This is a genomic window from Streptococcus sanguinis (assembly GCF_050223295.1).
Taxonomy (GTDB): domain Bacteria; phylum Bacillota; class Bacilli; order Lactobacillales; family Streptococcaceae; genus Streptococcus; species Streptococcus sanguinis_X.
Map to the genome: position 1 here is coordinate 1,902,189 of NZ_CP071424.1, position 230,686 is coordinate 2,132,874.

The 230,686-nt window shown below is 44.4% G+C and carries 214 protein-coding genes, 1 other RNA gene, 5 pseudogenes and 1 riboswitch (2 of these 221 only partly in view); of the genes and pseudogenes, 65 read left to right on the top strand and 155 right to left on the bottom strand.

Going from position 1 to position 230,686, the window contains the following annotated elements; genetic code table 11:
* Positions 1 to 364, bottom strand: the start of a protein-coding gene (locus J1C77_RS09370) for a ribonuclease Y (protein ID WP_002893506.1). Its footprint begins 1,250 nt before the window's first position; 364 of the gene's 1,614 nt are visible here — the first part of the coding sequence; the start codon lies at positions 362 to 364; the stop codon falls past the left edge of the window.
* Between the two features lie 364 nt (positions 365 to 728).
* Here J1C77_RS09370 and J1C77_RS09375 point away from each other — a divergent pair, with 364 nt between their 5' ends.
* Positions 729 to 1,211, top strand: coding sequence for an S-ribosylhomocysteine lyase (locus tag J1C77_RS09375; RefSeq protein WP_002893508.1), 483 nt, complete (start codon positions 729 to 731; stop codon positions 1,209 to 1,211).
* A gap of 102 nt (positions 1,212 to 1,313) precedes the next feature.
* On the opposite strand, the gene J1C77_RS09380 is transcribed toward J1C77_RS09375, so the two are convergent.
* The 5 genes from J1C77_RS09380 to J1C77_RS09400 all read right to left on the bottom strand — a co-directional run bounded on the left by J1C77_RS09380 (position 1,314) and on the right by J1C77_RS09400 (position 5,574).
* Positions 1,314 to 2,771, bottom strand: coding sequence for a cell division site-positioning protein MapZ family protein (locus J1C77_RS09380; protein ID WP_002923379.1), 1,458 nt, complete (start codon positions 2,769 to 2,771; stop codon positions 1,314 to 1,316).
* A 12-nt stretch (positions 2,772 to 2,783) separates the two neighbouring features.
* On the bottom strand, positions 2,784 to 3,938 hold the full coding sequence (locus J1C77_RS09385) for a THUMP domain-containing class I SAM-dependent RNA methyltransferase (protein ID WP_002923374.1): 1,155 nt from the start codon (positions 3,936 to 3,938) through the stop codon (positions 2,784 to 2,786).
* 284 nt (positions 3,939 to 4,222) lie between these two features.
* Positions 4,223 to 4,590: RNase P RNA component class B (gene rnpB, locus J1C77_RS09390), an RNA gene on the bottom strand.
* A 22-nt stretch (positions 4,591 to 4,612) separates the two neighbouring features.
* A complete protein-coding gene (gene gpsB / locus J1C77_RS09395) occupies positions 4,613 to 4,975 on the bottom strand; it encodes a cell division regulator GpsB (protein ID WP_023917285.1) in 363 nt (120 codons plus the stop codon).
* A 71-nt stretch (positions 4,976 to 5,046) separates the two neighbouring features.
* Positions 5,047 to 5,574 (bottom strand): DUF1273 domain-containing protein, encoded by a 528-nt coding sequence (locus tag J1C77_RS09400; RefSeq protein ID WP_002923372.1) that lies wholly within the window; start codon positions 5,572 to 5,574, stop codon positions 5,047 to 5,049.
* Between the two features lie 67 nt (positions 5,575 to 5,641).
* Here J1C77_RS09400 and recU point away from each other — a divergent pair, with 67 nt between their 5' ends.
* Positions 5,642 to 6,244, top strand: a complete 603-nt coding sequence (gene recU, locus J1C77_RS09405; RefSeq protein ID WP_002905196.1) for a Holliday junction resolvase RecU — start codon at positions 5,642 to 5,644, stop codon at positions 6,242 to 6,244.
* Positions 6,237 to 8,375, top strand: coding sequence for a penicillin-binding protein PBP1A (pbp1a, locus tag J1C77_RS09410; RefSeq protein ID WP_002923370.1), 2,139 nt, complete (start codon positions 6,237 to 6,239; stop codon positions 8,373 to 8,375). The genes recU and pbp1a overlap by 8 nt, the downstream gene beginning before the upstream one ends.
* 77 nt (positions 8,376 to 8,452) lie before the next feature.
* Here pbp1a and pepC read toward each other — a convergent pair whose 3' ends face one another.
* The 13 genes from pepC to rsmH all read right to left on the bottom strand — a co-directional run bounded on the left by pepC (position 8,453) and on the right by rsmH (position 22,029).
* The gene (gene pepC / locus J1C77_RS09415) at positions 8,453 to 9,787 is read right to left on the bottom strand and encodes an aminopeptidase C (protein ID WP_042763162.1); all 1,335 of its coding nucleotides are present in this window, start codon (positions 9,785 to 9,787) and stop codon (positions 8,453 to 8,455) included.
* A gap of 78 nt (positions 9,788 to 9,865) precedes the next feature.
* Positions 9,866 to 10,426 carry a GNAT family N-acetyltransferase gene (locus tag J1C77_RS09420; protein ID WP_002923368.1) on the bottom strand — a complete coding sequence of 187 codons (561 nt, stop codon included), beginning with the start codon at positions 10,424 to 10,426 and terminating at the stop codon, positions 9,866 to 9,868.
* A gap of 47 nt (positions 10,427 to 10,473) precedes the next feature.
* The gene (gene nadE / locus J1C77_RS09425; protein ID WP_002923367.1) at positions 10,474 to 11,298 is read right to left on the bottom strand and encodes an ammonia-dependent NAD(+) synthetase; all 825 of its coding nucleotides are present in this window, start codon (positions 11,296 to 11,298) and stop codon (positions 10,474 to 10,476) included.
* A complete protein-coding gene (locus tag J1C77_RS09430; protein ID WP_002923366.1) occupies positions 11,295 to 12,755 on the bottom strand; it encodes a nicotinate phosphoribosyltransferase in 1,461 nt (486 codons plus the stop codon). Before J1C77_RS09430 ends, nadE begins: the two co-directional genes overlap by 4 nt.
* Positions 12,756 to 12,862: 107 nt before the next feature.
* Positions 12,863 to 13,777, bottom strand: a complete 915-nt coding sequence (gene trxB / locus J1C77_RS09435) for a thioredoxin-disulfide reductase (RefSeq protein WP_002923365.1) — start codon at positions 13,775 to 13,777, stop codon at positions 12,863 to 12,865.
* A gap of 65 nt (positions 13,778 to 13,842) precedes the next feature.
* Entirely contained in the window at positions 13,843 to 14,067 is a 225-nt protein-coding gene (locus J1C77_RS09440) for a DUF4059 family protein (RefSeq protein ID WP_002893522.1), read from the bottom strand.
* A 171-nt stretch (positions 14,068 to 14,238) separates the two neighbouring features.
* Positions 14,239 to 14,982: an amino acid ABC transporter ATP-binding protein gene (locus J1C77_RS09445; RefSeq protein WP_002923364.1), complete on the bottom strand. Its 744-nt coding sequence runs from the start codon at positions 14,980 to 14,982 to the stop codon at positions 14,239 to 14,241.
* Positions 14,982 to 15,791, bottom strand: a complete 810-nt coding sequence (locus tag J1C77_RS09450) for an amino acid ABC transporter permease (RefSeq protein ID WP_002923363.1) — start codon at positions 15,789 to 15,791, stop codon at positions 14,982 to 14,984. The genes J1C77_RS09445 and J1C77_RS09450 overlap by 1 nt, the downstream gene beginning before the upstream one ends.
* Positions 15,792 to 16,036: 245 nt before the next feature.
* Positions 16,037 to 17,380, bottom strand: a complete 1,344-nt coding sequence (locus J1C77_RS09455) for a DEAD/DEAH box helicase (RefSeq protein WP_002923362.1) — start codon at positions 17,378 to 17,380, stop codon at positions 16,037 to 16,039.
* A 104-nt stretch (positions 17,381 to 17,484) separates the two neighbouring features.
* Entirely contained in the window at positions 17,485 to 18,468 is a 984-nt protein-coding gene (mraY, locus tag J1C77_RS09460) for a phospho-N-acetylmuramoyl-pentapeptide-transferase (protein ID WP_002893527.1), read from the bottom strand.
* Between the two features lies 1 nt (position 18,469).
* Positions 18,470 to 20,758, bottom strand: a complete 2,289-nt coding sequence (gene pbp2X / locus J1C77_RS09465) for a penicillin-binding protein PBP2X (protein ID WP_002923361.1) — start codon at positions 20,756 to 20,758, stop codon at positions 18,470 to 18,472.
* Positions 20,748 to 21,071: a cell division protein FtsL gene (gene ftsL, locus J1C77_RS09470; protein ID WP_002893529.1), complete on the bottom strand. Its 324-nt coding sequence runs from the start codon at positions 21,069 to 21,071 to the stop codon at positions 20,748 to 20,750. Before ftsL ends, pbp2X begins: the two co-directional genes overlap by 11 nt.
* 7 nt (positions 21,072 to 21,078) lie before the next feature.
* Entirely contained in the window at positions 21,079 to 22,029 is a 951-nt protein-coding gene (gene rsmH, locus J1C77_RS09475; protein WP_002923360.1) for a 16S rRNA (cytosine(1402)-N(4))-methyltransferase RsmH, read from the bottom strand.
* Between the two features lie 200 nt (positions 22,030 to 22,229).
* Between rsmH and J1C77_RS09480 the strand changes: the two genes are divergently transcribed.
* From J1C77_RS09480 to J1C77_RS09495, 4 genes are all read left to right on the top strand, one after another.
* On the top strand, positions 22,230 to 22,418 hold the full coding sequence (locus tag J1C77_RS09480; protein WP_002923359.1) for a helix-turn-helix transcriptional regulator: 189 nt from the start codon (positions 22,230 to 22,232) through the stop codon (positions 22,416 to 22,418).
* 74 nt (positions 22,419 to 22,492) lie between these two features.
* On the top strand, positions 22,493 to 23,023 hold the full coding sequence (locus J1C77_RS09485; protein ID WP_002923357.1) for a DUF3278 domain-containing protein: 531 nt from the start codon (positions 22,493 to 22,495) through the stop codon (positions 23,021 to 23,023).
* A 31-nt stretch (positions 23,024 to 23,054) separates the two neighbouring features.
* Positions 23,055 to 23,597 (top strand): DUF3278 domain-containing protein, encoded by a 543-nt coding sequence (locus tag J1C77_RS09490; protein WP_002923356.1) that lies wholly within the window; start codon positions 23,055 to 23,057, stop codon positions 23,595 to 23,597.
* Complete coding sequence (locus J1C77_RS09495; RefSeq protein WP_002923355.1) at positions 23,594 to 23,770, top strand: hypothetical protein; 177 nt, start codon at positions 23,594 to 23,596, stop codon at positions 23,768 to 23,770. The genes J1C77_RS09490 and J1C77_RS09495 overlap by 4 nt, the downstream gene beginning before the upstream one ends.
* Before the next feature lie 59 nt (positions 23,771 to 23,829).
* Here the strand turns inward: J1C77_RS09495 and J1C77_RS09500 are convergent, their stop codons facing one another.
* From J1C77_RS09500 to J1C77_RS09605, 22 genes are all read right to left on the bottom strand, one after another.
* The gene (locus tag J1C77_RS09500) at positions 23,830 to 24,087 is read right to left on the bottom strand and encodes a DUF896 family protein (protein WP_002923353.1); all 258 of its coding nucleotides are present in this window, start codon (positions 24,085 to 24,087) and stop codon (positions 23,830 to 23,832) included.
* A 22-nt stretch (positions 24,088 to 24,109) separates the two neighbouring features.
* Positions 24,110 to 26,149 carry a glycine--tRNA ligase subunit beta gene (gene glyS / locus J1C77_RS09505; protein ID WP_002923352.1) on the bottom strand — a complete coding sequence of 680 codons (2,040 nt, stop codon included), beginning with the start codon at positions 26,147 to 26,149 and terminating at the stop codon, positions 24,110 to 24,112.
* A gap of 2 nt (positions 26,150 to 26,151) precedes the next feature.
* Positions 26,152 to 27,069, bottom strand: a complete 918-nt coding sequence (glyQ, locus tag J1C77_RS09510; protein WP_002908141.1) for a glycine--tRNA ligase subunit alpha — start codon at positions 27,067 to 27,069, stop codon at positions 26,152 to 26,154.
* 200 nt (positions 27,070 to 27,269) lie between these two features.
* Positions 27,270 to 28,031, bottom strand: coding sequence for a hypothetical protein (locus J1C77_RS09515; protein WP_002923351.1), 762 nt, complete (start codon positions 28,029 to 28,031; stop codon positions 27,270 to 27,272).
* Positions 28,032 to 28,341: 310 nt separating this feature from the next.
* The gene (locus J1C77_RS09520; protein WP_002923350.1) at positions 28,342 to 32,862 is read right to left on the bottom strand and encodes a S8 family serine peptidase; all 4,521 of its coding nucleotides are present in this window, start codon (positions 32,860 to 32,862) and stop codon (positions 28,342 to 28,344) included.
* A 461-nt stretch (positions 32,863 to 33,323) separates the two neighbouring features.
* Positions 33,324 to 33,743, bottom strand: coding sequence for a hypothetical protein (locus J1C77_RS09525; RefSeq protein WP_161544042.1), 420 nt, complete (start codon positions 33,741 to 33,743; stop codon positions 33,324 to 33,326).
* A 253-nt stretch (positions 33,744 to 33,996) separates the two neighbouring features.
* Positions 33,997 to 35,508 (bottom strand): hypothetical protein, encoded by a 1,512-nt coding sequence (locus J1C77_RS09530; RefSeq protein WP_002923348.1) that lies wholly within the window; start codon positions 35,506 to 35,508, stop codon positions 33,997 to 33,999.
* A gap of 117 nt (positions 35,509 to 35,625) precedes the next feature.
* Positions 35,626 to 36,378: a DUF6261 family protein gene (locus J1C77_RS09535; RefSeq protein WP_042763161.1), complete on the bottom strand. Its 753-nt coding sequence runs from the start codon at positions 36,376 to 36,378 to the stop codon at positions 35,626 to 35,628.
* A gap of 652 nt (positions 36,379 to 37,030) precedes the next feature.
* Positions 37,031 to 37,483 (bottom strand): hypothetical protein, encoded by a 453-nt coding sequence (locus J1C77_RS09540; RefSeq protein WP_002923345.1) that lies wholly within the window; start codon positions 37,481 to 37,483, stop codon positions 37,031 to 37,033.
* Positions 37,484 to 38,329, bottom strand: a complete 846-nt coding sequence (locus tag J1C77_RS09545; RefSeq protein WP_002923344.1) for an aldo/keto reductase — start codon at positions 38,327 to 38,329, stop codon at positions 37,484 to 37,486.
* A 76-nt stretch (positions 38,330 to 38,405) separates the two neighbouring features.
* Positions 38,406 to 38,600, bottom strand: coding sequence for a hypothetical protein (locus J1C77_RS09550; RefSeq protein ID WP_002923343.1), 195 nt, complete (start codon positions 38,598 to 38,600; stop codon positions 38,406 to 38,408).
* A 158-nt stretch (positions 38,601 to 38,758) separates the two neighbouring features.
* Entirely contained in the window at positions 38,759 to 39,910 is a 1,152-nt protein-coding gene (gene nagA / locus J1C77_RS09555; RefSeq protein ID WP_042763254.1) for an N-acetylglucosamine-6-phosphate deacetylase, read from the bottom strand.
* A 240-nt stretch (positions 39,911 to 40,150) separates the two neighbouring features.
* The gene (gene rbfA / locus J1C77_RS09560; protein ID WP_002893555.1) at positions 40,151 to 40,501 is read right to left on the bottom strand and encodes a 30S ribosome-binding factor RbfA; all 351 of its coding nucleotides are present in this window, start codon (positions 40,499 to 40,501) and stop codon (positions 40,151 to 40,153) included.
* Positions 40,502 to 40,679: 178 nt separating this feature from the next.
* Positions 40,680 to 43,478, bottom strand: coding sequence for a translation initiation factor IF-2 (gene infB / locus J1C77_RS09565; protein ID WP_002923341.1), 2,799 nt, complete (start codon positions 43,476 to 43,478; stop codon positions 40,680 to 40,682).
* A gap of 19 nt (positions 43,479 to 43,497) precedes the next feature.
* Positions 43,498 to 43,794: a YlxQ-related RNA-binding protein gene (locus J1C77_RS09570; protein WP_002923340.1), complete on the bottom strand. Its 297-nt coding sequence runs from the start codon at positions 43,792 to 43,794 to the stop codon at positions 43,498 to 43,500.
* Positions 43,787 to 44,083 carry an RNase P modulator RnpM gene (gene rnpM / locus J1C77_RS09575; protein WP_002923338.1) on the bottom strand — a complete coding sequence of 99 codons (297 nt, stop codon included), beginning with the start codon at positions 44,081 to 44,083 and terminating at the stop codon, positions 43,787 to 43,789. The genes J1C77_RS09570 and rnpM overlap by 8 nt, the downstream gene beginning before the upstream one ends.
* Positions 44,084 to 44,093: 10 nt before the next feature.
* Positions 44,094 to 45,350 (bottom strand): transcription termination factor NusA, encoded by a 1,257-nt coding sequence (gene nusA, locus J1C77_RS09580; RefSeq protein WP_162091600.1) that lies wholly within the window; start codon positions 45,348 to 45,350, stop codon positions 44,094 to 44,096.
* Positions 45,351 to 45,409: 59 nt separating this feature from the next.
* Entirely contained in the window at positions 45,410 to 45,898 is a 489-nt protein-coding gene (gene rimP, locus J1C77_RS09585) for a ribosome maturation factor RimP (RefSeq protein WP_032912391.1), read from the bottom strand.
* A 199-nt stretch (positions 45,899 to 46,097) separates the two neighbouring features.
* Entirely contained in the window at positions 46,098 to 46,736 is a 639-nt protein-coding gene (gene trmB / locus J1C77_RS09590; RefSeq protein WP_002896910.1) for a tRNA (guanosine(46)-N7)-methyltransferase TrmB, read from the bottom strand.
* Positions 46,733 to 47,527, bottom strand: a complete 795-nt coding sequence (gene ccrZ, locus J1C77_RS09595; RefSeq protein ID WP_002893562.1) for a cell cycle regulator CcrZ — start codon at positions 47,525 to 47,527, stop codon at positions 46,733 to 46,735. Before ccrZ ends, trmB begins: the two co-directional genes overlap by 4 nt.
* A 50-nt stretch (positions 47,528 to 47,577) precedes the next feature.
* On the bottom strand, positions 47,578 to 48,624 hold the full coding sequence (locus J1C77_RS09600) for an ABC transporter permease (protein WP_002923336.1): 1,047 nt from the start codon (positions 48,622 to 48,624) through the stop codon (positions 47,578 to 47,580).
* On the bottom strand, positions 48,621 to 49,352 hold the full coding sequence (locus J1C77_RS09605) for an ABC transporter ATP-binding protein (protein ID WP_042763160.1): 732 nt from the start codon (positions 49,350 to 49,352) through the stop codon (positions 48,621 to 48,623). The genes J1C77_RS09600 and J1C77_RS09605 overlap by 4 nt, the downstream gene beginning before the upstream one ends.
* Positions 49,353 to 49,420: 68 nt before the next feature.
* Between J1C77_RS09605 and J1C77_RS09610 the strand changes: the two genes are divergently transcribed.
* Together J1C77_RS09610 and J1C77_RS09615 are read left to right on the top strand one after the other, a co-directional pair.
* A complete protein-coding gene (locus J1C77_RS09610; protein ID WP_002893566.1) occupies positions 49,421 to 49,831 on the top strand; it encodes an HIT family protein in 411 nt (136 codons plus the stop codon).
* Between the two features lie 9 nt (positions 49,832 to 49,840).
* Positions 49,841 to 50,128 carry a hypothetical protein gene (locus J1C77_RS09615; RefSeq protein ID WP_002896907.1) on the top strand — a complete coding sequence of 96 codons (288 nt, stop codon included), beginning with the start codon at positions 49,841 to 49,843 and terminating at the stop codon, positions 50,126 to 50,128.
* Positions 50,129 to 50,249: 121 nt separating this feature from the next.
* On the opposite strand, the gene brpA is transcribed toward J1C77_RS09615, so the two are convergent.
* The 5 genes from brpA to J1C77_RS09640 all read right to left on the bottom strand — a co-directional run bounded on the left by brpA (position 50,250) and on the right by J1C77_RS09640 (position 54,786).
* Positions 50,250 to 51,488, bottom strand: coding sequence for a biofilm formation/cell division transcriptional regulator BrpA (gene brpA / locus J1C77_RS09620; RefSeq protein ID WP_002923334.1), 1,239 nt, complete (start codon positions 51,486 to 51,488; stop codon positions 50,250 to 50,252).
* A gap of 7 nt (positions 51,489 to 51,495) precedes the next feature.
* Positions 51,496 to 52,017 carry a GNAT family N-acetyltransferase gene (locus J1C77_RS09625; protein ID WP_002923333.1) on the bottom strand — a complete coding sequence of 174 codons (522 nt, stop codon included), beginning with the start codon at positions 52,015 to 52,017 and terminating at the stop codon, positions 51,496 to 51,498.
* The gene (tsaE, locus tag J1C77_RS09630) at positions 52,010 to 52,450 is read right to left on the bottom strand and encodes a tRNA (adenosine(37)-N6)-threonylcarbamoyltransferase complex ATPase subunit type 1 TsaE (RefSeq protein WP_002923331.1); all 441 of its coding nucleotides are present in this window, start codon (positions 52,448 to 52,450) and stop codon (positions 52,010 to 52,012) included. Before tsaE ends, J1C77_RS09625 begins: the two co-directional genes overlap by 8 nt.
* 139 nt (positions 52,451 to 52,589) lie before the next feature.
* A complete protein-coding gene (locus J1C77_RS09635) occupies positions 52,590 to 54,011 on the bottom strand; it encodes an NCS2 family permease (RefSeq protein ID WP_002923330.1) in 1,422 nt (473 codons plus the stop codon).
* Positions 54,012 to 54,156: 145 nt separating this feature from the next.
* Positions 54,157 to 54,786, bottom strand: coding sequence for a DUF1361 domain-containing protein (locus tag J1C77_RS09640; RefSeq protein ID WP_002923329.1), 630 nt, complete (start codon positions 54,784 to 54,786; stop codon positions 54,157 to 54,159).
* A 96-nt stretch (positions 54,787 to 54,882) separates the two neighbouring features.
* Here J1C77_RS09640 and J1C77_RS09645 point away from each other — a divergent pair, with 96 nt between their 5' ends.
* The 6 genes from J1C77_RS09645 (at position 54,883) to J1C77_RS09670 (ending at position 60,632) form a co-directional block, all read left to right on the top strand.
* Positions 54,883 to 55,695 carry a Cof-type HAD-IIB family hydrolase gene (locus tag J1C77_RS09645; RefSeq protein ID WP_061592619.1) on the top strand — a complete coding sequence of 271 codons (813 nt, stop codon included), beginning with the start codon at positions 54,883 to 54,885 and terminating at the stop codon, positions 55,693 to 55,695.
* Positions 55,696 to 55,912: 217 nt separating this feature from the next.
* Positions 55,913 to 56,932: an alcohol dehydrogenase AdhP gene (gene adhP / locus J1C77_RS09650; RefSeq protein ID WP_002923325.1), complete on the top strand. Its 1,020-nt coding sequence runs from the start codon at positions 55,913 to 55,915 to the stop codon at positions 56,930 to 56,932.
* A 461-nt stretch (positions 56,933 to 57,393) separates the two neighbouring features.
* Positions 57,394 to 58,389: a PTS sugar transporter subunit IIB gene (locus J1C77_RS09655; protein WP_002923324.1), complete on the top strand. Its 996-nt coding sequence runs from the start codon at positions 57,394 to 57,396 to the stop codon at positions 58,387 to 58,389.
* A 44-nt stretch (positions 58,390 to 58,433) separates the two neighbouring features.
* Entirely contained in the window at positions 58,434 to 59,240 is an 807-nt protein-coding gene (locus J1C77_RS09660) for a PTS mannose/fructose/sorbose transporter subunit IIC (protein WP_002893578.1), read from the top strand.
* A gap of 18 nt (positions 59,241 to 59,258) precedes the next feature.
* Positions 59,259 to 60,200 (top strand): PTS system mannose/fructose/sorbose family transporter subunit IID, encoded by a 942-nt coding sequence (locus J1C77_RS09665; protein ID WP_002893579.1) that lies wholly within the window; start codon positions 59,259 to 59,261, stop codon positions 60,198 to 60,200.
* A gap of 69 nt (positions 60,201 to 60,269) precedes the next feature.
* Positions 60,270 to 60,632 (top strand): DUF956 family protein, encoded by a 363-nt coding sequence (locus J1C77_RS09670; protein ID WP_002923323.1) that lies wholly within the window; start codon positions 60,270 to 60,272, stop codon positions 60,630 to 60,632.
* Between the two features lie 187 nt (positions 60,633 to 60,819).
* Here J1C77_RS09670 and J1C77_RS09675 read toward each other — a convergent pair whose 3' ends face one another.
* From J1C77_RS09675 to J1C77_RS09685, 3 genes are read right to left on the bottom strand one after another with little or no spacing between them, the layout of a single operon-like run.
* Positions 60,820 to 61,452: a GNAT family N-acetyltransferase gene (locus J1C77_RS09675; protein WP_002923322.1), complete on the bottom strand. Its 633-nt coding sequence runs from the start codon at positions 61,450 to 61,452 to the stop codon at positions 60,820 to 60,822.
* Between the two features lie 13 nt (positions 61,453 to 61,465).
* Positions 61,466 to 62,044, bottom strand: coding sequence for an NAD(P)H-dependent oxidoreductase (locus J1C77_RS09680; protein ID WP_002923321.1), 579 nt, complete (start codon positions 62,042 to 62,044; stop codon positions 61,466 to 61,468).
* Entirely contained in the window at positions 62,037 to 62,594 is a 558-nt protein-coding gene (locus J1C77_RS09685; protein WP_002923320.1) for a TetR/AcrR family transcriptional regulator, read from the bottom strand. Before J1C77_RS09685 ends, J1C77_RS09680 begins: the two co-directional genes overlap by 8 nt.
* A 310-nt stretch (positions 62,595 to 62,904) precedes the next feature.
* On the opposite strand from J1C77_RS09685, the gene serS reads away from it, so the two are divergent.
* The gene (gene serS, locus J1C77_RS09690) at positions 62,905 to 64,182 is read left to right on the top strand and encodes a serine--tRNA ligase (protein ID WP_002923319.1); all 1,278 of its coding nucleotides are present in this window, start codon (positions 62,905 to 62,907) and stop codon (positions 64,180 to 64,182) included.
* Between the two features lie 142 nt (positions 64,183 to 64,324).
* Here the strand turns inward: serS and tnpA are convergent.
* From tnpA to uvrA, 6 genes and pseudogenes are all read right to left on the bottom strand, one after another.
* Positions 64,325 to 64,730 (bottom strand): annotated as a pseudogene (tnpA, locus tag J1C77_RS09695) (IS200/IS605 family transposase).
* A 221-nt stretch (positions 64,731 to 64,951) separates the two neighbouring features.
* Positions 64,952 to 65,383, bottom strand: a complete 432-nt coding sequence (gene nusB / locus J1C77_RS09700) for a transcription antitermination factor NusB (RefSeq protein WP_002923315.1) — start codon at positions 65,381 to 65,383, stop codon at positions 64,952 to 64,954.
* Entirely contained in the window at positions 65,376 to 65,765 is a 390-nt protein-coding gene (locus tag J1C77_RS09705; RefSeq protein ID WP_002896484.1) for an Asp23/Gls24 family envelope stress response protein, read from the bottom strand. Before J1C77_RS09705 ends, nusB begins: the two co-directional genes overlap by 8 nt.
* Before the next feature lie 19 nt (positions 65,766 to 65,784).
* Positions 65,785 to 66,345 carry an elongation factor P gene (gene efp, locus J1C77_RS09710; protein ID WP_002910568.1) on the bottom strand — a complete coding sequence of 187 codons (561 nt, stop codon included), beginning with the start codon at positions 66,343 to 66,345 and terminating at the stop codon, positions 65,785 to 65,787.
* A gap of 61 nt (positions 66,346 to 66,406) precedes the next feature.
* Positions 66,407 to 67,468 (bottom strand): M24 family metallopeptidase, encoded by a 1,062-nt coding sequence (locus tag J1C77_RS09715; RefSeq protein WP_002923313.1) that lies wholly within the window; start codon positions 67,466 to 67,468, stop codon positions 66,407 to 66,409.
* A 151-nt stretch (positions 67,469 to 67,619) separates the two neighbouring features.
* Entirely contained in the window at positions 67,620 to 70,451 is a 2,832-nt protein-coding gene (gene uvrA, locus J1C77_RS09720; RefSeq protein ID WP_002923312.1) for an excinuclease ABC subunit UvrA, read from the bottom strand.
* A 128-nt stretch (positions 70,452 to 70,579) separates the two neighbouring features.
* Between uvrA and J1C77_RS09725 the strand changes: the two genes are divergently transcribed.
* Positions 70,580 to 71,524 carry a magnesium transporter CorA family protein gene (locus tag J1C77_RS09725; RefSeq protein ID WP_002898284.1) on the top strand — a complete coding sequence of 315 codons (945 nt, stop codon included), beginning with the start codon at positions 70,580 to 70,582 and terminating at the stop codon, positions 71,522 to 71,524.
* An 18-nt stretch (positions 71,525 to 71,542) separates the two neighbouring features.
* Complete coding sequence (locus J1C77_RS09730) at positions 71,543 to 72,217, top strand: DUF1129 domain-containing protein (protein ID WP_002919618.1); 675 nt, start codon at positions 71,543 to 71,545, stop codon at positions 72,215 to 72,217.
* 17 nt (positions 72,218 to 72,234) lie between these two features.
* Here the strand turns inward: J1C77_RS09730 and J1C77_RS09735 are convergent, their stop codons facing one another.
* The 8 genes from J1C77_RS09735 to hutI all read right to left on the bottom strand — a co-directional run bounded on the left by J1C77_RS09735 (position 72,235) and on the right by hutI (position 78,059).
* On the bottom strand, positions 72,235 to 72,444 hold the full coding sequence (locus J1C77_RS09735) for a DUF1648 domain-containing protein (protein WP_002923311.1): 210 nt from the start codon (positions 72,442 to 72,444) through the stop codon (positions 72,235 to 72,237).
* A complete protein-coding gene (locus J1C77_RS09740) occupies positions 72,444 to 74,051 on the bottom strand; it encodes a hypothetical protein (RefSeq protein ID WP_002923310.1) in 1,608 nt (535 codons plus the stop codon). The genes J1C77_RS09735 and J1C77_RS09740 overlap by 1 nt, the downstream gene beginning before the upstream one ends.
* A complete protein-coding gene (locus J1C77_RS09745; protein WP_002923309.1) occupies positions 73,978 to 74,691 on the bottom strand; it encodes an ABC transporter ATP-binding protein in 714 nt (237 codons plus the stop codon). The genes J1C77_RS09740 and J1C77_RS09745 overlap by 74 nt, the downstream gene beginning before the upstream one ends.
* A gap of 141 nt (positions 74,692 to 74,832) precedes the next feature.
* Entirely contained in the window at positions 74,833 to 75,489 is a 657-nt protein-coding gene (locus tag J1C77_RS09750; RefSeq protein ID WP_002923308.1) for a TetR/AcrR family transcriptional regulator, read from the bottom strand.
* 53 nt (positions 75,490 to 75,542) lie between these two features.
* Positions 75,543 to 75,782: a 30S ribosomal protein S18 gene (gene rpsR / locus J1C77_RS09755; protein WP_000068664.1), complete on the bottom strand. Its 240-nt coding sequence runs from the start codon at positions 75,780 to 75,782 to the stop codon at positions 75,543 to 75,545.
* Between the two features lie 36 nt (positions 75,783 to 75,818).
* On the bottom strand, positions 75,819 to 76,313 hold the full coding sequence (locus J1C77_RS09760; protein WP_002923303.1) for a single-stranded DNA-binding protein: 495 nt from the start codon (positions 76,311 to 76,313) through the stop codon (positions 75,819 to 75,821).
* Positions 76,314 to 76,324: 11 nt separating this feature from the next.
* Positions 76,325 to 76,615: a 30S ribosomal protein S6 gene (gene rpsF, locus J1C77_RS09765; RefSeq protein ID WP_002898297.1), complete on the bottom strand. Its 291-nt coding sequence runs from the start codon at positions 76,613 to 76,615 to the stop codon at positions 76,325 to 76,327.
* Positions 76,616 to 76,793: 178 nt separating this feature from the next.
* The gene (gene hutI / locus J1C77_RS09770; protein ID WP_002923301.1) at positions 76,794 to 78,059 is read right to left on the bottom strand and encodes an imidazolonepropionase; all 1,266 of its coding nucleotides are present in this window, start codon (positions 78,057 to 78,059) and stop codon (positions 76,794 to 76,796) included.
* Positions 78,060 to 78,258: 199 nt separating this feature from the next.
* On the opposite strand from hutI, the gene J1C77_RS09775 reads away from it, so the two are divergent.
* The 9 genes from J1C77_RS09775 to J1C77_RS09815 all read left to right on the top strand — a co-directional run bounded on the left by J1C77_RS09775 (position 78,259) and on the right by J1C77_RS09815 (position 89,329).
* Entirely contained in the window at positions 78,259 to 80,289 is a 2,031-nt protein-coding gene (locus tag J1C77_RS09775) for a urocanate hydratase (protein ID WP_002923295.1), read from the top strand.
* A 119-nt stretch (positions 80,290 to 80,408) separates the two neighbouring features.
* On the top strand, positions 80,409 to 81,308 hold the full coding sequence (gene ftcD, locus J1C77_RS09780; RefSeq protein ID WP_002907222.1) for a glutamate formimidoyltransferase: 900 nt from the start codon (positions 80,409 to 80,411) through the stop codon (positions 81,306 to 81,308).
* Between the two features lie 14 nt (positions 81,309 to 81,322).
* Positions 81,323 to 81,949, top strand: coding sequence for a cyclodeaminase/cyclohydrolase family protein (locus tag J1C77_RS09785; protein ID WP_002923293.1), 627 nt, complete (start codon positions 81,323 to 81,325; stop codon positions 81,947 to 81,949).
* A gap of 66 nt (positions 81,950 to 82,015) precedes the next feature.
* Complete coding sequence (locus tag J1C77_RS09790; RefSeq protein ID WP_042763156.1) at positions 82,016 to 83,689, top strand: formate--tetrahydrofolate ligase; 1,674 nt, start codon at positions 82,016 to 82,018, stop codon at positions 83,687 to 83,689.
* 12 nt (positions 83,690 to 83,701) lie between these two features.
* On the top strand, positions 83,702 to 84,301 hold the full coding sequence (locus J1C77_RS09795; RefSeq protein ID WP_002923289.1) for a HutD/Ves family protein: 600 nt from the start codon (positions 83,702 to 83,704) through the stop codon (positions 84,299 to 84,301).
* A 75-nt stretch (positions 84,302 to 84,376) separates the two neighbouring features.
* The gene (locus J1C77_RS09800) at positions 84,377 to 85,717 is read left to right on the top strand and encodes an APC family permease (RefSeq protein ID WP_002923288.1); all 1,341 of its coding nucleotides are present in this window, start codon (positions 84,377 to 84,379) and stop codon (positions 85,715 to 85,717) included.
* A 35-nt stretch (positions 85,718 to 85,752) separates the two neighbouring features.
* On the top strand, positions 85,753 to 87,294 hold the full coding sequence (hutH, locus tag J1C77_RS09805; RefSeq protein ID WP_002923287.1) for a histidine ammonia-lyase: 1,542 nt from the start codon (positions 85,753 to 85,755) through the stop codon (positions 87,292 to 87,294).
* 425 nt (positions 87,295 to 87,719) lie between these two features.
* Positions 87,720 to 88,232 carry a hypothetical protein gene (locus J1C77_RS09810; RefSeq protein WP_002923285.1) on the top strand — a complete coding sequence of 171 codons (513 nt, stop codon included), beginning with the start codon at positions 87,720 to 87,722 and terminating at the stop codon, positions 88,230 to 88,232.
* 107 nt (positions 88,233 to 88,339) lie between these two features.
* Entirely contained in the window at positions 88,340 to 89,329 is a 990-nt protein-coding gene (locus J1C77_RS09815) for a formimidoylglutamase (RefSeq protein WP_152905388.1), read from the top strand.
* Between the two features lie 61 nt (positions 89,330 to 89,390).
* Here J1C77_RS09815 and J1C77_RS09820 read toward each other — a convergent pair whose 3' ends face one another.
* Positions 89,391 to 92,447, bottom strand: coding sequence for an AAA family ATPase (locus J1C77_RS09820; protein ID WP_002923276.1), 3,057 nt, complete (start codon positions 92,445 to 92,447; stop codon positions 89,391 to 89,393).
* Between the two features lie 160 nt (positions 92,448 to 92,607).
* Here J1C77_RS09820 and J1C77_RS09825 point away from each other — a divergent pair, with 160 nt between their 5' ends.
* Positions 92,608 to 93,429 carry a PrsW family intramembrane metalloprotease gene (locus J1C77_RS09825; RefSeq protein WP_002923275.1) on the top strand — a complete coding sequence of 274 codons (822 nt, stop codon included), beginning with the start codon at positions 92,608 to 92,610 and terminating at the stop codon, positions 93,427 to 93,429.
* Between the two features lie 65 nt (positions 93,430 to 93,494).
* Here the strand turns inward: J1C77_RS09825 and J1C77_RS09830 are convergent, their stop codons facing one another.
* The 5 genes from J1C77_RS09830 to J1C77_RS09850 form a co-directional block, all read right to left on the bottom strand.
* The gene (locus tag J1C77_RS09830) at positions 93,495 to 94,007 is read right to left on the bottom strand and encodes a hypothetical protein (protein WP_002923274.1); all 513 of its coding nucleotides are present in this window, start codon (positions 94,005 to 94,007) and stop codon (positions 93,495 to 93,497) included.
* The gene (locus tag J1C77_RS09835; protein WP_002923271.1) at positions 94,007 to 94,840 is read right to left on the bottom strand and encodes a hypothetical protein; all 834 of its coding nucleotides are present in this window, start codon (positions 94,838 to 94,840) and stop codon (positions 94,007 to 94,009) included. Before J1C77_RS09835 ends, J1C77_RS09830 begins: the two co-directional genes overlap by 1 nt.
* Positions 94,816 to 95,439, bottom strand: coding sequence for a hypothetical protein (locus J1C77_RS09840; protein ID WP_002923270.1), 624 nt, complete (start codon positions 95,437 to 95,439; stop codon positions 94,816 to 94,818). The genes J1C77_RS09835 and J1C77_RS09840 overlap by 25 nt, the downstream gene beginning before the upstream one ends.
* Positions 95,440 to 96,094: 655 nt before the next feature.
* A complete protein-coding gene (locus tag J1C77_RS09845; protein ID WP_002923268.1) occupies positions 96,095 to 96,424 on the bottom strand; it encodes a hypothetical protein in 330 nt (109 codons plus the stop codon).
* A 14-nt stretch (positions 96,425 to 96,438) separates the two neighbouring features.
* Positions 96,439 to 98,976, bottom strand: coding sequence for a hypothetical protein (locus J1C77_RS09850; protein ID WP_002923267.1), 2,538 nt, complete (start codon positions 98,974 to 98,976; stop codon positions 96,439 to 96,441).
* A gap of 1,152 nt (positions 98,977 to 100,128) precedes the next feature.
* On the opposite strand from J1C77_RS09850, the gene J1C77_RS09855 reads away from it, so the two are divergent.
* The 3 genes from J1C77_RS09855 to J1C77_RS09865 are packed head-to-tail and all read left to right on the top strand — an operon-like array spanning position 100,129 to position 102,540.
* Positions 100,129 to 101,178 (top strand): bifunctional glycosyltransferase family 2/GtrA family protein, encoded by a 1,050-nt coding sequence (locus J1C77_RS09855; RefSeq protein WP_002907232.1) that lies wholly within the window; start codon positions 100,129 to 100,131, stop codon positions 101,176 to 101,178.
* Positions 101,175 to 102,086, top strand: coding sequence for a phosphodiester glycosidase family protein (locus J1C77_RS09860; protein WP_002907233.1), 912 nt, complete (start codon positions 101,175 to 101,177; stop codon positions 102,084 to 102,086). The genes J1C77_RS09855 and J1C77_RS09860 overlap by 4 nt, the downstream gene beginning before the upstream one ends.
* Positions 102,067 to 102,540: a hypothetical protein gene (locus J1C77_RS09865; protein ID WP_002923265.1), complete on the top strand. Its 474-nt coding sequence runs from the start codon at positions 102,067 to 102,069 to the stop codon at positions 102,538 to 102,540. The genes J1C77_RS09860 and J1C77_RS09865 overlap by 20 nt, the downstream gene beginning before the upstream one ends.
* A gap of 58 nt (positions 102,541 to 102,598) precedes the next feature.
* On the opposite strand, the gene J1C77_RS09870 is transcribed toward J1C77_RS09865, so the two are convergent.
* The 10 genes from J1C77_RS09870 to J1C77_RS09915 all read right to left on the bottom strand — a co-directional run bounded on the left by J1C77_RS09870 (position 102,599) and on the right by J1C77_RS09915 (position 114,299).
* Positions 102,599 to 103,201 carry a histidine phosphatase family protein gene (locus J1C77_RS09870; protein WP_002919643.1) on the bottom strand — a complete coding sequence of 201 codons (603 nt, stop codon included), beginning with the start codon at positions 103,199 to 103,201 and terminating at the stop codon, positions 102,599 to 102,601.
* Positions 103,198 to 103,794 carry a histidine phosphatase family protein gene (locus J1C77_RS09875; RefSeq protein WP_081102962.1) on the bottom strand — a complete coding sequence of 199 codons (597 nt, stop codon included), beginning with the start codon at positions 103,792 to 103,794 and terminating at the stop codon, positions 103,198 to 103,200. Before J1C77_RS09875 ends, J1C77_RS09870 begins: the two co-directional genes overlap by 4 nt.
* An 11-nt stretch (positions 103,795 to 103,805) precedes the next feature.
* Positions 103,806 to 104,648, bottom strand: coding sequence for an HAD family hydrolase (locus tag J1C77_RS09880; protein WP_162091599.1), 843 nt, complete (start codon positions 104,646 to 104,648; stop codon positions 103,806 to 103,808).
* Positions 104,649 to 104,923: 275 nt separating this feature from the next.
* Positions 104,924 to 107,161 (bottom strand): alpha-galactosidase, encoded by a 2,238-nt coding sequence (locus J1C77_RS09885; RefSeq protein ID WP_002923260.1) that lies wholly within the window; start codon positions 107,159 to 107,161, stop codon positions 104,924 to 104,926.
* A 108-nt stretch (positions 107,162 to 107,269) separates the two neighbouring features.
* Positions 107,270 to 108,214 carry an AraC family transcriptional regulator gene (locus tag J1C77_RS09890; protein WP_002923259.1) on the bottom strand — a complete coding sequence of 315 codons (945 nt, stop codon included), beginning with the start codon at positions 108,212 to 108,214 and terminating at the stop codon, positions 107,270 to 107,272.
* 1 nt (position 108,215) lies between these two features.
* A complete protein-coding gene (gene metF / locus J1C77_RS09895; protein ID WP_002923258.1) occupies positions 108,216 to 109,094 on the bottom strand; it encodes a methylenetetrahydrofolate reductase [NAD(P)H] in 879 nt (292 codons plus the stop codon).
* A 137-nt stretch (positions 109,095 to 109,231) separates the two neighbouring features.
* The gene (metE, locus tag J1C77_RS09900) at positions 109,232 to 111,484 is read right to left on the bottom strand and encodes a 5-methyltetrahydropteroyltriglutamate--homocysteine S-methyltransferase (protein ID WP_002923257.1); all 2,253 of its coding nucleotides are present in this window, start codon (positions 111,482 to 111,484) and stop codon (positions 109,232 to 109,234) included.
* A gap of 244 nt (positions 111,485 to 111,728) precedes the next feature.
* Positions 111,729 to 112,712: a hypothetical protein gene (locus tag J1C77_RS09905; protein WP_002923256.1), complete on the bottom strand. Its 984-nt coding sequence runs from the start codon at positions 112,710 to 112,712 to the stop codon at positions 111,729 to 111,731.
* A 39-nt stretch (positions 112,713 to 112,751) separates the two neighbouring features.
* Positions 112,752 to 113,849 (bottom strand): AI-2E family transporter, encoded by a 1,098-nt coding sequence (locus J1C77_RS09910; RefSeq protein WP_002923251.1) that lies wholly within the window; start codon positions 113,847 to 113,849, stop codon positions 112,752 to 112,754.
* Between the two features lie 78 nt (positions 113,850 to 113,927).
* Positions 113,928 to 114,299, bottom strand: coding sequence for a hypothetical protein (locus tag J1C77_RS09915; RefSeq protein WP_002923249.1), 372 nt, complete (start codon positions 114,297 to 114,299; stop codon positions 113,928 to 113,930).
* Between the two features lie 132 nt (positions 114,300 to 114,431).
* Between J1C77_RS09915 and pabB the strand changes: the two genes are divergently transcribed.
* The 9 genes from pabB to J1C77_RS09960 all read left to right on the top strand — a co-directional run bounded on the left by pabB (position 114,432) and on the right by J1C77_RS09960 (position 122,874).
* Positions 114,432 to 116,162, top strand: a complete 1,731-nt coding sequence (pabB, locus tag J1C77_RS09920) for an aminodeoxychorismate synthase component I (protein WP_002923247.1) — start codon at positions 114,432 to 114,434, stop codon at positions 116,160 to 116,162.
* A 1-nt stretch (position 116,163) separates the two neighbouring features.
* Entirely contained in the window at positions 116,164 to 116,778 is a 615-nt protein-coding gene (locus J1C77_RS09925) for an alpha/beta fold hydrolase (protein WP_002923246.1), read from the top strand.
* Positions 116,779 to 116,912: 134 nt separating this feature from the next.
* A complete protein-coding gene (locus J1C77_RS09930) occupies positions 116,913 to 117,821 on the top strand; it encodes an ATP-binding cassette domain-containing protein (RefSeq protein WP_427195064.1) in 909 nt (302 codons plus the stop codon).
* 16 nt (positions 117,822 to 117,837) lie between these two features.
* The gene (locus J1C77_RS09935) at positions 117,838 to 118,590 is read left to right on the top strand and encodes an ABC transporter permease (RefSeq protein WP_002923244.1); all 753 of its coding nucleotides are present in this window, start codon (positions 117,838 to 117,840) and stop codon (positions 118,588 to 118,590) included.
* 37 nt (positions 118,591 to 118,627) lie between these two features.
* A complete protein-coding gene (locus J1C77_RS09940) occupies positions 118,628 to 119,320 on the top strand; it encodes an ABC transporter permease (RefSeq protein ID WP_002923243.1) in 693 nt (230 codons plus the stop codon).
* 144 nt (positions 119,321 to 119,464) lie between these two features.
* A complete protein-coding gene (locus tag J1C77_RS09945; protein ID WP_002923242.1) occupies positions 119,465 to 120,373 on the top strand; it encodes an ATP-binding cassette domain-containing protein in 909 nt (302 codons plus the stop codon).
* Between the two features lie 12 nt (positions 120,374 to 120,385).
* A complete protein-coding gene (locus J1C77_RS09950) occupies positions 120,386 to 121,081 on the top strand; it encodes a lantibiotic ABC transporter permease (RefSeq protein ID WP_002915963.1) in 696 nt (231 codons plus the stop codon).
* Between the two features lie 145 nt (positions 121,082 to 121,226).
* On the top strand, positions 121,227 to 122,159 hold the full coding sequence (locus tag J1C77_RS09955) for an ABC transporter ATP-binding protein (RefSeq protein ID WP_002923241.1): 933 nt from the start codon (positions 121,227 to 121,229) through the stop codon (positions 122,157 to 122,159).
* The gene (locus J1C77_RS09960; RefSeq protein ID WP_002923239.1) at positions 122,152 to 122,874 is read left to right on the top strand and encodes a lantibiotic ABC transporter permease; all 723 of its coding nucleotides are present in this window, start codon (positions 122,152 to 122,154) and stop codon (positions 122,872 to 122,874) included. The genes J1C77_RS09955 and J1C77_RS09960 overlap by 8 nt, the downstream gene beginning before the upstream one ends.
* 49 nt (positions 122,875 to 122,923) lie before the next feature.
* Here J1C77_RS09960 and J1C77_RS09965 read toward each other — a convergent pair whose 3' ends face one another.
* The 12 genes from J1C77_RS09965 to J1C77_RS10020 form a co-directional block, all read right to left on the bottom strand.
* Entirely contained in the window at positions 122,924 to 123,799 is an 876-nt protein-coding gene (locus J1C77_RS09965; protein ID WP_002923236.1) for a sensor histidine kinase, read from the bottom strand.
* A gap of 1 nt (position 123,800) precedes the next feature.
* On the bottom strand, positions 123,801 to 124,481 hold the full coding sequence (locus tag J1C77_RS09970) for a response regulator transcription factor (RefSeq protein ID WP_002896543.1): 681 nt from the start codon (positions 124,479 to 124,481) through the stop codon (positions 123,801 to 123,803).
* Positions 124,482 to 124,760: 279 nt separating this feature from the next.
* Positions 124,761 to 126,200, bottom strand: coding sequence for a 6-phospho-beta-glucosidase (locus J1C77_RS09975; RefSeq protein ID WP_002923233.1), 1,440 nt, complete (start codon positions 126,198 to 126,200; stop codon positions 124,761 to 124,763).
* Between the two features lie 209 nt (positions 126,201 to 126,409).
* Complete coding sequence (locus J1C77_RS09980) at positions 126,410 to 126,655, bottom strand: SemiSWEET family transporter (RefSeq protein ID WP_002923232.1); 246 nt, start codon at positions 126,653 to 126,655, stop codon at positions 126,410 to 126,412.
* A 265-nt stretch (positions 126,656 to 126,920) separates the two neighbouring features.
* The gene (locus J1C77_RS09985) at positions 126,921 to 128,495 is read right to left on the bottom strand and encodes an ATP-binding cassette domain-containing protein (RefSeq protein ID WP_002923231.1); all 1,575 of its coding nucleotides are present in this window, start codon (positions 128,493 to 128,495) and stop codon (positions 126,921 to 126,923) included.
* Positions 128,496 to 129,037: 542 nt separating this feature from the next.
* Positions 129,038 to 129,385: a VOC family protein gene (locus J1C77_RS09990; protein ID WP_002923230.1), complete on the bottom strand. Its 348-nt coding sequence runs from the start codon at positions 129,383 to 129,385 to the stop codon at positions 129,038 to 129,040.
* A gap of 110 nt (positions 129,386 to 129,495) precedes the next feature.
* Positions 129,496 to 131,271, bottom strand: a complete 1,776-nt coding sequence (gene spxB / locus J1C77_RS09995; protein WP_002923229.1) for a pyruvate oxidase — start codon at positions 131,269 to 131,271, stop codon at positions 129,496 to 129,498.
* Between the two features lie 300 nt (positions 131,272 to 131,571).
* A complete protein-coding gene (locus J1C77_RS10000; RefSeq protein WP_042763155.1) occupies positions 131,572 to 133,794 on the bottom strand; it encodes a heavy metal translocating P-type ATPase in 2,223 nt (740 codons plus the stop codon).
* 10 nt (positions 133,795 to 133,804) lie between these two features.
* On the bottom strand, positions 133,805 to 134,176 hold the full coding sequence (locus tag J1C77_RS10005) for a cupredoxin domain-containing protein (protein ID WP_002903781.1): 372 nt from the start codon (positions 134,174 to 134,176) through the stop codon (positions 133,805 to 133,807).
* A gap of 18 nt (positions 134,177 to 134,194) precedes the next feature.
* Entirely contained in the window at positions 134,195 to 134,590 is a 396-nt protein-coding gene (locus J1C77_RS10010; RefSeq protein ID WP_002903780.1) for a CopY/TcrY family copper transport repressor, read from the bottom strand.
* Between the two features lie 144 nt (positions 134,591 to 134,734).
* Positions 134,735 to 135,367 (bottom strand): SGNH/GDSL hydrolase family protein, encoded by a 633-nt coding sequence (locus J1C77_RS10015; protein WP_002923226.1) that lies wholly within the window; start codon positions 135,365 to 135,367, stop codon positions 134,735 to 134,737.
* Complete coding sequence (locus J1C77_RS10020; RefSeq protein ID WP_002923225.1) at positions 135,367 to 136,224, bottom strand: Cof-type HAD-IIB family hydrolase; 858 nt, start codon at positions 136,222 to 136,224, stop codon at positions 135,367 to 135,369. Before J1C77_RS10020 ends, J1C77_RS10015 begins: the two co-directional genes overlap by 1 nt.
* A 183-nt stretch (positions 136,225 to 136,407) precedes the next feature.
* Here J1C77_RS10020 and J1C77_RS10025 point away from each other — a divergent pair, with 183 nt between their 5' ends.
* The 3 genes from J1C77_RS10025 (at position 136,408) to J1C77_RS10035 (ending at position 140,225) form a co-directional block, all read left to right on the top strand.
* Positions 136,408 to 137,049: a GntR family transcriptional regulator gene (locus J1C77_RS10025; protein WP_002898348.1), complete on the top strand. Its 642-nt coding sequence runs from the start codon at positions 136,408 to 136,410 to the stop codon at positions 137,047 to 137,049.
* Between the two features lie 246 nt (positions 137,050 to 137,295).
* Positions 137,296 to 138,486: a quaternary amine ABC transporter ATP-binding protein gene (locus tag J1C77_RS10030; RefSeq protein WP_002923224.1), complete on the top strand. Its 1,191-nt coding sequence runs from the start codon at positions 137,296 to 137,298 to the stop codon at positions 138,484 to 138,486.
* A gap of 14 nt (positions 138,487 to 138,500) precedes the next feature.
* A complete protein-coding gene (locus J1C77_RS10035) occupies positions 138,501 to 140,225 on the top strand; it encodes an ABC transporter permease/substrate binding protein (RefSeq protein WP_002923223.1) in 1,725 nt (574 codons plus the stop codon).
* 106 nt (positions 140,226 to 140,331) lie between these two features.
* Here the strand turns inward: J1C77_RS10035 and J1C77_RS10040 are convergent, their stop codons facing one another.
* Both J1C77_RS10040 and J1C77_RS10045 read right to left on the bottom strand, forming a co-directional pair.
* On the bottom strand, positions 140,332 to 142,461 hold the full coding sequence (locus J1C77_RS10040) for a transglutaminase domain-containing protein (protein WP_427195068.1): 2,130 nt from the start codon (positions 142,459 to 142,461) through the stop codon (positions 140,332 to 140,334).
* Between the two features lie 274 nt (positions 142,462 to 142,735).
* Positions 142,736 to 144,181, bottom strand: coding sequence for a glycoside hydrolase family 1 protein (locus tag J1C77_RS10045; protein WP_002923219.1), 1,446 nt, complete (start codon positions 144,179 to 144,181; stop codon positions 142,736 to 142,738).
* A gap of 105 nt (positions 144,182 to 144,286) precedes the next feature.
* Here J1C77_RS10045 and J1C77_RS10050 point away from each other — a divergent pair, with 105 nt between their 5' ends.
* Positions 144,287 to 145,159: an AraC family transcriptional regulator gene (locus J1C77_RS10050; RefSeq protein WP_002923218.1), complete on the top strand. Its 873-nt coding sequence runs from the start codon at positions 144,287 to 144,289 to the stop codon at positions 145,157 to 145,159.
* 120 nt (positions 145,160 to 145,279) lie between these two features.
* Here the strand turns inward: J1C77_RS10050 and J1C77_RS10055 are convergent, their stop codons facing one another.
* The 9 genes from J1C77_RS10055 to J1C77_RS10095 all read right to left on the bottom strand — a co-directional run bounded on the left by J1C77_RS10055 (position 145,280) and on the right by J1C77_RS10095 (position 154,510).
* Positions 145,280 to 145,951, bottom strand: a complete 672-nt coding sequence (locus J1C77_RS10055) for a hypothetical protein (protein ID WP_002923217.1) — start codon at positions 145,949 to 145,951, stop codon at positions 145,280 to 145,282.
* Between the two features lie 89 nt (positions 145,952 to 146,040).
* Positions 146,041 to 146,241: a RhtB family transporter gene (locus J1C77_RS10060; RefSeq protein WP_087941946.1), complete on the bottom strand. Its 201-nt coding sequence runs from the start codon at positions 146,239 to 146,241 to the stop codon at positions 146,041 to 146,043.
* 183 nt (positions 146,242 to 146,424) lie between these two features.
* Complete coding sequence (locus J1C77_RS10065) at positions 146,425 to 147,807, bottom strand: CapA family protein (RefSeq protein ID WP_002923215.1); 1,383 nt, start codon at positions 147,805 to 147,807, stop codon at positions 146,425 to 146,427.
* Between the two features lie 216 nt (positions 147,808 to 148,023).
* A complete protein-coding gene (locus tag J1C77_RS10070; protein ID WP_002923214.1) occupies positions 148,024 to 149,295 on the bottom strand; it encodes a TRZ/ATZ family protein in 1,272 nt (423 codons plus the stop codon).
* Between the two features lie 137 nt (positions 149,296 to 149,432).
* The gene (locus J1C77_RS10075; RefSeq protein WP_002898357.1) at positions 149,433 to 150,125 is read right to left on the bottom strand and encodes a methionine ABC transporter permease; all 693 of its coding nucleotides are present in this window, start codon (positions 150,123 to 150,125) and stop codon (positions 149,433 to 149,435) included.
* Positions 150,125 to 151,192, bottom strand: coding sequence for a methionine ABC transporter ATP-binding protein (locus tag J1C77_RS10080; RefSeq protein ID WP_002923210.1), 1,068 nt, complete (start codon positions 151,190 to 151,192; stop codon positions 150,125 to 150,127). The genes J1C77_RS10075 and J1C77_RS10080 overlap by 1 nt, the downstream gene beginning before the upstream one ends.
* A 249-nt stretch (positions 151,193 to 151,441) precedes the next feature.
* Entirely contained in the window at positions 151,442 to 152,314 is an 873-nt protein-coding gene (locus J1C77_RS10085; RefSeq protein ID WP_002923209.1) for a MetQ/NlpA family ABC transporter substrate-binding protein, read from the bottom strand.
* Between the two features lie 158 nt (positions 152,315 to 152,472).
* Positions 152,473 to 153,408: a peptide-methionine (R)-S-oxide reductase MsrB gene (msrB, locus tag J1C77_RS10090; protein ID WP_002923206.1), complete on the bottom strand. Its 936-nt coding sequence runs from the start codon at positions 153,406 to 153,408 to the stop codon at positions 152,473 to 152,475.
* Between the two features lie 166 nt (positions 153,409 to 153,574).
* Positions 153,575 to 154,510, bottom strand: a complete 936-nt coding sequence (locus J1C77_RS10095; RefSeq protein ID WP_002923204.1) for a dihydroorotate oxidase — start codon at positions 154,508 to 154,510, stop codon at positions 153,575 to 153,577.
* Positions 154,511 to 154,862: 352 nt separating this feature from the next.
* On the opposite strand from J1C77_RS10095, the gene gdhA reads away from it, so the two are divergent.
* From gdhA to J1C77_RS10110, 3 genes and pseudogenes are all read left to right on the top strand, one after another.
* A complete protein-coding gene (gene gdhA, locus J1C77_RS10100) occupies positions 154,863 to 156,209 on the top strand; it encodes an NADP-specific glutamate dehydrogenase (protein WP_002903761.1) in 1,347 nt (448 codons plus the stop codon).
* A gap of 31 nt (positions 156,210 to 156,240) precedes the next feature.
* Positions 156,241 to 156,726: a GNAT family N-acetyltransferase gene (locus tag J1C77_RS10105; protein ID WP_002923200.1), complete on the top strand. Its 486-nt coding sequence runs from the start codon at positions 156,241 to 156,243 to the stop codon at positions 156,724 to 156,726.
* Between the two features lie 15 nt (positions 156,727 to 156,741).
* Positions 156,742 to 156,879: pseudogene (locus tag J1C77_RS10110) on the top strand (NADP oxidoreductase); the annotation flags it as partial.
* 50 nt (positions 156,880 to 156,929) lie between these two features.
* On the opposite strand, the gene J1C77_RS10115 reads toward J1C77_RS10110, so the two are convergent.
* From J1C77_RS10115 to J1C77_RS10130, 4 genes are all read right to left on the bottom strand, one after another.
* Positions 156,930 to 157,298 carry an EXLDI protein gene (locus J1C77_RS10115; RefSeq protein ID WP_002923197.1) on the bottom strand — a complete coding sequence of 123 codons (369 nt, stop codon included), beginning with the start codon at positions 157,296 to 157,298 and terminating at the stop codon, positions 156,930 to 156,932.
* Positions 157,299 to 157,360: 62 nt separating this feature from the next.
* Positions 157,361 to 158,263: a DUF2268 domain-containing protein gene (locus J1C77_RS10120; RefSeq protein WP_002923194.1), complete on the bottom strand. Its 903-nt coding sequence runs from the start codon at positions 158,261 to 158,263 to the stop codon at positions 157,361 to 157,363.
* 174 nt (positions 158,264 to 158,437) lie between these two features.
* Positions 158,438 to 159,067 (bottom strand): DUF4352 domain-containing protein, encoded by a 630-nt coding sequence (locus J1C77_RS10125; RefSeq protein ID WP_002923188.1) that lies wholly within the window; start codon positions 159,065 to 159,067, stop codon positions 158,438 to 158,440.
* 21 nt (positions 159,068 to 159,088) lie between these two features.
* On the bottom strand, positions 159,089 to 159,952 hold the full coding sequence (locus J1C77_RS10130) for a mechanosensitive ion channel family protein (protein ID WP_002923186.1): 864 nt from the start codon (positions 159,950 to 159,952) through the stop codon (positions 159,089 to 159,091).
* Positions 159,953 to 160,095: 143 nt separating this feature from the next.
* Here J1C77_RS10130 and sstT point away from each other — a divergent pair, with 143 nt between their 5' ends.
* Positions 160,096 to 161,301 (top strand): serine/threonine transporter SstT, encoded by a 1,206-nt coding sequence (gene sstT / locus J1C77_RS10135; RefSeq protein ID WP_002923183.1) that lies wholly within the window; start codon positions 160,096 to 160,098, stop codon positions 161,299 to 161,301.
* A gap of 65 nt (positions 161,302 to 161,366) precedes the next feature.
* On the opposite strand, the gene J1C77_RS10140 is transcribed toward sstT, so the two are convergent.
* From J1C77_RS10140 to J1C77_RS10170, 7 genes are all read right to left on the bottom strand, one after another.
* Complete coding sequence (locus J1C77_RS10140; RefSeq protein ID WP_002923181.1) at positions 161,367 to 162,704, bottom strand: alanine/glycine:cation symporter family protein; 1,338 nt, start codon at positions 162,702 to 162,704, stop codon at positions 161,367 to 161,369.
* Positions 162,705 to 162,789: 85 nt separating this feature from the next.
* Positions 162,790 to 162,882: riboswitch (glycine riboswitch) on the bottom strand.
* A gap of 165 nt (positions 162,883 to 163,047) precedes the next feature.
* Positions 163,048 to 163,362 carry a thioredoxin gene (trxA, locus tag J1C77_RS10145; protein ID WP_002898369.1) on the bottom strand — a complete coding sequence of 105 codons (315 nt, stop codon included), beginning with the start codon at positions 163,360 to 163,362 and terminating at the stop codon, positions 163,048 to 163,050.
* An 84-nt stretch (positions 163,363 to 163,446) separates the two neighbouring features.
* Positions 163,447 to 164,865: a C69 family dipeptidase gene (locus tag J1C77_RS10150; protein WP_002923180.1), complete on the bottom strand. Its 1,419-nt coding sequence runs from the start codon at positions 164,863 to 164,865 to the stop codon at positions 163,447 to 163,449.
* A gap of 100 nt (positions 164,866 to 164,965) precedes the next feature.
* On the bottom strand, positions 164,966 to 165,610 hold the full coding sequence (locus J1C77_RS10155) for a GNAT family N-acetyltransferase (RefSeq protein WP_002923178.1): 645 nt from the start codon (positions 165,608 to 165,610) through the stop codon (positions 164,966 to 164,968).
* Between the two features lie 10 nt (positions 165,611 to 165,620).
* Positions 165,621 to 167,954, bottom strand: coding sequence for an endonuclease MutS2 (locus tag J1C77_RS10160; RefSeq protein WP_002923177.1), 2,334 nt, complete (start codon positions 167,952 to 167,954; stop codon positions 165,621 to 165,623).
* A 54-nt stretch (positions 167,955 to 168,008) separates the two neighbouring features.
* Complete coding sequence (locus tag J1C77_RS10165; RefSeq protein ID WP_002903748.1) at positions 168,009 to 168,560, bottom strand: CvpA family protein; 552 nt, start codon at positions 168,558 to 168,560, stop codon at positions 168,009 to 168,011.
* Between the two features lie 10 nt (positions 168,561 to 168,570).
* The gene (locus J1C77_RS10170; RefSeq protein ID WP_002896593.1) at positions 168,571 to 168,861 is read right to left on the bottom strand and encodes a hypothetical protein; all 291 of its coding nucleotides are present in this window, start codon (positions 168,859 to 168,861) and stop codon (positions 168,571 to 168,573) included.
* A gap of 188 nt (positions 168,862 to 169,049) precedes the next feature.
* Here J1C77_RS10170 and rnhC point away from each other — a divergent pair, with 188 nt between their 5' ends.
* The 4 genes from rnhC (at position 169,050) to J1C77_RS10190 (ending at position 174,034) form a co-directional block, all read left to right on the top strand.
* Entirely contained in the window at positions 169,050 to 169,940 is an 891-nt protein-coding gene (gene rnhC / locus J1C77_RS10175) for a ribonuclease HIII (RefSeq protein WP_002923176.1), read from the top strand.
* 3 nt (positions 169,941 to 169,943) lie between these two features.
* Complete coding sequence (gene lepB / locus J1C77_RS10180; protein ID WP_002923173.1) at positions 169,944 to 170,573, top strand: signal peptidase I; 630 nt, start codon at positions 169,944 to 169,946, stop codon at positions 170,571 to 170,573.
* A gap of 59 nt (positions 170,574 to 170,632) precedes the next feature.
* On the top strand, positions 170,633 to 172,996 hold the full coding sequence (gene recD2 / locus J1C77_RS10185; RefSeq protein ID WP_002923171.1) for an SF1B family DNA helicase RecD2: 2,364 nt from the start codon (positions 170,633 to 170,635) through the stop codon (positions 172,994 to 172,996).
* 93 nt (positions 172,997 to 173,089) lie between these two features.
* Positions 173,090 to 174,034, top strand: coding sequence for a hypothetical protein (locus tag J1C77_RS10190; protein ID WP_002923169.1), 945 nt, complete (start codon positions 173,090 to 173,092; stop codon positions 174,032 to 174,034).
* A 306-nt stretch (positions 174,035 to 174,340) separates the two neighbouring features.
* Here J1C77_RS10190 and J1C77_RS10195 read toward each other — a convergent pair whose 3' ends face one another.
* The 7 genes and pseudogenes from J1C77_RS10195 to dinB form a co-directional block, all read right to left on the bottom strand.
* Entirely contained in the window at positions 174,341 to 174,979 is a 639-nt protein-coding gene (locus J1C77_RS10195) for a TetR/AcrR family transcriptional regulator (RefSeq protein WP_002923168.1), read from the bottom strand.
* A gap of 75 nt (positions 174,980 to 175,054) precedes the next feature.
* Positions 175,055 to 175,804 (bottom strand): CPBP family intramembrane glutamic endopeptidase, encoded by a 750-nt coding sequence (locus J1C77_RS10200; protein WP_002923167.1) that lies wholly within the window; start codon positions 175,802 to 175,804, stop codon positions 175,055 to 175,057.
* The gene (locus J1C77_RS10205) at positions 175,794 to 176,588 is read right to left on the bottom strand and encodes a CPBP family intramembrane glutamic endopeptidase (protein ID WP_427195078.1); all 795 of its coding nucleotides are present in this window, start codon (positions 176,586 to 176,588) and stop codon (positions 175,794 to 175,796) included. Before J1C77_RS10205 ends, J1C77_RS10200 begins: the two co-directional genes overlap by 11 nt.
* Positions 176,589 to 176,633: 45 nt before the next feature.
* Positions 176,634 to 177,427 (bottom strand): annotated as a pseudogene (locus tag J1C77_RS10210) (CPBP family intramembrane glutamic endopeptidase).
* 45 nt (positions 177,428 to 177,472) lie between these two features.
* Positions 177,473 to 178,267 (bottom strand): CPBP family intramembrane glutamic endopeptidase, encoded by a 795-nt coding sequence (locus J1C77_RS10215; RefSeq protein WP_427195080.1) that lies wholly within the window; start codon positions 178,265 to 178,267, stop codon positions 177,473 to 177,475.
* A gap of 318 nt (positions 178,268 to 178,585) precedes the next feature.
* A complete protein-coding gene (locus J1C77_RS10220; RefSeq protein ID WP_002923164.1) occupies positions 178,586 to 178,912 on the bottom strand; it encodes a hypothetical protein in 327 nt (108 codons plus the stop codon).
* Between the two features lie 212 nt (positions 178,913 to 179,124).
* Positions 179,125 to 180,189: a DNA polymerase IV gene (gene dinB / locus J1C77_RS10225; protein WP_042763150.1), complete on the bottom strand. Its 1,065-nt coding sequence runs from the start codon at positions 180,187 to 180,189 to the stop codon at positions 179,125 to 179,127.
* 368 nt (positions 180,190 to 180,557) lie between these two features.
* On the opposite strand from dinB, the gene pflB reads away from it, so the two are divergent.
* From pflB to J1C77_RS10250, 5 genes are all read left to right on the top strand, one after another.
* Entirely contained in the window at positions 180,558 to 182,873 is a 2,316-nt protein-coding gene (gene pflB, locus J1C77_RS10230) for a formate C-acetyltransferase (protein ID WP_002923161.1), read from the top strand.
* Positions 182,874 to 183,031: 158 nt separating this feature from the next.
* On the top strand, positions 183,032 to 183,808 hold the full coding sequence (locus J1C77_RS10235; RefSeq protein WP_002903742.1) for a threonine/serine exporter family protein: 777 nt from the start codon (positions 183,032 to 183,034) through the stop codon (positions 183,806 to 183,808).
* Between the two features lie 4 nt (positions 183,809 to 183,812).
* Positions 183,813 to 184,280, top strand: a complete 468-nt coding sequence (locus tag J1C77_RS10240) for a threonine/serine exporter family protein (RefSeq protein ID WP_002923159.1) — start codon at positions 183,813 to 183,815, stop codon at positions 184,278 to 184,280.
* Between the two features lie 144 nt (positions 184,281 to 184,424).
* Positions 184,425 to 185,603 carry a hydroxymethylglutaryl-CoA synthase gene (locus J1C77_RS10245; protein WP_002923151.1) on the top strand — a complete coding sequence of 393 codons (1,179 nt, stop codon included), beginning with the start codon at positions 184,425 to 184,427 and terminating at the stop codon, positions 185,601 to 185,603.
* Entirely contained in the window at positions 185,600 to 186,874 is a 1,275-nt protein-coding gene (locus tag J1C77_RS10250; RefSeq protein ID WP_002923150.1) for a hydroxymethylglutaryl-CoA reductase, degradative, read from the top strand. The genes J1C77_RS10245 and J1C77_RS10250 overlap by 4 nt, the downstream gene beginning before the upstream one ends.
* Before the next feature lie 35 nt (positions 186,875 to 186,909).
* Here J1C77_RS10250 and fni read toward each other — a convergent pair whose 3' ends face one another.
* The 7 genes from fni to gla form a co-directional block, all read right to left on the bottom strand.
* Entirely contained in the window at positions 186,910 to 187,917 is a 1,008-nt protein-coding gene (gene fni / locus J1C77_RS10255) for a type 2 isopentenyl-diphosphate Delta-isomerase (protein ID WP_002923149.1), read from the bottom strand.
* Positions 187,898 to 188,917 carry a phosphomevalonate kinase gene (locus J1C77_RS10260; protein WP_002923145.1) on the bottom strand — a complete coding sequence of 340 codons (1,020 nt, stop codon included), beginning with the start codon at positions 188,915 to 188,917 and terminating at the stop codon, positions 187,898 to 187,900. The genes fni and J1C77_RS10260 overlap by 20 nt, the downstream gene beginning before the upstream one ends.
* Positions 188,907 to 189,854, bottom strand: a complete 948-nt coding sequence (gene mvaD / locus J1C77_RS10265) for a diphosphomevalonate decarboxylase (protein WP_002923143.1) — start codon at positions 189,852 to 189,854, stop codon at positions 188,907 to 188,909. The genes J1C77_RS10260 and mvaD overlap by 11 nt, the downstream gene beginning before the upstream one ends.
* The gene (gene mvk, locus J1C77_RS10270; protein ID WP_002923140.1) at positions 189,836 to 190,714 is read right to left on the bottom strand and encodes a mevalonate kinase; all 879 of its coding nucleotides are present in this window, start codon (positions 190,712 to 190,714) and stop codon (positions 189,836 to 189,838) included. Before mvk ends, mvaD begins: the two co-directional genes overlap by 19 nt.
* Positions 190,715 to 190,864: 150 nt before the next feature.
* Positions 190,865 to 191,800: a serine hydrolase domain-containing protein gene (locus J1C77_RS10275; protein WP_002923138.1), complete on the bottom strand. Its 936-nt coding sequence runs from the start codon at positions 191,798 to 191,800 to the stop codon at positions 190,865 to 190,867.
* Positions 191,797 to 192,531 carry a CppA N-terminal domain-containing protein gene (locus J1C77_RS10280; RefSeq protein WP_002923137.1) on the bottom strand — a complete coding sequence of 245 codons (735 nt, stop codon included), beginning with the start codon at positions 192,529 to 192,531 and terminating at the stop codon, positions 191,797 to 191,799. Before J1C77_RS10280 ends, J1C77_RS10275 begins: the two co-directional genes overlap by 4 nt.
* 234 nt (positions 192,532 to 192,765) lie before the next feature.
* Positions 192,766 to 193,629, bottom strand: coding sequence for an aquaglyceroporin Gla (gla, locus tag J1C77_RS10285; protein WP_002914417.1), 864 nt, complete (start codon positions 193,627 to 193,629; stop codon positions 192,766 to 192,768).
* Between the two features lie 104 nt (positions 193,630 to 193,733).
* On the opposite strand from gla, the gene J1C77_RS10290 reads away from it, so the two are divergent.
* On the top strand, positions 193,734 to 196,022 hold the full coding sequence (locus tag J1C77_RS10290) for a Xaa-Pro dipeptidyl-peptidase (RefSeq protein ID WP_002923136.1): 2,289 nt from the start codon (positions 193,734 to 193,736) through the stop codon (positions 196,020 to 196,022).
* Between the two features lie 80 nt (positions 196,023 to 196,102).
* On the opposite strand, the gene J1C77_RS10295 is transcribed toward J1C77_RS10290, so the two are convergent.
* Positions 196,103 to 196,516 (bottom strand): hypothetical protein, encoded by a 414-nt coding sequence (locus tag J1C77_RS10295; RefSeq protein ID WP_002896620.1) that lies wholly within the window; start codon positions 196,514 to 196,516, stop codon positions 196,103 to 196,105.
* 169 nt (positions 196,517 to 196,685) lie between these two features.
* Between J1C77_RS10295 and J1C77_RS10300 the strand changes: the two genes are divergently transcribed.
* Entirely contained in the window at positions 196,686 to 196,985 is a 300-nt protein-coding gene (locus tag J1C77_RS10300) for a YbaB/EbfC family nucleoid-associated protein (protein ID WP_032906355.1), read from the top strand.
* A 116-nt stretch (positions 196,986 to 197,101) separates the two neighbouring features.
* On the opposite strand, the gene J1C77_RS10305 is transcribed toward J1C77_RS10300, so the two are convergent.
* Together J1C77_RS10305 and J1C77_RS10310 are read right to left on the bottom strand one after the other, a co-directional pair.
* Positions 197,102 to 198,856 (bottom strand): glycerophosphoryl diester phosphodiesterase membrane domain-containing protein, encoded by a 1,755-nt coding sequence (locus J1C77_RS10305; protein ID WP_002923133.1) that lies wholly within the window; start codon positions 198,854 to 198,856, stop codon positions 197,102 to 197,104.
* Positions 198,857 to 198,945: 89 nt separating this feature from the next.
* A complete protein-coding gene (locus tag J1C77_RS10310) occupies positions 198,946 to 199,440 on the bottom strand; it encodes a DUF536 domain-containing protein (RefSeq protein WP_002896624.1) in 495 nt (164 codons plus the stop codon).
* A gap of 300 nt (positions 199,441 to 199,740) precedes the next feature.
* On the opposite strand from J1C77_RS10310, the gene J1C77_RS10315 reads away from it, so the two are divergent.
* Entirely contained in the window at positions 199,741 to 200,916 is a 1,176-nt protein-coding gene (locus tag J1C77_RS10315) for an NAD(P)/FAD-dependent oxidoreductase (RefSeq protein ID WP_002923132.1), read from the top strand.
* A gap of 44 nt (positions 200,917 to 200,960) precedes the next feature.
* Positions 200,961 to 201,416 (top strand): annotated as a pseudogene (locus J1C77_RS10320) (8-oxo-dGTP diphosphatase).
* 31 nt (positions 201,417 to 201,447) lie between these two features.
* On the opposite strand, the gene J1C77_RS10325 reads toward J1C77_RS10320, so the two are convergent.
* From J1C77_RS10325 to tsaB, 7 genes are all read right to left on the bottom strand, one after another.
* Positions 201,448 to 202,188 carry a MerR family transcriptional regulator gene (locus tag J1C77_RS10325; protein ID WP_002919743.1) on the bottom strand — a complete coding sequence of 247 codons (741 nt, stop codon included), beginning with the start codon at positions 202,186 to 202,188 and terminating at the stop codon, positions 201,448 to 201,450.
* A 104-nt stretch (positions 202,189 to 202,292) separates the two neighbouring features.
* Positions 202,293 to 203,039, bottom strand: coding sequence for a class I SAM-dependent methyltransferase (locus J1C77_RS10330; RefSeq protein ID WP_049547847.1), 747 nt, complete (start codon positions 203,037 to 203,039; stop codon positions 202,293 to 202,295).
* Between the two features lie 123 nt (positions 203,040 to 203,162).
* A complete protein-coding gene (locus J1C77_RS10335; protein ID WP_002923128.1) occupies positions 203,163 to 203,501 on the bottom strand; it encodes an AzlD domain-containing protein in 339 nt (112 codons plus the stop codon).
* A complete protein-coding gene (locus J1C77_RS10340; RefSeq protein ID WP_002923127.1) occupies positions 203,491 to 204,186 on the bottom strand; it encodes an AzlC family ABC transporter permease in 696 nt (231 codons plus the stop codon). Before J1C77_RS10340 ends, J1C77_RS10335 begins: the two co-directional genes overlap by 11 nt.
* A 9-nt stretch (positions 204,187 to 204,195) precedes the next feature.
* The gene (tsaD, locus tag J1C77_RS10345; protein ID WP_002896630.1) at positions 204,196 to 205,206 is read right to left on the bottom strand and encodes a tRNA (adenosine(37)-N6)-threonylcarbamoyltransferase complex transferase subunit TsaD; all 1,011 of its coding nucleotides are present in this window, start codon (positions 205,204 to 205,206) and stop codon (positions 204,196 to 204,198) included.
* Positions 205,196 to 205,648 carry a ribosomal protein S18-alanine N-acetyltransferase gene (rimI, locus tag J1C77_RS10350; protein WP_002923126.1) on the bottom strand — a complete coding sequence of 151 codons (453 nt, stop codon included), beginning with the start codon at positions 205,646 to 205,648 and terminating at the stop codon, positions 205,196 to 205,198. The genes tsaD and rimI overlap by 11 nt, the downstream gene beginning before the upstream one ends.
* The gene (gene tsaB / locus J1C77_RS10355; RefSeq protein ID WP_042763143.1) at positions 205,645 to 206,331 is read right to left on the bottom strand and encodes a tRNA (adenosine(37)-N6)-threonylcarbamoyltransferase complex dimerization subunit type 1 TsaB; all 687 of its coding nucleotides are present in this window, start codon (positions 206,329 to 206,331) and stop codon (positions 205,645 to 205,647) included. The genes rimI and tsaB overlap by 4 nt, the downstream gene beginning before the upstream one ends.
* Before the next feature lie 280 nt (positions 206,332 to 206,611).
* Between tsaB and J1C77_RS10360 the strand changes: the two genes are divergently transcribed.
* Both J1C77_RS10360 and rnjA read left to right on the top strand, forming a co-directional pair.
* A complete protein-coding gene (locus J1C77_RS10360; RefSeq protein ID WP_002896634.1) occupies positions 206,612 to 206,842 on the top strand; it encodes a DNA-dependent RNA polymerase subunit epsilon in 231 nt (76 codons plus the stop codon).
* Positions 206,843 to 206,845: 3 nt separating this feature from the next.
* Positions 206,846 to 208,528: a ribonuclease J1 gene (gene rnjA / locus J1C77_RS10365; protein WP_002898451.1), complete on the top strand. Its 1,683-nt coding sequence runs from the start codon at positions 206,846 to 206,848 to the stop codon at positions 208,526 to 208,528.
* Between the two features lie 29 nt (positions 208,529 to 208,557).
* On the opposite strand, the gene J1C77_RS10370 is transcribed toward rnjA, so the two are convergent.
* From J1C77_RS10370 to leuS, 14 genes and pseudogenes are all read right to left on the bottom strand, one after another.
* Positions 208,558 to 209,304, bottom strand: coding sequence for a DNA alkylation repair protein (locus J1C77_RS10370; protein WP_002923124.1), 747 nt, complete (start codon positions 209,302 to 209,304; stop codon positions 208,558 to 208,560).
* Positions 209,288 to 209,500 (bottom strand): annotated as a pseudogene (locus J1C77_RS10375) (TetR/AcrR family transcriptional regulator); the annotation flags it as partial. The pseudogene J1C77_RS10375 and the gene J1C77_RS10370, both read right to left, overlap by 17 nt.
* On the bottom strand, positions 209,496 to 209,918 hold the full coding sequence (locus J1C77_RS10380) for a hypothetical protein (protein ID WP_002923121.1): 423 nt from the start codon (positions 209,916 to 209,918) through the stop codon (positions 209,496 to 209,498). The pseudogene J1C77_RS10375 and the gene J1C77_RS10380, both read right to left, overlap by 5 nt.
* 102 nt (positions 209,919 to 210,020) lie before the next feature.
* The gene (locus J1C77_RS10385; RefSeq protein WP_002923119.1) at positions 210,021 to 210,434 is read right to left on the bottom strand and encodes a hypothetical protein; all 414 of its coding nucleotides are present in this window, start codon (positions 210,432 to 210,434) and stop codon (positions 210,021 to 210,023) included.
* A 101-nt stretch (positions 210,435 to 210,535) separates the two neighbouring features.
* Entirely contained in the window at positions 210,536 to 210,955 is a 420-nt protein-coding gene (locus J1C77_RS10390; protein WP_002923116.1) for a hypothetical protein, read from the bottom strand.
* Positions 210,956 to 211,037: 82 nt separating this feature from the next.
* Positions 211,038 to 211,442, bottom strand: coding sequence for a GNAT family N-acetyltransferase (locus J1C77_RS10395; RefSeq protein ID WP_002923115.1), 405 nt, complete (start codon positions 211,440 to 211,442; stop codon positions 211,038 to 211,040).
* Positions 211,443 to 211,496: 54 nt separating this feature from the next.
* Positions 211,497 to 212,843, bottom strand: a complete 1,347-nt coding sequence (gene glnA, locus J1C77_RS10400; protein ID WP_002896640.1) for a type I glutamate--ammonia ligase — start codon at positions 212,841 to 212,843, stop codon at positions 211,497 to 211,499.
* Positions 212,844 to 212,874: 31 nt separating this feature from the next.
* Positions 212,875 to 213,240: a MerR family transcriptional regulator gene (locus tag J1C77_RS10405; RefSeq protein ID WP_002923114.1), complete on the bottom strand. Its 366-nt coding sequence runs from the start codon at positions 213,238 to 213,240 to the stop codon at positions 212,875 to 212,877.
* Between the two features lie 79 nt (positions 213,241 to 213,319).
* Positions 213,320 to 213,844: an FUSC family protein gene (locus J1C77_RS10410; protein WP_002923113.1), complete on the bottom strand. Its 525-nt coding sequence runs from the start codon at positions 213,842 to 213,844 to the stop codon at positions 213,320 to 213,322.
* Between the two features lie 177 nt (positions 213,845 to 214,021).
* The gene (locus tag J1C77_RS10415) at positions 214,022 to 214,687 is read right to left on the bottom strand and encodes a COG3942 and LysM peptidoglycan-binding domain-containing protein (RefSeq protein WP_002923112.1); all 666 of its coding nucleotides are present in this window, start codon (positions 214,685 to 214,687) and stop codon (positions 214,022 to 214,024) included.
* 172 nt (positions 214,688 to 214,859) lie between these two features.
* Positions 214,860 to 219,269: an antigen I/II family LPXTG-anchored adhesin gene (locus J1C77_RS10420; protein WP_042763140.1), complete on the bottom strand. Its 4,410-nt coding sequence runs from the start codon at positions 219,267 to 219,269 to the stop codon at positions 214,860 to 214,862.
* A 314-nt stretch (positions 219,270 to 219,583) separates the two neighbouring features.
* Positions 219,584 to 220,780, bottom strand: a complete 1,197-nt coding sequence (locus J1C77_RS10425) for a phosphoglycerate kinase (RefSeq protein ID WP_002910741.1) — start codon at positions 220,778 to 220,780, stop codon at positions 219,584 to 219,586.
* Positions 220,781 to 221,025: 245 nt separating this feature from the next.
* Entirely contained in the window at positions 221,026 to 221,715 is a 690-nt protein-coding gene (locus J1C77_RS10430; RefSeq protein ID WP_002923108.1) for a VIT1/CCC1 transporter family protein, read from the bottom strand.
* Positions 221,716 to 221,891: 176 nt separating this feature from the next.
* Positions 221,892 to 224,393 carry a leucine--tRNA ligase gene (gene leuS, locus J1C77_RS10435; protein WP_042763138.1) on the bottom strand — a complete coding sequence of 834 codons (2,502 nt, stop codon included), beginning with the start codon at positions 224,391 to 224,393 and terminating at the stop codon, positions 221,892 to 221,894.
* 164 nt (positions 224,394 to 224,557) lie between these two features.
* Here leuS and J1C77_RS10440 point away from each other — a divergent pair, with 164 nt between their 5' ends.
* Positions 224,558 to 225,070 carry a methyltransferase family protein gene (locus J1C77_RS10440; protein WP_002923101.1) on the top strand — a complete coding sequence of 171 codons (513 nt, stop codon included), beginning with the start codon at positions 224,558 to 224,560 and terminating at the stop codon, positions 225,068 to 225,070.
* A 106-nt stretch (positions 225,071 to 225,176) separates the two neighbouring features.
* On the opposite strand, the gene J1C77_RS10445 is transcribed toward J1C77_RS10440, so the two are convergent.
* The gene (locus tag J1C77_RS10445; RefSeq protein ID WP_002923099.1) at positions 225,177 to 226,046 is read right to left on the bottom strand and encodes a glycosyltransferase family 2 protein; all 870 of its coding nucleotides are present in this window, start codon (positions 226,044 to 226,046) and stop codon (positions 225,177 to 225,179) included.
* 211 nt (positions 226,047 to 226,257) lie between these two features.
* Between J1C77_RS10445 and J1C77_RS10450 the strand changes: the two genes are divergently transcribed.
* Positions 226,258 to 227,229: a nuclease-related domain-containing protein gene (locus J1C77_RS10450; RefSeq protein WP_002923098.1), complete on the top strand. Its 972-nt coding sequence runs from the start codon at positions 226,258 to 226,260 to the stop codon at positions 227,227 to 227,229.
* A 49-nt stretch (positions 227,230 to 227,278) separates the two neighbouring features.
* On the opposite strand, the gene J1C77_RS10455 is transcribed toward J1C77_RS10450, so the two are convergent.
* The 3 genes from J1C77_RS10455 to J1C77_RS10465 form a co-directional block, all read right to left on the bottom strand.
* Positions 227,279 to 228,694, bottom strand: a complete 1,416-nt coding sequence (locus tag J1C77_RS10455) for an LPXTG cell wall anchor domain-containing protein (protein ID WP_002923096.1) — start codon at positions 228,692 to 228,694, stop codon at positions 227,279 to 227,281.
* 118 nt (positions 228,695 to 228,812) lie between these two features.
* Positions 228,813 to 229,742: an aldo/keto reductase gene (locus tag J1C77_RS10460; RefSeq protein WP_002923095.1), complete on the bottom strand. Its 930-nt coding sequence runs from the start codon at positions 229,740 to 229,742 to the stop codon at positions 228,813 to 228,815.
* 9 nt (positions 229,743 to 229,751) lie between these two features.
* Positions 229,752 to 230,686: the 3' portion of a glycoside hydrolase family 35 protein gene (locus J1C77_RS10465; protein WP_002923094.1), read on the bottom strand. The gene runs 844 nt beyond the window's last position; the window shows 935 of its 1,779 coding nt (coding positions 845-1,779); the start codon falls outside the window, past its right edge; its stop codon occupies positions 229,752 to 229,754.

Genomic DNA, 230,686 nt, shown 5'->3' on the forward strand with positions numbered 1-230,686 from the left:
AATTATCGTCTTTGCGGTCAAGGGTAGAAGCGCGCTCTGTCAAGCGGCTTTCGATTTGTTTCAACTCTTGACGTTCAGACTTAAATTCTGCATCAACTTGTTCACGATATTTTCTGGCTTCTTCTTTTGCCTCCAAAAGTGCTTCTTTTTTAAGCGAACTTGTTTCTCGCTTGGCTTCTTTGACAATCAAATCAGCTTCGCGTTCAGCTTGTCCGCGTAAATTGGTTGCTTCTTGTTCAGCATTTAAAAGAGTAAGCTCTGCAGCTTCTTTAGATGATTTCATCTTAGCTGAGACACTTACATATCCAATCACTAAACCAATGATGGCAGCAAAAACAGACATAATTATAGGAAATAGGTCCATGTTTTTACTCCAAATCTATTTAATTGTTGAATTCAAAATTCCATACTATTCTATCACAAATCTAAAAAATTCACAAACCTATTTTTTGAAAAACAAGAAAGCTTTTGTCCATTTTTTAGAGACAAAATCTTCAAAGTTTGTAGAAGCCTGAGTACCAAAACTTTCTCAAACCATAAGCAAGATTGTTCAATTTTTTCATTTTCCTAAGATGTAAACTTTATTCCCAAATAAAAAATTTTTATGCTATAATCAGAGAAGAAAAGGTGTCAATGAGACGGGCTTTTTCTTACCTAACAAGACAAACTTATGGCTTGATCTCACTAGAAAAACCTTCTCGCACTCGCTACATTGTAAAGGAGAAACCATGTCTAAAGAAGTTATCGTTGAAAGCTTTGAGCTGGATCACACCATCGTCAAAGCGCCTTACGTTCGCCTCATCGGAGAGGAAACTGGCCCTAAAGGCGATATCATTTCCAATTTTGATATCCGTCTGGTTCAGCCTAATGAAGATTCCATTCCGACTGCTGGCCTGCATACCATCGAGCATTTGCTGGCTATGCTGATTCGCAAGCGCATTGATGGTATGATTGACTGCTCGCCTTTTGGCTGCCGTACTGGTTTTCATATGATTATGTGGGGCCAACACAGCTCCAGCCAGATTGCTCAGGTCATCAAATCCTGTCTGGAAGAAATCGCTGAGTCAACTAGCTGGGAAGATGTCCCTGGAACAACCATTGAATCCTGCGGAAACTACAAGGATCACAGCCTCTTTTCAGCCAAAGAATGGGCTAAGCTCATTCTCAGCCAAGGAATCTCTGACGATGCCTTTGAACGCCATGTGATTTAAAACAGTAAAAAGTTCTCGAAATCGAGAACTTTTTTTGTGCATGTATAATCAAATCCATCAACAGACTTGAAAGCCAGCTGCTGAAGAAATGTTCACAGATGACTAGAAATCAAGCGAATCAGCATGACCTGGTCCATTTCCAACAAAGTATCCAGTCTTACAGTTGATACTGAAGAGGTAGGTGCCGTCTGGCTTGAAGAGGTTATAGTAGCCGTTTCCTTTAATAATATTGACGCGTTCCAGGATATAGTTATCACCAGAAATATAGCCACGCTCACGAGAAGTTTGCAAAATCTTCTCTAGAACACCAGGATTGAATGTCCAAGCTGGATTGTTGACGTCATCAATAGCTGCTTGATTATAAGGAACACGACTGAGATCTCTCTGCAGATTTACTCCATTGCTAGGAAGACCATAGCCAGAGTATGAGCTGGAAGCGCCTGAACCAGAAGCAGACGAGCTTGAACCTCCACTTGTACCTGCCCCTGTGCCTCCCTGATCAGTAGCAGGCGCTGGTGTTGGTACCTGTTGGCTACGTCCTTGGGCAATCGCTGCTTTTAGAACTTCATCTAGCTTAGCATTGCCACTTGATACATCTGAGAAAGTCGCATTTGTATTGGCCTTGGCTTCCTTATTCAAGACACCGTCAGTGATCGCTCCGCCATCAAACTGTGAATTGACACTTTGGATAGCCGAAATCTGCTTGACCAAGGAATCATACTTGCTCTTGGCTGCATCATAGTCTTTGCTGCCTTTTAGCTTTTCAAGTAAGGTTTTTAATTTTTCCAAGTCACCAAATTTACTGTTTTTGACAGCTGTTTGATTGCTATCTGTGAAGAATGCAGCATACTCATCATTAAAGGACTTCAAATCCTTGGCAATATTATCAGAGCTAGAGGAAGACGAGCTCTTTTTGCTGGACTGCGATGTTGAAGAGCTGGAGCTTGTTACGGTCTTGTGCCCCCAATTATGCCCCAGAGCAAAGTAAAGCCCCGTGCCCGCTACAGCAATCCCTAAAAGTCCTAAAACTGGATAAAGGAAAGCTTTTTTCTTGTAGAAAGGTGTCTTAGGAACCTGTAATTCCTTTTCATCAAGCGGTTCTGGAATAGGACCGTAAGATGTCTTTTGAACGGGAGCGGCAGGAACCGCATCTTCCTGCTCTGAGCGTTGACTGCGAGAACCTAAGGGATTTGGAGCTGCTTCTGGCTCACTTGCTGTCTCAGTGGCTGTCAACTGAGCTGCTGGAATCTCCTGCTCACTTTCAACCTCTTGCCGTCTTTCTTTGATGAAGTCGGTCAAATCAGAAGAGGCTTGCTCAGCTTGAGCAGCTTCCTGCTCCTGCAGCTTTCTGATTTTCTGAGTTTCAAATTTTCCAGCTTCGATTTCCTGACGGTGCTGCTTGATGTACTTATCCAGCACATTGTCGCTTTCATTCACACCGGCTTCCAGCTCCTCTTTTTTACGAGTAGCTTGACCGACTGTCATTTCCTTGGCCTCTTCAAAATCAAGGACCGACTCTTTCTTTTCTTCTTCCGGTGAGTAGTTTTCTTCTTTCGTCACGGCAAATCCTTTCTAATCTAACTGACGTTTGACACGCTGGCCAAAATACTGATATAAATCCACTTTTAAAGTTCCATTATAAAGTTTGCGTTTTTTATCGGCCTGACTGCCATATTTGCTTTCAAAAGCTTCATCGCTAGTCAGGATAAACTTGCTCCAGGTTTTGAGCGGAGCAAAGGTTTCTCCCATCTCCTGATAAAGACGAGTCACAGCCTCATCATCTAGGAGGCGCTCCCCGTATGGCGGATTAGAGATAATCACACCATTAATCTTATCTGTATGCAAATCCTGCAGACGCATCTGCTTGAAGTGAATCTGCTCTGCAACTCCTGCTTGCTCAGCGTTTTTTCGAGCTAGTTCTACCATACGGCCATCGATATCCGAGCCAGAAATATCCAGCTGAATGGTCTGATCAATCTGACTGAGTGCAGTCGAGCGAGCCTGTACTACCAAGTCTTTATCTACCCAATTCCAGTCTTCAAAGGCAAAGGAACGATGAAGTCCTGGTGCCATCTTCATCCCTATCATAGCAGCCTCGATACAAAAAGTACCAGAGCCGCAAGTCGGATCAATCAAAGGCTTATCTGGATACCAGTTGGACAGGAGTAAAATGGCCGCTGCCATATTTTCCTTAATCGGTGCACCGCCTTTATCGACACGATAGCCACGTTTGAAGAGGCTAGACCCTGTTGTATCAATCATGACCGTCGCTACATCTTTTAGAATAGAAACCTCTATCCTAAACTCAGCTCCATTTTCCTGCAGGGGCACCCCTTCCGGACGTGCATAATGCTTCTGCAGCTTCTTGACAACTGCCTTTTTAGAAATAGCCTGAACACTAGGCTCATTGTGAAGTTTTGACTTGACACATTTGGCCTTGGAAATAGGAAATTTAGCTCCCAGCGGTAGATAATTCTCCCAATCCAGAGCAAAAACTCCTTGAAAGAGCTCTTCAAAAGTCTTGGCTGGAAAACTGCCAACCACTATCTTAATCCGATCGGCCGCGCGCAGCCAGAGATTGGTTTGAATAATCGTACTGACATCACCCTCGAAGCGAACCCGACCATTTTCGACCTGACAATCAAGTCCCAGCTCTCTGATTTCACGGCCGACGACAGCTTCTAGCCCTGCCGCTACGGTCGCAATTAAATTAAATTTTTCTTTCATCTCGGCTTTAAAATGGATTCCAATCTATACAAACAAAGGGAGTGAGACAAAAATCGTGATTTCGTCACATCGATTTTCCTCACTCTCCCTTTTTAAATTTTGGGCTGAGAAGGTTTCGCTGCCATTTATCAATTAGCTCATTCCTTGAAATGTCCATCAGACAAATAAAGCAACAGCTAGTTGAACTTGGCAGAGAATAGAGCGCTCAGCCACTCTCTTGCTATTCTATTATAAAATTTAAAGAGGACAGGACTTGACGTCCCAGCCTCAGCCTATATGCAATTTTCTGTAAGCCATGTTTTGTTCCGGAAATGACTAGGTACCATTTCCTTCGATAATCATCTGTCTACTGTTTCCAGTCAGAGTGCTATGTTCGCTTCCACGCACTCCATGCCCCGACCAAAGTTTGGGTTGCTAGCTTGAGGGGTTTACCGCGTTCCACTTCTTCTGTTTCCAAAAGAACTACGTCACTGTGGCACTTTCAGACCTAATCAGACATATCAAAAGACTTAGCCCTTTCAGTCGCCGTAACGGAAAAATCCGTCCCTAGGCTTATTTCTTCGCCTAGCACAAACACTACCGGCATCACAGCCAGTGCTAGCATGGACTTTCCTCATGAAAATCTAAAATTTCCACGCGATTATCCAAAAATTGCACTGTTCTAAAAAGAACCATTATTCACGATCCAGAATTTGTTTTCCGAATACTTCCTTTTCAAGACGGTTCAAGCGCTTCAAGATATCAAAATTAGTCGCAGAAGTCATCTGAGGGAAGCTTTCTGCAGTTGACTGAGTCGCTTGTGTTGATTGGACAGGCTGAGTCGGCTGAACCGGTGCTTTTTCAACCGGCTTCGCAGCCAACTCTTCCTTGAGACGGCGATTTTCCTCACGCAGCTCCTTTACCAAGGCTGCGTAAGTCTCATAATCTTTGATAATATCATCCAAAAACTCATCCACTTCGGACTTACTATAGCCGCGTACTTCGCGCTTAAAATCCTGATCAAAAATATCTTTTGCTGTAAAAATAATACTTGCCATCTTCTCTCTCCAATCTAGTTTATCATATTCAATTATAAACAAAATGCCTAATAAAAATCAAGATTTATCATCTAATTTCCCGAAAAATTTTCGGCCACTTCATTCAAGTCATCAAATGTTAATTTTTTGATAAAATATTGTTCTTGTTTTTTCATTTCTTGGTAAAGATATTTCAGTTTTGTCTCCTGTTCTTCATCATAAAAGAGGTAGGCTCCGTCTGTATTTTGAATGACGAATTGATTGTAATCACGAAACTGACTAGGATTTTGGTAGGTCGGATAAGCATACTTGACGAAATCGGTTTGCTTAAAAGCAGCTAATTTTGCTTGATTGGCTTTGTTCCAATTTTCACCTTGATTCTCAAAGAGAAAGATGGTTGCCGTCTGAAATTCATAGTCCTTTTTCAAGTCGTTGGCTAGCTCCAAAACCCAAGATTCAAAGCCCAGATTTCCCATAAAAACCAGCCAATCTACTCCATCTTCCAAAAAACGGATTAAGTCCCTCTTAGCGGCTTCTTTTATGATGTTTATTCTCATATCTTTTTCCGTCGAAATGCCGATTTCAAAGGCTTTGTAGCCTGTTATTAGTAGACTGGTCATTTATTCTCCCTTAAAAAAGTTTTTTGTGGTATAATAGAGTGATGCTATTGTACCAATAAGGAGTTTTATGGTCAACTATCCACATAAGCTGAAGGCAAAAAGCAGTATCAACAGGCCTGTTCCCGGCATTGTTAACTTTGCCAATCGTGGGATGTCTTTTGAAAAGATGATTAACGAATCCAACAGCTACTATCTAAGCAGAGGACTCGCTGTCATCCATAAAAAGCCCACCCCCATTCAGATTGTCAAGGTTGATTATCCGCACCGTAGCCGAGCCAAGATTGTAGAGGCTTACTTTCGGCAAGCTTCCACAACAGACTATTCTGGTGTCTATAAGGGCCATTATATTGACTTTGAAGCCAAGGAAACCCGACAGAAAAAATCGATGCCCATGAAAAATTTTCATTCGCATCAGATTGAGCACATGGAGGCTGTCCTTGAGCAAAAGGGCATCTGCTTTGTCTTACTGCATTTTTCCAGCTTAAGGGAGACTTACCTGCTTCCAGCTTCTTATTTAATTGAGTTTTACAAGATCGACAAGGGAGGGAAGTCCATGCCTCTAACTTACATCCAAGAGCATGGTTATCCGATTGAAATGCAGCAGCTTCCCAGCATCCCTTATCTTGAAATTATCGAACAAAAACTACTAGGTGGTATTATAAATGAATAAACAAACTCTTATGCAGGCTTTGAAATATCTTGCAAGTGCACTTATAACCCTGCTTATGATTGGATTCGTGATTGGCTGTTTGGTATTTACCTACTATGCGGTCAAGGCTCCTAAGCTTTCTGAAAAAGACCTAATCGCGACCACATCCAGTAAGATTTTTGACAGCAATAACAATTTGATTGCGGACCTAGGCGCTGAAAAGCGGGTCAATGCTGAAACAAGTGAAATTCCTACGGATTTGGTCAACGCCATTGTCGCCATTGAAGACCATCGCTTCTTCAATCACCGCGGGGTAGACTTTATTCGGATTGCAGGTGCTCTTGTTAGCAACATCCGCGGAGGTCGTCAAGGGGGGTCAACTCTGACACAGCAGTTGATTAAGCTGTCCTATTTCTCAACCTCTTCTTCGGATGCGACTCTTTCACGTAAAATCCAGGAAGCTTGGCTGGCCGCTCAGCTTGAGCGCAAAGCAACCAAGCAGCAAATCTTGACCTATTATGTCAACAAAGTCTACATGTCTAACAGTAACTACGGTATGCAGACAGCAGCCCGAAGCTACTATGGCAAGGACCTAAAAGACTTGAGCTTACACCAAACAGCTCTACTGGCAGGTATGCCTCAGGCACCTAACCAATACGACCCTTACACTCACCCAGAGGCTGCGACCAACCGACGTAATCTGGTACTTCGTGAGATGCATGATCTCAAGTACATCACAGATGAACAGTATGAGCAAGCCAAGAATACCCCTGTAACCGACGGACTTCAAAGTTTGAAAGCTTCCACTAGCTATCCTGCTTACATGGACAATTATCTTAAGGAAGTAATTGAACAAGTAGAAGAAGAGACTGGCTACAATGTCCTGACAACTGGTATGGAAGTCTATACAAATGTTAACACTGATGCCCAAAAGAAACTCTGGGATATTTACAACACAGGAGACTATGTTGCTTATCCAGATGACGAAATGCAGGTTGCGTCCACCGTTATGGATGTGCAAACTGGTAAAGTCATTGCCCAGCTCGGTTCTCGTAACCAATCTACCAACGTATCCTTTGGTACCAACCAAGCTGTTGAAACCAACCGCGACTTCGGTTCAACAATGAAGCCAATCACCGATTATGCTCCAGCTCTGGAAAATGAAGTCTATACTTCGACAGCTGCTCCTATCACGGATGCTCCATATAACTTCCCGTATTCCAGCACACCAGTCTACAACTGGGATAAGAAATACTATGGTGGAATGACGATTCAATACGCTATTCAGGAATCCCGTAACGTTCCTGCCGTGAAAACGCTGGAAGCCGTTGGTCTGGATGAATCCCTCAAGTTCCTAAATCGTATTGGGATTAACTATCCTGAAATGTTCTATGTTAATGCCTTTTCAAGTAATACCAGCAAATCCGGCAACGAATACGGAGCCAGCAGTGAAAAAATGGCTGCTGCCTATGCTGCTTTTGCCAATGGCGGTACTTACTACAAACCTCAGTATGTCAATCGCGTCGTCTTCAGTGACGGAACGGAGAAGACCTTCTCCAACAATGGTTCCAAGGCTATGAAGGAAACGACAGCCTACATGATGACCGATATGATGAAAACAGTCTTGCAGTCTGGTACAGGTACAAACGCTGCTATCTCTGGGGTTTATCAGGCCGGTAAGACTGGAACCTCCAACTACGCTGATGATGAATTAGCCAAGCTGACCAAGCCTTACTACTACTCTAGCATTGTCACACCAGACGAGCTCTTCGTTGGTTACACGCCTAAGTATTCAATGGCTGTTTGGACCGGCTACTCTAACCGCCTGACACCAATTCTTGATGACGGGGTTAAGGTTGCAACAGATGTCTACCGCGAAATGATGCTTTACCTAGCTCAAGACGGCTCTGCTTCAGAAGATTGGGAAATGCCAGATGGTCTCTACCGCAGTGGCTCTTATGTCTACCTCAACAGTGGTACTGGCTATAACCGTTACTACAATAACCAGCAGTACTATAACTATTCTAGCTATAGCAGTTACAGTACAGAAGCTAGCTCTGACACATCAGCTTCCAGTGAGCATTCTGGTGATTCAAACAATAACTCTTCTAGCCACAATGACTCCTCTTCCGGTAACGGTGGAGATAACTAGAGTGACGGAGATTAGAACACAAATTAAAAGAGTAAGAATGAAAAATTCTTACTCTTTTCTTATTCTCTCATCAAAGCTTACTTTGCCAAAGCACCCATGGGATCCCAGGGAGCTAGGACAAGAGGCTCTGCTTCATAAGCAGCTAATTCTGCAGATGTCAGAAACTCCTTTCGAACGACGATTTGATAGGTATATTCGTCCATCCAAGCGTCACTGGCTACAAAGTAACCCTTATTACCAACCTTTTCGCCCCAAGAGTTTTCGACCTTCCATTTCTTAGCTTTACCATTTTCATCCAAGTCCACCCCTGTCAAGACCATGGCGTGGGTCATGAGGCTTTCGCTATAGTCCAAGCGGCCAGCCTTATCCTGAGTTAGTCGAATATCCATGCTAGCAGTGAAATCGTGCATCCCCTCTGCCATAACACCTGCCTTGCGATTGCTAGACTGACCTACATCCGAGCCAAACCAAACGGTCTCGCCAGCTTGCATTTGGGCGATAGCCAGCTCTTTTAGCCTGTCCATTTCAACATTCAAATAACGAACGGGCTTACTGCCAACGACATTTCCCAACATCTCAACCGTATAGGACCGACCATAAGGCTTGTCTGCAGTCGGTGCATTGATGATAGAGACATAGTCAGCTAGCTTGAGATCGACATATTTTTGATAAAAAGTCAGAGGTGTCAATCCGCTCTCGCTGTGGAAATGATTGTCCTTATCTCGATAAGAAAAGTCAAACTTGCGAGGCGGCAAGCCTAAATTCATAGCTAGAAAGTTAAAGACTTCCTGTAGGAGTTCTTCTTTCTTGGCCTGAAGCTCAGCCGATTCTGCTCCTTCCACTCTTAATTCTCGCAAAATCTGTGCATCTTGACGCAAAAGTTTATTGAGAATCTGATTGAGCTCGCGACTGTCACTGGAAGAAATTGACTCTGGATAGACAGACTTAGGCACAACTCCGTATTTCTCAAAGAGGGAAACAACCATATCCCATTGACCACCATCCTGCTGAGGCGTGTCTAAGAGAAACTTGACCTTACGGCTGGTCAATTCTTGGTCAGCTGTCGCAATCACCTGCTCCAAGAACCAGTTGGATTTTTCATATTTATCCCAAAAGAAGGTATGGGCCTGAGATAGCTCAAAATCTTCCAATTGGAAACCAGCAATCATCTTGTGGCGGAAGGTATTAAGAGCTGCAAACATCCAACAGCGTCCTGAAGCTTTCTGGTCACTGACCTTGTCCTTTGTGAGATCCAGTGAAAAGATAGGTGTATTTTCCACAGCGGCGCTTCGCTTCTCTAAGGAAGCCAAAAGACCGTTGTGACTGATAGCATTTTCCATCGCTGCATACTTGGAATTGGCCTCATAAACAGCATACAGCTTATCTGTAAAATCTTGTTCTAACGAATGCATAGAATCCTCCTTGTCATTATACATCTATTATAGAACTTTAAAAGAGGAGCGCAAGTAAAAAGGCTGGACAAAAGAGTCCTAGCCTTTTTCTAAATCAGATCTTAGGATTCCATAGACGGAAAAATCTTTGACTTGTCCTTTATGAAATACAGCCTGACGGAAAGTGCCTTCGTAGCTCATTCCAGCTTTGGCCATGACACGCCCAGAAGCTGGATTGGCTGTTACAAATCTTGCTGTGACACGATTGAATCCTGCGTCTTGCAAGAGATAGTTCAAAACAGCTTTCAAAGCTTCTGTCATCAACCCCTGCCCCCAGTAGTCTTTACTTAAAATATAACCGACCTCACAAGCATTAACTGCCTCGTCCATGTCCACCACACTGATGTCACCGATTACAGAATCAGGATTTTCTTTCAGGCAGATGGCCCACTTGTAAAAATCCATGTTTTGATAATTCTCAACCCAGCGAGCAATAGACTGTTGGGTGACTTCAGGACTCTCGTGAGCATCCCAGGTCACATGCAGCAAATTATCCGGACGAGAAGCCCAGTTGTCGTACATAGCTTGAGCATCCGATTCCAGAAAAGGTCTTAGTAAAAGACATTTGGTTTCAATGGACTGTGTACCTATCTTTTTCATAGCTTCCTCATTTCTTGGCTCGGACTAAAAAGATTCGATAGAGATTTTCACTTCCAAAATTCGTCAAAAACTGTAATCGGCAAATGCCGTTTGTGCTGTCCCTTATGCCACCAAGATTCGATAGTTTCTTGGGCTTGGGCTGAAACGGACTTGCCTTCGAGGTAGTCATCAATTTCATTGTAAGTCACGCCCAGAGCGACTTCATCTGCAATCCCAGGTTTTTCTTCTTCCAAGTCAGCCGTCGGCACCTTTTCATAGAGAGCCGGATCTGCTCCCAAGGCGGCCAAAAACTGCTTGCCTTGTCGTTTATTGAGACGGTAAAGCGGTAAGATATCTGCTCCGCCATCCCCAAACTTGGTGAAAAAGGCCGTGACATTTTCTGCAGCATGATCGGTCCCAATAACAGCCCCGCTGTATGAACCAGCCAAAGCATACTGGGCAATCATACGGCTGCGGGCCTTGATATTGCCCTTGTTAAAATCAGAGACTGTGGCACCCGTTGCCTCTACAGCCCTTGTCATGGCATCAGCCGATTCCTTGATATTAACTGTCAGACTGACATCAGGCTGGATAAAGGCCAGAGCCTTTTGCGCATCATCTTCATCTGCCTGAACACCGTAAGGCAGGCGGACGGCAATAAAGCGGTAGCTATCATCCCCAGTCTCAGTCCGCATTTCCTCTACAGCCATCTGAGCCAAGCGACCAGCCAAAGTTGAGTCCTGACCACCAGAAATTCCCAGAACATAACTTTTCAAAAAAGGGTGCTTCCTCAGATAGGCCTTGAGAAAGTCCACCGACTTGCGGATTTCTTCCTCCGGGTCAATGTTTGGTTTGACGCCCAGTTGAGCGATAATTTCTTCTTGTAGACTCATTTTTCTGCTCCTGTCTGGTAGGCTTTCTTGCGCATCTGGTCAATCAAGTCCATCTTATCCTGCCAAATATCTCTAGCCAGGTCAACAGGATAATCCTGTGGATTGAGAACTCGCTTGTACTCATCCCAAAGTTTATCAAATTCCTTACGGGCATAGGCTTGAATCTCGGTCAGGCTCGGCTGATCATAGACCAAATTCCCCTCTTGGAAAATGTCCACCAAAAGCGGTACGGCATCAAAATTTTTGACAGTTTTATTGATATAAGTATAGGTCGGATGGAACATTTCCAGCTCCTCCAAGCTATTGACATCAAGGCCATCATAGGTAATGTAGTCTCCCTCGGACTTCCCTTTCTCGCGACTGGTAATGCGCCAAACCTGCTTCTTGCCTGGAGTAGAAACTTTTTCGGCATTATTGGACAGCTTGATGGTATTACGCAATTCTCCACTCTCATCTTCAATAGCAACAATCTTATAAACCGCTCCTAAAGCCGGCTGGTCGTAGGCTGTAATGAGCTTGGTTCCCACACCCCAGACATCTATCTTGGCTTTTTGCATTTTCAAGTTGAGAATGGTATTTTCATCCAGATCATTGGACGCATAAATCTTAGCATCAGGGAAGCCAGCTTCATCTAATTGCTGCCGAACTTTCTTAGAAATATAGGCAAGGTCTCCCGAATCAATGCGGACACCCAAAAACTTAATCTTGTTCCCTAGCTCACGCGCCACCCGAATGGCTGCCGGAACACCTAGACGCAATGTATCGTAGGTATCTACTAGGAAAACACAGTTATGATGAGTCTCAGCGTAAGCTTTAAAGGCTTCATAATCATTTCCATAGACTTGAACGAGAGCATGGGCATGCGTTCCCAAGACTGGAATATCAAAGAGCTTGCCAGCCCGGACATTGCTGGTGCCATTAGCTCCGCCAATCACCGCAGCCCTGGTCCCCCAAATAGCAGCATCCATTTCCTGAGCCCGGCGCGTACCGAACTCCATCAGTGGCTCATCTTCGATAACAGAGCGGATACGGGCTGCCTTAGTGGCAATCAGGGTCTGAAAATTAACGATATTGAGCAGGGCAGTCTCAACCAGCTGACACTGAGCCAGTGGACCTTCCACCTGCACGATTGGCTCATTGGCAAAAACCAAATCACCTTCCTGAACAGACCTTACTGTCAGGCTCATCTTGAGATTTCGCAAATAATCCAAAAACTCTCCATGATAGCCCAAGGATTGCAAATAATCTAAATCGCTCTGGCTGAACGTCAGATTATTGAGATAGGAAATAATTCTTTCTAAGCCCGCAAAAACTGCGTAGCCGTTATTAAAAGGATTTTTACGGAAAAAAACTTCAAAAACTGCACGCTTGTTGTGAATATTTTGCTTGAAATAAACCTGCATCATGTTGATTTGGTACAAATCAGTGTGCAGAGTTAAACTATCATCTGGGTACATCTTCTTGCTCCTTTATGCTAGATACCTTATATTATATCATAATTCCAAAAAAGCTAAGCAAATCCTGTCAACTCACTTGAATAGACACACTTGCTTAGCTTATATTTTTATGCTTGCTCTGTAAGATATTTGTAGGCTTCCTGACTGGCAATAGCACCATCGCCAACAGCCGTCGTAATCTGGCGCAGGTCTTTCTGGCGAACATCACCAACAGCGTAAATACCTGCTACTGACGTTTTCATCTGATGATCCGTCAGAATCCAGCCAGCCTCATCAGTGATGCCCAAGCCCTTAGCAAATTCACTAACAGGATCTAAGCCAACATAGATAAATATGCCACCAAAATCTGCTCGGCTAGTTTCACCTGTCTTGACATTCTTGAAGGTTACGCCAGTCACTTTACGCTCATCACCATGGATACTTTCCACCACAGAATCCCAGACAAAGCGAATCTTTTCGTTGGCAAAGGCGCGATCCTGCAGCACTTTTTGTGCTCGCAACTCATCACGACGGTGAACAATGGTCACACTTTTTGCAAAGCGCGTCAGGAAAATAGCTTCCTCTACCGCCGAGTCGCCACCACCGACAACCAGCAGATCTTCATCACGGAAAAATGCGCCATCACAGACCGCACAGTAGGAAACGCCGCGGCTGTTGTAGTCTTCCTCGCCAGGAACCCCCAGATGACGATGATTGGCACCAGAAGCAATGATGACTGTTTTAGCTTCAAAACGCTCATCCTCTGTGATGATTTCCTTGAAATCACCTCGGTCTTCAATTTTCTCTACTAGGCCAAATAGATGTTCAACACCCAGATTCTCCAGAGGCTCAAACATTTTCTCTGCTAGCTCTGGACCGCTGATATTGGCATAGCCTGGATAGTTTTCAATGTCAGCAGTATTGTTCATCTGACCGCCAGGAATACCACGCTCCAGCAGGGCAACTTTTAGGTTGCTGCGGGCTGCATAGAGGGCAGCTGTCATGCCGGCAGGCCCAGCTCCAATAATAATTGTATCGTACATAACTCTTCTTTCTCCTTGTTGTAACTAGAATTATTCTAACAACTTTTCTACAGTTTTACAAGCATTTAAGCTTTTAGGACAATGAGCAAGCCCAGCGTCGCAAAAGACAGGACTGGAATCGTCATAATGACAATCAAAAGGACATCGTATAGATGGCTCTGGCGTTCCTTAGCTGTCTTGTCCTTGCGGCGAATCATCCGCAGTCCAATCCATAAACCCGCAATAATCCCTACACCGACTGCTGTATAAAGCAAGCTCTCGATATAAAGTGCAAATATTTGATCTAACATGTCAACTCCTCAAAGGTCAATCAGCCTCATAGCGCAAAGAATGGGAACAATTCCAAATCTTGCCATCTGCATAAAACACCCACCAGACAAGAAAGCCTGCTCCACTGCATGCTGAGACTGAAAACAAACTCAGCTGGTCTAGCCAACTGAGCCTTCACTGTCTCTATTATATCAAATATAGGTCCGTTTGTAACTAGCAAAAAATTCCTTGGTTCTTTCTTCCTTTGGATGATGGATAATTTCATCTGGTGTCCCAGACTCTATGATTTTCCCCTTGTCCAAAAAGAGTACTCTATCGGCTACCTGAGCGACAAAGGACATATCATGGCTGACCAGAATCATGGTCTGGCCAGACTTAGCTGCATCAGCGATCGATTTCTCTACTTCTCCGACCAACTCGGGATCCAAGGCTGAGGTCGGCTCGTCTAGCAAAAGAACATCTGGATTCATAGCCAAGGCCCTTGCTAAGGCTACCCGCTGCTTCTGACCGCCTGACAAATGTCTAGGATAGTGATTTTCTCGGTATGACAAGCCAACCTTTGCTAACTCTTCTTTGGCTATCTTAGTCGCTTCTTGGTCTGACAGTTTCTTAACTACCAACAGACCTTCCTTGACATTTTCCAGAGCTGTCCGGCGGGAAAAGAGATTAAACTGCTGAAAAACCATGGCTAGCTTGCGGCGCAGCAGCAAAATCTCATCTTTAGAAATCCTTGAAAAATCCACTTTGAAACCATCGATAGTGATTTTTCCGCTGTCTGGCTGTTCCAGGTAGTTGAGGCTGCGGAGGAAGGTTGACTTCCCAGCACCTGAAGAGCCAATCAAAGCCACTACTTCGCCTTTTTGAATGTCCAAACTGAGATCATCCAGAACCTTTTGACCTGAAAAAGTCTTACTTAAATGTGAAATATTAATCATCAGATTCCTTCTCCTTCTGCTTGCTGAAGCGATTCAAATTTATCCGGCTGCTTGATATCCATCATCTTTTCGATCCAGCGGCCAAGCTGCTCAATGAGAATATTGACTGCCCAATAAATCAGCGAAACCGAGATAAAACGCTCAAAGTAACGGTAGTCTGCCCCCGCGATAGCCTGTGCCTTGGCAAAAATTTCCACTACACCAGCGCTAAAGGCCAGAGAAGTTCCCTTAGTCAAGCCAATCAGGGAATTAATCAGACTAGGTGTCGCGACTACTGCTGCATTGGGGATAATGACACGCATATAAACCTGCTTGTTGGTCATCCCTAAACTGCGAGCAGCTTCAATTTCTCCCGAATCCACGGACAAGATTGCTGCCCGAATGGTCTCACTGGCATAAGCTGCTTCGTTGAAAGCGAAGGCAACAATCGCAAAGACAGACGCTGGAATTTCGTTGATATTAAAGCTTGTGCCATACTTCTGATTGATGGCCTTGAGCAATAAAGGAATCCCAAAATAGGTCAGCATGAGCTGGACAAGCAGCGGCGTTCCTCTCAGAAAACTGACAAAGAAAGCCTGAATCGGATACAGGACTTTGACTCGATTAATCTTGACGATAGCAAAAACCATGGCAAGCAGAATACCAAAGACTGCACCACCCGCTGTCAAGAGAAGGGTGATTGGCAGATTTTGCAAAATGCCAGGAATAGCCTCAAAAACGGCCCTTAAACTAAATAATTTACCATCTGGAATGAACTTGAGGAACTCCTCATACCAACCAGTTGTCAGAAGATAAGTTGTAACCACCATTATTACTTCCTTTTCTTGATAATGAAATATTTTAACACAATTCTAGAACAAAACAAAGAATTTGCTCCGCTTTTACTGTCTTTTAGCAGTCAAACATGAGCATCTAGTGCAAATCTCGTGTTCCTAAATATCAAATAAGCCACACTAAGCCCAATATAAAAATAGACTAGTTTCACTAGTCTATCATATCTATCTCATAAAGACTAATATATTTTTCTTATCACAGCGATAAGAAAAGTATATCACTAGAAGGTTTGGCGCTTAGCCTTACGCTCTGCCCGGCCACGTGCACGATTCTCTGCTCGCTTGGTCTTGCGGCGCTTTTCGTTAACAACCCACTGGATTTTTTTCTTGTAGCCTGGTTTGATTTTTTTCTTTTTCTTCTTGACCAGCCCCAGCATTTCCGTGTCCAGCTTCTCCCGGCTCTTTTCCCGATTGGCACGACGGTCTCGGTCGTAGGTATCCTGGAACTCGTCATCTTTTATCATCTTGGGAATGAACTTAATCCCCATCTTTTCCAACTCCCGAATATCTGAGTCGTCACTCGGCTGGTAGAGAGTAATGGCTGTGCCGGGAAGACCATTACGGCCGGTCCGGCCTACCCGGTGGACAAAGAAAGACAAGTCCTGAGGAATGGCATCGTTAATAACATGGCTGACACCTTCGATATCGATGCCCCGTGCGGCTAAGTCAGTCGCAACAATGTATTCAAAATCCAGATTCTTGACCTGATTCATGATACGCTTGCGCTCCCGCGGAGCAATATCTCCATGAATTTTAGCAACTTTGAGCCCCTGAGCTGTCAGATAGCTGTGCAGTTCATCTGCCCTCGTCTTGGTATTAACAAAAATCATAGCAAGATAAGGCTGCAGAAGCTGACTGATTTGATAAATCTGAGCATTCTTGTCTCGTCCCTTGGTTGACAAGAGCCAGTTTTCAATGGTGTCCGCAATGACCGTCTTGGTCTTAATCTGCTCAATCACTGGATTAGACAGGTATTTTTTCAAAAAAGGCTGAAGCTTCTGTGGAATGGTCGCTGAAAAAACGAGAAACTGCAGATCTTTAGGCAACCGGCCTGCAATCTTATCAACCGTCGCCAAAAAGCCCATGTCCAGCGTCATATCTGCCTCGTCAACGACAAAGGTCTTGGCCTTGTGAATAGCCAAATCTCCTGACTCTACTAAGTCATAAATCCGCCCAGGGGTTCCGATGACGATATGCGGCTGACTGGATTCTAACTTCCCAATCTGACGAGCCTTGTCCGTCCCACCGACATAGTTGGCCACCCGAATCTCTTTTTCAGAAAAGCTAGCCAACTGACGAGCAGCCTGATAAATCTGCGCTGCCAGCTCCCGACTTGGGGCTGTAATGACAGCCTGCACACTGTCTGCCTCCTCATCCAGCATTTGAAAAATCGGCAGCAAAAACGTGTGTGTCTTACCAGAGCCTGTCTTGGACTCCCCAACCAAATCCCGACCTGACAATACGACTGGAATCAGCTTCTCTTGGACTGGAGTCGCTTCAACGAAGTTCAAATCCCTGAGCGCTTCCTGAATATAATCTTTAAACTTAAATTCTGTAAATTTCATCTTGTCCTCTATTCTATTATCCTAACTATTATACCAAAAAATTGACCATCCTGCTTATCCTCAAATCTAAGAAGCAAAAAAGCGAGCCAGAGACTCGCTTCTTGCTATAGATATAGGATAGCTAGGGTCAGGAGACTGCCCACGATACCGATTCCCCAGAAGAAGAAATCGACTTTCCACTCGCTCCACTCCTTGCCGTGGCCAGTTAGGCCTCCCAACTCAAAGTGGTGATGAACCGGGGTCATCCGGAAAATCCGCTTGCCGCCGGTCAGCTTGAAGTAGGTCACCTGCATCATAACAGAGGTCGTCTCAAACACATAGACGATACCAATCAAGAGCAGGGTCCACTCTTGATGAAGGGAAATGGAGATAGCAGCCAGCATACCGCCCAAAGCCAGACTTCCTACATCTCCCATGAAGATTTTAGCAGGCTTATGGTTGAAAACAAAGAAGCCTAGCAAGCCACCAATCATACTGATGATGACAATCAAAATATCAAAACGCTTCTGCTCAACAGCAATTACAGCATAGGCCACCAAGCTAATGACCACCGAGATACTGGCCAAACCATCAATTCCATCCGTCAGATTGACAGCATTGGAGAAGCCAATCAGCCAAAAAAGGACGAAAAAGACATAGAGGAAGCCTATCTGGACAGGAACAGTAAAGACATTCAGCTGGTCACCTGCACCGTGCTGATTATAGAAGAAGTAAAAGACAACTCCGCCGACCAGCTGCAGAAACAGTTTCTGCTTGGGATTAAGACCTTCGTTGATCTTACGAAACACCTTGAGGAAGTCGTCTAAAAAGCCAACAACGCCATACAGGACCAAGATAAAAAGAATCATGATGAGGCCATTGGACAGCTGATGCGAAAACAGACCGATAACAAAGCTGGCCAGAACGGATGTTAAGAGAAAGACAGTACCACCCATGGTTGGTGTTCCGGCCTTGGCCTGATGCTGCTTGACATCTTCGTGCATCTGTTGACCTGTGATACGAGCCTTATGGTAAAAACGAATAAAGGCAGGAATGCCGATGATAGTTAGGATAAAAGTTACGATTCCTGCAATAAGAGCAATAAGCATATTAGTCTCCCATTGTGATTGTTATTTTCTTGAGATTTTTTAGCGAAGTATTGGTTTTCTCGCTCTGCTTGACGACCTTGGAGCCCTCTCCTTTGAAAGTGACTTCGATGCCCTGCCACTTCGCAAAACGTTCGACATTGGACTTGGTCCAGCCGTACATATCAGGCAGACTTTCTAAATCATCTGACAAGATTAAAACCTGCTGGTTGGCCTTGAGATTTTTACCTTCTTTGACAGATACTTTTTTAATCTTGCCACCTGTTCCCAGTACAATTGGTTGGACGAGGTTGCGGCGCAATTCATCCGCCAGACCGCCAGGACTGACTTGATGTTTCAGACCTAGTTGCTTGGTCAGTTCTTCCAGCAATGGCATTTTATAGCTAGTTTCTTCAGTGACTGTTTCAAGAGCTGGAGTCGTCTCTGTCGTCAGATTAAGACTGTCTTTGAGAGCGACAGCTTCTTCCAAGACCGGATTGACCACTTCCTGCCAGAATATAGGCTGGAATTTTTCCTCAGGCTGCTGAACTGTCACATACATGATAAATTCAGGATTTTCTGCCGGCGTCATGGCAACAACTGAATAGATATAGTCGTTCTCGCCCTCTAGATAACCATTTTCTGAAGCGATTTGAGCGGTCCCTGACTTGACAGCGACATTCTGACCAGCCACTTGAATGACGGGTTCTCCACCAACATTCAGGGTTCCGTGGTAGGCGTCTGTTCCGACCTGAACCATATAATCCCGAGTAGTTTGAGCTGCTTTTTCTGAGACAGGATTTCCGATAATTTCTGTCGCTGTCTTACGAGCTGTATTGTTTTTTGGATCATGGATGGCATTGATAAACTTAGGTTCTACCATGACGCCGTCATTGGCAACGGACGAGAAGGCACGTAGCATCTGCACCTGGGTCACACCAATCCCTTGACCGAAGGAGCTCATGGCAATCGTAACATAGTTATCACCTGGCAAAGAGCCATAGGTTTCATTGCCCATCCCAAATCGGGTCGGCAGACCAAACTTAAACTTACTCAAGTAGTCCAGCCACTTGTCATTGCCCATCTTCTGCTCCAGAATGGTCATACCAACGTTACTGGAATAGGTAAATCCTTGGGCAAAGGTCAGGGTTTCCCCTTCTGAAATCCCCATATTGACGTTCCAGTCCCGAATGGTCGCATCCATGACCTTGTACTCTCTGCTGTCATAGGTATCGTTAGGATTAAAGCTGCCATTATCAATAGCTGAAGCTAGAGTCATAACTTTCATAGTAGATCCAGGCTCGTACTGACCTTGATAGAGCATGGTGTTCCAGTTGCCCAGATTTTTCTCATTCAAGCCTTCCTTGGTATCTGCATTATAGGTCGGCCTTTGAGAGGTAGCTAGGATTTCGCCGGTCTTGGCACTGACCAAGGTCGCATTGACAAACTTGCCTTTGACTTTTTCCTGAAAGGCGTTCATCCGCGTTTCTAGGTAGGTTTGCAAATCAGCCGACAGCGTTGTGTAGACATCCTTGCCATCCTCAGCCTGTACAGAGACCTTTTCTGACCCAGGCACAACATTACCATTCCGGTCTTTTTCGTAGGTCACAACCCCATTCTGACCAGCAAGAATCCTATCTAGTGCCTGCTCCATGCCAGAAGTCCCTTTCAGCGTCTTATTGCCTTCCTTATCCTCCTGCAGCTGGGCCAGACCGATAAACTGGGAGGCAAACACACCGTTACTATAACTGCGGTTAGGACTGGTAGTAAAGTCAATCCCTTCAATACCAGCAGCTTCAAAGGCTTCCCGCATGGCATTCATATTACTGTAGGTAATGCCATTGCCCTGCGCCCCGAAGGAAACCTGCTTGAGATTTTTCTGCGACAGCTGGGTTTTGACATAGTCCTTATCCAGTTCTAGGTATTGATTGAAAATCTCTGCCACCTTATCATACTGGGATTCTTCTACATAGAGAATCTTGCCGGTAGCTGACTTGTAGCTCTTGTCAATAATGGCATAGACATTATAAGTCGTGGCATCCTCAGCAATAGGAACACCATTTCGGTCATAGATTGTTCCCCGCCGGGCAGCGACTGTGACCGTCTTTTGATGGACCACTTCTGCACCCTTTGATAGATTAACCCCGAACTTCTGGTCTGTCCCGATAATAATGGCAAAATTAATCAAGAAAACGAAAAAGAGAAAGATAGCTAAGATGCTCATGCTCTTTCCCACTTGCCGCCGATTGTATTCAGGGGTTTGCCTATTTTTCAGGGCGTATTTTTTAATTCTTTCAAAAATTCTATTCTTCATCCGTTGAACTCACTGTTTTACGATTTCCCTTCTGGAGTTTCATATCCTGAGAGCTGGCTAACTGAGACAGCCTTTCATAGCGGGTTAGTTCATTGACTTCCTGCTTGATGTCGGCCAACTCTGTCTGCTCTGCTTCGATCTGTGTATTGACTTCCGTCAAATCCCGATCCACCTGCAATAGCTTGGTCTGCATAAAGACGATGCTGACTGCTAAAATAATGGCAGTCAAAACGATAGAGCCGTAAAAGGCCTTCTCAACTCGGGAAAATTTTCTCATCTGATCTTGAAGCGGGTTTGGTCTTTTTTCTGACATTTCTTCCTCACTTGTGTATCTTACGGGCCACGCGCAGTTTGGCGGAATGAGCCCGGTTATTGCTTTCTAATTCTTCTTTGCTTGGTAAAATTGGTTTGCGGCTGACCAGCTCCAGCTTAGGCTGCAGTTCATCAGGGATGAAAGGCAGGCCTTTGGGAACATCCACTGTCGACGCCTCCTTGAAAAGCTGCTTGGTCAGACGGTCTTCCAGCGAATGAAAAGTAATGACCGCAATCCGGCCGTCCACCGCTAGAAGATCAATGGCCTGCTGAATAGACTCATCCGTCGCTCCCAGCTCATCATTGACCTCAATCCGAATAGCCTGAAAAATCTGCTTGGCTGGGTGCCCTTTCTTCTTCAGCTCCTTAGCTGGCTTGGCTGACTTGATAATTTCAGCCAGTTCTGTTGTTGTTTCAATAGGCTTGACACTTCTAGCCTGCTCAATCTTACGAGCAATCTGCTTAGAAAACTTGTCTTCGCCGTATTTAAAAAAGATTCGTACTAAATCCTGATAGCTATAATGATTGACAACATCAAAAGCTGTCAAGGCAGCCTCGCGGTTCATGCGCATATCCAAAGGCGCATCCTGTTTATAGGAAAAACCACGCTCACGCTGATCCAGCTGTGGGCTGGAAACGCCTAAATCATAACAAATTCCATCAATTTCTTCCACACCGGCTTCTTGCAAACGGCTCTTGAGGTGGCGGAAATTGTCCTTGATAAAGGTCACCATCCCCCGCTCTACATAAGGAGCCAAACGCTTTTTAGCATTGTCAATAGCCGTCTGGTCCTGATCAAAAGCATAGAGATGCCCTTCGTCTCCGAGCTGACTCAAAAGATATTCGCTGTGACCAGCACCGCCAAGGGTCGCATCGACATAGATGCCGTCAGGCTTAACCGCCAGCTGGTCAACCGTTTCATGAAGAAGAACAGTAATGTGATGAAATTCGTTTGTCATATCTTACTTATTATATCACATTCAAAAGCAAAAAAAAATTTAAAAGAAAAAGTAAGCGGATGAAATCCTTTTTTAAATTTTTTGTCAGATATACTTGACACTTTTTCCAAAAAGTATTATACTAGCATAAAATAAAAGTCAAATATAACTGACAAACTTGTTGAAAGTTATCAGTTATAGTATTAGAAAGGAAGGGTGTAATGAATCGTGTCAAAGAATTTCGAAAAGAAAAAAAGATGTCTCAGCTAGAGTTGGCCAAGTCTATCGGGGTATCGCGGCAAACTATCAATATGATTGAAAATAACAAATACAACCCCACCCTCGAGCTCTGTATCAATCTGGCTAGAGCGCTGGATACTGACCTCAACGCCCTCTTTTGGGAGCCCTAGCTGACAGATGAAGATTCTGAGGACTAAGAATTCTTCCCTGTAGCAAATTTCATACCTAAAGAAAGGACACAAACATGAAAAAAGAAACATTCTCAGACAAGATGATTAAACGATTTTACGGCATTACTGGACCTTTGGACGAGCAAAAGCGCCAACAGGCTGAGCATCTAGGAAATATAGGCTTTATTTGGCTTTTCTTGATTTTGCAAGTTGGTAATTTCCTAGCTTTCATGCTAGCCGATATCTATCCAGGCTTAGATGCTCGAATTTACCCCATTATTATAGAGCTTCTTACCTTTATAATAGCTGGTATCATTTACTTCAGGTCTGAGAAGGAGCACCTGGCAGATTTGGATTTGGAACTCATGAGTGAAAAAGAAAGGCGCAAGCTTCAATATCCTGGTCTTAAGATTGCTCTCTTCGTTGGATTGACTTTCCATCCTATCTTTAGCCTTATAGAAGCAGTCACTCTCAAGCAAGACTTTTTCACTCTCTTTTTACAAGCTGATCGAATCCTGAAAACAGCCTTGGTCGCTAGCATTTTAGGTGTTTTTATCAGTTTTTACTTCAAATCACGCAAACACCATACTGAACAGAGCGAATAACCCCTTGACTTAAGCTAGAAAGGACTCAAACATGAAAAAAGAAACATTCTCAGACAAGATGATCAAACGATTTTACGGTATTACTGGACCTCTGGACGAGCAAAAACGCCAACAGGCTGAGCATCTAGGAAATATAGGCTTTATCTGGCTTTTCTTTATTCTGATTTTTGGCAATGCCATCGCCTTTCCCCTAGCCTTTCGCTGGCCCAAAATTATCGCTGTTGCCTATCCTATCCTGCTGGAAATCCTTATCCTCGGCTTCTGTGTCTATATAGTCATTCAAGCACGGCGCAAAGGAATTGATGACCTAGAGCTAGGACTTCAGGATGAAAAAGAAGAAAAAGCTATGAAACATGCTGGTCTCAAAGCAGGTTTCTCCTATTGGCTACTCTTTTACCCTCTCTTTAGCATCATGATAGCTGTCATGGAAAAGAAAGATATCCTACAAGTTTTGCTTCAACCTAAACTTATTGTAACTGGATTAGCCGCAGGCCTTGGATTTGGACTGATTATGCATTTCATTGCCAAAGGAAAGATTCGTCAAGCACAAAAAAAGGAGGAAGAAGACCTATGAGACTCAATCTCAAAGAAAAAATGGATCTAGGCATTCTGTCCCTCATTACTGCCATCGCTGCTTATTTCTTTTTCCGTATCACGGAGCCTTGGATTTTCTGGCTGGATGTAGCAATCATCGTTAGCTGCATCTATGTAGCCCTCCGCATTTTGAAAAAACATAAACAAGAATAAAAGAACCCCTCGACAGGAACTTTCTAGATTCCTAGCGAGGGATTTTTTTATATTTTTACTTAAGACTCTGGGTCATCCAGACTACGGCCATGAAGACCTTTCTCACGCTGAACTTGACGCAATTTTTCAGGCGTTACATCATTGCCATCCTCGTCGACAATCTTGATGCCTTCGATGTGATGACGAACAGAGCGACGGTAGCCTTCGATATACTCTTCACGAAGCTTGGCTTGTTCCACTTTTTCCTCAGCAGTTAGACCTTCAGCTTTTTTCTTTTTAGCCAGTTCATTAATACGGGCAATTTTTTTAGGATCCATGATTCTACCTCTCTCTTACCTTTTATTTGGTATTAATCTGATTAAACTGAGCCATTTGTCCCGCTTTGGCTGTCAAAGAAGCTAGGAGAGCTAGACGATTGTTACGCACAGCCTCATCTTCATCCATAACCATGGTATGGTCAAAGAAAGCATCGATAACTGGACTGAGAGCAAAGAGTTGGTCCAGATTGGCAGCTAAGTCAGGCGTCAGCTCCACTTTTTCAATAGCAGCTGCCAAGTCTTTTTCCTCTTGATTTTCAAAGAGTGCTGGATTGACAGCTGTCTGCCCTTGGGCTTTCTCAGCTAGATTAAAGACCCGAGACAGGCTTTCGACTGCTGACTTGAAGTTGTCTTCCTGAGCTTTCTCAGCTAGAAGCGCTGCTGTTTCTACCAAATCGCGTACGACAAAGTGAGTGCTTTGAAGAACAGACGTAACAATGTCTTTCGGAATGCTGCGATCCATCATCTTCTCAACGCGGGCACGGAAGAAATCCAGCACAGCCTCTTGATTTTCATAGCTTAGGCTATCAAACTTGAGTTCGTAAAGTCGACCAAGAAGCTGAGCCAAGTCAATGTTCCAGCCAAACTTATCCAAAATACGCACGACACCCTGAGTCGCACGGCGCAATGCATACGGGTCATTAGAACCACTTGGAATCAGCCCAACTGAGAAGAAGGACAGAATAGTATCCAGCTTATCAGCCAGAGCCAAGACTGCTCCGACCTTGGTGTCAGGCAATTCCCCATCGGCTGAAGTCGGCATATAGTGCTCCCGAATGGCAGCTGCCACCGCAGCATTCTCACCAGCCAGAAGAGCATACTTCTCACCCATGATACCTTGCAGCTCATCAAACTCACCCACCATGCCAGTCAGTAGGTCAAATTTATAAATAGCCGCTGCACGAGCCAAGTCGGCTGTCTCATCAGCATCCAATCCTGCCTCTTGCGCCAAGAGAGCAGCAATCTTGCCAGTCCGCTCCATGTGCTCTGCCAGAGAGCCAATCTTTTCGTGGAAAGTCACATTGCTCAGTTTTTCAACCAAGTCGGCAATAGCTAGTTTTTGATCTTCCCGCCAGAAGAATTCCCCATCTTCCAGACGAGCCACCAAGACCTTCTCATTTCCCTTGATGACATTTTCTAAGTGCTCTGCATTTCCGTTGCGGACAGAGATAAAGTGAGGCAAAAGCTTGCCTTCAGCATCGCGCACAACAAAGTAACGCTGATGCTCTTTCATAGAAGTTACCAAGACTTCCTCAGGAACTTCTAGGTATTTGGCATCAAAATTACCTAAGAAAGCAGTTGGATATTCTACCAGATTCAACACTTCATTGAGCAGGTCTTCGTCAATCTCGATAGAAACTCCGTGCTCCTCTTCCAGTGCTCGAATCTGCTCAACAATCATATCACCCCGCTCAAGAGGACTGGCAATGACAGACTGAGCCCGTAGGTCATCTTCATAGGAATCTGCTGAAGCAATCTCCGTTTCTTGCCCCAAGAAACGGTGTCCTCGGCTCGTACGGCCGCTCTTGATATCCAAGAAATCCAAATCAAAGGCCTGCTCATCTAGGAGCACAGTCAAGGTGTGGACTGGGCGGATGTATTCAAAGGTATTGTTGGCCCAGTGCATGCTGACAGGGAAGGTCAGAGCTTGCAGAACTTCTGTCACTGCTGGGATGATTTCCTCTACCGGGCGACCGACCTCTTCCTTGGTCACATAGACGTATTCTTCCCCCTTGATTTCGCGAAAAGTAATATCCTCAACCGTCAAGCCCTTGCCACGAACAAAGCCTTCTGCAGCCTTGGTGAAGTTCCCATCTGCGTCCAGAGCAATTTTCTTAGAAGGGCCTTTGAAATCTTCGGTCAAATCAGACTGCTTGTCCGCCAAGCCAACCACGCGCACCGCCAGACGACGAGGTGTGGAGAACATTTCAATTTTCTCAAAGGTCAGACGATGGTCTGTCAGAAAGGCTCCCATCTTGTCGCGCAGCTGCTTCATGCTCGGTGTCACGACATAGGCTGGCATTTCCTCCAAGCCTAATTCAACTAATAAATTTTTTACCATGATTATTCTCCCTCCTCTGCCAAGAGTTTCTCGCGAGTCTCAGCATCCAAAAGTGGGTAGCCCAGACGCTTGCGCTCAGCCACAAAGGTCTTAGCCACAACACGCGCCAGATTACGAATACGGGCGATATAGCCAGCCCGCTCTGTCACGGATACAGCTCCACGCGCATCCAAGAGGTTAAAAGTATGCGAGCATTTGAGAACATAGTCATAGGCTGGGTGCACCAGATGCTCGTCCAGACAGCGCTTAGCTTCTGCTTCAAACTTCTCAAAATTCCCCAAGAGCAAGTCTTGGTCGCTGACCTCAAAGCTGTACTTGGAATGCTCATACTCAGGATGAGTGAAAATTTCGCCGTACTTAACGCCATCAGCCCACTCAATGTCGTAGACTGAGTCCACTTCTTGGATATAAGAAGCCAGACGCTCCAGACCATAAGTCACCTCAGCAGTCACCGGGTGAGTTGGCAGACCTCCGACCTGCTGGAAGTAAGTGAACTGCGTGATTTCCATTCCATCCAGCCAAACTTCCCAGCCCAGACCAGCAGAGCCAGTTGACGGATTTTCCCAGTTATCCTCGACAAAGCGAATATCGTGCTCCAGCGGATTGATACCCAATAGCTCCAAAGACTGCAAGTAAAGTTCTTGGATATTGCTTGGCGATGGCTTCATAACCACCTGAAATTGATGGTGCTGATAAAGACGGTTCGGATTTTCTCCATAGCGGCCATCTGCTGGCCGGCGAGACGGCTCTACATAGGCCGCGTTCCAAGGCTCTGGCCCAATTGCCCGTAGGAAGGTATAGGGACTCATCGTTCCCGCCCCCTTCTCATTATCATAAGCCTGCATGAGCATACAACCCTGGTCATTCCAGAACTGCTGTAAAGTCAAAATTATTTCCTGAAAGGTAAGTTTCTTGGACATTAGTTACTCCTTTTGTTTGTTTAGATTTCTTGCGAAGCGTTCAAAAGGGAACGATTATTTCCCTTTTGAAAAGCTAGTACATCGCCTAGACAAACCGCCCTATAGCGGTTGTCGTCAGTCAATCGAACCTTTAGGTTCGCAATTGACTTTGGCGAGGTGAAAGGTGAATTTCTTAGACATTTGTTACTCCTTTAGTTTGTTTATATCTCTTTGTCTATTATTTTCTGCTGTATGAACCAATCCAACAAGGGAAGTGTTTTATCTGTATTTGCCCACCGATGATAAGAATCAAAGACCGCTTGCACACTGCCTAGATTTTCTACTAGCTTGTCGACTGTCAAAAAACTGCGCCAGTATTCATAAAAAATACTAGCATAATTCCCTTGATAAGTCGAAGTGCCGAAATCATTCAATGAGTGCCAACCGTGCTTTTTCTGAAAGAGCTCAACAAGAGACTGATTACAAGCTTTTTCCACTCGAAATTCCTCATCTGTAAAGAAATACTTGCGGCTAATATACTCAACCATCCCTTCTTCAAACCAGATATAGGCACCGTATCCATCAAAGTCATCTAAAAAATGCTCCGACCAATGAGCCAACTCATGTCCAACAATCTGCAAGAGAGAATTTTCAGACAAAGACTGATAGTGGTTTGCTATTGCTTGAGTTTGGTGAGAGGTCTCGTAATTCTCTAACTGAAGGAGATACAAATCTTTCCAAATCGTCAATTCTGGAGTCATAACCATCCGCCTATCATTTGTATAGGCCGGTACAGGAATTTCCCGAATGATCTGCGTAGCAGAACCAAAATCGGACCAAATGATGGCTTGCGGCAAGTCATAAACCGCAAACTCGTCTTTTAAAAATGTTAGATAATCCTGCAACTTTGCGGTATTCTTTGCAACGAAATCTCGAAAAGCTGCTAATTGGTTCTCGTCTTTTACAAGGTAAAGGTTCTCCACGAATCTCCTTTCTTTCGAACAATAGACTCAGTACGCAAAAGAACCACATCCGACACTCCTAGGCTATTCACCTAGGGGCGTCAAGACGCGGTTCCACCCTAATTTATTACTTCATTGCTTTTGAAATTATAACCGAAAGCGCCATCAGCACTGCTTCCTTATCCGGCTCACACTATCCCGAACTCGCTAAAAAGTAGACAATGATATTTCTTTCTAAAAAAGATTATAGCAGAAAATAGGACCAATGTAAAATACTTATCGAAAAATCCCTCAAGTTTCAACTTAAGGGATTTTAACTAATCTAAACCAATTAGACTTGTTTAGGTTTTTTCGGTCTCACAACTCTTGGCTTTCTGCCATCAAGTTTTCTCTTGGCTGCTCTAAGATTGGCGATGGCTTCTTTGACATCTTCCTGGCTGGCACCTGGATTGGTCAAAACTTCCTTAGCCTGTGCATAAGCCTCTAGATAAGCCGCCTTAACCGCGTCAGTAGCATAGATAAACTTATTGCTGATGGCTTGGTAATGCACTTCATCATCGACTAGCTTCTTGAGATTGGTAAAGTTAGTCGCCTTACCGTCCAGCTTCTTCTCTGCTGTAGTCAGCTGAGCCAGGGCAGTATCAATTTGCTCCTGGGTCACCTTGTCCTGCACCAAGAGCAGAGCTACTGCTTGGAAGGCCTTGTCATAAGCGCGGCGAGTTCTATCCTTAGCATTGGCATAAGCACCTGTCTTAGTGGTAGCTGCATAAGCTTCCACAGCTGCTTTAACCGCAGCAATATCTGAGTCCTTGCCATCTAAATCAGCTGATGCTGTTTCTAGTTTTGCTCTTACATCATCAACTTGCGCTTGGGTCAGTTTGCTTGTCAAAGCTTCCTTGGCTGCCTGATATGCTTGGTCGTAAGCTGTGCGCTTCGCTGCAGAAGCATTGTAATACTGAGCAGTGCCGACCAGACTAGACTGCTGATTGACAGCCGCCAGCAAGCCTGACTTGACGATAACTCCCAGTTTCAGCAGGTTGTTTTTGCCCTCTTTGACCTCAACAGTTGGCTCACTTTCCCAGAGCTCGTAGCCGGTCGGCAGGTTGACAAAGACAGAGTAGAATCCAGCTGCTACGGATCTTCCGAAGGCATGCTTGCCAAACAGTTCTGCTGGAAGCGTATAAGCATCGCCATTATTATTCTTGAGAACCACTTGGGTATTCTTCGGAACAGCTTGATCAAAGGCAACGCTGACCGGTGCAAAGACCAGCTTCTTGACCAGAAACTCAATCGTCTTAAAGCTATCTTGGGCTGTCAGCTCAAACTCCTGAGTCAGAGCGCTGTAGAAACGAAGCTCATCCTTATCATAAGTAAAGATCTCAGCTGTGTAGCGTCCAAACGGCAGAGCGTTGATTTTCTTGCCCTTATCCAACTCTACATATTTGCCCTTGCTGTCCTTGATCCGATAGACAAAGGTCGAAGATACATCTTGATGCGTATTAGCATCCACCAGAGCGACACGGATACGACCATCATTTTCAGCACTGACTAGCTCTGACAAAGCTATGGAATCACGGTTACCCGCATAATCCTCTACCACATAGAATATCTTAGACTTGTCCACTCCTTTTGGCAAGGTGTAGCTGCCATCCGCATTGGCTGAGATGTAAACCCGACGCTCGTAATCACGCTCAATGCCAAAATCATCCACTGCTTTATAGGTCTCTTTCCCTTTTTCATCTGCTTGCAGATAGAAGACCTGTTCTCTCAAAATACCGCCGTTGCCAACATCTTTTGGCTTACGAGCCGTAAAGGTTTCCGCACCATCCTTGGTACTGATATAGCCTGAGCTAATCAAAGGCTTCTGATTATCAATCTGCAGGTTAAAGCTAATCTGCTGCTCTTTAGCACCTGGTACATCTGGCGTATAGCGAACCACATAGGTATAGAAGCCATCTTCCAGCTTCTCACCCTTGCTATCACGACCATCCCAGTATGTATCTTCTAGTAGGTAGGACTTAGGATTGTCTGACTGACCACTATAATAGTTCTTGCGGCCTTCTCTAATCGTGCTGCTCTGCCAGATTGGGAAGCGATAGTCCTTATCATCTGCCGTATAGACACTAGCTGTCAGATTATTGACATTACGATAGAGAACTGTCCGATACTGGATGCTGTCCTGATTGCCATCTCCATTAGGTGAGAAGGCCAGACGAATCTTGCCATCCGCTCCCAGCTGCAGCACATGCTTACCATCCGCATTTTCTGCAGTTCCCAGTACAATTGAGCTGCGAGCAGCTGTTCGACCGGTCGAATAGAGCTTGTCATTGGATTCCGTCACAAGCGAAGAGACATTGTCATCAGACAGGATACTCTTGTCCTCTGGCACTGGGTAATAGAAGCCTGACTTGCCTTCTTGCACCAGATTATAGATTGGTCTTTCTACAGCTGGCAGATCTTGGAATTCCCCACGGAAGCCCATAAATGGCAGACTAACCACATCGCCGTCATCTGCTGGATCCACAAAGCGGACAAAGCCTTCTAAGAAATAGCCGTTCGGCATCTGCTTGATCAACTCTTCCGCAAACTTAGCAGTATTTACCTTGACCGTCACTTTCTGGCTGCTGTGAGCCTTGACGGTAACTTCTGGCCAGACCGTTTCAGTTAGTTTGCGAGGTGTCAGGGTAAAGTAGCCATCCTTGACCGCATCCGTGTTGGTATTAACAATCATCTTCAGCGTCCGGTCCTTATCCGTGATATTATGAACCGTAACATCAAAGGTGAAGCTGTCTTGAACATTGCCCAAGGAAACGCTAGGATATTGGTTATCCCCTGTCACATATAGGCCAGTAGAAATAGCAGCTGCTGTATCTACGATACCAGCTCCCTGCTGACGCGGAGAGGTGTAGACACCAGTTTCTTTGTTGACGTGCAGCTTAGCTGTTGACATGAGGAGCGCTTTGACTAAGTCTGCATTCTGGGCAGGCGTCAGTTCTGGATAGTGCTGAAGGAGATATTCCTTGACAAGAGCCGCTACACCAGCCACATGAGGCGTAGCCATACTGGTTCCCTTCATAGAGCCATAGGTATTGTCATTAAGCGAAGAGTAAATATCGCCACCTGGTGCTGTCACATCTGGCTTGAGCAAGCCATCTGTCGTCACACCCCAGCTAGAGAAGTCAGACAGACTACTAGCTCCTGGATGCGGCCGATTGACCTTAAGACCATTAAAGACTACCTTGTAATTACCAGCTGCCAAAGCCTCTCCATATTCCTTACTAATAAAGGCTGACGGAACCTTTTTAGATTCACTGTCTAGGCTCATCGTTAGGTTAGCTCCGTCGACATTATTGTAGATCAGAGCACCAACAGCACCATGGCTAATGGCATTTCTAACTTTTTCAGCAAAGGTAAAGGAACCACGCTGGATAAGAGCCAGCTTACCTGTCAGATCCTTACCAGCAAAGTCCTCTTCACGGCCAAGACCAACATGGACATACTCATATTCCTTGCCCTTTTCAAAGGTTGCATTTGTCTCACCCATGGAGTAGCTGAAATGACCGTTCAAAAGCTTATCGTTCTTTTCCAGACCACGAACTTCCATGACTTCCTCTGTCAGAACAGTGTTATTGACAGAAGCGACTGAGATAGAGCTTTCTGCTGTTGAAGGACTGCTAACTAGACCATAGTCTGGATTTTCAACCAGCGGTTTAGAGTATTCACTTCCGAAGGTATTGTCATTACCCGCCGCAATGATCACGCTCACCCCCTTGGCCCGAGCGCGCTCAATAGCGGCCTGCAGACTAGGGCTGACATCAACCGTTGAACCTGTTGCTGAACCTAGACTCATATTGATGGTATCAGCTCCCAAAGCCACCGCATCATCAATGGCTTTGATATAGATAGCGTCGCTTGTTGTGCGTTGACGGTCTGAGAATACCCGCATAAACATAACTTGTGCTTCTGGCGCAACACCATAGACATACTCATCATTAGGAGCTTTCTTGTTGGGATTTCCCGCTGTAATCCCTGTGACGTGCATACCATGTGAGTAACTGTTCTTTTCCTTGACATTGTCATCACCGTCGATATAGTTATAGGCATAGACAACCTTGTTGTTGTACCATTTCCCGTAGTCAATACCAGCCTTTTTCTTAGCCTCTTCCAAAGCTGCCTCTGTCTGATACTTGGCCTTTGACGGATCAGAAATCTTCAGAACCTCGTGATGGACATCCAGACCTGAGTCGATAATGGCTACCACACGGCCTTGACCTTTGTAGCCTTGAGACCAGGTTTGAGGAACCTTAATAATCTCATTGGTACTGATGCTGCTTGGCTTAGCATCGCGAGAAGTTGGTGACTCTGCTACTGCATCAGGATTAGCAGCAGGCTTTTCTGAGTTTGCGGCTGACGGAGACTCTGCAGTCGGACTAGCCGGATCTGTCGGCTTGGTCTGTGTGGCAGATGGCTGAGTTACCTTCTCAGCACTTGAAGAAGCCTCTTCTGATGAAGAAGTCGCTCCTTTTTCTACAGGAGCTGCAGCTGCTTCCTTAGCCTCTGTCGTAGAAGGCTGGCTAGCCTGCTCTGTACTTGAAGCAGCCGATTCAAAAGAAGCTGGTGCTGCTTTCTCCACAGGGGCTTGAGCTGCTGGCTGACTCTCAAGTCTAGCTGATTGAGAAGCAGGCTCAGTCGCTGATACTACAGCGGCAGTCGGCTGACCTTGCCCTGATGAACTAGCTGTCGCCTGCTCATCTGCCCGAGCCTGTCCAGCACCAAAAACCAGAGCAGTCCCCAGCAGAACAGAAGCCAAACCGAACTTGTATTTACGGAGTGAAAAACGTTGTCTTTGCATAGAAGTCTCCTTACTTTATTTATAAACCATATTATAATAAAAATTTTCTGACAATTCATACACTCCTAACAAATGTAACAAAAACGTAACAATGACGAACGTTTTATCCAAGAATAGCTATATGATAAAGTTTCAAGTCTCTATTTATTTGAAATACAGAACAAATACAGTTTAAAATCCGGAAATAAGAAAAACCAATCAGAACTAGCGCGGAATGGACCAGTTTGATTGGTTTGTTATAGAATGTTTATTAGATACTATTTCTCATTGATAAATAAGCAGACGAACTACTCCTTGGAATGATATTTACGGCATCTCAAGCTAATAAAGCATACTCTCCATCAAAAACATAATCAATAATCCCCTAGCCATATAAGGATAAGGGCCTGATTTACATTCTCCCGAAACAATTGGAAAACGTTGATAATCAAAAAATTTGAAGTGATATATTTATTCAATGCCTAACTCAGTTCAAAGACTCCAGTTTGGTCAAATATAGAAAAAATGTCATCAACCGTCATTTCTCCAGATTTATATTTTTCAAATAACTTTAAAAAATGTAAAGTATCTATAATTAATACATTATACACCTGATTTTTTGCTACGTCTATAACATTATGACTGACTGAGGGTCTATCTTTCGGAGCTACATGCTTAAAACGATTTACGATGATAATTCTCCTAATGTTCTCATCAGAAACCTTGTTCTTCTCTGAATATTTATGTACATGAGTAATCAACTGAGAAATATTAGATTTTTTTACATCTTTAGTTAACCCTTTAAATTCAAATAAATAATGTACTCCGTCTTTTTCAAATGAAAAATCTTCATCTTTGGTGTCTTCAAAATCAGACTTCACCTCCAACATTTCTACTAGCATTTTAGTTAGAACAGTCTCTAAATCAGAACCTGCTTTGAAAAGTATTACCAAATGAATTACATTCTTCTACTTCCAAACTACTAACATTATCTCCTGAATAATTTATGAGCTGTATTTTCATAATTCTCCCCTTTTATATAGTTTCCCTTAATCTCTATTATACCAATTATCTCACCATCTTTAAAGCTTCTCTACAACGAAAGGATAACTATCCAGCATTGCTAAGTCTATAAATGTTCAACTTCTCACACTCTCATCTCGTAATTTTATGAGCTATGAAATCTTCTGAAAAAATGACTGTTTTTTGCTTTAATTCTTTAATAAACTCAGAAAAGATTTGCCACCTATTTTTATACCAAAAGATTTTAATAAAATCTTTTTCTTCGCCGGCTTTATTGTAGAGCTTTAAAACTTCTTTGTCGCCCTGAATTTTATTTATATCAAAATCTATGTTTCTTGTTTGATCTTCAAAATATAAATCAAATTCACTTTTATCCATCAAAGGTGTAAAACTGATAGATTTTTGTTCACCATCTTTTTTTATAAAAATGTAACTATCATAAAATTTCCCAAATCTCTTCTGAATTATTGAAATTGAGACTATAAATAGTATAAATGCTACCATCAAGGACACATAATAGTCTATAAATATTAATAATAAGTTAATAAAAATAATAATTCCTATATCAATACAAATTGTATAAATCATACCTCGAATGGAATAAATTCTTGTTATGGTCCAAACTATTCCCCATAAAATGAATAATACGATAGCAAAGAAAGCTAAGTATACATCCTCCAACTGAGCTTCAGCATTTTTTCCAATTACAAATTCATAGTAATTTTTTTCAGATAACTCAGCCGGATGATGAACGCTAAAGCTCATTTTACTAGGCAAAACTAACGAAGATTTGCTAGGTATCGTTTTAATCGTGTAATGGTATTTACTGTCATTTCTATAAAGACTCCTATCATATACTTGCTCAAAAAATAACTGACTGCCCTCTTTTAATACAATTTTCTGATTCGGTTCTATTCCCCATTTACTATCATAATAGGAGGTAAAGAACTCATTTGTAATTAACTTATCTTTTTTCTTATTTTCAATATCAAATTTCTCACCCTTATGTATAGAGAAGATGGTTCCTGCAGGTAACGTAACTGGATTTCCAGATTCATCTACTAACTGATCTGTGAGTTCCTTATTAGAAGAAAGATAAATTTTTTCATTTGCTACAAAAGGATAATCAATATCATACGATGAAGTCATCTGTCTATATATAAGCTGAATTGATAGTAATACCATTGAACAGCTTAATAAAACAAAAAGTCTTAAAATAGATGAAAATAACCTAATTTTCTTATTTTCGCTTTTATTATCAGTAATGTAAGATTCTGTCACTTCATAACAAAACTTATACCTTTCGCATTTCTTTATATTGTATTTTCCATCAATAACCGTAACTTCTCCCATTTTGTTTATCATTTTTGAAAAATAGAAACTTGTAATCAAACTTGAAATTAAAAATACTGATAAAAATATCCAAAGCCGGAATTCATCCGCAGGGGAAAATCTGATAATTTTAATTGACACAAAGACGATAGAAAGGAAAGCGAACAAAAATCCGCTCCAGAACAATGATGATAAAAATTTGGAAATCTTCTCTTTATTTGAATCTCCTTCAACAAAACGATTTTCAATAAATACTATCTTAATGAGAGTAATTAATGACACAACTATACCAGGCAACGATAACCAATTCATCTTCCTTCTCCTAATTCTGAATTTTTTCTATTTATTATATCACTTTCTTATAGATAGAATAATCACGTCTAAAATAAAAAAGCTAATGAAATCTTTTATCTCATTAACTTTTATTCTTTATCCTGCCACTTCTGGTGCTTGTTCCGGTTTTGTTTTCTTATTTGGGCTAGCCAGGCGGCGCTTGCTGTCTCGGATGGTGTTGAGGTCCTTGAGGAGTTTGGCAAAGTGGGCTTTCTCTGGATAGGCTTCTGCAGAGGCTGCGGTATAGCGCATAAAGAGGTCATAAGTGCGAGAGATTTCCGTGCGCAGCTGCTTGGTCTTACCGACTTCCTTGCTGGACTTGGCTGCACGCGCTAGGGCTTCGGCCTTATCATAGTCTTCCTGAGCAGTCGTCACTGCGCTAATCACTGGTGAGAGTCCCAGCGTAGTTACTGCCGAATTGTAGGGCTCTTCCTTTAGGGTTTTGAGGAGACTCTTAATCTCAGCAGTTGCGACATCGTTATTATGCTTGGTGATATCCTTGTACTTAGTCAGGACTGGAGCCAGCGTCTCATGGGCTTCCTTAAACTTTGCCTCCTTTATCTTGGCAAATCCCCTATGCAGGGTAAAGAGTCCGACCAGAGCGCTATCCCGCTCCTTGTCTACCTCTGCCAAACTTGTAGTCTGCTTCTTTTCCACACTGGCTAGCTGTTCTTGAAACTCTTCTAGCTTGCTCGCAAAGAACTCCAAGTGCTTGCTATACATATCTTCGTTCTTATTAGCCTTGACAAAGTCCGTGATGATTTGACAAGAATCCGTCATCAAACTTTCAAACTCACGGTGAGTAAAGTTGCTATAGGTCAGGGGGCGAATGGTGTAGTTAGTAGTCATAATAAAACCTCTCCAATAATTTGATGAACTAAGTATAGCACGTGGCAATAAATCTTTTGCATGGCTGCCCTGAAATGTCATTTTTTATCCCTGAAATAGCACCTTTTCAAAATCAAAGACATAAAATATCCCCACCTGATAATTTCTTTAACTTCGGATGGGGATTATTTCTCTTTAAAAATGAATTATTAAGGCATTTCACGCTTAGAATACTTTAAAAGTTTAACAAATGCTGGTATTCAAACTTCAGAAAACTTGTAAATTATAGCAAATCACATCATCTGACAGATAGAAAGCACGGATTTTTTCGCAAACTGGACTATTCGAAACCTTGTTTATCTAAATATTTTAGTAAACACTCGTATTCAGCCTTTAGATTGATTGGATATTTAGCCACAGATGACTCTTCGAGTTTTTAATGATTACCTTTCTCTCCTATCTCCCCACTCTCAAGGGACCAAAGACCTCCTCAATCAGTTGGGTGTAATTTCCAATTCTTGGGTCTTCTTCATCTAACTCTTCTATCTTAGTGTTTCGTTGGATATCAGTCGCATTTTACACCTCTTATTATTGCACTGAAACAGCTTGTTTTATAGTTTCTTCTGGTGGTAGAGATAAAAATCCCCAGCTCTTTTCAAACTGGGGGATAGCTTTATATTTTTAATTCATACACTTCCTGCCAGCCGGCTGGTCCTAATATCCGCTGGGGCTTTTTGCTAAAGCCGGTCTCTCGGTAGAGGTAGGAAGCGACTTGATTTCTCTCATTGACGCCTAAGATAATGCTTTTATACATGGGCAAATACTCTTTTATGAAATCAGGCAAGAGCTTCAGCGTCTGACTACCGTATCCTCGCATCCGAAAGCCTTCATCCGTTGAAAAGCTACGAAGGAGCAGGCTCTCTGGCTGACCTCCATAAGTAAACTTCTTTTCTCCAGCATCCAAGATCAGAAAGGTTACGATTTGATGTTCTACAAGGCCCAAGATAGCATAGCGATTTTCTAAGTCAGCGACAACCTGACTGGGATGGCTGGTAAATCTCAAGTCGGTTAAATGGTAAGACTGCAAGGCTTGCCTATCTGAACTTCGATAGAATCGGATTTTCACCTAAAAATCCATCCCATCCGGATTTGGTGCGCCACCGGCCAAACCGCTGACATTTTTGAGCACTTCCAAGTCGGCAGCATCTAGCTCGATGCCAAAGCAGTCCAGATTGCTGGCAATCCGGCTCGGAGTGACCGACTTAGGCAGGGGCAGGAAGCCTTCCTGCAAGCTCCAAGCTAGCGCGACTTGAGCAATGGTCTTGCCATACTTGTCTGCCACAGCCTGCACAGCTGGATTTTGGAAGAGCTCTCCTTGGCCAAATGGTCCCCAAGCTTCCAGTAAAATCTCATGCTCACGGCAGAAGTTCACCGCCTCTGTCTGATAGACACCTGGAGCCAGTCGGATTTGATTGACAGCAGGAGTCATGCGCGCTGTTTCAAACAAGGCTTCTAAGTGATGAGGCAGGAAATTGCTGACGCCAATCGCTCGAATCTTTCCGAGATTATAAAGTTCTTCCATAGCCCGCCAGACTTCAGCATTGCGCTTTTTCCAAGCATCGTTTTCCCTCAGGGGTTTGGGATTCGGCCAGTGGATGAGGTAGAGGTCCAGATAGTCCAGTCCCAACCGCTCCATTGAGGCAGCAAAGGCCTCTTGAGCCTCCTCATAAGTATGAATGTCATTCCAGAGCTTGGTCGTGATGAAGAGCTCCTCCCGCGGGATGCCGCTGTCCTTGATTGCCCGTCCGACACTCTCTTCATTCTTATAGATGGCTGCCGTATCAATGTGCCGATAGCCTGCCTTGAGAGCGGCTAATGTTGCTTGATAGGCTTCTTCGCCATCCTGAGCCTTCCAAGTACCGAAGCCCAGCACCGGAATGCCTACACCATTGTTCAAAAGATATTCTCTCATCTCATGTCTCCTTTACAAGTTCCATCTACTGCCTTCAGTAAGGCAGCTGCTACAGTGTTCACAAGAGCAGAACTGCTCACTTCTTTTCCCTTTTCTTCAGTATTGGCTTAGGTTTAAAGATATTTTCCTTGGTTGGCTCCATGCCTTTACTGAAAAAGCTATAGATAATGAAAGCAACTCCTGCAACAAGGATCAAGATTCGTCCAAACATCAGTCCCGCCAGCAGCAAAACAAGTCCCATTATCAAAAATTTCGCATCAATTCGTTTCATAGCCCACTCCTGATTACATTATAGTCTCATTATAACACGCCTAAGAAAGCAATTCAAATCTAGGCGAAGGCTATCAAGTTGTCTGCCAATCAAAAAGAACAGGTTGCCCTGCTCTTTCTGAAAAATATAAGGAGACTAATTTAAAATAACTGCGGTTCTCATACATGGAAACGTTCTTGACCATCAAGATAAGTAGCTACCAGCTCTAAATCTTTATCTAAAACGATAAAGTCAGCATCGTAGCCTTCCTTGATCTGTCCGCAGACATCATCAATATGGACTGATTTTGCTGGAATCAGGCTAGCCATCATGACCGCCTGATGAGGATTGGCAATGCCCCATTTGACCACATTTTTCAATCCGTCCTTGAGTTTGAGAATAGATCCAGCTAGATTGCCCGTTGACTTGAGCCGAGCTGTTCCTTTGGCCACAACCACTGGAAATTCTCCCAACATGTAGTCACCATCTTCAAGGCCTCCTGCGGTCATACAGTCAGTAATGAGAGCAATATTTTCATGTCCCTTCTGCTTGAGCAAGATGTCACAGGCCTTAGGGTCCACATGGTGGCCGTCACAAATCAGTTCCGCATAGGTGTGGGGCAACTCATACATGGCACCAACCATGCCTAGCTCCCGATGAGTCAAGCCCCGCATACCATTGTAAGCATGCACCCAGACACTGGCACCTGCTTCGACCGCAGCTTTGGCTTCATCATAGGTTGCGTTAGAATGCCCCAGAGCAACGGTCACGCCTTCATTAGTCAGCGTGCGGACAAATTCCTCCACGCCATCACGCTCTGGTGCGAGAGCAATCTTATTGAGCAAGCCATTTGCGGCCTTCTGCCAAGCACGAAACTCATCCATGCTAGGATCTTTCATATAGGCAGGGTTTTGGGCACCCTTATACTTCTCGGTGAAGTAAGGCCCTTCAAAATAGAGACCGCGAATCTTGGCCCCGCTGGCTTCTTGATAGCGAGCACCGATATTTTCAGTTACTGCTAAGAGCCGCTCATAGGATGAGGTCAGGGTTGTTGGTAAAAAGCTGGTCACACCGGTAGTCAAGAGACCCTCACTCATGGTATGAAGAGTTCCTTCGATGTTATTGTCCATTACATCAACACCGCCGAAGCCGTGAATGTGAGTATCCACCAGACCCGGCGCAATTGAGTAGCCGCTGTAGTCTATGACTTCTGCATCCTGCGGAACAGACTGCACCAGCTTGCCAAACTTGCCGTTAATCAGCTCTAAATAACCGCCCTGACGGATTCCCTGAGGATAGAAAAATTGATCTGCTTTGATATATGTAGGCATAAGACTGCCTCCCTTGTTCTTGACTTCTGTATTCTCTGCCATTCAAAGCGGAATTCTGTGATAGAGCTAGCATCTTTCTATAGCTGCTTTCTAACTCCCGCTTTTGAATCTCTGAGTTTTCTTGACTATATTATAACTCTTTCTTTTTTATTTGTAAATGGTATATACCTATTTTTATAAAAAATTGTTATATTAAATTTAAAAATAAGAAAACCCAGCCATAACAGCTGAGTTTCTGCTTTATTTTTTCTCTAAATCGCGCAGCATCTGGTCGATTTTATTGCCATACTCGATAGATTCGTCCTTGACAAAGGTCAAATCTGGAATCTTGTACATCTTCAGATTGTGGCCCAGCTCACGCTTAATGGTACCAGTCGCTTTTTCCAGACCGGTCTGAGCTTTTTGATTATCAGAGGCCAGATTGCTCATAATCGTGTAGTAGACCTTGGCCATGGATAGGTCGCCCAGCATTTGGACATCGGTAATGGTCACACCTTGAACACGCGGGTCACGAACTTTCTTCTGCAAGATTTCATTGACTTCGCGCTTGATTTCCATGCCTACACGGTCTGTACGAAAATTATTTGCCATGAGATTTCCTTTCTAATTTTTCTCTTCTGCAATATAAGCTAGGCTAGGCCTAGCTTATATTTTTAGTTTTAATGAATGAAATTTCTTCTAAACTCTTTGTGAAAAAAGATGCGAGACTAAAAATATAGACTTTCACCAAAAATGATTTTCACTGCGAGTTGTTAACCTACTTCGTATCTTATTTCTTAATTTCTTCCATGATGTAGGCTTCAATCGTGTCATCTACTTGGATGTCATTGTAGCCATCAATCATGAGTCCACCTTCGCGGCCGTTAGTAACTTCCTTAACATCATCCTTGAAGTGCTTGAGGCTGGCAAGCTCACCATCGTAAATCACGACGCCGTCACGGATAACACGAACCTTGGAATCACGGGTAACTTTACCGTTGATAACCATAAATCCACCGATAGTACCAACCTTGGAAACCTTGAAAGTCTCGCGGATAAGAGCTTCCCCGATGATTTTTTCTTCGTATTCTGGATCCAGCATTCCCTTCATGGCATCTTCCATTTCTTCGATAACCTTGTAGATAATGCTGTGGAGACGGATTTCGACATCATCAGCTTCTGCTTGTTGGCGAGCTTGAGATGTAGGACGAACGTTAAATCCGATGATGAAGGCATTTGAGGCTTCTGCCAGTGTCACGTCAGATTCATTGATAGCACCAACCGCTGAGTGGACGATGGTAATCTTAACGCCTTCCACTTCAATCTTCTGCAGGGAAGCAGACAGAGCTTCTACAGAACCCTGCACATCAGCCTTGATAATAACATTGACAGACTTAACTTCACCAGCTTTGAGGGTATCAAAGAGATTTTCCAGACTAACGCGATGAGTAGCTTGACGCTGTTTGAGAAGGGCACGTTTGGCACGTTCTTCACCGGCTGCACGCGCAGCTTTTTCATCTTCATAGACCGCAAAGTGGTCACCAGCCATCGGAGTCTCATTGAGACCAGTGATAGAAACCGGTGTAGATGGTCCTGCCACCTTCACGCGACGGCCCAGGTCATTGGTCATAGCCCGAACCCGACCGAAGGTATTACCAACAACGATTGGATCCTGCACATTCAGAGTTCCCTGCTGAACCAGAAGGGTTGCGACAGCACCTTTTCCTTTATCCAGACGGGCTTCAATCACTGTACCAATCGCTCGAACGGTAGGATCCGCCTTGAGCTCTTGGATTTCAGCCACCAAGAGGACTGTTTCCAGCAAGCTGTCGATATTTTGATTGAATTTCGCTGAGATTTCGACAAATTCAGAATCTCCGCCCCAAGCTGTTGACATGACACCATGCTCAGCCAATTCACCAATCACGCGCTCAGGATTGGCACCTGGCTTATCAATCTTGTTGATAGCTACGATGATTGGGACATCAGCCGCTTTAGAGTGGTTGATAGCTTCGATCGTTTGCGGCATAACACCGTCATCAGCCGCTACGACCAGGATAGTGATATCCGTCACAGAGGCACCGCGGGCCCGCATAGAAGTAAAGGCCGCGTGACCAGGCGTATCCAAGAAAGTAATCTTCTTGCCGCTTTCCTCGATCTGGTAAGCACCGATGTGCTGAGTAATACCACCTGCTTCACCTGTTGCTACGCGAGAGTTACGCAGGGTATCCAAGAGGGTTGTTTTACCATGGTCAACGTGTCCCATGATAGTTACAACTGGCGGACGCTCTACCAAGGCATCTTGGTTGATATAACCTTCTTCTACGAAGAAGCGCTCAATGTCAGCTGTGTCAACTTCCACCTTCTTCCTAGCTTCGATACCGTAGTCCACCATGAGGAGCTCAATAGTATCGCCATCAAGAGATTGGTTTTGCGTTGCCATCACGCCCATCATAAAGAGCTTCTTGACAATTTCAGCTGGCTCGCGCTTAATCCGTTTTGCAATTTCTGCAACGGTCATTCCATCTGTATATTCAAATTCAGTTGGCAACTCATGGAACTTACGTTCTGTAACAGGTTTTGGTGCCTGGTTATTGTTGCCCTTTCCTTTTTTATTTTTCTTGTTTTTATTCCAATTACTATTTCTTTGATTTCTCACTTGATTTTGACTGCTTCGATTCTTTTGTTGTTTTCTTGGACCTTCTTCTTCGCGATCAAAATCATCGCGCTTCTTATCTGGTCGAGCTTGCTTCTTACGACGCGTATCCACAGCGGCTGGCGCTGGGCTTGGATTCGCTACTGGAGCAGATGGAGCTGGTGCAGGCTGAACCGGTGCTGGTGCACTTTCTTCTGCCTTAGGCTGCTCCTTGCGGCGGTTTTGCCGTTCCATAACTTCTTTAGCTTCTTGTGCTTGCTTAAAGCGTTCCTCGCTGGAGCGAGCGTATTCAGCATTCTGCTCTGCTTTCAAAGCTGCTGCCCGAGCCTTAAAGTCAATCTTCGGTCCTTGAGGCTGTTGGCGGTTTTGACCATTAAATCCTTGATGATTCTGACCATTTCGGCGGCCGTCTTGACCACGATTATCGCGACGGTCATTTGGACGATTGCCCCTATCTCGGTCGTTGCGGTTTCCACGATTCTTATTTCGATTATCGCGGTCCTCACGCTTGCCTTGCTCTTTATTTTGTGGTTTGCGGTTGCCTTGCTGCTTACGACGTTCTGCCTCTTCTTTGGCTCTCGCTTCACGCTCTGCCTTAAAGTTCCGGCTTTGCGGGCGCTTGACAGGCGCCGCTGTTTCTGCTTTCGCTTCTGGCTTAGCAGTTACTTTTGCTTCTGTCTGTTCTGCCTTGGCTGGCGCCACCTCTTTGGCAGGAGTTTTTTGCGGTGATGGCTGAGCTACTGCAGGCTTTTCTGCAGTAGCTTGAGGCGCGGCTGCTTTCGTAAAGCTGGACTTGATTCGCTCACCAGCGTCAGCTTCTACGCTGGATGAATGACTTTTGACATCCAATCCCAGCTCCTTAGCACGAGCCACTACCTCCTTGCTTTCTTTTCCCAGTTCTTTGGCGATTTCATACAATCTTACTTTAGACAAATCTTGTCCTCCTCTTCTATTACATAAGAGACCTCATTTTCTTTGTAAAACCAGCATCTGTCACGGCGAGTACTTTTCTGGCCTTGCCAATGGCAGAGCTTAATTCCAGTGTTGAAAACACGGTTGATACTTCTACTTGGTAGTAACTGCTTTTATCAGTGATTTTCTTGCTGAGATTAGGAGCTGCATCCTGGGCCAAAAAGACCAGATGTGCTTTTCCCTCCTGGATAGCTTTGACGGTCAGCTCCTCACCAGAAATGATGCGGCCAGCCCGCTGAGCCAGACCCAGCAAATTTGCAAGTTTCTCTTTATTCAAGACCCAACTCTCTTCTTTTGACCTTGTGATCGACATAGGCGATTAACTCATCATAGAAAGCCTCGTCCACTTCCATATTAAAGCTGCGGTTAAAGACCCGCTTCTTCTTAGCTTGAAGGGCTTCTTGATTGTCCAGCTTGATATAGGCTCCACGGCCGTTGGCCTTACCTGTCGGATCGATAAAGACTTGACCTTCCTTGTTCTTGACAATCCGCAGCAAATCACGCTTGTCAATCACTTCGTTGGAAACCACTGATTTTCTTAAAGGGATTTTTCTTGTTTTTGCCATTCCAGCCCCCTTAATCTAGTTCTTCAGCTTCGCTTTCTAAACCAGCTATTTCTAGTACAGTTTCCTCTGCTACTGCGTCAAAGTCAGTTGCTTCTGCTGCTGAAACTTCTGTCTCTAGAACAGCTGCATCCCCAAGAATTTCTTCTGCTTCCTGAGCAAATCCGCCCAGTTCATTGGCTGCTTCCATTTCTTCAAACTCAGTGGCAGACTTGATATCAATTCTAAAGCCTGTCAAATGAGCTGCTAAGCGTACGTTCTGTCCGCGACGACCGATAGCCAGAGAAAGCTTGCTGTCCGGTACAACAACCAAAGCCCGCTTGTTATCTTCTTGGTTAAAGATAACTTGGTCAACCTCTGCAGGAGCAATAGCGTTGTAGATAAATTCAGCTGGATCTGCTACCCACTCGATGACATCGATATTTTCTTCAGTCGGTACCATACGTCCGCTCTTTGGATCGTATTTGGCAGGATGGAACTTGCTCGTAATTTTCTTGATATTGGCTCCACCACGTCCGACGATTGTTCCGATGGCATCCACATTAGGGTTGTGGCTGCGAACCGCCACCTTGGTCCGATCGCCTGCTTCCCGTGATACGCTCATGATTTCTACAGTTCCGTCATAGACTTCAGGGATTTCCTGCTCCATCAAGCGCTTGATCATTTCTGGATGGCTGCGGCTGACAAAGACATTGACACCACGAGGATTATCTTCTACCTTGTAGACAAAGACTTCGATGCGGTCATGAGAGGCAAATACCTCGCCAGGAATCTGGTCTTGCTTCGATAATTGTGCTTCAATGCTACCAAGATTGACATAGATAAAGCGATTGTCAAAACGCTCCACCGTTCCTGACATGATTTCATTTTCATGCTCTTTATAGGTATTGTAGGTGATTGCTCGGGTCTGCTTGCGCATCTTTTCCATGATGGTTTGCTTAGCAGACTGAGCAGCGACTCGGCCAAATTCAGCTGGCGCTTCTTCAAACTTAATCTTATCTCCCAATTCATAGGCTGAACTGATAGCCAAGGCATCTTTGAGACTGATTTCCAAACGGCTGTCAAAGACCTCGTCCACGACTTCGCGAACAGTATAGACACGGAAATCTCCTGATTTTTCGTCAAACTCAATAGCTGCGCTGTCTGCCTGACCATAGCGACGACGATAGGCTGAGCGGAGTGACTCGGTCACCGCGTCAATGATATCTTCTTTCTTGATTCCTTTGTCTTCTTCCAAAATACGGAAGGCCTCTAGCATTTCTTTACTCATTTTCATGTAACTTTTGCCGAAACAAAAGTGTTCCTTTCTTTTCTATATTGCTTCTGCGGCTAAAACTTAACGGCTAATCTGGCTTTGGAAACCAGACTGTAGGGAATTTCGACTTCTTTTCTGCGAGTCTTGTCCAGATATTCCATGTGCAGAACATCCTCTTCAAAGCTCAGCAAGGTGCCTTCAAAGACTTTCTGCTTGTCAACAGCCTTATAGAGACTGACATGGATATAACTGCCGACTGCATCGGATAGCTGTTCCTTGGTCTTGAGCGGACGCTCCAAGCCAGGACTGGTCACTTCCAGAAAATACTGTTCTGGGAAGGGATCTGGCTTGATTTGATCCAAGAGCGGACTGATAATATCCGTCAAATCCGCTGTATCATTGACCGTAATGCCCTCAGGCTTATCTACAAATACACTGAGAACGTAGTCTCCGCCCATCTTTCCGTACTCAATATCGACTAATTCATAGGGGGCCAAAATGGCTGGTTCAATAACCTCCCTCACCAATTCAACAATCGTTGCGATATGACGACACCTCCTCACAGATAAGAGGCGAAGATACTTCCTCGCCTCTCTTTCCTTATTCATTACTAGTATTATAGCACGACAAGTCCCAGAATGCAAGGGAAATATGCTGTACAAGCTTTTAAAGACGGAATTCCACTTAAAACGATCTTATTTTTAAGCAAAATTCTTTCCTACTAATAAAGTCTTCAAGGAGCATTTCCTCGAAGACTCTTTCTTATTCAAATGCTGCTTCCACCCGATAGATAACTTGTCCTTTGTTAGCAAATTTCTGCTCATACTCAGTCAGGACATTGTCTTCAAAGTCGCTAGCATGCAAATCTAACCACACGCCCTTTAACTTCATACCATACTGAGAAAAGCTTACTAGGCTATACTCAAAAAGACCGCGGTTGTCCGTTTTGAAGTGGATTTCTCCATTTTCCGGCAAAATCTGCTGATAGGTTGCCAGAAAGGACTGATAGGTCAGACGGCGCTTTTCATGACGTTTCTTGGGCCAAGGATCTGAGAAGTTCAGATAGAGGCGGTCAATCTCGCCATCTTCAAAATAATCAGTCAGATCCGAACCGTCCACCCATAATAACTTGATATTGGGCACATCTGTTGCCAGCACCTTGTCTAAGGCATAGCTGAGGACCGATTTTTGAATATCAATCCCAATGTAGTTAATCTCAGGATTGGCCTTGGCCATACCGGACACAAAAGCTCCTTTGCCACTGCCAACCTCTACATGAATGGGGTGATCATTGCCAAAAATCTCCTGCCATCTGCCCTTGGCGTCTGCCGGATTCAAAATCACATACTGGGGATGCGCCTCCAGCAGTTCCGTCGCTCCCTTACGATTCCTTACTCTCATTGTCCTCTTCCGTATTTAGAACGGAAGTTTCGTAATGCGTAAATCTCCCGGTTCACATTTTCTAAATCATTGTTTTCGTAGTATTTGGCAATCTGCATCAGATAAGAATACTGACCAAACCAGTATAGCTTATTGAAAACAGTCTGATTATACTTATAGCCATAAGCACTCAGCCACTCTTGCCAGCCTGAATCAGGCACATAATGGCTTAAAATATGAGCTACATCCATCATCCTGTCTGTCAGGCGCACAGAATCCCAATCCACTAAGTAAATAAGCCCGCTGTCGGTCTCTACCCAGTTACTGTGGCGCACATCTCCGTGAACGATGGTCGCGTAGTCCTCACGAAAGGCAGGCACAGTCTGGCGTAGGTCGCGGATAACAGATTGAAGATATTGATTATTTCTCAAAGCAAGCGGCACTTGATTGAGCCAAGCATTCAGCAAATCAGTTGGCGTTTCCAAAGTATAGCCCAGCTTGGTCAGCTGCGTCATCAATGGGCGCGAGCGATGCAGCCGAGTCAAAATATTGATTACCTGCTTTTTGGACATATCATTTGGGGTCAGAATAGTGCCTGAAAGCCACTCCTGCCCGCTCATTACGTTGCCGTCCGGCATTCGGCGGCTCCACAAAAGCTGCGGTGCGATTTGTTCTCGAGCTAAGCCTGCTAAGATAGGGGTTGTATTCATCTTGACGAAAACGCGCCCCCCGTCCGGATAAGTCCCCATATAGGCCTTTCCGCTCTTACCAGCTATCGGTGTCAGGGTCAGCTCGTTATCAACCAAGTCCATATTTCCCCTCCGTAAAAAGTTTCTTTATCATTTTACTAGTTTTACCTCTTTTAGTCAACCAATCTCCGTAACTTAAACGGCAGATAGAACAGATAGAGTAGGGCAGTTGCTCCCAGCATAGCCAGCACTGCTGTCTTGTCTTGGAGAAATAGCAGAGCAGTCATCACTTCAGCTAAAAGGACACTGCTGCCAATAGATGTGATAATTTGTCTTGCTCCCTTCAGCTTTTCCCCTCTTTCTATCGGAAAAAGCTGGGTCAGAAACTGATAATCAAAAGCTTCGTACAAGGCTGTCAATTGGAAGAGCAAGAGGTAATTGAACAAGACCGCAAAAGCTGCAGCAATCCAAGCTTGACTGACAAAAATCAAGGCCAAAAGAGCCAAAAAGAGCAGTCTCAAGGTCAGAGCAAAGAAGTCTCCATTTCGCAAGTAAGAGCGCAAAAAGAGATTCTGCCAGGTCTTACTATGCTGCTTGCCAATAAGCCTCGTCAAACCATCCAGATAGGCCCGGCGCTTGACACTGTTTGAAATGCCTTTAACATTTGTAAATAGAGCAAAGAAGCGCAGAATCGTCTGCTTTCGGGCTGCTTCATAAGCTACCAGAGCCTGCCAATCTAAGCCATTTTGAGTAAAGAACTTCTTGGCCTTAGCCTGAAACAAAAACCATTTCAAAACTAGCATAAAGATGCAGTAGAGCCCGAAGCCCCAAATAGGCAATCCCAGAGCCAGAAAAAGCGGAGCTAACAGTAGCAATAGCCCAGTCTGTAAGACTGCGTACAAGAGATAGGAACGCAGAATCTGAGCCTTGATAAAAGTCCTGACTTCTGCTTCTCTGACCAAAAGAAAGAGAGCATCTGGCTTTTCCAGATAGATCGCAATCCGTCCAAAAGGCAGGATAAAGAGTGATAGAATAACTAGACTAGCAATAATGGGTAGGTGATTGGTCGGAAAATGCCGCAAAAGCTGACTGTACTGAACACCTAAAAATCCCATAAAAATCAACAGAAAGAGCACGAAATGATCATTAAAAACATAGCGCAGGTATTTCAGACACTGCTGACGAAATTCCTGCTTTCGTTTGGCAAATAATTCTTTCATAGCGCTGCCTCTTCTGTCAGGGCTAGATAGATGTCATTCAGACTAGCATCCGGCATTTGAAATTTAGTCCGCAACTCAGTCAAGCTGCCCTTGGCCCGTACTTGACCCTTGTGCAAGATTACAAAACTATCGCACATCTTCTCAGCAGAGTCCAGAACATGGGTGCTCATCAGAATCGACTTGCCCTTCTTCTTTTCCTCATCCAAGAGCTGGATAAGGTCTGCAATAGCTACCGGATCCAGACCCAGAAAAGGCTCATCCACAATAAAAAGGCTGGGATCAACTACAAAAGCACAGATAATCATCACTTTTTGCTTCATTCCTTTTGAAAAGTGAACAGGGAACCAATCCAGTTTTTCCTTGAGTCGGAACATTTCCAGCAACTTATCCACACGCTCAAAAGCTGTCTCCTGCTCAATGTCGTAAGCCATAGCTACCGTCTCAATGTGCTCACGCAGGGTTAATTCTTCATAGAGACTAGGCGTTTCCGGAATAAAACCGATTTTCTTGCGGTAATCACTGGGATTAGTCCACAGCTCCAGTCCATCAATTTGAATCTGCCCCTTATAAGGCGTCAAAAGACCGATAATCTCATTGATAGTCGTGGACTTGCCCGCACCGTTGAGACCAATCAGACCAACCAGCTGGCCATTGCCCACTTCAAAGCTGACATCCTTTAAAACCGGGATATTAACATAGCCGCCCGTAAGCTCTTTGATTTCTAACATATTTTCTCCGAATTCTGGTATAATGGTTCTTATATTATAACAAAATCTAGCGAATAGAGGTACCATTTATGGCTGATTGTATTTTTTGTAAAATTATTGCCGGAGAAATCCCTTCATCTAAAGTCTATGAAGACGAGAAAGTCCTTGCTTTTCTGGATATTTCCCAGGTAACACCAGGTCATACCTTGGTTGTCCCTAAAGAGCATTTCCGAAATGTGCTGGATATGGATGCCGACAGCACCAGTCAGCTCTTTGCTCGCGTACCTGACATTGCTCGAAAGGTGATGAAAGCCACAGGTGCAGCCGGTATGAATATCATCAACAACAACGAAGAAATTGCTGGACAGACTGTCTTTCATACCCACGTGCATTTGGCACCACGCTACAGTGATGCAGATGATCTCAAGATTACTTTCGCAGCCCACGAACCAGACTTCCCAGCTCTGGCCGAATTAGCTGAGAAGATTGCGCAAGCTTAAGGAGGGAATATGAAACTTTCAAATATTTTCCTATTTATCGGTGCCGCAGCAGCCAGCTACAAGCTAGTTGAAAACCGTCAAAAAATCCAAGAAGAAATCATTGAAACAACAGATAGTCTAGACAAAGTAAAGGACAGTCTAGCCAATATCCAACGAAATATTGCCATCATTCAAGAGCAAAAAGAGCAAGTCAAAGACATCGCTCAAGATCTTACTTATAAATATAAAGTCCTTGAAAATCAAGCTCAAGTACAGATCCAGCAAGTCAAAGACATCTGGGAAAAGTACGAGTCTTGATAGAGAAAAGATGGATGATAGGGAAACCAAAACTCCAATCAGCCATCGCGTCAAGAACTTTCCCCCATAACCAAAAGAGACCGAGACATTTTGTCCCAGCCTCTTTTTATATTTAACTTTTTTACTCTGTAGCTGCATTAACTACTGGCTGACTTTGTGGGGTGCTGACACTGACATCTGCAGCTGGGACAGAGGAAGCCGCTGGAGCAACCGGAGTCGTATTCGTAGTTCCAACTGTTGTATCTGTCGTCGGATAAGAATAATTCTCATAACCATTATTATAAGTAGGCTGACTATAAGAATTCTGGTAACTGCTATAGCTTTCTGTGCTACTAGATGTAATACTGCTATTGCTGCTTCTTAGACTGTTGCCGCCCATAATATCTTCATAGAGAACAGCATTGGTCTTCAGACTCTTAACTGTGTCCAAGCCCAGAGACTTTCGGATTAGATTCTGCATGCTCAGCAAATGCTCTGACGTCACCAGCTGATAGCTTCCGCCGTCAGGCAAGGTCGCATCTTCTCCACGCAGCTGCTCAGACTTGATGTTCTTAAAGGCATCCTGATAGCCTAGCAATTGTGGAATGCTTTTTGAATCAAGCGCGATATTGGTCTGCATATTGCTGCTGACAGCTTTTAAAATAGCCTGATAATGGCTGACACTGTTGAGACTGAGAACTTTTTCAACCACTTTCTTAATTACTTCACGCTGACGCTTTTGGCGGCCATAGTCACCCTCTGGATCCTGATAGCGCATGCGAGCATAGACCAGCGCCTGATCACCATTGATGGTCTGCTTGCCAGGCTCCACCTTAGCAGTATACTCAGGCTCATTATCCTCAATAGAAATTGGGAAGTCAAAGGTATTATTGACCTCAATACCGCCTACTGCGTCTACTAGTTGAACCAAGCCCTGCATATTGATCATCACATAGCGGTCAATGTGGATATTCATCAAGCCCTCAATAGTCGAAATAGCTAACTCTGCTCCGCCATTCGCATAGGCTGCATTCAGCTTGGCTTCAACTGTCTGACCGTTCTCATCAATCTGAGTCAAAATATCACGTTCCAAACTCATCATGACTGTTTTCTTGGTCTTGGGATTGACACTCAGGAGAATCATGGTATCGCTGTTCCCAACCCAAGTATCCTCGCGGGAGCCACTCCCTGTATCCACTCCCATCAGCAAGATGGTCATGGGCTTAGTCGCAGAAATGACATCTGTCTCATTTCCCAAACCCTTATAAGTCTTGGACAGTTCATCTGTTGACTGACCATAGATCGTCCAAGCATAAGTACCGATACCAGCTGTCGTTACGACAAGGAGACTGAGAAACATCATTATAATCTTTTTAAACATATCTTTTTTAGTCTATCAACTTACCCATCAGGTAAACATCAAGAAATATCCCTTCTTTTAAATAGGCTCCTCTTTTTTGTAAGCCTTCAATTTCAAATCCTAAATCTTTATAGAGGTGAACTGCTCGTTCATTTCTAACCTGAACGCTCAATTCCAAACGTCTAATATCCTGAGAATCTTCTGCCCAAGCCAGTGCCTCTTCTAGCAATATGCGTCCCAGTCCTTGGTTCCAGAAAGCTTTCTTCACCACAACAAAGACTTGACCAATATGGCGAATTCGCTCATGGAAATCAGCTGTGATGCTGACAAGGCCAGCAATCTCACCATTTAAAAGTGCCAACAGATAAAGCTGATTACTAGAAGCAGCCTGATGCTCAATGAATGAAGACATCTCCTCTTGATTCATCAAAATTCCAGCCTCATCCAGCGTCATATAATCTGACTCAGACCCGACCTGATTGAGGAAGGCAATCAGCTCAGCAGCATCTGTTTTTTCCGCTTCACGCAAGCACAATTCATATTCAGTCATTCTGCAGTCCCTCAAGCAGCTCTTGGGCTCGCTTTCCTTTGGCTTCAAAAACCAATTCACGCCCATCTTCCATTTTCAAGAGACTTAATTTGAGATAGTCTTCAGGTAGATTTTCTCCCAGCAGCTCCCCCCATTCAATGACCGTCACACCCTCCCCGAAGAGAAAATCATCCAAATCAATGGAATCTGGATCGTCTCCGATGCGGTAGACATCCAGATGATAGAGCGGCAAACGCCCCTCGTATTCCCGAACAATGGTATAGGTTGGGCTTTTAATCATCTGACTGATGCCCAAACCTAGAGCCAGACCCTTAGTAAAGGTTGTCTTCCCTGCTCCTAAATCTCCCGTTAAAACCAGTATATCCCCTGCCCGAAGCAATTTGCCCAGACACTGACCCCACTGGATTAATTCTTCTTCATTATGACTAAACATTCTCTTATTATACCAGAAAAAATTTTTTTCTGCTTAATTTTGCAAAAGAAAAATCAGCTAGAAAAAGCCGATTTTTTATACTGAAAATACAATCTATCCAAACTTCACTAGACATGAGGATTTCCAGCAATGTTTAGACCTAATTTAAAGCCAGATTTACGAAATTCAAAATAAAGAGAAGATCCAAAATCCAAATCATAGAATGCACATCCTTGGCTTGACCTTTGAAGATTTTAACCAAGGTGTAGGTGATAAATCCAGCTGCTATCCCGTGAGTGATAGAATAGGCAAATCCCATAAAAATAGAAGTGAAGAAAGCTGGAATGGCTTCTGCCATATCATCCCAATGGATGTTTTTCAGACTAGCCAGCATCATAATCCCCACGATAATGAGAATCGGTGCAGTTGCAGCATTAGGAACAATGGCTAAAAGCGGACTAAAGAAGCTTGACACCGCAAAGCAGATGGCTACGACCAAGGCGGTCAGACCTGTTCGGCCTCCAGCTCCGATACCAGCTGCAGACTCCACATAAGTCGTCACATTAGAGGTTCCAGCAATTGCGCCAATAGAGGTTCCAATGAGGTCCGAGTAAAGCGCCTTATCCAAGCCTTCTGATTCATGGTTTTCTCCAGAAGTCGCCACAATCCCGACCTTTTCACCTGTCCCAATCAAGGTACCAATGGTATCAAAAATATCTGTCAATGAAAAAGCCAGAATAGCCATACATGTCTGGGGCCAGCGAGCTGAATCTGCTAAAAGGGCACCCAGACCTTTCGGTCCTACTGCCACCCCAAAAATCTGTCCCAGTTCATTAACAGCAGTACCAATGTTATTCTGCCCAAAGTCAATGGCTGACAAATCAACCAAGCCAACCAGAATAGCTACCACTGTTGTTACTAGAATGGATAGGATAACACCACCCTTGATATTTTTCACGATAAAGAAGATTGTGATGGCTAAACCGACCAAGGCTACTAGAACTGCCGGATTGTTAAAGTCTACCAGACCTGGAGTTGCTGCTGAATTGGCCGTAATAGCCGCTGCAGCCTTATCTGCTCCCTTGCCAGCTACTGTATAATTGCCCGGATCGATTGAAAACTTGAGCAAGCCAGCATTTTTAATACCTACATAAGCCAGAAAAACTCCGATCCCTGCTGAAATAGCTGCTCGCAAGGAGCCTGGAATTGACTCAATGATCATCTTACGCACCTTGGTCAAAGTGATAATGAGCGAAATAATCCCGCAGATAAAGACCATAGCCAAGGCTTCCTGCCAAGTGTAGCCCAAGGCAAAGACGACCGTAAAAGTGAAAAAGGCATTCAACCCCATACCCGGCGCCTGCGCATAAGGCAGGTTGGCAAAGAAGGCCATCATCAAGGTGCCGGCAACAGCCCCTATAATCGTAGCTAGAAATACACCCTGCTTAGGCATACCTGTCTGAGCCAGCATGGCCGGATTGACAAATAAAATGTAGGACATGGCAAAGAAAGTCGTCAGACCAGCCAAAACTTCTGTCCGGACATCTGTCCCTTTTTCGGTCAGTTTGAAAAATTTATCCATTTTTCAATAAATCTCCTTTTGAGTAAAATTTCTAATATCTAGTTCAATAACAAAGAAAAACAGATTTAAATCTGTTTATTTGCGAACGATATTTTAAATTATAATAAAAAACATTCACTTTTTCAAGATGAATGTCTCGCTATTCTTATTTTTTATTATCTCTCATCAGAAATAGCAAACTCATAAACTGCAAAAAGGTAAAACCAAGAATGAATGGCAGTCGATCAGGATGCAAAGTTTGCAAGAGCTTCTGTAGAACCAGCTGAGGATGAAGCAATAAATCCCAGCTATTGAGGCGATCATAACGTCCTATGTAGATAGCCAGACTGGACACAGCCGACAGAGCTGTCGTCAGCAATAGATCCAAATACCAGTTAAGTTTCCAACGCTCCTTGATGACATACCAGCTCTCCATACCACAGAAAATCCCGAATAAAATACTGGAAACAAAAGCTAAAAAGAGCAGAAAAACACTTGGCTTACTCAGAACATCTGCCACCCAAGTCATATGAATCAAATCAGTAATCATATAGAAAGTGTTGGGGAAGAAAAGCAACCACAACAGGAAAAGAAGAGGATAGGTCCACTTCTGCTTCTTGAATAAAAGCGTCAAGACAGCTGCATCATAGCTGATTAAGGCCAAGGTCATATTCCAGATGAGATAGGTAGGACCGCCATTTAGAGATTGGATATAGATAAAAAAGGCAATCATCAGAAAAAGAGCATGAATCATGATCGGTTTACGCATACGAAAAGCTCCTCCTTGCTGTGTCATAATTGTGACTGATTAGAGCACCATTATAACATAAGTCGTGTTATTTACACTGAATTCTGTTATAATAGTCTGTATTATCACCGAAAAGAGACTCACATGACAAAAAAAGTAATCGCTGTGGACTTGGACGGAACCTTGCTGGATTCTAACAGCAATCTGTCTGACTTCACCAAACAAACTATCAAAAAAATTTCCCAAAAGGGCCACAAAGTAATTATCACAACAGGCCGGCCCTACCGCATGGCTTTGAAATATTATAAAGAATTAGAGCTCAATACGCCCATGATTAACTTCAATGGCTCTTTGACTCACATTCCAGAAAAGAAATGGGACTTTGAAAAATCGCTGACGCTGGACAAGTCCTTTCTGCTGGATATGGTTAAGCGTAGGGATGAGATTGAAGCGGATTTCATTGCTGGCGAATACCGCAATAAATTCTATATCACCAATCCCAATGAAGAAATTGCTGATCCTAAGCTCTTTGGCATCGATGCTTTTAAGCCTGAAAATCAGTTTCAAGCCAATCTGGTAACGGAGAATCCTAACGCTATTCTCCTGCAGACACGAGCAGCTGACAAATATGCTCTGGCAGAGGAAATGAATGCTTTTTACCAGCATGAACTTGCTATCAACTCTTGGGGCGGGCCGCTCAACATTCTCGAGTGTGCTCCCAAAGGGGTCAACAAAGCCTTCGCCCTTCAGTACCTGCTTAATGTTCTCAATGTGGATCGCAAAAATCTGATTGCCTTTGGCGATGAGCAAAATGATACTGAGATGCTGTCCTTTGCTGGCACTGGCTATGCCATGAAAAATGCCAATACTGACCTGCTGCCCTACGCCGACCAGCAATTATCTTTGACCAATGACCAAGATGGCGTCGCCCACGAGCTAAACAAACTCTTTTTATAAAAGTAGACAATTAGGCAAACTCTGTTCGAGAGTTTGTCTTTTCTTTTTGTCATCTCTCGACCATCTTCAGGCTCAAAAAGCTTTAAAAATCGGAGCTTATCCGCCGTATCATAGTTTTAAAGGTTACTTCTGCTTGAAATTGTAAGCTTTTGCTATTTGTTTGAGTTTGTGATATAATTAACATAATCAAAAACTAAATAACAGGAGGAAACTACTTATGAAAGCAGTTGTTGTAAATCCAGAAGGAACCAATGTCCAACTCATCGAAAATAAGGAACTTCGTCCTCTTGAAACAGGGGAAGCTCTCGTTGACATTGAATACTGCGGTGTCTGCCATACTGATTTGCATGTAGCACACGGCGACTTTGGCAAGGTACCGGGCCGCGTTCTTGGACACGAAGGTATTGGTATTGTCAAAGAAATCGCTCCAGATGTCAAAAGTCTCAAAGTCGGAGACCGCGTCAGTGTCGCTTGGTTCTTTGAAGGCTGCGGCGCTTGTGAATACTGTACAACTGGCCGCGAAACCCTTTGCCGTACAGTAAAAAATGCTGGTTATTCTGTTGACGGTGGGATGGCAGAGCAATGTATCGTAACTGCAGACTACGCTGTCAAAGTCCCTGAAGGACTCGATCCTGCACAAGCTTCTTCTATCACTTGTGCAGGCGTAACTACCTATAAGGCTATCAAAGAAGCCCAGCTGCAGCCAGGCCAATGGACAGTAATCTTTGGAGCAGGTGGATTGGGTAACCTAGCGGTTCAATATGCCAAGAAAGTCTTTAATGCCCATGTTGTCGCTGTTGATATCAACAATGATAAGCTAGCTTTGGCCAAAGAAGTTGGTGCTGATATCGTCATCAACGGCCATGAAGTTGAAGATGTTGCTGCTCTTATCCAAGAAAAAACTGGCGGTGCGCATTCTGCAGTAGTAACAGCTGTTTCTAAAGTTGCCTTCAACCAAGCTGTTGATTCTATTCGTGCTGGCGGTCGGGTAGTTGCCGTTGGATTGCCATCTGAAATGATGGACCTCAGTATTGTCAAAACCGTTTTAGATGGTATCCAAGTCATCGGTTCCCTCGTGGGTACTCGCAAGGACTTGGAAGAAGCCTTCCAGTTTGGTGCTGAAGGATTAGTGGTTCCTGTCGTTCAAAAGCGCCCTGTTTCAGATGCTGTGGATGTCTTTGACGAAATGGAAGCGGGTACTATTCAGGGACGTATGGTACTTGACTTCACACACTAATGCTTTAAAGCATGTCAATCCCAACATTTACCAAACTTTTGGAAACGTATGATAGACAGGCTTGATATTATTTAGAAACTTTTGCCATTACAGAGGGAGACTAAAGACATAAGATGCGATTTTTTGTCTTTGGTCCTCCTCTTTCTTTTTTGAAAAATAAACACTTTCTCAAACACGATTCTTTTCTTTCATTTCAAAAGTCTTTTTCATATTATTTCAACATTTTTTCATATATTAATCTGTTGTGTTTTCTCTTTTCCTAATTTATTAAAACATTTCTATAGCTAAGGTTTGCTTATACCTATATTTATCAGGGTTTCAGCAAATACTGACATTTTTGAAAGAAAAAGTCGTTTTTAGGAACAAACGCTTGCATTTTTCATGAAAACGTTTTATAATAAACTTGCCTTAAAGTTTTCTTAAAACTTAAGTCAAACATTTTATAAGGAGGAATGTCAATAATGAGTATCGGAATCATTATTGCTAGCCACGGTGAATTTGCTGCTGGTATTCATCAATCAGGTTCTATGATTTTCGGTGAGCAGGAAAAAGTACAAGTTGTAACTTTCATGCCCAACGAAGGACCAGATGATCTCTATGCAAAGTTCAATGACGCTGTGGCTTCGTTTGATGCGGACGATGAAGTGTTGGTCTTGGCTGACCTTTGGAGTGGCTCTCCATTCAACCAAGCTAGCCGTGTCATGGGTGAAAATCCAGACCGCAAGTTCGCTATCATTACAGGCTTGAACCTGCCTATGCTGATTCAGGCTTATACAGAAAGGATGATGGATGCCAACGCCGGCATTGAAGCTGTTGTTGCTAACATCATCAAAGAAGCCAAGGAAGGAGTCAAAGCCCTGCCTGAAGAGCTGAACCCTGCAGCTGAAGAAGCAAACGCTCCTGCTGCAGCTGCTCCAGTTGCCCAAGCAGCAATCCCTGAAGGGACTGTAATCGGTGACGGCAAGCTCAAAATCAACCTTGCCCGGATCGACACACGCTTGCTGCACGGTCAGGTAGCAACAGCTTGGACACCAGATTCAAAAGCAGATCGTATTATCGTTGCTTCTGACTCAGTAGCTCAAGATGAACTTCGTAAAGAATTGATTAAGCAAGCTGCACCAGGTAACGTCAAAGCCAATGTTGTCCCAATCGACAAATTGATTGCTGTTTCAAAAGACCCTCGCTTTGGCAACACACATGCCTTGATTCTATTTGAAACTCCTCAAGATGCCCTCCGTGCTATTGAAGGCGGTGTGCCAATCAAGACTCTTAATGTCGGTTCTATGGCTCACTCAACTGGTAAAACAATGGTCAACAACGTACTCTCTATGGATAAGGAAGACGTTGCTACTTATGAAAAGCTGCGTGACCTTGGCGTTGAATTCGACGTACGTAAAGTACCAAATGACTCTAAAAAAGATTTGTTTGATTTGATTAAGAAAGCCAACGTGCAGTAGAATCAAACGTTTTGCTTTTATTAATTTACGAAAGGATTTAGAACATGTCTATTATTTCTATGGTTTTAGTAGTCTTTGTTGCCTTCTTAGCTGGGCTAGAAGGTATCTTGGACCAATTCCAATTCCACCAACCGCTGGTTGCTTGTACCTTGATTGGACTGGTAACTGGTAATTTGGCTGCTGGTGTTATGCTGGGTGGCTCTCTCCAGCTAATCGCTCTTGGCTGGGCTAATATCGGAGCTGCTGTAGCACCTGATGCCGCCCTCGCTTCTGTTGCCGCTGCCATCATCATGGTACTGGGTGGAGACTTCTCAAGCAAAGGAATCGCTGTAGCACAAGGTGTTGCTATTCCACTTGCTGTTGCTGGTCTCTTCTTGACTATGATTGTCCGCACTTTGTCAGTCGGTTTGGTTCACGGTGCAGATGCTGCTGCGAAAAAAGGAGACATTAAAGGAGTTGAACGCGCTCACTTTATCGCTCTCTTCATGCAAGGAGCACGTATTGCTATCCCTGCAGCACTTCTTTTGATGATTCCCGCTGAGTCTGTTAAATCTGCTCTTGAAGCTATGCCAGCTTGGCTATCAGAAGGTATGCAAATCGGTGGTGGTATGGTCGTAGCCGTTGGTTATGCCATGGTTATCAACATGATGGCAACTCGTGAAGTATGGCCATTCTTCGCTATTGGTTTCGCTTTGGCTGCTGTCAGCGAACTCACTCTGATTGCCCTCGGTGCAATTGGTGTCGCTATTGCCCTCATCTATCTTGCCTTGTCTAAAAAAGGCGGAAATGGTGGCGGCGGAGCAACAGCTTCATCTAACGATCCAATCGGCGATATCCTAGAAGACTACTAAGAAAGGAGACACACTATCATGACAGAATTAAATACTGTAAAACCTGATGAGTCAGGAAAATTGACTCTTTCAAAGGCTGACCGTCAAAAAGTTTGGTGGCGTTCTACTTTCTTGCAAGGTTCTTGGAACTACGAACGTATGCAAAACTTGGGCTGGGCTTATTCACTGATTCCAGCTATTAAGAAGCTTTATACTAAAAAAGAAGATCAAGCCGCTGCTCTTGAGCGTCACTTGGAATTCTTCAACACTCACCCATATGTAGCAGCTCCAATCATCGGAGTTACACTTGCCCTTGAAGAAGAGAAAGCAAATGGTGCAGCAATTGACGATGCGGCTATCCAAGGGGTTAAAATCGGTATGATGGGACCTCTGGCTGGTATCGGAGACCCTGTCTTCTGGTTCACAGTTCGTCCTATTCTTGGTGCACTTGGGGCATCTCTTGCTTTGACTGGAAATATCATTGGTCCACTTATCTTCTTCTTAGCTTGGAATGCTATCCGGATGGCTTTCCTCTGGTACACACAAGAATTGGGCTACAAGGCTGGTTCTGAAATTACTAAAGACATGTCTGGTGGTATCCTTCAGGACATTACCAAAGGTGCTTCAATCCTAGGTATGTTTATCTTAGCTGTTCTGGTTGAGCGCTGGGTATCTATTAAGTTTGTCTTTAACGTTTCATCTGTTAAGCTAGATGATAAAGCATATATCCATTGGGACAAATTGTCTAGTGGTTATAAGGGTATCCAAGAAGCCTTTGCCCAAGTAGGTCAAGGACTATCTCAAACCCCTGAAAAAGTTACAACTTTCCAACAAAACTTGGATTCCTTGATTCCTGGTTTGATGGGACTGCTTCTAACTTTCGCTTGTATGTGGTTGCTTAAGAAGAAAGTATCCCCTATCACGATCATCATCGCTCTCTTTGTAGTTGGCGTACTAGCTCACGTTGCTGGTTTGATGTAATCAAAAAGAAGGTTTCGGCCTTCTTTTTATTGTGGTATAATAGCTATATTATCTAAAAGGGAGTACTCTATGGCACAGTCACAAAACAAAACAGTTGAGTTTAATACCACTGGCGTATCCTATCTTGGATTAGGCGGAAAGGTTGGGAAATTTCTAATCGGCGAGACAGCTCTGGAGTTTTATGCTGATGCCAATGTAGAAGATTATATTCAGCTGCCCTGGACTAGCATCACTGCTATCGGTGCTAATGTTTCTGGCAAAAAAGTCAGCCGCCATTTTGAAATCTGGACTGACAAAGGAAAGTTTCTCTTTGCCTCCAAAGATTCTGGTAAGATACTCAAAATTGCGCGGGAGCATATCGGCAACGACAAGGTCGTTAGATTGCCGACTCTGTTACAAAAAATTGTTGGAATCTTTAAGAAGAAAAAATAGGGTTGAAAAAGTTTCAACCTTATTTTTTATATTTTCGACTAAGACAAAAGCTGCTTGTATCAGCAAAATGGAGCTAGCACAAAAAATTGAAAAGTGAAACAGGTTTGAGAATGCACTATTTCAGTCCCTTGAAATGATTGGGTGGGGTAAGCTGATATTATCAATGCAAGACCGCATCATTAGATCTTCAAAAAGTATAAACATCAGCTAATTTTTTCTCGAAAGTCCATGTCTTGACACCTTCAACATCACGGACATCTAACTGCTTAAATCCGTTCTTTTTGTAAAAACGACAGTTGCTTTCTGTATGAGTAATCAAAGTAAGCCGCTGGCATTTCTCTTCTTTTGCAAGCAACTCAAGTCCTTTTGAGATAAAAAGACCGCCAACTCCCTGCCCTTGATAATCGGGCAGCACACCCAGTAGTTCAAGATAAAGAGTTGAAACATTCCTTTTCTTAGCTTCTTTACTGCCCTCCCCAAAGACTTTTTGAAAGGCTAAAAGCTGGGGAATATATTGCCACATCCTCCATGCTCCTGCCCGCAAAAAGGAAAGCATACCGACAGGATGGTTACCGAGCTTATGAATGGTAGCGACCGCCATAAGACGCCCGTCCATTTCAGCAAGCAGACAAATATGATGACGCATCGCTGCCTTAACCATAACTGCATGCAATCTATTTAGAAAATCAATATAAGACCAGCTGCTGCCAAAGAGAGGACGGAATTTTTCTCTGTAGACCTCATGCTCCGCAAAAGCAGCAGTTAAAACCGAGACCGCAGCAGCAAGATCCCTTTCATCTGCTCTTCTAAAACGAATCATGATAGCTACCTCCTCAAATCTTTTCTGCTAATTTTTCTAAAAAAGCTTGACGTTTTTCAGCTGTAGACTGAGAAATATTCCCGAAATTCAACCAACGGCGCTGTCTAGCACCGATAGACTTAAAGGCATGGCCCAACATGGCTTTCTTGACGACATCACCACAGAAATATTTAAGATAGAAGGTCGGTGCTGCAGAGGTAGTAATAGCCAATACCTCTTTAATATTGGTCAAACGACCAACTAACTGGCGAGTCTTCGTCTCCTCGTAAATCTTATTTTTCAAAAAGACCTTATCTTCAAAGCCCTTGACAATAGCTGGCATATCCGCCCACCAGATAGGAAAAATCATGATAAGGCGGTCACAGGACGCAAGAGCTTCCTGATATTTTAAAACCAGCGGGTCTAGTGCCTGACCTTTATTAAAAAGCGCTAGCTCTTCCTTGGTATAGACAGGATTAAAACCATCCTCATAGAGATCGATCAGTTCATAGGTCTGACCTTTCTTCTCCAACAAGTCCTGAACCTGCTCTAAAATAGCATGGTTAAAGCTTTTATCATAGGGATGTGCATAAACAATGAGATTTTTACTCATATTTGTAACCTCCTAGTAAATCATTGAACATTGAGCGATAGACTTCCTCATCAAAAGGCTCCAAGCCTTTGGCAATAAAATGCCCATAGCCTGTGATGAAGGTGTCCAGCTTGAGCAAGAGAATCTTTTTCTCTTTCTGACTCTCAATAGGCAGCCTATCCAGATAAGCCACTGTCTTATTCCCGATTTCCAGAAGCTCACCTTTCCGGTAAGCCTCTATCGCCACAGGACTGAAAAAGAGAAAATCCATCATCCGGCTGTTGGACTCATATTCCGAAAAAAGAAAGAGTCCTATTTGCCAAATGCAATCCAAAGGATCAGATACTCCGTCAAGATACTGCTCCTCTAAACGTCTAAGCTGGCTCTGGTTTTCCAAAAGACAGACCTGATAGTAAAGATCCTCCTTGTTTTCAAAAGCCTTGTAAAAAGCACCAGTCGTAACCCCCAGCAAAGATGCCAGTTTCCTCAGAGGGATATTCTGATAGCCATATTCTCTGATAAGCTGGCTTGCCTTCTCAATCATACGGTCGCGCGTTGTTTGTTTTACCATAAGAACTCCTTTAGATAACGACGTTACCTTTATCTAAAGATAACACAGTTATCTTTTTCTGTCAAGATTTTTCCTATCCTAGGATTTACATTTTCCGGAAAATCCTGTATAATAGTCGAAACGGATAAGTACTATTGGACACTTTTCAGAAAGTCTGCGGCGGCTGTGAGCAGATAAGGAGAAAATAGGAAATTCTACCGTTAGTTTAAAAATGAATAATTAAGCAAGTGCACTTTTGTGAAGTTGGATGGAACCGCGGCTATGCCGCTCCAACAGTTTCATAAAGTGCTTTTTATTTTTGGAGGTACCTATGTTAGATTTAAAACGTATCCGCACTGACTTTGATACTGTCGCTGAAAAATTAGCTACGCGAGGTGTTGACACTGCTACCCTCAACCAAATGAAAACCATTGATAAAGAACGTCGGGATTTATTGGTCAAGGTCGAAGAACTCAAGGCAGAGCGCAATACCGTTTCTGCTGAAATTGCTCAAGCTAAACGCAACAAAGAAAATGCAGATGACAAGATTGCTGCCATGCAAAAACTCTCTGCTGAAGTCAAGAACTTAGACGCAACCTTGGCTGAGCTGGATACTAAGTTGACTGAATTCACCACCACTCTGCCTAATATCCCGCACGAAAGTGTTCCTGTGGGAGCAGATGAGGACGAAAACATTGAAGTTCGTCGCTGGGGGACACCGCGCCAATTTGACTTTGAAGCTAAAGCTCACTGGGATTTGGGTGAAGATTTGGACATCCTAGACTGGGAACGTGGGGCAAAAGTTACTGGTGCTCGCTTCCTCTTCTATAAGGGCTTGGGAGCAAGACTTGAGCGTGCTATCTACAACTTCATGCTGGATGAGCATGGCAAAGAAGGCTACACCGAAGTCATCACTCCTTATATGGTAAACCACAATTCCATGTTTGGGACTGGGCAGTATCCTAAGTTCAAAGAAGATACGTTTGAACTAAGCGATACTAACTTCGTTCTGATTCCGACTGCTGAAGTTCCACTGACTAACTACTATCGAGACGAGATTCTTGACGGAAAAGAATTGCCAATCTACTTCACAGCTATGAGTCCATCATTCCGCTCTGAAGCTGGCTCTGCTGGTCGTGACACGCGCGGTCTCATCCGTCTGCACCAGTTCCACAAGGTTGAAATGGTGAAATTTGCCAAGCCAGAAGAATCTTATGAAGAGCTGGAAAAGATGACTGCCAACGCAGAAAACATCCTGCAAAAGCTGAATCTGCCTTACCGTGTTGTAGCACTATGTACTGGAGATATGGGCTTCTCTGCTGCTAAGACCTACGACTTGGAAGTTTGGATTCCTGCTCAGAACACCTACCGTGAAATCTCTAGTTGCTCTAACACAGAAGATTTCCAAGCTCGTCGAGCTCAAATCCGCTACCGTGACGAAGCAGATGGTAAGGTCAAACTCCTTCATACTCTCAACGGTTCTGGACTGGCCGTCGGACGTACAGTAGCAGCTATCTTAGAAAATTACCAAAACGAAGATGGCTCTGTAACTATCCCAGAAGTTCTACGTCCGTACATGGGTGGATTAGAAGTTATAGCGCCAAGATAATTCACCTCGTCTAACAGACAGTTTGTACCAGAGATATAAGTCTAGCTCATATCAAAAGCCAGCGCCAAAAGACGCTGGCTTTTACTTTGTTCAAGCTTCATTGCTCTTGACTCGTCACAAGCCTCTCAAAGAGGCGTTTGCATTACTTACCACTATCTCTACTTAGATATTCACCTTCTTTCAAACTTAATCCATCCATCGCTATATTATGCTTTTCCTGCTCTTGTATATCTTTCTTGATTGTGGCTTCGTTGAGTTCAACTATACTCACGTAATAGCTTTCTGCTCAGAAATACCTTTTCTCAAATTTATACTTAGGATTGGCATGTTTACAAAACATCGCAAGAGCACTTTTACCTTTCAAGTAACCCATAAAATTTAAAACACCTATTTTTGATGGGATACTTATTAACATATATACATAATCCGGAATAAACTACCCTTCTATAATTTCAACATCCTTATAAACACATAATATTCCACCTAAACTACTTTGATATTGATTTTCAATCTATACTTAAGTGTAAACACAATGCGATAGAACACATCCACTTTATATGTGATAAACAATATACTTTTTGCGCTTTTTTCTCCTTTCACTTTACAATTGGCTTGAACACCTTTATTGTATCGCGTTTGGAGTTTTTTTGGGTATAACCTTCGATGCGCTACCGAATAGTGGGTGATTTATTTGTCTTGCACCTAACGAAGCGAGACAGACTGAAAGTCAATAATCAAAAAAGCCAAGACACTTATCTCGACCTTCATTTTATTCAACGATAAATTGACTCAAAATCCCATTAATGAACTTACTGGACTTTTCGTCAGAGAATTGCTTGGAAAGCTCAATGGCTTCGTTGACTGCTACCAACTGTGGGGTGTCAAACTCTGTAATCTCAAAGATACCCAGACGCAGGATATTTTTCTCTACCAGCGTCAGACGATCCACTGTCCAGCCCTTTTTGAGGTGCTGAGCAATTTTCTTGTCCAAGTCGTCCTTGGACTGGACCACACCAGATACCAGATTGAGCAGGAAGGCTGGAATATCAGCTTCCACCGCTTTGTCTGCCTCTTCATCCTTATCATAAGAATAGGCAAAGCGGCAAGCTTCTACAAGATCCCCTTCATACTCTAGGCTCATCAGGGCCTGAAAAGCCCGCTGGCGCAAACCTCTTCTGGATTCCAACAGTATATCAGTCATTGAGGAAGTCCTCATCAAATAGATCTTTCAAATCTGGCTTCGGTGCCTTTTCTGGAACAATGCCTGCCACATGGATATTGACAGCAGACAGCTCTACCTCAGCCATGTCAAAAACAGCACTTTTTACAGCCTTCTGGATTGCTACTGCAACAGTTGGAACGCTGACACCGTATTCCAAATACAGATAGATGTCTACAGTCACATCACCTGTCTCATCAGTATGGAGCGATACTCCGCGACCGAGTGAGCGCATAGAAAGACTGTCTGACATACTCTTATTTGCGAAGGAATAAACACCTTCTACCTTTGCCGTTGCAATGGCAATGATCTTTTCCAAAACACGTGGCGCAATGACGATTTCACCTAATTGTTCAGCTGCCATAGTTATTACCTCTTCTATATTATGCGCGAGAAACGTAAGTTCCTTCTGCAGTGTTGATGATTAATTTTTGTCCAACTTCGATGAAGTCTGGTACGTTGACAACAAGACCTGTCTCAAGTGTCGCTGGCTTACCAGATCCGGTAACAGTAGCTCCCTTGATAGATGGCTGAGTATCTGTCACGACCAATTCAACTGTTGTTGGTACTGTCACACCAATCACTTCTGTTCCGTAGAACTGGATTTTCACATCAGAGTTTTCAAGGATAAATTTCAATTCTTCTTCTACGTTGACTACTGGAATTTCATATTGATCGTAAGTCTCAGTATTCATGAAATAAGCAGTGTCATCCATTTTGTACAAGTATTGAGCTGGAACAGTTTCAATAATGGCTTGTTCAAATTTTTCTTCTGGACGGTAGCTGGTATCGAAGGTAGAGCCAGTACGAACATCGCGCAGTTTCATCCGCATAATCGTATTTCCCTTACCTGGCTTGTGGTGGCTCGCTTCCAAAACGCGGATGAGTTTTCCATCAGCTGTTTCGAAGGTCATTCCAGCTTTCAGCTTACTTGCTTCAATCATTCTATATTACCTCTTTTTAAAATTATATTTCTACTTATTCTATCATAAAGCCTGATAATTCTCAAATAACAATCAACTCTTTCGGCGCAAGAGTTAGGACTTCGCAGCCTGTTTCTGTGATGAGGAGATCGTCTTCGATGCGGACGCCGTATTTGCCGTCCAGATAAATACCCGGCTCATCCGTCAGGACCATGCCGGCTTCAATCGGCTCTTCTGACTTGCCAAAGTAAGGAATTTCATGGATATCCAGGCCGATACCGTGGCCAATCCCATGGCTAAAGTAAGGACCGTAGCCAGCATCGTTAATAATCTGGCGCGGAATCCGGTCAAAATCAATCCGGTTAAGACCAGCCTTAGCAGATTCTATCAGGGCTTGATTGCTACGCAGGACAATATCATAGATTTCCCGCTCTTCATCCGTCACCTCTCCCACATGAACAGTCCGCGTCATATCGCTGACATAGTGATTGTAGTAGCAACCAAAGTCCATGGTCAGGGTTTCCCCTTTTTGAATGACCTTGTCACTAGCCACACCATGCGGCATAGCAGAGCGGTAACCCGAAGCGATGATGAAGTCAAAAGAGGCACCTGAAGCACCTAGCTGGCGCATACGGGCATCTAAAAAGTTCATAACCGCCAGCTCTGTCGTCTCACCAGGCTTGATAAAATCCAGCACATCTAGGAAGGCCTGATCCGAAATCTGACAGGCCTTGCGAATGGTCGCGATTTCTTGCTCATCTTTAATCATGCGCAGATTTTCAATAAAGGCTGTCATGGGAACCAGCTCGTAGGCCGAGAAGACACTTTCCAGCATTTTGAAGTAGGCATAGGAAATCTCGTCATCAAAGCCGATTTTTTGCAGCTTGTCATCCGCAATAATCTTGACAATCTCCCCAATCGCGTCGCGCGTTTCGACAATATCAAAACCTTGGACTACTCCCTTGGCAATCAGCGTATAGCGTGCATCCGTCAGGAAAATCCGACGTGTTTTGCTGATGAAAACTGTCGCTTCTGTCCCGCTGAAACCAGTAAGATAGTAAATATTTTTCAGATTGGTTACTAAAACAGCGTCGCAGTCTGTCTGAGCCAATGCTGCTTCAAACTTTTCAACTCTTGATAACATGAGGCACCTCCGTGAAATAACTAAGCTTATTATATCAAAAAACCAGTCAAATAGGACATTTTTTAACAAGTCCTATCCAAGACTTAAATCTGACCAGCATTCTCTGACACGAAAAATCCCTGTTTTTAATATCTAACAGGGATTTGATGTATTATTTCACACGCAGCTTGCCTTTCAAGTACTGGCCGGTATAGCTGGCTGGATTAGCTGCGACTTCTTCCGGTGTCCCCGTCGCAATAATCGTACCGCCACCGACACCGCCTTCCGGTCCCAAATCAATGATATGGTCAGCTGTCTTGATAACATCCAAATTGTGCTCGATAACGAGGACTGTATTGCCATCGTCCACAAAGCGTGATAGCACTTGAAGGAGCTTGGCAATATCTTCAGAATGCAGACCCGTAGTCGGCTCATCCAAGATATAGAAGGACTTACCAGTCGAGCGCTTGTGAAGTTCGCTGGCCAGCTTCATCCGCTGAGCTTCACCACCTGACAAGGTCGTGGCTGGCTGCCCCAGAGTCACATAGCCTAACCCCACATCCTTGATCGTCTGGAGCTTGCGGGCAATCTTGGGAATATGCTGGAAAAATTCTACCGCATCATTGACCGTCATGTCCAGAACCTGAGCGATATTCTTCTCCTTGTAGTGAACTTCCAGAGTCTCACTATTATAGCGGGTGCCGTGGCAGACCTCGCAGGCCACATAGACGTCAGGCAGGAAGTGCATCTCAATCTTGATAATCCCATCACCCGAGCAGGCCTCACAGCGACCACCCTTGACGTTGAAACTGAAACGGCCCTTTTTATAGCCGCGAATCTTGGCTTCATTGGTCTTGGCAAACAGATCGCGAATATCGTCAAAGACTCCAGTATAAGTAGCTGGATTAGAGCGCGGTGTCCGGCCAATCGGACTTTGGTCAATATCAATCAGTCGATCCACATGCTCAATACCACTGATTTTCTTGAACTTACCTGGCTTAGCAGAATTACGGTTAAGTTTTTGGGCAATAGCCTTTTTAAGGATAGAGTTGACCAGCGTTGACTTACCGGATCCAGAAACTCCAGTCACAGCGATGAATTTGCCCAAGGGGAATCTAGCCGTGATATTCTGCAAGTTATTTTCCTGAGCACCAGTCACTTCGATAAAGCGGCCATTGCCTACACGGCGTTCCAATGGTACTGGGATCTCGCGCTTACCTGACAAGTATTGGCCAGTGATAGATTTCTTGCTCTTGGACACTTGTGCAGGAGTGCCGGCTGCGACGATTTCGCCGCCGAAAACACCGGCTCCTGGTCCCACATCAATCAGCCAGTCCGCCTCCCGCATGGTGTCCTCATCGTGCTCAACCACAATGAGGGTATTGCCCAGGTCACGCATCTTCTTGAGGCTGGCAATCAAGCGGTCATTGTCACGCTGGTGCAAGCCAATAGAGGGCTCATCCAGGATATAAAGGACGCCACTCAAGTTCGAGCCAATCTGGGTCGCCAAACGAATCCGCTGACTCTCACCTCCTGATAGAGTCCCAGCCGAGCGAGACAAGGTCAGGTAATTGAGGCCAACATTATTAAGGAAGGTCAGGCGGTCATGAATTTCTTTGAGAATAGGCCGCGCAATCGTAGCTTCATTGTCAGTCAAGCTAAGCTCGTCCAACTGAAGCAAATGATCAGCAATGGACAAGTCTGAAATCTCACCGATATGCAAGCCGTCTTCGCCGCCAACCTTGACAGACAAGGCCTGAGGGCTGAGTCGATAACCATGACAAGTCGCACAAGTCAGCTCATTCATATAAGCCCGCATCTGCGTCCGAGTAAAATCACTGTTGGTTTCATGGTAGCGCCGGTTAATATTGGTGACAACCCCCTCAAAAGGAATGTCAATATCGCGCACGCCACCAAATTCATTTTCATAGTGGAAATGAAACTCCCGCCCGTCAGAGCCAAAGAAAATCAGCTGCTTTTCTTCCTCAGTCATCTCCTCAAAAGGCTTGTCCATATCAATTCCAAAGGCTACCATGGCCTGTTCTAGCATCTGCGGATAGTAGTTGGAGGATATGGGATTCCAAGGTGCTAGCGCTCCTTCGCGTAAGGTCTTGCCAGCTTCTGGCACAACCACATCTAGATCCACCTCCAGCTTAACCCCCAGACCATCACAGTCCGGACAGGAGCCAAAAGGCGCATTGAAAGAGAAGAGTCGTGGCTCTAACTCCGGCACTGTAAAGCCACAGACTGGGCAGGCATAATGCTCAGAAAAGAGCAGCTCTTGACCGTCCATGGTATCAATCACCACATAGCCCTCAGCAATCCGCAGAGCAGCTTCGACCGAGTCAAAGAGGCGGCTGCGCACCCCTTCCTTGATAACAATTCTGTCTACCACAACCTCAATATCATGCTGCTTGCTCTTAGAAAGCTCTGGCACTTCCGTCACATCGTAAATATCGCCATCCACGCGCACACGGACATAACCGTCTTTCTGAATCTTGTCAAAAACGGTCTTATGCTGACCTTTTTTCTTGCGGATAACTGGCGCTAAAATCTGCAACCGCTGACGCTCCGGCAATTCCAAGACCTTGTCAACAATTTGTTCAACAGATGAAGCCGTAATAGCTCCATGACCGTTGATACAGTATGGCGCCCCAACACGAGCATAGAGCAGGCGCAGGTAATCATTGATTTCAGTGGCAGTTCCCACCGTTGAGCGCGGATTTTTACTAGTCGTCTTCTGGTCGATGGAAATAGCTGGACTGAGACCATCAATCGAGTCCACATCCGGCTTTTCCATATTGCCCAAAAACTGCCGAGCATAGGCCGACAGACTCTCCACATAGCGGCGCTGCCCTTCTGCATAGAGGGTGTCAAAAGCCAGACTAGACTTGCCTGAACCAGACAACCCCGTCACAACGACTAGCTTGTCCCGTGGAATTTCTACATCAATATTTTTTAAATTATGAGCTCGCGCTCCATGAATCACAATTTTATCTTGCATCTTGACCTCGTTTCACTTATAAACCTTCTCCATTATAACAAATTTTTCTGCAAACTTTTGCCCCAAAAGCCCGAATTTGTAGTATAATAGTACGGTATGCAAAAAACACTCTAGAAAGGAAAAAGATCATGAAGCAAGTCTTTTTATCTACTACGACAGAATTCAAAGAGATTGATTCGCTCGAATCAGGCACCTGGATCAATCTTGTCAACCCTTCCCAGAGTGAATCAATCGAAATTGCCAACGCCTTTGGCATTGACATCACTGACCTGCGAGCGCCGCTTGATGCGGAAGAAATGTCTCGGGTCACCATCGAGGATGAGTACACACTGATCATCGTTGACGTGCCCATCACAGAGGAGCGGAATAACCAGACTTACTATGTCACGATCCCCCTTGGTATTATCATCACGGAAGAAGCTATTATCACCACCTGTTTGGAAAAATTACCTCTGCTGGACATCTTCATTCACAGGCGCCTGCGCAACTTCTATACTTTTATGAAGTCACGTTTTATCTTTCAGATTCTCTACCACAATGCCGAACTATATCTGACAGCCCTGCGCTCCATTGACCGCAAGAGTGAGCAGATTGAAAGCCAACTGCACCAGTCCACGCGAAATGAAGAACTGATTGAGCTCATGGAGTTGGAAAAGACCATCGTCTATTTCAAGGCCTCTCTCAAAACAAATGAGCGCGTGATTAAGAAGCTGACCAGCTCTACCAGCAATATCAAGAAATATTTGGAAGACGAGGACTTGCTGGAAGACACCTTGATCGAGACCCAGCAGGCCATTGAGATGGCTGATATCTACGGCAACATCCTCCACAGTATGACTGAGACCTTCGCCTCTATCATTTCTAATAATCAGAACAATATCATGAAAGCCTTGGCTCTGGTGACCATTGTCATGTCTATCCCGACCATGATTTTCTCAGCCTATGGGATGAACTTCAAAAATAACGAACTGCCTCTCAACGGCGAACCACATGCCTTCTGGATTATCATGTTCATCGCCTTTGCCATGAGTGCTTCGGTTATGGCCTATCTCATGCACAAAAAACTATTTTAACCTTTAGAAAGAACGCCTATGTCACAAGTATCCCTCGACAAACTCAGCAAAAAAAACAAAGAATTTATCCATATCGCGACTAACCAACTCCTACAAGACGGCAAATCCGATCAGGAAATCCAGACCATCTTAGAAGGCATTCTGCCGGAAATCCTGGAAAATCAAACCAAGGGAATCACTGCCCGCGGCCTCTACGGAGCCCCAACTACTTGGGCAGCTTCTCTGACCGCAAAAGAGCGCTATGATGCCGAGCATCCAAAGGAAAATGACGATCCTAAATGGATGATGCTGGATTCTGTCCTCTTTATCTTTGGTTTCTTTACCCTCCTGACCTCTATCGTCAATCTGGCCTCCTCTCAGCCATCTGTCTATGGACTGACGACTCTCGTACTTGGAAGCATCGTCGGTGGCCTTTCTTTCTATGCCCTCTACCACTTTATCTACCGTTTCTACGGACCAGATAAGGACCGCAGCCAGCGCCCTAAACTGCTCAAGTCCATCCTTACCATGGCAGCAGCTATTCTCCTCTGGAGCATGTCCATCGTATTGACTAGTCTCCTGCCTGAGTTCCTCAACCCCCGCCTATCCAATATCGTAGTTGCTATCGTCGGCGCTATCACCCTAGCCCTGCGCTTCTATCTCAAAAAACGCTTCAACATCAAGAGCGCGACTATGGGGCCAACGAGATATTAATATCACACAAAAAGAGGTCACTGACCTCTTTTTGATTTGCTTCGGAAATATTTCCAATAAAGAGAGTAGGGAATGGGCAAACCGAGAATCAAGCAAAAGCGATTGACAACAATGTCCGTCTTTCCTGCGCTGTTAAAATGAATGGGAACCTGCTCTGGCAGCAGGCAGATAATCAAAAATATGATTACTGCTAAGATAAACAAAACGAATAAATCTTTCTTTTTCATTAGCCATGAACCTCCTTAAAATATCCTTGTTTCATTAAATGCCTATAAAGGACGGCTGCCAAAAGCAAAAGTCCAAGAGCTGAGATTCGCAGCGAAATCTCGAAGTCCATACCAAATAGTAAGGATAAGCAAAGAGGGAACACAAGAACCAAGATGCCAATTCCTCCAGACAAGATAGTCGAAAAACTTTGCTTAATAACAATCATTTCATTGTCCCAGATGAACTTAGGATAATGAAAATTGACCACAAGTCCCTGAAGAGCTGTAAATAGAGAATAAGCCAGTGAAACAAGGACCAAATCCACTACTTGCAAGCCTCCTAGCGAGAAACGCCAAACCAGAACAGGCAAGCCCAGCAGCAAGGCTGTGAAGTGTAAGGACACCGTCAAGGCCAGCTTTGCCATCATTATCTGCCTCATAGAAACCGGGAGTGTCTGAAGCAGCCAAATCTCTTCCCCCTCCAAGGAAATACTGACAGCTGCAGGATTGGAAATACTGAGACAGCCAGCCAGTAATAGGGGTAAAAATTCTCGGCTATCTCTGAGTCCAATCGAAGAAAAGAGGACATCAGGAGTCATAAAACAAAGCGAGATGGCTAAAACGATGATTAAAATGGTTCCCAGTCCACTATTGAGCATATAAAGATAGGAACTCATAAAATTCGAAATTTCTCTCCTATAAAGAGCCATAAAGGGAGACTTCTGCCGGCTTCTATAGACTTTGCTTTCTGACTTCACCCCTGTTATCATCTGATTTATTTTTAAATAATTTCTACTTAAATACCTTAGAAAAAGCCCTGTCAGCGCAAAAGATATAAGCATCAACAGAAGGCTAGCCCACAAAAAATGCTGAGGGTTAAAAAACAAGCTTGCCGGAGGATAGAGAGAAGTCAGCTGCTTGGTAAGCAAGAGACCAACATTTTCCGCTGACAGTCCAGCTCTCATAGCCCACAGACTGCCTGTTGCCAGCCCCAAAAGCAAGAGGAGAGAAAAAAGGAAGGCAACTAGATTTTTATTAGGGGCCTTTGAGGCTATGTAGGCAACGCACAAGCCAAGTAAAGATGCTAAACAGAGAGGTAAAAGAGGAACAAATCCCATTAAAAGCAGATAAAGAAGCAACTCCAACAAGGACGCACCATAACCAAACCAAACGAGGCCTGCTGGGAGCATGAGAAGGACGGCAAACACACTGTTCAAAAGATAAAGAAAAGCATATTTCTCATAGACGATTTCCCTAATACTGAGCGGCAATACAATGAGCCTGTCAAGTTCCTCTTGGTCAAACAAGATACCATTTGACTGCATCAGACTAAAAAAGAAAATAATAAAACTAACCAAGGCAATCATATAGACTGGAATCAAATTTGCCTGCCCCAACTTGACTAAACTCAAAGCCGTCAAAAGGTTATAGCCTGAAAATAGCAAAACAAGCAAGAAGAGCAGACACAGCTTAAAACACCTACTCAATCCTCCTTTCCTTAAATCATTAAGCGAAAATGTGCTGTATAATTGTACTTTTAAAAGCAAAAGAATATTAGTCATCTTCCTGTAACTCCATAAATAATTGTTCCAAACTGAATGCCCCCTTAACTTCAGAGGTCCTTCCATTAGCCACCAAACGTCCCTTTTGCAGAATTGCTACCTTATTGCAGAGTTCTTCCGCAACCTCTAAAACATGGGTAGAAAAGAAAATCGCATGCCCTTGACTGGCTAGGTCTCTCATGATCTGCTTAAAATAATAAGCACCTTTCGGATCTAAACCGACAAAAGGTTCATCTAAAATCAACAATTCTGGCTCATGCAAGAGGGCCGCTATTAGTGCCAATCGCTGCTTCATTCCATGTGAATAAGCTGATATCAATTGATTCAAAGACGTATCCAGCTCAAACATTTTAGAATACTTTTCTATAGCGGCTTGCCTCTTTTCCATAGAAATCCTATAAATGTCTGCTACAAAGTCCAAAAACTGCCTTGCTGTCAGATTTTTATAAAGGTCTGGGTTATCCGGCAGAAACGCCATCTTTTTCTTACAAAGCAAGGGCTCCTTCTTGATAGAGTGCCCACAGATATAAATCTCTCCTTTATCAAAATCATGAATCCCAACAATGGACTTAATAGTAGATGTTTTACCTGCTCCATTGGCGCCGATGAAGCCATAAATATCCCCAGGCTCCACTATCAGACTAAGATCATCCACTGCCTTTTTACCGTTGCTATATACTTTTGTTAAATGTTCTATTTTTAACATGAATTTCTCCTTTTATTTAAACTGACATCTTGTCAGTGTTAGCCTAAAATTTTTTAAATATCAGGATTAAAAGATTGAAGATTTAAACTGACATTTTGTCAGTTCTATTTCTAAATAAAAGGCAGAAAACTGCCGATTATTCTAAAAAATAGATTCTTCTAATCCTAAGCTTCTTTCTAGGATTGCCTGGAAGCTGGTGAGATAATACTGCAAAGTCTCTGGTTTTTCCTGACTCATCTTGATATCATTGGACACAAAGACGTAGGCAGTCATGAGAAAAGAAGCCGTCTCATGCGGATACTTTAAATGAAAATCTCCAGATTTCTGTCCTTCCTCCAAGATATGAGTGAAGAAAACAATCATCCGTTCACAGAGTCTATGATAAAAGCGATCCAAGACATAACGATTCGTTTCTAAATTGACGGTTTCCTGCAAGACTTGATTTTCCTGTGTTCTGCTTTCCTCTGGGATAAGGGTCGCCTCAATAAAGGCTCTGATTTTTTCCTTGGCTCCGACATTTGGCTGATAGCTGATTTTTTCTAACTTTCTCAGCAAGGGTTCAGAGTTCTTTTCAATCAGACAATAGAGAATATCTTCCTTATCCTTAAAATGATAATAAAGCAGACCTCGAGAAATTCCAAGCTTATCAATAATGTCTTGAGTCCTTGTCTTTAGATAGCCTTTTTGGGCAAAGAGCTGTAAGGCTGCAGACATAATCTCTGCCCGCCGTACCTCTACTTCCTTGACATCACGCATGATTTCTGCCTCCTTGTGGTCAGTATAGCACTCCACTGACATTTTGTCAATTATAAAATAAAAAAACAGCAAGCTAGAGCCTGCTGTTAATCTAATTAGTCTTCATTTACGAAAGGCATCAAAGCCATTACGCGAGCGCGTTTGATAGCTGTTGTTACTTTACGTTGGTTTTTAGCTGAAGTTCCTGTTACACGACGAGGAAGGATTTTCCCACGTTCTGAAACGAAACGGCTAAGAAGCTCAGTATCTTTGTAATCAACATATTCAATTTTGTTCGCTGCGATGTAATCAACTTTTTTACGGCGTTTGAATCCGCCACGACGTTGTTGAGCCATGTGTTTTCTCCTTTATATTATAGTTAGATTCGGTCCTTAGAAAGGTAGATCGTCGTCTGAGATATCCATCGGGTTAGAATTGCCAAATGGGCTCTCATCACGAGAAAAGTTCGGTACTTGGTTAGACGAGTCTGCACTGCCATAACTTGGAGCAGAACTGCCGCCAAAGCTGTTTCCACCGTAACCGCCAGATGCCTGACCTTCACGATTAGAGCGGCTTTCCAAGAGCTGAAAATTGTCCGCAACAACTTCTGTGACATAGACACGCTGGCCTTGCTGATTCTCGTAGTTACGCGTTTGAATACGGCCTGTAATTCCGATCAGGGCTCCTTTTTTAGCCCAGTTTGCAAGATTTTCTGCCTGCTGGCGCCAGATGACAACATTAATAAAGTCCGCTTCTCGCTCGCCACTTTGATTTTTAAAGTTGCGATTGACAGCCAGAGTAAATGTTGCGACCGCTTGGTTCTGCGGAGTATAGCGAAGCTCGGCATCACGGGTCATGCGACCCACCAGTACAACGTTATTAATCATAGTCTACCTTCTTAAGCGTCAAGTTTGACGATCATGTGACGAAGAATGTCAGCGTTGATTTTTGAAAGACGGTCAAACTCTTTAAGAGCTGCATCGTCGTTTGCTTCAACGTTAACGATGTGGTAAAGTCCTTCACGGAAATCTTGGATTTCGTATGCAAGACGACGTTTTTCCCAGTCTTTTGATTCAACAATAGTTGCACCATTGTCAGTCAAGATAGAGTCAAAGCGTGCTACCAAAGCGTTTTTAGCTTCTTCTTCAATGTTTGGACGAATAATATAAAGAATTTCGTATTTAGCCATTGATTTTTCCTCCTTTTGGTCTAATGACCCCAAGACTTTGCAAGGGGTAAGTGAGGTTTGCTCACAAATAACTATTATAGCAGACTTGCGGCAGAATGGCAAGGGAAAGTTTTGATATAACGAAAACTCTCCCTGTCACCAGAGAGAGTCCGAAAAATACGATTCGTTTTTAGAGAGGCTAGACAATTCTACCTTGATCGACGACCAGTTTTCCAGCCTTGTAGACCTGATAGGTCAGGTTAGTCGCAAAGAAATAAAGTGGATAATCAATATTCTTAGCGTCTAGGATGGTAATGTCAGCCTGCTTGCCAGTATCAAAGCTGCCAATCTTATCTTGACGGTTAACTGAATAGGCCGCATTGATGGTTACAGCGTTGAGAACTTCTACTGGCGTCAGGCGCATCATAAAGCAGCCCAGCTGCATAACGAACTGCAGGTTAGCTGTTGGACAAGAGCCTGGATTGCTGTCGGTAGTCAGAGTGATAGCCATACCAGCTTCCAGCATCTTGCGGGCTGGTGCATAGGTATCTTCCATCAGACTGAAAGTAGTCGCTGGCAGGAGATTGCCAATAACCTTGGCTTCTGCCATCTTGCGAATGCCTTCGTCTGTCGCCATCATCAAATGTTCTGCACTAGTTGCTCCTAGCTCAGCTGCTACATCTACTCCACCGATAGACTCGATTTCATCAGCATGGATACGAAGCTTGAAGCCCATTTCCTTAGCCTTAGAAAGCAAGTAGCGTGACTCGTCAGCTGTAAAGACACCTTTTTCACAGAAAATATCACAGAACTCAGCTAGATTTTCTGCCTTTACCCGAGGCAACATTTCCTCAACGATGAGCTCCAGATATTCCTGAGAGCGTCCCTTGTATTCTGGTGGAACGGCGTGGGCAGCCATAAAGGTAGAAACGAGATCAATCTCGTGGTCACGGTCCAGAGCCCCAACGACATCTAGCTGGCGCTTCTCTGTTTCCCAGTCCAGACCATAGCCACTCTTGGCCTCGACAGTCGTCACCCCATGCAGTAGCATGTAGTCCAGCAGTCTCCTAGACTTATCGTAGAGAGTATCAAAAGAAGCTTCTCGCGTCGCCCGGACTGTACTGAGAATACCACCGCCTTGGGCAAGAATTTCCAGATAAGGGACCCCGGCTAATTTCTTAGCAAATTCATGCTCCCGGCTGCCGCCGTAGACCAAGTGAGTGTGACAGTCGATCAAGCCAGGTGTAGCAATCTTGCCCTCATAAGACTGAATCTTAGTATCAGGTCCAACCAGACTGGCATCCGGCTCTCCTCTGCCAACTGCTAGGATTTTGCCGTCTTTGACTGCAATGTAGCCGTCTTCCAAAACCTGAGCTTCCTTCATCTCCTCGCCAAAAAGGGGATGTCCGAGGTCCTTGGGACAGAAGACTTGATTAAAGTGAGTTAATAGTAAATCAGCAGTCATGCTTGTTCCTCCATTTCATTTTCCGACATATTTGCTTTTCATCATAATACACTATCGTCAAATTATAGTCAAAAGCTTGTAAAAGATAGGAGCCCCACTTTTTTTACTGTTTTTGTCATTTTCTTGACTCTTTATGGACGGGAATCTTATAGAATGTAGGAGAAAGATATTTTACACTTGACTAAAAGGAGGATTTTTCATGTCATACTTTAGCGAAAATGAAATTGCAGCAGCAATGACCGTCAAATTAGACGATGTACTGCCTGAAAAAACAGTTTTCCAAGAAGGCATCCGTCGAGCACCTGACCGGGGCTTCCGTTTGACTCAAGCTCAAACCGAAATTGCTCTTAAAAATGCCCTTCGCTATATTCCAAAGAGATTCCATGAGGAAGTGATTCCAGAATTTCTGGAAGAACTGAAAACTCGCGGACGGATTTATGGCTACCGCTGGCGTCCAAAAGAACGCATCTACGGCAAACCAATTGACGAGTACAAAGGGAACTGTACTGCAGCCAAGGCTATGCAGGTCATGATTGACAACAACCTGAGCTTTGAAATCGCCCTTTATCCTTATGAATTGGTTACCTACGGAGAAACTGGATCTGTCTGCGCTAACTGGATGCAGTACAACCTGATCAAGAAATACTTGGAAATCATGACCGACCATCAAACCTTGGTCGTGGAATCTGGCCACCCGCTCGGACTCTTCAAATCCAAACCAGAAGCACCTCGCGTTATCATCACCAATGGCCTCTTGGTCGGTGAGTACGACAACATGAAGGACTGGGAAATTGCAGAAGAAATGGGCGTGACCAACTATGGTCAAATGACAGCCGGCGGCTGGATGTACATCGGCCCTCAAGGTATTGTCCATGGTACTTTCAACACCCTCCTCAATGCTGGACGTTTGAAACTGGGTGTGGCAGATGATGGTGATCTAACCGGCAAGCTCTTCATCTCTTCTGGTCTAGGTGGTATGAGTGGAGCTCAAGGGAAAGCAGCCGAAATTGCTAAAGCTGTGGCAATCGTAGCTGAAGTAGACCAATCTCGGATTGAAACTCGTCACTCCCAAGGCTGGATTAGCCAATTGGCTGAAAGTCCGAAAGAAGCTATCGACTTGGCTCAAAAAGCTCTGGAAGCTGGCGAATCAACTTCTATTGCCTATCACGGTAACATTGTAGATCTCTTGGAATATGTCAACGAGAATAACATCCATGTTGATTTGCTGTCTGACCAAACTTCTTGCCACAATGTTTACGACGGCGGCTACTGTCCAGCTGGTATCAGCTTTGAAGAGCGGACTCGCCTCCTGGCTGAAGACAAGGAAACCTTTGCTAAGTTGGTTGACCAAACCTTGGAACGTCACTTCAAGGCAATCAAGACCCTGACTAGCAATGGTACCTACTTCTTTGACTATGGTAATGCCTTTATGAAGGCCGTCTATGACTCTGGTATTAAGGAAATTTCTAAGAACGGCTTTGACGACAAAGACGGCTTCATCTGGCCATCTTATGTAGAAGATATCATGGGCCCAATGCTCTTTGACTATGGTTATGGCCCTTTCCGTTGGGTATGTCTGAGCGGTAAGCACGAAGACTTGGTAGCTACAGACCATGCAGCTATGGAAGTAATCGACCCTAACCGCCGCTACCAAGACCGCGACAACTACAACTGGATTCGCGATGCAGAAAAGAACCAGTTGGTTGTTGGAACTCAAGCTCGGATTCTCTACCAAGACTGTATGGGTCGTGTCAATATCGCCCTCAAGTTCAATGAATTAGTACGTGAAGGCAAGATTGGTCCTGTCATGATTGGTCGTGACCACCACGACGTATCTGGTACTGACTCTCCATTCCGTGAAACTTCTAATATTAAAGATGGATCTAACATTACTTGCGACATGGCCGTGCAATGTTACGCTGGTAATGCAGCTCGCGGTATGAGTCTGGTAGCTCTCCACAACGGTGGCGGAACTGGTATCGGTAAAGCAATCAACGGTGGCTTTGGCTTGGTACTGGACGGTAGCGAACGCATTGATGAAATCATCAAATCTGCTATCGCCTGGGATACAATCGGAGGAGTCGCTCGTCGTAACTGGGCACGTAATGAGCATGCCATCGAAACTGCTATCGAGTACAACCGCCTCCACCAAGGAACAGACCACATTACCATTCCATACTTAACTGACGAAGATTTGGTCAAAGAATCTGTTAAGAAATTGTTCGAATAGGAAAAACTTGTCCCCCAACTTCCGACCTGAGCTGGGTATCAACCTAGCTCAGGAGGAGATTCTGCTTTATTAAGTTCATATTATAAATTAAAATTATTGATATCACGAGGTAATATCTTATGGCAAAAATTGTTGAATGTATTCCTAACTTTTCTGAAGGCCGCAACCAAGCGGTCATTGACGGTCTAGTGGAAACAGCTAAGAGCGTGCCAGGCGTAACACTTTTGGACCACTCTTCTGATGCCAGCCACAACCGCAGCGTCTTTACCTTGGTCGGTGATGATCAAAACATTCAAGAAGTTGCTTTCCGTTTGGTTAAATACGCTTCTGAAAATATTGACTTGACCAAGCACCAGGGTGAACACCCTCGTATGGGCGCAACTGATGTCCTGCCTTTTGTACCGATCAAGGACATCACAAGTGAGGAATGCGTAGAAATTGCGAAGACCGTATCTGAGCGGATCAATCGTGAGCTCGGTATTCCTATCTTCCTCTATGAAGATGCAGCGACTCGTCCTGAGCGTAAGAACTTGGCTAAGGTTCGTAAAGGACAGTTTGAAGGCATGCCTGAAAAACTCTTGGAACCTGACTGGGCTCCAGACTATGGTGAAAGAAAGATTCACCCAACTGCTGGTGTCACTGCTGTCGGAGCTAGAATGCCGCTCATCGCCTACAATATCAACTTGGATACAGACAATCTGGAAATTGCCAACAACATTGCCAAAATCATCCGTGGTTCAAGCGGTGGCTACAAATACTGTAAAGCGATTGGCGTTATGCTGGAAGATCGCAACATTGCTCAGGTTTCTATCAACATGGTCAATCTGGAAAAATTCCCACTCTATCGTGTTTTTGAAACTGTTCGCTTTGAAGCCAAGCGCTACGGAGTTGGAATCCTCGGCTCAGAAGTCATCGGTTTGGCACCAGCCAAGGCTTTGATTGACGCAGCAGAATACTATCTGCAAATCGAAGACTTTGACTACGGCAAGCAAGTTCTGGAAAACCATTTGCTGGGCTAGGAGGACAGAAACCTATGAAATTAGTAGATTTAAGTTTGACAGAATTTGCTCAAGTCCTAGGCTCAGATGCTCCTGCACCAGGAGGTGGCTCTGCCGCTGCTCTTTCCGCAGCGAACGGTATTTCCCTGACCAAGATGGTCTGTGAATTGACCCTTGGCAAGAAAAAATACGCAGAATTTGAAGCAGAAATTGCTCAAGTGCACGCAGAAAGCGCCCGCCTGCAAGAAAGCTTGCTCGCAGCTATTGACAAGGACACTGAAGCCTTCAATCTGGTCTCCGCCGTCTTTGATATGCCTAAGGAAACAGACGAAGACAAGGCTGCCCGTCGAGAAGCGATGCAACAAGCCCTCAAGGAAGCGACCAAGTCACCTTATGGCATGATGGAAGACATCTTGGCTGCCCTGCAAACAACTCAAAAGGCTGTTGGCAAGTCCAATACCAATGCTGCCAGCGACCTGGGAGTCGCAGCTCTCAACCTTAAGGCAGGCCTACAAGGGGCTTGGCTCAATGTCCTCATCAACCTGTCAGGCGTCAAGGATGAAGCATTCGTCGCAGACCACCGCAGCAAGGGTGAAGAGCTCCTACAAAAAGGCTGCGCCCTAGCCGATGAAATTTATCAAGAAATTTTGAAAGTTGTCTAATAGATAAACGGAAGAGAAGTCCGCTCTTTCCCATGAATGGGCTTTCTTTTCTCAAGAGGTAACAATATGGTTTTATCAGATATTGAAATTGCGAATTCGGTTCAAATGAAGCCCATCAAAGAGGTGGCAGAAAAGCTTGGAATTGCTGAAGATGCCTTGTCTCTTTATGGAAATTACAAGGCAAAAATCAGTGCCGGTCAACTGGAAGCCCTCAAAGACAAACCAGACGGTAAACTGATTCTCGTGACAGCTATTTCTCCGACACCAGCTGGAGAAGGCAAGACCACGACTTCTGTCGGATTGGTCGATGCTTTAGCTGCTATCGGTAAAAAAGCCGTTATCGCTCTGCGGGAACCTTCACTCGGACCTGTCTTTGGTATCAAAGGCGGAGCTGCTGGTGGTGGTCACGCTCAGGTTGTACCCATGGAGGATATCAACCTCCACTTCACTGGTGACTTTCATGCCATCGGTGTTGCCAACAACCTGCTGGCGGCCCTCATTGACAACCACATCCACCATGGTAATGCCTTAGGCATCGATTCTCGCCGCATCACTTGGAAGCGGGCAGTGGATATGAATGACCGGCAACTGCGCCACATCGTGGACGGCTTGCAGGGCAAGGTCAACGGTGTTCCGCGTGAAGATGGTTTTGACATTACAGTTGCTTCTGAGGTTATGGCTATTCTCTGTCTGTCAGAAAATATCACTGACCTCAAGAACCGCTTGGAAAAAATCATCATTGGCTACAGCTTTGAAGGTAAGCCAGTAACTGCTAAGGATCTGAAAGCTGGTGGCGCTATGGCTGCTGTGCTCAAAGACGCCATCCATCCAAACTTGGTTCAAACTCTGGAACACACACCAGCCTTGATTCACGGTGGACCTTTTGCCAACATTGCCCATGGCTGTAACAGTGTCCTAGCTACCAAGCTAGCCCTCAAATATGCCGACTATGCAGTCACAGAAGCTGGTTTCGGTGCTGACCTCGGTGCTGAAAAATTCATTGATATCAAGTGCCGTACATCTGGCCTTCGTCCAGCAGCTGTAGTTCTAGTTGCTACTATCCGCGCTCTCAAGATGCATGGCGGTGTGGCTAAGAGCGATCTGGCTGAAGAAAATGTCCAAGCCGTTGTAGATGGTCTGCCAAACTTGGAAAAACATCTAGAAAACATTCAAGATGTTTATGGCCTGCCAGCAGTCGTTGCCATCAATAAATTCCCGCTGGATACCGAAGCAGAATTGCAAGCAGTTTATGATGCCTGCCAAAAACGCGGCGTTGACGTAGTGATTTCCGACGTTTGGGCAAATGGCGGAGCCGGCGGTAAAGAGTTGGCTGAAAAAGTCGTGGAACTGGCCGAAGGAGACAATCACTTCCAATTTGTATATAATGAAGAGGACTCCATTGAGACCAAGCTGAACAAAATTGTTACTAAGGTTTATGGAGGCAAGGGCGTTCGCCTGACTCCTACTGCTAAACGCGAGCTCAAACAACTGGAAGAGCTGGGCTTCTCTAACTATCCTATCTGTATGGCTAAGACTCAGTACTCCTTCTCAGATGATGCTAAGAAACTGGGCGCACCTAAAGACTTTGTCGTGACTATCAGCCAGCTCAAAGTTTCTGCTGGTGCAGGCTTTATCGTTGCTCTGACGGGTGCGATTATGACCATGCCAGGACTGCCTAAAGTGCCGGCCAGCGAAAAGATTGATGTTGACAAAGACGGCAATATCAGCGGTTTGTTCTAACAAATATCAAAAATGACAAATGTAACCCTTCTAAGAGTAAATGATTTTCAAGTTTCCGATTGGTCGGGGGGAAAGACAAAACAGCTTTATCTTTCCCCGCCAACTGGCCACTATGGCAAGCGGAACTTTGACTATCGACTCTCAACAGCGACTGTGGAGTTGGCTGAAAGTCAGTTTTCTGACCTCAGCGGCTTTCACCGCATTCTCATGAGCCTGGACCACACACTTCATCTCCACAATGCCAGCCGGCAGGAGGAAACGGTTCTAGCTCCCTTTACTCCCTATGTCTTTGAAGGGAGTGATTCTATCACAAGTCGTGGGACTTGTACCGACTTTAACTTAATCTACAGCGACCATTATCAGGGACAGCTGATTGCCATCTCGAATGGGCAAGAGCTTAGCCGAGATGACGAAATTCAATTTATCTATGCCTTAGAGGATCTGACGGTAACGGGAACAAACCTGCCAGCACTTAACCTAGAGGCAGAGCAGCTTCTGATAGTGGAAAAAGAGACTCAGGAAACTGAGCTGCATATAATGTTTTCGAGTAACCAGCCAAAGGGTGCTCCCCTTGCTATATGGGCTGGTTTGACCCACATCCCTACTAAGTAAAGATACCATGATGCCTTGTCACCATTCTATCTTTACTTGGAAAGGATCCCATATCTCTAAAGGAGAAACATTATTATGGATGCAACTAAACTCACTGCACAAGAACAAGAACAGGAAAAAGCAAAATTCAGCTTTTCCGGTGCAACCCTCTATGGTATCAATGCCGTTATCGGTTCAGGGATTTTCCTCCTACCGCAAAAGATTTATAAAGGACTTGGTCCTGCCTCTCTAGCTGTCATGCTTGGAACTGCCCTCCTCGTTATTCTCCTAGCCGTCTGCTTGGCAGAAACTGCTGGTTATTTTAATAAAAACGGCGGAGCTTTCCAATATTCCAAAGCGGCCTTCGGAAACTTTGTAGGCTTTAATGTTGGTTTTCTAGGCTGGGTCGTAACCATCATCGCTTGGTCAGCAATGGCTGCCGGTTTTGCCCGACTCTTTGTCATTACCTTCCCAGCTTTTACTCCTTACGAATTGGTCCTTAGTATCACTTTGATTGTCTTGCTCAGCTTGATGAATATTGCTGGTTTGAAGACCTCTAAATTTTTCACACTGGCTGCAACCGTAGCTAAGTTGATTCCAATCATTGCCTTTGCAGCATGTGCCATCTTCTTTATCAAAGGTGGAATAGACAAAGGAAACTTCACTCCTTTCCTACAGCTTGAACCTGAAACCAATGTCATGACTGCTATTGCCAACACAGCCGTTTATATCTTCTATGGCTTCATTGGCTTTGAAACCATGTCTATCGTTGCTGGCGAAATGCGCAACCCAGAAAAGAACGTGCCTCGGGCTATCCTAGGCTCCATTAGTATCGTTTCTGTACTTTATATGCTCATCATCGCTGGAACCATCGCCATGCTGGGTAACCATATTATGCAGACGGATGCTTCTGTACAAGATGCTTTCGTAGCAATGATTGGCCCTGCTGGTGCTTGGATTGTCTCTATTGGTGCCCTTATCTCAATCGCCGGTCTTAATATCGGGGAATCCATCATGGTACCACGTTATGGTGCAGCCATCGCAGATGAAGGCTTGCTCCCTAAGAAAATTTCAGAAACCAACTCTAAAAACGCTCCTGTTGTAGCAATTATCATTTCTGGAGCATGTGCCATCGCCCTGCTCTTCTCTGGTAAATTCGAAGAATTGGCTACCCTCAGCGTGGTCTTCCGTTTCTTCCAATACATTCCAACTGCTTTGGCGGTCTTGAAACTCAGAAAAATGTATCCAGAAAAGAAGGTTGTCTTCCGTGTACCATTCGGCCCTATCATCCCTATCCTAGCTGTTGTTGTCAGCCTGGTTATGATTGTAGCTGATAATCCGATGAACGTCGTTTATGGTGTCATTGGTGCTGCCGTTGCAAGTTTAGTATACTACTTCATGCACGGTCGAAAACAAGTTCCTACTAACCCTGACTAACTCTAAGCATTATATACCATAATGGAGGATTTTACATGTCAAAATTGATTCACTTAGACGGAAACAGTCTAACACTTGAAGATGTTATCGCAGTAGCCCGTCATGGAGCCACCTGCGAAATCAACCAAGAAGCAAAGGAAGCTGTTGAAGCTTCCCGTAAAATCGTGGATGACATCGTCCGCGAAAAGCGGGTAGTCTACGGTGTTACAACCGGATTTGGCTCTCTCTGCAATGTCAGCATCTCACCAGAAGATACGACTCAACTGCAAGAAAACCTAATCCGTACGCACTCTTCAGGCTTTGGTGATCCCCTACCTGAAGATGCAGTCCGTGCGATTATGTTAATTCGGATTAATTCTTTGGTCAAGGGCTATTCTGGTATCCGTCTCTCTACTGTCGAAAAACTTCTGGAATTGCTCAATAAAGGCGTTGTCCCTTACATTCCGGAAAAAGGCTCTTTGGGAGCTTCTGGTGACTTGGCACCGCTGGCTCACATGGTTCTGCCTATGTTAGGACTTGGCCGCGCTTACTATCAAGGCCAATTGCTCTCTGGACAAGAAGCTTTGGACAAGGCCGGCATCGAAAAAATTGCTCTAGCAGCTAAGGAAGGGCTGGCGCTGATTAACGGTACGACTGTCCTGACAGGTATCGGAGCTCTGGCTACTTACGATGCCATCCAGTTACTTAAGCTATCAGACGTTGCAGGCGCTCTTTCCATGGAAGTGCACAATGGTATCACCAGTCCTTTCGAAGAAGACTTGCATACCATCCGACCTCAAAGCGGACAGCTGGCTACAGCACGCAATATCCGCAACCTTCTAGAAGGCAGTGGCAACACAACTGTAGCCACTCAACAACGGGTCCAAGACCCATATACCCTGCGTTGTATTCCGCAGATTCATGGTGCCAGCAAGGACTCTATCGCTTATGTCAAGACCAAGGTTGAGATTGAAATCAACTCTGTTACGGACAACCCTATCATCACCAAGGAAGGCCATGTTATCTCAGGCGGTAACTTCCACGGAGAACCAATGGCTCAGCCATTTGACTTCCTCGGCATCGCTATTTCTGAAATCGGAAATGTATCCGAGCGTCGTGTGGAACGTCTGGTCAACAGCCAACTGAGCAAGCTTCCATCATTCTTGGTCAAACACCCAGGGCTCAACTCTGGCTTTATGATTACCCAGTATGCTTGTGCTTCGCTTGCTTCTGAGAACAAGGTCTTGTCTCATCCAGCCAGCGTAGACTCTATCCCATCTTGTGAAAACCAAGAAGACTTTGTCAGCATGGGAACTACTGCAGCACGTAAGGCAGCTGAAATTCTCAAGAATTCTCGCCGCATCGTGGCAACAGAAATCATGGCAGCCTGCCAAGCTCTGGATCTGAAACCAGAAAACCATGAACTTGGTAAAGGAACCAAGCCGGCCTACGACCTCTTCCGTCAGCATGTCCGCTTTATCGAGTTTGACAAGGATATCGAAATCTATGAGGAGCTCAACAAGGCTTCTGAGCTGATTGAAAACGAAAAATTCCTAGCAGCCGTTGAAAAGGCTGTGGACTTGAGCATTCAGTTCTAAAGCTGATGACTCTGTAAAAAAGCTAACCTAAGAAGCCCACTCTCATGCAGCTGGGCTTCTTTTCCCGCCAAAAGTCATTGACAGGCTTGGCGGAAACTCTTATAATAAAGTCGCAAGTGGCATTAAGAAAAACTTAATACTCAAGATCAAACTAACTGCTAACAGCAATGGCCTGCAGAAAGGCGATGCTGATGTGATTTGATGATGTTTTTTAATAGTATAAAGATGCCTGCACTGAGCAAGATCTTTGGTACTCGCCAATCCGGCATTTTAGTTTCCAAACTAGAGACCCCACTAAGCGCTTCCACATCATAGAAGAGGCTAGATGGGTGACCAGACAGATTGTTTGGAAGCCAAATCGACATGACAATACAAAAAGAAAATCGTAGAAGCTTGAATGACTTTAATTAAGGAGATAAGCAATAATGAAAAAAGCGTTTAAAGTGGATTATTTTGCAATTATGCATCCGATTGCGTGCATCACTCTACCGACAATGGCCTACCTCATTTGGCTTATGTTAAAAACCTTCTTCTTTGATTTGCTAAACATTCTGATAAGCATTTGGACAGGAAAAGAAATTAAGGAAACAACAGATTTCCTTCTTCCTGGGTTTTATCTTTGTATTTTTATTCTTATCATTTACTTAGTGGGTTTTCTAGTCCAGTTGATTATCCACATTCGCAATCGCAAAGAAAACTCTCTTTTACCTGCTTGGTGTATGCTTACAGCTTTAATCGCTCTTGTTGCAACAGTTATAGACACCTTAATCCTTAACCATGAATTGACCCCGTATGCTTATTTCCTTTCAATTGCAGCCTATATTACCTATTTCTTTTCAAAGAGACCAAAGATTATTGAAAGCTACCTGTCCAATGCTAAGATACGTTATGCTACATGGACTATTCTGATTCTCGCTATTATTCTATCTTTCTTATAAAACATTCACTATCCGTTAGAGTATTTTTCCCGCTAAAAGTCATTGACAGGCCTAGCGGAAACTCTTATAATAAAGTCGCAAGTATCGTTATGGAAAAGGACAAAATCATGTTAGAAGATTACTATCAGCTAGATAACAGCTACTATCATAAGAGACTGGATGATGATTTATATGCTGCCAAGTGGGGCATGGTTATTGAGTTTTTGGACTTAAATGACCCTAACTTAAAACCCTTTGATGGCGTCAACTTTGCCTTGATTGGCTTCAAGAGTGACAAAGGGGTTTATATCAACCACGGCCGAGTGGGGGCTGTCGAAGGACCACAAGCTATCCGAACTCAGCTGGCCAAGCTTCCTTGGCATCTTGGCAGAAACGTCCGCGTCTTTGATGTTGGCGATATTGACGGGCCTAACCGCTCTCTGGAGCAGCTGCAGCAAAGCTTGGCTCGAGCAGTCAAACGTCTGCGAGAGCTCAATCTCCGGCCTATTGTCCTAGGAGGCGGCCACGAAACAGCCTACGGCCACTATCTGGGTCTTAAGTCGTCACTAGGACCTGACCAAGACTTGGCCGTTATCAATATGGATGCCCACTTTGATTTGCGTCCCTATGACCAGACTGGTCCAAACTCTGGAACCGGTTTTCGCCAGATGTTCGATGACACTCTGGCTCAGAAGCAGGCCTTTAACTACCTCATCCTGGGGATTCAGGAGCATAATAACAATCTCTTTCTCTTTGACTTTGTGGCAAAATCCAAGGCCATCCAGTTTCTGACTGGAATAGATATTTACCAAATGGGTTACAAGGAAGTCTGTAAGGTGGTCGATACCTTTTTGGCCGGCAAGGAGCAGGTCTATTTGACCATTGACATTGACTGCTTTGCAGCTGGCGCCGCTCCTGGTGTCAGTGCCATTCAGTCGCTCGGTGTGGATCCCAATCTAGCGGTTCTGGTCTTCCAGCACATCGCTGCGTCAGGTAAGTTGATCGGCTTTGATATCGTCGAAGTCTCTCCACCTCACGATATAGACAACCATACGGCTAATCTGGCAGCCAGCTTTGTCTTTTACCTGACCCAAGTCTGGGCGCAAGCACACGATTGATGGGCATTTAAAAACTTCATTAGAAACATCAAAAGAGGATGAACATTGCTTTCATCCTCTTTTATTTTGCGTTTAATGCCTGAGATAGACCTTGGCGTAAGTTTTCTAATTCCTTTAGCTGGTGCCGATCTCGGTAGGGATTGAGCTGGCTTTTAGCCGTTTCATGGTAGGTCTCAAAGTCCTGATCCAGCAAGACTTCAAAGCCTGCTCCCTGCAAGTTTCCAGTCAGCAGTCCATACTTAATCACAGCCATCAGATAGTAGATCAGCCCCTTGTCCCTCGGATTGCCATAGCGACTAATGAGACTATCCTTTTTCCGCAGCAGATCAAGCACCGGCTGGTAATCTCCCTTCTCGTAGCCAATCAAGGCCAGGTAAACTTCTAACTGGGTCTCTTTCCAAGGGAAGCTAAGGGACTTCAGAGCTGTTTTCGCCTTGAGGAAAATCCGCTCCGCCTGCTCATAATCTTTCAGCTGATAGTAAGTCATACCCAAGCCGATATAGAAAGCAAAAATCGAAGGCTCTGCTGTTTTATTTTCCGTCAACTTAATGGCCTCCTTCTGATGAGCCAGAGCTGTCGTGAAATTCCCGCGAATCTGCTCAATCTCTGCCAAATAGTCTAGAGCCGCCGCAATCTGAATCGAGTACTTGGAACGCAACGAAGCCGTCAAGCTGAAACAGTCGATAGACTGGTAGAGGTGGTGGAGCGACTGCTCCTCATCCCCAATCATGAGATGATAGAGCCCCTTGAGTCGAAGGTTGATAGCAATGGCTTCGTGATTGTTGGCCTGAACCGAAGCATCTAGAGCCAACTCCGTATAGTAGCGCATCTCAGGGATATTTTCCGTCTGGATGCAGTAGTAAATCATCTGCCGATAGCCTTCTAGGAGAAAATCCATCTGTTGCAGCTCCTTGGCCGAAGCAATCACCTGCTGGATATTGTCCATCCCCTGCTGGTAATCCCCTGTCCGGATAGCATAGCGCCCTTCTAGATAGAGAAAGCGGAGAACCAATAGCTGAAAATCCTTGTGATTCTGGTGTTTTCTCTCTAAGCCCTCTATCTCCCGACGGATACGGTCAAACTGGTCTAAAACCGCGGACTGATTGCTATCATCCGTCTTTTCAATAAAGCCAAACTCCCGTGAATAAATCGGAAAGAGCTCGTGATGAAACTGCAAGGTGGCCTCAAGATAATGCAGCTCGTACTCCAGAGACTTAATCGGCTGCTTGGACAGCTTGTAGTGATAGGCGATTTCATTGAGCAGCTGAGCATGATAGAGAGAGTCTCCCAACTGGTCTTCCATGCCTTGGGCAATCTGGTGATGCAGCATTCGCTTCTTGGTAAGCGACAAACGCTCATAGGCATAAATCCTCAAAAGCTCCTGGCTGAACCGCACTACCAATTCCTCTCCCTGCTCCTCTTCTATCAAGAGCTGCTTCTGTCCAAAGTCCTCAGTGATTTCGACCACTTCTCCCATCGGCAGGCCTAATAACCTAGCTAAGAGCGAAACCGACGCAGGAGCCCTAAAGCAAGCTAGATAGTCCACCAACTCTTCCTCTTGACTGCTCAGGTAATCCAGCTTCAGAGACAGCTTGGCCTTGATGGACGGAGTCAGCGGATGAAACTTCTCTCCTCGCAGGAGCTGCTCAGCGTATTCCGACAGGAAGAAAGGGATGCCTTGACTGACCCGATAAATATCCTCAAGGTGTGCTTCAGACATGGCTAGCTGACCTGTCTGGGCTTGCAAGTAAGCCACACTATCTTTAAAATTCAGCGGCTGCAGCTCAATAAAGCCTAGCTTATTGCGAACCAGCAGGTGATTGAAAAAATGTTCCAAATAAGAAGGGGTGCTCAGATGCTTGGTCAGCACAAAGGCCACAGGATAGCCGGTCAAATGATTCATGACCTGCTCCAAGACAGCAACACTGGCCTTATCCATCCAGTGACAGTCCTCAATCAAGACAATCAAAGCCTTTTTCTTAGAAATCTTCTGCAGAATATCCACTACAAACTGAGCCAGCTTGTCCGCATCCAACTGAAGACCAGAAGTGCCGCTTGTCAAAATAGGAAAATAACTCTCCAAAATGACCTGCCACTGGCTGATAGAGAGAATCTGGTGCTGAATGACCAAGTCCCCCAGGCCGTCCAGCAAGCCACGCCAAGGCTGCAGCTCTGCCTTCATCTCTTCCTTGAAACACTCAGCCATGACAATCTGGAAATACTTGGTCTGATTGGCCAATACTTGACGAGTCACTGTCCGCTTTCCGATACCAGTACCACCGACTAGGACAAGAGCACGCGCCTCCTGAGTCTCTATCACCTTAGAAAAGTAAGATTCCAAACGCTTGATTTCATTGACCCGTCCGAAAAAGTGGTCTGTATTGCGCAGAAACTGCTTAGTCTTGCGCTCGCTCCGGTCCTTGGCAAGCACCTCATGATATAGTTGCTGGATAGGTTCCGTAGGACTAATGCCCAGTTCCTTATCCAAAATATTGACCAATTTATAATAAGTCTCAATCACCTTGCCAGGCCGATCATGATCCTGATAGAGCTTCATGAGCAGATGATAGTTCTTCTCATCAAACTCATCAATGCTGATCAAGCGGCGCAAATTCCGCTCAGCCTCTTCCAAATCCAGCTGCTCTTTTTCTGTTTCCAGCTGCTGGTAGCAGGCTTGGATATAAAGCTGCTCATATCGCGTCCGCATTTTGGACACCCAGTAATCAAAAGCCTCGCTGTCCTTGAGATAGAAGCCCTGCAGAAAATCACCCTGATAGAGCGACAGATGCTCCGCAGGATGGTCCGTGAAACGTTCTACATCACTTTCAATCATACACTCAGGATTAAGCGACAGCACAGTCCGGTTGGGAGCGACAATCCATTCCCCACCTAGTAACTTGTTAGCTTGATAAATGGTGTTGCGCAGATTCTTTTTGGCGGTCTGATTATCCTTGTTTTCCCAGAGGATTCCTGCAATCTCCTCCCGATTGACTGCTCCATTGATGTGAAGATAGTAAAGCAGAGCATTGATTTTGGCAAAAGGAAAAAAGACTTCCTCCTGATTGAGAAAGACACTCGGACTTCCTAGCAATTTCAACCTCAACAGATTTTTCGACATGCAAACGCCTCCAAGAAACCTTATAGAACTAATATAAACAAAAAGAGACAGTTTGGCAAGTAAAGTATTATACTAACCCTTAATTTCCAGTTTTTAAATTGGTTTTATTTAGGATTTTTTTGTTATACTAGGATGAAAATAAAATTTTAGAAAGTTACTTATGAAGAAAAATATTGTTCTTTTCATTTTTCTCCTTCTGAGCGCGATTGGCTTAGAATACGAGACACAAGCCTATACTACTGGCAGTATGTCAGGTACTTCCTATGGGATTGTCGGACTGTCAGCCCTCTTGGCCCTACTCTATATCATCCCCGCCCTGCTCTTGATTCGTCAACTGGGTAAAAAATGGCAGACTCCTGCACTTAGTCTTGGGGTAGCTCTGCTAGGCGGCCTTTTCATTTCTGGCTGGACCTCTGGCCTGGCTAACACCTATATCCACGAGTGGGTCAGCACCAGCTTCCCAAACACTTTGCTTAGTGACCTAGAAAATGCTATCGCAGCTCCGCTGGTTGAAGAACCGCTTAAGCTGTTGGCAGTTGCCTTCGCTGTCTATCTAGTCCCCGTCAAAAAGCTCAAATCCTTCTTGATGCTGGGGATTACGGCTGGCATGGGCTTTCAGATTAGCGAGGACTTCTCTTATATCCTCTCTGACCTGCCCGAAGGCTTCTCCTTCACTATCTCTGGTATCCTAGGCCGCATTACTGGCGGCGTCGCCTCTCACTGGCTCTACACCGCCCTGACCACTCTCGGTCTGGCTCTCATGCTGCGCTATGCCAAGACTCAGAAAAACTACTTCCGAGTGGGGCTCTTCTACTTCCTAGCAGCCTTTGTTCTCCACTTCTTCTGGAACTCACCGCTTACTGCTATCGAAACGGACATCCCAATCATCGTACCGGCTATGACCGCTGTGGCTGTCTTTATCTTTTACCAAGCCTACCGAACAGCCCATAAAATTGATCAAGAAGAATTGGAAGTGGAGTAATACCAAAAAACGACCCTTATGGTCGTTTTTTTGGTTGCTTATCATAAAGACATCTTTATCTAATCCTATTTTTCAGTAAATAGGATGCGGTGAAGCTTATCTACTAAACTAGTATACTGATTCTCTTGTTTATGCAAGTTTCTCAAACTTTGATAATTTACAATTAAAATGGCTAATAAACAGAAATGACGGACATTGTACAATAAACCAATCTGGTTATACAGCAAAGATACTTTAAAAATATTTTTAAAATAGAAGAGAGCCACGACGCAATAGATCATACAAAGAAACATTTGCAGAAATGCTAAAAATTCTAAATTCTTGTGCAGTAGAATACGTTTTAGAATAAATGACAACACCAAAACAAGCGAGATTGACCATGACATCGATACTAGCAAGTCCAGATTAGAATGATTAATACTATTAACTGATTTCAAATCTGAGATTGACATAAAAACTTTATCATCAATCACAACCGTTGGAAAAATAAATATACCAAAGTAATAAACCAAAATGAAAATTACTTCTGCCTTAAAATCTCCATCTTTAAAATTTACGCTCCCACGATATTTTCTCATCACCAATTCTCCAATCTTAATTTCCCATCCTCAACAGCAAGCCCTTTTTCTTCACCTTTTAGACGATAAATCCCATTTGGCAAAGGATCTTCATCATTTAACTGTTTCAATATCTTTTTTAAAATATCGGTCTTCTCATTTTCGCTCAAATTATTCTGCAAATCGATACTAACGTAAATTAGACCATTTGCAATTGCATCTTCTACAGAGAGCCCCTCTACTCCGCCAAAATTCGTATCACTTTTTTGGATATTCTCTAGTCTAGATTGATCTAGCCAATGGATGGATTGACTATCCATATAGTTATCAGAAAGAGCATTTCTCAAATTAATTTTAGCCCCTTTTAACTCAGATGACTTTTGTAACCTTTTTGCAAAATCCCTCTCAATAATCTTATACTCCTTTTTTTCTTCAAAGACTTTCTTAATTATTGATTCGTATATTTCATAACCATAATTACCCAATCCATCTCTTGAATATGCAGGCATGTTAGAAGATATTGGATAAAAAACCTCTCCTTTGTAGGCTGGCAAAATAAGATCCAACCAACTCATATTTTTTTTAATAGGAAAAGTATAAACCATACTCCCAACTTTTTCACTATAAATATAAGACACTTCCAAAGATTCCCAATTTTTTTCATCATCAAGATTGAAGCTTTTAACTTGAACGTCTCCACTAAAATATTGAGCTTGGTAGCCTGCTTTTAGGCGACTTTCTAAATTTTTTATCCCCAAGAACCATAGCAGAAGCAGAGAAAGGAAAAAAAGGAATAATGAAATAAAACCTCGGTATACTCTTTTAATCATCATTTCTCCTCTCTTTTGACCCATGTAATCGCATCCTTACCAGTAATATCATCTTTAATTTCCCAGTCAAATAGTTTTTTTAGTTCTTTCCTGCTAACTTTCTGAGTCCGGAGATTGATATAGAGCATTTGCTTTTCTCTAGTCCAAACTCCAACATAGTCATCATTACCATCGCTGTATAACTTTATTCTACCACTTAGCCCCACAAAACCTTGCTCATACGCAATCTCAAGCAAATCCATTGTCTCTTTTTTGATTCCTTTATGATCAAAACGATAATAGTGAATTTTAAAGTACTCATGTTGATCTTTGGTATAACCTTCATCTTTTCTTGTTCTAGAATCTTGGAAAACTATATAATGACTCCCAATATCAATTGATTCATATTCATCCTTATCGAGAGGGCGTTTTAAGGATGCAGACACAGACGGTATAGATGTAATGTATTCAATTTCTACTATCCCCTGATTTTGACCTACGGTAAGATAATTTTCTTTTAAAACTAGTTTTTCCTCATAACTTTGGTACCAGAATCCACAGATAAAAATTGACAAGAAAAACACCACTAGCCCGATCAAATGCACATGCCACATCTGCCATTTAAAATTCTGGAATTTTTTCATTCGCTTCTCCTTGTTTTCTGGATGCTTGATACTGGGCATCCAACCTTATTCGATTTATATTCTTTTTTTTATTCATCTTCCAATATTTTACCACGAATACTATCCCAAACAAATGCTTCTTGGAATTTTTCATAAGATTTTAGAAACTTTTCGTTCTTCTCCATACGAGCGCCTTTTAAACACTGCAAAATAAAATGTTTGCTATCGTTCCTGCTTACTATGCGATATCTCCCAACAATCGTACTATTCTCTTAGTGTCATCGCAACGTTTTTCATTGCATCTATCACCTAAAAAATCATCTTTGGAACTCAGAATAAATTCTAAATTCCAAAGATGATTGTCTAAAATTGCCCTGAAGCGCTATTAACTTAATGTTGTTAGATTCCAGAGAGATTTTAATGCGTGAAATGTGTATTATTTGAAATAAAAAATATGATTACCAACAAAAAATTTTAAAATACCCTACAAACCAAAGAAATAGTTTATTTCTAGGTTAACAATAATAACGCGATTCAAACCGCTAAAGCGTTTAAAATCTTCCTTTGCGAATTCATCTGTTATGGAGGATAAGTTTGAACAAGTTACTCATCTTAACTCCACAAAAACAATATCTAGCAATACTTATTTACCTATGTAGTCTGATTTTATATTTTATTATTCATCACTAAGAATAAGTGAATCCAATTTTTCAGTATCTGCCGCTATACCTTCATAACTAGAGATAATATTATCCAATATTTTTAGCGTTATATCGCCTGTAAAATCCTTTATAGTAACTTCTGTCCCTATATTATTTAAACTACGAATTATCTCTCTAGCTTTCTTTAACTCATCTAGTTTTAAATCATTTACTATTATCACTGCATCATGATTATCTATTCTAGATTTTATTTCAGATAAAGAGAGTGGTGTATATTCTCTTAAAATTTTATATGTCAAAGTTTTATCATTAACATATTCAATAAATATTTCTATGATTTTCATTTTTCCTCTCAATATTAAAAATCTTCAATTGGTTTTATTCGTTGCCCAGGTAAACTTGTCTTCCAGTTTCCACCATGCCATCCATGAAAATGTTCGTTAAATGTAGCAGGATAGATAACTTCGCTCCGATTTGCTAAATGAGGATATTTGGAAGCACTGTATGCATGGTGACCTTGTAGTGTTTTTTCATCAAATTTAGCTCTCTTACCACTCAAAATATCTTTCATCTGATCATCAGACCAATTCCGAGTTCCTTTTTCCCCTCTTGACAAACGACCTCTTTCATCTCTCCAAAAAGATTCTACTCCCTCATTTCTTCGTTGAGTAAATCTTTTATTCCAATCATACAAATCATATTCCTCTTTAGTAATAGTACGGTTATCAAATTTTTGCTTAAGTTCCTGCATTCTTTTCCCTGAAAGCAGCGGACGATTAATAGGGTGCGGTTCTAAATCTAAACCTTTTGTTCTATCAGCAATGATACTTTCAGGTGTCCTATACTGACTAGCTTCAACAGCTACATTTGTATTATCTGTGGATTTAGATTCAAAAGAAGTGTTCTTGCCTCTACTTTTATTATTAATTAAAGCAAGGTCAGAATCAGATTTTGTACTGAGATATACTGAAGCTGATTTAGAACGAGATGGTTTTGGAACATCAAGCACTAAACCTTCTGGTGTCACCATTGAAGGTTGTGGGAACCATTTCTCACCAAAATTATCAACTTTACTCTTAGTGGCATCAAATAGATTCTTTCCAAAACTTTCCGCTGTATTTAAGACTTTACCAGTTTTAGAAGCAATAGCATGTGCCGCACTACCAACGCCATTTTTTGCAATTTTTCCAGCTAGAGATGCTTTCGATACAGGTACGAATTCTAAAACAGTTTTTGCTTGTTCTTTCTGAGCTAGACCATCTCCAGCCATAAAGTTTTGTTTAGCTTTTTTTGCTAAAACTACAGGGTTAAATCTACCTGCAAGTTCTAGAGCATCGGACCACATTTCAGAAGATGAATTATTCTTATAGTAACCCTTAGCGGCGTTCCACTTATCAGAAAGTCCTTGACCAAGTGCATTCAATCGATTGTTGATTTCTTTTCTATCTTCATTGGATAGCTTACTCCATCCCCAATCATCAATTTTTGCTCTAGCAATATCAACACCAAAGTCAGCAATAGTAGCTATGCCACCTACAGTATCATTAGCTTGTTCTTTAGCTGCAGCTATAATAGCTTTGCCAGAAATCGCAGCCCTTCTTTTATATGCGTCAAAACTATGATCATTCGGAGAAATTTTTGCTTGAGCTAACTCTTTATTCAATCCACTGGAATCTAAAGCAATTTTTTCGCTGAAAAACTTACTTACCGCTCCTGGTTTGACTTCGTTCACAAGATTAGGAACTGAATTTACCTTAGGAATCGCCTGATTCTTAACAGCAGCGTAAGCATCATGGATACTTGCGTTTCTGTATCGGTTTGTCGTTGCTACTTGCTTACCATCCTTGGTATATGCAAGATCTGGTTTTTTTGTTCTACCCAAAGAGAGTATTTGTTGCATCGTGCTGCTCCAAGGAGAGCTATAAGTAGATGCTTGACTTTTCTGTGTTGCCTGTTGGGTCAGCTGCGTGTAATTTTGTTTCGCTTGGTCTTTGGAAAGATTTCTAGCTTCGGTTCGAGTTTGTCTTACTTGAGAAGCTCTGTTTTGTCTTTCTTGAGCTCGCGCCAAGGCCTTAGCTTCTTCTTGAGCCTGACGGAAAGTATCAATTTTATTTTCTGCCGACTGGATTTTGTTAAATCTTTTGGCTAACGCACTGATTTCTTCTGATGTATAGTTAGATAAATCTACATTGACCTTATCACCAGGTGTCAGATTAATACGATTTTGTTTATTATTGATGTTCAGCTTATTCTGCCCATGCAAATCCTGAAGAGCCAGCATAGAAGCTGCTGCTGCTTTTTCCTTATCATCTGGATAATGGAGATTGCCGATTTTGGCTAAGCTATCACCTTTCTTGATCTGATAGTCATTACTTGCAGATTGATTAAATAGAGGCTGACTTTCTTTACTATTTGCAAGATCCAACAAGTCTTGATAAGCCGATGTAGGCTGACCTTGGCTATCAGTAAGAGTAGACTGACCATAAGGAGTAAAATCTAACTTTCCCTTGTTACTTGAGGAAGTTGAGCTTAAAGTATACTCTGGAGTTATAGTAGTCGACGTTTCAGAATTATTCAGACCATAACCATAGTCTTTCAACGCTTTAATAAACTGATTTCTATGTTCTTCTGACAAGGAATCTAAAGCTGTTTCAACTTCCGGTGAGACAGCTAAGTTATAGCGACTACTGCCTGTACTTGATTTTTGAGCTCCGGTATTGGCAGACTCCAAGGCCTTTTCGGTAAAATCTACTGCCCCCAAAGCGTCTGTTGCAGATTGTTCCACTTTAGAATCAGCCATTTTCAAGGCATCATCTTTACCTTTTTTGGCAAGACTGTCTGTCGTTACAGCATCATCTTTACCAGCAATCGCCTTATAATCAACAGAATCCGCCAAGCTGTCCGAAGCACTTACAGAAGAATCGCTGATTGGTTTGTAATCACTAGGCTTGATATTGCTAGCGTCCTCGCTTACCGATGGTGTATTAATTGGACGATAGTCGCTCGAACTAACGTTGCTAGCACTTTCGCTTACTGATGGTGTACTAATTGGCTGATAGTCATTTGAACTAACGCTGCTGGCACTTTCACTTACCGACGGTGTACTAATCGGACGGTAGTCGCTCGAACTAACGCTGCTGACACTTTCACTTACCGACGGTGTACTAATCGGACGGTAGTCGCTCGAACTAACATTGCTGACACTTTCGCTTACCGATGGTGTACTAATCGGACGATAGTCGCTCGAACTAACATTGCTGACACTTTCGCTTACCGATGGTGTGCTAATCGGACGATAGTCGCTCGAACTAACATTGCTGACACTTTCGCTTACCGACGGTGTGCTAATCGGACGATAGTCACTCGAACTAACGTTGCTGACACTTTCGCTTACCGACGGTGTACTAATAGGACGGTAGTCGCTCGAACTAACATTGCTGACACTTTCGCTTACCGACGGTGTGCTAATCGGACGATAGTCACTCGAACTAACGTTGCTGACACTTTCGCTTACCGACGGTGTACTAATAGGACGGTAGTCGCTTGTGCTGATGTTGCTTAAGCTTGAACTAGAATTAGAACTGATTGGCGCATAATCAGAGGATGAGAAAGAACTTCCAAAACTAGAGCTACTAAAACCTCCGCCAAAATCGAAAGCTTTTACCTCATGAGGTTGAAAAGCCATCGCACTCAGTATGACAGCCGAAGCTATAACAACTTTACGAAATGATTTTTTCATAAGACAACCTTTCTATAATATAATACCGTTAATATTATAACGCATATTTCTTATACTGTTAATATTTTTGGTACAATGTTATAGTTTTTTAATAAAAAGTTGGAGTATCTTCATATTTATTTTCCTAATTTTTAAGACTCATTTAAGATAGTTATGTATTATCCGGCTCCATCCCCACCAACATCTTCCCTCCTCTCCTTTCCATGCTCTTTCCTTAAAGAAATGTTAACATTTTCTTAAAACTAACTTATATTAGGAATCTTTAAGCCGCAGTCTGTATACTTTCTACAAATCATCTAAGAAAGAGGTATGGATATGGATTATCTAGTGATTCCGGCCTATGAGCCTGATTATAATCTTATTAAGCTGATAAAAAAAATTCACCATAAAAGTGATTTTCATATCATTGTTATCGATGACGGCAGCTCTTCCAAATGCCAGATAGTCTTTGAACAGGCAGAGCAATACGCGACCGTGCTCCGTCATCAGGTCAATCAAGGCAAAGGGCAAGCGCTAAAAACTGCTTTTACCTTTATCCAGACACTGAAGAACTATGGAACGGTTGTAACAGCAGATGCGGATGGCCAGCACAAGGCCTGGGATATTTTCCGTGTAGCGAGCAAGGCTTCTGAAAATCCTAATCGGCTGATTCTGGGAGCACGCGCCTTTACTGGCAAGGTGCCCCTACGCAGCCGATTCGGTAATAGTCTGACTCGGGCTCTCTTCAAGCTTCAGACTGGCGTGGGTGTCTCCGATACTCAGACAGGCTTGCGAGCCTTTACGACCAACATGATTCCATTTATGCTAAAGGTAGAGGGGCAGCGCTATGAGTATGAAATGAACATGCTCTTAGAAGCCAGCAAGGAATATCCCATTTTGGAAGTGCCTATTGAGACGGTCTATATCAATGACAATCAAGGCTCGCACTTCCGGCCGATTCGGGATGGGCTCATGATTTATAAAAATATATTCAAATTTGCCCTGACTTCTCTCAGCAGCTTCGTCGTGGACTACATCGTCTACGCACTGGCTCTCTTATTTTTAACTGCTGTGCCAATCAGCCTGAGAATTCTTCTCGCAAATGGGATTGCCCGCGTAACCAGCTCAATCTTTAACTATTCGACCAATAAAAAGCTGGTCTTTAAGAACGACGACAGTATACTCAAGACAGGAACTGGCTATTTCAGCCTAGCTGTAGTGCTCTTTATCCTAGATACACTGCTGATTCGCCTCTTCTATGCTGTCTTTGGCCTCAATCTTCTGATTGTCAAAATCATTGTCGGCATCTTGCTCTTTACCGTCTCCTGGATGGTGCAAAAGAGATTTATTTTTAAGGAAAGGACACACACCGCATCATGAAATTTTTAAAGAAACGCTATGTCTACGCCTCCATTTTCGGGCTGCTTCTAATAGCTTCTTTCAGCTACTCCATGCTGAAAACCTTTGTCATCGCAGAGACCATTTCCACGGTTTCAAGCGCAAGTTCGTCATCCAATGCCGAGGCTGCCAGCAAGGCTGCCGAAACAGCAACTGTGACGGATACCAGCTATTCAGACGACAACATCTCGGTCACGCTAACTGAAAAGACCGTCAGCAACACCCAGGTCTACATCGCTGATGTGACCGTCAGCTCATCAGAATACCTGAAAACAGCCTTTGCCCAAAACACTTACGGAAACAATGTCACCGCCAAGACCTCAGAAACGGCCGCCAACAACAATGCCATCCTAGCGGTCAATGGTGACTACTATGGAGCCAATACGACTGGCTATGTCATCCGCAATGGCGTCGTCTACCGCGATACCGTCCGAGAAGACTCCAGCAATGGTGATTTGGCTATTTACAAAGACGGCTCCTTCAAGATTATCTATGAAGACCAAGTCTCTGCCGATCAACTGGTCAAAGACGGTGTGGTCAATCTCTTGGCCTTCGGCCCATCTCTTGTAGAAAATGGTGAGATTGCCGTTGATACCAACTCCGAAGTCGGCCAGTCTATGTCTTCCAATCCCCGGACTGCTATCGGTATCATTGATGAAAACCACTACATCATCATCGTTTCAGACGGACGCACCTCAGAAAGCGAGGGACTTTCCCTCTACCAGATGGCAGAAATCATGAAATCTTACGGTGTCAAGACCGCCTACAACCTTGATGGCGGCGGCTCCTCTACACTTTACTTTAACGGTCAGGTCATTAACAAACCTACCACCAACGGAAACACTATCTCAGAAAGGTCGGTGAGTGATATTGTCTACATCGGTTACTAATCCCAGCAAAAAGCGTTTTAGAAAAACAGCCCTTATCTACGCCCTATTAACTATTTTCTTCTTTGCTTTCAGCAGAATCTATGAATCCTTCAGCTTCGGCGAAACATCTAGCCATATGCACTATCTCTTCACCATTCCTCTGGTGGGTGGCATCCTCCTCCTGCTCTTTATGAAGGGCATCCCTAATCTCTCTCGGCTCAGCCTCAACCTCTGGAACTCAGCTGTAGCCATTATGACAGCCGGCATGCTCTTCCGTGGCATCGTCAACCTATCTGGTCGCTCAACGACGCTGGATATGCCCTACTGGTACGTAGGAGCAGCCTTTGCGGCTCTGGCACTACTCTCCATGGTCTTTACTCGAAGTGAGTGGAATAAAGAAATCCAGGCACAGCCAATACCCAGCAAAAAAGAAGATACAAAACTAAGTCGTCGTGAAACCTACAGCCAAGTATAAACCAAAAAACCTCAGAAAAATCTGAGGTTTTTATTCTAGTGATAATCATTCTGAGTCTTCATTCACATTCATACACACTACCCGTTAGCGGATCAATGACTTCTGCCAGCTTAAAGTGTCCCGGCTCATAATGGTAATGGCAGATGGCGCAGTTGCCAAAGCGCACCTTAGGATCCAAGGCTTGCGCTGCAATCTTGAGATAGAAGGCCCACATGGCACCGCCGTGGCTAACAGCTAAGACTGGCTCTGCTCCTGCCTGCTCCATGACCTCCGTCAGAGTGACCAGCATGCGTTCACCGACTTGGTCCACTCCTTCTCCACCATAAGGAACAAATAGGTCTTCAAATGAGGTGGCTCCTGGTCGAAATTTCGGCTGCAGGCGTTCAGGCTGGGCTTCAAAGAGACCAAAGTTCCATTCTTTAATGCCTTTAAGGCGAGTATAGTCGGTCCGACCGGAGACAAGTTCTAAAGTATCAGAAGCCCGCTCCTGGGTGGAGGAGTAGAGCTGACCAAAACGAATGCCCCGCTCTTGCAAATAAGCTCCTGCTTGCCGGGCTTGATCCTGCCCCAGTTCTGTCAAAGGAGAATCGCAAGCTCCCTGTACCAAGCCCTCTTGATTGAAAAAAGTCTGACCATGCCGCATCAAATATAAATCTTTCATTTTCCCTCCCATTCGCTAAAATCGTGGCCAATGGCCTCTTCTAGGTAAAATTGGTCATCTTCAAAAGTAAACTTCAAAATCCCGCAGTTGGTCATGTGACCTAGGTCATCCAGACGCCAGTTTTTCCGCCAAGCTCTGGCAAAATTGGCCATAGCCCCGCCATGGGAGACCATGAGCACAGACTGACCATCCGTCTCTTGCATGAGCTGGAGAATGGTCGCTGCCATACGCTCCTGCACCTGATCTTGTGATTCACCGCCATAGGTCACAAAGAAATCTCCATAGGGCAGGGGCGGATTAAGATCCTCGCTTTCCCCTTCAAAGGTCCCGAAGTTCCACTCCTTGAGTCCCTTGATACGCTTATAGGGAAGCTTCCCGTCTGTTACCAATTCCAAGGTATCACAGGCCCGCTCTTGAGTAGAGCTATAAGCATCGTCAAATGTAATATCGGCATCCTTAAAATATTGCCCTGCCACCTTGGCCTGATAGATGCCAAAATCAGTCAGAGGAGCATCACACCAGCCCTGCACCTTGTGGCGCAGATTAAAAAGCGTTTGGCCATGCCGCATCAGATAAAGTGTTTTTACCATCAATCATCTCTCCTTTAAATGAGTCCTAACTTTTCAAAGGCCTTGTAGAGACCGTCTTGACTGACCGAGTCTGTCACCAGATCGGCCATGGCCTTGATTTCCGCTCCGCCATTTCCCATAGCAATGCCGACCTGACAATAGACCAGCATAGGAATATCAACCTTGGCATCGCCAAAAGCCAGAGTATCTGCCTTATCAGCATGAAGATGCTTCAGCAGAACCTCAATAGCATGCGCCTTGGTAATGTCTTTGACTCCTAAATCACCAAAGAGAGCATGCTCGCCCTTGCCACCCCACGTACCTGCCTTGAGCTCAGGAAAAGCTGCCTTGGAATCCAGATGGTCTTGGTAGCTTCTGAGAATAAAGCTGACTTTGTTCAGGTCGTCCCGATAGAGCTCTCCTCCATAGACCAAGCCGTGAAGAGCTTCTTCAGCTTCCATATTTAATACTTTTTCTGGCTTGACACCTTTTCCAAGGACGTAGGTTCGAAGCACTGGTCGCGCTGCTTCGCGAAAGCCCCTGCTAGCAAAGAGGCCATTATTACTCTCTAGGTAAAACTCTAGCCTCCGCTCTTGAAGCCAGTCCACTAGCCTTTTAGCGACATCTCGTGGAATCAGCTGGTGCAGAACAACCTCTCCCTTATGCTCCACATAAGAACCGTTGCCACCAATCATGCCATCAAAGCCAATATCCCAAATTTTCGGTGGCATCTCAGCCTTGCTACGACCTGTGCAGACATAGACCAGATGCCCCTTTTCCCGTGCCTTGCGAATGGCGACCACAGCAGACTCCGGTATATGATTATCATAGTCGATGACGGTACCGTCCACATCCAGAAAGATGATTTTTCTCGTCATAAAACTCCCTTCTTTCTCGTCTTTTCCTCGCATTTGCCGAGTGCTTTCTTCTAACAATCCAAACTGGCAAATGCTTTCTTCATTTTTTACAAATCCTCTCATTTTTGGCCAGTATTACTTTACGAACTCTTCATCCTATTATATACCTTTTTGAAATCCTTTTCCTATAGAATTATCAGAGATAATGGTACTATCCTTTTTTTCTCAGAGGAAAAAGCAAGAAGGACAGCTTTTAATCAGCTTGTTCCTTCTGCTCTTTTTATTTCCCAGCTTATCTACTCATCCTCTGCTTCAAACAGCCAGAGTTTGGAATCAAAGTCATAGCTCGGCTTTTGCTCAGAATCCTCTAAAAGCTGACCGCTGGAAGCGTCCGTGGTGACCAGTCCAACTCGCATAAGCTCAGCCCCCGTATAGGCACGCCCCTCTAGCCGATAGACCTTATCCAAAGCCAGTCCTTTCAGTTGCAAACGCTGATGAGAGCGATTGACTTGATTGAGGGCCTTGAAAGTGCCTAAAAGTGCAGTGTTCTGATCCTGACTGACAACCATCCAAGCTGTCTGCCCATCTTCCTTAAATGGCGACTGCAGTCGATAAAAAGTTCCATTATGAATTAGCTCTCGATGGCGTTTGTAAAAAGCTATCTGTTCCCTGACTTCAGCCAATTCTTCTGGGCTTAGCTGATTAAGATCCAGCTCATAGCCAAAGGAACCGAAAAAGGCGACATTCCCTCGCGTCTTCAACGGAGTTAGACGGTTGGTCTGGTGATTGGGCACGATGGAGACATGAGCTCCCATAGACGAAAGTGGATAGAGAAGGCTGGTCCCGTACTGGATCTTCAAGCGCTCAATCGCATCCGAATCATCGCTAGTCCAAGCCTGAGGAGCATAGTAGAGCATACCTGGATCAAAGCGGCCCCCACCTGAAGAGCAGGACTCAAATAACAATCTGGGATAGCGACTGATCAAATGTTCATACAAGTCATAAACACCCAAGACATAGCGGTGAAAAATCTCTCCTTGCTGATCAGCTGGCCAGGCAGCTGAGAAGACATCCGTCAGAGGGCGATTCATATCCCATTTGATATAATCCAGCTGCGCTTCCTCAATAACCGCTGACAGACGCTCAAAAATCTCATCCACTACTTCCGGCCGAGAATAGTCCAAAACAAACTGGTTCCGACCATGGTGGGGCTGTCTATCTGGCACTGCAAGCAGCCAGTCAGGATGAGTTCGGTAGAGTTGGCTGTCCTTATTGACCATTTCCGGCTCAAACCAAAGACCGAACTGCATGCCCAAACCGTGAATTCGCTCTGCTAGCGAGCCCAGACCCCGCGGCAGCCTTTCTGGATTGACAAACCAATCCCCCAGCCCAGTGCGGTCGTTAGTCCGCTGGCCAAACCAGCCGTCATCTAGCACAAAGAGCTCCACTCCTACTTCCTGAGCCTTTTCAGCAAGCTCCAGCAACTGATCCTCACTAAAGTCAAAATAGGTAGCTTCCCAGTTATTGATGAGAACAGGACGCGCTCGCTCGCGCCAGTAGCCCCTAGCTAGGCGTTGGCGAAACAGCTGATGAAAGACTTGACTCATGCCGTTGAGGCCCCGCTCAGAGTAAATCAGCAGAGCTTCTGGACTGGTAAAGGACTGACCCGCAGCCAGCTTCCATTCAAAGCCAAAAGGATTGATGCCTATCTGCAGCCGGGTCACATCATAGGTGTCCACCTCAGCCTGAATGAGAAAATTGCCTGAGTACACCAAGGCCGCTCCTAGCACTGGACCTGAAAACTCAGTCGTTTCCGGTCGTTTAAGAGCCACAAAAGGATTGTGGTGAGGACTGGAAATGCCACGGGTTGACTCAATGGACTGAATTCCCTGCTGAAGCGGGCGCTCCTTGATATGGCGTTCCCGGGCCCATGCTCCTGATAGCTGCTGCCACTCATAGTCAGCATCTGGCAGATCCAGCGACAGACTAGCTAGGGATTCCAAATAGCAAGTTTCCTTGCCTTGATTAATCACTTTGCTGGAGCGAGCTATAACCGGCCAATCAGCAAAAATCGTATAAAACAGCTGAACTTCCACTTCTGTCAATGCATCTCGCAGAGTTAGAATAAGAGTCTTAGCCTCCGTTTGAGCCTCTGTATAAGTAGCGGGCAGCCCCTCTAAAGCTGGCTTACCATCTACTATCTGATGACTAACATAGACAAAATCAGTAATACGCGAGCCATTTTCCTGCCGCAGACAGATAGCGGGATGACGAAAATCTGTCGTGCCGTATTCTGGAAATTCCTGCCGCACATGCTCCAAAGAATAGCGTAAATCTCCTTCTTTCCGATAGGTCGTCATGGGCCGATGCTGCAGCTCCACTAGATAAGAATAATCCCGCTCTGGTACCGCCGCTCCGTAGTAAAGCTGCAAGAGTTTACCATCCTCCGAAACCCGAAAGATATAAGAAATCTCACCATTAGTCAGATGAAATTGCCTGCATTCTTCCTTAAACCAAATACTCGCCTTATTCATGACCTTCTCCTTTCACAGTCTCTAATCATACTTCTCCTTTCATTATAAAAAAGGCTCCCCCTTTTGGTAAGCCTTTCTTTCTAGTATTATTTATCCAAATGTGACTTTTTACAGCTCCTGCCCCAGATGAGAGCTTGCCTTGCGAAAATTTAAGGGTGACTGGCCACGCGCCTTCTTGAAGGCTTTTGAAAAGCTCTGTGTTCCGGCAAAGCCCGTCTTACTGGCAATCTCTTCCACCGAAAGCTGGCTGCCCGTCAGCAAATCAGCTGCCATATTGAGCCGCAAATCATTACTGTACTCCTTAATCCCCTTGCCTACTTCATCCTTGAAAAGCCGAGATAGGTAGGAAGGATGCAGCGCCAATTTCTGTGCCAACTCCTGTACAGATAAACTTTCTGGCAGATGACTGCTCAGTAGTTCCAAGACCTGCTGGACATAAGGATTGACCCGACGGCTTTCCGTGATTAAAGAGGTCTGCTTGAGACGCTGGGACAAGAGCTCTAGAAAGCGATAAACTTGCCTTTGCAGAGCTAGTTCAGCTGTTATTCCGGTGCCCTCATAGGCCAGACTTTCAAAGACCAAGGCCTTAAATTCCTGCAAAGAAGGCAACTCAAAAGACCATTGGCCAGACTGTAGTCCCAGAGCCTGTAGATAACGAGGCAAGAGGTGCCCACCCAGTCCCATCCAGACATAAGACCATGGCTCTTCTCCATCAGCCTGATAAAAGACCGACTGACCCGGTGGCACCACAAAGCCCTGCCCTTCCTGCAAATCATAGCGCTGATTGCCAACGGAGTAAGTCCCCCGCCCCTCCAGTACGATATGAATGACATAAACATCCCGAATAGCTGGGCCAAAGCTATGATGGGCTTCCGTTTTTGAATAACCACAGAAAGCAAAAAAACAATCTTCTTGGCCAAACTGCATAGACTTAACCAAGGTCAGCGAATGCTCCATCAGCTCCTCCTTAGATTTAGACAAAACTTTTATCCATATTATAAAACAAAAACCACTAAACAGCAACTGAATCTGATTAGTGGTTTCTTCATTCATCTTAGAAAGATTGGACCGATGGGTTATGATTGAAGAGAGCATGGGTAGCCTTATAGATATGGTAGGCTGTTGCAGCATTATTCATAGTGTAAAGGTGTATGCCCGCCACATCCTGAGTCACCAAGTCAACGATTTGATCCACAGCATAAGCCAGACCAGCTGCTCTCAGGGACTCTGGGTCATGTTCGTACTTATCCAGAATAGCCCGAAATTTTCTCGGCAGCTTGATATTCTCACAGGTCTTGAGCAGGCGCAGAGCCTGATTCCGGTTGAGAATCGGCATAATCCCAGCATGGATGGGCACTTCAATACCAGCTAAAATACACTTATCCTGAAAATCATAAAAGCGCTCATTGTCAAAGAAAAGTTGGGTCACCAGACTAGAACAGCCAACGTCTACCTTTTTCTTGAGATTTTGAATATCTGAAATCTGATTTGGCGAATCTGGATGGCCCTCTGGATAGCAGGCTCCGATGATGTTAAAGTGCGGCGCTTCTGTCTTGATGTATTCGATCAAGTCAGTCGCATAGGTAAAATCATCCTTAGGCGCCACATCTGGAAAAATATCCCCTCGCAAAGCTAAAATCTGATGGACACCAACCCGATCTAGAGACTGCAAGATATTGGACACCATGTCCTTGGTCAGATAGACCGCAGGTAAGTGAGCAATCGTTGGAATCTGGAGATCATTGGCGATGAACTCGGTCAAACGAACCGTCGTCTCCTCAATGTCAAACTTATTATTGCTGGCTGTCACACTGATAAAGTGAGGAGCCAAATCTTGCATCTCTCTCAATGCCTGAAAAATCTTATCATTGCCTACTGCCGGATTGGGAGGAAATACTTCAAATGAGAGACTAGGTGTATGACGACGAACCATATAACAAAAAGTTCCTTTCAATGATGGTAGCGATAGCTGAGGACAATCCTAGAAGAACAGCTTCTGCAGGATTGTCAGCTCTGCTTCAATTTTTGGGGTATCCTCCATCAAGATCAACTTTTGAAGTTCCAGGAGGATTATTGCAAATGTTGTCTAGCTGCTTTGGCTGCTTCTACTAAGCGCACCAAGCTAGCCTTGGTTTCTGGGATACCACGAGTTTTAAGACCACAGTCAGGGTTGATCCAGACCTTGCTGCTTGGCACCTTAGCCAAGATAGCTTCGATTGTATGGTCAATTTCCCCTTCATTTGGCACGCGCGGCGAGTGGATATCGTAAACTCCAGGCCCTACTTCTGTCTGGAAGTTCTTAGCCTTGAGCTCATCCAGGATTTCCAAGTTAGAGCGGCTAGCTTCAAAGGAAATCACGTCCGCATCCATATTGTCGATAGCAGGGATGATATCGGTAAATTCTGAGTAACACATGTGAGTATGGATTTGCGTATCTGGCGCTACAGTAGAGTGTACCAAGCGGAAGGCTGGAATTGCCCAGTCAAGGTAGTCTTCATACCAGTCGCTACGACGGAGTGGCAATTTCTCACGAAGAGCAGCCTCGTCAATTTGGATAATCTTCACGCCAGCCGCTTCAAGGTCAAGCACTTCATCCTTGATTGCCAAGGCGATTTGAAGGGTTGAATCCTTGATCGAGATGTCTTCACGTGGGAAAGACCAGTTGAGGATGGTTACAGGTCCAGTCAGCATGCCCTTAACAGGTTTGTCTGTACGGCTTTGAGCATAGCTAGACCATTTAACAGTGATTGGGTTGAGACGAGTCACATCACCCCAGATGATTGGTGGTTTCACCCCACGCATACCGTATGATTGTACCCAACCATTCTTAGAGAAGAGGTAACCTGACAGGTTTTGACCGAAGTACTCAACCATGTCATTACGCTCGAACTCACCATGCACTAGCACATCAAAGCCAACTTCTTCTTGCCATTTGATCCAATCATCAATCTGCTCAGCCAAGAACTTGTCATAGTCTTCTGCTGACAGCTCACCCTTGCGGAAAGCCAAGCGTTTGGCACGAACTTCCTTGGTTTGAGGGAAGGAACCAATTGTGGTAGTTGGCAATGGTGGCAGATTGAGCGCCTTGTGCTGGATTTCCTCACGCTCTGCAAAGACCGGCAGGCGAGTGTAGTCAGCATCCGTCAAACCAGCGATGCGCGCACGAAGTTCGGCATTTTCACCAACACGTTCAGTCGCAAAGAGTTCTTTGTTAGCAGCAAGTGCTTCTGCACCGCCGCCATTGCGGATAGCATCCAAGTCACGGATTTCATCCAATTTTTCCACCGCAAAGGCAAAGTGGTTCAAAATTGCTGGTTCAAAATCTTCATTAGCCGTTGTAAATGGCACATGGAGCAGTGAACATGAGCTTGTCAAGACGATGTTTTCAGCTGGGATTTGCTCAAGCACTGCCAAGCTCTTTTCGTAGTTGTTGCGCCAGATGTTTTTTCCGTTGACAATCCCTGCATAAAGAGTCTTATCAGCTGGAAAGCCACCTTTTACAAGCTCAAGTGTTTTCTTGCCTTCGACAAAGTCCAAACCAATAGCATCTACTGGCAACTCTACAAGGTCTGTATAGATGTCACGAACATCACCAAAGTAGGTTTGAACCAAGACTTCCAAGCCTTTCTTGTCCGCCAAAAGCTTCTTATAAAGGTCCAAGAAGAGAGCTTTTTCTTCTGCTGACAGGTCTTTGACCAGACTTGGCTCATCCAGCTGGATACGCTCTGCGCCCAGCTCTGCTAATTTTGCAAAAACTTCTTGATAAGCTGCAGCTAGGGCATCTACAAAGTCAGCCGGAGCCACACCGTCTTCAAAGTCAGATACTTGCAGGAGAGTGAATGGGCCAACCACAACTGGACGGGTTACCAAACCCAACTCTTTAGCTTCTGCAAATTCATCAAAAATCTTATGCCCAGCCAGCTTGACTTGGGTTTCTTTTTCAAATTTAGGAACGATATAATGGTAGTTAGTGTTGAACCATTTCTTCATCGGAAGGGCGCGGACATCTCCTTTTTCACCCTGATAGCCACGAGCCAAGGCAAAATAACGCTCCAAGTCAGTCAACTCCAAGCCTTGCACAGATGACGGCACCACGTTAAAGAGAAAGGCCGCATCCAGTACATTGTCATAATGAGAAAAGTCATTTGACGGAATCTCTGAAATCCCTTTTTCCTTAACAATATTCCAGTGCTTAGCACGCAGCTCTTTGGCCGCAGCCAGAAGCTCTTCTGCTGAGATTTCATGTCTAAAGTATTTTTCAGTTGTAAATTTCAATTCGCGGAATTCACCCAAACGTGGGAAACCAATGATAGTCGTTGACATAAACGTCCTCCAAAATTTTTCTTGATTTTATCTTATCAGAAAATCTCCCCTCTGTATAATTGGAATTTCCCAGAGTTTGATATAGTCTAAAACTATAACCTGGTTCTCTATACAACAATAAAAGCTTATTTTTCAACTTCCATTGACTAAAATTATTGTTTGCTATAGGTAGAAATTATGACCTTGGAAAAAGAAAAACCAGCGAGAATAAAATCTCGTTGGTTTCTATAATATCTTGTATTACTTACTCTGTTTCGTGATAAGCCTTCTTAGCCTTTTCAAGATCATAGTATCTGTCAAACTCTTCTTTAGAGTTGACGATATGCTCCTGACTGTCGACAGACACCTCTGGAGGAATGGTTACAGCTTCATATACATTCACAGTATCCGGCATAAGTAGACTATAGACAGCTGCTTCCCGACTAAAACTTTCTGCACTGTTCTTCGAGTTTAATAAAAACACAGTCGTTCCTTTTTTTTCTAAAAGCTTGTAAGCCTTCGAACTACTATCAAACTGAGTCTGTCCTAAAACGGATTTATCTATTCGAACTTCTCCACCGGGAGTAGTGGTATAAATGCCACTTGCTTTTTGGTCCCAATTAGTCGCTAGCCTTATAAAAGGTTTTCTCATGTCATCTTGAGCTAAGATTTCGTTTTCTTCCAATTTTCTACTCTTTAGATTAAGGAAAAGCGGTCTTGTTTCTTGAGGATTCTCTAAATCTCGTATTTCTATCCATAAATAGTCTTGACCTTGCCAAGTGTAAATTCCTCCTAGTTCTGCTGGTAAATAATTAGAATTGTAACTCTCTACAACTTTGTAAAGATCTATCTCCTTTTCTTCTTCAATTTTTTTATCATTGATATGATAGACACTAAGAGTCCAATAGGCACCGTCAGATGGTCTTTCCATCAGACGATAGGGAAGCTCTTTCAGTTTAATGTTCTGCCGCAGAATATAGCGAGAACTTTTTTGGTCAATTTTGTCACGAAAATGACTACCGAACTCAGCCATCTTTTTATCTTCTTCTGGGGTTATTGAAGTCCAATGGACAATAGCGCCTGCACCATCTGCAATAATTTCATAATTATCAATCTTTGCTTTACCCGAATACTGAAAGAACTGTCCGTAATATTGTTCATTGTAGTAAAGGTAGAGGATCCAAGCCAGCAAAGATGATAGTAATACTACTCCCAAGGTAATAACTATTTTTGTTTTAGTCCATTTCATAATTAAGCTCCTATTTTTGCAAATTTATCGTCTAAGTAATTAGGCAACTTCTCCACTCTCATTCCTCTTCTCCTTCTCCACAACAAACTCTCTAACCAAACGGTAGATAACCGCAAAAATAGGCGTGAAGAAAATCATGCCGACCAAGCCAAAGAGGTTGCCCCCAATCAGGGCGGCGGCTAGGGTAAAGAGAGTTGGGAGACCAACGGACTGACCTACCACGCGCGGATAGATGACATTGCCCTCAATCAGCTGCACCACCTGAAAGACTGCAATCGAGAGGAGGGCTTTCCAAGGGCTGTCGGTAAAGATAAAGATAGCTCCCAGAGCACAAGCTGAGAAAGGCCCGATGTAGGGAATGAAAGAGAGCACTCCGGCCAGAACTCCTGTCAAAGCCGCATAAGGCAGGCCAGTCAGAGAGTAGGCGATAAAGACTAAAATCCCAACAATGACGGCCTCTATCATCTGCCCCATCAGAAACTTATCATAGGTCTCAACAATGACAGAACCGACATAGGATAGGCGTTTGACAGCTTTCTCAGGAAGCAGAACCTGCAAGAGACGGCTAGTAATTGTCTGCAAATGCTCCTTACTGCTCAAGAAGGCAAACATGAGAAAGATTGACATGATGACAGAGAAGAAATTGCCAAAGATGGCAGAGATATTGCCTGTCAGACTGCCCAGAAGAGAGATGGCTCTGTTGACAATGTCGCTGTTTTGCAGTTGCTTGGTCAAATCTTTCAGCTGGCTAGAGGAAAGCAAGCCAGACTGCTGCAGCCACTTGGCTACCTGAGGTGCTACCTTGCCGATTGTTGCGCTCAGCTGATTGACCGCTGTAGTCAGAGTCGGTACGACGATAGAGACAATCCCTGTCATAATGAGAGCTAAAATCAGCACCTCTAAAACTAAGGCCAAGCCGCGCTGCAACTTCTGAGGGACTCGGCATTTGTCCAAGAATTCTTCCAGTTTTTTCATCGGAACATTGAAGATAAAGGCTAGGACTCCACCCAGTATAATAGGCGAAAAAACCGAAGTCAGACTCTGCAGGCCAGACCAGATGTTTCCGATATAGAGAACCAGAGCTAGAGCAAGCGCCGCAAAGACGATTAGTTTATAAGATTCATTTATTTTTTTCATAAGGCTTCCTTTTAAGGTTTTGTCATTTCCTTATTTTATCATAATTTTCAAGGGCTTTCGAGCAGGAGGAAGCATGGGTTAGTCAGCTTTGTCATCGCTCTTGAATTTGGGTACATCTTGAAGATAAAAAATCCCCGATATGATAGCTAGAACGCCAGCCAAGTTCCCCAAAAATGGAATGATTCCTGCAAGAAAGGCGAAAAAGAGAAGCTTATGGCTCATCTTATTGACTCTTGGCTCTTCACTATAATGAGCCATTCCAGCTAGGGAAAGACAAAGAAACAGCAAGCTGATCAGTATGATCAGAACGCCCCAGTCAGACTTTTCGACCATCTTGGGAATTAAAGCAACTATTTCCCAGTGCCATCGCTTAGAAGAAGCGTAAAGGATTAGAAGACCTCCTAAGATACTCACAACTCCATTTACCAATAACAATTTATTCGACTTCATATAAATCTCATTCTTTCTTTTTTTAACATAGTATACCTAGCTACTTTCTAATCTGTCAACCATTATCAAAGAATGTTTGTCTCATCCGATAAATCCGTTTTCATTCAAATTATCTTATGATAAAATAGCTTTATGCACAAGAAAACGATTATTGATTTTAAGCAGCTGGGCCAACGCCTGATTTTCACGAATCCCATCAAGGAGCTAAAGACTCGTCGTCTTGACCAGGTGGAAGAACTTTTGACAGAGATTGAGGGTTGGCAGGAGAAAGGATACTACGCTGTCGGTTATGTCAGCTATGAAGCAGCTCCAGCCTTTGAGGAAAAGTTCCAAGTTCATTCCGCTCCACTCCAGAAGGAATATCTCCTCTACTTTACTATTCACGATAAGGCTGAGGAGGCTTCCATTCCCTTGACCTATGAGGAAGTGGAAATGCCAGCGGCTTGGCAGGGGCTGACTTCTGAGCAAGAGTACCAGAAGGCTATCGAGACTATTCATCATCATATCCGCCAGGGCGATACCTATCAGGTCAACTACACGGTACAGCTGTGTGCAGAGCTCAATCCTGAGGACAGCTTAGCTATTTACAACAGGCTGGTCGTCGAGCAAAATGCGGCCTACAATGCTTATGTAGAGCATGACGAGACTGCCATCTTGTCCATCAGCCCTGAGCTCTTTTTCGAGGAGCACCGAGGTCAACTGACCACTCGTCCTATGAAAGGAACTACCAATCGGGGACTGACCTTAGAGCAGGATAGAGAGCAGGCTGCATGGCTGGCCCAGGATGCTAAAAACCGAGCAGAAAATATGATGATTGTCGATCTGCTGCGCAATGATATGAATCGCATTTCTCAGACGGGCAGCGAGTGGGTTGAGCGTCTCTGCAGTGTCGAGCAATACTCTACAGTCTGGCAGATGACCTCTACCATCAAAAGCCAGCTACATGATGGCATCGGACTGGCAGAGATTTTCAAGGCGCTCTTTCCTTGCGGATCCATCACAGGCGCGCCTAAGATTTCGACCATGGCTATCATCAAGGCAACAGAAAAAGCCGCCCGCGGGGTCTACTGCGGTACAGTCGGCATCTGCCTGCCAGACCAGAGACGGATTTTCAATGTCGCCATCCGCACCATTCAGCTAGAGGGAAGGAAAGCCATCTATGGCGTTGGCGGCGGCATCACTTGGGACAGCACCTGGAAATCTGAATACATCGAAACCCAGCAAAAATCTGCCGTCCTCTATCGAAAAAATCCGCGATTCGACCTGATTTCTACAGGAAAAGTAACGAATGGAAAGCTGACCTTGCAAGACCAACACCTGCAAAGACTGACAGAAGCAGCCGGCTACTTCGCCTATCCTTTTGACCAAGACAAACTAGAGCAAGAACTAGAAGAAACCTGCGCTCAACTAGATAAAGGGCAGGATTACAGGCTGCGTATAGCTCTAAAAAAAGACGGCAGTATTGAGCTAGAAACGACTCCTCTACTGCCACTGACGGATACTTTCAGAAAGGCAAAACTGCTCGAGCAGACAGCCAATCTAGCCCAGCCTTTCACCTATTTCAAAACCAGTCATCGGCCACATCTGACCTTGGAGCAGCAAGAACAGATTTACTACAATGCCCAAGGCCAACTACTGGAAACTTCTATCGGCAATCTGCTGCTGGAGCTAGACGGCAAGCTCTACACGCCTCCGGCTGAACTTGGTCTGCTCAAGGGCATCTACCGCCAGCAATTACTGGATAAGGGACAGGTTACTGAGAAGATTCTGACTCTGTCTGACCTAGATCAAGCATCGAAAATCTACGCCTGCAATGCAGTCAGAGGACTGTACGAGCTGGAGATTGATAAAGGAGAGCACTGACATGAAAGTTATCTTTCTGCACGGACTAGGGCAAGATGAGCATTCTTGGAAGGAAGTTCAAGAAGTTCTAGCTGATGTCCCGACGGAGTCGCTGGCTCTTTTTCCAAGGGGCAATGAAAGCTATCAAGATATTCGACAAGCAACCCTCCAGCACCTTCAAGCCGAAGAACAGCCATTTATCTTAGTCGGTTTGTCACTCGGTGGCCTGTTGGCACTGGACCTGGCTGACCAAGCCCTTCCTCATCTGAAGGGTTTGATTTTATCCGGAACTCAATACAATTTAGCAGATAATTTTCTCTACAGACTGCAGATTCTCGCCTTTAAACTGATGCCCAAAAGTGTCTTCACCAAGCAAGGAGCCGATAAAAGCCAGATGATACGGATTTTGGCCGAACTGCGTAAGGTAAATCTCACTGATAAAGTAAAGAAAATCAAGCTTCCCAGCCTGCTTGTTTGCGGCAGCAAAGACAAGCCCAATCTAAAAGCTGCCTATGAGCTTAACAAGCTGCTGAAAGGTTCTCAGCTTCGTATTATAGAAAAGGGCGGCCATACTCTGAATAGCCAAGCGCCAGAAATATTTGCTCAAATAATAGAGAAGTTCCTACATGAGTTCTGACACTTTTACAAGACCAATCAAAAACTTTAGAAATATTTGAGAAATTCTTTAGAAATATTTGAAGGTTTGGCGCTATACTAATTAAATAAGAAGAGGAGTTTTCTCTCCTAGTATCATGAAAAGGAGAATTGATCATGGAAAATGTTTTGGTTTTACAGCAAGTCAGCAAAAAATTCGGCCGACAGTACGCTCTGACCGATGTGAGTCTGACGATAAAAAAAGGAGATATTTACGGTTTAATTGGCAAGAACGGAGCCGGAAAGACCACTCTGATCAAGGTCATCACCCAGCTTTTGGAAGCAAGCAGTGGCAATGTCTCCCTCTTTAGCTCTCAGAACTATCAAGAATGGACGCAGAGCCTCAAGCGGGTCGGTTCTGTCATCGAAACTCCGGTCGCTCACAACCACCTGACAGCCTATGAAAATCTCAGCTACTACTGCAAGCTCCGCCATATTCCCCATGCGGATAAGGTCATCCGTGAAACCTTGGAATATGTGGATTTGACGGATACCGGCAAGAAGAAATTCCGCGACTTCTCACTCGGGATGAAACAGCGGCTGGGTCTGGCTATTGCGCTTCTTACCAGACCTGACCTGATGATACTGGACGAACCTATCAATGGCCTGGATCCGGTCGGCATCAAGGAATTCCGCCAGCTGGTGCAGCGGCTCAACGAGGAGTTGGGCATGACCTTTATCATCTCCAGCCATATCCTGTCTGAACTCTACTTGGTAGGGACTCGCTTCGGCATTATCGAGGAAGGACGATTGATTCGTGAGATTTCAAAAGCGGAATTTGAAGAACAGAGTGAAGACTATATTGTGCTTAAAACGTCGCAGTTGGAAGAAGCCAGCCGTCTGATTCACGACCAGCTTATGCATCGCATCAAGGTGGTCAATGCTTCTGACGAGATTCATATCTTCACCCATTCGCATGAGATTAGCAAGATAGTCAAGGAACTTGCAATTGCAGATATACCGGTGCAGGAGATTTACTATGCACGACAAAACCTAGAAAACTTCTTTACAGACTTGGTCAAATGAAAAAGGGAGGCTTATCATGATGGATTTCATTCGAGCCGATTTTTACCGGCTCAAGCGCTCAAAAGGCTTTTGGATTACTGAGTTTTTCTGTGTGATTTTATCAGCAACCTTCTTTCAGGCAAATATTCATTTTGGAGCAAATATCTCCAGAAATGAGGCTGCTAGTCAATCTCTAGGAAAACTAACCGGCCTTCAAGCTCTGGACTATTTTGCAGGCAAAACAGACAGTCTGCTCTTTTTCACTATCATTGGTATCAGTATGGTCCTTGGAGTGGATTTGTCTCGGAAACTTTATAAAAACTGTCTGAGCTACGGCATCTCTAAGCTCAGCTATTATTTTTCTAAATTCTTTGTCTGCGTTAGTATCGCAGCCTTTCACTTCCTGATGATTTTATCTATCTCCTTTATGACCGCTAGTCTGTCCAACGGAATTGGCAGCGCCCCTGGCTCTTTTTTGCCTCAGCTGGGAGCTGCTCTCTTCGTCCAATTTCTCGGCACGATTGCATGGATTGCCATCATTTCTTTTGTACTCTATGCCAGCCACTCCATCGTGTCTAGCTTTCTGACCTATTTCCTTGGCGGTACCTTACTGACTATTCCCCTCATCTTTTACCCTGACAATGAATGGCTGCTCTATCTGACCATGCGTTTTAACACAGATATGGCAGCAGATAGCGGAGCTGTTATCAAGGCTATCCTGACAGTGGTAACGGTCACCCTAGTCTTTCTGATTAGCGGACTGATGGTTTTCAAAAAGAAAGATTTATAAAAAGCAGGAACAATCTTAATCATTCAGAGGAGATTTCATGTTACATACTATTCAGGCGGAACTCTATCAGCTTATCCGCTCCAAACCTTTTTGGCTAATAGAAGGGCTGCTCTTTTTTCTCATTTTCATCAGCTCTCTTGGTGAAAGAAACTTTAATTTTTATATCTCTACATCTTCTGATCCAGAAGAAATAGTCAGCCAAGGTTGGACAGGATTTGAAGCTCTCGGGCAGCTTGCTAAAGATTTCCTGCCCTTTGTCATGATTACTGTCCTTGTGCTCATCATCTTTCTGCTAGGTCGTGACCTGACTAGAAAACTATACAAAAATATATTGGCTAGCGGGGTTTCTCGGAAAGAATTTTACTTATCCAAAATAGCTGTTCTTGTCATAATTATCATCTTTCAACTAGTGGCAGCCTTTGCTATAGCCTTTATCTTTGGGAGCCTCTTCCACGGACTTGGGACTATGCCAAAGAACTTTTTCTGGAGCTTTTCCTTATCTTTCTTTCGCTCCTTTCTCTTTATTATGACCTGCAGTTCCGTAGTTACCTGTCTCCTCTACCTGACCCGCTCCGCCCTGGTCAGCTATCTCGTCTTTTTCGCCCTGATTATGCTTCAGTCTAGCCTCGTCATCGTTTTCCCTCAGATAAATTCTGAACTATTCTTATTCCTTATCCTAGCTGGTTCCCTCTTAGGTGGTTACCAAGCCTTTCAGCACAGAGACTTATAAATTTAAGCAGTCAGCCCTTTGGCTGCTTTTTTATTGCTTTTGGATTGGTTCTGCATTTCTTTAGAAATATTTTAGAATTTCTTGAGAAATATTTGAAATCTAGCTTGTATACTAAAATCAAACCTAAGAAAGCGAGAATGTACCATGCAAACTGTTTTAGAAGTAAAGCAAGTTACCAAACAATATGGCCAGCAATATGCCCTTGATCATGTGAGTCTTTCGATCCAGAAAGGCGATATTTATGGACTGATCGGCAAGAACGGATCTGGCAAAACCACTCTTCTCAAGACCATTAGCCGGCTCATTCATGCCAACAGCGGAACCGTGTCTGTCTTTGGTTCGCAGAACTCTAAGGAATGGAATGAAGCCTTGCGCAAGATAGGAACCGTCATCGAAACACCGGTCGCTTACAATCAAATGACTGCTTATCAAAATCTCAACTACTACTGCAAGGTCCACCAGATTGCACAGCCCGACCAGCTCATCAAGGAAACTCTGGCCTATGTCGGATTGAGCAATACTGGTAAAAAGAAATTCCGAAACTTTTCGCTAGGAATGAAGCAGCGCTTGGGGATCGCTATTGCACTTATCAGCAAGCCTGAACTCATGATTTTAGACGAGCCCATCAACGGCCTAGATCCTCTTGGCATCAAGGAATTTCGACTGATGATTCAGCGACTCAATCAAGAATTGGGAATCACTTTTATCATTTCCAGCCACATCTTGTCCGAGCTTTATCTGGTAGCCACCAAGTTTGGCGTGATTGACCAAGGACGGCTTGTTGCAGAATTCACCAAGGACGACTTTGACCGAGCCAGCGAAGATTATATCGTCCTCAAAACCAGCGATAGAGATCAGGCTGCCAATCTCATCCAAGGCAAGCTCCACTATCAGCTCAAGGAAGCTGATAAATCTGACGAGTTGCACATTGTCGCCCAAGAGCAGGAACTAAATGACATCAACAGGGAGTTGGTCCTATCCAACATTCATGTCAATGGTATCTATGCAGCTCACAAAGATTTAGAAAAATACTTTACAGATTTAGTCCAGTAAGGAGAAAAAACCATGTTACATACTTTTCAAGCAGATTTTTACCGCTTCTTTCGTTCCAAGGCTGTTTGGATTACCGAATTCATTTTTCTACTGACGACCTTGAGCGCAGTCTTTGGCAAATTAAATGCCGTCCAGCTTATACAAGCGGTGTCCAACGCTATCGGTAATAATACATTTATCATCATTATCCTCTCTATGGTCGTCATCGGGACAGATCTGAACAAGCAGCTTTACAAGAATACTTTAACCAGCGGCGTTTCCCGTACCAGTTTCTTCGTCTCTAAAGCCCTAGTCATGGTCTGCGTAACGTTCCTGCAGTTGGCTCTCTATTATAGCATCAACTTTATCCTAGCAGCCATTCTAAACGGTATCGGTGATTTATCCGCTACCTTCCTGCTTCAGTTTATTCTTCTATTCTTTGTGCAGTGTCTGACTGTCATTGCTTGGACAGCTATTATTTCCTTTATTCTTTATCTGAGTAAATCTATGATTGCTGCTCTGGGAGGTTACCTTTTCTGCGCATCCTTAACCGGAGCTCTTGCTCAATTTTATCCCAAATCTTTATGGCTGCAGCATTTCACCATGAGCTTTGATTTTGAGACGCTTCAAAGCAACGGTGTAACCTTAAGAATTGTTCTAATCGCCTTGTTTTTAGGAACAGTCTTCACTGCAGCAAGTCTTTATACTTTCCACAAAAAGGATTTATAGTAGAGAATGAGCTAGTCAAAAACTGGCTCATTTTAATCTTTTCAATTTTAAATTTCTTTAGAAATATTTTAGAATTTCTTGAGAAATATTTGAAATTTAGTTTGTATACTAAAAGTATAAACAAAGTAATTAAAGGAGAAACATCATGCAAAATGTTTTAGAAGTGAAAGGACTCACTAAAAAATACGGTGATCAGTATGCTCTGAAAGATGTCAGTCTTTCCATCAAGAAAGGAGAGATTTACGGTCTCATCGGTAAAAACGGTGCTGGTAAGACCACACTGATCAAAATCATCACGCAAGTCATCTATCCTAGCGGAGGAACCCTATCTGTTCTGGGCTCTCAGAACCAACAGGAATGGACCAAAGCCCTCAGCCATACTGGATCTGTTATCGAGACCCCTGTAGCTCATGCCCACATGTCGGCCTATGAAAACCTGCGCTACTACTGTACCGACCGGGGTATTCCAAATGCTGACAAAGTCATCAAAGAAACCCTTCAATATGTCGGCCTGACCGATACTGGAAAGAAGAAATTCCGTAATTTCTCTCTGGGGATGAAACAGCGGTTGGGCATTGCCATTGCCATTTTGGGGCGTCCCGACTTGCTCATCTTGGACGAGCCCATTAATGGTTTAGATCCAGTTGGGATTCAGGAATTTAGAGAAATGGTCAAGCGCCTCAATCAAGAATTAGGCATCACCATCATCATTTCCAGCCATATCCTGTCCGAGCTTTATCTAGTCGCAACTCGCTTTGGTTTTATCAATCAAGGGCATTTCATCAAGGAGCTGTCTAAGGAAGAATTTAACCGAGAAAGCGGCGACTATATCATCCTCAAAACGGATAATATCAAGCAAGCTGCTCATTTAGTGCAAGACAGGCTAGGCTACCAGCTCAGACCAACCAACAAGGAAGATGAGCTACATATTTCCGGCCAAGTACAAAAAATTCGCAAGATTGCCAAGGAATTAGTCCTAGCCGACATCCCAATCGGGGAAATCTACTACGCCCACAAAGACTTAGAAAAATACTTTACAGACTTAATCAACCAACAAGGAGGAAACACTCATGTTTAATAGTATCAAGGCGGATTACTACCGTCTCTTCCGCTCCGTAGGATTCTGGGGAGTGCAGGCTTTCTGCATCTTTGGAATTCTCCTCGCCATTTTCACTTCCAAAGTTGTCAGTTCCGACAACGGTATCTTTTTTGCCATAGATGTCGTCTCCTACAACAGCGGCATGCTCTTTATTGCCTGCAATGTCATGACTAGCTTGCTTCTCGGTGTTGATCTCAATGACAAACTTTATCACAATAACCTGACTACAGGCAAGACTCGGACCCAGTATTACTTCTCTAAAGCACTGGTTATCGGTAGCTTACTGCCTATGCAGTTCATACTGCTCTACATTTTAGGTATTGCCATCGAATTTGTCCGAACCGGCGGTAATATGGGAACCCTGCCAGCTAATTTCTGGGGACAATTCGCAATACTCTTTGTCATGCAGGTCATCTGTACCTATGCTTGGTACTGCATTACCAGCTTTGTCCTCTACTTGACTCGAAACTATAGTGTCGTCTTTATCACCTATATCATGACCTACATCTTACTCGGCCTCCCTAGTCAAATGGTTGATGCCAATAATGAATGGTTCAAGGCTATCAAGATGGAGTTCGTCTACGGAGACGCTTCAATACCAAGTGTCATCATCAAAACAGCTATCTTTGCTCTCAGTCTGATCACGGTCTTTAGCTTAGCAGGACTGGCTACACTGAAAAAGAGAGATTTGTAAAATAAAAAAGCCAATCCGAAGATTGGTTATTTTTTTGATTTTTAAAAAATTACAAGCTAACCCTTAGTTCAAACCAGTCGTCCTCGGCTTTCATTGTCAAGTCCCCGCCTAGGATTTCGACTAACTGCTGGGTGATGTAGAGCCCCAATCCTGAAGACTCCTCGCTGCTAGATAGGTTTTCTGAGTAAAAGCGATTGGTCAGCTTATCCAGATATTGGATAGGCTGCTGGACGATATTTTTGACGATAAAGATACAATGCTCGCCCTCTTTTTTCAGAGAAATGCTGGCGGCCTTACGGCCGTGCTTGAGGACATTGCTTATCATATTTTGGACAATGCGCTCTAGAATTTCTGGGTCTGTCTCTAGCTCTAGACCTTCAGCCAGCTCTACCTGCAGGTCAATCTGGGCTTTCTGGAAGGCGTCATAATAAGTAAAAAGCTGCCGGGTTACTAGCTGGGATATATCTGTCGGCTGGACATTGGCTCGAATGGCACCCTCCATCAGCCGGCGGTACTCCATCAAGGCTTCCAGCCGTTTGGACACCATTCCCAGACTATCTGCAATTTTGACTAGCTGCTGACTTTTCTGACTATCATCCTTCAGCAGCTGCTGGGTGTAGCCACTGGCAATGGTCAGAGGGGTGCGGATATCATGGGCGATATTACTGATAGCCATATCCAGCGTTTTCTTTTCCTGCTGGACGACAAATGTCGTCTTATCTAGTTCCCCAAAGAGCAGCTCTGCTTCCTCTGTCAGCTCCAAAATACTGGGGGCATGAGCAGCAGGAGTCAGACGATTCTGGCTCCCTGTCTGCCGCTTCAGACGAATCTGCTGTGCCACATCCTTGACCGCCAGATGATAGCGTATGAAACCAATGGCCAGAAACAGACTGATAAGGGCAAATAAAATGACTAACACCAACATATCAGTCCTCCTTGAGCCGGACACCCAGGCCCCAAACAGTCTCTATGTATTCCTCTGTTGGATCCAACTGAGCCAGTTTCTTACGTAGATTGCTGAGGTGAGTATTCAGGGTATTATCCCCAGGCAGATAGCTCTCTTCCCAGACCTGCTCAAAGAGCTCTTCCTTGGTGTAGATCTTCTTGGGATGACGGAGCAAGAGCTGGAGGATATGATATTCTTTCTTGCTCAAACGGACGCTTTTCTCACCGCAGACCGCCTCAAAGGTAGCCTTGAGCAGACGGATATTTTTAAAGGACTGGCCTTCTTCCTCGCCAGTCAAAGCCTGCTGGCTGCGCAGCTGCACGGTGATACGGGCAAAAACTTCATCCAGATTGAAGGGTTTGACGATATAATCATTAGCACCATTCAGCAGATACTGGCTAACCAGCGCTTTCTCACCAAGGGCCGTCAGCATAACCACTGGTACCGTAGCATTGCTGCTGCGAATTTCCCTCAACACTTCATCGCCATTCTTACCCGGCAGCATGATGTCCAGAAGGACCAAATCAATCTCCTCCCGCTCAAACAGCGAAATGCCCTCTGTCCCCGAATAGGCAGAATAAACCGTGTGTTCCTTCTGAAAAAGTTCTTTTAGAATTTCATGAATATCACTATTGTCTTCGATGAGTAAAATATGAGCCATAAACACTCGCCTCCAGAAATTTCCTATCACTAGTGTAGCAAGGATAAGAGGCTAAGTCAATAAAAGATGGATTATTCGAAAAACTTTAGAAATATTTTAGAATTACTTGAAGGATATTTGAGAATCGGACTTTAAAATAGAAAGAAATAAGAAATGTATGTGCTATAAAAAGGAGGCTCAGAATGTTTAAAATTTTTTGCAAAATCATTTTTAGAAGTATTACTTTCGCCCTTGAAGGCTAAGGAAAAAGGCTGAGACATTCATATCTCAGCCTTTTTCCTATTTCACAGATGCTCCGTTAGTCGCGATGACTTCCTTGTACCAGTCAAAGGATTTTTTCTTGGAACGTTTGAGCGTTCCCTTTCCTTCATTGTCACGGTCCACGTAGATAAAACCATAGCGCTTCTTCATCTCGCCAGTGCCGGCTGATACTAGGTCGATACAGCCCCAGGTCGTGTAGCCCCACAGAACTACCCCATCCTCATTGATGGCTTCCCGCATAGCCTTGACATGGGCCGCCAGATAGTCAATCCGGTAATCATCAGCCACATAGCCATTTTCATCCGGAGTATCCACTGCACCCAGACCATTTTCCACGATAAACATGGGCTTTTGATAGCGATCCCAGATGGTATTTAACGTAATGCGCAAGCCCAGAGGATCAATCTGCCAGCCCCACTCAGAAGCTTCCAAATAAGGGTTCTTGAGAGAAGCAAAGATATTGCCCTCGGTCAGCTCATTAACCTTAGGATCTCCCGAAGCCACCCGGCTAGAGTAATATGAGAAGGAAATGAAGTCCACCGTATGCTCCTTGAGCAGCTGCAGGTCTTCTTCTGTCATTTCGACAGTGATGCCCTCGCGCTCCCAAGCTTTCTTGGCATAGTTGGGATATTCGCCACGCGCCTGCACATCAATGAAGAAATAGTTTTTCCTGTCTTCCTCCATACCAGCCCATACATCGCGTGGATGACAGGTGTTAGGATAATTTTGACCCGCCGCTAACATACAGCCGACCTTATTTTCCGGATCAATCTCATGAGCCAGCTTGGTGGCAATGGCTGACGCGACTAGCTCATGATGGGCTGCTTGATACTTGACCTGCTCCTCATTTTCGCCTTCTTCAAAGCAGAGCCCCGCTCCCATAAATGGTGCATGGAGGATCATGTTAATTTCATTGAAGGTCAGCCAGTACTTGACCAATCCCTTGTAGCGGGTAAAGAGAGTGCGGCAGAGACGCTCGTAAAATTCTAGCATGAGACGATTCCGCCAACCACCATATTGCTCAATCAAGTGCATGGGACAGTCAAAGTGAGTAATGGTCACCAAGGGCTCAATGCCGTACTTATGGCATTCCTTAAAGAGGTCTTCGTAAAATTTCAGGCCAGCTTCATTGGGCTCCAGCTCATCCCCCTTAGGGAAAATCCTGCTCCAAGCAATGGACAGCCGATAGGTCTTAAAACCCATCTCACCAAAGAGGGCAATGTCCTCTTTGAAGCGATGGTACATGTCAATAGCTTCCTTGGCTGGGTAGAAATAGCCTTCCTCAAAGTCAAACATCTTTTTCTTACCCGTGATGATGGCCAGACGGTCCTCACCAATCGGCACCACGTCTACATTGGCCAGCCCGCGACCATCCGCATCGTAAGCGCCCTCGCATTGGTTGGCAGCTGTCGCTCCACCCCACAAAAAACCATCCGGAAAAGTCAGTTTTTCAGTCATATTTCTACTCGCTTTCTTATTTGCTTGTTCATTTACTTATATTATAGCTCATTATGTAAACCTTTTCTTATAAAATACTGTTACATACTGATACTATTCTACTATTTAAGTTGATCAGATCATTTTTTAAAAATTATCCTCTCAAAAAAAGCAATTGCCCTCTCCTTAAACAAAAAAAGAAGACTGAAAACCAGTCTTCTCTGTTCCTTTTAAATCAAAGCCGTGATAGCCGTTACTAGGCCAAAAACAATCCCGGGTGCATTGGCTGCTGCAAGAGGGATATCTCTTTCCTTTTTGAAAAGTCCATAGTAGACCCAGAGACTGCAGTTAATCGCTGCAACCAAGGGCTGGATGAAGTTTCCTTTTTGACCAGCCAAGTTGTTCATGATTTGTGGGAAGTAAGACACATACATCATAACAGACATGAAGGTCGCTACCCAACCCAAAACTTTCATTTATTTTTCAGACATTTTCAAAGCCTCTTTCATTTTTGCTGAATCTTGTTTTATAATCTTCTTTCAAAACAATCAAGTCTTTAAATCTTTTGTTATAAAGTTGTAAACTATCACAATCTTGTGATAAGAAAGAAGAGTGAGTTTAGAAAAAGTATATATAATCAGAAAAACGCATATTACTATGCATTGAAAAATCTTGATACTGGGTGTTTTATTGCTGCAATATTTACTTCATTTTATGATAAAACTGACTTTTGGGCCAGAATCAATATTTTCCTAAATCTACAACTTGTTGATATCTACTTTCATCATCAATATGATGGGCAATTTCTAACATCATAACAGAAAGAGAAAATAGTAGTTCATGTACCATGAGGGCGTTTTCTTTATCTAGGGTTGCTGTCACTTCATCAGCCAATAACAGATTTTTTCTACGAAGAAGAAAGCGTGCCAATTCAATCCGCACCCTTTGTCCCCCAGAAATATTCTCCCCGTTATTCTTGATAATAAAATCCAGCCCACCCGTCAATTCAAAATCTAGTTTGACTTGTTTCAAAATAGCAAGCAGTTCTTCCTCAGAAAATTCTTGTCCTAAGGTCAAATTGTAACGCACTGTATCGTTAAAGAGAAATGGGTGTTGGTTAATAATTCCTATACTGGATACAAAACTTGATGTACATTCATTAACAGTTGTCACGCCGATAATTTCTCCCTCATCTGCTATTTCTTCTCCAGTAATGAGTCGGAACAAGGTTGACTTACCACAACCACTAGGTCCTTTGATTAAAACTTTCTGACCTGCTTGAACATCCAAGTTTAGATGAGTAAAAAGCTGTCTGTCACCATAGGATTTACTTAAATTTTTAATGTGCAGGGCATGCAATTCTTGCGCATCTTTTTTATCTATCTGTTTTACATCTCCAATTTCTAATATTCCAAAAATCTTATCTGCTGTCGTTTTTGCCCCTTGTATATCTACAGCATCATACATAATAGTCTGAATAGGGCTCACTAGTTGACCTGCTGCGATGTACATGGCAACAAGACTTGCCACTGACACTTTCTGCCCAGCCATAGCAAAGTAAAAACCTAAAACAAGTGGTAAAACTTGGCTCAAAAAGACCATGAAACCGTTGCAAAAGAAAATAATATTATGGGTAAAGCAAAATTTTTGAATTGCTCGTTGATAATTTAGATTAATCTTCCAAAATCTGTTCTGATTTTCAGAAATTGCTTGGTTCATGAGTAGAGTATGTGCTCCTCGGATACTATCAGATACTTGATTATGAACATCTACTCTGCCTTGCGCCATGTCATCACCAGTATGTTTGAGTCTTTTATTCATCAAGAACTGAGGAATAGGACGCAAAATAGTGAAAAAGACAAAAATGCTACCTAGCAACAAATTTTGCGAAATAATATAAATCGCTGTTAGTAATGCAACAAAGCTCCAGCAAATGATATTGACGTATTTTTCTAAGTAATTATCCCCCAAATACTCCATATCTTGTGTGAGCATGGTGATTTTTTCATCTTCGCTAAAATCTTTATTTGTCATCAGCTTGCCAAATAAATCTGCCCTCATATTCATTTGAATTTCACGACGAAAAACATTATGTGTATGATTACAAAAGAGCATTAAGCTATACAGGACAAAGTATACTGTAAAGCCAAAAACAGCAAACTGTATAATTTTAGAATAAGTCAATTCTCCTTGATTTAAGGACAAGGCTTGTGATACGACTAAGGGTTGAGCAAGAGCCAAACCTCCATTTGCCAGTGCGCCAATGATAGTATAAAACTTCGTTTTCTTGTCCAGATAGTGAAATATTTTATTCACAATGCCCTCCTAGAAAAAGAGAGTGGCTAGCACTCCTCTCCATTTTTATTATATAAATTTAACAAATATTACAATCTCATTATTCCTATCTTCTATCTGTTTTAAATATTTGTTTACCTCATTTTCTTCAAGTAAATGTTTATTCTCTTCCAAAATAGGCAATATATTCACTTTCCGTTGTTTTATTTTCTTGTATATTCTTCTTCAATTCATTCGTAATCAAAAATGAATGATTATTTTTGATATTAAAATATACACTACCATCTTCAGTATCATACCTTAAGATATATCGTGATAACTTTCATATTACCATCTCTTTATCTTTGCTTTATTTTAAATACATTGTATAACTATTAAAATAATAATTCAAGAAAAATCAGAATATTAGAAAAGTTCTACATTTTAATAATTTTTAATCGAGTACAAACTAATTTCAAATTCCCTTATCTACTACTATACATGCCGTACTATCACATTTCTGTTCGTCGAGACACAATCTCGCTATTCCTTCCTCTAAGGTTAACTTCAAATGACTACGCATCCTATTTCATTCGATAAAAATCAATCACTAGACCAGCAGGGCCTTTAACTAGCAGCGATTCCGTACCCCAATCAGTTACAGCTGGGCCGTGTACAATCTCAGCACCAAGCTCTTTCAACCGCTGGTAATTCTGGTCTACATCCTCAATCTCGATATGAAGAATGATTCCTGTCTGGAAATTTTCCAAAGGAATCAAATGATTTTGGGACAACATGAGGCAATGACTGCCAATCGTGAACTGAGCAAAACTGTCGTCAACATAGTCTGCCTTTTTATCAAAAATACGCTCCAAGTCAGCACAGACTTGAGGAACATCTGAAACGATGATATCTAATTGATTTAAATTCATTTACTATCCTCCATAAAAAGACCGGATTGCTCCGATCTTTTCAAGTTCCGCTCTTAGAAAATCATAGAATGAAATCTACAAAGTTTATATTTGATTTTCGGCGAGAGGAATTATTTAATTGCGCGTGATTGCAAACCTTCTTCTTCCAAGAAGAGGCGGAATGGTACGAGTTCTTCTGCTTCGTATTTTTCCTTGAAGGCTTTGATAGCTTCTTCTGAGTGAAGTTTTGGATCGAGTTCAAGTACTTCTACTGGAAGCGGACGGTGTTGAGTGATGCGGGCATCGATGACAACAGTCTTACCTTCTTTGTTGAGTTTCACAGCTTCTGCAACGACTGCATCGATATCTTCGATACGGTCAACTGTAAATCCAACAGCACCTTGGGCTTCAGCGATTTTCGCATAGTCAGCATTAGGGAAGTCACAACCAAACAAGTGTTTGTTTGTGTCTTCGTATTTGTCCTTGATGAAGGCATATTTACCATTTGAGAAGACAACGTTGATAACTGGAAGGTCGTATTGAACGTTTGTGATCACGTCTGGGTAGCACATGTTGAATGCACCGTCACCCATGATGTTCCATACTTGGCGATCTGGATTGTCTTTCTTAGCAGCGATACCACCAGGAAGGGCAATACCCATTGTCGCAAAGAGTGGAGATGTACGCCACATGTTCTTAGGTGTCATGTGAAGGTGACGAGTAGATGTTTGAGTAGTATCACCTACGTCGATTGAGTAGATAGCGTCTTGGTCAGCATGTTTGTTGATGGCATTGTAAACTTGGTACAATTGCAATTCACCCTCAGTTTTACCTTCGAGTTTGTTCATGTAATCACGCCAGTTTTGGTTGTTCTTAACGTTTGCACGCCACCATGGAGTAGATTCTACTGGGTTTACTTTGTCAAGGATTGCTTTAGCTGCTTGTCCTGCGTCACCAAGGATAGAAGCGTCAAGGGCATGACGTTTACCAAGTTTGTAAGGGTCGATATCAACTTGGATGAATTTTTCAGTGTTCTTGAAGGCTTCGTAAACTTCAGCAAATGGGAAGTTTGAACCAAGGAAAAGAACTGTATCTGCTTCGAAGACAACTTCGTTGGCTGGTTTCCAACCAACACGGTAAGCAGAACCTGTCAAACCTTCGTAGTTCCATTCGAAGGCTTCAAAGTTTTTACCAGTTGTGATGATTGGTGCTTTGATTTTACGTGACAATTCAGTAATGACTTCACCAGCTTTGACACCACCGTAACCAGCGTAGATCACTGGACGCTCAGCATTGTTCAAGATTTCAACAGCTTTATCGATTTCAACTTCGTTCAAAGCAGGAGCGATAAATGAACGCTCGTAAGAACCTGAACCGTAGTATGAGTTTTCGTCGATTTCTTGGAAACCGAAGTTTACTGGAATTTCAACAACAGCTGGACCTTTTTTAGAAACTGCAGCACGGCAAGCTTCGTCAATTACTTTTGGCAATTGCTCAGCGTAGGCTACACGTTTGTTGTAAACAGCGATACCGTTGTACATTGGGTTTTGGTTCAATTCTTGGAAGGCATCCATGTTGAGTTCGTTAACTGGACGTGATCCAAGGATAGCAAGGAATGGAGTGTTGTCCATAGCTGCATCGTAAACACCGTTAATCAAGTGAGTCGCACCCGGACCACCTGAACCAACTGCAACCCCGATTGAGCCGCCGAATTTAGCTTGCATCACCGCTGCAAGAGCACCTGTTTCTTCGTGGCGAACTTGCAAGAAGCGGATATCTTTGTCTTCAGCCAAAGCGTCCATCAATGAGCTGAGTGTTCCTGATGGGATACCGTAGATAGTATCTACGCCCCATGTTTTCAATACGTTGAGCATTGCTGCAGATGCAGTAATTTTCCCTTGAGTCATAATAATAACTCCCCTTCAATAAAATAAATTTTCAGTTGTTGAAAACATTTCCATTTGTGAATGAAAACGCTTCAAGAAACTTTACTCTACCAATTTATCATGTTTTTTCGCTCTTGTATAAGAATATGCTCAAAGATGATATAGAACTATTACATAACACAATGCTCTTTTTTTGAGAAAATTTCACAAACTATATTAGTATAGGATATTTTATTATAATTTGCATGCACCTCTAAGACTTGTAGCTGTAGGAAATCGAACAAAAAGCGATACAAAATTCTGTATCACTTTTTATTTCATTTAATCAATTTTCTCAACATTGAGAAGCAGCGAGCTAGTCAAAACAGACAAAGAACTAAGGGCCATAGCAAGACCTGCTAGTTCTGGATTGAGGGTCAATCCCAGTCCTACAAAGACTCCAGCAGCAATTGGAAGCCCAAGGATATTGTAGATAGAGGCCCAGAAGAGATTGAGTAAGATCCTGCGGAAGGTCTTTTGACTCATGTCAAAGGCGCGCACAACGCCAAGTAAATCATTTTGCGTGAGCACGATGCCACCGGACTCGATCGCAATATCCGTTCCAGATCCCATAGCGATCCCCACATCCGCGATCGAGAGAGCTGGAGCATCATTGATCCCATCTCCAACAAAGGCGACCTTGCTAGATTCTTGCAGTTTTTGGATGGCGCTAGCTTTTTCTTGAGGAAGGACATCAGCAATGACGGTGTCAATTCCCACTTGCTTAGCAATAGCTTGGGCCACCCGTTCATTATCCCCCGTTAACATGACCGTTTTCAAGCCCCGTTCTTTGAGCTTTTTGATCGCTTCTTTTGAGCTGGCCTTCGGAGCATCTTGAATGGCAATCAAGCCAATCACTTGCCCATCCACAGACAAACTGATCACTGTTTTGGCCTGCTCTTGCAACTCTACCATCCGTTTTTCAAGCTCCGGATCCATCGCTGTCCCGTCATGAAGTTTGCCATTTCCCAAGGTCACCAACTGCTGGTCGATCTGACCTTGGACCCCTTTTCCTTCAATCGCTTGGAAGTTTTCCACAGGGAATAACACCAAACCTTTTTCTTCTGCTTGGGATAACACCGCTTGGGCTAGTGGATGTTCTGAAAAAGTTTCAAGACTAGCAGCCAGTGTCAAGACACGCGCTTCATCTCCTACAACATCGGTTACAAGTGGTTGGCCAATGGTAATAGTCCCTGTCTTATCAAACACAACGGTTTGAATCTTTTGCACTTCTTGAAGAACCGTTCCATTTTTAATCAGAACCCCCATCTTGGCACTACGGCCGGTTCCGACCATCAGGGCTGTTGGGGTTGCTAAACCAAGGGCACAAGGACAGGCAATAATGAGGACAGAGACTGCATAGAGCATGGCCTCTTGAAGCGACGCGCCCAGAAGCACGGACCAAACCCAGAAAGTCGCAATGGCCAAAATCGTCACCACTGGAACAAAGATACCTGAAATCTTATCCGTCAAATCTTGAATAGGAGCACGACTGGATTGGGCCATTTTGACAAAGTCCACAATTTGAGATAAGAGGGTCTCACTACCGACTTTTTCAGCCTTAAAGAGAATGGTCCCATTGCTGTTGATAGTGGAGCCGATAACTGCATCACCAACTGATTTTTCCACAGGCAAGCTTTCACCTGTCACCATCGACTCATCAATGGTCGTACTTCCTTCTACAATCGTCCCATCAACCGCAATCTTTTCCCCAGGACGGACCCGAATCAAGTCATCAATTTGGATATCTTCTGCCGCCACCTCGACATAGTTCCCATCACGGAGAACTTGAGCCGTTTTTGCCTGCAAATCCAACAACTTTTCCACAGCCTCGGAGGCATTGTTACGCATCCGTTCTTCAAAGATTTGCCCTAAGAGGATAAAGAAGATGATAAAACCCGCAGCCTCAAAGTATACTGGCTGACCAGTAAAAAGGGCAAATACACTATAGACATAGGCTACCAGGGTTCCAAGAGCTACCAAGGTATCCATATTGGAATGGTGCTTCTTAAATGAGGCCCAGGCACTCTTGATAAAAGGTACTCCTGCTACCAACATGATCGGCGTTGTCGCTAGAAAAGTCCCCCAGCGACTGACTGTATGGGATACAAATCCTGCCATCATCCCGATCATCAAGATCAATAAAGGAAGGGTAAAGATACTAGTAATCCAAAAGCGATCCCGTAAACTTAAGACACGACGGCGTTTTTCCACAACCGTGTAGGAACTCTTTTGCATCTTCATTCCACATGAAAACTCGAAGTCCCCTGTTTCTGTCGGGGTAAAGGATATCACCTTATCCACACCGACTTCCAAAGGCTCTAAAATCCCCTGATCTTCAAACCAAATTTCCTTGTAACAGCCGGAAGGATTGACCCGATGGAAGGTGATTTCAGCAGGGATCCCTTTTTGAAGTTGAAATTCTTTGGGACTATAGCCCTTTTCTGCTGTAATACGGATCTTTTGCACTCCGTTTTCCACAACTGCTTTTTGTTTTTCTACCATACCTACTCCTTTATTCCACAATCATGTGACCATGCATCATGTTCATTCCACATGAATACCCATATTCGCCCGCTTTTTCTGGCGTAATTTCAATGACATGTTTTTCACCTAAAGGCAAATCTTCATGAACGCCAAAATCTGGAAAGATCACTTGAGCCAGACATGAAGATGGATCCTTGCGATTAAAGATGATCCGGGCTGGAACATTCTTTTTCAGGACAATGGTTTCAGGCGAATAGCCCCCCATGACTTCGACTTCAATTTCTTGATAACCTGATTTCTGACGAGCGTGGCCGCTTACCTTTTCATGCTCTGCAAAGAACCACCAAGCAATAAAGACAACCACAAGTAAACAAACAATACTAATCAACAATCCAAACATGGAATTTCCTTCTTTCTATTACATACAATTGCAAGGGACTGTTTCGACAGCCTCTGCTTTCTTTTCTTCCAGGACCTGCTGCAGCTGATTAAGATCTGCAAGCGTAAAGTCACTCTCCTGAATCAAGTTTTCAAGCACCTGGACAATCCTTTTGGAGCAAACCTTGTCTTTCACATCCTCAACGACCAAGTCTAAACTCTGGTCCTGCGTCAACAAAGCCGAGTAAACAAAGGCTTTGCCTGATTTTTCTCTAGTCAAACATCCTTTCTCCACCAAGCGGGTCAAGAGAGTCTTGACCGTCGACTTCGACCAGTCAAAGCGCTCGGACAAGACGGCGATCAAATCCGTGCTGGTCTGCTTGCCTTCCATCCAGATAATCTTCATGATGCGCCATTCCGCATTGGAAATTTGCATGAGCTCTCCTTTCTAAATCTACATTTGTAAATCTTATAATCCTATTTTACCTCTAAGATTTACATTTGTCAACCAAAAGTTTTAAAAAAAATCTTCCTTTGAAGATTTGTCTGGTTGGGCTTTTTTCGCTCCCTATTTTTATCTCTATAACGTCTCCTGCAAAGCCTTGGACAGGGCTGCATAGCCAGAAATGGTCAGATGGAGGCCGTCAGTTGTGTAGTCTGGGCGCAGCTGGCCTTCCTCGTCCAGAAAAGCATCGTAGAGATCGATAAATTGGACATTCATGTAGGCGTTAGCCAGCTGGCGATAGGCCTGATTAAGGACCTGAATCTTTTCATTGCTGCGGACATAGACCGTGCTCTTGTAGGCCGGAGCTTCATTGACCGGCAGGACCGACAGCAATTGGATCTGAGCCAAAGGATAGTCACGAGAAATCTCCTGAATCACGGCTTCCAAATTGGCCAGCGTTTCTGTCTGAGGCATCTCCTTGCCAATATCGTTGGTACCTATCAGGATAAAGACCTTATCCAGAGTCTGCCCAAAGAGATGGGCATCCAGATTTTCTAAAAGCAAATCAGTCTTATAGCCCCGAATTCCGCGGTTGATCAGTCTTTTATCCGTCTGCAGGAGCTCATAGAGAGGATAGTATTCTACAATGGAATCTCCGATAAAGATGATGTCTGGCTCCTTGACGGAGACTTGATTGAGTTCTCTGTAGTTTTGCTGCAATTTTGCCTGCTCCTTGAGAAGCCATTCTTCTAATAATTGTACTGCCATTATCCCTTTTCCTCTTCTAAGTATTGCTCAATCACCTGTAGAACACCGGCTTCTGTATTGGCCAGCGCTAGGTAGTCTGCTACCTTTTTGACCCGCTCATCGCCATTCTCCATAGCGTAAGAAATACCAGCTAATTCAAGCATTTCTATGTCATTTTCACTATCACCAAAAGCCATAATTTCCGAGCTTTGAATCTGCCACTTAGCCATCAGCTGCTGCAAGCCCCAAGCCTTGTGCATCCCATCTTGGAGGATGTCAATGGCTCCATAACCACTAGCAACCGCGCTCAATCGGCCTGCAAAATGCTGATTAATCAGACGAGCATGCTCTGCTACTGCAGCCTCTTCTACCATCATACTCATTTTCAAGACCTTGGCAAAGGGATAATCCTGTAGGCTTGGCACAAAGTTCATCCGCTTGTGGAAAAACTGGGCCATTTCCTTGGTCATGACTTTTTCAATCAAGGGAAACTCTGTCCCCTCTTGGACAAAGCCACCTCTTTCAGAAGTCACAACCAGCTGAAGCTCCTTTTCACGACCCGCAAAGTAAGCCAGCGCATCCCTAATCAATCCGGCTTCCCAGAAGCTGCTCATGCTTAGCTGGTTCTTTTCAAAAATCCGGGCTCCGTTGGCGACTACCAAGGTCATTCGTTCTACCAAATCTCCCAATAGCAGTCGCATCCGTGGAATTTCATTGCCAGTAGCCACCACAAAGCGAATGTCTCTCTTATCCAGCTCATCTAAAATAGTAGCCAGACGCGGCAAATCCAGCTGTCCCTGTCCGTCTAGCAAGGTTCCATCCATGTCTGTCGCTATCATCTTTACTGTCATCTTTTTTTCCATTCCTATCTCTATCATCCAATTTGGATTGCCCCTTTTCCAGAAGACCTCTAACTTTTAGACATATTATACTACTTAAAAAAGTAAAAAGAAAGGTAAGAAGAGGCGGATAGGACAGTCGATTTTACAAAGAGCACTTTTCAATCTTCCAGTTTTATATTATAATCATAGCTATATTTCTGTTGTAAATTGGAGGTCCTCATGAGCAAAAAAGAAGTCGCATTCCCACGCTACCAGCAGATTGCCGTCGCCATTGCCGAGCGAATCGTTGACGGCAAATATCCCATCGGAAGCAAGATCTATGCCCGCTCTACCCTAGCCAGCAACTTCAATGTCTCACCTGAGACAGCCCGCAAGGCTATTAATGTGCTGGTAGACCTGGAAATCATGGAAGTCCGCCACGGCAGTGGAGCCTTCATTTCTTCCAAGGAAAAAGCCCAGCAGTTCCTTGAGACCTATAAAGATGTCAACTCTCTGCAGGACCTCAAAAGCAAGCTCCACCAGAGCATCCAGCGCCAAGAGGAAGAATTTGCCAACTTTTCCCAGCTACTCAATCAGCTTCTCAGTCGTACCAAGGATGTCCAGCAGCGCTTCCCTTTCAATCCCTACGAGCTCCAGCTCTCAGCAGACGCCATCAACCTAGGAAAATCTATCAATGAGCTCAATATCTGGCACTCGACTGGCGCTACCATTGTTGCAGTCCAGCAGGGTGAACAACTCCTAATCTCGCCTGGTCCTTATACCAAGCTAGAAGCCGGCAATACCATCTACTTTGTTGGCAACGAATTATCGGTCGGTTTGATGCATAATTTATTTTTTAATGAAATTGAAACAAACAAGTGAAACAGCACTTGTTTTTTCTTTGTCAAAAAACAGAATACACAAGCAAGTACGCTATTTGACAAGGTTTTTACGACTTTCAAAAATATTTCAAAAAATCACTCCCCTTTTTTATAATAGCCGAAAAAGGCCGGTCTGACGGTCTTTTGGGTTTGACAAAGTGACCACACGATGTTATACTGTGATGGTCTTTTAAGTGACAACTTATCAAAATAAACATGTAGTCACTTGTGCAAAAGGAGAAATACGTTGAATAAACTAGAAGTAAAACATTTGACTAAAATTTTCGGAAAAAGGCAAAAGCAGGCACTAGAAATGGTGCAGCAAGCCAAAAGCAAAACGGAAATTTTAGAAAAAACCGGTGCTACTGTCGGAGTTTACGATGTAAACTTTGAGGTCCAGACCGGAGAAATTTTTGTCATCATGGGACTGTCCGGTAGTGGGAAGTCTACCCTTATCCGCCTGCTCAACCGATTGATTGACCCAACATCAGGCGACATTTACATCGACGGCCAAGATGTGGCCAAGATGAACGAAGAGGAGCTGCGTGACGTTCGCCGCCACAAGCTCAATATGGTCTTCCAGAACTTCGGACTCTTTCCGCATCGGACCATTCTGGAAAATACTGAGTTCGGTCTGGAAGTCCGAGGTGTTGATAAGGAGGAGCGCACGCGCCTAGCTGAACAAGCTCTAGACAATGCTGGTCTCCTCTCTTTCAAGGACCAATACCCCGATCAGCTCTCCGGCGGGATGCAGCAGCGGGTTGGCTTAGCTCGAGCTTTGGCCAATAATCCTGATATTCTGCTCATGGACGAGGCCTTCTCAGCTCTAGATCCCCTTATCCGCCGCGAAATGCAGGATGAGCTGCTGGATCTGCAGGCAGAGCATGAGCGTACCATTATCTTTATCACGCACGATCTCAATGAGGCCCTGCGTATCGGTGACCGTATTGCTATTATGGCTGACGGTCAGATTATGCAGATTGGCACCGGTGAGGAAATCCTGACCAATCCAGCCAACGACTTCGTTCGAGAGTTCGTTGAGGATGTGGATCGCTCTAAGGTCCTGACCGCTCAGAATATCATGACAACGCCACTGACTACTAACATTGACATTGATGGACCTACCGTGGCTCTTAATCGGATGAAAAAAGAAGAGGTCAGTATGCTGCTGGCTGTGGATAGGAAGCGGCAGCTCAAGGGTAGTCTGACTGCCGAAGCCGCCCGCGATGCCCGTAAACAGCATCAAGCACTGGCTGAAGTGATTGATAAGAACGTCCGCAAGGTCACTCAGGAAACCCTGATTACCGATATTTTCCCGCTGATCTACGATTCACCAGCGCCTCTGGCCGTTGTAGATGATAAGGACAAGTTAGTCGGCGTTATTATCAAAGGTCGAGTCATCGAAGCCTTGGCCAATACTACTGAATCTGAAGAATAAGGGAGGTTCGCATTTTGAATATTTTACAACAGCCAATCCCCGTTTCTCAATGGGTTGAGGCCTTTACTAACTGGGTAACAGATACCTTCTCCGGGCTTTTCTCGGTCCTTCAGGCTATCGGAAATGCCATCATGAATGGAATGACAGACACCCTGCTCTTCATTCCGCCACTGCTCTTTATCGCAGTCATTACTATCTTTACCTATTTGATTTCCAAGCGTAAGCTGGGACTGCCCCTGCTCACCTTCCTGGGCCTGCTCTTTGTTTACAACCAAGGCCTCTGGGAAAATCTTATGAATACTGTGACCTTGGTCATCGTCTCCAGTGCCATTTCCATTATCATCGGTATTCCACTGGGAATTTGGATGGCTAAGAGCAACCGTGTCGAAGCAGTTATCAAGCCCTTGCTAGACTTTATGCAGACCATGCCGGCCTTTGTCTACCTGATACCGGCCGTGGCCTTCTTCGGTATTGGTATGGTGCCTGGGGTCTTTGCCTCTGTCATCTTTGCCCTGCCACCGACTGTCCGCTTTACCAATCTAGCCATTCGTCAGATTCCGACTGAGCTGATTGAAGCGTCAGACTCCTTCGGGGGCACTGGCAAGCAGAAGCTCTTCAAAGTTGAGCTGCCTCTGGCTAAAAATACTATCCTAGCTGGGGTCAATCAGACCATCATGTTAGCTCTGTCTATGGTTGTTACTGCCTCTATGATTGGGGCGCCAGGACTGGGTCGCGGCGTTCTCTCTGCCTTGCAGCATGCCGACATCGGTTCCGGCTTTGTCAATGGGGTGTCTCTGGTTATCCTGGCCATTATCATTGACCGCCTGACTCAGAAGCTCAACCAACCTCTGGCTAAAAAATCACCGGTCACTGCCAAGGAAAAACGCAAGAAGATTATGCTCTGGTCTGCTCTGGCTGCTGTCATCATGACAGCCTTTGTCGGAAATCAAGTAACCAAGCTTCAGCAAAGCAAAAAAGAAAAGGTCAACCTTGCCTATGTTGAATGGGACTCCGAAGTTGCCTCAACCAATGTCGTAGCGGAAGCTCTCAAGGAAATGGGCTACGATGTCACCATCACACCGCTGGACAATGCCGTTATGTGGAAGTCCGTTGCTAATAGCGAAGCCGATGCCATGGTTTCTGCCTGGTTGCCGACCACTCACGCTGCTCTCTATGAGGAGTACAAGGACAAGCTAGTGGACTTGGGGCCAAATCTTGAGGGCGTTAAGACAGGGCTAGTCATACCAAGCTATATGGACGCTGACTCCATCGAAGACCTGTCAGACCAAGCCAAGAAAACCATCACAGGTATTGAACCCGGCGCTGGTATCATGACCGCGACTGAGAAGACTATGCAAGAATACAGCAATCTCAGTGGCTGGAATCTTTCTTCTTCCTCAACAGGAGCCATGACCACTGCTCTGGATCAAGCTATTAAGAATAAAGAAGATATCATCGTAACCGGCTGGTCACCACACTGGATGTTCTCCAAATACGACCTCAAATACCTCAAGGATCCTAAGGGAACCATGGGTGGCAAGGAAGCTATCCACACTATCACTCGAAAAAATCTAGACAAGGACTTGCCAGAAGTCAACAAGGTCCTGGATAACTTCAACTGGACTCAAAAGGACATGGAAGAAGTCATGCTTAAGATTAACGAAGGCAGCTCACCAGAAGCTGCAGCCAAAGAGTGGATCAAAAACCATCAAAAAGAAGTCGAAAGCTGGAAGAAATAAAAGCATAGAAAACCCCTGAGATAACAGTATCTCAGGGGTTTTGATTAGCTTCTTCCTTGTCTTACAAGACTTAGGCATCTTTTAAAGATTGCTTCTATTTGGAGCATCATTCTTTAATAGCATCTTCGTATCTGTCAAAAGCATAGTGGCTCTGCGCATAGAGTGGATTATCCATGGCCAATAGCAAGTATTCATTTTCTTTTTTATTGCTGTCTCCATCAGAGTCATTCCAGGTAACATCTAAGGCCAGCCACTGACCATCTACTTTTGCGAAGTTCCAAGCATGCGGGTCAAAATCATCTGTATTTCCACTCACATACATGGTTTCGAGACCAGCTTCCTGAGCAAGAGCCTGGAAGGTTACAGCATAAGCTTGACAGACTCCCTTACCCTCAAATAGCGGACCAGTAATATCAAAACTAGATTCATACTTGCGAATACCGTCTTGCATATCTTTAAACGCTTTTGAAATAGCCTCTTCTGATTCTTTATTCTCAATAGATGTTTTGTAATTCAAAAAGCCTTGGTAAGCAGCCTTATCATAGCTAATATGCTCAATCATATACTGATTAATTGCCTCAATCTTTTCTCGGTCGCTCATCTGGTCTTTGATGATATCTTTGACAATCTCTTTAACTTTTTTTCGGGCCTTCTTATATTTGGCAGTTTCATCAGCATCGTATTTAAAACTTACCACATGTTGCTTAGCATCAATGGCAGGAACCACTCCCTGCTGAATGACTGGATTCTGCTCTAAAACATCGTGAAGCAATTCACTGACATCTCCTTCACTCAGCTCTGGAAACTCACTGTAATCAACATATTCAGCATCGGACAGAAGAGCCTTAGCAAAATATTCCTGCGCTGCACTTCTGGCTGCCACTCTTTCCTCAATATCACTAACATCATGAACGACTGTTTTACCCTTGAGATCCAAGTCAGCCTGCTCTACGCTGATATATTTCTCTGAAACACCCGACTTGCTTTCCTCTTTATTGACCTTTTCATTATGCCTATCTACAACAGGCTGCACTTCTTCGACACTGGCCTGTTCAATGAAAAAGTCCGTTTTGACAGTAGGCATGCCCTTGATAGAGACCAGACATCTGACATCCCGGCCTTCTTTTTCAATTTTTTCATAGACGATTGGAAAGTTCTGAATCTGGCCATCCATCATCTGCAGTGGTGCTTCTTCAGGAATATTTCCCTTCTGCCGCAGGGCAGAAACCTGGTCAGAAAAACTCCGAAAATCGATTTGATTCGGCATCAGTTTCGCAAAGCTATCAGATGAGATAGGATTGCTGATAGTTCCTAAAGCTTCTTTGTCTTTAAGGGGAACAACAAGGAGTTCATAAGGCTTTTTCTCAACCTTTCTATTACTGTAATCCTGGTCGTAAGCCTGCAGCAACCGTTGTCTGGCAAGTATCGGATCATCACCGGAACGGCCGCCGTTGCGGCTATCATAGTGGGTAGGCAAATCTGTCCGATACACTGTCGAAGTGACCCGATCGACCTCTTTATAGTTATAAAGACCTGTCTTCGTATCACTGCCAGGCATGGTCACATACTCTCTTTTTATAATGGAATAAGAGTCCGCTCCAGGTACTTCGGTCCATTCCAGCTGCAGGCGACCATCCCCGAGCAGACTGCTCTTGGTCTTCAGAGCTAGCTTGTCGCGCCCTTTCTTATCTATCTTAACGATCCAAAGTTTTGGTTTTTTAAGCTTTTTACCTGTTCGCTCATCATCCCGTTGCAGCAAATAGAGCGTATCAAAAACACCCCAGCTCTCACCTTGCTTGGCTAGACCATATTCTGTATGCTCTCCATTCGCCTCCACTCTAGTCGCAGAGAAATGATAAGCTGGCTCAATCACTATCTGCCGCTTATCATTCATCTTAAAGTCACCCCCTAAAATAGCTCGTAAGTTGCTGTCCCCATAAATTTCAAAGGAAGAAATCAACTCGGTCTGTCCTTCATGTGGCAGTGTCTCAAAATCGTTAGGCTTTTGTACCTCTGTCGGAAATGTAATGGGCTCATTTTCCTTGATCTGAATGACCTTTTCTTGGACATCATAAGGAGTATTTTTGCTGTATTTTTCTCTCAGCTTACGAACACTTTCCGAAAATTGGCTGCCTTGCTCTCCCGGACCTCCACCGTTCTTTTGAAAAAGACTGCAGCCCATCAGAAAACAAATCAACAGAGTAAGCAGAGAAATGAAACGGATTTTCCTACTCATGATTTTCCCTCCTGAAATAGATATTCTTCACATATTATACCATATTTTATTTGAGGCGTCTTTGTTTTTTTGCAAACGGATTCAAACATCCGCAATATTGAGAATAAATTCTTACTTTTTTATAGAGACAGCTTTCCTCAAAACACTGCTTTTCCTCTAGTTGCTTTTAAAATCAAGAGGATTTAACCAATTCCCATCTTAAAATGTAGAAAAAACCAAGCCAGATAGAACTTGGTTTATTTTATAAGGAGCCATTCTATTTTGTTTAAGTCATTCAATCCTGATAAAGACTGTCTCCATTCGTCGCAATGACTTCTTTGTACCAATCAAAAGATTTTTTCTTATAGCGGGCTAGAGTTCCGCTACCGTCATCGTTGCGGTCAACGTAGATAAAGCCGTAACGCTTACTGAGTTCTGCCGTGCTGGCTGAGACCAGGTCAATACAGCCCCAAGTTGTGTAACCTAGCAGTTCTACGCCATCTTCCAGCGCTTCTCCTACCTGTTGCAAATGCTGTTTGAGATAATCAATACGGTAGTCATCTGCAACCGTTGGGCCATTTGGACCATCCACCAAGACATCCTTGGCACCGAGACCATTTTCCACGATGAAGAGAGGGAGCTGATAGCGGTCATAAAAGCTATTTAACACCAAGCGCAGGCCGACTGGGTCAATCTGCCAACCCCATTCTGAGCTAGCCAGATGAGGATTCATAATACCACCTAGCAGATTGCCTCGGCCGGAAGAATAATTTTCCGGATCATGAGCCGCAACCACACTCATGTAGTAGGAGAAGGAAATAAAGTCTACAGTATTTTCAGCTAAAAGCTCTTTGTCACCTGGCGCAAACTGAATCTCAATCCCATTCTCCTTGAAGAAACGATTGATATAGGCAGGGTATTTCCCACGCGCATGGATATCAGAGAAGAGATAGTTTTGATTTTCAAATTCCCGAGCTGCCAGCACATCTTCAGGCTTAGGCGTCATGGGATAAGCCGGCATGGCCAGAACCATACAGCCAATCTTAAAATCAGGATTAATCTCATGACCAATCTTCGTTGCCAAGGCAGACGCCACCAGCTCATGATGAACTGCTTGATAAAGGTCCTGCTTGGATAGTTCTTCAGCTGGCGTCGCAATGCCTCCACTCATAAAGGGCGCATGGAGAACAGAGTTGATTTCATTAAAGGTCAGCCAATACTTGACCTTGTCCTTATAGTGGGTAAAAACCGTGCGGACATAGCGCTCGTAGAAGCCAATCAAATCGCGGTTGGCCCAACCATTGTACTGACGAGCCAAATGCAGGGGCGTTTCATAGTGAGACAAGGTAATCAGCGGCTCAATGCCATATTTGGCCAGTTCGTCAAAAAGATTGTCATAGAATTGCAGACCAGCTTCATTGGGTTCCAGCTCGTCTCCCTTTGGGAAAATCCTAGACCAGGCAATGGAGGTCCGGTAGACCTTGAAGCCCATCTCTGCAAAGAGGGCAATGTCCTCCTTATAGCGATGATAGAAATCAATCCCTTCCAGCTTGAGATTATCTGGTGTCGGCCCCTCAGTAATCAAAGGATTGCGGTCACCTGGCTTGGCTGGCACTCCGCCTTTTGGAGTCACATCCTGAACAGACAGGCCTTTCCCATCTAGATTATAGGCGCCTTCATACTGATTGGCTGCAGTTGCGCCACCCCAAAGAAAATTCTGCGGAAATTTACCCATTTGCATTTTCTCACTTTCGTTTTTTTTGTATTTATATTATAATAGTTGTCAAACATATTTTCTAACACAATTATCTTAATAAATTGTACTATTCTATGAAAGAGTGTCCCCATGATTGATTTAGGCCAACTACATAAAAATACCGTTTTTAAAAACCAAGGAACCCCTTATTCTCTGACCCGCACCATCACTGAGAATGGTCATCCAGATATTCTTTTCCACTGGCATACCGATGTTGAAATGATTTATGTCCACGAAGGAAAAGCACAATTTCATATTGACGACGACTACTTTAACAGCGAAAAAGGTGATATTATCCTGATTCGCCCCAATGCCTTGCACTCTATCCACCCCATCAACGACGAGCGCCATTATATGGACGCCATTAATTTCCATCTGGATCTGATGGGCTACTCTGCCATGGATCAGGCCAGCATCAACTATCTGCAGCCACTCTACAATGGTCAGTTGGACTTGACTCATGTGATCAAGCCCAATGATACAGCCTATACGGAGATTCGTCAGTGCCTCTTAGCAGCTATAGAAACAGGCTATTTCCGCAAATCTCACTACGAGTTTCAGCTCAAAGCCCAACTCAACCAGCTCTTCTACCTGCTCTTTGAGAACGGCTATGTCATTTCCAAAGACCTATCACCCGAAGGCTACCGCAAGGAAGAAAAAATTCGCTCCATCATTGACTACATCAATGCTCACTACCAAGAAGACCTGAATATTGACCAACTGGCTGGCATCTGCGGCTACAGCTCCACCCATTTCATGAACTTCTTCAAGAAGCATCTGGGCGTTTCCTGCATTGAGTACTTAATCCAATTCCGCCTGCGCAAGGCAGCCGAACTCCTGCAGCACTCCAACCTCTCTGTACTGGAAATCTCCAGCCAAGCAGGCTTTAATAACCTGTCCAACTTTAACCGCCAGTTCAAAAAATACTACCAAATGACACCAAGCCAGTATCGGAAGAAATGAAGCTCTAAAATAGAAAATAAAAAACGAATACCTGCTAATCAAAATAAGCTAGAGGGTATTCGTTTTTTGTAATGCTAATATTATAAGAAGTATTGAAACAGCAACATGTTTTGTAAGATATTATTCTAGATCTCGGTCCCTGCCTTCTGAGCCATAGACTCTGTGATAGGCTTTGACATAAAAAGATATGGGTTTATCTGATTCGTTTTGGACAGTGATATCTTGATCACTGTCGCTTACACTAAAAACAAACGCTCTATTTTGGGTAAAGTTGACATCAATGCTATAGTTTTCGTTAAACTCAACACCTAAATCGGATAAAGCCTGTTCGTTTGGGATTGTTATCCCCCCATACTTTTCATTATAGTAGTGAACAGACTTTTTTTCTGCATCATAGATATACTCATTTTCATCTATCTGCTCTCTCAAATAAGAATCGTATATTCTAATTTTCCCATCTGTTTTATCTTTAAATTTTAAAACACTGACTCCTGAACCCTTTATTAGGTCAAGATAAGGCTTTTTAATCTTTACATAAACAGCTTCGCCTGGCTTTAATTTTACTAATTGGTAAGAGCCACCATGATCTTCTTCGCCAAAATAAACCAGATTCCAAATCAAGGTTCCCAAAAAGAGTAGACTAATCACTTTCCCATAAAAACTTTTGTAGAAAGGTTTCTTTATACAAATATAAACTATCCATGAAACGATAAAAACAACAAAGATAAACAAGAGTGGTAAAAAGTGAATTAAAAAGTCTATTAAAAGAAAAAGTTGTTCAAAAAAATGCATATTTCGTCTTTCTTTAATACTCGATCAATATTTAGCTTCAACAAACAAGGATAAAGCTAGTCCCTATCATTTCATTTGGACTGTTCTCCTTACGACCTCATCGTTTTTATACTAGCAAGTTCAGCAGAAGATTGAGGAGCCCTAACCAAAAGATAGCTAGCAACAAATTGCGCCCCTGCTTTTCTTTGAAGAAATTTCTCCGCAAAAACAGGCAGAAAATCATCAAAACCAGGGAGCACACTAGCAACAAAAACAAGATAAACATAGGTATAAGATACAAAAGTAGCCACAAACCAAAATGCATTTCATTTTCTTTCCAATCAAATAAGTCAAAATAATAGACAAGCTCGAAAACGGTCAGTTCCATTCATTAACAGTTCTATAATCCTTTTTATTATAACAAAGTCCTCAATTTTAAAACAGCAAAAACCAGATTGGCAAATCCAATCCGGCTAAACTCATATTCAAGTAATTTATTGCCCCGGCCAATTCAGTCCAACATGAGAATTCATTTCCTGATAGGCGGTATCAATCCGTGCTCTGGTTTCTTGATCCAGTTTGTCTCGATACTTGCCACCTTCGACAAAGTCGTCCAAAATCCAAGTCTGATAAGTGTATAAAGGAAGACCGTCTGCTGAAGTAGCGCCCTTTTCAACTCGGCTGACCCAGCTCGGATGAGCCTGAGCACTTTTTATCTGCGTGCCCTTTGGTGTCTTTTCAATGGTAACATCCATCAGCACTCCGCGCTCGGTCCAATGAGCATTTTCAATCTCCTCCATGGTTTCGATGCGCTGATTGGAAATGAAATTCCCCATAGAATACATGATCAGCTTCTTCTGGCCATCTTTCTCTAAAATCTCAGCTGGCTCAACCACATGCGGATGCCCTCCAAAGACGATATCTGCTCCCCAGTCGACCATTTTATGGTAAAGAGTCATCTGCTCCTCTGTCGGCTCCAGCTGGTACTCTACCCCCATCTGAGGCATAACAACCGTGATGTCCGCTTCCTTTTCTGCCCGCTCAATCTCGGCCCGCATCTTTTCTTCATCCAGATCGGACAGGCGATTGTCATAGTCTTCCTGACTGAGCAGCCCTTCCATGCCATTATAACCATAGGAGTAAGCCAGCAGTGCAATCTTAATGCCTTTAAGTTTCTTTATCAAGAGCGGTGCCTGACTGCGGCTTTCATGCGGATAAACACCGATGGGAGTGATTCCCTCTTTTTCAAAAGCCTGAGCTGTAGTGAAAACTCCCTCCAAGCCAGAGTCTAAAATGTGGTTATGAGCCAGGTCCATCACCTGATAGCCAGCATCCTTGATTGCTGGAACTACGGCTTCTGGAGCATTAAAAAGCGGATAGCCATTCAAGGGATAGTCCGGCCGAATCGTGCCTTCAAAGTCCCCTAAGACCAAATCTCCCTGCCGAAGCCATTCCTTAGCATATTGGAAATTCTCAGAAAAATCATAAGTGCCATCTTCTTTCTGAGCGCTCAGATAGAGGCCGTCGTGATAAAGCAAATCCCCAGTCGCCATGATACGAACCGTCTGATTCTGAGAGGAATCTGACTGCTGCTCTTTCTTACTAGGAGACAGAAAGGTAAAATCCTGCACATGCTCTGACAGCAGAATTAAGCCAGCTGACAGCCCTACTACGGTCAAAAGCACTCCGACAAACTGGCGATTGCTAAGCTGTTTTTTAAAGATTTTGGGACGAGGAAGCGGCAACTTCTTAATCCAATCCCGCCAAGCATGGTAGGCATCTGTCAGGAGAGTATGTTCCGCAGCAAAACCCGATATCTTTTTCCAAAGTTCCTGAAAAAAACTCTGAATCTTCTCCCAAAGAATTTTTTTATCCATCGCATCTCTCCGCTTTTTCTTACTTGATAATAGTACATCAATATTTACTATATTGTACTATTTTTACCGCCAAAAGAAAAGCAAAGCAAAAAACAGGATCGGGGAGAAGCATGCTACAATCTCCAAATTGCGGCATGCTTCCACCATTCTCCTGCTTCATTTTCTATTTTTTCAAATCTAAGAGCCGATCACCGAGCTGAAACTCGGCTTTCATTCTTACACAAAACTCCCTACATCAACGGTCAGCACTTGGCCATTTCGGACAACCTGCTGCCCTGCAATGTAGACATCCTGAACATCGCTGCCCTTGACTGCGTATACTAGATGAGACAGCATATTTTCCAAAGGATAGAGATGAAGTCGTCCCTTAGGCTGAATGACAATGAAATCGGCTTGCTTGCCCGCTTCCAGACTACCGATTTTGTTATCCAATCCCAACGCCTTGGCTCCTTCAATAGTCAAAGCTTTCAAGGCCTGCTCAATCGTAAACTGGGCTGCATCGCCTGCCCGCATCTTCTGAAGGAGAGCAGCTGTCCGGCCTTCTTCAAACATGTCCAGATTATTATTGGAAGCGACAGAGTCTGTCGCTAAGCCAACGGTCACCCCAGCGGCTAGTAAGTCGGTCACCGGAGCTACACCGGAAGCCAGCTTGAGGTTGCTGATAGGATTGTGGGCGATGCTGACTGGTGAAGCCGCCAAATCCGCAATCTCTGACGGATTCAGTTCAACTCCGTGAGCAAAAATGGCTGGCTGCTCCAAGTAACCCAAACCCTTTAAGAAAGCCAGAGGCCGTTTGCCATAGCGCTCCAGTATGATTTTATTTTCATCCTGTGTCTCCGCCACATGGATATGAAGCTTCAAATCCAGTTCACGCGCTAGCTCAAGACTGCCCTTGAGCAACTCTTCGTCACAGGCATAAGGCGAATGAGGCGCCACCATAACCTGAAAATCTTCATCGTCATAGGAGAGGATTTTCTCAATAATGGTCCGAGTACGATCCAGAGTCTCTTCTGCTGTTTCCGACTCTGAGCTAAAGAGGGTTGGTGAGAAATAGCAGCGCATACCAGACTTATGCACAGCCTGATAAACCCGGTCAATCTCCACTCCCTGAGGATTATACATGTCGTTAAAAGTCGTTGTCCCTGACAGCAGCATTTCAGCCAGAGCCAGCTGGACAGCCTCGGTCGTTAGATCCGCTGTGAACTGGCTTTCTGCTGGCCAGATATAGCCCTCCAACCACTCATGCAGATTGCTGTCATCACGAATCCCGCGCAGCAAGGTCATGGCCGAGTGAGTATGACAGTTGACCAGCCCTGGCATAATCCAAGCACCTTCATAATCTACTCTTTCACTGCACTTCCCTAGCCAGTTTTCATCATAGGGACCACAGTAGGCAATGCGGTCGTCCTCAACCACTAGCAGCCCTTCCCGGTAAACATGAAATGCGCTGTCACAGGTCACCATATTGACATTTGTATAAGCTTTCATCCGCTATATCCTCACTTTCCCAATAATTGGCTTCAAGAGATTTTAGATATTATAACAAGCCTAATCTAATTGCGCAAGTCTTTTTATACAATTATGACATTAAAAAGAGCCCCAGCTGAGGCCCTAGTTGTCAATCATTATCTATGACTAATCTTCCGTGTCAGGAAATCCCCAACAAACTGAATAAAGAAGATGAGCAGCAAAATAAGAATAGTCGCAAGAATGGTCACATCATGGTTGAAACGCTGATAACCATAAGTCAGAGCAACATTTCCCAGTCCACCAGCTCCAATCGCTCCGGCCATAGCGGTCTCACCAACCAGAGAAATGAGCGTAACAGTCGTCACCCGAATCAAGTCCGGCAGACCTTCCCGCAAGTAAACACCGACAATGTCCCAGAAGGTTGCTCCACTAGCCTGCGCCGCCTCAATGACTCCTCGGTCTAGTTCGGATAAGACCACCTGAACCTGACGGGCAAAGAAAGGAAAAACAGCCAGCGAAAGAGGCACCAAGGCCGCAGTCGGTCCAATCCCAGTTCCCACAATAATCCGAGTAAAAGGATTGATGAGGGCTAGGAGAATGATGAACGGAATAGCCCGGAAGATAGAGGTAACCTTGTCCAAGACGAAAAAGACAAGTCTATTTTCCAAAATACCTCTCGGCCCTGTCAAGACGAGCAAGAGACCAGCGATAAAGCCTAGAATCCCTCCGATAAAGAAAGGAATGATAGTCATATACAGAGTCAGGTAAATAGCTGTTCCCCAGCCAGCCTGCCCAGACCAGCCCATTCTATAAACATTGGGCATAAATTGTTGAATCAGCTGTAGCATTAGTTACTCCCTTCTTTCAGAACATGCAGCTCTACTCCTGCTTCGCGCAGACTTTCCTGCACCGCCGCCAGTTGCTTGGTCTCTCCAGATAAGATAACGACCATTTCTCCGACCGGTACATGATCTAAAATCTCAATATTAGCGTGAAGAATATTGGCAGATATGTGATACTGCTTGTAAATGTCGTTTATAATGGCTGTGTCTGTCACCACACCTGAGTATTTCAGGTGGGCCAGAATGGAATTTTCCGGTAGGTTTTGCACAATCTTTTGCTGGTTGATTTTGATCATGGCCTCATTGATACCCGTTGCGGTCGTAATGAAGTCTTGGGTCAGCTCATTCTTGGGATTAGAGAAAATATCCAGAACTGAGCCTTCCTCAATCAGCCGACCATTCTGCATGACTGCTACCCGATTGGCAATGTCCTTGACAATCTGCATTTCGTGGGTAATGAGGACAATAGTCAGGCCCAATTTTTGATTCAAATCCTGCAATAAAGCCAGAATCTGCTTGGTGGTCTTAGGATCCAGAGCAGATGTAGACTCGTCCGAGATTAGGATTTTGGGATCATTGGCCAAGGCCCGTGCAATAGCCACCCGCTGCTTTTGACCACCAGACAGCTGGGCAGGATAATTATCTGCCCGATCCGCTAAGCCTACCAAGTCCAAAAGCGTATGAACTTTTTTCTCTTTTTCAGCAGCTGATAAAGGAGAATGCTTGAGCGCAAAGGCAACATTTTCCTTGGCGGTCATCTGTGCCATGAGGTTAAAATGCTGGAAAATCATCCCGATATCCTTACGCTTTTGGCGCAACTGAGCTGCAGTAAGCTGAACCTGATGATGATCATAGAAAACCGTATCATCCACCGTAATCTTACCAGCAGACGGCACCTGCAGCAAGTTAATGACACGGACCAGAGTAGACTTCCCAGCACCAGAATAACCTACAATCCCATAAATATCACCCTGATTAATATGAATGGTCACATCTTCTACGGCCTTAATGTCTTGCTTTTTTTGATTAAAAACGACATCAATGTGATCCAATTTGATAATTTCTTTGCCCATAATTTCCGATTCACTCCTTGATTTGTCCAATATGATATTTAGCCACTATAACCTTTTAGTTTGATTTCCGCCTGTCATTTGACCTAAGGAACTGATAAGTCGCGTGCTACAATCTGTACCAACCTAGCTCAAAGCTAGATAATGATCAAACTAAATGACCATAATAGCAGATAAAGGGCTGGAGAAGCTAATCTCCGCCCTTCTTAATCATTTCATTTATTCAATACAATGACTTTCTGCTGGTAAAAATTACCACACCGGCTGATCCATACCATCTGATGATTCTTCGATAACTTTTTTCACTTCATCAGTATGGTAAGCCTTGATAATTTTTTCAATTGCGTCAGCCTTGTCTGATTTCTTCCAATCTGGTTTTGCTGCAATCAGGTTATACCATTGTTTTGAGTTTTCATTGGCTTCTTCTTTGAAGAGGGCCTTCTTGTAGTCAATGCCTGCTTCGCGGACGAAAGTATTATTGACAACTGCAGCATCTGCTGAAGTCAGAGAAGCTGGTGTTTGAGAAGCATCCAACTCAGAAATTGTCAGATTCTTCTTGTTTTCTTTGATGTTGGCAACAGTCGCAAGTTCCTTACCTTTAACATCAAGCTTGATCAAACCAGCTGATTCGAGAAGATAAAGAGCACGGCTCTCATTTGTCGCATCATTTGGAACAGCAATTGTACCATTTTCTGGGATGTCTTTCACATCTGTATATTTATTTTTGCCGTCCTTTGTACCAGAGTAGAGACGAATAGGAGCGATATAGGTATCCGCAACAGACACAAGGTCTGCCCCCTTCTCTTTGTTCCAGTTTTCAAGGAAGTTGTAATGTTGGAAAGCGTTGATATCCACATCACCGTCAAGCAGAGCTTGGTTAGGTTGAGAGTAGTCGGTAAACTGTGTATACTCTAATTTAACGCCTGCATTTTCTTTGTCAAGAATCTCTTGAACCTTGTTCCAGCGCGCTTCTTCTGTATCACTCAGGCTCATCACTCCAACCTTGACGGTTACAGGTCCGTCTGCTGACTTGTTCTCCTTACTAGAAGAACCTCCACAAGCTGCCAAACCTAAGGCTGCAAGGCCTACTAAGCCGATTGAAAAGATTTTTTTCAAATTCATCATTTATTCTCCTTTAATGAATAAAATTCTAAATCTTCTATTTTATAAGATTACTTCTCATTTTACCATGTTCAAGGAGACTTGGCTTATATAAATAATTTATCACCGTGATAAAAAATTTATATGACTGATTGAAGCATTTGAGTTGATTTTATGCCCTTTTACTGCATGAAGGTCAGCAGATAGCCATATCCTTCTGCTTCCATTTTTTCTTTTGGAATAAATCGCAGAGCTGCTGAGTTGATACAGTAGCGAAGACCACCTGCTGCTTCTGGACCGTCTGTGAAGACATGGCCCAGATGGGCGTTGCCAGAACGGCTGCGCACTTCGATCCGCTCCATGCCATGACTCTTGTCTTCATAGTATTTTAGAACATCTCTGGCAATAGGTCGGCTAAAGCTAGGCCAGCCGCAACCAGACTCAAACTTGTCACCGGCAAAAAAGAGAGGCTCACCAGTCGTCACATCAACATAAATTCCTTCTTCAAAAGTGGCATTGTAGACATTATGGAAAGGACGCTCTGTCGCACTATGCTGGGTCACCTGATACTGCTCTTCCGTCAGCTGCTCTTTTAGTTCCACATCTGTAGGCTTCTCGTATTGGCCTGGATCGACCAAGGGCTGATAGGCATCATTGACATTGATATGGCAGTAGCCACCAGAATTTTTCTTGAGATAATCCTGATGATAGTCCTCAGCTAGGACATAGTGGCGCAAAGGTTCTAGCTCAACAGCAATCTTTTGTCCCAGCTGCTTTTCCTGCTCAGCAAAGACCTGCTCAATGACCGCCTTATCGGCTTGATCCGTATAGTAAACGCCCGTCCGATACTGACGCCCCACATCATTTCCCTGCTTATTGACCGACAGAGGATCAATAACTCGGAAATAATAGAGCAGGATTTCCCGCAGGCTGACTCGCTTTTCATCATAGATTAGATGAACTGTTTCTGCATGGTCCGTCTGGTGAATCAGCTGGTAGTTGGTTGTTTCTACTTGTCCATTGGCGTAGCCCACTGTCGTTTCCTCCACACCCTCAATGCGAGAAAAGTACTCTTCCAATCCCCAGAAGCATCCGCCTGCTAAATAAATTTCTGCCATAAAAACACCTCATTTCTTTGCGTCTATTTTCTCATAAAAGGAGTCGAAATTATAGCAATTTGATTAGAACTTTCTTCAAAATAATATGAAAAAGCTAGGTTTCAATACTTCTCAACCCAGCTATGATCTTCATTTCAAATAACAACAACTCTTGTATAGAAGATTACTACTCAATATACTTCAATTTTCCTCGGAAATCTTCCAGGCTTTCATAGCCTTTCTCTTCCATAATAGCCTTGAGTTCTGTGGTGATGCGTTCGAAGGCTGCCACTCCTTCTTTATGAAGGGTTGTTCCTACTTGCACCATACTGGCACCACAGAGGATATGCTCAAAGGCATCGCGGCCCGTCAGGACACCACCAGTTCCGATGATTTGGATTTCTGGTTTAAGGCGTCGGTAAAATGCATGGACATTGGCCAGAGCAGTCGGCTTGATGTACTGACCTCCGATACCTCCAAAACCATTTTTCGGACGAATGACCACTGACTCATCTTCTATATAAAGGCCATTCCCGACAGAGTTTACACAATTGACAAACTTGAGCGGATATTTGTTAAAAATCGCAGCGGCTTGGTCAAAATGCACGATGTCAAAATAAGGAGGCAGCTTGATACCCAGCGGCTTGGTGAAATAAGCAAAAACCTCTGACAAGATCTTTTCCGTCGTTTCAAAGTCATAAGCAATCTGTGGCTTGCCAGGGACATTGGGGCAGGAGAGATTGAGCTCAGTAATGCCTTTAAAGTCACTTGCCTGCACTTTCTGAAGAATGGTGTGGGTTTCTTCTGGCGACATACCGACCAAAGAGAGGAAGAAAGTCCGATTTGGCTCGCTTTCCTGAAGTTCCAGCAGGTAGTCAAGATAGTAGTCTAAACCATTGTTAGGCAAGCCCATGGAGTTGATAGAGCCAAGCGGAACATCCTGATAGCGCGGTTCTGGGTTTCCCTGACGAAATTCCAGCGTTGCCGTCTTGGTCACAAATGTTCCCGCAGCAGAATCTTTGACTTCTGCCAGTTCCTCTTTTGTCATGCAGGCAACACCAGCTGCATTCATCAGGCAGTTGTCAAATGCAAAACCAGCAATCTGTGTAGATGTCGAAACCATAGTAAAACGCTCCTTTTTCTTCTGAAGGCGAGTGCCTTTAGCTCATTTCCTCTATTATATCACCAAACTCCGCTTTTTCGTTTTTTAAACCAGCAATTCCTGACTAACGTTCGGAAAACATCCAGTTCGCTCAGCTATTTTCTGGAAGATTTCAGAAAACAAATTGTGGAAATTTTTAGAAAATTCAACTTTTTTCTTTACAAGAGAAAAAAAGTCTGCTATAATGTTCCATGTAATAAAATATGACATCTAAAAGATGCCTGTTTTAAAAATTTAAACACATCCTCGTCACACAAGCTGTAAGTAGCTTCCGGCAGGATGGTTTACTATTTTATTTAAAGGAGAATGACAGATGACAACTGCTAAAGAATATATCCAAAGCACTTTCGAGACCGTAAAAGCCCGCAACGGACACGAGGCAGAATTCCTCCAAGCTGTTGAAGAGTTTCTCAATACTCTGGAGCCCGTTTTCGAAAAACACCCAGAATACATTGAAGAAAACATCCTAGCGCGTATTACTGAGCCTGAGCGCGTTATCAGCTTCCGTGTTCCTTGGGTAGACCGCGAAGGCAACGTACAAGTCAATCGTGGTTACCGCGTACAATTTAACTCAGCAGTTGGCCCTTATAAAGGCGGACTTCGTTTCCACCCAACTGTAAACCAAGGGATCTTGAAATTCCTCGGATTTGAGCAAATCTTTAAAAATGTTTTGACTGGCCTGCCAATCGGCGGTGGTAAAGGCGGATCTGACTTTGATCCCAAAGGTAAGACTGATGCTGAAGTGATGCGCTTCTGCCAAAGCTTTATGACAGAATTGCAAAAACACATCGGCCCATCCCTTGACGTTCCAGCTGGTGATATCGGTGTCGGTGGACGTGAAATCGGCTACCTCTATGGCCAATACAAACGCCTTAACCAATTCGACGCTGGTGTCTTGACTGGTAAACCCCTTGGATTTGGCGGCAGCTTAATCCGTCCAGAAGCAACTGGTTACGGCTTGGTTTACTACACCGAAGAAATGCTCAAGGCTAACGGTCAAAGCTTTGCTGGCAAGAAGGTGGTTATTTCCGGTTCTGGTAACGTAGCCCAATACGCTCTTCAAAAAGCAACTGAGCTTGGTGCAACTGTTATCTCTGTATCTGACTCAAACGGCTATGTTATCGATGAAAACGGTATTGACTTTGATCTTTTGGTTGATGTCAAAGAAAAACGCCGCGCTCGCTTGACAGAATATGCTGCTGAAAAAGCAACTGCTACTTACCATGAAGGTTCTGTCTGGACTTACGCTGAGAAATATGACATCGCTCTGCCATGTGCGACACAAAATGAAATCAATGGCGAAGCTGCCAAACGTTTGGTTGCTCAAGGCGTTATCTGTGTATCTGAAGGTGCCAACATGCCGAGCGATCTGGATGCTATCGCAGTCTACAAAGAGAACGGTATCTTCTACGGACCTGCCAAAGCTGCCAATGCTGGTGGTGTAGCAGTATCCGCTCTGGAAATGAGCCAAAACAGCCTTCGTATGTCATGGACTCGCGAAGAAGTTGACGGCCGTCTCAAAGACATCATGACAAATATCTTCAACACAGCTAAAGCAACTGCTGAAACATACGGACTTGGTACTGACTACCTTGCAGGAGCAAATATCGCCGCCTTCGAAAACGTAGCCAATGCTATGATTGCGCAAGGTATTGTTTAACTAATCGATACATCCTATCGGAGGACAAATCATGAACTTGCGGCCAATGGAAGTGAGAGACAATCCAGCTATAGCGCAGCTCATTCGAGCCAGCCTAGAAGAATTCGGGCTTGACAAACCAGGAACTGTCTACTTTGATTCTCATCTAGATTATTTGGCCGACTATTATCAACATCAAGAGAGGGCAGCTTACTTTGTTCTGGAAGATGAAGGACAGCTCGTTGGCTGTGGCGGCTTTGCACCTGTGTCTGATAAGATTGCTGAATTACAAAAACTGTATGTCACTAAAAACAGTCGTGGCAAGGGGTATTCCAGTCGGCTGATAAAGCAGATATTCCAGGAAGCCCGTCTAGCAGGTTATGAACAGCTTTATCTAGAAACCACTACTGAACTGGCTACAGCCGTGGCCGTCTATCAACACTATGGTTTTACATCACTGCAACAACCACTTTCTAACGCTGCCGGCCACCCAGCTATGAATATCTGGATGATAAAATCCCTCTCATCAGATGAATAGATGTCAGTATACTCTGGCCGCCTCAAGGACATCATGACTAACATCTTCAACACAGCTGAAACTTACGGACTTGGCAAAGACTACCTGGCTAGTGCTAATATCCCTGTCTTCGAAAGCGTAGCCAATGCTATGATTGCGCAAGGTATTGTTTAAGCACTATCAAACTAGAATAAATCCGACTGCTTTTATAAGCAGTCGGACTTTTATATATCTAATTTTTCAAAAAATTTGCCTGCTGACTGCTTTTCTTTTAGCTTCTCTATCAGCTCATTCTCCAGGAAAGGACTTAGTTCGTCAAAATCTTGGCAAACCTTAAAAACAGTCTCTCTGTCCAACTGGCCATAAGTTAGTTCATAATAGTCCTTATTATGATGCCAGTTCTGGTCATAGTTGACATCTGTCCGTTGATAGTAAACAATGTTTTGCTTCGGAGTCAGGTAAAGCTTCTGCGTCAGAATGCTTTTCTGATCTTTGGACAGCTTGCTGCGGCTGAAAATCTTAACACCTTGAAAAATTTTGCGCTCATGGATACCTTGATTTGTGACTTTCAATTCTACTCTTTTATAATGCATACTGATACCTCCAGAAATCACCTACATTATATCAAGTTTTGGCAGATTTTCAAGCAAAAGTGTCATTTCCAAAAGTCTTTAGTAGCTTCTAAAATCTCTTCAGTCGGTGTTACTGTGGCCTCAATAATGCTCTTACCAGTCTTTTTCAGATAAGCTTGTATCAGATGATAGCCATAAGCATAGCCTGCAGCATAAGGCATTCCAACTGGTATTTGACCTTGTATTTCTGCAATTTCATCACCATAGAGGTAAGGAGCCATTTCCGCCATCCCCGTTAGCTGAAGCTGACTGGAGATGATGGGCTTAATCTCTTCTAACTGCTCGGAACTAGTTGAAGTGACCCAAGGTCCGATGAGATCTTTGCCATAGAGTTCAGCAGCAAAAGACTCTGCCAATCCTTCACTGACTACCCAGTCTGCTAGTGTCGTCTGCTGGTTCCATTTGATAAATTGGAAGCGGACATTGTGATTGCACTCGTGGGCTAATGCCGCCTGCACACGTGGCAAAGTATAGTCATTTGGTAGTAGACTAAGCATGAGGTAGCCTGGAATTCCTCCATCTCCGCTGTAACCCTTATTGAGCTGTAGCATGGTTTTTTCAGGATTTCCCAATAATATAGTAAAATGGTAATCCTCAACCTCTAAATCATAGCCAGCCTGCTCAAAAAGACCGATACTCCTCTTGATGGTATCTTGACAATTTTGCCAGAGTTGATCAGAGCTCAGAGCGTCGATAGCCGGTCTATCCTTTTCTGATAGAGTTGCAGGGATCTGATTCATAAAACCAAGCAGGAACAGAGCATCAAATCCTCCGGGATACTTCGCTTTCAGAGGAATGTGCTGTGTTTGATATTTTGTTGCAAAAGGTGCTAAAATCTTAGCCCGAAAACAACCTTCTCTCTTTTCTAAAGGCAGCTCGAGCATCTCTTGATAAACTTTATCAGAACGAATGATATTGACTTGCATGGTAATCTCCTTTTCTAATTTTCACCAGTATACACCCTCCCCTAAGGTCATAGTCAAGAAAAAGATTTGAAACTTTTGTCCCAAATCCTCTTTCATCTATAACATTTGCTGCCTCCAATTTCAAATCTGGGTGCGGAAAGTAGCAAAGGTATTAGAGTAATAGGATAATTTTCCCTACTGCTCCTTCTTTTTCTCTTGCTTTGGCTTGCTTTTCTCCTTTTGCCACTTAGCATTATCGTAGGTCACGGTATAGGCATCCTCATCACCGCCTTCCCCGTCAAATACCAAGTCAAAGCGGATAGACTTGTCTGGCGCCAGATTGGTGCCGATTTGTGTATTGTCAAAGGTTGAGCCGTCCAAAATATAGACATTCTCCTTCTTGTCATAGAGTCCAAAGTCATAAGGACTGACCAGAATGGGCTTTTTAGAAGTGTTTTCAACCGTGATAGTCGCAACGACAGCTACTCCTGTTGACTCATCGCTCATAACTCTCTTGCTATCTTCCACTGCCGAATGAACTGTCACCTTGAGTCCGCTGGAAAATTCAACTGTTTTCTCAAAAGCATGGCTGGAATAGGTCTCTAAAGGCGAGTTATGGTAGCCTGTGAGGGACTTGAGATGGTCATTTTCCTCCATAAGGCCAATCGTGGTGATGACGAGGAGAATGCTGAGCAAGGCCAGAAGAAAGATGATAATACCCGACACCAGAGCTGCCCAAAAGAGACCCTGCTTGTGGAGAGGACGTTTTAAACGGTAAACAAGATTGTCCTCGCTGACAATCTCCTGCTGAATTCGCTGATTCATATGGACCTTTCTAATCAATAATTACTTGCCTTTTGAAAGCGGTCCGAGCGTCGGAAGCTCAATCCCCTCTCGCAAAAGCGCCTCATGGTAAAGACGGTAGAAGATATGGTAAATGGAAACCTGCATGCCTCCCTGCACTATCATACTGATACGGAAGTTGAACTGGCCATTTGAAGCCATCTGCGGCCCCAAGATATTCGGTTCCTTGAGAATCTCTGGATGTTCTGGCACTGCTTCTTCATTAACCTTGGAAATAATGCGGTAAATCTCGTCTAAATCCGTCTGGGCATAGAGCGGAATATCAATCAAGACCCGCATGTCTCCACGGGAAAGATTGCTGACGACCATGATATTGCGGTTTGGCACAAAATGAAGCGTTCCATCTGCGTCCCGTACCTGCGTCGTCCGAATCCCGACACTGATTACTGTTCCAGCGATGTTGATAGGACCGTTAGTCAGGCGGACATTGTCACCGACATCTAACTGTCGCTCGAGAAGAATAAAGAAGCCATTGACTAGATCCGACAGGAAGCCCTGAGCTCCCATACCGATCGCCACACCGGCAATCCCCGCACCAGCCAAAAGACTGGAAACCGGCAGTCCCAAGATGGATAAAACCCAGTAAATCAAGAGGAAATACAAGACATAATTAAGCAGATTCTCAATCAGCCGAGTAATGGTTTTCTGTCTGGCTACATCCTGCTTGGATAGCTTGAGAGAGGGAGCAATGATCTTGGTCACTGTCAAATGCAGGATTTTCTTAACGATGTAAAATAAGATAAAAAGCAGAAGTAAAGAGACCAGCTTGGAAAAAAGGTCATCTGCAATCTTGCTCCAGTCAAACTGCTGGATATAACGGGAAAAGACATTTCCGGTCTTAGACATAGGCTACCTCCAAAAAGATTACTACCATTATACCACAAAGACCACACAGCGCGGACATAGAATGGTTAACCCGACCTAGCATTGCTTTCGCCCCCTTTCTATCGTATAATAAAATAAGTATCTAAGACAAGAAAGGAACTTACATGGTCCATCGCTTCATCACTATTTGGAATAAAACCAATCTAATCAAGCGGATTTCCATCGGTATTAGCTTTGGTGTCCTGCTGGCTGTCGTCTTCCCCCAAGCACAAGCCATCGGACTTCTGGGCCAAATCTTCGTTGGCGGCCTCAAGGCTATCGCTCCGCTCCTAGTCTTCGCTCTGGTGGCAAACGCCCTGTCGCAGCAGCAAAAAGGGCAAAAGAGCAATATGAAAACAGTCATCTTGCTTTATCTTCTGGGAACCTTTGCGGCGGTCCTGGTCAACTTCTTCTTTCCCATTAGTATAGAGTTGGCTTCGTCCTCCCAAAAGTTTTCCCCACCAGATGGAATCGGACAAGTCCTCAGCAATCTTCTGCTTCAGCTGGTGGACAATCCCGTCAACGCCCTCATCACCGCTAACTACATTGGTATCCTGTCCTGGGCTGTCATCTTTGGAATTGCCATGCGAGAAGCTAGCCACCACAGTAAGGAACTGCTGCAGACCTTGGCAGATATCACTTCTAAGATTGTCGAGTGGATTATCAATCTAGCCCCTCTCGGTATTCTAGGCCTGGTCTACACGACCATTTCCGGCAAGGGCTTCCAGGCTCTAAAAAGCTATGGTATCCTGCTGCTGGTCTTGATAGCTAGTATGCTGATTGTCGCTCTGATTATCAATCCTTTAATTACCTTTATCATGCTGCGAAAAAATCCTTATCCCTTGGTCTGGCGCTGTTTACGAGTCAGTGGCGTGACTGCCTTTTTCACACGCAGCTCTGCGGCAAACATCCCCGTCAACATGCAACTCTGTCGGGATCTGGGGCTCAATCCAGAGACCTACTCAGTCTCTATTCCTCTGGGGGCCACTATCAATATGGCAGGGGCTGCCATCACTATCAACACCCTGACCTTGGCTGCTGTCAATACGCTGGGTATCCGGGTTGACTTTGGCACAGCTCTCGTTCTCAGTATTGTAGCGGCAATTTCTGCCTGCGGAGCTTCCGGTGTAGCTGGCGGGTCTCTTCTGCTCATTCCGGTCGCCTGCAGCCTCTTTGGGATTTCCAATGATTTGGCCATGCAGGTAGTCAGCGTCGGCTTCGTTATCGGTGTCATTCAGGACTCCTGCGAGACCGCCCTCAACTCTTCTACTGATGTCTTCTTTACAGCTGTGGCCGAGATGAGCAGCTGGCCAAAAGAAAAACGCTATTAATTTCGACAAAAAACCTCTAGACTTCCATCATTACGGAAAGCTAGAGGCTTTTTTATGTGCGAAAATTAGTTCTTTCGATGCTTGTCAAAGTATTTCTTTGTTTCACTGATAACAATAGGAGAAAGTGCTAGGAGAGCAATTAAGTTTGGCAAGGCCATGAGAGCATTGACAATATCTGCAATAATCCAGACCGCCTCTAGACCCACAAAGCCACCGAGGACAATCATAAGGACAAAGAGCAGACGATAAACGCGGATATAGCGAACCCCAAAGAGAAATTCAAAACAGCGCTCACCATAGTAGTTCCAGCCCAAGATAGTCGTAAAGGCAAACAGAACTAGAAAGACTGAAAGCAGAACCGGACCAAAATTAGCAAAAACACTCGCAAAGGCTGCCTGAGTCAGAGACACACCATTGAGATTGACATCCCAGACTCCTGTGATTAAAATCGTCAATCCTGTCAGACTACAGATAATCAGGGTGTCGATAAAGGTTCCGGTCATGGAAATCAAGCCCTGTTCTACCGGTTCCTTAGTCCGAGCTGCCGCCGCTGCAATGGGTGCTGATCCCAAGCCAGATTCATTGGAAAAAACTCCACGCGCGACCCCATTTTGAATTGCCATCTGAATGGTGGCACCGGCAAAGCCACCGACAGCAGCCGTCTGACTAAAAGCTGAGCTAAAGACTAGCTGGAGAGTCGGCAGCAATCGATCTAGATTGACCGCTAAGACAGTCACAGTCCCCAAGATATAAATCGCTGCCATAAAGGGCACAACCTTGGTCGACACTCGAGCAATAGACTGGATGCCGCTGAAAATAACCAGAGCCACCAAAATAGCCAAGATAGAAGCTGTCACAGCTGGAGGCAGCTGAATGGTATTCTGCATGGCCTCTGTGATGGAATTGACCTGCGTAAAGGTCCCAATCCCCAAGAGAGCCACCAAGATACCAGCTATCGCGAAAAAGATGGCCAGCGGGCGCCACTTCTCGCCCATCCCTAGTAAGATATAGTGCATGGGACCGCCCGCCATAGCACCATGAGCATCCTTGCGCCGGTACTTGATAGCTAAGAGGCCCTCGGCATACTTCGTCGCCATCCCAAAGAAAGCAGCTACCCACATCCAGAAGAGGGCCCCCGGTCCACCGGTTTTAATGGCAGTTGCCACTCCGATAATATTTCCCGTTCCCACAGTCGCAGCCAGAGCCGTACAGAGAGCCGCAAAGCTCGAGACATCGCCCTGATGCTCCTCGTCCGATACAAAGATTAAGCGAAAGGCACGAGGAAGTCGAAAAATCTGCAGCAAGCCCAGACGTAAACTGAGATAAATACCGGTACCAACCAGCAAAATGAGCAGGGGCGGACCCCAAACTAAAGAATCCAGACGATTCAATATTTCCAACATGATATAAGCTCCTTTTCACACCGAGAAAAAGAAAGAGCACATGCAAAACATGTACTCTGGATGTGCTGGAGTAGGGAAATCCCTGCCTCTTAGCTCTGTCCTTTTACCTGAGAGTTTGAGCGGTTCTAAACCGCCTTGCCCCTTCGGTGCCATTCATGGTCTCTCCAGAGTTCCGTCCATTTCACAGTCAGAAGCGCCGCCTCTTTCTGAAAAACTTCGTTCGGTGTTGATTATTAATTTTCTATTATTCTAAAAGAACATTCGCCTTTTGTCAATATTTTATGAAAATTTTTAAGGATGTAAACGTTTTTTGATACAAAAAAGAAGCCCAGAGGCTTCTTGCTTAGCTTAATTCGGCGATAATAGCCTTGAGCTGGTCTTTGGTATGAACACCTGCGACTTGCTTAACGACTTGACCGTCTTTCTTGAACAGAAGGGTCGGAATAGACATAATGCCAAATTCGCGGGCAGTATTCGGATTTTCATCCACATCCATTTTAAGGATTTTTAATTCGTCCTCATGAACTTCCCCTGCCAACTGCTCCAAGATAGGCGCCTGCATACGGCATGGACCGCACCAAGTTGCCCAAAAGTCAATCAGAACCAATCCGTCTTTTGTTTCTTCTGCGAATGTTGCATCTGTAACTGCTGCTACCATAAATCTTCTCCTTTAAATAGCTTACTTTTGATAACATTTTACACCAAAAGCTAGAGAAAGAAAAATATTTGCTACGGGTAGCCCTTAGTCGCTCAGTGAGAAATGATTGGTCATGAGATTGCTGGCATCCAAGAGAACTTTCTCCAAGAGCTGATCTGTCGCTTCTTGCACCTTGTCGCTCATGGCTTGATTTTCAGCTTCAAAGTCCACAGCCTCGCCCTTGGCCAGGGCTCTATCTACCCGACCAATCATTTCATGACCCCAGGCCATAGTCTTTTCCTGATAATCATCCAAGTCTCCGACATGACTGCTAAAATGAGCATCAGCCAGCCCAGCAATCAAGCGATTGGCCCAATAGAAAGAATCTGTCGAAACCTTGTCCGTCGTATTGGCAAAGTAGTCTGGTGTTGTCGAGACTTGAGTAAAGAAAGGAACGGCTGTATTGTAAGGCATAGAGCCATAGGATAGCCACTGGATCCCCGTCGTTTCCTGGGGTTGATTAGAACGAAGTTGTAAGATAGCTGTCTGACTGGTCCGATTGATCCCAATAGTCCGAAAGGCCCGTCTGCTGTGGTGGTCCCCCTCTGCTCCGTAAGGATCATAAGGTGAATCCTGATAGTGACTGCTCAGGACATACTTGACATCTTCGATCGTAATCTTGCGGTATGGCTTGCGGCACCATGGGATGAAGAAGCTCCTTGGATCTTGCTCCACTTCTGGATTGAGAAAACGCTGGATATCCCAAGCACGCGGTGTATTGTAATGACGGTCCTTATCCTTCTGGCTGCCAAAAGCATAGCGTGGATTGAAACCCTCGTCCGAGTAATTCAGATTGAGATGGTTTTCCTTGATAAAGTTTTGGAGATTTGGATGACAGAGGAAGTGCTCAGGATTGTCAAATTCAAAATAATCACTACCCAGCTGATTTGGATTGGTCACATAGGCATCATCTGGCACGCGCCGCGCCATCCAATGATGCCCACCGATGGTTTCCAGCCACCAGATTTCATTGACATCTGAAATGGCAATCCCATTGGACTCATAAGTGCCGTATTCTTCTAAGATTTTCCCTAGACGAAGAACCCCTTCACGAGCCGTTTTGATATAAGGAAGAACCAGCGTAAGGATATCTTCCTCGCTGATACCTGACTCTACCAAAGGATCAGCCCCCAGCACGCGGCTATTGGTCGTAATTGTTTCCGTCGCGCTGACAGCAACATTATAACTGTTAATCCCAGCAGCTCCCCAAATACCATCTTTGGGAATTGCGTCTGGCACTGCTGTATAGCGGACTGGATTGTCCGGCAAATCCATCTCAAAGGACGTTAAAACAGACTGATAATGGCAGGGTTGGTCTTGTGGCTCCACTACGACAAATTTCTTGGGCGTAAAGACCCCGTTTTGTGAATCCTCTGTACGAGCCACAATGGTTGAACCGTCGTAACTGGCCTTCTTTCCCACTAAAATAGTCGTGCAGGAATCTGAAGCATGTTTTAATCTCATTATTTACCCTCCGAAACACTTTATGCTGCTTACATTATAGCAAAAAGCAGGCCCTCATAAAAGAACCTGCTGTTATCTCTTCGCTGAAACTTCCAATGCCCTATTCGATTTTCAAGACATAGGTATGCTCTTTGTAAAGCTCATCAATATCAAAATGCTCTAAATCTTCTTTCCTCGAGACAATATAATGTCCTTCTCTTTGATAATAGCCTAAAGAATTTCCCGACTTATCTGTCAGACAGATTATCCGCTGCTTAGTATCAACGCTGAAAGAAAATGGTGTTTGATCTTTGGGGCGTCCGACAACTAAATAATCTTGACAAATCAGCTTGCCGCCCCACTTCTGATAGAGGTGATTTGCCTGTTCTCCGTCTCTGGTGAAGATGATCAAGGCCTCAACTTTCTTTTCATGCAGCTGCTCTCGAGCAGTTTGAAAGAGTTGACTGGCTATCCCTTGATTCTGAAAATCAGGATGGACAGCCAGATTAGCGAAGTAAGCTATCTTTTCTCCCGGATAATATGTATAAGAATGACTTGCTTCTTCGGTGTAAATCCCAATATCTAGAAGCCCCACAACCTGATCATCTTCCACTGCTATGAGCTCAATCGAATCTTGGTAAGGTTCTTCGGTAAACTCATCCTTGCTGCGACTCATATCATCAAAGAAAGGCGAAAAGAGATAACTCAAAGCCTTTGTATAAACCCAACTTTTCTCATAAGTCGAGTCATAGGTTTGTATTTTCATTTCTAGCCTCTTACTTAAAGATCACAATCGTTGCACCGCTGCCGCCAGCATTTTGCGGAGCATAGCCGAAGGACTTGATGTGCTTGTTGCGGCGGAGGTATTTTGTCACCCCTTCACGGATGACCCCGGTCCCGATACCGTGGATAATATCCACCTGAGCCATGTTATTGAGGAGGGCCTGATCGATAAAGGCATCCAGCTCTTCCATGGCCTCTTCGTAGCGCTTGCCGCGCAGATCCAGTCTGGCTTTCGGTCCAGCAGTATTAGCCCGCTTGACCACATTGACCTGCTTGCGCTTAGGCTGCTGCTCCTTTTCAGCCTTGAGTAAGTTAAACTCCTGCTCTTCTAGAGTCATCTTGATAAGACCGACCTGAGCTTCCCAACGGCCGTCCTTGAGTTGCTTGACCAAGGTTCCACGCTGACCATAGCTGGTGACTAGGATATCATCTCCCACCTTGGGTGCCCGATTTTTCTTGGTCTGCTTGAGCACCTTATTCTTTGATAAATCAACCGTTTCTGGTGCCAACTTTTTAAGCTGAGCCTTGGCTTCAATAATCTCATGCGGTTTAAGGCTGGACTTATCATGGAGATTTTTGAGAATGCTCTCACTCTCTGACAAAGCCAAATCAACGATTTCCTGAGCTTCCAATCGCGCCTTATTGAGCTCGGTTTCCTTTTCTCGGTTAAATTCATTATATAGCTTTTTGAGAGCTCGGTTAAATTTGAGATTTTCCTGCTCCACCTCGCGAATCTTATCCAAGCGCTTGCGGCTTTCCAGCGTCTGCTCCTCTAAGCGCTCAATAATCCGATTGACATCGCTGTCTGTGTCAGTCTGCTCTTGGGCATGGCCAACGATAACTTCCGACAAACCCAAACGCCGAGCGATTTCAAAGGCATTGGAGCGGCCAGGCACTCCCTGCATAAAGCGATAGGTCGGCCTTAAACTATCTGTATCAAATTCCATGCTGGCATTTTCCACCCAGTCCGTCTCAATCCCATAGGCTTTGAGCTCAGGATAGTGGGTCGTCGCCATGGTTTTAATCTGCCTTAGCCGCAAGTCTTCCAAGATAGCAATAGCCAGAGCTGCTCCCTCCTGCGGGTCAGTTCCAGCTCCCAGCTCATCCAGCAGAACCAGACTCTCGCTATCAACCTGCTCTAAAATAGAGACGATATTAGTCATGTGACTGGAGAAAGTCGACAAACTCTGCTCAATGGACTGCTCATCACCAATGTCTGCAAAAATCTGACTGAAAATCCCGACGCGACTCCCCTTGTCCGCCAGAATCGGCAGACCTGACTGGGCCATGATCTGAGCCAAGCCCAAGGTCTTCAGCATGATGGTCTTACCACCGGTATTAGGCCCGGTAATGACAATCTCTGTCAAGTCTGGCCCAAAATGCAAATCATTAGCCACTGCATTTTCAATCAGGGGATGGCGGACACTGAGCAGTTGGATATCCTGCTCCTCCGACAGGTCTGGCACCACCGCTCCCGTCTCCTGCATGAAGCGGACCTTAGCACGCACCAGATCCAGATGTCCGATAATCCAAGCATTGTTGGCAATTTCAGCTGCATGGGGACGGAAGAGGTCTGATAATTCCTGCAAAATCCGCTGAATTTCATAACGCTCGTCCGCCCGACTGCTGGCAATTTCTTCGTTGAGATTGACAACTGCTCTAGGCTCGATATAGACGGTATTGCCGCTGGCAGAAATATCGTGAACCACACCAGAAATGCGGTTGCGGTAGGTATTTTTCACGGGCAGCACATTGCGGCCATTCCGGCTGGCTACTACCTGATCCGCCAGCATCTCTCCCTTGTTTTTGAGAATCTCTTGCAGAATTTCCCGCACCTGGTTTTCATTTTCTTGAATTTTCCGACGGATGCGGCTCAAACTTTCGCTGGCAAAGCTTTCGATAAAGCCGCCATCATTCACAGCCTGCAGACTTCCTTGCAGCTTAGGGAAAATAACTAGGTTCTCAAACAGACGATCCAGCTTTTCCAAGTGCACATTTTCCAAGTCATCATAAAAAGACTTGAGCTCCTGAGTCACAGCCAAGACGCGCTTGAGAGCCAAAAACTCCTCAATATTCAAGTCGCTTTCCAGCTCCAAACGCTTGGTCAAGGCAGTGATATCCTGAGTCGCAGCCAGACTAAAGTGGGGATGCTGCACAAAAATCTGCTGCATATCTGTCATTTCCAGAAAAGCTGAGGCCACCGTCTCCTTCTTGCTGGTAGGCAAAAGCAGACCCAGCTCCAGCTGCCCCTGTTCAGTCAAAAGATAGGGAGCAAAAAGTTCTTTAATCTTGTTAAATTCTAAGGTTTCTAAAATTTTTGTGTTCATAATTTTCTTTTCTAGTAAAAAAGAACCCAGCTAGCAGGCCAACTGAGTCGTCTTTTATCCGATAACTTGATTCACCCAGAGATCTTTGAGGATATTGGATGTGATAGGGGTATACTTGACAATAAAGCGAATCATAAAGCTGCTGTTGAGCCGCTCCTGAACCATCTCCATCGGCACCGTCGCTAAAATAGTCAGACACATTCCCAAAACAAAAATAGAGATGCAAACAGCGATGGCTCCGCTGGTCACATTGTACCATTTGGTATCCAGCTTATTGGGGTAGGGAATCAGATTCGCAAAAATCCCAAAAAAGCGCCCAAGGATGTAGACAGCCGTAAAAATAATGAGATAGGCCAAACCAGCATAAAAAACCTGATCCAACTGAAAGAGCTGGGAGCTAGGGAAAAAATAGGTCGAAGAGCCCTGAGTCGCACTGGCATAAGGCACCCAAAGGCTGATAAACTTAGCCAAGCTCTTATAAAAAGCTCCAGCCACCAGCATAGAAACCATGGTTGCAGCAGCATAATAGCCCTGCAGAACAATACCACGCGAGTAGCCAATATAAAAGCTCCAGGCCAATATTAGTAAAATAATAATAGAAAACATTATTTCTCCTCTATTTACCCGACTTTTCTCTCAAATCACTGAGCATTTTGTGACGAAAGTCTTCTAGTTCTTTTTCCTTGTCGTCAAACTCAATCTCGCGGCTGAGCTGGGTAGACAGGCTATTGACCGCCAGCAAAATCGCCAGGACTTCATCATCTGCCGCAGGCATCTGCTCTTTGATAGCCTTGTATTTTTCCTTTGCTACCCGTTCCACTTCTTCCATAAAGAGATTATCGTGTTCTGTTGTTAGAGTTAAGGTCTTGTTTCCAAATGTAAATTTATATCGATTCAAATTTGCCATAAAATCACCTCATTGTATTATATCAAAAAAGAAGCCCTTTGTCAGTTATTAAAACACTTGGAACTAGACTGGGACTTTCTTTTTCATCATTTTTGACATAGCAAATAGCGATACACTCCTGCAAAATTTTTGTAGGATTTTCAATCTTATGACTTTAGACTTTTCCTTTTTATGGTACAATAGGGGGTATGGAAACTATCACCCTCAGTCCAAAACAGCAAGAAATTCAGGCTTTTGTTGAGAAATATCAGAGCCAGCTGGCTCCTAACAAGAACCCACATATTCAATATTTCTTCCGGCTGGATCAGGCGACGGTCAGTGTCTTCAGCTCTGGAAAAGTTCTCTTTCAAGGGGCAAAAGCTGTTCACTACGCTGGCTTTTTTGGCCATCAAGTGACTAAGACCAGTTCTAGTCCTGCTTCTCAGAATTTTGCCCTCATTGGGACAGATGAGGTCGGAAACGGCTCCTACTTTGGAGGTCTAGCCGTCGTAGCTTCTTTCGTTACTCCAGACCAGCACGACTTTCTGAGAAAACTGGGCGTTGGTGATTCTAAAACCTTGAACGATAGAAAGATTCGCCAACTGGCGACGGTCTTGAAAGAAAAGATTGCCCATCAAGCTCTGCTCTTATCGCCAGAGAAGTACAATGAAGTCATCGCTTCTGGCTACAATGCCGTCTCTGTCAAGGTAGCTCTGCACAATCAAGCTATCTACCTACTGCTGCAGAAAGGCATCAATCCCGAAAAAATCGTCATCGATGCCTTTACCAGCCAGCAAAACTACAATAAATACCTAAAGCAGGAAAAAAATCACTTTCCAAATCCGGTAAGTCTGATTGAAAAGGCTGAAGGAAAGTTCCTAGCTGTTGCAGTCAGCTCTATTATCGCTCGCGACCTCTTTCTGGAGAATCTAGAAAATCTCAGTCAAGAGTTAGGCTATACCCTGCCTAGCGGAGCCGGAAGCAAGAGCGACCAAGTTGCCAGCCAGATTCTTCAAGCCTATGGAATGGCCGGTCTGCAGCATTCTGCTAAACTCCACTTTAAAAATACTGAAAAAGCTCAAAAAATTCTAGAAAGGTAACCTATGAAAAAATCAAATACTGCCGTTGTCATTCTCAAAGAATGGGGGCTCTTTATCATCTTTATCTCTGTCATTATCCTATCACGGCTCTATCTCTGGTCCCCTGTAAAGGTAGATGGCCACTCTATGGACCCTACGCTGGCTAATGGGGAATACCTGCTTGTGCTTAAATATCAGTCTATTGACCGATTTGATATCGTTGTTGCCACTGAAACAGATAAAGATGGAACGACCAAGGAGATTGTCAAGCGGGTTATCGGTATGCCGGGTGATACTATTCAGTATGAAAATGATACTCTTTACATCAACGGCAAAAAAACAGACGAGCCTTACCTGACGGACTACATCAAAAAATTCAAAGAAGACAAGCTTCAATCCACTTATACTGGGGATGATTATGATGACAATGGTGTGTTTTTCAGAAAACTCGCTGCTCAGGCTCAAGCTTTCACTGTTGATAGTGAAGGCAGCCCTGTCTTCACCATCAAGCTTCTGGATGATGAATACCTGCTTCTGGGTGACGACCGAATTGTTTCCAAGGATAGCCGCCAAGTCGGCACCTTCCAAAAAGAACAAATCCACGGCGAAGCCAAGTTCCGCTTCTGGCCGCTGCTGCCTTTTAAGACCTATTAAGCATACCGAACTCAGCTGAACTTCAGCTGGGTTCGTTTTAAAAGAAGAACCTATAAACTATGGAATTTTATTTTTCAGGAACGATTGAACGCATTATTTTTGAAAATCCCAGCAACTTTTTCCGCATCCTGCTCTTAGATATTGAGGATACAGATGCCGAGGATTTTGAAGATTTTGAAATCATTGTCACCGGCTCCATGGCAGATGTCATGGAAGGCGAAGACTACACCTTCTGGGGCAGTCTCGTCCAGCACCCCAAATATGGCCAGCAGCTGAAAATCTCCCGCTATGAGCGAGCCAAACCCAGCAGCAAAGGCCTAGTAAAATACTTCTCCAGCGATCATTTCAAGGGCATCGGAGTCAAGACTGCTCAAAAAATCGTCCAACTCTACGGAGAAGATACCGAGGACACCATTGACAAGATTTTAGCAGAGCCGGAAAAGCTGACCCAGATAAACGGCTTAGCAGCTAAGAACCGCGAGGCCTTCGTTGCCAAGCTCAGACTCAACTACGGAACGGAGATGGTACTAGCCAAGCTGGCAGCCTACGGCATTCCCAATAAGCTGGCTTTTCAAATCCAGGATACCTACAAGGAAGAAACGCTGGATATTGTCGAAAAATATCCTTATCAGCTGGTAGAGGATATTCAGGGGATTGGATTTAAAATCGCTGACCACTTGGCAGAAGAGCTGGGTATCCAAAGTGATGCCCCCGAGCGTTTTCGGGCTGGCCTTGTCCACACCTTGCTGACCCAGTCTATGGAGCGGGGAGATACCTATGTTGAAGCTCGTGATTTACTTGAGCATACCATCGAGCTCTTAGAAAGCTCACGCCAAGTGGAGCTGGACCCTAGTCTAGTCGCTGATGAGCTGGCTCATCTGATCGAGGAAGATAAAGTCCAAAATATAGAGACCAAGATTTTTGAAAACAGCCTATTTTTTGCTGAAGAAGGAATAAAAAGTAATCTGCTCCGTCTGCTGGAAAAAGGAGAGCAAGACTGCTTTGACGCAGATAACATTACTGCGGCTATCCAGCAAGTGGAAGAAAGCTCTGGTATCTCCTATGACAGTATCCAAAAAGAAGCCATCCGTCAGGCTATCAATCAGAAGGTCTTTATCCTAACCGGCGGACCGGGTACTGGAAAAACTACCGTTATCAACTGCATCATCGCAGTCTACGCCCAGCTTCGCGGCTTGGATCTGCGAAAAGTTAATGAATTACCTATTCTGCTTGCAGCTCCCACCGGACGTGCTGCTCGGCGCATGAACGAATTAACCGGTCTTCCTAGTGCCACTATCCACCGCCATTTGGGGATGACTGGCGATGATGATACCAGTCATTTGGATGATTATCTAGATGCTGATTTTATCATTGTGGATGAATTTTCCATGGTGGATACTTGGTTGGCTAATCAACTCCTCAGCAATATCTCCTCTCAGACCAAACTCTTGATTGTCGGAGATGCAGACCAGCTGCCCTCTGTCAGTCCCGGTCAGGTACTGGCGGACTTGCTGCAGATACCGACTATTCCACAGACCAAGCTGGAAACCATCTATCGGCAGAGTGAGGAGTCTACAATCGTTACACTGGCCAGCCAGATTCAGAAGGGCATTTTACCAGCAGACTTTACAGAGAAAAAAGCGGACCGTTCTTATTTTGAAGCTAGAAATGAGCATATCCCGCCTATGATTGAGAAAATCGCTAGCGCAGCCATTCGCAGCGGTATCCCAGCTCACGATGTTCAGGTATTAGCACCTATGTATCGGGGGGCAGCCGGTATTGACCAGATTAATAATCTTATGCAAAATCTCATCAATCCTGTCGAGAAAGAGGAACTGACCTTTGAAACTCCCGACTGTCAGTACCGCCAAGGAGATAGGGTTATCCACTTGGTCAATGATGCTGAAAGCAATGTCTTCAACGGTGACTTAGGCTATATCAGCGATCTGCTACCTGCTAAGTACACCGACTCCAAGCAGGACGAGCTGACCATCAACTTTGACGGCAATGAAATCATCTACCCGCGCAGCGAATGGTACAAGATTCGCCTAGCCTACGCCATGAGCATCCACAAGTCTCAGGGTAGTGAATTTCCCGTGGTCATCTTGCCCATCACCAAGAGCAGTCATCGGATGCTGCAGCGCAACCTCATCTACACCGCTATCACCCGCGCCAAGAGCAAGTTGATCTTACTTGGGGAAAAAGTAGCCTTTGACTATGCCGTCAAAAACACCGGTACCGCCCGTAAAACCTATCTCATCGAGCGCTTTGGAGACCTCCCGCAAGCCGAAAGCAATATCCACAATCCTGTGGATAAAATGAAAACACCTGTGGAAAACTATGTCCTAACTGAGGAAAACTTCCAGAAAATTGACCCTATGATTGGGATAAGGGAAGAAGATATAAAGGGAATTTTTAAGTAATCCTTGACTCCCTTCTTTGCTCTGTGTATAATGCTAAAATGTGGCTATACGACCAGACAAAACAACAATTAACTTTCTTCAAAGGAGATATTAATGAAATACAATAAATATGCCTCTCTAATAAAATGGGGGCTTGTAGGATGCTGTCTCATTTTATTGGGTACCCGTTCATCAACAGGAATTAAGGATATCAGTGTGGAAACCCTGCGAAAAGAAGGAAAAATTCTTTCTGCAAAAATCTCTGACACCTCCTACAGCCAAGCAATACAAATCACTCATATTGATGGACCGGTTGCAGAGTTAAAAGAAGATCATGACTCAACCTATTTCTACAAAGTATCTTATATAGATAAAAATGGTAGGGAAAGCGATATTGGCCTACGCAATGATTCTTCAACTAGCCGATTCGTAGATGAACTAGAAAAAGCGAATACTTTAGGAGGAGAGCCAAAATGGTTGATTGCCTCAGTACACTCAGCTTCAGATATTCCTGATTACGCTAAAATCATGAACTCGTATCTATTTAATGATGAAAATAACCAACAACTGAAATACTACATCACTCTCTCTGATGACAAAGAATTCCAAAAAGGTGGAACAACTTCCTTCACTTTCTTCACCTATATTGCTATATTCTGCATTTTGATCGGGTTCATTCGTTATTACTTAAACCATAAAAGATTGAATGATTTTTTCAAACTCTATCCCGAGTTGAATGAAACGCTGGATCAGATTGAAAACAATGGTGGTTATGTTGACCCAGATATTCGTGTCTTCTTTTATAAGAATCATCTGGTCAGTTACAAATCTAGCTTTAAAACATGTGACATACATGACGCGCTAACAATTTATCATCATAGCTATTCATTGATGATTTCTATATTTCCAATCATCAGAAAAAATGAGATTCGGGTTGTCCTTTCTGATGGCAACGAAGAGAAACTGCCTCTAAGACATCAAAACGTTTCTAAAACAGATCTTGCTTTAACTCGTTTAAAAAATCAAATCCATGACAAATTTCCAAATATTGAATTATAAAGAGGACAGTTTGCTATCCTCTTTATATTAACTTTCTACAATTGAAGTTGGAAAATTCGGTGTGCCAATCATCGCTTAGCTTCGTTTTAAGTATGTCAAAGTCTGCTCCATCAGCTCGTCACTAAGAATATCAATGCCAATGGATTCCAGCATAAAGCGGAGACGCTCAGCCTGCTTTTCAAAACTTTTCTCTGAAAATCGACCCCCTAATCGGCCTGACCGAGGAAGATATCCACAGTATATTCAGCACATAAATAAAAAGGCTGGGACAGAATTAAATTTTTTAGTTCTGTCCTATCGCCTTTTTTATGCCTTATTTTTCCGGCTAAAGAGCTGCAGGAGCTCGTCAGTAAAGATATCCAGACCGACCGAGGTCATCATAAACTGCAGAAAATGGAAACGTTCTGGCAGTTTTTCGGGCTCACTTTCAAAAGCGGTCCCATGCATCCAGAAGTTCACCAGCAGCAGAAAAACTTCTGCAGCCTCTTCCGGATACTGGGTCTGAAGGGAGCCATCTGCCATCCCTTTTTTGATAATGTCACTGACCACAGGGGCGCCTATCCGCAGATTGTCCCGCATCATGGTCAAAATAAAGCCCGCGTCCTTCTCATACTCACCCACAATGCCGTCCGTAGCCCGGGCTGTCTGACTTTCCAGATTAGACTTGAGGATGGTCTGCAGCTGCTCCCTGCCAGTCAGATTTTCCGTAGCCTTGAGCCACTGCTTCATCTCTTCTTCCATCAGCTCCTGCCGGCTCCTCAACACCGCAAGGACAATCTCATCTTTTGACTTGAAATGATGGTAGATAGCCCCCTTTGAGATGCCCGCCGTCTGAGCAATATCCTGCATACTGGTCTTTTCGGACCCCTTTTGGATAAAGAGCTGGGTTGATGTATTTAAAATTTTTTCTCTCATGGCCTGGGATTTGTCTTTTCGCTGCGCCATTCTGTTCCCCTTTGTTTCTAATATAGCTTTATTCTACCAAAAAAGCCGGAGAAATACAAAATCATAAAAATATCTTTAAGCCTTGTCTTGCTGATCCCTTTGATACCAAAGATAGATACTGTAAGCCACCATCAAGATATAGCCTAGGAAAAAGAGGGGACTTTCCGTTCCCTTGCCTACAAAGATGCCTTCGCCAATAGTATTAATGAGCCCATGAAAGAGGACACAATAGAGGACAGACTGACTGACCTTGTAAAGAGCCGCCAGCCAGAAACGGGCGAGCAGGCAGGCGGCAGTAAAGACTAGAAAAGAAGTCCCTGCCTGACTGCTGCCAGGGGTAAAGAAGAGGGGCAGATGCCAGACAGCCCAAATCAGACCGGTTGTTACAGTCGCTATCGGAAAGGGCAGAAGTCTTTCCAGAGTCGGTTGCAGAAAACCTTGCCAGCCAATCTCTTCATTGCCGCCTGTCAGAAAAGTCGTCATGAGAAAAAGCAGAGCAATCCTGAGGGGGCTAAAACCAGGCAGGAGCGGGCTCCAAAAGACTATGGAAAGGGTATAAAGAATTGTCAAAATCAAGAGATGGACCCAAGTCCTTTTTCGGGCCGATCCGATAGAAGCCAAGAGCTCCTTGAACGATTTTCCTAAGACCAGTTTGGCTCCAATGGCCGGGCCAAAAACACCAGCGATGGTTAGGACCTGGGAAATAACGGGAATCCTCAGGAAAGCCGAAGCCAGCCAGGCAGACCAGCTGATGCCAAAAGTCCAGAGCAGAAAAATTAGAATTTGCTTGACAGATGAGGAATCTTTATAGTTTCTAGCTTGCATCTTTCTCAGCTCCTTTCCGATTGCCCTTCCAGTACCACCAGCCGACCAGCAGGGCGGTCATGAGCAGATTAGTAGCCTGGAAGATGAGATGCCTTCCGCCATTTGTAGCACTGCCGACAATCGTCGCCTGAGCAAAGTTAATGCAGCCGTGAAAGACCATGCAGGCAAATACAGAGGCCGTCTGCTTGTAGAGAACCGCCAGACAGAAACTGAGCAGGATACAAAAGAAAATATAGAAGGGCAAAGAAACCTGACTTTGACTCGTTCCCGGAATCAGCCAGAGGGGCAGATGCCAGGCCACCCAGACCAGAGCCGTGATGACTGTTGCCAGAGGGAAGGAGAATTTTTTCTCCAGAGCCGGTTGCAGGAGGCCCCGCCAGCCCAGCTCTTCATTCCCGCCCCCAGCAAAGGTGATAAAGGTCCAGCCCAGAGGAAACATCAGAATGGCATTCAGAGGCGGCAAGGCTGGATTGGCGATAAAAAGGGTCAAAACCCGAACCAGGCAGAAGGCCAGCATATAAATCCACCAGCCCTTGGCATGGGAAAAGATAAAGTCCAGCATCTTCTTAGGATGAGAAATTTTGAGGCTGAGAAAAGTTCCCAAGGCCGGTCCGAAGCCACCGATGATAATGAGAGCGTAGCCCAAAGGCTCAGCCCCGCTGGTCAGCTTCAGGGCGGTTAAAATATACAGAATCAGCCAGGTTCCCCAGCTAATACCAAAGGTCCAAGCTAAGAAAGGCCAAATATGCTTGGGTTCTGGTCGTACATGTGTTTGTGTGTTCATATGATTACTCCTTTTTCTTTGGCAGAAGAGCGATTGCCAAGATTTTTAGCCTGCATCTTTCTGAACTCCTTTCCGGTTGCCCTTCCAATACCACCAGCCGACCAGCAGAGCGGTCATGATTAGATTAGCAGCCTGGAAGCTGAGATACCTTCCGCCGTTTGTAGCACTGCCGACAATCGTCGCCTGAGCAAAGTTAATGCAGCCGTGAAAGACCATGCAGGCAAAGACAGAGGCCGTCTGCTTGTAGAGAACCGCCTGACAGAAACAGAGCAAGATACCAAAGGAGAGATAGAAGGGCAAAGAAATCTGACTTTGACTCGTTCCCGGAATCAGCCAGAGGGGCAGATGCCAGGCCACCCAGACCAGAGCCGTGATGACAGTTGCCAGAGGGAAGGAGAATTTTTTCTCCAGAGCCGGCTGCAGGAGGCCCCGCCAGCCCAGCTCTTCATTCCCGCCCCCAGCAAAGGTGACAAAGGTCCAGCCCAGAGGAAACATCAGAATGGCATTGAGCGACGGTAATACAGGATTGGCGATAAAAAGGGTCAAAACCCGAACCAGACAGAAGACCAGCATGTAAATCCACCAGCCCTTAGCATGAGAAAAGATAAAGTCCAGCATCTTCTTAGGATGAGAAATTTTGAGGCTGATAAAAGTTCCCAAGGTCGGTCCGAAGCCCCCGATGAAATTGAGAGCAAAGCCCAAAGGATCAGCCCCGCTGGTCAGCTTCAGGGCGGTTAAAATATACTGAAGCAGCCAGGATCCCCAGGTAATGCCAAAAGTCCAGGCCAGAAAGGGCAAATATGCTTGGGTTCTGGTCGTACATGTGTTTGTGTGTTCATATGATTACTCCTTTTTCTTTGGCAGAAGAGCGATTGCCAAGATTTTTAGCCTGCATCTTTCTGAACTCCTTTCCGGTTGCCCTTCCAATACCACCAGCCGACCAGCAGAGCGGTCATGATTAGATTAGCAGCCTGGAAGCTGAGATACCTTCCGCCGTTTGTAGCACTGCCGACAATCGTCGCCTGAGCAAAGTTAATGCAGCCGTGAAAGACCATGCAGGCAAAGACAGAGGCCGTCTGCTTGTAGAGAACCGCCTGACAGAAACAGAGCAAGATACCAAAGGAGAGATAGAAGGGCAAAGAAATCTGACTTTGACTCGTTCCCGGAATCAGCCAGAGGGGCAGATGCCAGGCCACCCAGACCAGAGCCGTGATGACAGTTGCCAGAGGGAAGGAGAATTTTTTCTCCAGAGCCGGCTGCAGGAGGCCCCGCCAGCCCAGCTCTTCATTCCCGCCCCCAGCAAAGGTGACAAAGGTCCAGCCCAGAGGAAACATCAGAATGGCATTGAGCGACGGTAATACAGGATTGGCGATAAAAAGGGTCAAAACCCGAACCAGACAGAAGACCAGCATGTAAATCCACCAGCCCTTAGCATGAGAAAAGATAAAGTCCAGCATCTTCTTAGGATGAGAAATTTTGAGGCTGATAAAAGTTCCCAAGGTCGGTCCGAAGCCCCCGATGAAATTGAGAGCAAAGCCCAAAGGATCAGCCCCGCTGGTCAGCTTCAGGGCGGTTAAAATATACTGAAGCAGCCAGGATCCCCAGGTAATGCCAAAAGTCCAGGCCAGAAAGGGCAGGATATGCCTTGTCTCTGGCTCTACATGTGTTTGTTTGTTCATACGATAACTCCTTATCAAATGTAGAATAGTGAAAAGTCATCCGAAAACTGGACAAAAGCATCCTTTACTTTCAGTCTTTCAGATGATTGCCTGTTTTGAAACGCAGATTTTTAAAATCCGACCATTCGGTTTGTTTTGTTATAAAAAATAAAGACCTGCGCCAAATAGAAAACGTAGTCTTTTAGTCTTTGCCTAAAATAAAAAGCAAAGATAGACAAAATAATGCTAAAAGCTATGTCAGCACCGTTTAGCTACTGCCTGCTGCTTTTAGTTTCTAAGTTGTCCTGACTCTGATGCTTAAGACAGGCCATTTCTCTGCTACTTGCTCCTTTCTTGATTTTGCAATCGCCGGATATGCCAGAGATTGGAGGCAAGGCTCAGACCCCCTACTGCCATAATACCCAGTCCTCGCCATGGGCTAAAGACAGAAGTCAGCAAGCCACCAGCAAGGACAGCATATCCAGCTTTGACTCCCCACTTAGAATAGCGTATGCCATTCTCACCCTGTGTTATCTTTTCTAGCCACACCTTACGTTTTTCTGCCTGCTGCTGCAAAAACTCTTTCTGACCTTCCCGCTGCCGATCCAGCTCCTGATTAAACTTGAGGATGTGCTCGCTTGTTTTTTCTACTACAGATTTCTTCATTTCTGCTCCTTTCTTTTTAAAAACCGACCAGGCGGTTTTTTATTTTATAAACTCAGTATAACAGACACAGAAAACTTTGTCCAGTATTTTTTCAAAAAAGATTATTTTTAGTTAATGAAAATTATCAGCCAACTTAGAAACTCGTCACAAGCAACTCTCTCATTCTAAAAACTATATCTAAAAAAGCCTGGTAATGAACCAAGCCTTTATCTTTATTCAAACCCCGTCACTGTCAGTCCTAGCAGCCGGATACCTCGTGGTTGTTCTTCCAAGCTATCGTATATCTCATGAGCCGTTCGCTCGATTTGCTCCTTGTCTTTAGTGGCTAGAGCCAAACTTTTTCTTTTAGTCAAGGTGGAGAAATCGGCATAACGAATTTTCAGAACGATGGTTCGTCCTTTCTTATCATGCTTAGTCAGGCTATTTTCTACCTTCTGTGCCAGCAGGGTCAGCTCTTTCTTGATGTCCTCCTCACTATAGAGCAGTTTGGCATAGGTCCGCTCCTTCCCGATCGACTTACGAATACGATTGGATTTGACTGGACTATTACTGATGCCACGCGCTTTCCGGTAGAGATCAAAACCAAAGCGGCCAAACTTATCAATCAGGGTCATTTCTGGTATCTTGAGCAGATCTGCACCGGTATAAATACCCATGTCATGTAGTTTTTCAACGCTCTTCTTACCAACTCCATGAAACTTGGCAATATCCATAGGCGCCAGAAAGGCCTCTGCTTCCTCAGGAAGAATGACAGTCAGACCATGAGGCTTCTCATAGTCACTGGCAATCTTGGCCAGAAACTTATTATAAGAAACGCCTGCCGAAGCTGTCAGATGGAGTTCATTCCAGATATCGTGCTGAATCAGCTTGGCTATTTTGACTGCGGATTTAATCCCAAGCTTGTTTTCCGTTACATCCAGATAAGCCTCGTCGATGCTCATGGGCTCAATCAAGTCCGTATAGCGTTTGAAAATTTCTCGGATCTGCAAGCCGACCGCCTGATATTTTTCGTAATTCCCCGAAATAAAAATGCCCTGGGGACAACGCTCATAGGCTTCCTTGGAGCTCATTGCCGAATGAACTCCGAACTTTCTGGCCTCATAATTGCAGGTGGAGACGACACCACGACCGCCAGTCAAGCGGGGGTCGCTGCCAATGATGACCGGATGCCCCTTTAACTTAGGATTATCCCGCTCTTCCACCGAAGCGAAAAAAGCATCCATATCAATGTGGATAATCTTCCGAGATGTATCGTTAATCAGTGGAAAAATCAGCATGCTCTCCTCCTTTCTCCTACCATCAATCTCAGCTTGCAAACTTTCACAAAGTCAGCCCTTTTACTCAAATAAATCTGAAACAGTTTTTCGTTCTTGTAAAAAGTATTTTAAATGTAAGATTCTTCGTCAGTAATTTTTATATGATATTTTAATTACTTTTATTATAACTTTTTTACCCATTTTTCCAAAATATTTGAAAAGAGTTATGTTTTTCAAATCTATAGTACACATCCGCGACTTTTTACTTTCTGTATTATAAAAGAAAGTCTTTCTTTCTGCCGAAAATGGTTTGTGAAACCGATTACCGTATGATATACTTTACTTATAAATGTAACAGTTTATGTTGCTAGAATAAAGAGGAAAATCAAATGGTTGTAAAAACAGTTGTTGAAGCTCAAGATATTTTTGACAAAGCTTGGGAAGGTTTCAAAGGTGAAGACTGGAAAGAGAAAGCAAGTGTTTCTCGCTTCGTTCAAGCTAACTACACACCTTATGATGGAGATGAAAGCTTCTTGGCAGGTCCTACTGAGCGCTCACTCCACATCAAGAAAATCGTAGAAGAAACAAAAGCTCACTACGAAGAAACTCGTTTCCCAATGGACACTCGTCCAGCATCTATCGCTGATATTGACGCTGGTTACATTGACAAGGACAACGAACTGATTTACGGTATCCAAAACGACGAACTCTTCAAATTGAACTTCATGCCAAAAGGTGGTATCCGCATGGCTGAAACTACTTTGAAAGAAAATGGATACGAACCAGATCCTGCTGTTCATGAAATCTTTACTAAATATGTTACTACAGTAAATGACGGTATCTTCCGTGCTTACACTTCTAACATCCGCCGTGCTCGTCACGCCCACACTGTAACTGGTCTTCCAGATGCTTACTCACGTGGACGTATCATCGGAGTTTACGCACGTCTTGCTCTTTATGGAGCTGACTACCTCATGGCTGAAAAAGTTCGCGACTGGAATGGTTTGACTGATATTGACGAAGAAACAATCCGTCTGCGCGAAGAAATCAACCTGCAATACCAAGCACTCGGTGAAGTTGTAAAACTTGGTGACCTTTACGGAGTCGATGTTCGCCGTCCTGCTTTTGACGTTAAAGAAGCCATCCAATGGACTAACATCGCCTTCATGGCTGTCTGCCGTGTTATCAACGGTGCTGCTACTTCTCTCGGACGTGTGCCTATCGTTCTTGACATCTACGCAGAACGTGACTTAGCTCGCGGTACTTACACTGAATCAGAAATCCAAGAATTTGTTGATGATTTCGTTATGAAACTTCGTACAGTGAAGTTTGCTCGTACGAAAGCTTATGACCAACTTTACTCTGGTGACCCAACCTTCATCACTACTTCTATGGCAGGTATGGGTAACGACGGCCGTCACCGTGTTACAAAGATGGACTATCGTTTCCTTAACACACTTGACAACATTGGTAACTCTCCAGAGCCAAACTTGACCGTTCTCTGGACTGATAAACTTCCATACTCATTCCGTCGCTACTGTATGCACATGAGCCACAAGCACTCTTCTATCCAATACGAAGGTGTAACAACTATGGCTAAAGACGGCTACGGTGAAATGAGCTGTATCTCTTGCTGTGTGTCTCCACTTGATCCTGAAAATGAAGAACAACGCCACAACATCCAATACTTTGGTGCTCGTGTAAACGTACTGAAAGCCCTTCTGACAGGTCTCAACGGTGGTTACGACGATGTTCATAAAGACTACAAGGTATTTGACATCGAGCCTATCCGTGACGAAGTTCTTGAATTCGAATCAGTTAAAGCGAACTTTGAAAAATCTCTGGATTGGTTGACTGACACTTACGTAGATGCCTTGAACATCATCCACTACATGACTGACAAGTACAACTACGAAGCTGTTCAAATGGCCTTCTTGCCAACTTACCAACGTGCTAACATGGGATTCGGTATCTGTGGTTTTGCCAACACTGTTGATACCTTGTCTGCTATCAAGTACGCAACTGTTAAGCCAATCCGCGACGAAAACGGCTATATCTACGACTATGAAACAATCGGAGAATACCCACGTTGGGGTGAAGATGATCCTCGCTCAAACGAACTGGCTGAATGGTTGGTAGAAGCTTACACAACTCGTCTGCGCAGTCACAAACTTTACAAGAATGCAGAAGCTACTGTTTCTCTTCTTACTATCACATCTAACGTTGCTTACTCTAAACAAACTGGTAACTCACCAGTCCATAAAGGAGTATACCTCAATGAAGATGGTACTGTGAACTTGTCTAAACTTGAGTTCTTCTCACCAGGTGCTAACCCATCTAACAAGGCAAAAGGTGGCTGGTTGCAAAACTTGAACTCTCTTGCTAGCTTGGACTTCAGTTACGCAGCTGACGGTATCTCATTGACAACTCAAGTATCACCTCGTGCGCTTGGTAAGACTCACGACGAACAAGTAGACAACTTGGTTACTATCCTGGATGGCTACTTCGAAAACGGTGGTCAGCACGTTAACTTGAACGTTATGGACTTGAAGGATGTTTACGACAAGATTATGTCTGGCGAAGATGTTATCGTTCGTATCTCAGGTTACTGTGTAAATACTAAGTACTTGACTCCAGAGCAAAAGACTGAATTGACTCAACGTGTCTTCCACGAAGTACTCTCTATGGACGATGCTTTGAGCTAATAACGACTAAGGACTTACAAACCATTTGAAAGAAGATTGGAGATTTCCAATCTTCTTTTTTGTATTTCAGACTTCGTGTGACTGCCAACTTGATGATATTTTTCAGAGGCTTTATGGTATAATGGTTCTATTGCTATACTAGGAAAAGGACTGGGGAAATGACAGAGAAAGGTATCAGGGAAGAAGCCAAAGATTTCAATCTGGCGGTAGATGTCATCATGCTGGCTGGGACACTGCTGCTACAGAGCGGCTCCGAGACCTATCGGGTGGAAGACACCATGATTCGTATCGCTCATTCGCAAGGGATTATCGACTGCAATGCCTTAGCAATGCCAGTGGCTATTTTCTTTTCGATTGAAAACACAAATGTCTCACGGATGAAGCGTAATCTCAAGACCAACTACAACATCGAGAAGGTCTGCGACGTCAATCAGGTCTCCCGTCAGCTAGTAACAGGAGAAATCAGTCTTCAGGAGGCTTTTGATGAGCTGAATTGCCTTAAAGTTAAGGAGCTGCCCTATAACAACAAGCAGCTGATCGCTGCCGCAACGCTCAGTGCTCCCTTCTTCTCCATCATGTTTGGCGGAAATTTCTACGATGCTTTGGGGGCTGCCATTGCCACCTTCTTTGGCTTTGCTTTTTCTTTGTACGTTGACAAATATATCCGCATTCCTTTTGTGACAGCTTTTGCTGGAGCCTTTGTCTTCGGACTGCTGGCTCATATCTGGACACGCTATTCTGGTTTTAACTCCACAGATGATTTGATTATTGCGGGTTCTGTCATGCCTTTTGTGCCCGGCATTGCTCTGACCAACTCTGTGCGTGACATTATGACCAACCATATCAACTCTGGGATGAGCAAGCTTTTTGAATCGCTCCTCATCACTCTTGCTCTCGGTGCAGGTACCTCTGTTGCCCTCCTTATTATGAAATAAGCCTATGACAATCTTGACTTTCTTACTGCAAGCAGTTGCCAGCCTGCTGGCCATCATTACTTTTTTAATCGTTCTAAACGTCCAGCGCAGTATGCTGATTCCTGGCGGAGTGCTGGGCATGGCTATTTGGCTGCTCTATCTCCTGCTCAAAGGACCGACCAACGTCATCATAGCAACCTTTGTGGCTGCTATCCTTGGTTCCTGCATCAGCCAAATCCTCAGCATCATCTACAAAACGCCTGCTGTTGTTTTTATTTTGGCCATTCTAGCACCTTTAGTCCCAGGCTACATTTCCTATCGGACGACTGCTTTCTTTGTCACTGGTGACTATAGCCAGGCCATGATTCACGCCACTCTGGTAGTCATTCTGGCCTTGGTCATCTCGATTGGCATGGCCAGTGGCACCGTCGTACTCAAGCTCTATCACTACTTAAAAAAGCGCCAAACCAAACTCACAGTAAACAAACAGTAGAGCCATCTGCTGTTTTTCTTTTGGAAAATACATCTTAAGCCTGATTTAGCTGAGATTAGATGTTTTTGTAAGAGTTTTATTCCTAAGTATGGTAAAATAGTTTTCGGAATATACTAGAATAAAAGGATTTAAAGAGGTCTTATAATGACAATCGGAATCGACAAAATCGGTTTTGCGACCAGTAATTATGTCTTAAAATTAAATGATTTAGCGGCAGCCCGTGGGACTGACCCAGACAAGCTTAGCAAGGGGCTCTTACTCAAGGAACTAAGCATTGCTCCTCTGACTGAGGATATTGTTACCTTGGGAGCGGCGGCAGCAGACCCCATCCTGACAGCAGAGGACAAAGAAAAGATTGATATGGTCATCGTGGCTACTGAGTCAGGGATCGACCAGAGCAAGGCGGCAGCCGTTTTTGTCCACGGCCTTTTGGGTATCCAGCCTTTTGCCCGCAGCTTTGAAATCAAGGAAGCCTGCTATGGAGCAACTGCTGCACTGGACTATGCCAAGCTCCATATCGAAAAACATCCAGACAGCAAAGTTTTGGTGTTAGCTAGCGACATTGCCAAGTACGGCATTAACACACCTGGCGAGCCAACACAGGGAGCCGGAGCCATTTCTATGCTGATAAGCAGCAATCCTCGTATCCTCGCTTTCAATGATGATAATGTAGCTCAGACGCGCGATATCATGGATTTTTGGCGCCCAAATTACTCGACAACCCCTTATGTCAACGGCCTCTATTCAACCCAGCAATATCTGGATAGCTTAAAGACAACTTGGATGGAGTACCAGAAGCGCCACAAGCTAGCTCTCAAAGATTTTGCGGCCTACTGCTTCCACTTGCCCTATCCAAAACTTGCCCTTAAAGGCCTCAATAAAATCATGGATAAAAGCCTGCCTCAAGAGCAGCAAGATCAGCTTAGAAAGAACTTTGAAGCCTCTATTCTCTACAGCCAAAAGGTTGGAAATATCTATACAGGCTCCCTCTTCCTAGGTCTTCTGTCTCTTTTAGAAAACTCTGACAACCTCAAGGCTGGTGATCGAATTGCTCTCTTCGGCTATGGCAGCGGAGCTGTATCTGAAATCTTTAGTGCCAATTTGGTAGAGGGCTATGAAAAGCATCTATCTCAAACACGCCTAGAGGAATTAGACCAACGTCAGGCTCTTTCCATCCCAGACTACGAGCGCATCTTTTTTGAAGAAGCTGAGCTGGATGCGGAGGGCAATGCCAGCTTCTCTGGCTATGAAGACCAAAGCTTTGCTCTGGCAGAAATTGCAGAGCACCAGCGCAAGTACATCAAAGTTGAGAAATCATCATGAAAGTAAACTGGACTGGATTTTCCAAAAAAACTCCTGCTGAACGGCTGCAGATGTTGAAAGAAAAGGGACTTTTACAAGATGAACATTGGCAGCTGCTAGACAGTCAGCAGACTTTGCCTCTGGAAACGGCCAACCAGATGAGTGAAAATGTGCTAGCCACTCTGGCTCTGCCTTACTCTCTGGTGCCATACTTTCTGGTGGATGGCAAAAACTATCAAGTTCCATTTGTGACAGAAGAGCCATCTGTGGTAGCAGCGGCTAGCTTTGCCGCTAAGATTATCAAACGTTCAGGCGGATTTGAAACCGAGGTTCACAAACGCCAGATGATTGGGCAGATCGCCCTCTATCAGGTTGATGATAAAGACCGAGCCATTAAAGATATTCTCAAGAAAAAGAAAGAGTTACTGGAACAGGCTAACCAAGCTTATCCATCGATTGTTGCCCGTGGGGGCGGAGCTAGAGATCTCTGGCTGGAGCCAAAGGATGACTTCCTCATTTTTTATCTTTCTGTGGATACACAGGAAGCCATGGGTGCCAATATGCTCAACACCATGCTGGAGGCCCTCACCCTTTCTCTGGAAGAGCTGACTGGCGGTAAAAGTCTGATGGCTATCCTATCAAACTATGCAACAGATAGCCTAGTAACAGCCCGCTGTGTCATCGACTATCGTTTTCTCAGTCGGGATAAGGCCGAGGCGGAACTTCTTGCAGATAAAATGCAGCTGGCTAGCAAGCTAGCTCAGATCGACCCTTACCGAGCAGCTACCCACAATAAAGGCATCTTTAATGGTATCGATGCTTTGGTGCTGGCTACTGGAAATGACTGGAGGGCTATAGAAGCTGGTGCCCATGCCTATGCCAGCCGAGAAGGAAGCTACCGCGGCCTCTCTACTTGGACGGCAGACCCAAACAAACGCCAGCTTCATGGTCAGATGACCCTGCCCATGCCCATTGCAACTAAGGGAGGCTCCATTGGTCTCAATCTCGCAGTGGAAGCTAGCTTTGACTTGCTAGGGCAGCCTCAGGCCAAGGACTTGGCTTCCCTCATCGTATCGGTCGGATTGGCACAAAACTTCGCTGCCCTCAAAGCCCTGGTCAGCACTGGCATCCAAGCCGGACACATGAAATTGCAAGCCAAATCTTTAGCATTACAAGCTGGAGCCCAAGGCGAAGAAATTGCTGCTGTAGCCAATCGCTTAACAGCCATGAAGACTTTCAACCTCGCTACTGCTCAAGAAATTCTAACCGACTTACGAAAACAGGACAAGTAAAAAGGCCTTAATGGCCTTTTTTATATGTCTTTATGCTATTTAATCTGTTCCTGAGCTTCTTTTATCCGACCGTAGAGTAGATAGGGTACACTCTTTAATTCTTGCAAATTTCGGCAGGACAGGGCGCACATGATGAGGCGCAGATCTGATTTCCAGCTTTCTACAATATCAATAACCTCTTCCACCGAGTGATTTTCCACCAAGTCCAGCATGGCGCGAGAGAGGCCAACCGCCTTAGCTCCTAAGACCAGGGCTTTGATCATATCCAAAGGATGGCGGACACCTCCACTAGCCAAGAGTTCGACCTCATCGCGCAATGGCTGAAGCGCCAACAGGCTCTGCAGAGTAGATTGTCCCCAATCATTGAGGTAGTCACGATTGCCACCCCGCTGATTTTCAATATAGGCAAAGCTAGTGCCGCCACGGCCGGAAATATCAAAAGTCTGAATGCCCAAGGAGCGCGCTTCTTCGACAGTAGAGCGATCCATGCCAAAGCCAACTTCTTTAAGAATTAGGGGAAGATCCAGCCGCTGACTATAATCCGCCAAGTGCTGTCTCCAAGAGCGAAACTCCCGCTCGCCCTCCGGCATCAGCAATTCCTGCATGAGATTGACATGGACCTGCAAAAAGAGGGGCTGCAAATCAGCTACTGCCTGCTGGGCGGCTTGAAAAGGCTTGTCCAAGCCGATATTGGTAGCCAGCAATAAATTAGGTCGACCAGCCGCTACCTGATAGGAAGAATCAGAAGGATTTTTCAAGGCTGCGCTGTAAGAGCCAGTCACAAAAAGAAGGCCACAACTTTCAGCTACTTGAGCCAACTTTTCATTGATCTGACCGCCTTTTTGGCTGCCGCCAGTCATGGCATTGATATAAAAAGGAAAGTCCCAATCACGACCAGCAAAGTGAGTAGATAGGTCAATCTCTGCCAAATCATACTTGGGCAGAGAACGGTGAACCAGTTCCATTTCATCAAAACTGTTGTAACCCGGACGCTGCTCTAAAGCGTATTTGATATGGTCGTCCTTACGATTCTGGCTCATCATGGCCCATCCTTTCTCTGTATAATAGCTCAATGCCAGCTGCTTGCCAGGCTTGAATCAGTTGCTTGCTAGATGCGGCATCAAAGCTGAGAGCAATCCCGCAGTCGCCACCTCCAGCACCACTGCTCTTAGCCACACAGTTCAGTCCCTCTGCCGCTTCTTTTAAGACTTTCAGCCTGTCTGTATAAATAGCTGGGCTGAGCCTTTCTAATAGCTGACTAGCCTTTTCCATACTAGACTGAATAGCGAACTTCTCTCCTGCTAATAAAGCTCTCTCCAAAGCATCAACCTGCGTCCTACTGCCTGTCAAAAAGGACTCCGAAATAGCTGACTTGACCTGATTGACCAAGTCCTTAGAAATCGCCGGCTGCTTGGTCCAGCCAACTAGAAAATCCATGGCTAAGCAAGGCTTAATACTGCGAATTTCAAAACCCCAATCCTCTGCTAGTAATTGCTGTAAATCAACTTTGTCCATACGCTTGCGGACCAGCTCTCTATCAAAAGATTGGTAGTAAATCAGGTCTTCATAAGCAATGCAGGCTAGATCTCCCATGGAACCATTGTCTCCGCGCCTGAGGAGGACGTAAGAAGCCAGCTTAAAGAGCAGCTCTGGCTCTAAGTCCAGCTCATAAAGGGCTGCCATAGCCTTGATGGTCAGAATAGCAACACTACCGCTGGAGCCAATCCCGAACTTCTTGCCTTCTCTTTCCATCTTGCCACTAATCTTCAGAGAAAAAGGCTGAAGTTGGTAGCCTAAGGCTAGCAAATAAGTGTTCATAACCCCTACCGCCTCCTGAATCAAGGCATAATCAGGGTCTGACTCTAGGTTAGCGCTGTGTTCAAACATATCTGATGTCAAGCGATAGGCGGAGGCTGCCTGGATTTCCGCCGTCATATAGATAGGAATGGCCTTGATAATGGCCGGCTGACCTGCCGCCAGCACTGCATATTCACCCGCCAGATAGAGCTTGCCGCAGGTTTGAACTCTTGCATTAGTCTTCATCTGACAAGTCCTTTGTTTTGGAGACGATAAGTCGGTAGTCCTTCTCAAAAATGGCCACCAGATGGTCTAGGTCTTCCTCCAAGCAGAGCACCTTAACATTTGGTCCCGCGTCCATGGTAAAGTAGCAACGCTCGCCCTGCTCCCGTAGCTTTCTGACAGCATCCATAGCTTGGTAAGACTCCTCTGTCAGATAAGAAAACGGCGGATAAGCCTTTTCTGTCGTGGCATGCATTCGAAGAGCATTTTCCTCCGTCAGCTGGCCCACCTTGGCAAAATCATTGTCCTGCAAATAGCCTAGCATAGCCTGATAATCCAAGGCAGACTGGGCAATCCAATCTGGAAAAATCGTGGAAGTTTTGGCACAGAGCTCCATACCGTCGCGGCTGGAAATGGGCTTTTTCTCATCGTGCAGAACCAGCATAATCATGGCTAGTTTCAAATCCGTCTTGACTGGATAAATGGCCCCACTGTCCTTATCCCAGGCTGCTAGCGGACCAAAGAAAGACCGAGCAGATGATCCTGAAGCAAACTTAGCCAGCTGGGCCAGCTCTTGCGTCTGATAGCCCGTCTGAAAATAAGCATTGCAGGCCTTGACTAAGGCAGACAGACCACTGGAGCTGGAAGACAGACCCGCAGCTGTTGGCATATTGTTGCTGGTATCAACGCGGACAAAACCATCTTCTGGAGAGCGGAAGCGGTCAATAATCTTACTGATTTTGGCATGTTCTGCCGGGCTTTGTAGCTGGCTGTCAATATAAAACTCATCTCCAGTCGCTGTAGCCGGCAAAGGACTCAGCTGCGTCTCGGTATACATATTTTCCAGTGTCAGCGAGATACTGCTGGTAGACGGAATCATCTTTTCTGCATCTTTCTTCCCCCAATATTTGACAATTGCAATATTGGCATAGGATTTGACACTTACAGGCTTTCGATCCATGTGTTAATGGCCCCTTTCTCTCTCAATACGGTGGCTAAGACATCCGCCTGACTTCTTTCTCCTACAAGAGCAATGACACAGCCACCCAGACCGCCACCGCTCATCTTAGCTCCCAAAGCTCCATTTTCAAGAGCTGCCGCTACCAACTCATCTGCTTTCTGGCAAGAAACCCCTAGCTTGGCTAGCTTCTCATGAGCCTTGGTCATAGCTTGTCCCATTGTCATCAGATCCTTGATAGAAATGGCTTTCTCAAGGATTTTCGTTAAATTCCCCAATTCCTGCAGCAAAGGCAGAGCTTTTTGACCCTGACTTTCTACAGCACGGATAGCTTCGCGGGTATGACCGTGAATGCCCGTATCTGCAATGACTAAAAAGGCATCCAGATTTAGCTCAATCTCGCTGAAACCGAAATTGCGGATGAACTTAATAGCTACATCGCTAAGGCAGGTCTTGGCATCAAGGCCACTGGGATTCATATGGGCAATCATCTCTGCCCGATTGGCCAGAATCTCCAGTGTCTGGTCATCTAGTTCTTCCTCAAAGTAGTCAAAGACCGCCCGAATAGCTGCAATACTAACTGCGGCTGAAGACCCCATCCCCCTCTTCTCAGGGACCATGGACTCCACCTGACAGCGAATCTTAGACCCCTGCCGACCTAGATGTTCTAGACAGGCAAAAACAGCCATAGACAGCGTATCCTCGGCGTAGAGGGTCCAGGCCCGCTCAGACGGAAAGACCTGACAGGTCACTTCAATACGATTAAGGGGCAGGGAAATGGCCGGATAGCCGTAGACCACCGAATGCTCTCCCATTAAAATAATTTTACTATGTGCCTTGCCGACACCGATTTCTTTTGTCATATTCTTCTCTTGTCTATAGATTCTCTCTATCTTATTTTAATATACTTTGGCAAAAAAAGCGATTTTTATTAAGAGAAAATCACTGGGGCTAGAGACTGATATTTATATAGGCAGACATGATAAAACCCCGGGGCTTGCAGCCGGAGTCTTTTAAAGTTCTTTTCTTATCAGGTCCATCAGCTGGTTACGATCCAAGATCCATTGAGCCCGCTCGTCTTTTTCATAGGTCCGGTTGGATAGGAAAATAGCCGCCTTTTGCTCCTTGCGATTATACATGATAAAGGTTCCCGTGTAACCAGTGTGATCCAGCCAGCAGCCCTCTAGATTCCAGGCTAGACTGCGTCTTTTGCTTAGCTCCTTGGAAAAATTTTGGGTCAGATTGCCCGCAAAGTCATCCTGCAGATAATGTTCCAGAAATATTTCCAAATCCTTGAGAGTTGAAAATAAGCCAGCACTGCCAGCATGGACACCCAGCACACGCGCCTTAGGGTCATGAACCTGACCATCCTGGACACCCCGAACGGTCGGCACAGCTCCTGGAACTGGCCCAAAACCTGTCTCAGTCAAACCCCAAGGCTGGAAAATCTGACTTTGAAAAATCTGATCCAAGGCCTGACCATAGATCTCTTCCAGCATAAAGCCCAAGAGCAGAAAATTCACATCCGTATAGCGGAAGGTCTTACCTTCAAGCACTGTCAAATGATTGAGTGCTACTTTCAACTCGGGAGCTGTCAGCTGATCACGATTGGGAATAAAGGGATCTAGTCCTGATGTGTGGGTCAAGAGCTGACGCAAGGTCACGTCTTCTCGATGGAAGGCCGGATAGTAATGCTGCAAGGGCAAATCCAGCTCCAGCTTGCCCTGCTCATACAAAAAGGCTGCCAGAGTACCAACTCCGACCACCTTGCTGACGCTAGCCAAGTCATAGACCAAACCCGCTTGAGTGGCCTTTTTTTCTTGCGGATCAGCTAGACCAAAGTAGAATTCATGCCACTGGCAAGCTTGATACAAGGCCAGACTAGCACCGGGATAGATACCGTCTTTCAGCTGTTCTTTGATTTTGCTGATGATTTTTTCTAGAGTCATGCTTCAAACCACAATTCAATCTTGCTCGAATCCTGACTCAGCAGGAACTTATCTGACTTGGGTACAAAGATTTCGTGCCCTTCAAAGACAGGACGCAGCGAAGCGGTTTCTAAACGATTGACCTGAGCTTTGAGCATGGTCAAGTCCCAAGTTAGGGCATTGTCTGCCTGCAAGTCTTGACCCTCTGCTTCTATAAAGGTCAGAAAGTCCAGCGCATTTTCAATCTTGCTATAAAATTCTTGAGCTTCATTGGCATCAGGCACACGAATTTCTACCGTCTCTATCTCAAATTGGCCAAGACCGATGAAGTCCTCTTGCTTTTCAAATTCAGGCGCTGCCGTGACTTCCTGCAGATTTGCTCTATTCTCTTCTGCGTGCAGGAGAACTAGGTCGCCTTCTGGCGACAGGGCTTCAAAAGCATAACCTTTCTCTCCTTGATACAGCTTTGTCCAAGCAGGCTTTTGGGCCAATAGAGACTCGATTTCTTTAGCATCTGCAACCTTGACAACGATTCTGGCTAATTTTTTAGGACCTTTTACTCGCCGCGACCGCATACTGGGTGATTCTTCCAGTTGCAGTTTCTCTGTCTTAGTCTGATCTCCCAAAGACAGAAAAGCAGCTTCCTCTAAAATGGCCTTCATGCCCAGCTGATTTACAAAAAACTCTTGGTTTAAATGACGATTATTGATTTTTAATACAGGGATAATTCTAATAATATGATTCGCGCTCATAATTCCTCCAAACCATTTTATTGTAATGGATTTTCATCTTTTTGACAAGAAATTATGCGCAAATAAACAATTTTTAAAACAAGAAGGACTTGGATTTATTGGTAAACGGTCTGAGCAATGACCCTTAGAGATAGTGAAATAAATATAAAATTGCCAAACTTGCTTCTTCCTCTTTACCTTCTCTATCGTTCGAAAAAAGAGTTGGGGAAATCCCCCAACTCTGATCTTATGTGCTTATCCGTAGATTGTTTTAAACAAGAGGACTGCTGTGATACCTGCAAGAATCGGTGCCACAACTGGAACCCAAGAATACCACCATTTTGAATCACCCTTGTGTTTGCCCAAAACAGATTCTGGCAGGATGAAGTGGAGGATACGAGGTCCTAGGTCACGAGCTGGGTTCAGCCCAGGTCCAGTAGGGCCTCCCAGAGAGGTTACCAAAGCCATTACCAAGAAACCAAGTGCCAAGTGAGCGACTGAAAGACCAGCTGCAGTATGCGGAGCCACTTGCGCTTTCACTGCTGCATCAGTCAACTGCTGACCAGATTGCTCAATAAATGGTTTCAAATATTGTAACGCTTCTGCCCCAAAGAAGTTCTTAGTCAAGCCTAGAGCAGCAAAGAAAAGAACAAAAGAACCAACAAATTCATTAATAAAACCATTGAACAAGGCAGCTTTACGTGATTCAGGTGTGCCATGGTCTAGGCTAGAGATAGTAGAGAAAGTACCTAAGATATTGTTAGGATTTTCTGTTTTCAGATAGTAAGGACGGTGGGTCGCAACGACCAAGGCCTGTCCGAAGATAGCTCCCAAAATCTGTGCTGCAATGTATGGCGCAACCTGTGCCCAAGGGAAATACCCGCTGACAGCAAGTCCCAAAGTAAAGGCAGGGTTGATATGGTTACCAGACACATTACCAAACATCAAAGCTGGAATCATGACCCCCATACCGTAACCGACAGCGATGACTAACCAACCGCTCTGGTGTCCCTTAGTTCCTTTTAATTCAACGTTGGCAACAGCTCCGTTCCCCAAGACAATGAGGATAGCTGTTCCTAAAAATTCTGTGGCGTATTTAACGACCCATTCGAAATCCATTTAGTGATACTCCTTAAATATTTTTTAGACAAAGTCTATTTTATCAAGTATAATGGATAATGTAAAGGTCATTTTTTATAAAAATAAGAAAAAGAGGGAAGAATATGCGTTTTAATCAGTATAGTTATGCAAAAACGAAACGGGAAAATATGTTGATAGAATTAGCTGAATTAGGCTTTTTTTATGACAGCAATCGCTCTGATAAGGAAAATCTTGAAGATTTTCTCCGCACCAGCTTTTTCACTTATAAAAATACAGATTATCTCTTAAAATCCTGGGCTGCTGACAGCCAAACAGACCTGCTGAGCTTTTTCCAGTCTAACAGAGAACTGACGGCGTCTGTCTTTTACACTGTGGCCTTTCAGCTACTTGAGTTCTCGCCCTTTATTGATTTTACGGATGTTGAGGCCTTTCGCAAAGAAACAGGCTTTCCCATTACATTTGGAGACTTGTTGGAAAACCTCTACCAGCTGCTCAACACTCGGACAAAAAATGGCAACCTCTTAGTTGATAAGCTAGTCAGCGAGGGTTTGATTCCTGAGGACAATACCCACCACTACTTCAACAGCAAAAGCCTGGCAACCTTTTCCAGCCATGATGCCATCCGAGAAGTGGTTTATGTGGAATCACGCGTCGATACTGATCGAGACGGTCGGCCAGATCTCATCAAGGTCAGCATTATCCGGCCCCGCTATCAAGGACAAGTCCCTGCGGTTATGACCGCTTCTCCTTATCATCAAGGAACCAATGATCCCGCCAGTGACAAGGCGCTTCATGATATGAATGTGGACTTAGTAAAAAAAGATCCTCATCAAATCACAGTACAAGATCCTGAGCTTAAATTGCTCCAACTGGATTTGCCAGCTCCGGCCCAAGAAGTCTCTGAAGCCGAGGAAAAATTAGGCCATATCGGCACCTACACGCTCAATGACTACTTGCTGCCCCGCGGCTTTGCCAATCTCTATGTGTCTGGCGTGGGAACTAAAGACTCTGAAGGACTGATGACCAGCGGCGACTATCAGCAGATCGAGGCTTATAAGAACGTTATTGATTGGCTCAATGGCCGATGTCGAGCCTTCACCGACCACACTCGCCAACGGGAAATCAAGGCCATTTGGTCCAACGGAAAAGTGGCTACGACCGGTATCTCCTATCTGGGCACCATGTCCAACGGACTGGCAACAACCGGTGTAGATGGGTTGGAAGTCATTATCGCTGAAGCTGGGATTTCTTCTTGGTACAACTACTACCGCGAAAACGGCCTTGTCACAAGTCCTGGCGGCTATCCAGGAGAGGATTTTGAATCCCTGACCGAACTGACCTACTCCCGCAACCTGAGGGCTGGTGACTACCTGCGCAACAACGACGCCTATCAGCAAAGCCTAGAGCAGCAGCGCAAAGACCTAGATCGGCGAACCGGAGATTACAATCAATTTTGGCATGACCGCAACTACCTGCTCCATGCAGATAAGGTCAAGGCCGAAGTCGTCTTCACCCACGGCTCTCAAGACTGGAATGTCAAGCCTCTCCATGTCTATAATATGTTTCGGGCCTTACCGCCCCACATCAAAAAGCATCTTTTCTTCCATAACGGTGCCCATGTTTACATGAACAACTGGCAGTCCATCGACTTCCGTGAGTCTATCAATGCTCTGCTGAGCAAGAAACTGCTGGGATGTGAATCAGACTTCGAACTGCCAGCAGTCATCTGGCAGGACAACAGCCAAGCTCAAAGTTGGCTGACCTTGGAAGACTTCGGTGGACAAGAGCAGAAACTTCATCTCCAACTAGGCCAAGACTGCCAATCTATCCAAAATCAATATCCAGAAGAAGACTATAATCGTTTTGCCAAAAATTACCAAAGCTTCAAGACTGAGCTTTTTGAAGGTAAGGTCAACCAGATTACTCTGGACTGGACCTTGGAAAAGAACCTCTTTCTCAACGGAGTCACCCAGCTCAATCTTCGCCTCAAATCCAGCACCGATAAGGGATTGATTTCTGCCCAATTGTTGGACTTCGGACCAGCTAAGCGCCTCACAGCAATTCCTACGCCTATTGAACCTAGAGTCATGGACAACGGCCGCTACTATATGCTGGACAATCTAGTTGAACTCCCCCATACTGAAACGCCTCATCGCGTCATCACTAAAGGCTTCATCAACCTGCAAAACCGGACCAACCTACTGACTGTCGAAGAAGTCACTCCTGACCAATGGCTGGAATTTTCCTTTGAACTGCAACCAACTATCTATAAGATGAAAAAAGGCGACCAACTGCGCCTTGTCCTCTACACTGCAGACTTTGAGCATACCGTCCGTGATAAGACTGACTATCAGCTGACGGTAGATTTGGAGCAATCTAGTTTGGATTTGCCAACCATGACATCACATTAATAAAAGAAAAAGACGCTGAAATTCAGCGCTTCAGATTGAAGACAAAGTCCTAAGAACAGAAGTTTCTAAGGGCTTTTCTTTTATTGTAGATTGAGATATTCCTCTGCATATTTTTTATAATCTGGCTTTTCCTTGCGGTTCATAGCAAAGAGCATACTGCCTGTGAGATAGTCATCGTCTGAGTCAGGAATTAGCATAATAGCAATGTTTTTATCTTTCTCAGGAAAGACGATAGAAAATGTTCCGCCATTATCTTTCCGAGTCAGGCCGTAATAACTCACTCCATTCTTAAAACCAACTGCATTTTGAGTATACTCATACTCTTCTTCGTTGACAATAATGGTCTTGTCTTTTATTTCAATGGTCTTTTGTTCACCGCTAGCATCCTGTACATTCCATTTTCCCTGAATTTTGGGACTGCCGCTACAGCCAATTAGGATAAAAAGGGATGAGAGCACTACCAACAGCAAAGCTTTTATCTTCTTGTTTTTCAAGTTGTCTTCTCCTTGGTATATAGATTCATGACCATTCTACTATAAAGGCTAAATTTTTGTCAAACCTCTTAGAAATCTTCTTCTTGCCACTTTTCCAAAAAATGATATAATTTGAAGAGTGAAGATTACCAAGGGCTTAACCCTTGCGAGAGAAAGGAAAGAAAATCTTATGATGAACATGCAAAGCATGATGAAGCAAGCACAAAAGCTTCAAAAACAAATGGAAAAAGGACAGGCAGAACTGGCTGCAACAGAATTTACCGGCAAATCAGCTCAAGACTTAGTCGTTGCTAAACTGACTGGCGATAAAAAGGTAGTCAGCATTGACTTCAATCCAGCAGTTGTGGATCCTGAAGATTTGGAAACTCTGTCAGAGATGACTGCGCAGGCCCTGAATCACGCGCTGGCTCAGATTGATGAGGCCACTCAGAAGAAAATGGGTGCTTTCGCAGGCAAATTGCCATTTTAAGCAAGATAAATAACCTTCCAACTTGACTAAACATAAGTCAAGCAATACTCGAACCAGCAAAAAAGGCTGAGATTCTTCAGTCTTTTTTGATTTATAGTCGTTCCCTCACCAGTCCACTACACAAAATTAAGCAAATCCGCTGCCTTGCTCATCAAAAGCAGGGCATAGTCGGGTTTGTTTTGCAGCTCCTTGATGGAGCTCTGAACCAGCTCTAAATCATCAGTTATCATGCCATCAACACCCAAGCGGAAGGATTTGCCGATGCTGTCTGCATCATTGATGGTCCAGTCATAAAGCTTCTTATCCGTCGTCCATAGCTTATCGACAAAGTTTTCATCGAGAGTCGAATACTCCATCGTATAGCCGGAAGCCAGTGTCCGTGGGAAAATAGTATTGTAGGGCAGGATAAAGAAAGTCGGTATGCTCTTATCATACTGGACTGTCTTGTCAATAACCTGATAGTCCAAAGACTGAATCTGGTGGCCATAAACCTTGATATTGGCTCCGTATTGACTCAGAAAACGGTCCATCATATCGTCTGAGTCCAAGCTGCTGGTCTTGATTTCTATCAAGAGTCTCTGGCCCATTTGATTGGCTCGTTTGAGATAAGCATCAAAGCTGGAAATTTTGGCAGTGTGTCCATTTTCTGAAATATCTAAAGCCGTCAGCTCTTGCAGAGTCAGCTCTTGCGGTCTGGCATCAACGCCAGCCAAGGCTTTTAGATTGGCATCGTGCATCATGACAAACTGGCCATCCTTAGTCTCCTGAACATCCATTTCGATATAGTCTGGCTTGAGCAGGGCGGTTTTCTCTAGCGACTCAACCGTATTCTGAACACCATTTCCCTGCGAAACTCCACGATGCGAGATGGTCAGAGGGACGTTTTCCAAGGGCAGATTGAGATAGACAAAGCCTTCAAGGGCAAAGACAGAGCTAGTGACCAAAAGGATAAACCAGCGCATGAGAGGCAGGCCTTTCCTGTAGCGGTATTCAGACAGCTTACTGTCTGTCAGAAAAGCCACAAACTTAATCAGAAAGTAGGCTACCATGAAGTAATAAGCCAGCTTGATGAGGCAGTAATTGAGAACCGCTGCTGTCAAGGCTATCTGATTGGACTGGCCATCCGCATACTGCTGCAACATCAAAATCGGAATGCTGCTTAAAAGAAAGAAGAGAAAGCTCTTGGCCAATATCCAAAAGAGCTGCCAAGTATAGCGAATCAAGCGCCCCTTGGTCTTCTCCAAACTATACCGAATCGCGTCTCGTAGGCGGAAATGCTCAAAAAAGAGCTTGGGCAGGGCAAACATCAGTCGGACAGCTATCAAAAAAAGCAGAAAACCTAAAGCATAGATTGATAATTTCATCCATAAGGCCGTCTTGAGATAGGTCACGATAAATTCTGGAATCAGAATTTTATTCAAATAGTAGATTTTGAGAATTTGCCGCAGAAAGGGAAAGATAAAGCCCATATACAGTGCAATAAAGAGGACCTTGCTGGGCCGGGCGTAGCGAATCAGCGAGCCGCTGTCTTTGAGACTTTTCTTAATAAACTGAAAGGCGCTTCGTTCTTCCTCGTCCAGAAGATTTCGGAGCCCCATAAATATCAGTCCAATCTGAAAATAAGCGACAAAGAGGTTGGCCGCAAAAAGCGCTAGAAAGGCCAAGCCAACCCAGACATTCGAAGTCAGGACTTTAAGGGCATTCGTATAAGATAAGAAGAGATAGCCTGTCTGCTTGAGCAGAGTCTCTGCTGCAAAGGAGTTGAAAGGCACCCAAGCCAGCTCCATAAGTATAAAGACTGTGAAAAAGAGCAACAGAATTTTATCAAGATTGCGATAGAGACGTAAAAGTCCCAGTCTTTGTGATTTCATTTTCCTCCTTTATTTGTGAACGATACAAAACTTGCTAAAAAGCGATTCTTATTTAAAACAAGGTTGAGACAGATGTCCCAACCTTATTTTTATTTTCCAAATAAACGTGCCCAGAAGCCCTTGCTTTCCTGCTCCTGCACCTTTTCCTTGGCTTCATCCAACTCCAACAGCAAGGTTTCACGTTCATTCATAGCCTTAGCTGTTAGCTGCTGCTGCTGGTCCAACTGCTTGTCCTTTTCAGCAATCTGGACATCCTTGATGCGCAGCTGCTCATCTTTCTTAGCCAGCTGGCTGTCCTTGGCCTTAAGCTGCTCATAGAGACGGACAATCTCAGCATTTTTTTCGTCCACCAAGATTTCCATCAGCTCGCGTTGCTTCACATCTTCGCTAACAGGTTCATCTTCAAAAATAGTTTTCTTATAAATCTCTTCCAGCTTAATCAAGCCGCTGCGGGTCACCACCGTGACTCCTTTTTCATTCTTTTCCGTATCTTCTGGCGGCAGTGCCTTGACACGATTGTTAATCGCCTGGCGGCTAACTCCAAGAATCTCGGCTAACTCGCTGACTGTCTTTTCAATTGCCATAATTTCCTCAAAAACTTTTTCTAGTTTGTAGATACCTAAATCTTATCATATCAAGCCTTAACTGTCAAATTTCACAATATTTTTTGAGCCTGACTCCTATCTTTTTAGCCCTTTTTTATGATACAATGAGACAAATTAGTTTAGTAAGAAAAATAAAAAAGATTGAATGTAGAAACCTCGAGATTTCTAGTTTCATTCTTCCAAGAGGAGCGGTAAGGCTGCAAAAAGGATACTCAGATAGGAAGTGCAAGATCTCCGACTGATAACGAACACCCCCTCTCCACGAAAGGAAAAAGATACATGAACCATTTCGACACAATCATCATCGGCGGAGGACCAGCCGGCATGATGGCTGCTATTTCCAGTTCTTTCTACGGACAGAAGACCCTGCTCCTCGAGAAAAATAAACGACTGGGCAAGAAACTAGCTGGTACAGGTGGCGGACGCTGCAATGTGACCAACAACGGAAACCTAGATGACCTCATGGCCGGTATTCCAGGCAACGGGCGCTTTCTTTACAGCGTCTTTTCCCAGTTTGACAACCATGATATCATCAACTTCTTTACAGAGAACGGTGTCAAACTCAAGGTTGAGGACCACGGCCGTGTTTTCCCTGCGACAGACAAGTCCCGCACCATCATCGAAGCTTTGGAAAAGAAAATTGCAGAGCTGGGTGGCACTGTCATCACCAATACTGAAATCGTCTCCGTTAAAAAATCCGACGAGCTTTTTACTGTCAGATCCAGCGATCAGACTTGGACCTGCCTGAAATTGATTGTGACGACTGGCGGCAAGTCCTACTCTTCAACAGGCTCGACAGGCTTTGGTCACGATATTGCCCGACACTTCAAGCACACGGTGACTGACCTGGAAGCTGCTGAAAGTCCTCTTCTGACTGACTTTCCTCACAAAGCGCTTCAGGGGATTTCGCTGGACGATGTGACCCTCAGCTATGGCAAGCATGTCATCACCCACGACTTGCTCTTTACCCACTTTGGCCTATCAGGTCCGGCAGCTCTGCGCTTGTCTAGCTTTGTCAAGGGCGGTGAAACCATCTATCTGGACCTTTTGCCACAGATGAGTCAGCAGGCTCTGGCGGATTTTTTAGAAGAACATCGGGAAAAATCCCTGAAGAACTGCCTGAAAATCCTCCTGCCCGAGCGAATGGCAGACTTTTTTGCCCAACCCTTTCCCGAGAAAGTCAAACAAGTCAATCTCAGTGAAAAAGAGACTCTCATCAAGCAAATCAAGGAACTAGCAATCCCTGTCACTGGCAAAATGTCCCTGGCCAAGTCCTTTGTAACCAAAGGCGGCGTCAACCTCAAAGAAATTAATCCCAAAACTCTGGAAAGCAAACTGGTTCCCGGTCTCCACTTTGCTGGAGAGGTCCTAGACATCAATGCCCACACGGGTGGTTTCAACATCACATCTGCCCTCTGCACTGGCTGGGTGGCAGGGAGCTTGCAGTATGAGTGATTGTTTAGATTCCACCATTCATCTCAAACAAAAGGAAGAAACAAATGAATCGACTGGAAAATGTAGAATTCGTCAATATGTGCATGATTTATGACGGAGAAAAAGTTCTCGTCCAAGAACGAGTCAAGTCTGACTGGCCCGGCATCACTTTTCCTGGCGGGCATGTAGAGCGTGGAGAATCTTTTACCGATGCAGTTATCAGAGAAGTCAAAGAAGAAACTGGATTAACCATATCCAAGCCTCAACTTTGCGGCATAAAGGATTGGTATGATGATAAAGATTTTCGTTATGTCGTCCTGCTCTATAAGACAAGGCACTATTCTGGTGTACTGTAATCCTCAAATGAAGGAAAGGTCTGGTGGGAAGAGTTTAAAAATCTGTCCCATTTAAAGCTGCCAACCAGTGACATGTCTGATATACTGCGTGTTTTTTTAGAAGACGATTTAAGTGAATTCTTTTACTATAAAGACGATGACGACTGGCTTTATGACTTGAAGTAGAATAAAATAGGCTAGGAAATTCCTAGCCTATTTATTTCACATTTGTCTGCACATAAGCAGCAATCACATCTGCTGTGTACTGGGCAGTTCCTGATCCAAATTGATCGATATTCTTCTTGAATTCTGGATTGTGGACATAGCCCTGACCGATGTGGGCAAAGACTTGCAGTGAGCAGTCAAAACCGTAAGTACGAATGGCTTGCAAGAGACGCGCTGCCTGCTCTTGATTTTCTGCTGCTTCAACTGGCAAGCCTTGTTGCATATTCTCTGCCAGACTTTGAAAAACTTGATTGAAGGCTGCGGCAGATTCTTCTTCCCGTCCATTTTGACGAGTCAATGCTTCCGACATGACTTCTTGACCGTATTCTTCGACGGCTTCTTGATGATATTTGTGATTATCTTCGTAGGTAAAGCCTGCGAATTTTTCTTTCATTGTCATCTTTCTTTCTCCTTTTTCTTCTTGGATAGTTTTTTGTAAGGTGGAAATCAAGGTATCCAAGCGGTCTCTTTCCTGCTGCAAATACTCTAACTGCCTAACCAGATGCGGCAATAAAGCCTGTTCATCCTGACTCAGCAGCTCTGCTATTTTCTCCAAAGAAAAGCCCAGATACTTATAGTAGAGGATGACCTGCAGCCGCTCTAAATCAGCTTGGCTATATGTCCGATAGCCATTTTCTGATTTGGCGGGGACTAACAGTCCGATTTTATCATAATGATGCAGGGTTTTCACAGAGACACCTGAGAGCTGCGCCGCTTCTTTGATATGGTACATGATAGACCTCCTTACCACTATAGTATAAACCCTGACCTAAGGTCAGGGTCAAGCTTTTTTAAAAATTTTTTTAACCGCCGTAGTTCTTCCAAAGTGGCTAGCAATTACTTACGAGAAATCATGGCAATAAAGCCCAGTTTTTCTTGATTCTTTTGGAACATCTTAAACATCTTCATAAACTGGCCGTAGTTCTCTTTTTTAAGGGCATTAAAGCAGATTTTCAGAGTTCCTCCAAGTCCTTCATCATAAATCATACCTCGAAGACTCATCAAGGTCATTTCACCGACAAAGGTGTCCACACGGTCAAAAGCATGAGAACGTGCCAGCTGAATCCAAGATCCCTCGGTTAGAGGCCCCACATTGACATTAATCGCACGAGATAGCTCTTCTCGGACATTCTCATCTTTTTGCTTGAGCATGACGTCGTGGGTGAGGAGCACTCCACCTGGCTTCAGCACCCGATAGTACTCATCCATACATTTAGCTTTCCCCTTATCCGTCTGCATGGTCAACATAGCTTCATTGATAACAATATCAAAAGAATTGTCATCATAAGGCAGCTTCATGGCATTAGCCTGCTCAAATGTGACGAGTTCACTAACACCATCTTTGTCTCCATTAAGCTTAGCCTGAGCCAGCGCAGCCTTATCCAAATCAACTGCAGTAATCTGGCAACCATATTTTTTTGCTAATTCAATCGTTGTAGTTCCCATATTGCAGGCAACTTCTAGAACTTTCTTATCGCTGGAAAACTGCCCCTGCTCAATCAGCCAGTCAGTTGCCAGCTTACCACCGGGACGAAGGCGTTTCTTTCCTAATTTTGCTAAAAATTTATGACCTGCTTCTGCCATTTCCGAACCTCCATGATTTTGATTGCTTCCATTATAGCATAAAATATTATATTTTCAGATAATTCTTAGAATTTAGCAAAAAAACAGACCGAATCGACCGATTCAATCTGTCTTGTATCTTCTTTACAGCCCAAGAAATCCAGCCAGATAGCGTAGCAGGGCCACCAAGACCACGCCAAATATAACAGTTGCAATTAAGTTTTTATACTTAAAAGCCACATAGCTAGTCGGAAAAATGGCCATTAAATCCAGCCATTTAAAACTCGGCAACTGGCCTGTTTTAGCATTGGTGACACTGGACAGGATTAGGGCAAAGATAATGGAAACTGGCAGATATTTGAGAAAACGCTCTACCATGGGCGGAAGCCCCTTGTACTTGACTAGGATAAAGGGCAAAACCCGCGGAATCCAAGTGACTAGGGCTGACAAAAGAATGGCCAGCAAAATATACTTACTTATCATCCAAAATCACCCCCACCGTACAGCCTAGCAAGGTTGCAAAAAGCACCGCTAACGAATTTTGAAGCAGCATGGTTAGGAGCAAGTAGGCAATGCCCACCACACCCAAGACGAAAAAGAGCTTCTTTATCTTGACCCGACGCAGCATGATTGTAAACTGAGAAGAGAAAATACCAATAAACATGGCGACTAGGGCAAAGTCTAGGCCAAAGCTCTCAGGATTGGGCAGAAGGGCGCCGAGGGCAGTTCCTAAAATAGTACCCAAAACCCAAGAAGTATAACTCATGAAATTGTTACCCATCATCCAGCTAGCCGCAATCTCTTCTGTATGCACCTGCTCTCCCATCAAGACCCCATAAGATTCGTCCGTCAAAAAAGAGCCAATGACAATATTCTGCATCAAGCTAGCCTTACGAAAAAGGGTCGATGCATGCAGACAGAGCAGAAGATGCCGGATATTGATGAGAAAAACAGTCAGTGCGATGGCCAAAACCGGCGCCTGCTGGGCAAATAAACCAATCATGGCAAACTGGGCACTGCCAGCATAAACTAGAATACTCATCAGCCCCATCTCCAAGGGATTCATATAAGGCGCCGCCATGATGCCGCAAGCTAGACCAATTCCAATATAGCCCAGAGCCGTTGGCACTGCCGCTTGTGCCCCCTGTTTAAATGTCTGTCCGCGCATTCTTCTCCTTTACTCCATCGTTTCAAAAGCCAGACTCGGCTTAGCATTCAGATCCAGACTGGCAAAATTTTCCTTATTCCACTCACTGACACTGGCATAGGCAATCATACCAGCATTGTCACCGCAAAGGCGCAGAGGCGGAATGATTACCTTAACATCCTGAATCTCAGCTGCCAAGCGTTCTCTCAGGCCTTGATTGGCCGCAACACCGCCCGCCACGACCAGAGTCTTGACTGGATATTTTTCCAGCGCTTTCTTAGTCTTGGCCATGAGAATATCCATGACCGCCGCCTGAAAGCTTGCTGACAAGTCTTGATTAGATAAGACCTCTCCTTTTTGCTGGGCATTGTGGTGCAGGTTGATAAAGGCCGACTTGAGACCGGAAAAAGAAAATTCCAGATTGTCTTCCTTAATCATGGCCCGCGGAAAATCATAAATATCCTGTCCCTCATGAGCCAGCAGATCAATCTCCCGGCCTGCTGGATAGGTCAGCCCCATGACTCGACCGACCTTATCATAGGCTTCACCGACCGCATCATCGCGAGTTTCCCCCACAATCTTATAGTCACCAGCCTGACTAACATAGACCAGCTCGGTATGGCCGCCACTGACCAAGAGAGCCAGCAAGGGAAATTCCAAGGGCTCCACACTCTGGGCTGCCATCAGGTGTCCAGCCATGTGATTGACCGGAATCAAGGGAATATCATGAGCCCAAGCAAAGGACTTGGCCGCTGCCAAGCCGACCAGAAGCGCCCCAACCAGACCAGGACCGTAGGTGACGGCCACCGCTGTGACCTGCTCCTCGCTAATCCCTGCTTCTGCCAAGGCCTCCTCAATGCAAACCGTAATGACCTCCACATGGTGACGGCTGGCCACTTCCGGTACCACTCCGCCAAAACGCTTGTGACTCTCAATCTGGCTGGCAATGACATTGCTCAAAAGCTCCGTCTCATTCTTCAGAACCGCCACACTGGTCTCGTCGCAAGATGTCTCAAAAGCTAAAATATATCTATCTTTCATGGATCTCTCTTTTCATGACAATCGCATCTTCCACCGGCGCATGGTAGTAGGCCTTCCGCCGCGCGATTTCTTCAAAGTTTTCTTTTTTGTAAAATAGCAGAGCTGGCTTGTTGGACTCCCTCACTTCGAGGAAAATTTCTTTATCTGCTGGTAAAAAGCCAAACAAGGCTGTCGCGATTTTCTGTCCCTGATAGCTAGGCAATACAGCAATCTGCAGAACTTCTGCTTCAAAGTCTGTCTCCTGCCAGACTAAAAAGCCGACAAGCTGTTCCCCATCTTCTGCTAGCATACAACTGTTCACATCCGAGCGCAGAACCTCTTCCACTTGGCCTGCGGTCCAAGGACTGACCTCATAGACTGCAAGTAAGAGCTGTTCCAGCTCTTCTGCGAGAGGTACCGCGTCCACATCCGAGTCAGCGCTCCATTTTCTCATCTCAATCATAGGCGCTGAATGTAAGAATCACTGGATTCATGATGGGTCTTGAGCCAATTTTCCTCGGCCTCTACCCGCTTGAGATAGTTAGGAATAAAATCATGAATGGACTGGGCTGGCAGGTCTAAACCGAGACGACCAACAGCTGCTGCGTCTGGTAAGGTCGGCTGAATGGCAGCCTGAGGAAGAGCCGCTTCAATCTGCTCCACAAAAGCTGTCGTTTCTCCGACAAAGGTGACCGGCTGGTTAGCAGCGTCAGCTATTTCCAAAACCTCTGCCAAAGGCAGATGAGCTTCCGGCTGCACAGTCTGACCAGACTGATAAAAGCCAGCATAGACATTATTGCGGCGGGCATCCATGACAGGAATGACCAGGCCTTCCACCTGCTCTGGTACTAAAGCCTGCAGACTAGACACACCGACCAGCTCAATCTTGAGAGTATGAGCCAGAGTCTTGGCTGTCGCCACCGCAATTCTCAGACCTGTGTAGCTGCCTGGACCCTGCGCCACCGCGATACGATCCAAATCTGTCGGTTTCATGTCCAGACTATTCATCAGAAAATCGATAGCTGGCATAAGGGTAATGCTATGATTTTTCTTGATATTGAGCGTCACCTGTCCCAAGAGCTCCTTATCATGCAAAAGGGCCAAGGACAGAGCTTTGTTGGACGTATCCATCGCTAAAATGTTCATCATTCTTTTCCTTACTCGATTGTTTGCCTCTTATTATACTATAAAAGCAGCGACAAGCATAGACTCAGGACAGAAAACTACCTAGATAAGTCAAGAAATTCCAGAAAAAGCTTTCAATACTTTTCTGACTTACACCTTTTACTATTCCCTTATTTTATGTTATAATCATTATAATTGTAACGAATCAGGATTAATCTACTACTCAGAATTAAATAAAAGAAAACAGCTAATCAGCTGTTGTTTTCTGCAGGTTAATCATGAAAATATGAAAGGAAATGTAATGATTTACAAAGTTTTTTATCAGGAAACAAAAGAGCGCAGCCCGCGCCGTGAAAAGACACGCGCCCTCTATTTGGATATTCAAGCTGACAGTGAGTTGGAAGGCCGCATTCAGGCTCGTAAGCTCATCGAAGAAAATACCCCTTACAATATTGAATTTATCGAGCTCTTGTCTGACAAACACCTCGAATATGAAAAAGAGTCAGGCACTTTTGAATTGACGGAGTTCTAACCCATGGCATATACCTTAAAACCCAAAGAAGTTGGCGTTTTTGCGATTGGTGGGTTAGGCGAAATCGGTAAAAACACCTACGGGATTGAATACCAAAATGAAATCATCATTGTGGATGCCGGTATCAAGTTCCCAGAAGACGACCTGCTAGGAATCGACTATGTCATTCCCGACTATTCTTATATCGTAGAAAATATTGACCGCGTAAAAGCTGTCCTCATCACCCACGGGCACGAGGACCATATCGGCGGTATTCCTTTCCTGCTCAAGCAAGCCAATGTTCCTATCTATGCTGGTCCTCTAGCGCTGGCCCTCATTCGCGGCAAGCTAGAAGAGCATGGTCTATTGCGCGATGCCAAGCTCTATGAAATCAATCAAAACACAGAACTGCAGTTCAAGCATCTGAAAGCTACTTTCTTCCGGACAACCCACTCTATTCCAGAGCCTTTGGGAATTGTCATCCATACGCCGCAGGGTAAGATTGTCTGTACCGGTGACTTCAAGTTTGACTTTACACCAGTCGGAGAGCCGGCCGACCTGCACCGTATGGCCGCTCTGGGCGAAGAAGGCGTTCTCTGTCTCCTATCTGACTCGACCAATGCTGAAGTTCCGACCTTTACCAATTCCGAAAAAGTGGTCGGGCAGTCTATCATGAAGATTATCGAAGGCATCCACGGACGGATTATTTTCGCCTCCTTTGCTTCAAACATCTTCCGGCTCCAGCAGGCAGCAGATGCTGCTGTTAAGACCGGTCGTAAGATTGCGGTCTTTGGCCGCTCCATGGAAAAGGCTATTGTCAATGGGATTGAGCTGGGCTATATCAAGGTTCCTAAAGATACCTTCATCGAGCCAAATGAACTCAAGGACTATCCAGCTGGCGAAGTGCTGATTATGTGTACCGGAAGTCAGGGTGAGCCGATGGCAGCACTTTCTCGGATTGCTAATGGTACCCACCGTCAGGTTCAGCTGCAGCCTGGAGATACAGTCATCTTCTCATCCAGTCCTATCCCTGGTAATACGACCAGCGTTAACAAGTTGATTAACATCATTTCCGAGGCTGGTGTAGAAGTGATTCACGGTAAGATTAACAACATCCACACCTCTGGACACGGTGGCCAGCAAGAGCAGAAACTCATGCTTCGCTTGATCAAGCCTAAATATTTCATGCCAGTCCATGGTGAATACCGTATGCAAAAAGTCCATGCAGGTCTAGCCGTTGATACTGGAGTACCAAAAGACAATATCTTCATCATGAGCAATGGTGATGTGCTGGCTCTGACAGCTGACTCAGCTCGTATTGCCGGCAGCTTCAACGCTCAGGATATTTATGTTGATGGGAACCGCATTGGTGAAATCGGAGCTGCAGTCCTGCGCGACCGTAAAGACCTGTCAGAGGACGGTGTGGTTCTGGCTGTTGCGACGGTTGACTTTGAGTCCAAGATGATTTTAGCCGGTCCAGATATTCTCAGCCGCGGCTTTATCTACATGCGCGAATCAGGTGACCTCATTCGCCAAAGCCAGCGCATCCTCTTCAATGCTATTCGCATTGCACTCAAGAATAAAGATGCCAGCGTCCAATCTGTCAGCGGCGCTATCGTCAACGCCTTGCGTCCTTTCCTCTACGAAAGTACCGAGCGCGAACCTATTATTATTCCGATGGTGCTTACACCAGACGAAGATAACTAAAAAATAAGCTTTGCTAGATTTAGCAAGGCTTATTTTTCTGCTTTATTTTTTGTTCGAGAGGCATGCTTGATAATCCAAGTGCAGCTCGGACTCAGCTTTTCCTCTTGCCAAGCTTGAATAATACACTCAAACTTTTCAGGAGCTTCTTTATATAAATCATTCAGATTATTAGCGACACTTTTTTGGATTGATTTATCCGCATCATCCTTTAGATTCTTTAAAATAGCGGTAAATTCATCAAAATAATCTAAGACCACAGTCTGCTTCTTAGCCCAGGGCAGTCGGATACGCATACACTCGCTGGCTAATCTGCGGACGCGCATATTCTCATCTTGGCTCCACTCTAGCAGTAAATCCATCGTAGCTTTAGGATAATTAGCCAGCAAGGGCCGCATGGAAAATTCTCCAGTAAATCGCTTGGTTAATTCCTTGCTGAAGGCTGCACTCAGCTCGAATTCCTGACTTCCGTAAAGTTCTACGTATTTGCCAATCGGCCACAACCAGTACCCTTCTGAGAACATCCCCAAGTCGCCCTCTAACTCCGGACCAAGTATCTGCTCAAAAACCTTCAGAGAATCAGCATAAGAAAGCGGCAAGCATTCTTTGATACTCTTTGCCAGCAACTCTTGACGCTGAGTAAATTCCAAAGCCTCTAATTCGCTTTCAACTAGAGACATAAAATGCTGAGCATCAAATTTATCTGTAGCTTCTTGCAAGCGACGGCTCAAATCTTCCGCATAAACCAAATCATAATAATCTTTAACCTTTTTCGCCATGATTTTTAATTCCTCTTAACAGACTTCTCACTATTCCTCTGACTTCTGCTTCTTCCTCTTTCTCAGCTAGAAAAAGAGACAACTCATTCAAGGCACTTGAAATCATATGAGTCGCCATTTCCAAATCAATAGAGATAAGTCTTCCTTCTTTAAATAAAATATCTAATTGCTTACTCGAATGAAAGAAAGAATCACTCAAATTCATCGCCATTAACACTTAAATAATTTACCAATGTCATGGCACCTATATTGAATTCTCCCTCAGGTACATCTATCATGACATGCCAACCAGAATTTTCAATATTATTGAACCTTCCATAAACATCAATAACATCTCCCCCGCCTTGGGGAGTGCCATTTCCAACTTGATTCCATTGCGTTTCTTCCCAATCAATTTCCACTGATTCAATTTTCGGTTTTTGTGACTTGATAAAATTCTTTATTTCATCTTGGTACTTCTTCAAATAATCCAGCTGCTTTTCTTTCGTGGTTCGCAAATCTGCTTTGCCATCGAAAGCTTTGTTAAAACTATCATCCTTATTGATTATATAGATGCTTGCTCCGATGGTTATTACGGCCACAATTATCGCTATTATTGTAAAATGTTTTTTCATTTACTCCTCCTAACCTTTAGAAGCTACATATGCTGTAATTCATGATTACTTAGAGGAATCTGCCAAATCTACATAAAATTATCAAAGGTTTTTAAATTACTATTACTCAAAAATCCTACCTCCTACATATAAATCATTTGCTAAAGACATTGAATTTGGAACTACCTCATTATCTTTTACTAAAAAGGTGACATTCCAAGAAGAATCTTCAATATGATTGAATCTCCCATATACATTAACAATTTCTCCAGCGCCCCGTGGTGTTCCGTTGCCAATTTCTTCCCAATTCGTTTCCTCCCAATTGATCTCCACTGATTCAATTTTCGGATTTTGTGACTTCACAAATTTTTTAATCTCTTCCTCTTGTGACTTTAAATAATCTAGCTGTTTCTCTTTTATGGATTGCAAATTAGCTTTGCCATCTGAAAACAAATTACTCTGACTTAACATATATAGCCTTCCTACTCCAATAACAAGAGCAATTAATGCCAACCAAATGATTTTATGTTTCTTCATTTTCTTCCTCCTAGACAATAGAAGTTACATATTATAACACCAAATTACATAAAAAGATGTGTGAAATCTGTATAGAAATTATCCGATGATTTGAACTGCTCTCACTCAAAAATCTCTCCTCCTGCTCGTAATGGACTACCTTGCATGATAGAATTGATATCCACTTTCCCATCTTTTACATCAACCAAAACACTCCAACTCGAGTCTTCAATATGGTTAAATCCTCCAAAAATTCTTATCACTTCTCCTCCTCCCCATGGAGTACCATTGCCTACTTCTTCCCAGTTTGTCTGGTTCCAATCCACCTGAACAGATTCAATCTTAGGATTTTGTGACTTGATAAAATCTTTAATTTCTTCCTCATGCTTTTTCAATTCATCCAACTGCTTTTCTTTTATCGTTTGCAAGTCTGGCTTTTTGGTTATAATTTTATTTAAGCTCTCCTGATTTCCAAGGAAAAAAGCTCCACCGATAATTCCTAGACTTACTAAAGCTATGCCTATTGTTTTCTGCCTTTTCATTTCCTATTCCTTTTAACAGTCATTGCTATTATTATAGCATAAAAAACAGAAGCCAAATTGACTTCCATCTATTGAGACTAGCTCAGCTCAATCGCTTGATAAAATGATACTTGGTAATGCCCTTTTGCGGGACATCTGTTAGACTGGCATAGATTTCATAGCCTTGCTTGATGTAAAAATCCTTGGCTTGATAAGATTTAGTGGACAAGGTAATACTAGTTACTCCAGCTTCTGCAGCCTTTTCTTCTAATTCTGCCAGCAGACTGGCTCCCAAACCTTTTTTCTGATGTTCTTTATCCACCACCAAAGCCTTGATATGAATGTTTTCCAGCACCTGTTGGGCATGGAGCAAGGCAATCAACCGGCCACCCTCCTCCCGCCTTAGATAATAATCTTGAGGTTCAAGTTTTTCAAGCATACCTGAACTAAAACAAGCCTCATATTGCTCATCAAAAACCTGCTTTATAAAATCATGAAATTCTTCCATTTTTCTCCTCCTCCACGAAAAAGCAGGGGATATGCCAATCCTCCTGCTCTAAGTTTAGTATAAATCTAGATAATTATCCACTTCCCATTGAGAGACAAATGTTGCATAGCTAGCCCACTCGATACGCTTAGCTTCTAAGAAGCTTGTATAGATATGCTCGCCAAGTGCTGCTTTCACAACTTCGTCTTCTGTCAAGGCCTTCAAGGCATTGTGAAGAGTTGATGGCAGGTCTGTAATTCCTGCTTCCTTACGCTCCTCTGGAGTCATGATATAGATATTCTCTTCGATTGGGGCTGGAGCTTCGATTTTATTTTCAACACCGTGCAGTCCAACTTCCAAGAGAACAGCCATAGCAATATATGGATTGGCCATCGGGTCAACGGAGCGCAACTCCAAGCGAGTACCCATACCACGAGAAGCTGGCACACGCACCAATGGCGAGCGATTGCGTCCTGCCCAAGCGATATAAACTGGCGCTTCATAGCCAGGAACCAGACGTTTGTACGAGTTAACCGTTGGATTCATGATAGCTGTATAGTTATAAGCATGGTTAATCAAACCACCCAAGAAATGGTAGGCTGTTTCTGACAGCTGCATACCTTTTGGATCTTCTGGATCGAAGAAGGCATTATTGCCATCTTGATCAAAGAGGGACATGTTACAGTGCATACCAGATCCCGCAATGCCAAACTTCGGCTTAGCCATAAAGGTCGCATAAAGGCCGTGCTTACGAGCAATAGTTTTCACAACCAGCTTAAAAATCTGAATCTTATCACAAGCCCGAAGCACTTCATCATACTTAAAGTCAATCTCGTGCTGGCCGACTGCGACCTCATGGTGGCTAGCTTCTACTTCAAAACCCATCTTGGTCAGGACATTGACGATTTCCCGACGGGTATTGTCTGCCAAGTCTGTCGGCGCCAAGTCAAAATAGCCACCCTTGTCATTGACTTCCAGCGTCGGATCCCCATTTTCATCCAGCTTAAAGAGGAAGAACTCTGGCTCTGGTCCGAGGTTAAAGGACTTGAATCCTAGCTCTTCCATATGCTTGAGGGCGCGCTTGAGGTTGCTGCGAGGATCCCCTAGAAACGGTACATGATCTGTCGTGTAAACATCACAAATCAGACCCGCCACACTGCCGTTTTCATCTCCCCAAGGAAAGACCGTCCAAGTATCCAGATCAGGATAGAGATACATATCTGATTCATTGATACGGACAAAACCTTCGATGGAAGAACCATCAAACATGGCTTTATTGGATAAGACTTTGTCAAGCTGTTCATCCGTGGCAGGAATTTCTACATTCTTCATAGTTCCTAAAATATCAGAGAACATAAGACGAATAAAGGTAACATTTTTCTCTTTTACTTCGCGACGGATATCAGCTGCTGTAATAGACATTAAATTTCTCCTTGTCATTCAAACAAAATAGCTATGGTCGACGCATCTGACCAAAGGTTGGCAGAGAAGAAGCAAAACGGCCTTGCTGCAAGATGTCATGATGCAGGGCACGGCGGACATCTTTTTCACTAATGGTCTTGCGGGACTTGGCTTCACGCTCAGCATATTTCCTCTTAATTGCAGCGATATTATAACCTTCCGAAATATAATCTTTAATTTCTAAAAGACGGTCCATATCATTCAAAGAATACATCCGACGGTTGCCCTCATTTCGAGCTGGGGTAATCAGATGCTGGTCTTCATAATAACGGATCTGACGGGCAGATAGGTCCGTCAGTTTCATAACACTGCCGATTGGAAAGACTGCCATGTTTCGGCGAAACTCTTTTTCCTTCATTCAAATTCCTCTCTACGCACTATTATAGGCTGAAATCAATCTTATGTCAAGAAATAATGTTAGATTTTCTTACACGGATTTATTTTTTCTTTTCAAAAATGGTTCGAAGCCGATCTATATCAGAATTTACCAGAATTGCAACAAAGACTCCCATGAAGGTTTCAAAGATTCTGGCAAAGACATACAAAATGGTATCTTCCGGCCGAATGGACAGGGTAATAATCAGCATGGCAGATACTCCGCCAATGACTCCCGCCTTGTTGTTCATAGCGACATTGGTCATGATTGTCAGCATGGTGCAGACCGGCACTAAAAGGAGTGTGACCCAATACTGCTCCTTAGAGACACTATTGACAATGAAAAAGAGCAGAGCGTAAAAACCACCGATGCTGTTTCCTAAGATTCGCGATGTCCCGAAGTGGACACTCTTATCAAAATCCTCACGAAGACTAAAGACTGCCGTCAAAGCACCGATTTGCAGCCCTTTCCAACCAAAAAGGCCAAAGAGCAGAAGGATGATGAATACAGCCAGACCGGTCTTAAAGGTACGCATGCCCAGACGAAATTTCGATTTATCAAACTTGTACTTATTGAAATAACTCATTAGTCTCCTTCCAGGAAATCCTCCCTCTCTTCATTTTAACATATTTCGGCTCAAAAAAACTCTTTCGGCTCAGGACTTTTCCCACACAAAGAAAAAGCCCTATCAGCTACCGCATCAAGAGCTATCGACTATTTAAAAACTGAGACATTATCTGTCCCAGCCGCATTTTTATTATCTTTAGTTTGGATAAATGTAAGTAACTCCACCCATAAATTCATTTGGGTTAAAGTAGCCACGATAGTTGTTAATTTGCTTTTGGCGATTATAGTTCGCTTCTAGAACTTGAATTGAGCTGTCGCTTTGCACATCTGTCACATAAGCAACATGTCCGTATTCGCCACCATCCCAAACTGCAATAGCGCCTGGTACTGGGATATTTCCTGTTGCATAACCCTGAGCACCAGCATTGATTGCCCAAGTATTAGCATTGCCCCACCAGTTACTTGCCCAAGGCGCCATTTCTTTCACACCCCAAGTACATTGGCCGATTGGGTAAGAATTGCCATAGTCAGTTGGCGTATTTAAGACAACATCTTCAGTATCAGATACCAAAGCAGCATCACTTGTCGCTTCATAAGCTGGAGCGCTGTAAGGATTGTATGTCTGAGCCAAAGCAGTGCCATTTACTTGCAACACATCTCCTGGGTTAATCGTATCAAAAATTGTCTTTCCATTATTGGCAGCAAGTTCGTAAGGATTCATTCCATTGGCACTAGCAATGGCAAAAAAAGAGTCCCCTTGCTGGACAACATAAGAATCTGCATGAACAGCTTGAGCGCCGATTGTCGCCAAAAAAGCTGTAGAAGTTAAACCAAGAGTCGCTTTAGCAAATGTTTTTTTCATAAATGTGTTTCTCCGTAAAATTTGATGATAAAAAAATCATACCTCATTTACATGTCAGTTTTTTTAGAGTTATGTTTTTGTCATGTTACAAATGATTTAGACTTTTGCTACATGAGATTTTGCAGTATTCTTAAAGATAAAAAGGCTAGGGATTCCCTAGCCTCATCCATTATCAATCTTCTTTACCTTTCAATTTTCCTAGACCTAAAGCACCGATAATGGCTGCTAAACTTAGATATGGCAGATAGACTGTATCTTTTGCTCCCGTTTCTGGCAGAAGAGAAGCTGGAATCTTTTTAGCTGCTGGAGTTTGATTGGCTCTTCTTGGATCGTTTACATCTGAAACAAGCAGATGCTGTGCCTTAGGAGTGACTGTTGTAACCGTATTTGAAGCATAGACTACATGATTGACCGTATTGATGTAGGTATTTTCAAAAGTACCCGCAGCAATCCGCTTCATCTGTAGATAGGTTTCAGTCTGAAAAGCTGAATCCAGAGAAATAGTCTCTAAGAATTCTTCCTTGAAACGAATAGAAATCAAACCTTTCTCAAGATCAACATTCGCAGCTGTATACTCAGTCAAGTCTGTACCAGCCTTTATCACCTTACCATCTTTGAGCGTGATGTCTACTTTGGCAAAGGTTTTGTAAGCACCTGTGTACTCATCGCCTCGTTGATCATAATCATCCACAAAGCTATAGTCTGTCAAATCTTCGGAGTGGTTAGCAGGGATCAAGCCTCCGATGAGACGATAGTTAAAATGCCGTCCCAAAGTCAGTTCCTTGCCATCCAAGTTTTCTGCACTTGTTGGATCAAGACTCAATGTAATATCTTTTTCAGGACTGATTTTAGGAACATTGTTGACGACTACGTCTGTCGCATAACCATTTCCAAAGTCAATTTGATAAGCTCGGTTCTCGAATTTACCGCCTGTGCGACCCATTCCTTCTTTGACTGCCATAGGGCTTGTTATGGTCAAAGACTTACCTGTTACGACATATTGGTCATAAAAGGCTTGGGCATCGTCTGCTGCAAAGAGTTGGAAAGAACCTTTAACAGTGATATTCGCCTTTTGAAGGAGCTCTCGAACTGCTGCAGGGGCTTTTTCAAGACTCTCGTAGTGGGTCACTGTCACACCTGCCACAGCCTTGCCATCTGCATCTACTAGCTTGACTAATTCCGGACGAAGTTCAAGTGCTTCTTCCGGATAGTCATCTACATAGTAGAAACCTTTTTGAATCGTGCTCTTAGATGATTTGTCACCCTTATACTGATCCAAATCCCAAGTCAGCTCGTAGTAATTGGTCGAACCAGCCAAGACTTCCTTGCCATCAATCACCAAGCCTGCCTTGTTTTTATTGACCTTGGTTGGCTTGATGTAATTATTGCTAGGATTGTCTGAATCATCAGGCTTGCCTGGCGTAGTCACGCGTACTAGGTTTGAGCGAACACCATAGGCATCATTGATTGTCAGAGTAAAATTATTAGTATATGTCGCGCCATCATTTAGTACTCGGCCAATTACAGTAGGGAAGAGCGTGACAACCTCAGTCGTCAAATCAGCATTATAAATAGCGAGTGTTGCTGCAGTTGCTTTGAATGTCACTGTGTGATTAGCATTATCATAACTAACATCAAAACCTACGCTAGCAACTTTTGTTGCTTCTAAGTCAACTTCATAGCCACTTGGTAATGGATCAGCAATGACAAAGGAAGTCGTCTCACTGCGTCTAGCTGGAAGAGCTTCTGTCTTTAGAGCAAACTGAACAACGGACTGCTTAGCCACCAGAGTCTTATCAATATTGGTGCCTTGGTCATTTTGAATCTCTTTATGAATCTGCGGTTGAGATTGCAAGAGATGATAATGATAATGCACAGTCGGAGCTACTGGTGCTGCTGGCCCTTTTTGATAAACAGGCTCTGCTGGTAAGGTTGGCAGCGGGCTATAAGTTGGTTCTACCGGCTTGTTAGGCTCCGGTGTATCTGGTGTACGCGTCGGTGGCGTCGGATCTTTTTCATAAGTCGGTGCTGCCGGAGGTGTTGGAAGAGCCTTCGGTGTTGGTGCAGTTGAAGCTGGATCCAAAGGCTTAAGCGCTTCTTCACTTGGCACTGCAGGAGCTGTAGGGGCTACTGGAGCCTCCGGTTCTTCTACTGTGATGACTGGCAGATCAGTCGCTCGGATATCACCATTAATCGCAAACCAAATATTTGGTTTCTTAGGGGCTAACTTGTCAGCCCTACGTGGATCAGTTGCTGCTGGCTGGCCTAACACTTCAGAAGACGAAATTGTTCCAATCGTCATGCTGTTGGTAGTGCCAGAAATTTCTACCGCCCCTGCTCCATACCATGAATTCGGAGCATCTGTAGTATCCCAGCCAGGCACACCGCGGCGTGTATACATTGTAAAACGAGAACCGCCCTCTCCTTCTCGGAAGTTTTCAGACTCGGTCGCATAGATTTGACCGTTCTTTTCACCAATAGATGAACCCGAAATCTTGTTGAAAGTTCCGGTATAATCTTTGGCCATTTCGATAGAATTAGCTTCACGGTTGAGGGAAGCCACGGACATCAAAGCCTGATCAAAATTAATAGGTTGGCCTTTATCATCATAAAAGACAAATTCCGTCTTCACAAAGAGAGAGGTTGCATCTTCAAAATTTCCTGTATAAGCTGAAGCAAAAACTCCCATTGTCGGGTCTTTAAAAATACCTAACCAGGCCTTATCATTGCGGAATTGAGAGCTTGGATCAAGGGTATAAGTATAGACAATTTTAGAAACTTTTTTCCCTCGATAATAAGTCCCCTGGAGATTTGTATAGGTTGCTGTAGCAGACTCACCGCGACGCAACAAGACAGAAGACCATTCAGTTGGCCCTTTACCACTTGTTACGTTAGAACTATAGTCTGCATACTTACCAACCGTACCAAAGCTTTCCTGCTGATTGGTCTGATAGTTAGCATTTTGAATATCTGTTACTTTGAAGTTGTCCAACTGGAAGAGTTTCTTAGAAAACTCTGCAGTGTTCTTTACAGCGGCTTCCATGCCAGCATAGCTGACGAACTCACCATTTGTAGTCAGTGACAGATCAGCATTAGGTTCTGATTTGAAAACCAGACTTTGCGCAATTGGACGGCTCAAATGCCCGTCTTCAGTCTTCTTTGTTTCTGCGAGAGCCAGACCAGCCTTAATCTTGGCCTGTTCAGCATCATATTTAGCCTTATCTTGCTGATACTTGGCTAATTTTGTGTTATAGACAGCCAAATCAGCATTATACTGGGCCAACTGAGCTTGATAGTTTGCTTGGGCTTGAGCATTACGCTTCTTGATTTCTTCATTTTCAGCTGCTATAGTGGCATTCTTAGCTTGATTCTCTGCTAGCTTTTGCTCATATTCTTTTTGAGCTGCTGCATTTTCAGCTTCAATTTGAGTCTTTTTAGCTTCATAAGCTGCTAAATCTGCTTCATATTGAACTTTTTTATCTTGATTTTCCTTTTGGATACGAGCCAATTCTGCCTGATAATTCGCCTGAGCCGCTTGATATGCCGCTTCATTATCAGCATTGGTTTTTCGGACAGTTGCTAAATCTGTTTGATATTGGGCAAGTGCTGCCTCGTAGGCCGCTTTTGCAGCCGCATTCCTCTGTTTAATAGCTTCATTATCAGCAGCAATCTTAGCATTAGCAGCTTCAGTGTCAGCCAAAGCTTTTTCATACCGGGCCTTAGCTGCCGCATTCGCCTTTTGAACACGGTCCAGCTCACTAGCATAAGCCGCCAGAGCCGTATCATAATTAGCCTTTGTTTCTGCATTCAGTTTTTGAACACGGGCTAATTCTGCATCATAGGCCGCTTTTGCAGCTTGGTAAGCAGCCGCATTATCTGCGTTGGTCTTTTGAATCGTTGCTAAATCTGTTTTGTATTTACTTAGGGCAGCTTCATAATCTGCTTTCAACTGAGCATTTTCTGCTGTGATCCGAGCTACTTCTGCTTGATGAGCAGCCAAATCTTTAGCGTATTGCTCCGTTATCGCTTTGTTTTCTGCTGTAATCCGAGCTACTTCCGCCTCGTAGGTTGATACTTTTTCTTTGTACTCCTTGACCTTGGCGTCAATCTCGGTTACTTGCGCTTCATAATCTGCTGCAATCTCCGCTTTTTTGTCTGCAGTTTCTTGAGCAGTCTGAGCGACTCCTTTGTCAACAGCTGGGTCTTTGACCACTGTCAGTCCAGCTTCTTGAGCCTTTTTAACGCTTTCATCTAAACCAGCTGTTGGAACAGTCACTGTCACACCGCCATCTGCCTGACCTTCTCGCGCCTGACTCTCTTTAGATGCCTGACTGGCTGGTCCTTGAGCTTGAGGTAGATTGGTCGCTGCATTTCCAGTGCCCACCATTTCAGTATTGACAGGACCATTGGTATCAGATACTACTTCATCTGCTCTTGCTTGTATCGTTGACGTTAAAAAAGCCGCACCTAGAACAGCACCGCATAAAGTTTTAACAGCCTTGTTTTTCCGAAAACCAAAAACTTCTTTTTTCTTCATTTTTCTCCTCCCTCTGCTAACTTTTACAGTCTGCAGTTTTCTAATGCCCTCAGAAAATCAAAAAGTAATGGAAACCACCAATCAGAAGTTTCTTTCTCATTTTGACCCTCTTTAAGCATCAGAATAAATATATATATCTTAATCCTAACAAGTTTTTCTCAGTTTTGCAAGCATTTTATGCTCGTTTTATTTACCTTTATGCAGATTTAGACATCCAAGGAAAAACGTATTTTTTATTGTAGGACTTTTCCCTACAGCTGGACAATGAGAATACAAGAAAAAGACCAGCTTACGCTAGTCTTTCCTTATTACAGTTTTGTACTTGTTATCTACAAAATCAAAGTTTCTAAGCTTACTGCTTATTTCTCAGTCAGTGCTGCAAGTCCTGGTAATACCTTACCTTCAAGGAGTTCCATTGATGCACCACCACCAGTAGAAATCCATGAGAACTTGTCTGCACGGCCAAGGTTGATGGCTGCGGCAGCTGAGTCACCACCACCGATGATTGATTTTACGCCAGGTTGCTTCACGATAGCGTCCATAACACCGATTGTGCCAGCTTGGAAGTCTGGGTTTTCAAATACACCCATAGGGCCATTCCAGACAACAGTTTTCGCACCAGTCAAGGCTTCATCAAATTTAGCGATAGATTTAGGACCGATATCCAAACCAAGGAAGCCTGGATCCACTGCTTCACCTTCAGTGTCTTTCACTTCAGTGTAGTCAGCAAATGCGTTTGCTTCTTTAGAGTCAACTGGCAAGATCAATTTTCCGTTTGCTTTTTCAAGAAGAGCTTTCGCAACATCCAATTTATCTTCTTCTACAAGTGAGTTACCGATTTCGATACCTTGTGCTTTGTAGAATGTGTAAGTCATACCACCACCGATAAGGACTTTATCAGCTTTTTCAAGCAAGTTTTCGATAACACCGATCTTGTCAGATACTTTTGAACCACCAAGAATAGCTACGAATGGACGTTCTGGAGTTTCAACTGCTTCTTGGATGTAGGCAATTTCATTTTCAAGAAGGAAGCCAGCAACAGCTTTTTCAACGTTTGCAGAGATACCGACGTTAGATGCGTGTGCACGGTGAGCTGTACCAAATGCATCATTTACAAAGATACCATCTCCAAGAGATGCCCAGTATTTACCAAGTTCAGGATCGTTTTTAGATTCTTTCTTGCCGTCAACATCTTCAAAACGAGTGTTTTCGACCAAAAGAACTTGTCCATCTTCAAGAGCATTAATAGCTGCTTCCAATTCAGCACCACGAGTAACACCTGGGAAAACAACATCTTGACCCAGTTTAGCAGCCAAGTCTGCAGCTACTGGTGCAAGTGATTTACCTTCTTTGTCCGCTTCTTCTTTGACACGTCCAAGGTGAGAGAAGAGAATTGCGCGACCGCCTTGCTCAATGATGTATTTAATAGTTGGAAGTGCAGCAGTGATACGGTTGTCATTCGTAATCACTCCGTCTTTCAATGGTACGTTAAAGTCTACCCGAACGAGGACTTTTTTACCTTTCAAATCAACGTCTTTAACAGTAAGTTTTGCCATGTTACAAAAACTCCTTTTCATATTTTATACGCAACTATTATATCATATTTTCCAAAAGTTTTCTTGATATAAGGAAAATTTTCACAAAAAAGAAGCGCCACACACTTCTTTCTCTCGAACTTTGGAATTAGAGAATAGGAAAAAGGCCGCTAAACTCATTCAGACAATAGTTAAAGCTGGAGTTTTCTCTAGATTCGATAATACAAAAAACCAGTAAAACTACTGACTTCAACTTTTTCTACTATCTAAATTGCAAAGGCTTGCCCTACTGCATAAGTGACTGCCATGGTTAGAAGTCCGATGACTAGGTTGCGAATCATAGCATTTTTGAGCGGTGCTTTGCCTAATCTAGCGCTGGTATAGCCTGTTCCCAAGAGGGCCAAGGCCACGATTAGAACTGTTGCCCAGATACGGATAGTAGCTGGAAGCAGGATAATCGTAATCATAGGAAAAAGCGCACCAACAGCAAAGGCTAAAAAGCTTGATACGGCAGCATGCCAGGGATTAGTGAACTCCTCAATCTCGATTCCATATTTTTCCTGTACCAAAGCCTCCAACGGATCCTGGAGAAAAGCCCGATTAGTCATGAGCTGGGCAGAAGTCTCACACTCGCCATTTTGAACATAGGCAGCATAGAGAGACTGCCTAGCAATATCTGGATTTTTCTCTAAAAGCTCCCGCTCTCTGGCAACAGCAGCTTCCTCTGTATCCTTTTGAGTAGAAACAGAAACATACTCTCCTCCAGCCATAGAAAAGGCACCCGCAAAGACTGCCGCTAAACCAGACAGAAAGATAATCCAGACATCGTCCGTCGCACTAGCCACCCCAATAACCACACCTGCTATGGAAATAATGCCGTCATTAGCTCCTAAAACCCCTGCCCGCAATATATTCAGCCGACCACTAAAGTTCGTATCAATTTTATGTTCTTCCACTATTTAAATTTTCTCTTTCTTTTTATTTATAATGATTATAAATAAAAACTAGAACTAATACAAGACAAAATCGAAAAATGAGAAAAGTTCTACTATTTAAGAGAAGAAAAGCATTGAAAAAAGAGCCGTTTTAAACGACTCCTCTCTAAATTCACTATAGTGCTGTAACAAACTAATTATTTCACCACGATATTAACCAATTTATTTGGCACGCTAATGACTTTGACGATTTCTTTGCTGGCGATTTCAGACTTGATTTTCTCATCTGCCAGGGCGATTTCCTGCAGTTCCTCTCGGCTCAGGTCCTTCGCTACGACTAACTTAGCACGGACTTTACCCTTGATCTGAACTACGATTTCGACCTCTGCTTCGACCAGTTTGCTTTCGTCATAAGTTGGCCAAGTTACATAGGAAATGCTCTCGCCAGTTTGAGCGACTGCCTGCCAGAGTTCTTCAGCCAAGTGCGGTGCAAAAGGCGCCAGCAATTGGATAAAGCCTTTGGCATATTCGACATAGAGCTTTTCTTCCTTGTTGGCTGCATTGACAAAGATCATGAGCTGGGCAATGGCTGTGTTAAACTTGAGCTCCTCAATCTGCTCTGTGACAGACTTGACCGTTTCATGGTAGACCTTGTCCAAAGCTCCGCTATTTTCAGTGACCAGCTCCTTAGAGTTAAGGAGACGATAAACCCGATCAAGGAACTTACGGCTGCCTTCCAGACCTTCCTCACTCCAAGCGATTGAAGCATCTAGTGGCCCCATGAACATTTCATAGACACGAAGCGTATCGGCACCATATTGCTCTACTACATCATCTGGATTGACCACATTCTTCAGAGACTTAGACATCTTAGCAGGCGCCTGCTCCAACTCTTCTCCAGTTTCGATATTGAAGAAAGAACCATCGCGTTTTTCTACCTTGTCTGTCGCCACTAGGGCACCGCGACTATCACGGTAGCTAGTCCCCAGAATCATCCCTTGGTTAAAGAGTTTTTGGAAAGGCTCTTTGGTCGGAACCACTCCGATATCATAAAGGAACTTGTGCCAGAAGCGAGCGTAGAGAAGATGGAGCACGGCGTGCTCCGCACCTCCGATGTAAATATCAACTGGAAGCCAAGCCTTGAGCAAGTCTTCGTCTGCTAATTTCTCATTGTTGTGCGGGTCAATGTAACGCAGGTAATACCAGCTGGAACCAGCCCATTGAGGCATGGTGTTGGTTTCGCGGCGTCCTTTGACACCATCTTCCCGAGTCACTTCCAGCCAATCAGTCAGATTGGCCAGAGGGCTTTCACCGGTACCAGAAGGGCGGATATCCTTGGTTACAGGCAGAACAAGTGGCAGTTCATTTTCAGGGACAGATGTTGAAGTACCATCTTCCCAATGAATGATTGGAATCGGCTCACCCCAGTAACGCTGACGGCTAAAGAGCCAGTCGCGCAGACGATAGGTGACTTTTTCATTTCCGACACCTTCTGCTTCCAGCCAAGCAACCATCTTTTCGATAGCGGCAGCCTTGTCCAAGCCATCTAGGAAGCCAGAGTTAATATGCGGACCGTCTTCTGTGTAAGCAGCTTCAGCAACATTGCCCCCCTCTAAAACAGGAATAATCTCTAAATCAAACTGCTTAGCAAACTCCCAGTCGCGCTCATCGTGGGCAGGAACAGCCATGATGGCTCCTGTTCCGTAGCTTGCAAGCACATAGTCGGCAATCCAGATGGGGATTTCCTTGCCATTGACAGGATTAATGGCATAAGCTCCTGTCCAGACACCGGTCTTCTCCTTAGCCAAATCAGTCCGAGCTAGGTCGGATTTGAGGCTGGCTGCGTGTTTGTAGTCTGCAACTGCTTGGGCTTGTTCTGCACTTGTAATGGCATCAACGAGAGCATGCTCTGGAGCCAAAACAGCATAGGTCGCTCCAAAAAGGGTGTCCGGACGAGTCGTAAAGACAGTGAAGTCCTTGTCTGTGTCCTTAATCTTGAAGGTTACATTGGCACCTGTTGACTTACCAATCCAGTTGCGCTGCATATCCTTGATAGACTCAGGCCAGTCCAGCTCCTCCAAGTCATTGAGCAAACGTTCTGCATAGGCCGTGATTTTCAGCATCCACTGGCGCATAGGTTTGCGCACAACTGGATAACCACCGCGCTCAGATGTGCCGTCTGGCAGGACTTCCTCATTGGCGATAGCCGTTCCCAGCTCTTCAACCCAGTTTACTGGCACTTCAGCTTCATAAGCCAGGCCTTTTTCGTAAAGCTTGGTGAAAATCCACTGGGTCCACTTGTAGTAGTTAGGGTCAGTTGTATTGATCTCCCGGTCCCAGTCATAGGAGAAGCCAAGAGCGTTGATTTGGCGCTTAAAATTGGCAATATTTTCTGCTGTAAAGTCAGCTGGGTCATTGCCTGTATCCATAGCGTATTGCTCAGCTGGCAGACCAAAGGCATCCCAGCCCATAGGGTGGAGGACATTATAGCCCCGAGCCCGCTTGTAGCGGCTGAGGATATCTGTCGCTGTGTAGCCCTCCGGATGCCCTACATGGAGTCCCGCTCCTGATGGGTAAGGAAACATGTCCAGCGCATAAAAGTTAGGCTTGTCCTTGTCCGTACCTGTCTTAAATGTATGGTGCTCTGCCCAATATTTCTGCCACTTGGGTTCGATTTCTTTGTGATTATAATAAGCCATTCTTTTCTCCATTTTTTGTACTGTTTCTATTATACCATTTTCAAGGGATTTTTAAAGACGGAATCCAGTTTTCACTGACAAAAACTATAACTCATCTCTAAAGCGTTAGTCTCTGATTGACCTCTAAAATTAAAAGTTGTATAATTCTGACCGGAGGAATAATCATGAATTTACAAACTATTTTCACTTATGTTTTCTTTGTTATTTTTATTAGCACAGAAATGTGGATTAAAAATAAAACTAAGTCAAACAATGTAAATGATACTGCAGACAAAGGAAGTCGCTACATTATCATCGGAAGTGTTATTTGCTGTATATTCTTGATAAACGGGCAATTTTTCGACTTTATCCCCCACTTACCAAGCCTCACAATCTATCTCGGAATCCTCATCTCCCTAGCAGGGTTCGTATTGCGGATCTACGCTGTGAATTATCTCGGAAAAAACTTTACACTGGCCGTTCAAACAACCGATAGTCAACAATTAGTAGACCATGGCCCTTATTCTATTGTAAGAAATCCTGCCTATACTGGCAGTATCTTGTCTATCCTTGGCCTATCGATTACCTCATTAAATCCTCTGATAATCATTATCAGTCTTATTTTACTCGTGTTAGGATATAGCATTCGACTTAGAGTAGAAGAAGAAGCTTTAGGCAATCACTTTGGGAAAAATTAAGCTTATTGCCAAAAGGTTAGATACCGAGTTTTTCCTTGCATCTGGTAATCTCACAAAAAAACAAGCCACGCTGTCAACCCCGCAGTTGGAAGATGGCTTGTTTTATTTATTCTCCAAATAGTTGGAGTTTACTTTCAATTTCCTGATAGACCCGACTGGACTGCATACCGACAGCTGCAGCGCTGTCGCGACAATACTGGAGCAGGAAAGTGTAGTATTTGTAGTAGAAGCTCAGGTCATAGCCCAGCTTACCCAAAATGGCTAGCTGCTCCTCAAAACCTATAATCAAATCTCGGAACCACTGCTCATTCCAAGTCATGGAGATGCTATTTGGCCGCAAGCGATAGTAATAGAGCGGTTCATTGAGGTAGATAATCTTCTCTGACTGAAGGTACAGCTTATAAGTTGTGAAGGCATCTTCGGCCACTCGGCCGACTGGATAGCGCACTGTATCAAAGAGCTCACGCTTATAGAGCTTAGCCCAGGCACAGAGAAAGACACCGTCTAGCATGCGACGTCTAGGGTACTCCTCGATTATCTCTTCTCGCGTATAGAGGGTTTCAAAATGCTCTGTCGAATAGTAGAGGAAGGCTGAATCCTCAGCACGGAAACTACAGTGGTGACCAATGGCAATGTCCGCATCATACTCCTTGAGCTTTTTATAGAGGCGGGCAACATGCTGCTCAGGCAGCCAGTCATCCGAATCAACAAAAATCAAATAATCTGCATTAGAGTGCTCAATCCCTGTGTTGCGGGCACCGGACAAGCCTTGATTGTCCTGATGAATAAGACGAATCCTCGCATCCTGATCAGCTAGCTCTTGGCAAATCTGACCAGAAGCATCTGTTGAACCATCATTGACTAGAATAATTTCCAGATTTTGATAGGTCTGACGACAGACGCTGTTCACACATTCTGCTAAATACTGCTCAACATTGTAAACAGGGATGATAACACTGATTAATTCCTGAGACATGATAACTCCTATTCTTTTCCTGTCTTTTTATTATACATGATTTTTTAGGTTTGTGAGGTGTTTTTGGAAAAATAAGTTTTTAAAGGATAGCTTTCTATTTTTAGACATATTTTAATCTATTGTTCAATTACTGTGTTTTTACACTTATAAAAATCTTTCGTTCTTTATTTTGTGCTATACTCGAATTAGGGATTTTAAGGGAGATTAGGAAATGTTTGGATTCTTTTTCGTCGCATTTGTGGCTGTCTTTGGCATCGTCTTTTTTATCAGTTATAAGCTACTTGAAGACAGGGAAGATACGGACTCGGATTGGCCGTCCAGCCAAAGCCACGAGCCTGACTATTTCCAGCAAACCCAGACTGCCCCTTGGGAACTCAAATATAACAAGGGAAAACAGGGAGAGTACCAGCTTGGTCAGGTCTTGAACCAACTCTATGGCTACAAAAAGATTTTGTACAATCTCTATATCTTCAAAGAAGATGGCACTACCACTGAGATTGATGCCCTGCTGATTCACCCGTCTGGAATTTACATTTTTGAGTCCAAAAACTACAAGGGCTGGATTTTCGGCTCAGAAAATCAGCAATACTGGACTCAGGTTCTTTCCAGAGGCCGAGGAAAATCCTACAAGCATTCTTTTTTCAATCCCATTATTCAAAATAAAGTCCATCTCAAATGGCTCAGCTACTATCTCAACCAATACACGCCAAATCTATATTCCTATATCGTCTTTAGCAATGACTGTCAGCTTAAGGAAATCCATCTAAACAGTGACAGGCATAAGGTTATTCAGACCTGGCAAGTGATTGGGGCAATCAACCAGCAGGCCTGCCAAAGTCAAGCCTACCTGTCGCCCGAGCAGATTGACGACCTCTATCGTATGCTCCTGCCCCTGACTAAGCGAAAGCAGGTCATCAAAGAGCGCCATATTAATAGCATTGCTCAGAATAAACAGCGTAGAGAAGCAGAAAAGATCTGTCCTCGCTGCCAGCATGGATTGGTGCTCCGCACAGCAGCCAAAGGTTCTAAGGCTGGTCAGAAATTTTGGGGCTGCTCCAACTTCCCAAGATGCCGCTTTACTCAAAAATACCAAGAGCCTGTCTGCGGTCCGCCCGCTGCGCAAGCACCTAATCTTGGACAGACTGTCGTACAAAGCCTAAATCAAACACAAAGCAACAGCTAGAAACTGCTGTTGCTTTTTTGTTGATTATTTTTTCTCTAGCTTGCAAGACCTAAGATTTTTTCTTCAGGCCAAGGAAGGCAGCACCAAGCCCTAAGAGCCCGAGTCCAAGCAGTTTGGTCAATAGACTGCTTTGGCTGCCGGTCTTAGGTAGTTGTTTGGAAGAAGCTTGTTGAAGAGTTGGCTCTTGAGACGATGCTTGAGGGTCCGTCTGGCCGTTTGCTTTGTAGGTTAGATTTTCCACCTGGCTACTCTTTGAATCAGGACTTGCAGGAGTTTGCTGCTGGGCTTGATTTTGAGAGGCCTGCTCCATATCGGCCAACGGTACGATACTCTTCATAAACTCATCTTGTGAAATGGCCCTTTCTTCAACTGCATCTTGAATACCAGTGAGGCTGACAAAATAATAACGCGCCCAATCCTTGGTCAGTCGCTGAATACCAGCCAGACCAGCTCCTGGATACCAGAGCGGCTTGCTCACTTCTTCAGCAAATTTCCAGTCACCACCAACTTGAATACCAAGCTTGGCATCTGGATCAGATTTTTCAGAAATACGAGCTTCTACAGAAACTAAAACAGCCCGAATGTTTTGAGGATTCGGAATATCACGGGCTTGATCAGAGCCCCAGTGGGCAACCCGATCCTGCTTAGGTAATACCTCAATAGCTGTTCCCCCGCCAGCCAAGGCTTCCTGACGTGCATCTCCTACGTTGCTGGACATATTTCCCTTGAATTGAGAAACCCATTGAACTCCTTGAGGGTGATCCACAATTTTCTCCCAAACATTGGAGCCCTTCCGGAGCACGAAAGCCTGCATGTTACGAATATCCGCCCAAGCATTGCTGGCCTTATTGTCCGTCATTTCCATCACAACGCCCCAAGGATCAAATTCATTCATCCATTTGCCGCGTTCCTTGTCAAAGACAGCCTGTGCTTCTTCGTCGGTCATCCCTTCGCCTTTATAAGCAAGGTAGTACCAATCAGCCGCTGGATCATATGTCGGACGGCCACCTAACACGACGGCTCCGCCATTAAATTGGCCAGGACCGCCATTAGGACCGCGTTTTTGACGCTCCCCATTTTCTTCAACGACATTTTCCTCCGACCAAACCCAGACATCCCCTTGATTGGCTCCCATCTGAGCAATGGCGCGCTGCTTCTGCTCATCAGACATGACCTGACTGGCTGGCAACTCGCTAGCGGCTGCAGCTGATTCAGCCTGATTTGCAGGAGCTGCTTGGGGTTCAGCCACAGCTGGATTTTCAGCCTCAGGACTTGCTTGCGCTGCTGGAGAAGCCGACGTTTCAGCTACTGCGGCAGGGGCAGGCGCAACATCTTCTGCTTCAACTCTTGATACAGCTGTCAAAGCTGCTAAGGACAAGAGGGAAACACATAGCAGCAAGCCACTTCCATACTTGGCAGCAGAAGCAGATTTTGCTAGGCCTTGCCAAGAAAACTTATTATTCATATCATTCTCCTTTCATAAGGTGCAGAGTCGAGCTTAATCAATGAAATATGCAGACCGATTCGCTGGTCTTAGGCTTCATTGATTCTGAATAACAAATAATCTCCCTGCAAAAACAAGCTTAGGGCAGAGGATTTCCCGCGCTCTTATAAATCTTATACCAGTCAGCTCGAGAGAGCTCAATATCAAAAGCAGCCACCATTGAGCGAATTCGCTGTGGATTCATGGAGCCAACAATCGGCTGCATTTGTGCTGGATGACGCAAAATCCAGGCGAGAACTAAGGCTTCAAAAGAAACTTGATAGTCTGACGCAAAGGCATGCAGAGTTTCTGTAAGCTGAGTATATTTAGGATGCTCCATAAAAAGTCCCTGGTTCAAGTCAACCTGAAATGGTGACCAAGGCTGAATCGTGATATGATGCAATCGACAATAGTCCAGCACACTACCGTCCCGAACGATTGCTAAAGGATTGAGCATATTGGCATTGAGCCCAGCGTCCAGCATCGGAGTATGGGCTGGACCAAACTGTAGTTGGTTGGCAATCAAGGGCTGCTCCACACTCTTCTGAAGCAGCTCCATTTGATAAGGGTTTTGATTGCTGACTCCGAAATAGCGGACCTTCCCAGCTTGGTGCAGCTGTGAGAAAGCCTCAGCCACCTCTTCCGGCTCCACAAGAGCATCTGGCCGGTGCAGGAGGAGCACATCCAGATAGTCCGTCTGCAAGCGCTCCAAGCTGCCTTCAACCGAGCTGATGATATAATCCTTAGAAAAGTCAAAATGGTAGTTGGTATGAACATCCCGCAGTCCGCACTTGGACTGGATGAGAACACGGTCCCGGGGAATCTTAGCCGAGCGAAGAGCCTGTGCAAACTTGGTTTCAGACTGGCCGCCAGCATAGACATCTGAGTGGTCAAAGAAATTAATTCCCACTTCTACCGCTGTTTCAAGAACGGAAACGACCTCTTTAGGATCATGCTCTGCTAGTCGCATGCAACCCAAAATCAGCTGACTGGCTCCTTCCAGTTCATTCCCGATTGTCATATATTTCATCGCAACACCTCATTTCTTATAGACTGGATGGTCAAGTAAGGTCAACTCTTCAATCTTGACATTTTCTGTTTCAAAGACGATAAACTCATTCTTATCCTTGAGCAAGCCAGACGGCACATAGAGATAGTGAATCGGCCCTTCATTCCAGTAGCGGCCAAGGTTGAAGCCGTTGACCGAAATACAGCCTTTCCCATACTTAGAGCAGTCGATGAAGGTATCAGCGATATCATCCAACTCTGCTTCAAAGCGATAGAAGGTCGGTGCTTTGACTCTTTCAGGTGGAGCTGAGTAGCAGTCTAACTTGGCCAGCATTTCCTGGTCAAACTTGAGCGCATAATGCTTCCAACCCTTTCGGAACTGGTGGTTAATCATGATACCGCCCTTGACTCCCTTGGATTGACTGGGTGCGCCCAGCTTGTAACCATAGTTGACCCGCCCCATATTTTCCACCAGCACATCAATCTGAATCCGCTCGGTATTAGCCGAGAAGAGCAGCTCATCACCGATTTCTTCCCGATACTGGGTAGCTAGGTGCTCCTGATTGACATAGAAATGGCAGCGGTCATGAGTCTCCAAGGCCTTGAGCCTTTCCTCATGGTATTGATTTTTGATATCGGAACGGTAGAGGATATAGCCATGATTCTGCCCAATCTGCTCCATAGGCTGCGGATAATCCAGCAGAATTTCCTCTGTGATGTCTGCTGCCACATCCAGCAGATTTGCAGTTCCAAGCAGTGGAAAACTGCCATAGGCCTTGGCCTGTCGGCTAATAGGCTCCATCTGCTCAAGCTCTGGAAAGACCTCGTGGGTCACCCGCTGAACAGCGTAGTATTTCTCAGTCGGCTGCCCCCACTCAGTAATGGGTGCGTCAAAATCATAGGAGGTAATCTGCGGCAAATCCTTTGTCTTGCGGGCTGAACAGCCGCTGATAAAACCAAAGTTTG

Coding starts and splice junctions, on each gene's coding strand:
- J1C77_RS10305 (WP_002923133.1), bottom strand. CDS start 198,856: ATGAAATCACAAAGACTGGGACTTTTACGTCTCTATCGCAATCTTGAT.
- J1C77_RS09535 (WP_042763161.1), bottom strand. CDS start 36,378: ATGACTACTAACTACACCATTCGCCCCCTGACCTATAGCAACTTTACT.
- pbp2X (WP_002923361.1), bottom strand. CDS start 20,758: ATGAAGAATAGAATTTTTGAAAGAATTAAAAAATACGCCCTGAAAAAT.
- J1C77_RS10200 (WP_002923167.1), bottom strand. CDS start 175,804: ATGCAAGCTAGAAACTATAAAGATTCCTCATCTGTCAAGCAAATTCTA.
- tsaB (WP_042763143.1), bottom strand. CDS start 206,331: ATGAACATTTTAGCGATGGATACGTCCAACAAAGCTCTGTCCTTGGCC.
- J1C77_RS10290 (WP_002923136.1), top strand. CDS start 193,734: ATGCGTTTTAATCAGTATAGTTATGCAAAAACGAAACGGGAAAATATG.
- J1C77_RS09760 (WP_002923303.1), bottom strand. CDS start 76,313: ATGATTAATAACGTTGTACTGGTGGGTCGCATGACCCGTGATGCCGAG.
- recD2 (WP_002923171.1), top strand. CDS start 170,633: ATGGAATTTTATTTTTCAGGAACGATTGAACGCATTATTTTTGAAAAT.
- pflB (WP_002923161.1), top strand. CDS start 180,558: ATGGTTGTAAAAACAGTTGTTGAAGCTCAAGATATTTTTGACAAAGCT.
- J1C77_RS10050 (WP_002923218.1), top strand. CDS start 144,287: ATGATTGATTTAGGCCAACTACATAAAAATACCGTTTTTAAAAACCAA.
- J1C77_RS09870 (WP_002919643.1), bottom strand. CDS start 103,201: ATGAAAGATTTATATTTGATGCGGCATGGTCAGACTTTTTTCAATCAA.
- glyS (WP_002923352.1), bottom strand. CDS start 26,149: ATGGTAAAAAATTTATTAGTTGAATTAGGCTTGGAGGAAATGCCAGCC.
- trxA (WP_002898369.1), bottom strand. CDS start 163,362: ATGGTAGCAGCAGTTACAGATGCAACATTCGCAGAAGAAACAAAAGAC.
- J1C77_RS10010 (WP_002903780.1), bottom strand. CDS start 134,590: ATGCAAATTTCCAATGCGGAATGGCGCATCATGAAGATTATCTGGATG.
- J1C77_RS09610 (WP_002893566.1), top strand. CDS start 49,421: ATGGCTGATTGTATTTTTTGTAAAATTATTGCCGGAGAAATCCCTTCA.
- J1C77_RS10075 (WP_002898357.1), bottom strand. CDS start 150,125: ATGCTACAGCTGATTCAACAATTTATGCCCAATGTTTATAGAATGGGC.
- gdhA (WP_002903761.1), top strand. CDS start 154,863: ATGACAACTGCTAAAGAATATATCCAAAGCACTTTCGAGACCGTAAAA.
- J1C77_RS09955 (WP_002923241.1), top strand. CDS start 121,227: ATGCAAAATGTTTTAGAAGTGAAAGGACTCACTAAAAAATACGGTGAT.
- J1C77_RS09500 (WP_002923353.1), bottom strand. CDS start 24,087: ATGGATCCTAAAAAAATTGCCCGTATTAATGAACTGGCTAAAAAGAAA.
- J1C77_RS09930 (WP_427195064.1), top strand. CDS start 116,913: ATGGAAAATGTTTTGGTTTTACAGCAAGTCAGCAAAAAATTCGGCCGA.
- uvrA (WP_002923312.1), bottom strand. CDS start 70,451: ATGCAAGATAAAATTGTGATTCATGGAGCGCGAGCTCATAATTTAAAA.
- J1C77_RS10215 (WP_427195080.1), bottom strand. CDS start 178,267: ATGAACAAACAAACACATGTAGAGCCAGAGACAAGGCATATCCTGCCC.
- J1C77_RS10170 (WP_002896593.1), bottom strand. CDS start 168,861: ATGGCAAATTTGAATCGATATAAATTTACATTTGGAAACAAGACCTTA.
- J1C77_RS09635 (WP_002923330.1), bottom strand. CDS start 54,011: ATGGATAAATTTTTCAAACTGACCGAAAAAGGGACAGATGTCCGGACA.
- rpsR (WP_000068664.1), bottom strand. CDS start 75,782: ATGGCTCAACAACGTCGTGGCGGATTCAAACGCCGTAAAAAAGTTGAT.
- J1C77_RS09860 (WP_002907233.1), top strand. CDS start 101,175: ATGAAATTTTTAAAGAAACGCTATGTCTACGCCTCCATTTTCGGGCTG.
- J1C77_RS09480 (WP_002923359.1), top strand. CDS start 22,230: ATGAATCGTGTCAAAGAATTTCGAAAAGAAAAAAAGATGTCTCAGCTA.
- J1C77_RS10105 (WP_002923200.1), top strand. CDS start 156,241: ATGAACTTGCGGCCAATGGAAGTGAGAGACAATCCAGCTATAGCGCAG.
- J1C77_RS10245 (WP_002923151.1), top strand. CDS start 184,425: ATGACAATCGGAATCGACAAAATCGGTTTTGCGACCAGTAATTATGTC.
- J1C77_RS09790 (WP_042763156.1), top strand. CDS start 82,016: ATGGTTTTATCAGATATTGAAATTGCGAATTCGGTTCAAATGAAGCCC.
- J1C77_RS09655 (WP_002923324.1), top strand. CDS start 57,394: ATGAGTATCGGAATCATTATTGCTAGCCACGGTGAATTTGCTGCTGGT.
- J1C77_RS09680 (WP_002923321.1), bottom strand. CDS start 62,044: ATGAGTAAAAATCTCATTGTTTATGCACATCCCTATGATAAAAGCTTT.
- J1C77_RS10390 (WP_002923116.1), bottom strand. CDS start 210,955: ATGAAAAGGCAGAAAACAATAGGCATAGCTTTAGTAAGTCTAGGAATT.
- J1C77_RS10220 (WP_002923164.1), bottom strand. CDS start 178,912: ATGAAGAAATCTGTAGTAGAAAAAACAAGCGAGCACATCCTCAAGTTT.
- J1C77_RS09400 (WP_002923372.1), bottom strand. CDS start 5,574: ATGACCAGTCTACTAATAACAGGCTACAAAGCCTTTGAAATCGGCATT.
- rnjA (WP_002898451.1), top strand. CDS start 206,846: ATGGCATATACCTTAAAACCCAAAGAAGTTGGCGTTTTTGCGATTGGT.
- J1C77_RS09890 (WP_002923259.1), bottom strand. CDS start 108,214: ATGAATGAAGAAACCACTAATCAGATTCAGTTGCTGTTTAGTGGTTTT.
- J1C77_RS09740 (WP_002923310.1), bottom strand. CDS start 74,051: ATGGAAGGACCTCTGAAGTTAAGGGGGCATTCAGTTTGGAACAATTAT.
- hutH (WP_002923287.1), top strand. CDS start 85,753: ATGTCAAAATTGATTCACTTAGACGGAAACAGTCTAACACTTGAAGAT.
- J1C77_RS10260 (WP_002923145.1), bottom strand. CDS start 188,917: ATGAAGACTAATGCAAGAGTTCAAACCTGCGGCAAGCTCTATCTGGCG.
- J1C77_RS09615 (WP_002896907.1), top strand. CDS start 49,841: ATGAAACTTTCAAATATTTTCCTATTTATCGGTGCCGCAGCAGCCAGC.
- rpsF (WP_002898297.1), bottom strand. CDS start 76,615: ATGGCTAAATACGAAATTCTTTATATTATTCGTCCAAACATTGAAGAA.
- metF (WP_002923258.1), bottom strand. CDS start 109,094: ATGGTTCGTCGTCATACACCTAGTCTCTCATTTGAAGTATTTCCTCCC.
- J1C77_RS09825 (WP_002923275.1), top strand. CDS start 92,608: ATGAAGAAAAATATTGTTCTTTTCATTTTTCTCCTTCTGAGCGCGATT.
- nusB (WP_002923315.1), bottom strand. CDS start 65,383: ATGACTGATATACTGTTGGAATCCAGAAGAGGTTTGCGCCAGCGGGCT.
- nagA (WP_042763254.1), bottom strand. CDS start 39,910: ATGCCTACATATATCAAAGCAGATCAATTTTTCTATCCTCAGGGAATC.
- J1C77_RS10410 (WP_002923113.1), bottom strand. CDS start 213,844: ATGAGTTATTTCAATAAGTACAAGTTTGATAAATCGAAATTTCGTCTG.
- J1C77_RS09945 (WP_002923242.1), top strand. CDS start 119,465: ATGCAAACTGTTTTAGAAGTAAAGCAAGTTACCAAACAATATGGCCAG.
- J1C77_RS10085 (WP_002923209.1), bottom strand. CDS start 152,314: ATGATGAATTTGAAAAAAATCTTTTCAATCGGCTTAGTAGGCCTTGCA.
- J1C77_RS09455 (WP_002923362.1), bottom strand. CDS start 17,380: ATGAAATTTACAGAATTTAAGTTTAAAGATTATATTCAGGAAGCGCTC.
- J1C77_RS09645 (WP_061592619.1), top strand. CDS start 54,883: ATGACAAAAAAAGTAATCGCTGTGGACTTGGACGGAACCTTGCTGGAT.
- rsmH (WP_002923360.1), bottom strand. CDS start 22,029: ATGACAAACGAATTTCATCACATTACTGTTCTTCTTCATGAAACGGTT.
- pepC (WP_042763162.1), bottom strand. CDS start 9,787: ATGCATTCGTTAGAACAAGATTTTACAGATAAGCTGTATGCTGTTTAT.
- J1C77_RS10040 (WP_427195068.1), bottom strand. CDS start 142,461: ATGAGTAGGAAAATCCGTTTCATTTCTCTGCTTACTCTGTTGATTTGT.
- J1C77_RS10360 (WP_002896634.1), top strand. CDS start 206,612: ATGATTTACAAAGTTTTTTATCAGGAAACAAAAGAGCGCAGCCCGCGC.
- J1C77_RS09530 (WP_002923348.1), bottom strand. CDS start 35,508: ATGAATTGGTTATCGTTGCCTGGTATAGTTGTGTCATTAATTACTCTC.
- J1C77_RS10160 (WP_002923177.1), bottom strand. CDS start 167,954: ATGAACACAAAAATTTTAGAAACCTTAGAATTTAACAAGATTAAAGAA.
- J1C77_RS10055 (WP_002923217.1), bottom strand. CDS start 145,951: ATGCATTTTTTTGAACAACTTTTTCTTTTAATAGACTTTTTAATTCAC.
- J1C77_RS09935 (WP_002923244.1), top strand. CDS start 117,838: ATGATGGATTTCATTCGAGCCGATTTTTACCGGCTCAAGCGCTCAAAA.
- J1C77_RS09795 (WP_002923289.1), top strand. CDS start 83,702: ATGACAAATGTAACCCTTCTAAGAGTAAATGATTTTCAAGTTTCCGAT.
- J1C77_RS09815 (WP_152905388.1), top strand. CDS start 88,340: ATGTTAGAAGATTACTATCAGCTAGATAACAGCTACTATCATAAGAGA.
- mvaD (WP_002923143.1), bottom strand. CDS start 189,854: ATGGATCGAAAGCCTGTAAGTGTCAAATCCTATGCCAATATTGCAATT.
- J1C77_RS09735 (WP_002923311.1), bottom strand. CDS start 72,444: ATGAAAAAGAAAGATTTATTCGTTTTGTTTATCTTAGCAGTAATCATA.
- J1C77_RS10080 (WP_002923210.1), bottom strand. CDS start 151,192: ATGGGCAAAGAAATTATCAAATTGGATCACATTGATGTCGTTTTTAAT.
- J1C77_RS10415 (WP_002923112.1), bottom strand. CDS start 214,687: ATGAAAAAAACATTTGCTAAAGCGACTCTTGGTTTAACTTCTACAGCT.
- J1C77_RS10005 (WP_002903781.1), bottom strand. CDS start 134,176: ATGTTTGGATTGTTGATTAGTATTGTTTGTTTACTTGTGGTTGTCTTT.
- J1C77_RS10460 (WP_002923095.1), bottom strand. CDS start 229,742: ATGAAATATATGACAATCGGGAATGAACTGGAAGGAGCCAGTCAGCTG.
- J1C77_RS09855 (WP_002907232.1), top strand. CDS start 100,129: ATGGATATGGATTATCTAGTGATTCCGGCCTATGAGCCTGATTATAAT.
- J1C77_RS09385 (WP_002923374.1), bottom strand. CDS start 3,938: ATGAAAGAAAAATTTAATTTAATTGCGACCGTAGCGGCAGGGCTAGAA.
- J1C77_RS09905 (WP_002923256.1), bottom strand. CDS start 112,712: ATGAAATGGACTAAAACAAAAATAGTTATTACCTTGGGAGTAGTATTA.
- J1C77_RS09950 (WP_002915963.1), top strand. CDS start 120,386: ATGTTACATACTTTTCAAGCAGATTTTTACCGCTTCTTTCGTTCCAAG.
- J1C77_RS10370 (WP_002923124.1), bottom strand. CDS start 209,304: ATGGCGAAAAAGGTTAAAGATTATTATGATTTGGTTTATGCGGAAGAT.
- mvk (WP_002923140.1), bottom strand. CDS start 190,714: ATGACAAAAGAAATCGGTGTCGGCAAGGCACATAGTAAAATTATTTTA.
- msrB (WP_002923206.1), bottom strand. CDS start 153,408: ATGGCAGAAATTTATTTAGCAGGCGGATGCTTCTGGGGATTGGAAGAG.
- J1C77_RS10195 (WP_002923168.1), bottom strand. CDS start 174,979: ATGGCGCAGCGAAAAGACAAATCCCAGGCCATGAGAGAAAAAATTTTA.
- pbp1a (WP_002923370.1), top strand. CDS start 6,237: ATGAATAAACAAACTCTTATGCAGGCTTTGAAATATCTTGCAAGTGCA.
- J1C77_RS09915 (WP_002923249.1), bottom strand. CDS start 114,299: ATGAAGTCGAATAAATTGTTATTGGTAAATGGAGTTGTGAGTATCTTA.
- J1C77_RS09845 (WP_002923268.1), bottom strand. CDS start 96,424: ATGAAAATCATAGAAATATTTATTGAATATGTTAATGATAAAACTTTG.
- J1C77_RS09625 (WP_002923333.1), bottom strand. CDS start 52,017: ATGACTGAATATGAATTGTGCTTGCGTGAAGCGGAAAAAACAGATGCT.
- J1C77_RS09420 (WP_002923368.1), bottom strand. CDS start 10,426: ATGAAAAAGATAGGTACACAGTCCATTGAAACCAAATGTCTTTTACTA.
- J1C77_RS09445 (WP_002923364.1), bottom strand. CDS start 14,982: ATGATTAATATTTCACATTTAAGTAAGACTTTTTCAGGTCAAAAGGTT.
- J1C77_RS10275 (WP_002923138.1), bottom strand. CDS start 191,800: ATGACTCTAGAAAAAATCATCAGCAAAATCAAAGAACAGCTGAAAGAC.
- J1C77_RS09830 (WP_002923274.1), bottom strand. CDS start 94,007: ATGAGAAAATATCGTGGGAGCGTAAATTTTAAAGATGGAGATTTTAAG.
- J1C77_RS09965 (WP_002923236.1), bottom strand. CDS start 123,799: ATGTTGGTGTTAGTCATTTTATTTGCCCTTATCAGTCTGTTTCTGGCC.
- J1C77_RS09495 (WP_002923355.1), top strand. CDS start 23,594: ATGAGACTCAATCTCAAAGAAAAAATGGATCTAGGCATTCTGTCCCTC.
- J1C77_RS09925 (WP_002923246.1), top strand. CDS start 116,164: ATGAAAGTTATCTTTCTGCACGGACTAGGGCAAGATGAGCATTCTTGG.
- J1C77_RS10395 (WP_002923115.1), bottom strand. CDS start 211,442: ATGGAAGAATTTCATGATTTTATAAAGCAGGTTTTTGATGAGCAATAT.
- trmB (WP_002896910.1), bottom strand. CDS start 46,736: ATGAGAGTAAGGAATCGTAAGGGAGCGACGGAACTGCTGGAGGCGCAT.
- J1C77_RS09800 (WP_002923288.1), top strand. CDS start 84,377: ATGGATGCAACTAAACTCACTGCACAAGAACAAGAACAGGAAAAAGCA.
- ccrZ (WP_002893562.1), bottom strand. CDS start 47,527: ATGGACTTGGTTGATAACGAGCTGACCCTGACACCGATAGCTGGTAAG.
- brpA (WP_002923334.1), bottom strand. CDS start 51,488: ATGTTTAAAAAGATTATAATGATGTTTCTCAGTCTCCTTGTCGTAACG.
- J1C77_RS09660 (WP_002893578.1), top strand. CDS start 58,434: ATGTCTATTATTTCTATGGTTTTAGTAGTCTTTGTTGCCTTCTTAGCT.
- J1C77_RS09375 (WP_002893508.1), top strand. CDS start 729: ATGTCTAAAGAAGTTATCGTTGAAAGCTTTGAGCTGGATCACACCATC.
- J1C77_RS09605 (WP_042763160.1), bottom strand. CDS start 49,352: ATGTTAGAAATCAAAGAGCTTACGGGCGGCTATGTTAATATCCCGGTT.
- J1C77_RS10125 (WP_002923188.1), bottom strand. CDS start 159,067: ATGAATCAGCGAATTCAGCAGGAGATTGTCAGCGAGGACAATCTTGTT.
- J1C77_RS09550 (WP_002923343.1), bottom strand. CDS start 38,600: ATGAAACGAATTGATGCGAAATTTTTGATAATGGGACTTGTTTTGCTG.
- J1C77_RS09705 (WP_002896484.1), bottom strand. CDS start 65,765: ATGGCAGCTGAACAATTAGGTGAAATCGTCATTGCGCCACGTGTTTTG.
- ftsL (WP_002893529.1), bottom strand. CDS start 21,071: ATGTCAGAAAAAAGACCAAACCCGCTTCAAGATCAGATGAGAAAATTT.
- J1C77_RS09715 (WP_002923313.1), bottom strand. CDS start 67,468: ATGTTATCAAGAGTTGAAAAGTTTGAAGCAGCATTGGCTCAGACAGAC.
- J1C77_RS10155 (WP_002923178.1), bottom strand. CDS start 165,610: ATGAAAATACAAACCTATGACTCGACTTATGAGAAAAGTTGGGTTTAT.
- J1C77_RS10190 (WP_002923169.1), top strand. CDS start 173,090: ATGAAATACAATAAATATGCCTCTCTAATAAAATGGGGGCTTGTAGGA.
- pabB (WP_002923247.1), top strand. CDS start 114,432: ATGCACAAGAAAACGATTATTGATTTTAAGCAGCTGGGCCAACGCCTG.
- J1C77_RS10025 (WP_002898348.1), top strand. CDS start 136,408: ATGAGCAAAAAAGAAGTCGCATTCCCACGCTACCAGCAGATTGCCGTC.
- J1C77_RS09785 (WP_002923293.1), top strand. CDS start 81,323: ATGAAATTAGTAGATTTAAGTTTGACAGAATTTGCTCAAGTCCTAGGC.
- J1C77_RS09980 (WP_002923232.1), bottom strand. CDS start 126,655: ATGAAAGTTTTGGGTTGGGTAGCGACCTTCATGTCTGTTATGATGTAT.
- rnpM (WP_002923338.1), bottom strand. CDS start 44,083: ATGGCAAAAACAAGAAAAATCCCTTTAAGAAAATCAGTGGTTTCCAAC.
- fni (WP_002923149.1), bottom strand. CDS start 187,917: ATGATGAGCCAGAATCGTAAGGACGACCATATCAAATACGCTTTAGAG.
- J1C77_RS09730 (WP_002919618.1), top strand. CDS start 71,543: ATGTCACAAGTATCCCTCGACAAACTCAGCAAAAAAAACAAAGAATTT.
- J1C77_RS09975 (WP_002923233.1), bottom strand. CDS start 126,200: ATGACTGAAAAACTGACTTTTCCGGATGGTTTTTTGTGGGGTGGAGCG.
- spxB (WP_002923229.1), bottom strand. CDS start 131,271: ATGACTCAAGGGAAAATTACTGCATCTGCAGCAATGCTCAACGTATTG.
- J1C77_RS09940 (WP_002923243.1), top strand. CDS start 118,628: ATGTTACATACTATTCAGGCGGAACTCTATCAGCTTATCCGCTCCAAA.
- dinB (WP_042763150.1), bottom strand. CDS start 180,189: ATGCTGATTTTTCCACTGATTAACGATACATCTCGGAAGATTATCCAC.
- J1C77_RS10300 (WP_032906355.1), top strand. CDS start 196,686: ATGATGAACATGCAAAGCATGATGAAGCAAGCACAAAAGCTTCAAAAA.
- J1C77_RS10455 (WP_002923096.1), bottom strand. CDS start 228,694: ATGAATAATAAGTTTTCTTGGCAAGGCCTAGCAAAATCTGCTTCTGCT.
- nadE (WP_002923367.1), bottom strand. CDS start 11,298: ATGAGTCTACAAGAAGAAATTATCGCTCAACTGGGCGTCAAACCAAAC.
- J1C77_RS09670 (WP_002923323.1), top strand. CDS start 60,270: ATGGCACAGTCACAAAACAAAACAGTTGAGTTTAATACCACTGGCGTA.
- J1C77_RS09880 (WP_162091599.1), bottom strand. CDS start 104,648: ATGACGAGAAAAATCATCTTTCTGGATGTGGACGGTACCGTCATCGAC.
- J1C77_RS09485 (WP_002923357.1), top strand. CDS start 22,493: ATGAAAAAAGAAACATTCTCAGACAAGATGATTAAACGATTTTACGGC.
- J1C77_RS09430 (WP_002923366.1), bottom strand. CDS start 12,755: ATGTACCCAGATGATAGTTTAACTCTGCACACTGATTTGTACCAAATC.
- J1C77_RS09970 (WP_002896543.1), bottom strand. CDS start 124,481: ATGGCTCATATTTTACTCATCGAAGACAATAGTGATATTCATGAAATT.
- tsaD (WP_002896630.1), bottom strand. CDS start 205,206: ATGAAAGATAGATATATTTTAGCTTTTGAGACATCTTGCGACGAGACC.
- tsaE (WP_002923331.1), bottom strand. CDS start 52,450: ATGTTTAGTCATAATGAAGAAGAATTAATCCAGTGGGGTCAGTGTCTG.
- J1C77_RS09675 (WP_002923322.1), bottom strand. CDS start 61,452: ATGATTCGTTTTAGAAGAGCAGATGAAAGGGATCTTGCTGCTGCGGTC.
- J1C77_RS09775 (WP_002923295.1), top strand. CDS start 78,259: ATGTCATACTTTAGCGAAAATGAAATTGCAGCAGCAATGACCGTCAAA.
- rimI (WP_002923126.1), bottom strand. CDS start 205,648: ATGATTGAGATGAGAAAATGGAGCGCTGACTCGGATGTGGACGCGGTA.
- nusA (WP_162091600.1), bottom strand. CDS start 45,350: ATGAGTAAAGAAATGCTAGAGGCCTTCCGTATTTTGGAAGAAGACAAA.
- J1C77_RS09665 (WP_002893579.1), top strand. CDS start 59,259: ATGACAGAATTAAATACTGTAAAACCTGATGAGTCAGGAAAATTGACT.
- J1C77_RS09520 (WP_002923350.1), bottom strand. CDS start 32,862: ATGCAAAGACAACGTTTTTCACTCCGTAAATACAAGTTCGGTTTGGCT.
- J1C77_RS10405 (WP_002923114.1), bottom strand. CDS start 213,240: ATGAAGGAAAAAGAGTTTCGCCGAAACATGGCAGTCTTTCCAATCGGC.
- J1C77_RS10165 (WP_002903748.1), bottom strand. CDS start 168,560: ATGTTTTCTATTATTATTTTACTAATATTGGCCTGGAGCTTTTATATT.
- gpsB (WP_023917285.1), bottom strand. CDS start 4,975: ATGGCAAGTATTATTTTTACAGCAAAAGATATTTTTGATCAGGATTTT.
- rnhC (WP_002923176.1), top strand. CDS start 169,050: ATGGAAACTATCACCCTCAGTCCAAAACAGCAAGAAATTCAGGCTTTT.
- J1C77_RS10385 (WP_002923119.1), bottom strand. CDS start 210,434: ATGAAGAAACATAAAATCATTTGGTTGGCATTAATTGCTCTTGTTATT.
- J1C77_RS10020 (WP_002923225.1), bottom strand. CDS start 136,224: ATGATAGAGATAGGAATGGAAAAAAAGATGACAGTAAAGATGATAGCG.
- J1C77_RS10450 (WP_002923098.1), top strand. CDS start 226,258: ATGTTTGGATTCTTTTTCGTCGCATTTGTGGCTGTCTTTGGCATCGTC.
- J1C77_RS09960 (WP_002923239.1), top strand. CDS start 122,152: ATGTTTAATAGTATCAAGGCGGATTACTACCGTCTCTTCCGCTCCGTA.
- rbfA (WP_002893555.1), bottom strand. CDS start 40,501: ATGGCAAATAATTTTCGTACAGACCGTGTAGGCATGGAAATCAAGCGC.
- J1C77_RS09440 (WP_002893522.1), bottom strand. CDS start 14,067: ATGTTAGATCAAATATTTGCACTTTATATCGAGAGCTTGCTTTATACA.
- J1C77_RS09745 (WP_002923309.1), bottom strand. CDS start 74,691: ATGTTAAAAATAGAACATTTAACAAAAGTATATAGCAACGGTAAAAAG.
- J1C77_RS09990 (WP_002923230.1), bottom strand. CDS start 129,385: ATGAATTTAAATCAATTAGATATCATCGTTTCAGATGTTCCTCAAGTC.
- J1C77_RS09525 (WP_161544042.1), bottom strand. CDS start 33,743: ATGCTAGTAGAAATGTTGGAGGTGAAGTCTGATTTTGAAGACACCAAA.
- metE (WP_002923257.1), bottom strand. CDS start 111,484: ATGTCAACGACTATCATTGGTTTCCCACGTTTGGGTGAATTCCGCGAA.
- J1C77_RS10120 (WP_002923194.1), bottom strand. CDS start 158,263: ATGCAAGTCAATATCATTCGTTCTGATAAAGTTTATCAAGAGATGCTC.
- J1C77_RS10065 (WP_002923215.1), bottom strand. CDS start 147,807: ATGGATAAAAAAATTCTTTGGGAGAAGATTCAGAGTTTTTTTCAGGAA.
- J1C77_RS09840 (WP_002923270.1), bottom strand. CDS start 95,439: ATGAAAAAATTCCAGAATTTTAAATGGCAGATGTGGCATGTGCATTTG.
- J1C77_RS09545 (WP_002923344.1), bottom strand. CDS start 38,329: ATGAGAGAATATCTTTTGAACAATGGTGTAGGCATTCCGGTGCTGGGC.
- ftcD (WP_002907222.1), top strand. CDS start 80,409: ATGGCAAAAATTGTTGAATGTATTCCTAACTTTTCTGAAGGCCGCAAC.
- J1C77_RS09600 (WP_002923336.1), bottom strand. CDS start 48,624: ATGAAAGAATTATTTGCCAAACGAAAGCAGGAATTTCGTCAGCAGTGT.
- J1C77_RS09490 (WP_002923356.1), top strand. CDS start 23,055: ATGAAAAAAGAAACATTCTCAGACAAGATGATCAAACGATTTTACGGT.
- J1C77_RS10000 (WP_042763155.1), bottom strand. CDS start 133,794: ATGGTAGAAAAACAAAAAGCAGTTGTGGAAAACGGAGTGCAAAAGATC.
- J1C77_RS10045 (WP_002923219.1), bottom strand. CDS start 144,181: ATGCAAATGGGTAAATTTCCGCAGAATTTTCTTTGGGGTGGCGCAACT.
- hutI (WP_002923301.1), bottom strand. CDS start 78,059: ATGACTGCTGATTTACTATTAACTCACTTTAATCAAGTCTTCTGTCCC.
- J1C77_RS10310 (WP_002896624.1), bottom strand. CDS start 199,440: ATGGCAATTGAAAAGACAGTCAGCGAGTTAGCCGAGATTCTTGGAGTT.
- J1C77_RS10425 (WP_002910741.1), bottom strand. CDS start 220,780: ATGGCAAAACTTACTGTTAAAGACGTTGATTTGAAAGGTAAAAAAGTC.
- J1C77_RS10445 (WP_002923099.1), bottom strand. CDS start 226,046: ATGTCTCAGGAATTAATCAGTGTTATCATCCCTGTTTACAATGTTGAG.
- J1C77_RS10240 (WP_002923159.1), top strand. CDS start 183,813: ATGACAATCTTGACTTTCTTACTGCAAGCAGTTGCCAGCCTGCTGGCC.
- J1C77_RS10140 (WP_002923181.1), bottom strand. CDS start 162,704: ATGTTGGAAATATTGAATCGTCTGGATTCTTTAGTTTGGGGTCCGCCC.
- J1C77_RS10440 (WP_002923101.1), top strand. CDS start 224,558: ATGAATTTACAAACTATTTTCACTTATGTTTTCTTTGTTATTTTTATT.
- J1C77_RS09810 (WP_002923285.1), top strand. CDS start 87,720: ATGAAAAAAGCGTTTAAAGTGGATTATTTTGCAATTATGCATCCGATT.
- J1C77_RS09725 (WP_002898284.1), top strand. CDS start 70,580: ATGAAGCAAGTCTTTTTATCTACTACGACAGAATTCAAAGAGATTGAT.
- recU (WP_002905196.1), top strand. CDS start 5,642: ATGGTCAACTATCCACATAAGCTGAAGGCAAAAAGCAGTATCAACAGG.
- J1C77_RS09820 (WP_002923276.1), bottom strand. CDS start 92,447: ATGTCGAAAAATCTGTTGAGGTTGAAATTGCTAGGAAGTCCGAGTGTC.
- J1C77_RS10235 (WP_002903742.1), top strand. CDS start 183,032: ATGACAGAGAAAGGTATCAGGGAAGAAGCCAAAGATTTCAATCTGGCG.
- J1C77_RS09450 (WP_002923363.1), bottom strand. CDS start 15,791: ATGGTGGTTACAACTTATCTTCTGACAACTGGTTGGTATGAGGAGTTC.
- J1C77_RS10330 (WP_049547847.1), bottom strand. CDS start 203,039: ATGGCAGAAGCAGGTCATAAATTTTTAGCAAAATTAGGAAAGAAACGC.
- J1C77_RS09750 (WP_002923308.1), bottom strand. CDS start 75,489: ATGTCAGTGGAGTGCTATACTGACCACAAGGAGGCAGAAATCATGCGT.
- adhP (WP_002923325.1), top strand. CDS start 55,913: ATGAAAGCAGTTGTTGTAAATCCAGAAGGAACCAATGTCCAACTCATC.
- J1C77_RS10315 (WP_002923132.1), top strand. CDS start 199,741: ATGAACCATTTCGACACAATCATCATCGGCGGAGGACCAGCCGGCATG.
- J1C77_RS10150 (WP_002923180.1), bottom strand. CDS start 164,865: ATGAGATTAAAACATGCTTCAGATTCCTGCACGACTATTTTAGTGGGA.
- J1C77_RS10280 (WP_002923137.1), bottom strand. CDS start 192,531: ATGAGCGCGAATCATATTATTAGAATTATCCCTGTATTAAAAATCAAT.
- trxB (WP_002923365.1), bottom strand. CDS start 13,777: ATGTACGATACAATTATTATTGGAGCTGGGCCTGCCGGCATGACAGCT.
- J1C77_RS09685 (WP_002923320.1), bottom strand. CDS start 62,594: ATGGTAAAACAAACAACGCGCGACCGTATGATTGAGAAGGCAAGCCAG.
- J1C77_RS10250 (WP_002923150.1), top strand. CDS start 185,600: ATGAAAGTAAACTGGACTGGATTTTCCAAAAAAACTCCTGCTGAACGG.
- J1C77_RS10095 (WP_002923204.1), bottom strand. CDS start 154,510: ATGGTTTCGACATCTACACAGATTGCTGGTTTTGCATTTGACAACTGC.
- J1C77_RS10115 (WP_002923197.1), bottom strand. CDS start 157,298: ATGCATTATAAAAGAGTAGAATTGAAAGTCACAAATCAAGGTATCCAT.
- glnA (WP_002896640.1), bottom strand. CDS start 212,843: ATGTCTATTACAGCAGCTGATATCCGTCGCGAAGTAAAAGAGAAAAAT.
- J1C77_RS10325 (WP_002919743.1), bottom strand. CDS start 202,188: ATGTACCATATCAAAGAAGCGGCGCAGCTCTCAGGTGTCTCTGTGAAA.
- glyQ (WP_002908141.1), bottom strand. CDS start 27,069: ATGTCCAAGAAACTTACCTTTCAGGAAATAATTTTGACTTTACAGCAG.
- sstT (WP_002923183.1), top strand. CDS start 160,096: ATGGTCCATCGCTTCATCACTATTTGGAATAAAACCAATCTAATCAAG.
- J1C77_RS09910 (WP_002923251.1), bottom strand. CDS start 113,849: ATGAAAAAAATAAATGAATCTTATAAACTAATCGTCTTTGCGGCGCTT.
- J1C77_RS10015 (WP_002923226.1), bottom strand. CDS start 135,367: ATGGCAGTACAATTATTAGAAGAATGGCTTCTCAAGGAGCAGGCAAAA.
- J1C77_RS09835 (WP_002923271.1), bottom strand. CDS start 94,840: ATGGGTCAAAAGAGAGGAGAAATGATGATTAAAAGAGTATACCGAGGT.
- J1C77_RS09885 (WP_002923260.1), bottom strand. CDS start 107,161: ATGAATAAGGCGAGTATTTGGTTTAAGGAAGAATGCAGGCAATTTCAT.
- leuS (WP_042763138.1), bottom strand. CDS start 224,393: ATGGCTTATTATAATCACAAAGAAATCGAACCCAAGTGGCAGAAATAT.
- J1C77_RS10340 (WP_002923127.1), bottom strand. CDS start 204,186: ATGCGCGGACAGACATTTAAACAGGGGGCACAAGCGGCAGTGCCAACG.
- serS (WP_002923319.1), top strand. CDS start 62,905: ATGTTAGATTTAAAACGTATCCGCACTGACTTTGATACTGTCGCTGAA.
- lepB (WP_002923173.1), top strand. CDS start 169,944: ATGAAAAAATCAAATACTGCCGTTGTCATTCTCAAAGAATGGGGGCTC.
- J1C77_RS10205 (WP_427195078.1), bottom strand. CDS start 176,588: ATGAACACACAAACACATGTACGACCAGAACCCAAGCATATTTGGCCT.
- gla (WP_002914417.1), bottom strand. CDS start 193,629: ATGGATTTCGAATGGGTCGTTAAATACGCCACAGAATTTTTAGGAACA.
- J1C77_RS10335 (WP_002923128.1), bottom strand. CDS start 203,501: ATGATAAGTAAGTATATTTTGCTGGCCATTCTTTTGTCAGCCCTAGTC.
- efp (WP_002910568.1), bottom strand. CDS start 66,345: ATGATTGAAGCAAGTAAGCTGAAAGCTGGAATGACCTTCGAAACAGCT.
- mraY (WP_002893527.1), bottom strand. CDS start 18,468: ATGCTTATTGCTCTTATTGCAGGAATCGTAACTTTTATCCTAACTATC.
- J1C77_RS10380 (WP_002923121.1), bottom strand. CDS start 209,918: ATGAAAAAACATTTTACAATAATAGCGATAATTGTGGCCGTAATAACC.
- J1C77_RS09640 (WP_002923329.1), bottom strand. CDS start 54,786: ATGACACAGCAAGGAGGAGCTTTTCGTATGCGTAAACCGATCATGATT.
- J1C77_RS10130 (WP_002923186.1), bottom strand. CDS start 159,952: ATGTCTAAGACCGGAAATGTCTTTTCCCGTTATATCCAGCAGTTTGAC.
- J1C77_RS10070 (WP_002923214.1), bottom strand. CDS start 149,295: ATGAAAGCTTATACAAATGTCAATATGGTGACCTGTGACAGCGCATTT.